Genomic DNA, 230,686 nt, shown 5'->3' with positions numbered 1-230,686 from the left:
CGGCGAACGACGCGCGGCGTCGGCTAGGCCGTTCGCCGAGAAGCTCGCGGTGCTCGACCGGCTGCGAGAGCGGGCCAAAGCGCTCAAGCGCTGCGCGGTGCCACGAAGCTCCGCGTAGCCCATGGCCGACCTGCATCCGAAAGCGGAGCTGCATCCGCGCCCGATCTTCGCCCGATCTTCTCGCTCAACGAGTCCAACGGGCAGGTGGAGGTATGGCCGGAGTAGGGCGCTGCGCGCGGCGATGGTCGGCGAAGCGCACGCCCCTCCCGCGCGGCATCCGGGGCCCGCGCCTAACGCGACACGACGCGCACCCCTACCTGCGCCCGCTTGCGGGTGAAGAACCCCGCGTGCCGCGACACGTCGCTCGCCCACGTCAGCGCCAGGTGCGGCGCCACGGGAATCACCCCCCACGCGCCCACGCCGCGCACCGGAACCACGAGCGGCCCCGTCGCCATGAGCGCCTCGACCTCCGTCCCCACCGACCCCTGCACCGTGAACGAACCGCGATCGCCAAAGAAGTACGCGTAGCGTGCGCTATGCGTCACCACCGGGTCGAGCCTCGCCAGCTGCATGGCGGTCGCCGAGTACGAGAGCATGGCGTTCCCGAGATACTTCTCGATACCCGCCGATCCGCCGCGCACGTCGTTGTCGTCATAGCGGCGCAGCGCACCGCGCGCGGTAAGTCCCCACCCGGCAGGGAGTGCAAGGTTGAGCTGCGCCGCCCCTCCCTGCCGCGGCACCATGACGTGCGTGTCGCTCGCCTCGCCCTCCACGCCAACGGTGACGCGGCGCCCAAGCGGGATGAACAGCTCGGCGGTGGCGCGCCGGTCCTCCCTTCCGAAGCGTTGCAGCTGCTCGGCGCCCACGCCAAGGCCGGCTCGGGTGCTCGCGCTGTAGCGGAGCGACGCCCCCTGGTCCTGCCACGCTGCGGCGCCATTGCTGAGCGCATCGCGACCGGCGCGCAGCTCGACGGTCATCACGTGGCGCCACGGGTCCTGCGCCGCCAGCGATTCGGCGGAGCACAGGAACAACGCGGCGAGGAGGAGTGTGCGAAGGGTGCGAGACATGGATGGGTGGGAGAGGGTCAGACGACGGCGGTCGTCGAGCGCGTCGAGTCTGGCGAGGCGGGAGCGAGGGTCACCGCGTTAGGCGGTGCGCCCCCCGCCGGTGGCTTGGCAAAGCCGCGGCGCTCCATGCGCCCCCAGTCGGTGCGCCCGCGCAGGAACTTCCACAGCCCGCGCAGGCGCCAGACCACGGTGAGCTGGCGATAGCCAAACGATTCGAGGATCAGGAACCAGACCAGGCGCACGCGATCGCTGAAGCGCGTGTAGCGCGGAAAGCTCCACTCCTCCAGCAGGAGCGAGTACATGGAGAGCACGGCGCCAATGCCGTACGCCATGAGGAAGAAGAGGATGGCAAACGACGCGTTGAGGAGCCCCGCGGCGACGCCGAGCACGAGCCCGATCCATCCCAGCAGCTCGACGACCGGGGCCAGGAGCTCGACGAAGACGAAATACGGATAGCACCACATCCCCACCACGCCGTACCGCGGGTTGAACAGCATGCGACGGTGGCGCCACAGCACGTCGGCGAGGCCGCGATGCCAGCGGTCGCGCTGCCGGCCAAGGACGCGCAGCGACTCCGGGCACTCGGTCCAGGCAACAGCGTCGGGGACAAAGAGGACGCGGTGCGAGCGCCGGCCCTCGTACGCCTGGCGGCGCAGCTTGAGGACGAGCTCCATGTCCTCACCCACGGTGTCGTGCGTATAGCCGCCAGCCGCAATCACGGCGTCACGGCGAAAGAGGCCGAAGGCGCCGGAGATGATCAGGTTCCCGCCCACGAGGTTCCACCCCAGCCGCCCGAACAGGAAGGCGCGGAAGTACTCCACCACCTGCACCCCCGCCACGAAGGTGCGCGGCGCGCGCGGGTCGGTGACCCGCCCGGTGGCGATGGTGGAACCGTTGGCGATGCGGATGGTCCCCCCCGCGGCCAGGATGTCGTGGTAGTTGAGGAAGGGGCGCGCCAGGCGCTGCAGCGCGTCGGCATCGACGATGGTGTCGGCGTCGATCACGCAGACCAGGTCGCCGGTGGCCAGGTTGAGCCCCACGTTGAGCGCATCGGCCTTCCCCCCGTTCACCTTGTCCACGACGAGCAGGTTGGGATGACTGCGCGAACGATAGAGCCCGCGCACGGGCTTGGTCTCGATGCGCTTCCAGACGATGCTGTGGATGGGGAGGAGCTCGAAGCGCTCCTTGAGCACCTCCAGTGTGCGATCGGGCGAGCCGTCGTTGATGACGACGAGTTCGAGGTTGGCGTAGTGCAGCGCGAGGAGCGCGGTCACGCTCTCGGCGATGGTCGCTTCCTCGTTGTAGGCCGGCGCCAGGATGCTGATGCTGGGCGTGACCGCGGACCCCATGATGCGCGCGCGCGACTCGCCGCGGATGCGCAGCACGTGCATCGCCAGTTCCCAGGTGGCACAGGTGACGAGGAGGACGTACGAGACGTTGATGGCGATGAAGTAGATGAGGATGGCGAAGTCGAGCGACGCCAGGACGCGCGCCACCACCGGCGCCATGGCGGCGGCGAAGCCGCCCAGGTGGCCCGCCAGGGCGAGCAGCGTGCGCATGAGCGCATCGGCCCATGTGTTCATACCGTCACCTGCAAGTAGACGGTCTCGGGGAGGTCGAGGACCTGGCGCGCCATGTCGGCGGCAAACGGATTCTCGGCGCCCAGCGCGCGCCGCAAGGTGAGCGTCCCCGCCCCACCCATGCGCCGCAGCGCGAGCGCGCTCTCCCGGCGCACCGGCCAGGCCGTATCGCCCAGCAGCTGCAACAGCGCCGAGCATGCCGTCCACGCCCCCAGCTCGCCTAACGCGCGGGCGGCGGCGGCGCGCACCGCCGGGGTGGAGTCGCCGAGCTGCTGCGTGAGCGCCTCGACGGCGCGTTCACCCCCCAGCACGCCGAGCACCGCGGCGGCGCGGGCGCGAATCTCGCCCTGCGAGTGCGACACCAGCGCGAGGGTAGGGTCGAGGAGTTCAGGCTGCCCCAGCCCGCGCGCCACCGAGAGCGCGTCGGCCAGCCCCGGGCGCTCGGGGTCGGCCAGAAAGCGGCGCAGCGCCGTGGCTGCGGGGCGCCCCAGCCGCAACAGCGAGTCCTGCACGGTGAAGCGGCACAGGCGCGCCGGGTCGGCCAGGCGCGAGACGAGTTCGTCGATGATGGCCTGGTCGTCGCGCCCCGCGGCCCAAACAAAGGCCTGCGCCCGCACCACCGCGCTGCGATCGCGCAGGAGCGGGTGCATGGCCGGGGCGTCGTGGTCGAGCGCGGTGAGGACGCGCGCCCCCGCCAGCCGGTTCCACCACCACGGCGACGCGCACATGGACACGGCGCGCTGCGTGACGCCGGTGCGGTGGCCTAACGAGGACAGGCGCTCGCGCCCGCTCCCGGTGAGCGCGCCGCCGAACTCGTGCACCAGCTCCTGCTGCACCGTCCACGGCAGGCGCTCGAAGGTCGCCACGCCGGCGTCGTCGATGGTGCCGGCGGCAATGGCGCGCGCCAGGACCTCACGCCCCGCGGTGCACAGGCGCTCGTGTCGCGCGCGGCGCCAGCGCGCGAGCGCGGCGCTGGTGGCCAGCGCCACGGCAAAGACGATGGTGAGCGTGAGCTCGAGGTACGCCAGGTAGTACGAGACCTGGTACAGGAGCGATTGCTTCATGCGCGCATCGCCCTCCGGATGCGCTCCGCGAGCACGGGGACGCTGAACGGCTTGGGGACGTAGTCGAAGGCGCCCAGCTCGAAGGCCTGCACCGTCTCGGCCTCGGTGGAGCGCGACGAGAGGACGATCACGCGCGTGTGTCGCAGGACATCCTGTTCCCCCAGCGAGCGCAGGAGGGCGAGCCCGTCGAGCTCGGGGAGGTTGACCTCCATGAGGATGAGGCGGGCGCGGATCTCCGGTGGCTCGCCTAACAAGGCGCTCGCCGCCTCCTGCCCGCTGCGCAGCCAGCGCACCTCGTACTGTCGGCTTTGCAGCGCGTGCACGAGGAGCGTGGCCACGGCGGCGTCGTCTTCCACGAGGAGGACGTCGATGCGCCCGGTGGCGCGCTCGTGCGGGTTGCTGGCGACGCCGAGTACCTCGGTGGAGGATGCGCCCCCACTGGAGAGGAGGGCGGCGTCGGCGGCGTCGTGCAGCGATCGCACGTCGCCGGCGTCGTCGGGGAAGGTGGCGATGCCGGCGCTGCAGGTGAAGGCCAGCGTTGCGCCTGACGGCGCGGGGAAGCGGCGGGCGCGCAGCGCCGCCATGATCTCCCGCACGCGCGTGGCGGCGTTGGCGGCGTTGGCGTCGAACAGCCCAATCACGTACTGGTTGGGCCCCCACTGCGACACCACGTCCTCGGCGCGGAACGACTGCTGCAGGAGCTGGCTCACGGCGAGCGACGCGGCATCCACCGCCGACTGCCCCAGGCGCTGCACCGCCTCGGCATAGCCATCGAGGCGCATGGTGATGAGCGTGACTTCGTGCCGGTGGCGGCGCGCGAGCTGCAGGAAGCGATCGAGGTCGCGCTCCGCCTTGCGGCGACCGGCGAGCCCGGTGACGGCGTTGACCTCGTGCGGGCGGCGCGCCTGGCGCGAGCGCCGCAGGCGGTTCTGCACGCGCGGGACCAGCTCGAGCGGCTGCACCGGTTTCCGCACCACGTCGTCGGTTCCCGCGAGATAGGCTTCGCGCACGAACGGCGCTTCGTCGGCGGTGGCGAGGAGGATGACCGGGAGTTCGCGCCAGCGCGGGTCGGCGCGCAGGGCGCGGCAGAGGTCGACCCCGTTCACCGCCGTCGTCACGGCCATCGTTGCCGCGGTGACGACGGCGTCGGGCTGCACCGACTCCAGCGTCTCCCAGAAGGCCATCGGGTCGCCCAGCGGGAGGACGCGCATCCCGCCCTGTTCGAGGATCAGCGTCGTCACCTGCAACGCGTAGGGGTCGCCGTCCACGAGGAGGATGGATGGTTGCCCCAGCTCGCGCGCGGCGATCGCGGTCGCCGCGCGCTCGAGGATCATCGCCGGCGGCTGCCCCGGGAGGAGCGGCCCCGAGGCGCCGGCGCGCGCAATGGCCAGGCGCATGGCCATCGTGTCGCGCGCGGTGACGACGAACGCCGGGACGGCGAGGCGCGTGCCTAACGAATCGAGGAGGGCGATGAGCGCGTCGGGCTCGTCGTCGTTCCCCTCGAGGATGATCGCCTCCGGCGCCTCCTCGGCGATGGCGTGCGCCCCATCGCCAAGCGCCCGCGCGGTGACCTCGAGCCCCATCGAGACCCCCTCGGCGACAAACTGATCGCAGCGCTCGGCGCTCCCGAGGAGGAGGATGCGCGCGGGGAGCGTGCCGTCAGCAGCAACGGCGAGCGTGGCACCGGGGCGCTCCAGCTCGCGGCGCAGGGCGAGCACCTGGTCCGCCAGGCGCATGGCCAGCGGGCGCGCCAGCGTGTGGCGCGACGAGAACGACTGCTCGAGGGCACGGGCCAGTCGCGAGCCACCGCGCATCCCGAAGCTCCCCACGGTTCCGGCCAGCGAGTGGGCCTCGGATTCGGCCAGCTCGCGCAGCTCCTCGTCCAGTTCACCGTCCATGAGCGCGAGGACGGCGCGCTCGAGGACCTCGACACGCCGCAGGTGTCGCTCACGCAGGCGGGCCCAGACCTGCGCGGCCTGCTCCCCGCGCACGGCGGTGAAGAGCGGGGTGGGGCCGATCACGCGCTTGCGTCCCCAGCGCGCGGCAGCGGGGCGCGGCGTGGTTGCACGAGTGAGCGACCGGCGTGCGTGAGCCCCCAACCCCCGGCGCGAGGGAGACCACTCGACAGCGCGAACGATCGTGTGCGGGTGTTCGTCCGACGCATCCTGCTCCAGGTCCACGGCTGCCCGGCCGGCGCGGGGTCGTCCTCCCCCCAAGCTGGCCGTGAGCGGCGGGCGAGGCGTCCCATTGCGGCGATTCCTGCCGCTACCGGGGCGAGTGCCCTCCAATCGTCTCAGCTACAAGGACTTAGGATGGGCGCGTGCGTCACGACGCCGCGTCGCACTCGGCAATTGTTGCCGTCCGTCGCGCGTCGTCTCGCTGGGGAGCGCTGTGGCGCGGAAGCGCCGGTTGTGTGATCCGACGCACAGCTCGGCCGCCGAGGCTCCATCGGGCCGAAAACGAATGTTCCGACATTCTGGCCGAATCGACGCGAGCGGCAGTCCCGGAATGACCGAACATCCGTCGTTGTGTCCGGACGCCGCCGAAGTGCGCTAAGTGCTTTGCGTAGAGGGATTTGTGGCACGGCACCTGCCTTGGTGTGTCGCCAGTCACGCAGCACCGGACGCAGCCCCCACTTTCCCGAGTAACCCCCGCCATGATCAACGCCGCCCGCCTTCGCCGCTTCGCCCCGATCGCGATCCTCCTCACCGTCACCTCGCTCGTCACCGCGTGCTCGACGGAGATGACAGGGCCGAGCGCCAAGAGCCGCTCCGGCTACATCACCACGTCGGCGAGCGTCGCGCCGGTGCGTTCTACTTCTGATACGGTGAGCACCGGGACGGCGGGCTCGGATTCGACGGACACCCCCCCCGTCCGCACGCCCGCGCCCTCCAGGCCTGGCAAGGGCAACAAGACGCTCTCGTCTGGCTACAACGTCCCGGCGTTGTGATGGTCCAAGGGTTTGGGCGCGGATGCGTGTGAAGGCACACGGCTAGCGCTCGGACTCGCGAGGCACGACACCGCACCCTGAACGAAGCGCCTTATCCCCCTTAGGCGCGAAGGAAGCCGCCGAGGACGGAGCAATCCGTCACCGGCGGCTTCTTGCGTCCGCGAGCGGCGCGGGCTCTTGCCCTGCGCGCGAATGCCCTGCAAGGTCGGGCATGATGCCCCTCGCAGAGTCCCCACCGGAGCACGCCTCGTGAACACGCGCCGCCAGTTCCTCATCCAGGCCCCGATCGGAATTCTTGGCGTCGCCGCCGCCTGTCGTGGCGAGGAGCAGGGGGAGACAGGTGGGAAAGGTGCAGCTGGCGGACCGCCACCGACTCCGGGAGCGCCAGTTGCCTTCGGGACGGCGCCGGTGGTGGGGCCCGAAGTCACGGCCATCACCTTCGCCGAGGCGGCCAAGCTGGCGCAGGTCACGCATCGGGAGGATGAGCGGGCGATGATGGCGGAGAGCTGGCGCCGCACGCTCGCGTCCACGATGGAGCGGCGCAGCGGGCCGCGAACGGTCGCGCTGCCGCCGGAGCTGTCACCGGCCAGTACGTGGCGGCCGGCGCAGGCGGTAGGCGTCACGCCGCCATCGCGCGCACGCTTCGTTCGCGCCGCGCTCGACGCCGGGGCCCTTCCCGCCACCGACGACGACATCGCGTTCGCCCCGCTCACCGCGCTCTCGCGCTGGATCGAGCGCCGGCAGCTCACGTCGTTGCGGCTGACGGAGATCTACCTGGCGCGCATCGCCCGGCACGACGCGCGGCTGCGCGCCGTCATCACGCTCACCGCCGATCGCGCGCGCGCGCAGGCCAGCGCCGCCGACGCGGAGATCGCGGCAGGACGCTTTCGCGGGGCGCTGCACGGGATCCCGTTCGGGGTCAAGGACCTCCTCGACACGGCGGGGATCGCGACGACCTACGGCGCCGAGCCGTTCCGCGACCGCGTCCCCACGCGCGACTCGGTGGTGGTGGCGCGATTGCAGCAGGCGGGGGCGGTGCTCATCGCCAAGCTCTCGCTCGGCGCGCTGGCACTCAACGACATCTGGTTCGGGGGACAGACGATGAATCCCTGGCTCCCCGAGGAAGGGGCGTCGGGGTCGAGCGCCGGTCCGGGAGCTGCAACCGCGGCGGGGCTCGTCGGCTTCTCGATCGGGAGCGAAACGGGGGGGAGCATCGTGAGCCCCAGCATGCGTTGCGGCGTGACCGGGCTGCGACCGACGTTTGGGCGCGTGCCGCGCACCGGCGCCATGACGCTGTGCTGGTCGCTGGATAAGCTGGGGCCCATGACGCGCGGCGTCGAGGATGCAATGCTCGTGTTGCGAGCCATCGGCGGCGCCGACGCGGGTGATGTGTCGAGCGTCGATGCCCCGCTCGACTACGACGCGTCGCGGCCGGTGAAGGGGCTCAAGGTGGGGATCTTCCCGGCGTGGATGCAGGAGGCGCCAGCGACGGCGGTCGACCGTGCGGCGGTGGAGTCGCTGCGGACGCTTGGACTCGTCCCCGTCGACCTGACATGGCCCGACATCCCGCACAACGCGCTGATGAACATCCTGTTCAGCGAAGGGGCCGCGGCCTTCGAGGAGCTCACGTTGTCGGGCAAGGACCGCACGCTCAGGTCGCAGGTCCCCGATGCGTGGCCCAACCTCTTCCGCATGGCGCGCTTCCTGTCGGCGGTCGACTTTGTCCAGGCCGACCGGTTGCGCCGGCGCTTCGCGCACGAGCTGGCGTCGATGTTCGCCGAGGTGGACCTCCTGCTCGTCCCCTCGCTGCGCGACGAGGCCCTCACGGTCACCAACTTCACGGGGCATCCATCGCTGACGCTGCGCACCGGCTTCGTGACTGTCTCCACCGCGCGCAGCGACTGGGCCCCCGACCCCCGCAACCCGCTCCCCACATTTAATCCCCCGCGCCGCGTCCCCCACGGCGTCACCCTCATTGGCCGTCTCTTTGACGAGGGCACGATCACGCGCGTCGGCATCGCCCTGGAGCGCGCCTCCAACGCCGCCTCCGCCCGCCCGGAAGGTTTCTAGGACGTCTCGTCTTCCCGTCTTCTCGTCTTCTCGTCTTCTATCCTGAGAGGGGTTCCCGATACCGCTCCCGCAGTATCCCCTGATGGTGCAGCTCGTGCCCGGCGATGAGATACGCGAGGGCAACGCCAGTGATGTGCCCGGTCCCCACGTTGAGGCGGAACTCGAACGTTTCGGCGGCGGCGCTGTCGAGCAGTGCCACGGTCGCGTTGCGCACGGCGCTGAACTCGCGCACCACGTCGGCGAGCGTACGGCGCTCGAACTGCGCAGCGGGGACCCAGGCGTTGTGGTCGAAGCCGGGAAGGAGCGTGGCATCGCCACGCAGCGCGCGCAGCAACCGATAGCTGAGCACGCGCTCGCAATCGCTCAAGTGCCCGATGGTCTCGCGCACGCTCCACTTGCCGGGGGCATAGCGCAGTGCCGCCTGTGCCTCGCCAAAGCCGGCGGCCAGTGCGCGCGTGACGTCGGCGTTGTCACGCAACATGGCGGCAAAGTCGGCGACGTCGGGGACGAGTGCGATCTCGGCGGACAGGATGGCGGCGTACTCACGGGCCAGCGGCCGGCGAAGGTGCGGCATGCTCCCTCCTCGTGTGGGTCCGTCGGTGATGTGCTACCTGTCGTTAGTCGTTGCGCGAGTGACCGCGCTAGCGCCCCCGCGTGCGCATCGCCGCGACGTACATCCGCGCGTAGACGTGTGCGGCGTGTGACCAGGAGTTGTCCTCGCGCATGCCGCGTTCGCGCAGCAGCGCCCATCCCTCACGATCGCGATACGCCTGCAGCGCGCGCCAGATGGCGCCGCCGAAGTGATACGCCTCAAACGGATGAAAGCGGAAGCCGTTGCCGTCGAGCCCCTCACGCACGGTGTCGTTGAGCCCGCCGGTGGCGCGCACGATCGGGACGCTCCCGTAGCGCAGCGCGATCATCTGCCCCAGGCCGCAGGGCTCGAAGCGCGACGGCATGAGGAACATGTCGCTCCCCGCATAGATGCGCTGCGCCATCGACGCATCGAAGGCGGTGCGTACGAAGATGCGATCCGGATGCTCGGCGGCATGGCGGCGGAAGACGCCTTCCAGATGCGGATGACCACTGCCGAGGAGGACGAGTTGCGCGTCGGTGTCGCGCAGGAGCCAGGGGAGGACCGTTTCGAGGAGATCGAACCCTTTCTGGTCGGCAAGGCGGGAGACGACGCCGAGGAGGGGGCGATGGCCTTCGACGGGGAGCTTGGCCTCGCGCTGGAGCGCGGCCTTGCACGTGGCCTTGCCGGCGGGGCTGTCGGCGCGGTATGGGGCGGCGAGGTTGGGGTCGGTGAACGGATCGAAGACCATCGTGTCGATCCCGTTGAGGATCCCCACCAGGCGATCGCGACGAGAGCGCAGGACGCCGTCGAGCCCCTCGCCATACTCCGGCGTCATGATCTCCTCGGCGTACGTGGGGCTCACCGTGCTGACGATGTCGCAGTGCACGATGCCGCGCGCCATGAAGTTGAAGGCGCCGTAGAAGCGCCCCCCTAACGCGTCCTCCAGCGATCCCCACTCGCCGAGCCCCGCCAGCCCCATCGTGGACGACGGGGCAAAGCCCTGGTAGGCGAGGTTGTGGATGGTGAAGACGGTGGCGATGTGGCCGAAGGTGTAGGCGAGTGTCGTCCGCAGGTAATTGGGGACGAGTGCGGCGTGCCAGTCGTGGCAGTGCACCACGTCGGGCTGCCATCCGTCCACTTCGCGCAGGTGCTGGAGGAGGTCGAGGACGCCGCGGGCAAACAGGAGAAAGCGACGATGGTCGTCGTTTTCACCATAGATCGCGCTGCGTTCGAAGGCGGCGGGGATGTCGAGGAGATAGGTGGGCGCGCTGCCGCCTTGCAATCGCCAGACGCGCTGCTCCTCGGCGCGCTCGCCGATGGGGAGGAACGAGGCGGCGATGGGGCCGTCCATGGCGACGCCCTTCTCGCGGAGCGCGCGGTAGCGCGGCATGGCCACGCGCACGTCGTGGCCGATGGCGCGCAGGGCGGCGGGGAGGGCGCCGGCGACATCGGCCAGTCCGCCGGTCTTGACCAAGGGGTCGACTTCCGCGGCGACAAAGAGGACATTCATGCACGTACGCTACGATGTGCCCGCCCGCGGTGCAAAGTTTCGCTGGCCCGCATGACCCTCACGTCGTCCCCGAACGCCTCGTATCCATGACTGCCCCGTATCGTCCTGGCTCCATCGGTCGCAACACGATGGCCTATGTCCTGGCCGGGGGGCGCGGGTCGCGCCTGTACGAACTGACCGACCGTCGCGCCAAGCCGGCGGTCTTCTTTGGCGGCAAGGCGCGCATCATTGACTTCGCGCTGTCCAACGCGCTCAACTCGGGGATCCGCCGCATCGGGGTGGCGACGCAGTACAAGGCGCACTCGCTCATCCGTCACCTGCAACGCGGCTGGAACTTCCTGCGTCCCGAGCGCAACGAATCGTTTGACATCCTCCCCGCGTCGCAACGCGTGAGCGAGACGGCCTGGTACGAGGGAACGGCCGATGCGGTCTACCAGAACACCGACATCATCGAGGCTTATCACCCGGAGTACATGGTGATCCTGGCCGGTGACCACATCTACAAGATGGACTACGAGCGCATGCTCCAGCAGCACGTCGATCAGGGGGCCGACGTGACGGTGGGGGTGCTCGAGGTGCCGCGCATGGAGGCGACGGGGTTCGGCGTGATGCATGTGGACGCCGAGGATCGCATCGTCCACTTCCTCGAGAAGCCGACGGATCCGCCGGGGATCCCCGGCAATCCGGAGATGGCGCTGGCCAGCATGGGGATCTACGTCTTCCGGACGACGTTCCTGTTCGACCTCCTGCGCCGCGACGCGGCCGACGCGACGTCGAGCCGCGACTTCGGGAAGGACATCATTCCGTACGTGGTGGAGCACGGGAAGGCGGTGGCGCACCGCTTCAGCACCTCGTGCGTGAAGTCGGACGCCGAGCACGACGCGTACTGGCGCGATGTGGGGACGATCGATGCGTACTGGGAGGCCAACATCGACCTCACGACGGTGGTCCCGAACCTCGACATCTTCGACGAGAAGTGGCCCATCTGGACGTACGCCGAGGTGACGCCGCCGGCCAAGTTCGTGCATAACGAGGAGGGGCGGCGCGGGCTGGCGGTGAACTCGCTCGTCTCGGGCGGGTGCATCATTTCCGGCGCCTCGCTGCACAAGACGCTCCTCTTTACCGGGGTCAAGGTGCACTCCTATGCGCAGCTCGACGGCGCGGTGGTGCAGCCCTACGTCGAGATCGGGCGCGGGGCGCGGCTACGCAACGTGGTGGTCGACCGTGGCGTGGTGATCCCGGCGGGGATGGTGGTGGGAGAGGACCCGCGCGAGGATGCGCGCCGCTTCCGTCGTAGCGAGCGCGGGACGGTGTTGATTACGCAGCCGATGGTGGACTCACTCAAATAGCTAGAAGACGAGAAGCCTGTCCCAGCGAAAGCTGGGAACGAGAAGCGTGTTCCAGCGAAGGCTGGGGACGAGGGGGGGCGGCGGTTCCTAGCGGGCGGGGATGGTGATGCGGAGGTTGGCTTCGTTCACGGGCGGGGTGCCGCCTAACGGGACGAAGCGCAGCACCACGCGGGCGGTGTCGAAGTAGGCGGCGCCGGTGATGTGCCGCGGGTACTTGGGGGCGCTGGCGAGGGCGACGACGGTGGCGGTCGCGGTGTCGAGGAAGGGGGGTGCGTTGCCGCCGGCGGACAGGCGATGCACGGTCACGCTGTAGAAGCCGTTGTCGTCGCCTTCGAGCCGCGGCGAGGTGCAGTTGCAGCTGTCGCCCGTTCGCACCAGCCCCTCGATGCTGTCGAGGGCGAGCCCCCTGGGGTCGGTGATGCGCCCGAAGACGTAGGCGCAGCCGATGGCATTGGGGTAGCGCGCCGTGGGGGCGCATTGCCCGGAGACCGACGAGGTGCCGTCGTTGCCGCAGGCCATCGCGAGGGCGCAGGCAGCGATGGTGGCCAGGGCGGTGGCGGCGGCGGGGGGCGGCGGGGGCGGCGGACGCAAGTCCCGGCACTGGCGGTTGCGCCTCACCCTCGCGACAGGAGCTGCACGAGCACGCCGTTTGTCCATCCGAAGCCGTCCTGCACCGCATACTCCCCGCCGCCAGCCACGCGTCCCGGGTGCTCGACGTCGTACTTCTCCAGGAAGTGACCGGTTTGGCGGTAGATGCTCGTGTTGGCGTCGATCCACCGGCGTGCGCCCTCGTGGGCCAGCTCGGTGAAGCCGTAGCGACGCAACCCCTCGACAACGATCCATTGCAGCGGCGCCCAACCGTTGGGAGCGTCCCACTGCTGGCCGGTGTTAGTCAGCGTCGTCACCCAGCCGCCGGGGCGCAGGAAGTCGGCACGGAGTCGATCGGCAACGCGTTGCGCCTGGCCGTCGGTCGCAACGCCGACAAAGAGCGGCCACGCCCCGGCGAGCGTGAGGATTCCCGTCGACTTTCCGGTGGCGTGGTGGACGTCGCAGAAGAAGCCGTGCGACTCGTCGAAGAAGAGGGAGCGCAGCAGCGCCCGGCGCTTGGCCGCGCGATCGCGAAAGCGCGTCGCCGCCGCGATGTCACCGCCCCGCTCGCGAATCCCGGCCAGCACCGTCTCGAGATGAAAGAGGATGCTGTTGAGGTCCACCGGGAGGAGCGACGTGGTGCGGATCGACGCGAAGGCGCGCGTCTCGTCGAACCAGCGCGAGCTGAAGTCCCACCCCGATTCGCACGCCGCCCTCAGGTCGCGGAACAGGTCACTCGCCTCGCGCGTGGTCTCTGCCGCCAGTTCGAGGTCTTCGGCGTAGCTCTCCTGGCGCGGTTCCGCGGCATCGTCCCAATAGCGATTGAGCACGACGTCGCCGAAGCGCACGACACGACGCGCGGACTGACCCGGTGCCAGCGACTCGCCGCCCGCCATCCAGAACGCATACTCGCGTTCGAGCTGCGCACCATACCGGTCGACAATCGCCGTGTCCCCAGTTGCCTGAGCCAGCAGCTCGACCATCAGCACGAAGAGTGGTGGCTGCGAGCGCGTGCCATAGTACGTGCGGGTACCGTTGGGAATGAAGCCGATGCGATCGACGAGCGATGCGAAGTTCGCCACCATCTCCCCCAGGATGTCGTGCCTCCCCGAGACGGCGAGGCCGAGCATCGTGAAGTAGCTGTCCCAGTAGTACAACTCGCGAAAGCGACCGCCGGGGACGACGTAGCGGTGGGGGAGCGGAATGAGCGACGCGAAGGGGATGTCCGGGTCGGCGGGACGCACGAGCTTGTCCCAGAGGCGGTCCACCTGCGCGCGCACGTCGTCGGCAGGTGCAAGACCGCTCGCCGCCGCGTCGGCCGCGGGGAGGTCGAAGTGCGCTTGCACGAAGGCGCCGAGGTCGAAGCCCGGGCGCTCACGCTCCGTGCGATACTGGCGCACGATGGCCTCGGGCATGCCGCGGGGAACGGCGTCGACGAAAGTCTTGGAGTCACGGTACAGGCGAGAGCGCTGAACCGCCTCGAACAGCTCGCCGTACAGCTCACGCGGCGACTGCATGGTGCTCATGCCGGCTGCGCGGCGGCGGATGCGTCGCTCGCGGCGCGTGCGGCGATCGCCGCCTGACGCCTGAGCTGGTACAACGCCAGCGTGAGGCAGATGATGGGCGCGAGCGAGAAGTAGAACGCCGTCGTGCCGCCGAAGTGCTGGAAGAGCTGCCCGGTGATGAGCGACCCCGTGGTTCCGCCCAGCGCCGAGAAGACGACGATGAGTCCAGCCATGGGCGCGTGCTGCCGGAGTGGGAGCGCGGTGAGGATGACCGAGTTTATGGCCGGATAGATGGGCGAGAGACAAAGCCCGATGAGCGGGAAGACAAAGGCGGCGAGCGGCGCACTTCCCCAGGTGGAGACTTCTGCCGTCCCCACGTTCCTCGTGAGCGGGAGCGCGACCAGGACAAGCACGGCGGCGATGACTAGGCTCGTGACGAGTACCGTGAACCAGTTGAAGCGTCGCAGCACGATGCCCGCCGTGAAGCGACCCAGCGCGGTGGAGGCGGCGAGGATGCTCGCCATCTGGATGCTGAGCGACGCCGAGAGGTGCAGGATGCGGCTATTGAACGTGGGGAGCCACGACATGATGCTCTGCTCGATCAGGACGTAGAGGAACGCACTGATGATGAAGACGAGCACCAGGGGGCGCGCGCAGAGGCGGATCATCTCCGCGAAGTCCTCCGCCAACGGTCGCGCCACGGCGGGGTGCACACTGCTCTCATCGAGGCGCGCCAGCGAGAGCAGGAGGAGGGCGGCGAAGGAGAGAGCGGCGAGCGCGTAGTACACGTTGAGCCACTGCGTCGACGAGGCCTCGGTGTCGGAGACAAACGCGCTGAAGATGAAGTACCCCGAGAGGATGCCGACCATGAAGAACGACTCGAGGAAGTTCATGAAGGAGGCGTGGTCCTCCTTGGTGCGAGTCACGAGTCCGAGCGTGGCGAAGACCGAGACCTTGGTGAGCGCGAAGCCGATGCCGGTGGCGGCAAAGAGCGCCTTGGTCATCCAGAACGCCGGGAGCTGCGGCATGAGCAGGCACGCCAGGGCGACCAACGCCAGGGCGATCTGCATGCTGCGCTTGTATCCGATGCGCGTGAGGAACGAAGCGACGAGGAATGACGTGATCGCGATCGGGAGGTCCTTGAACGCCTCGAGGACGCTGGCCTGTGCGGCCGAGACGCCGTAGCTGTTCTGTACTTGCAGGATCACGGTCCCGACGCTGTTGAGCAGGATCGCGAAGACGAAGTAGTTGATGAACAGCGAGATCTTGACGAGCCACTGGTTCATGCGAGGGCGTGGCGGGAGGTGAAGGGGCCCATCGTCAGAGAGTCTACACGGACTTCGCAATCGCCGACGCCGTCCTCAGCCCCACGGCCACGAACGTCAACGTCCCGTTGCAGCACGAGGCGCTCGGCTGCGTTGGCGCCCCGCCCACCCAGAGATTCTCATGGTCGTGCGCGCGCCCCCACCCGTCCACCACGCTCGTGGTCGGGTCGTTGCCGGCGCGGCACCCGCCGGTGGGGTGCTCCTGCCCGATGTCGTTGGCGTTGCTGGCGAGCGAGATCACCTCGCCCCCTCCTGCCTTGGCCATGCGACGGAACAAGTTGCGCAGCTCCTCTTCCTGCCACGGGCGCAGCGCCTCGCTCTCCGGCGCATCCTTGAAGGTCACGAGCGGCATGGGGTCGCCCCACCGGTTCTTGCGCGTGTCGTCGAGGACGAACTTGCTCTCCCGGTGGGGGAGAACGTCGTAATAGGCGCGCACGCGCGCCGTGGCGCCCTTTGCGCGCTGCTTCCAGTCGGCGAGGAGCGCGTCCCCTAACAACAGATTGCCTTTGTCGTCACGCAGGCGCGCCCCGCGCCCCACGCTCGACTCCCACAGGCGCAGGTCGTGCCGCAGGTACTTCCCGCCGGGATAGCTGGCGCGCTGGAACTGCTTGCTCACGAGCGAGTGCTGCGCGTTGAGCCCGGGATACAGCTCCAGCGGCAGCGAAATCTGCCCGCCGATGTTGCGGTGCCCGGCGAGGTACTTCCCTACCAACCCGCTGCGGTTGGCGAGGCCGTTGGGATGCGCGGCATCGCGCGAGAGGAGGAGCAAGTGCGGCGACCAGATGAAGCCGGCGGCGAGGACGAAGGTCTGCCCCTCGATCGTCACCTCCTCGCCACTGGCGTCGGTGCGGTTGCCGGTGGCGCGTACGATGCGCCCGGTCTTCGCGTCGGCGACCAGGCGCCGCACGAGCGTCCCGGTGACCAGCGTGACCCGCTTTGACTTCACCAGCGCATCCCACGTGAAGTCGGGGGAGTACTTTGCGCCTGACGGGCAGACGGGATAGCACGTGTCGCAGCGCTGGCACTGCGCGCGCCCCTGATACGGCACGGTGGCCTTGGCCGAGGGACAGCTCCAGCTGGCGATGCCGGCCTGGGTGGCCCACAGTTGCAGCTGCTGAAGGTTGTAGTTGACGGGAATGGGCGGCAGGGGATACGGCTTCCCGCGCGGATCCATCGCCGGCGGCCCCTGCTCGCCGGCGATGCCCATGCGCTCCTCGGCTTCCTGATAGAAGGGATCGAGGTCCTCGTACGTGTACGGCCAGTCGGTGCCGATCCCGTACAGCGAATTCGTGATGAAGTCCTCCGGCGAGTAGCGCGGCGTCACTCCGCCCCAGTGCATCGCCAAGCCGCCCACGTGCATGTTGGGGGAGAAGCCGTACGTCACGCCGAAGGCGTTCTGGTCCTCGAGGTGGTCGCGCGCCCACGGGTTCTCGCCATAGGCGAGGAATCGCTTGCGCGCCGCCGTGCGCTCGGCGAACGGGGTGCTCGCCGGTCCCGCCTCGATGACGACAATGGAGCGCGTGGTGTGCTCGGCGAGGTGGGCCGCCATGTTGGCGGCGGTTATCCCGCTCCCGATGATGACGATGTCGCCGCCGACGGTCGTCATGCGTCACCCCCGGCGAGCGGGAGCGGCTTGCGCTCCACGCCTTGCAACTGGCGGCAGGTGTCGCGGGCCACCTTGGCGCCGAGGGCGAGGTCCCAGGCGTCGGGGCTGTTGGTCCAGTGGGCGAGGAGGGCCAGGGCGACGTGCGGCGCGCCTAACGCGTCGGGGATCGCCGCGCTGCCAAACGGGGCGAGCGCCGCGGTGACGACGGCGCGACGCCCCTCGGCGTCGAGCTCGGCAAAGGGGCGCTGCCGCGAGCGCCGCGCGAGGAGATCGAGCCCCTCGAGCTGGGCGCGCCACCCGGGCGCCGGGTCCGGGGGGAGGTAGCGGATGTCGGCGTAGCCGTAGCCGTGCATCTCCTCGGCGACTGGCGCGTACTCGTCGACCCAGGCAACGAAGGCGTCGACGGCGCCCTTCTGCCGCGCGCTCCCCAACGAGGCGGGGAGGAGGACCTCGCCCAGGGCGTCGAGCGTGCGTCGGTCGAAGCCGGTGCCGCGCGCCCCGCCCGTGGCGGCCGGCGCTTCGCCCGTCCCCTTCGAGTCGGATGGCGTGCAGGCGACCACGCCGGCGGTGGACGCTGCAACGGTGGTGGCGGCGACGGTCCCTGCGACCTTGAGGAAGGCGCGGCGAGAGGGAACTTGCGGTGTCGGTTCGTCGGACACGAGGCGGGGCGAGTGCGAGATGGTTACGACTCGGGTAACGCTGCGGGACGGGCGACGTCGCGCGGAACATTGCGCACGGCGCGCTCGCCGTCGAGTGGTCGAATGCGCGCAGTGCGATAGCCGGCGCGTGGGGCCACTCGAAGCAAGGAATGCGGTGGCGGTGGGGAAGCGGATGGGGCCGAGACCGGCGCTTGCCCGCCGTGCGCCCCGCGAACATGCTTGCGCTACCGGTGCGCCGGTTCAGCCGATCGCCCTACACACGCCGTGATGCCGCCAGCGCCCGACACTCCCGAGTTCCGGACCGTCCTGTCGCGTGGGTTGCGCTCGAGAAGACGTACGTTTCGCTCGCTGCGCATCGGCGCTGGTGCATGCGCGTTGCTGCTGTCGTTCGCGTCGGATGGGCGCTCGCAGGCGGGCTCGCCGGTGCGCTCGCAGGAACTACCGCGGGCTTCGGTCGACACGCGGGGGCGTGCATCGGCGCCGTGGATGATCGCCCCCTTCACCAAGCCGGCCGACGTCAATCCGATTCTCTCACCGCGCGCCACGTCGCTCTTCCGCTCGCCGATGGGCGACACCGACGTGCGATGGGAGGAGTTCGCCACCTTCAACCCGGCGGCGGTGGTGCGCGACGGGAAGGTCTATCTCCTGTACCGCGCCGAAGACGCGACCGGTGCCTCGGTCATCGGTGGCCACACGTCGCGCCTGGGGTTGGCCGAGAGCAGCGATGGGCTGCACTTCACGCGTCGGCCGGCGCCGGTGCTCTATCCCGATCGCGATGCGCAACAGGGGAACGAGTGGCCGGGGGGTGTGGAGGACCCGCGGCTCGTCGAATCGGAGGACGGGCGCTACGTCCTGACGTACACGCAGTGGAACCGCGAGGTGCCGCGCCTGGCGGTGGCGACGTCGCGCGACCTGGTGCACTGGGAGAAGCATGGTCCCGCCTTTGCCGCTGCAGCTGGCGGGAAGTACCTGGCGACCGAGAGCAAGTCGGGGGCGATCCTCGCGCGCCTGGTGGGCGATCGCCTGGTCGCGGCCAAGGTCAACGGGAAGTACTGGATGTACTACAACGTCCCGCACGTGCTGATCGCGACCTCCGACGACCTGGTGCATTGGACGCCGCTGGAAGACGCCGACGGCAAGGCACTCCGCGTGTTGTCGCCGCGCGCGGGGTACTTCGATTCGTGGCTGGTGGAAGCGGGGCCGCCACCGCTCCTCACCGCGCGCGGGATCGTGATGCTCTACAACGCGGGGAACGACCAGCGCTTCGGCGACCCATCCATACCCTCGCGCACCTACACGGCCGGACAGGCGCTCTTCGACTCGGCCAATCCGCTCAAGCTCCTGGATCGCACGCCAACGCCCTTCCTGCGCCCCACCGAACCGTACGAGAAGACGGGTCAGTACGTCGAGGGGACGACCTTCGTCGAGGCGTTGATTCGCTTCAAGGGGCGATGGTTCCTCTACTACGGCACCGCCGACTCGCGCGTGGGCGTGGCGACGTCGTTGGCCCCGGTTCCGCGTTAGGCGTGCTGCGCCGGCCGCGGCGCTACCATGGCCGGAGGTCGCGCGCCATGGCCGTCGCCAGGAAGACGATGAGGATGATGGCGTACGTCTCCCACGCCGAGATGCGCGCCAGGCGCGGCGCCAGTCCCACGTCGATGGGGTCCCCGCGTTGCTGCTGCCGGCGCCAGCGGATGAGCGTCGTCATCACCCACAGCTCGACCGCCAGGATGACGGTGACGAGGACCAGCTTGGCAAGGAAGAACGGTTGGTGCAGGTAGTAACCCGTCCCCTTCTCGAAGCCGAAGAAAGCGCGGGCAAGGCCGGTGGGATACCACAGCAGCGCGGCGATGCCGTACCAGTTGTCGTGCGTGAAGACGCGACGAAGCGTCTCGCGGTCGTCGCCGCTGGTGAGTCGCTTGAGGGCGCGGCCGCGCACCCACACGCTCTCCATCCCGATGCCGAGCGCCAGCAGGTGCAACGCGGCAAGGAGCCAGCGGATGGTCATCGAGTGGCGAGGCGTCGGGAGGGAGGGGCACGCATGAGCCGCCGGCAGCGTATGCGACGGCTGGGGCGCCGTCAATCAGCGGGCGAGATGCACGGCATATATGATCGGACTGTTCAGTCCGGATGTGCGCGCGGAGGGCGCGTTCATATACAGGTGCGCCGCGCCGCACGACTTGCCCCACCGGGTACGTTCGATCATGCTTGGCAGTAGTACCCTTTGGAGCCCCACGCGATGGCCGCAACCGATGTCACCAATCCGCGATACTATCACAAGGTCGTGGATTGCCAGTGGGCCTGTCCGGCCCACACCAACGTCCCCGGTTATCTCCGGCTGATTGGCCAGGGCCGGTACGACGATTCCTATCTCCTCAACCGTGAGTCGAACGTCTTTCCCGGCATCCTCGGCCGGACCTGCGACCGCCCGTGCGAACCGGCATGCCGGCGCGGGCGCGTCGAGGAGAAGCCGGTCGCGATCTGCCGCCTGAAGCGCGTTGCCGCCGACCATCGCGGTGACATCCGCGACCGCCTTCCCAAGGCTCCGGCGCAGAAGAATGGCAAGCGCGTGGCGTGCATCGGCGCCGGCCCGTCGTCGCTCACGGTGGCCAACGACCTCCTGCCGCTCGGCTACGACGTCACAATCTACGAGCAGCACGCCCAGCCGGGCGGGTTGATGCGGATCAACATCCCGTCGTTCCGCCTGCCTAACAGCGTGCTGGACGAGGAGTGCGGCTACATCATCGACATGGGCGCCCACATGCGATACGGGACCAAGGTCTCGTCGCTCAAGGGGGTGCTCGATGAGGGGTACGATGCGGTCTTCATCGGGAGCGGGGCGCCGAAGGGGAAGGAGCTCGACATCCCCGGGCGCTGGGACGCGCCGGCGAACGTCCACATCGGGATCGAGTGGCTGGCCAACATCCACTTCCAGCACCTGACGAGCATTGGCAAGCGCGTGGTGATCATCGGCGTGGGGAACACGGCGATGGACTGCTGCCGCACGGCCAAGCGCGTGGGCGCGACGGACGTGAAGGTCGTCGCGCGCCGCGGGCGCAAGCACTTCAAGGCGTCGCCGTGGGAGCTGGAGGACGCCGAGGAAGAGCAGGTGCAGATCATCGAGAACCACGCCCCCAAGCGCTTCGTCATCGAGGATGGGAAACTGGTGGGGCTGGAGTTCGAGCAGCTGCAATGGACGGAGGACGCCAGCGGGAAGCAGGTGTCGGCGGTGACGGGGGCGACGATCATTCCCTGTGACGACGTGATTCTCGCCATCGGGCAGGACAACGCCTTCCCGTGGATCGAGCGTGACATCGGCGTGGAGTTCGATTCGCGCGGGATGCCCAAGGTGGACAAGACCACGCACCAGAGTACGCACCCGAAGGTCTTCTTTGGCGGCGATGCGGCGTGGGGGCCGGAGAACATCATCTGGGCCGTGGCGCACGGGCACCAGGCGGCCATCTCGATCGACCTGCAGTGCTTCGACAAGCCGGTGCGCGAGCGCCCGCCGGTGGGGATGACGCTGGTGAGCGCCAAGCTGGGCATGCACGCCTGGGCGTACGAGAACGAGTACGAGACGGCCAAGCGCCAGAAGATGCAGCACGAGGAGCTGACGCGGCGCTTCAGCGACATCGATGTGGAGGTCGAGCTGGGCTTCACCGCCGAACAGGCAGCCCGCGAGGTGCAACGCTGCCTCAACTGCGACGTGCAGACGTACTTCACGTCGTCGCTGTGCATCGAATGCGACGCCTGCGTCGACATCTGTCCCACCAACTGCCTGACGATCACTCCCAACGGCACCGACGAGGCAGAACTGCGCACGCGACTCTCGGCGCCGGCGCTCAACCTGGCGCAGGAGCTGTACGTGTCCGTCGCCCTCCCGCAGACCAAGCGCGTGATGGTGAAGGACGAGGATGTCTGCCTGCACTGCGGCCTCTGCGCCGAACGGTGCCCGACGGCCGCGTGGGACATGCGGACGTTCGACCTCAAGAACGCCTATGCCGGGCAGGTGGCCCGATGAGTGGAATCAACGACTTCGCCTTCAAGATGGGGACCGTCAACGGGACCGGGTCGGCCAGCGCCAACTCGCTCCTGATGCAGGCCATCTTCCGCATGGGAATCCCGGTCACGGGGAAGAACATCTTCCCGTCCAACATCCAGGGGCTCCCCACCTGGTACGAGATCCGGGTGAGCAAGGACGGTTACACCGCGCGCCCCTCGGACGTGGACCTCGTGGTCGCGCTCAACCAGTCGACGTACGCGCGCGACGTGAAGGCGGTGCGCGCCGGCGGCTACCTGCTCTACGACTCGTCGTGGCCAATGGACGCCGAGTTGCTGCGCGACGACATCACCGTCCTCGGCGTGCCGTTCGGGCGGATGTGCATCGAGACGTTCGAGAAGGACCGCGATCGCACGCTGCTGCGCAACATCGCGTATGCCGGCGCGCTGGCGGCCCTCCTCAACATCGACATGACGGTGGTGGAGGGGATGCTGAACGAGAAGTTCGGCAAGAAACAGCGCCTGCTCGACGCCAACCACACCGCCATCCGCCTGGGGTACGACTACGCCAAGGCGAATCTCCCGTGCCCGCTCCCGTTCCATCTCGAGAAGATGGACAAGACGAGCGACTCGATCCTGATGGATGGGAACACGGCCAGCGCGTTAGGCGCGGTGTTTGCCGGCGCGACGGTGGGGGCGTGGTATCCCATCACGCCGGCCACCGCGCTCATGGAGGCCTTCAAGTCGTTCTGCGAGAAGTACCGCGTGGACCCGGAGACGAAGCTGCATCGCTACGCCATCCTGCAGGCCGAGGACGAGCTGGCGGCGGCGGGGATCGTGATCGGCGCGGGGTGGGCCGGCGCGCGCTCGTTCACCAACACGTCGGGGCCCGGCATCTCGCTCATGCAGGAGTTCATCGGGCTGGCGTACTACACCGACATTCCCGCGGTCTTCTTCGACGTGCAGCGCTGCGGTCCCGCCACCGGGATGCCGACGCGCACGCAGCAGGCCGACCTCTTCTCGCTGGCGTACGCCTCGCACGGCGACACCAAGCACATCGTCATCTTCCCCGCCGACCCGCGCGAGTGCTTCGAGATGGCGGTACAGGCCTTCGACCTGGCCGAGCGTTTCCAGACGCCGGTCTTCGTGGCGTCGGATCTCGACATCGGGATGAACGACTGGATGGTGAAGCGCTTCGAGTGGGACGACAGCTATCGCCCCGACCGGGGGAAGGTGCTCGACGCCGAGGCGCTGCAGAAGATCGAGCGCTTCTCGCGCTACCTGGACGTGGACGGCGACGGGATTGCCGCGCGCACGCTGCCGGGAGTTGGAGGAAAGGGGGCGTACTTCGTGCGCGGCTCGGGGCACGACAAGCACGCGGCCTACACCGAGGATTCCGACGCCTACCTCGAGCTGGTCGACCGCCTCAAGCGGAAGATCGACGGGGCGGCGAACGCGGTGCCGGCGCCCGTGGTGACGCGTCACGCCGGGGCCGACATCGGGCTCATCACCATCGGGAGCTGCGACGCGGCGGTGCGCGAGGCAGCCGACATCCTCACCGCGCAGGGAACGCCGGTGAACGTGATGCGCATTCGCGGCTTCCCGTTCTCGGACGACGTGCGCGAATTCATCACGCAGCACGGTCGCGTCTTCGTCATCGAGCAGAATCGCGATGCGCAGTTGCGCGCGCTCCTCGCCATTGAACTTGGCTTTGCCCGCGACAGCATGCACTCGATCCTCGACTACGGCGGCATGCCGCTGACGCCCAAGGTCGTGGTGGATGCCGTCGCGTCCCACCTTGTCGGAGCCTCCGCATGACGTCCATTGCCAAGCCTCCCGTTCGGCACAAGAGTTCGCGCACCAACGGGCTCGGGCTCACCATCCGCGACTACGAAGGGGCGATGTCGACGCTGTGCGCCGGGTGCGGGCACGACTCGGTGACGGCGGCGCTCATCCAGGCCGCGTGGGAGATGGACCTCGAGCCGCATCGCGTGGGGAAGATGAGCGGGATTGGCTGCTCGTCCAAGACGACGGCGTACTTCATGAAGCAGTCGCACGGCTTCAACTCCGTGCACGGGCGCATGCCGTCGGTGACGAGCGGCGCCGCCGCGGCCAACCGGGCGCTGACCTACATCGGGATTTCTGGCGACGGCGACTCGCTGTCGATCGGGCTGGGGCAGCTGTCGCACGCCATTCGCCGCAACGTGAACATGCTGTACGTGCTGGAGAACAACGGCGTGTACGGCCTCACCAAGGGGCAGTTCTCGGCGTCGGCCGACATTGGCTCGCTGAGCAAGAAGGGGGAACCTAACGAGCAGTCGCCCATCGACCCCATCCTGCTCGCCCTCACCCTGGGCGCGACCTTCGCGGCGCGCTCGTTCTCGGGCGACAAGAAGCAGCTCGTCCCCATCCTCAAGGCGGCGATCGCCCACCACGGCTTTGCCATCGTCGACGTGATCTCGCCGTGCGTCTCGTTCAACGACCACGAGGGATCCACCAAGAGCTACGCACACACGCGCGACCAGTCGGTCGAGACGGTGATCGCCGACTACCTCCCCGGCGACTTCGTTCCGCTCACGCGCGAGATCACGGTCTCCGACACCGAGGAGGAGATCCGCGTGGTGCAGCTGCACGATGGGGGGAGCGTGCGGCTCCGCGCCACGGCCCCGGACTACGACCCGACCAATCGCGAGTCGGCGTACACCCACGTGCGCCAGTGCCAGCAGCGCGGCGAGATCGCCACCGGGCTCCTCTACGTCGACGAGGAGCAGGGGCGCGAGATGCACGACATGCTGCGCACCGTTCCCGAGCCGCTAATCGAGGTCCCGTACGAACAGCTATGCCCGGGAAGGGCGGCGCTCGATGCCCTGATGGAACGGTACCGTTAGGCACCGTTCGAGCCGTGGCCGGCCAGCAGCTCGGCGGCCACGGCACGCACATCCTCCACGCACGCCTCCAGGCGGTCGGCGTGCGTGCGGAAGCCGAGCACGCACACGCGGGCCAGGACGCGACCGTCGATCGTGCACCCGGTGATCATCACGCGCCCGCGCGCGGTCACGCGCTCCATGAGCGCCGTCGTGGCCGCGTTCTCGGCGTCGCGCGTGGGGAGCGCTGCGCCCTCGAGGTGGAAGGCAAAGGCCGAGAGCTGCGGCCACGCGTCCATCACAACACCGGGAATGCCGGCAATGGCGTCGGCGCCCCACAGGGCGAGGGCGCGCTTTTCCTCCAGCGCCGCGCGGTACGTGGCGGCACCGACGAGCTTGAGGGTGAGCCAGACGCGCAGCCCCGGGTAGCCGCGCGATAGCTCGGGGCCGTACTGCGCCGGATCGTAGAAGGCGAGCTGGTTCTCGGGGAGGTAGCCGGCCGAGGCGGAGTGCACCTGACGGAGCGCCTCGCCGTCGCGCACGAGGAGGGCGCCGGTGCCGTAGGGGAGGAAGAGCCCCTTGTGCGGATCGAGCGTGATGGAGTCGGCGCGCGGGAGGCCGCGCAACAGCGGCTGCAACGACGGTGCGAGGTGAAAGCAGGCGCCGTACGCCCCGTCGACATGATGCCACAGCCCTTCCCGCGCGGCGATGTCGGCAATGGTGTCGAGCGGATCCACGGCGCCGGTGTTCGTCGTCCCCGCCGAGGAGACGATCATGAAGGGACGAAGGCCGGCGCGCCGGTCGGCCGCGATCGCGTCAAGGAGCGCATCGGTGCGGAATCGCAGTTCGCCGTCCACCGGGAGGTGTCGCACGCGGTCGGGGAGGATTCCCGCCAGGCGCGCCGACTTGGCGACGCTGTGGTGCGATTGATCGGAGGTGTAGAGGACCCCGTCGCGCAGCGCTTCGCCCAGCAGGCGCTCGCGCGCGCAGAGGATCGCGTTGAACGTCGCCATCGATCCGCCCGGGGTGAACACGCCGGCGCTCGCTGCCGGATAGTGCATCGCGTCGCAGAGCCAGCGCAGGGCGTTGGCCTCGAGTTGTACCAGCCCGGGGGCCGCCAGCCACACGCCGGTATAGCGATTGACCGCACTGGCGATGTAGTCGGCCAGCGCCGCGGGATAGATCCCGCCGCCGGGGATATACGCGAGGTAGCCGGGCGAGATGGTGTTGAAAGTGCGCGGGACCAGCTCGTCGAAGATGAGGTCGAGGAGCGGGGTGAGTGCAGCTGGCGACTCGGGGACGGGCTCCTGCAACGCGCGGCAGAAGTCCTCTATCCCGGTGTAGTCACCGCGTGCCGGCGCCGACTCGATGGACTCGATGTGGCGCGCCGCGCGCTCGACGACTTCCCCGCCGAGCTGTCGCATGACGTGGGGCGGAAAGTCGAGCGCGACCGGTGGGACCGGGCAACGAGCGGCGGCGGGGCGGGAGGTGGTGGCGCCGGCGAGGGACGCGGAGGCGGGGCGCGGTGCGGAATCGGGTGCGAGTGCCATGCGGTGAAAGTTATGAGGCGCATTCCGATCCGCACCGGCCTCGTTCAGCTTCGCGTGGACTTCGCATACGCTGCGCGAAGAGCGCTGGCGCACCGGCGACCATTGCCGCGATGGCCGGTGCTACCGTATCCAGCGCAGCGATGCGTGCGCGAGGAGCCCTGGGCGGTCGCGGGGGTCGACGCGGATGCGATCGCCGCGCCTCGAGAAGCGATAGCTCGCACCCGACACCGGTCCGCGGACAGCGTGCGCTCCTTCGCCCACGAACTCGAAGACGATCGGCGTAGTGGCATCGGCGCGCGGCGCACCAGCGCTGGCGCGGGGAGCGGGAGGGGAGCCGGCGTTGGCGTTCGCGCTGACGTTCGCGTTGACGTTGACGTTGGCGGCAGCGCGCGCCGCCGCCCGGTTCCTGCCACAGCACATGGGCAATCTCCTTTTAGGGTGAGGTGCCCGCCCGGCCGGGACCGTCCCGTTCCGCGTCGGGCAGGGGATCTGGAAGCGTGTCGGCGTCGTGCATTGCGCGCCGTTCGGGGAACAGGCGCTCGACGAGGATGGCGCCGCCGGAGAGGGCGAGCCAGGCGACGCCGCGCGCCGCCCAGCTCGACCCTACCCAGTACGCCATGGGGAGGGCGACCCACATGGAGCTGCAATAGAAGCAGTCCATGAGATCGCCAAGGAAGCCGCTCCCCGCCGCCTGGCGGAGGCGGGCCACGAGGTTCCATGGCCCGTCCTCCGCCGTGATGAGGTGCGTCACCCGCCAGGTCGCCAGGATGCCGGCGAAGAGGAGGAGTGCGCTCATCGTGGAGCCTGGCGCTTCGTCGCATGCCGCCTCGCGCGGCGCGCATCGCGTGTCACAGCGACACCTGGAACGAGCGCTCGCTCAGGTTGCGATGGAAGAAGTTGGGATCGCAGCTCACGATCGTGCGCTTGTACGCCCGGAGCTCGAGCTGGTAGCAGCAGCTTTCGGGGAAGGCCGTGGCTGCCGCGATCGAGAGCCGGATTGCACCACCGGTCCATGTCGGCGCGGCCGCGTTCTGCGGGAAGGAGCGTGCGGCGACATAGTCCGGTCCCACCTGGGCGGCGGCGGGGACTGGGGGGGCGCCGCCCGGGAGCGGCGTCAGCGTCCCGCCTAACGCGATGAGGTCGCGCGCCAGGTTCTCGCCGTACGTGGCAATGAGCGAGTAGAACGCCAGGTGCCCCTGGGCGTCGTGGGCCACGAAGTCGACTTCCAGCACGTCACCGGCCGCCAGCCGCACATCGCCGCACGGGCCGATGGTGGTGTGGCCGCCCCCCGAGTGCACGATGCGCGCGTCGAGGATGTCGGTGTTGGGCTCGTTGGTGCAGTTGTGCGTTGTCCCGCTCCCGCAGGGGTTGTCCACGGGTCCTGGCGCGGGGAACGTCGACTGGTTGTCGGTGCGGATGGTGATGTGCGCCTCGGTGGCCGAGTCGCACACGTTGATCACGCGCCGGTTGGAGAGGACGCCGGCCGCCTCGTCGTAGCCAACGACACGCAGCGAATAGGTGCCATCGGAGAACGTTGGGGCGGTGAGCCACGGGACGATCAGGTCGATGTTGGTCCCCAGCCAGACCTTGGTAGCGCCCCAGTCGGCGGGGGTGTGCGTGGCCTCGTAGTGCTCCACCGTCTCGTAGACGTGGTGGCCGTCGATCGGGACCTGCGCACTGAAGCCGGCGTAGGTACTCGAGTTGGCGACGAAGTCCCAGTACTGGCGGGAGAAGGAGCCTAACGCCGGTGCCGGGACGAGGAGCCAGTTCACGCCATCCGTCGAGTACTCGATCTCGTAGTAGTCGACGTCGGTCAGGCATTGCGCGGTGCCGCGGATGTCGACTCGCTCGGCGAAGGGGGCGTCGCCCCGGTTGTCGACGAGGTTGGGATGCGCGTAGCCCACGGGTGTGAGCACGGCTCCCGGATTCCCCCCGATGTCGTCGAGGTCGACCGTGCACGCGTGGGAAATGGCGAGGCACTCGCCCTCGAGGCAGCCGTTGAGCGGGATGCAGCAGGCGTTGTCGCTGGCGGTGAGCGTCACGTCCGACACCTGGTCGATGTTCCAGCGGGCGTCGAACCATCCTTCGTTCACGATCACCTGTTCCACGCCGCCGCAGTTCTGCGTGGCCCGGAAGACGATGTCGGGCGTGCAGTCCCACCACGGCTGCCACGGGTGCCACGGCCACAGCCGCAACGCATCGAGGGCGGGGATGGCGGGGAGTTGCGTGACCAGGTGCGAGCGCAGCGAGTCGAGCGCGGTCGGGTCGAGCACGGCCGTGCGCGCGGTGCGCGCGGAGCGCGATGTGCGCAGGACGGGTGCGGCGGCGGCGTTCCCAAGCAATGGCTGGAAGACCGAGAGGTCGGGCGCCGGGTCGGGGAGCGGGATGCGTGGCAGGCGCGGTTCGCGCTGCAACGCGCCGACGATGAGGTCGGCGAGCTTGGGCTCCACGTACCAGCGGCGCAGGCGCCACCACCACCACGGCCACCAGCCGCAACACCAGCGGAAGGTGAGCGTGAAGGCGCCGTTGGCGTCCGTCGTGGCGCAACCCACCTGTTGCCGGCTCCACCACCACCACCACGCATCGACGTCGTAGGCGCAGACGACGGCGCCCGGGACCGGGCTTCCGTCGGCGCACAGGACGCGTCCGCGAATGGTGAAGGTGCGGCACCATCGCAGCCACCAGAACCAGTAGAACGGGGTGATGCGAATGGCGGGCAGCACGAGGTCGTCGCGGTCGCGGAAGCGACGTCGCGGGACGTCGATGCCGATGGTTTGCAGCCCCAGCAGCTCGTCGTCGCTTGCGTCTGGCGGGCCCACCACCACGCGCAACCCGCCCGGCGTGTTGTCCAGGTCGAACGCAGCCTGCGCCTGTCCCTTCTTGTCGAACGTGACGGCCTGCGCCGCCACCGGGCGATCACCGGACGCGAGCAGCACCTTCACCGGCTGCTTGGGGTCCAGTCCCTCGATGCCGGACGCGTCGAGGGGAATCGTCAGTCGTGCCATGTCGTCCTCCAGGTGAATGATCTCCGCGCGGAGTTCGAGCATGGGGCGCTGTCAATCGTTAGGAAACTGGGGCGACTACGAGTCCGCACCAGCCTCGAGCGCGCTACCCTAACGAGTTTGGTGCGGTGCGTCACGGTGGTGCGGCCGTGCTCGCCGCAATACGGCGAACACGGCCGACACGGCGCCGGCGACGCGTCGGCACCCGCCGCGACCGGGGGGGCTCGACAGCCGGTGTAGGTTGGGGCGATCGTCCCGTTGTCGCAGGTCGATCTTCCCCCCTCCCCCCCGCCCCCCGCCGCCCCCCGCCCCCGCCTCTCCCACCACCCCGCTTCCCGCGCATGCCTCGACTCACCGCCACCCGACTCCTCCCCCTAGCGCTCGTCCCGATGCTCGTGGCCGCCACGGCGCCACGCCTGGACGACCCGCCGCCGATTCGCGGCTTCAGCGCTGCATCGTCCCGGGTGCAACGCGAATGGGAGGCGAAGTATCGCGCCATACCCGACCCCAACCGGATGCGCGAGGCGATGCGCCGACTCTCGGCTCGCCCGCATCACCTGGGCTCGCCCTACGGCCGGGAGGTCGCCGAGTGGCTGCGCGCGCAGTTCGAGTCCTATGGATGGGAGGCCAAGCTCGAGCGCTTCGACGTCCTCTTCCCCACGCCAAAGGTCCGCATCCTCGAACTCGTGGCGCCCACCACGTTCAAGGCTAAACTCGAGGAACCGGTGCTCAAGGAAGATTCGTCCACGTCCCAGCGCGCCGAGCAGCTCCCGACCTACAACGCCTACTCCAGCGATGGCGACGTCACCGCCCCGCTCGTCTACGTGAACTACGGCGTGCCGGCCGACTATGAGGAGTTGGAGCGGCGCGGGATCTCGGTGAAGGGGGCGATCGTCATTGCGCGCTACGGCGGCTCGTGGCGCGGGATCAAGCCCAAGGTGGCGTACGAGCACGGTGCGGTGGGCGCGCTCATCTATTCCGATCCCAAGGACGACGGCTACGCGGAAGGGGAGACGTATCCCAACGGGCCGTTCCGCCCCAAAGACGGCGTGCAGCGCGGATCGGTGCTCGACATGCCGACCTATCCGGGCGACCCGCTGACCCCGGGGGTTGGCGCGACGGCCGACGCCAAGCGCCTGGACCGGGAGGACGCGATCACGATCATGAAGATCCCTGTCCTCCCGATCTCGTACGCCGACGCGCAACCGCTCCTTGCCGCGCTCACGGGCCCCGTGGCCCCACCGGCCTGGCGTGGCGGGCTCCCCCTCACCTATCGCCTGGGGCCCGGCGCGGCCAAGGTGCACCTCAAGCTGGAGTTCGACTGGAAGCTCACCCCGCTCTACAACGTGATTGCCACGCTGCGCGGCTCCGAGCTGCCTGACGAGTGGGTGATGCGCGGCAACCACCACGACGGCTGGGTGAACGGTGCCGAGGACCCGATTTCGGGGATGGTGGCCGAACTGGAGGAAGCGCGCGCGTTAGGCGAGCTGGTGAAGCAGGGATGGCGCCCGAAGCGCACGATCATCTATGCCGGCTGGGACGGCGAGGAGCCCTCGCTCCTGGGTTCCACGGAGTGGGTCGAGGAACACATGGCCGACATGCGCGCCAAGGGTGTCTTCTACCTCAACACCGATGGCAACGGGCGCGGCTTCTTTGGCGCGGCGGGGTCGCACGCGCTGGAGCGCTTCGTGACGGAGGTGGCGAGCGAGGTGATGGACCCCGAGGCCAACGTCTCGATCCTGCAACGCCTGCGCGCGGCGGAGATCCTGCAAGGCGACGCCGAGGCGCGCACGCGCCGCGACATCCGCCTCGAGGCGCTGGGTTCGGGCTCCGACTTCACCCCCTTCCTGCAGCACGCTGGCGTCCCCACGCTCAACATCGGCTTTGGCGGCGAGGATGGCGGCGGGATCTATCACTCGATCTACGACACCTTTGCCTGGTACACGCGCTTCAGCGACTCGTCGTTCGTGTACGGGCGCGCGCTGGCGCAGACGGCGGTGATGATGGTGATGCGCGTGGCCAATGCCGACGTGCTTCCGGCGGAGTTCGGCGGGCTCTCGGCCACGGCGTCGCGCTACCTGGGCGAGGTCACCTCGCTGCGCGAGCGGACGGCCAAGGAGATCGAGGAGTTGAACCGGCGCATCTCCGAAGGAACATACGCCGCGGTGAACGACCCGCGTCGCCCGTTGACGGCGCCCAAGGCGCAGGAGCTGGCGCCGCACCTCAACTTTGCCCCCATCCAGAACGCGGTCGATTCGCTCCAGCGCGCGGCCACACGCTACGAGAATGCGTATGGCAACGTGGTGAGCGGGGCCGCAACGCAGGCCGCGTTAGGCAAGGTGAATGCGCTCCTGCGCCAGAGCGACCAGGTGCTGCTCATTCCCGAGGGGTTGCCGCGCCGGCCGTGGTACCAGCACTCGCTCTACGCCCCGGGCTACTACACCGGCTATGGGGTGAAGACGCTCCCCGGCGTGCGGGAAGCGATCGAACAGAAGGAATGGGCACAGGCGCAGGAGCAGATTGCCAAGATCGCGACGGCGCTGCTGCGCGAAGGCGAGTTGGTGGCCAAGGCGGCCAAGCTGCTCGAGGATGCGGGGAGGCCAGTGCCCTGAGCGTGCGAGCTCCTCACGCGGACGGCGTGTTTCCTGCGCCGTCCGCTTCGGTGAAGAGGTTCTTCGACGTGGCCACCTGCTCGCGCAGGGGCAACAACTTGAACGACCTGAACAGCCCCTTGGGGCGATAGCCCTGGGCCCACGTTTCGCCGAGCGATCCATCACGACGCGACGCCATCACCAGGATGGCGTCGCTTTGCTTTCCGTCGCGCGTGGTGATGCGCGAATCGAGCGCCAGCGCGCAGGCGGTCGCTTCCCGCTCCTCCGTGCGCAGCGTCTTCAGGGCAATCTCCATCGGATCGCCGTTGCCCCTGATGCAAACGAAGAAATGCGCGCGCCCGGTCTCGGTCACGAGGAAGGGATTGAGCGGTGAGCCCACACTGGCCACCTGCGCCGCCCCCTGGTCGAGCGCGAAGGCGATGAGTTCCGCGAACGACATCGTGCCCTGGCCGGCGTTAGGCAGGTCGACGCGCGCCACGTGCCACTCGCTGGCGCTGGCCGGTGTGCTGTCCGGTGCGCTGTCCGGTGCGCTGGCCGAATCTCCGGCCGCGTTACCGAAGACCATCTCGTGCATGGCGCGATGCGTGAGCGCGGCGAACGTTGGCTCGGAGCCCAGGCGCACGAGCTCCTCGACCGAGGGCACCCCTTGCTGGCGACGGAAGGCCGCGGTGCGACGCTGGCAGCGGTTCTCGGAGGCCACGACATCGTCGAGCGTTGCCAGCGTCACCGTCGTCACCCCGTCATGCTCACGCAGGTACGCGCCGAGACGTTGGAGATGTGCGCGCAGGAGTGCGTCGAGCGGCGTGTCGTGCGGGATGTAGTCCAGGAGGAGGTGCGGCGGGGTATTCCAATGCTGCGGCGCGGTGCTGGTCCACACGAACGACCCGTCGCTCAACTCGGACACGAGATTCACCACGCGCGTCCACGCCGACGCGGTGCCGCCTTGCACCTGGAACAGGTCGATGCGATGCACGTGATTGTTGGAGACGAACCGGCGGGCGAAGGGGCCGCCCCCCGGCTCGGCGATCGCAGCGTCCTTGACGTTCTTGCGATCACCCAGCGCGGTGAAGCCAAGGGTGGCCAGCGACGCCGTCATGGCGTCATACCAGTCGAAGACCTCAACGTCGTAGGCGTGGCGATCGATGGGGGCGAGTGGATACGCGTCGACGAAGAGTCGGCGATACGAGGCCAGCACCGACTCGGCCGTCTTGCGCACCAGCGTGGCGCTGTAGTGCGGGGTCACGAGGTGTGGCTCGACGCGGGGAGCAGCGACGTGTCGTCACTGACGGCGTGCGGATGTGTGCGATCGGTCACGTATGGCTCGCTGGGCGCGGCGGGATAGGCATGGCTCGTCGTGCAATGACGCGCGGGCAGTGCGAGCTGCAACCGGCGCGCCGTGCCGCTAGGGGAGTTGCAGCCGATGCACCGCCCCGTGCCCGGGATACACGACGCTGGCACCAAGCGCCGAGAGCGTGCGCCAGCTTCGCAGTGTCGTCTCCGCCTCCTCGTCGGTGATGACCGTGGGATGGGTGAGGTCGCCCGTGAACGCCTCGCCCGAGTCGAGCAGGAGCGAGACGCTGTCGTCCGAATGGCCGGGCGTGTGGACGAACTGCCCGCACAGGCCACGCGTGGCGAGGAAAGCTCGGCTCTCCGCGATGGGGACGACGAGATTGTCGTCGAGGCGGATCTCCGTATAGTGGTCATCCGGCTTGGCATGCTGCCGCATGGCGGCAATGTGCGGCAGCTGCTCCGGGGTGACGACGAGGCGCATCCCGCGCGCCTTGAGGTCCTGCGCGGCGCCCGCGTGATCCAGGTGAAAGTGCGTGGCGAATCCGTGCGTGATCTCGCGCAGCGGAATGTCCTTGCGCTTCAGTTCGTGCTCCAGCGCGGCAAACCGCCCCATCCACCCTAGGTCGACGAGAAAGCGCGACCGCCCCGCGCTCAGCACCCAGAAGTTGGTGGCGCGATAACCCACGTTGACGATGGACAGCTCGGGGCGTGCAGCGTGCGGCATCGAGGGATGTGTGCGGCGTGCGGAACGGATTCGGCGCGCCTCCAAGCTGGTGGCTTGGCCTCGCATCGGGAATGGGGTGAGATGCTTGCGCCCCCTTCTCCTCGCGGGCGCGAGCGCGTCAATTCGTGCGCCATGACTCCTCCTCCCGCCGAGCATCCCGCGCGACGCTGGCCCGCGTCCTATACCGTTGTCCTCCTCTGCTTCGCCGCGGTCTTCATCTCCTACATCGATCGCACCAACATCTCGGTGGCTGCCATCGCGATGCAGGAGGAGTTTGCGTGGACCGAGACGACCAAGGGGCTCGTCCTCTCGTCGTTCTTTGTCGGCTACCTCCTGCTGCAGGTGGTGAGCGGTGGGCTCGCCAACAGGTACGGTGGCAAGCTCCTGCTCGGTGTGGCGGTGGTGTGGTGGTCGTTGTTCACGATGCTCACGCCCGCTGCCGCCACGTTGGGGCTGACGGCGTTGATCGGCGCACGCATCGCGTTAGGCCTTGGCGAGGCGGCGGTCTTTCCGGCGTGCATCAACATGGTGGGACGGTGGGTCCCCGCGTCGCAGCGCTCGCGCGCGGTGGCCCTCTTTACCAGCGGGCTCTCCATCGGGACCGTCTTCTCGCTTCCGGTCACGGGATGGTTGGTGCGCGAGTACGGGTGGCCCGTTCCCTTCTACGCTTTCGGACTCGTGGGCGTGGTGTGGGCCGTGGCCTGGTTCGCGTTGGTGGGGAGTGGACGTGGCGTCCCTGAGGATGCGGCCCCCGGCGCGCGCGCCATTCCGTGGGGGCGCATCCTGCGCACGCCGGCGGTGTGGGCCATCATCACCAACCACTTCGCCAACAACTGGACGCTGTACGTCCTGCTGGCGTGGCTCCCGTCGTACTTCAAGGCGACGTTCAACGTCTCGCTGGCGAGCGCCGGCGTGCTCTCGGCTGCACCGCCGCTGGCAACGTTCATCATGGCCAACCTGGCCGGGAACGCCGCCGACCGCCTGCTGCGCCGGGGGCGGAGCGCGACCTACGTGCGCAAGCTGATGCAGGCACTGGGGTTGTTCGGGACGGCGATCTTCCTCCTGCTCGTCCCGCTGGCGACGTCGCCCACGGTGGGGGTGATGCTGATGTGCGCCGCCACGGGGGCGTTGGGCTGCTGCCTGGCCGGCTTCGCGGTCAACGCCTTCGACATCGCACCGCGTTATGCAGACGTGATCTGGGGGATCAGCAACACCGCGGGGACCATTCCCGGCATCATTGGTGTTGCCGTCACGGGGTGGCTGGTGCAACGCACCGGAAGCTATGCGACGGCCTTCATGGTGACGGCGGCGATTGCGGCTGCCGGAGCACTGGTGTTCCTGGCGGTGGGCTCCGGCGAGCGGAAGATCGAGTAGTACCCCAGCGCTCGCGCGAGACTGCTAACGTGCGTCCTTCTCCCCCTCGGTGACGATGGCGAGCGCCCCGGCCAGCAGCGCGCGCATCACCGAGCCCTTGGCCTGCTGTGACACCGACGCCGCGATGGTGAGCCCGCGCGCCGGGAGGTAGAACGACGCGGTGTTCCAGAATCCCGAGTGTCCCCACCACACCTCGCCACCCAGCTCCTGGCGATAGATGCCGAGCGCATATGCGCGCGAACCGGTCGCACCCTCGGGCAGCGCGGACATGGTGGCAATGGTCGTTGGCCTGTCGTAGACGCCGCCCACGAAGAGCGCGCGGGTAAAGCGCGCCATATCGCTGGTGGTCGCGGCCAAGCCGCCGCCTCCATACAGGTCGAACGAGGGGTCAAAGCCGCGCGTGTCGGTGGTATCCATGTACTGGTGCGCAAGGTCGCGCGTTGCTGCTGGCCGGGGCTCCAGCGTCTCCAGCCATGTGTCACGCAACCCTAACCTGTCAAAGCGCAACAACGAACGGAACGACTCGGCGAGCCCCTTCCCCGTCAGCCGCTCGACGATCTCGCCCAGGAGGATGTAGCCGGTGTCGGTGTAGTGGTACACGCTCCCCGGCGGGCCGTAGGGCGCGCCCCACACCGCGGCCGAGTCCACCTGCTCGGCGCGCGTCCAGCGGTGCGTGGGGTTGCGGTAGATCGCCGCCATAAAGTTGGAGTCCATGGCGTAGTCGTAGATGCCTGCGCGGTGCTGCAGCAGGAGCCGGATCGTGATGCGATCCAGCGCGTAGCCGTCACGTGCAAGCGGGTCCAGGCTCGACGCGGGGAGGTGTTTCGCGACGGGATCGTCCAGCGAGAGCTTGCCCTGCTCCATGAGGCGCAGGATGGCAGCCGCGGTGTACGTCTTGGTGTTGCTCGCCATGCGCACCGGGTGGCGCGAGGTCATCGCCTCGCCGGTGGCGCGGTTGGCCACGCCCGATGCCCCGCTCCACTCGAGACAGAGCTTCGGGGCGAAGACGGTGAGTGCAATGGCCGGGATGTCGCTGGTGCCGCGCACGAGCGAGTCGGTAAGCGCCTGGAGACGCTGCTCGGTGCGGCGCGTGATGGCGGTGGCGCTGCAGGGGGCGCTCCCCTGCGACGTCACACCAGAGAGCGGGATGAGCAGGAGCGCCGTGGAGGCGAGGAGCGAGCGCATGGGTGCGGCGTGGGAGTTGGACATGGGTGGCTTGCCTAACGCTTGACGGCGGTGGAGTCGCCATTCATCCAGGCGCACAACGTGGCGCCGCATCGGCGGATGACGAGCGGCTTGCCCTCGAGCTCGCGGATCACGCTGCGCGTGATGAACGAGCTGTCCGATGATGGTTCGAGGGTGATGTCGTCGCCCTCGAAACGGGCGACCAATGTGTCGCCGCGCACACTGATGTGCATGAGCCCTGCCATGGTCATGTAGTCGCCAACCAGCGCCTGCCGCCTCTCGGGGGCAAGGCGAAACGACGCATGCGGGACCGGTCTCGGCGCGGGGAGCGCCGCGTACGGCGCCGTCGGTGCGCCGAGCAGGTACTTCACCACGTTCTGGAGCAACTGCACCTTGCCGTAGTCGATGTCGTTGAAGACCATCGCGATCCCGACCTTCTGCTGCGGGAGCATGGCGAACAGCGACCCCATGGAGACGACGCTCCCGCCCTTGAGCAGCAGGGGGACGCCGCCGGCGTCGTGCTCCTCCCAGGCCAGCGCGTAGGTGGTGGGGCCGCCCAGCTCCGACTCGGCCTTCTGCTGCGGGCGCGTCATCTCCGCGGTGGCGGTGGCGGAGAGGAGTTGCGTGCCGTCAGGTGCACGCCCTCCGTTGAGGATGGCGCGCAGGAACTTGCCGGCGTCGCGTGAGGTGGAGAGGATCATCCCCGAGCCGGTGTGCTCGCGTCCCAGCGCGGCAGGGCGGGGGAGCGGCTTGCCATCGACCGACTCACGGTACCCCTGCACCATTCCCCGCGCGGGCCCGACCCAGAAGCGCCCGGTGCTGTGCCGCATTCCGAGCGGTTGAAAGATGTGGCTCGCGATGTAGTCCTCGTACGATTCCCCCGAGGCTTCCTGCACCGCGAACGAGGCGAGCGAGAAGCCGCGGTTGGAGTACGTGTAGGAACTTCCCGGCGCAAAATCGAGCCGGCGCGTGAGGATGTCGTTGCGCACGTAGTTCTCGAGCGCGGTCGTGGTTGTGTCGACGTGTTCGAACGGGTCGCCCGCGAAGCCGGCGGGGATCCCGCTCACGTTGGTCAGGAGGTGCCGCAGCGTGATCTGACCAAAGCGCGGATCGACGGGCGTTGCAACTGGCGATGCCTTCCCCGCGGCAGGCGGCGCGCCGAGCATGGTGAGGGACCGCGCGATGCTGCTGTCGAGCGCCAGCTTTCCGGCATCCGTCAGTTGCATGACGGCGAATGCGGTGAAGGTCTTGCTCGTCGAACCGATCACGACCGGCGTCGTGTCGGTCATCGCGCGCTGCTGCTCGAGGTTGGCGAAGCCGTATCCCTTGCTGTGGATGATCGAGTCGCCGCGCACGATAGTGAGGGCGAATCCCGGCACCTTGCCGTCCCGCAAGGCGTCGGCGACCAGGGAGTCGATCGCGGCGATGGTAGGGGGCACGGGCTCGACCGGTGTGGACGGCGGGGGCGCCGCCTTGCTGCAGGCCAGCGCCAGGAGCAAGGGGGCGCCGGTGAGGCGGAATCGCGCGAAACCTGGCGACAGCGGCTTCCGGAAGCGGGGCATTGTGTGCGAGACTCGGCGTGGCGGGAAGCGAGCCGTGGGCAGGGAGAACTTCCGCCGCGGCGCCATTGTGGCAAGAGGGGTGAACGTCGACCATGCGAGGGATGTGGCGGGTATGATCATGACACCGCGCGCGCGCAGGAGCAGGCGGACCAATGCGGAGGCGAACAGACTCATGCACCTGACGACATCAGTGTGCCGGCGGGGGCGCAACCTGCGCGCGGCTTTCGTTGCGCTTTGCACCCTGATCGGCGGCGCCAGCGCGGTCGCGAATGCGCAGGACTCCACGCGCGCCGAGCCCAGGCTGTGCTGGCGAGGGCGCCCCATACCGACCTGCCGGACGTTCGTGCTGACGGAGATCGGCTACTACGCCGTCGCCGCCGTTACGCAGCGGCACTACGAGTACAGCTATCCCGATGGGAGTGGCGGCATGGTGACCTACGGTTACCACGACGACATGGCATCGCCTCAGCTCACCACCGAGTTGGGAATGATGCGAAACACGGGACCGCGCACCGCGCTGGGCGGAACGCTCCTCATCGGCTTTGGGACAGGCGGGGGCGACGTGGGGCTCAAGGGGCGGTATCGGCGATGGCTGTCGCCGTCGGGGATGGCGCTCGACGTGGGGGGCGGGGTCATCAGCGGCACGTTGCAAGGGCAGAGTGGCACTGTGCGCGGCCCCGGCCTCACAATGGATGTTGCGCTGAACGCCGCCGACTATGGCGCGCTGGTGGTGCGCACCGACATCCAGCGCGCGAGCGGCCAGTCGGCGCGCGCGCTGTACGGCGGTGTTCGCCTTGGGTCGCGGCCCGCGGCGGTGGGGAGCGCCGTTCTCGTGGCCGGCTTCTTCGCGCTGGTCGCGCTGTTCAGCCAGATGACCGACTATTGAGACAATGCGTCTCGCTCGTCTTATCCCTGCATCGTAGGCCGCCATGAGTGCAGCGTCTGCGTTTCTCGAGGCGCGCGACTTCCTCCTCGCGCATCGCACCGACTACGACACGGCGTACGCCGGCTTCCGGTGGCCGGCGCTGACCGCGTTCAACTGGGCGCTCGACTACTTCGACGTCATGGCGCGCGGCAACGCTCGCCCCGCGCTCTGGATCGTGGACGAGCAGGGGGATGAGGCGCGCCTGACCTTCGACGAGATGCGCCTGCGCTCCAACCGCGTCGCCAACTTCCTGCGCGCGCAGGGGGTGCGGCGCGGTGACCGCATCCTCATGATGCTGCCTAACGTCGTGCCGCTGTGGGAAATCACGCTGGCCGCCATGAAGCTGGGGGCGGTGCTCTCACCGGCGACCACGCTCCTCGCGCACGCCGACATCGAGGACCGCTTCGAGCGCGGCGGGGTGACGCACGTCATCACCGACGTTGCCGGCACGGCGAAGTTTGCCAACTCGCCGGGGCACTACACGCGCATCGTGGTGGGCGGCACCGTCTGGGAGTGGACCTCGTATGCCGACGCCGACTCGGCATCCGCCGAGTTCGTCCCCGATGGCGAGACGCTGGCCACCGATCCGCTCCTCCTCTACTTCACCTCGGGGACCACGGCCAAGCCCAAGATGGTGCTGCACACGCACCAGAGTTACCCGGTCGGGCACCTCTCCACGATGTACTGGCTCGGGGTGCGCGAAGGGGACATCCACTTCAACATCTCCAGCCCGGGCTGGGCCAAGCACGCCTGGTCGTGTGTGTTCGCGCCTTGGAACGCGGGGGCGACGGTCTTTCTCTACAACCAGGCGCGCTTCGACCCGATCAAGACGCTCGACGTCCTGGTGCGTTGTGGGGTGACCACGCTCTGTGCCCCGCCCACCGTCTGGCGCCTCCTCATCCTCGAGCCGCTCGCCAGCTACAAGGTGGCGCTGCGCGAGGTGATCAGCGCCGGCGAGCCGCTCAACCCCGAAGTGATCGAACAGGTGCGCTCCGCGTGGGGGCTCACCATCCGCGACGGTTACGGGCAGACGGAGACGACGTGCCAGGTGGGGAACTCGCCCGGGCAGGCGGTCAAGTTCGGCTCCATGGGGCGAGCGATGCCCGGCTACCGCATCGCCCTCGTCGACCACGACCAGCACATCGGCGACGACGGCGAGATCAGCATCGCGCTCCACCCCGCGCCGCTGGGGCTGATGGCCGGCTACCTCGACACGCCCGAGCGCACGGCACAGCTCCTTGGCGGAACGCACTACCCAACGTCCGATGTCGCGCACCGCGATGCCGATGGCTACTACTGGTACATCGGGCGCGACGACGACGTCTTCAAGAGTTCGGACTACCGCATCTCCCCCTTCGAGCTGGAGAGCGCGCTCATCGAGCACGAGGCGGTGGCGGAGGCGGCGGTGGTGCCGAGCCCCGATGCGATCCGACTCGCCGTCCCCAAGGCGTTCATTGCCCTCAAGCCGGGCTTTGCGCCTGGTGCGGTGATGGCGCAGGCGATCTTTTCCTTCCTGCACGAGCGCCTGGCCCCCTACGCGCGCGTGCGACGCATCGAGTTCGCCGAGCTTCCCAAGACCATCTCCGGCAAGATCCGTCGGGTGCAACTGCGAGCCGGCGAGATGGCGCGCGGCAACCCGACGTCCCCGCGCGAAGGCGAGTACTGGGATGGCCCGACCGCACGATGACCTCCACCTCGTGCGTGTGGCCGTTCACGTACTGTGTGGTCTTCATCGTGGCAGCGACGAGAGCGACTTGTCGCGCGCTGCCTTGAACTCGTTGCCGGGGCGCCATTCGGGGATGCGATCGGCCTGCGCGACGCGATAGCCGATGGTGAGATACAGTTGCAGGTCTTCGGCGCCACCCGTGAGGTCCCACCCCGCCTTGATCTCGTCCTGCGGGGCGTGGTAGTCGTTGTTGGTGTACTCGTCGCGCTTCATGCGCCCGTACTCGGGAGCCTTGCCGATGAAGTCCGTCCCTCCTTCGGCATAGAAGGCGGGCACGCCCTGCTTGGCGAAGTTGAAGTGGTCCGAGCGATAGTAGAACCCCTTCTCCGGTTCGGCGTCGGGCTTGAGGATGCGCCCATGCTCGGCGGCGGCTTCCCGTGCGTAGTCATCCAGCTCCGAGGCGCCGAGCCCGATCACGACCAGGTCCTTCGTGCGCCCCCACTGGTTGAGCCCGTCCATGTTGATGTCGGCAACCGTCTTGTTGAGCGGGTAGAGCGGCGTGACCGAGTAGTACTGCGCGCCGAGGAGCCCTTGCTCTTCTGCGGTGACCGCGAGGAAGACGATCGAGCGCCTGGGGGCGGTCGGCATCGCCTTGAACGCCTTGGCCATCGCGAGGAGCCCGGCCGTTCCGCTCGCGTTGTCGAGGGCGCCGTTGTAGATCGAGTCTCCCTTGACCGGCGTCCCCACGCCGAAGTGGTCCCAGTGCGCCGTGTAGATCACCACCTGGTCCTTGAGCGCGGGGTCGCTCCCTTCGAGCTTCGCGATCACGTTGCGCGAGTCCACGGTGCGCAGCGTGTTACTGAGGGAAACGCTGGCCGTGACGCCTAACGGGACCGGCTTGAACTCGCGCGTGGCCGCCTGGCGCTTGAGCGCCTCGAAGTCCTGCCCAGCGCTGGTGAACAGCGCCTTGGCCTGGTCGAGCGTGATCCACCCTTCGATCGTCGAGCGCGACATGTTCTTGTCGGGGGTGACGAGATCGAACTGCTCGGCCGTCTTTCCCTGTACCACGCTGAAGGGATAGCCCGCCGCCTCCGTCTCGTGCACGAGGAGGACGCCGGCCGCGTGGTGCTTCTGCCCCTGTTCGTACTTGTAGGTCCAGCGCCCGTAGTACGTCATGCGCGGGCCACCAAACTGCGCAGTGTCGGGGAGCGGCGGATCGTTGACGAGCATCACCAGCGTCTTGCCAGCGACGTCCATCCCCTTGTAGTCGTCCCAGTTGAACTCAGGGGCCTCGGTGCCGTAGCCCACGAAGACGAGTTCGGAGTTGGCGATCGACGCCGTCGGCGCCACGTGCTTGGTCCAGGCCACGTAGTCGTCGCGCCACTTGAGCGTGGTCTTGGCCGCGCCCTTGGAGAAGGTGAGTGTTGGCGCCCCTTGCACAGTGATCCCGACCAGCGGGACCTTCTGGATGTAGCTGCCGTCCGGGTTGCCGGGGAGGAGCCCCATCGCCTTGAACTGTCCTTCGAGGTAGGTGATGGTTTTGTCCTCGCCGGCGGTCCCGGGGCCGCGCCCCAGCAGCGAGTCGGCCGAGAGGACGCGGATGTGCGCCATCAGCGTGGCGGTGTCGATGGCGGCGAGTGCGGGGGCGGGGACGGCGAGCGGTGCGGTGCCGCCGGCGGTGCCCCCGGCTCCCGGCGCTTTGTCGTTAGGCGTGGAGCAGGCGGTGGCGGCGAGCGCCAGCGCGCAGAGGGCGGCGCGGAGGGCCGCGCAGGTGGCGCGCGATGCGGACGCCGCGCGGGGTGAGCGGCGGGGGGCGGGGCGGCCGGTCGCCGTGACGGGGAGGAGCGCGAGGGAGGTCATGGGGGAATGATGCATGCTGGATGCGGCGCGGTCACGGGCGGATTGGGCGGTGGTTCTCTGCGGCCTCATCCGGGAATTGGGGACGCCGCTCGGATCCCAAGGGAAAGGTGGGCGTCGTCGTGATACCGATACTCAGTGCGCCCACGGCGTGAAGCAATAGTACGCGGCAAAGTCGGCGTACACCGCATGCCACACCACCGAGTGCCGTCGCGGCTCCTCGACCGCCAGGTGCTTGAGCACGACCGGCTTCGCGTTGTCGACGACGAGTGGCGCCGGCACGCCACCAAAGTGCTGAAAGGCGTGTTCATGGCCCGCGAGCACCGCGGCGAGGCGCTCGTGCGCAAACGCCTCCGCGTAGCACCGGCGCGAGTAGCCGAGCGTGCACACGAACACGTGCGCGGTGCACGCGACGTCGGCGATCCACACGCGCACCTGCCCGACGTCGACCTGCGCCTGCTGCCCGGGCGGGGTCTCGAAGCGCACGGTCGCTTTCGCCACCCGCGCCGCCACGCGCAGCGGCCGCACGAAGCGGAGCACCTGCTGCGCCGAGCCGGGGTAGCCGAAGTGCGTCACCAGCTCGCGGAACAGCACCGCGCTGTTGAACGCCACCTCCGGCGCGCGCGCCGTGAGCCACGCCGCGTGTGGCGCGAGGATCGACGGTCGCGCGCGCGCGGCGCATACCGGCCCTTGTCCCGTCACGTCCGGATCGCCTTCGGATCCACGCCGAACTCCGCCGCGGGCTGCACCACCTTTTCGCGTTGCGCCAGCCGGCGCAGGACGTCCTCAACCACCGCTGGTTTCAACACGGGCCCCGCCTCCGCTGGGTCAGGCCCCGTCGATCCAACGCCGGCCGCTGCTCCTGCCAATCCCTCCGCCATACCGACCTCCACTGGTGGCGGTAGGGAGTTTCAAATGTCGGAAAGTAGGGAATTTGAGATGTCGGATGACAGCCGCCTCACCCAAGTGTGCAATTCCGGTCGCCCCTTCTCCGCAATCTAGAGTCGCCACTAACAGCCGACGCGCGCGCACGCAACTGATTCCGAACGTGTCCACTGCGCCGTCGCGCGTCGGCGGGTCGGCGTCACCCGTTTTTTCGGAGCGCCTCCGCCAACATGTGGTTGTCGAGTGTGAGAGCGGCCACGAGGCGTCTCAGCCGATTGTTCTTGCCTTCGAGCTGCCGGAGGCGGCGCATCTCGCTGGTGCCGAGATGCGCAAAGTTCTTTCTCCAGACATAGATCGTCGCTTCGCTCACCCCCAACTGGCGGCAGATGTCGACGACGGCGGTGCCACCTTCCGCCTGTCGCAGCACATAGGCGATCTGCTCTTCCCTAAAGCGGGACTCTTCATCGGTTGATGCTCCGGGTGTCGCCCCCGGCGCCAACCTACTCCACTTCTGAGCTGCCGTCGAGTTCGGGACCCACACCAAGGGCTCACGCATGCGCGCGCCTGAATTATAGACGCGCGCAAACTGAAGTCGTTCGGGTACTCTGATCTAACTTCCAGACAGGACTTAGAACTGACAGGTCAGTGCGGAAGACGAGATGCTCACGTTTAGACTCGCAGTCGAGGATCCGCCGGTGCTCGCCGTGACCGTAACGGACAGTGTAAAGGCGGACGACGATGCCAGCGTCACATCGGCGCTTGTGTACGGTAGGTTGACGCCGTTCTTCCTCCACTGATACGAGTACACGCCTGATCCACCGGAGGCTGAAACAGTCCACAGGCAAGGATTGTTTGATTTGACGGCTGACGGCCCCATGATCGATGCGCTCACGGGAGGGGGAGGGGGTGGGGGCGGCGGTGGGGGGGGATTTGCCGCGAGTACGTTCAGTGCACCCGTCATTTCGGCTCGCAGCTGGTGCATCGTGGTGATCACGCCCGCAGCGCCCCATGCTCCAGTCAAGAATCCGACGAGCGTAACGGATGTTGCGCCCGTCGGGGGCGAGAGGAAGACGGGACTACCACTGTCTCCGTCATTGGCCGGAAAGGTGACGTAGGTCTGCTTCCTGATGCTCCACACGGTGTCGGGATCGGGCCCGCTAGACCAGTTGGCCATTTGCACGGTGTATGCTTGGGTGGCGCTGCCGAAAACTAGGCCGCGAGACCATCCCGTTCTCGCCCCCACCTTATCCACTTCTACGCCGGGCATCGGATACTGCGGCAGCTCGGCAGTGACGTACAGCCTCCGGTTGCCTTGATCGATGCGCAACGATCCTACGAGCATGTTGTTGTTCGCAGGATCCGCGATGTCGATGGTTCGCGCGATGGTGCCGAGCGACGTGCCATTGACCGCTGTGACAAGCGGATCCCATGTCGCAAAGAGGGCGTCCGATTGGCGGCAGAGAACGGTGGTCGGTGGGTTGGGATTAGATGGCCAAGGTCCCTCCCAGGGGATCGGTCCCAGCGGTGGCTCCGGCGCGACCGGCACCGGCGTCGTGATCATGTTCTGGTACGCGGTCGGGTACTCGCATATCGCGCTGGTGAAGGGAGGGTCGACACTCTCGCGCCCAGCGAGGTCCGTTTCGACCTGCTGGATGTTGGGTTGCGCGAAGGCCGTGATGGTAGGTCCGATCCTGCCAGCCTCGTCGCTGCAGTGCGTCCCAGTCAAAAACCCAGGTACTCCGTTGTAGATGACGCCCAACCCCACCGTGCATTTCCCAAGGCTGGGTGCCTTTACGTATTTCGTCTTTATGAGTGAAATGAACATGCCGCCTTCGATGGGACGATTGCGCGAGGTCAATGAGTCGTTGGCTGCCATCGCGCTCGGGGTGCGCCGCGTTAACCGAGGTGGCTCAGATCTCAAATGAGTCGAAGACACCGCCGCGCGCGGCATCTGCGATGTAACTCGAATCGCCCCTGGCGCGATGATCTCCGCGTTGCCCGGACCCATGATTTGCGCCACCATCCCCGGGTTCGGCGTACCAACGAGCAGCTGGTTGCCCTGGACGTCCAGCATGATCACGTGGTTGGTGCGACTTGCACGCAAGCGGCTTGACAGGATGCGTCGCCAGCGCAGCAATTGCCGATAGCTATACGGCACAATCCGCGGCTCGATAGGGGCAGTGTTGGCACTGAGGCCGAGGCGATCACTCAGTCGCTGATTATGCGCTGACTGTCTCGCAGGTGTGAGCATCGCGAGCGACTGTCCAGAGTCAGTCATAGACACCAAGAGCACGCCGCGCGTGGCATCAAATGAGATGCCGGCGTATCCTGGGAAACGGCTGGCAATGCTTCGCGTCTCCGACTCTTCGGGATAGGCTGAAGAGTCGGCGTAGGCGGTGTCCGCTTGAACCGCCAGTGAAGGTGGCGGCAGGGGAGGCACGGGAGCAGCTGGGGGATCTTCGCGACAGGCCGCGACTATCAGGGCGCTGAGCACAAAAGTCACAATCGGGACCGTTCGCATACACACCACCTCCGCGACGAACAGAGAGCGGTTCAACCCGCCGTCAGGGGGACCGCCATTTCTGCGCCTCCCCGCGTCAGTGAACCAACCTGCCACGACCCCTGTCGCGGTAGTCGCTACATCGACACGAGATACCGGCACGCTGTTGCGCGCCGATGGCACGTGTTCCCCAACTCTTCGAAGTTGCCTACGGTACGGCGCGCTTTCCGAGCGCGAAGGTTCCCGCAATCACCACTTCTGGCGCAGTTGGGTCGAGCTGCGACGGAATGCACGAGCCGTCGCCACCTGGTACGTTAGGATTGCGGTAGCAGTAGCGCAGCGCTCGAAACGAGAAGCGTCCGGTGACCGTCGAATCGGTCACACCAGTGATCGTCAAGGCCCCGGTCGTCGAGGCGTAGGATTCGACGCCGTTGCGATGCGTGGAAAGCACCGCCTCAAGGCCGCTCCGCGTTTCGAATTCGCCGTCTTGCGGCGCATGAATCGGAAACTCGCCGATGGTGAGGCGGTCGGCGTCGTACCACGAAAAGAGCATCATGTTGCCCAGCGAAGCACCCTCGCCCATGGAATACATGATGAGGTAGTCCCCGCCCGAGGGAGAACCCGCCGATCCCATGTTGGTGTACGCGCCCGACCCTTCGAAGCGACGCAAATTCGTCGCGTTACCACCAACGGGGGTAATGCTGGCCCTCAGAAAGTGTGAGGGAGTCGGCGCCGGCGACGTCGCATGCTGGCAGCTCATGAGGCAACAACATAGCATCGTCGTACACCGCGCTCTGCGGTGGCTCATCATTTGAGGCAGAGTCGCAAGCAAACGCCGTTCACCCGCCTCGCAGGCCGAGATTTCCTCCGACAGCGAGCGCAACATTTGATTCGCCTACTGGGTATTGTGCGACAGAAGCATCGGAGGTGGAGTCCGGTCTGTCAAGATACTAAAAGCTCACAGATACGACGTTCAGGTCGCCACCGACGGCAAAGGAAATGGTGGAGCTCGCATCCACACGGATCGTCGCGGTCGAACTTTCCTGGGACGTCGGACGCGCGGTCCTGCAACGTGTTCACTGCGGGCCTCGCCTCGGAGTATGCTCGCGCGTTGTACTGGTGTTGTCGCTCTCCGACATCCATCACCATGCGCGGATTCGAACACCATTTGTTGAGCAGTGGACTGAGCTTGCCCCGAGGTGGTGGACGCGTAAGGAAGAGGGACTACGCGGCCGCCTGCACCTGCTCCTCGTACACGGCGGGGCTCACGTCGCCTAACGTCGAGTGCCGCCGCTTGCGATTGTACCACGTCTCGATGTACCGGAAGATCGCGCGCCGCGCGTCGGCCCGCGTTTGCCAGTCGCTGCGCTGGAGCACTTCGAACGCTAACGTGGCGAAGACACTCTCGGCCACCGCGTTGTCGTAACCATCGCCTTTCCCGCTCGTACTCGTCACCATCCCGTGCGCGGCCAACTCGGTACGATACGCCGCCGCGTACTGACGGCCGCGATCAGAATGAAAGATCAGGCCGGGCGCCGGCTGCCGCGCGTCGCGCGCCATGCGGAGGGCACTCACCACGAGCTCGACTTCCAGGGTGTCCCGCATCGCCCAGCCCACGCAGCGCCGCGAGGCGAGATCCAGCACCGTCGCCAGATACACGAAACCTTCCCGCGTCGGCAGGGAGGTGATGTCGCCGAGCCAGATGCGAGTGAGTGCCACCCCGTGCCGGTCGAACGGCCGCGCCACCAGATTCGGCGCAATCGGATGCGAATGCGGCGACTCGGTGGTCACCACGCGCCACCGTGTCCGCGGCCGCGCCACCAGCCCCTCGCGCCGCATCAGCCGCGCCACGCGCTTCGTGCTCGTCGCCAGGCCGCGCGGCTTTCCGATTCGATCCCATGTGCCACCTCCGCCCCGAAACTAGGGCGAATGGGGTCCACGAAACCGGGTCAAGTCCAAGCTGGCGGGCGCTGATGGACGAGGTGTTGATGGCGCACATCCGGATTGCCTTCGCGGAGAGCGGTGAGACCTACGGCGCCCCCCGGGTCCGGCAGGAGCTGCAGGACATTGGGCTGCCGACCAGCACCAAGCGGGTGGCCCGGCTGATGCGCGCGGACGGTTTGGTGGCACGACCGAAGAAGCGGGGACGCGTCGGCACGACGCACTCCAATCACGCCGAGCCGATCGCCCCGAACCTCCTGGCACGCGCGTTCGATGTGAACGGCGTGGCCGTGACTCGCGTCTGGGTCGGGGACATCACGTACATCCCGACGCATGAAGGGGCGTTGTACCTGGCGACCGTGCTGGATCTTGGCTCGCGGCGGTGCGTGGGCTGGGCGATGCGGGACACCATGGAAGTCGAGCTGGTGCTGAGCGCGCTGCGGATGGCGTGTGCCGCCCGCCATCCCGCGGTGGGGCTGCTCTTCCATTCGGATCGCGGCAGCCAGTACGCGTCGGGCGAGTACCGGGAGGAGCTGGCGAAGCACGGGATGATTGCCAGCATGAGCGGCAAGGGCGACTGGTACGACAACGCGGTCGCCGAGAGCTTCTTCGCCACCTTGGAGTTCGAGCTGCTGATGAAGCACGACTGGCATACGCGAGACGAGGCGCGTCGGGCCATCTTCCGTTACATCGAAACCTGGTACAACCGGAAGCGGCGCCATTCGTCGTTAGGTTACGTCAGTCCGGGCGTGTACGACGCGCAGTTGAAGGTGGCAGCGTAGTTCCTATCACTTACGCGTCCACTAAATCGGGGTAAGCTCAGTATGCTCCTTAATAGAAGAACTCATCTGCGGGCCGCCAGTAACCACGAATGCCATTACCATGCTACGAAACATTCGACCACAGTCAGATGATGAAGCGAGCCGTTTTAGTGAGGCTGAGTACGTGGCAGCCTTGTCATTCGTAACAGATGCGGAAACAGCGGCTCAACACGGTGCGGAATTGGCACAATCGGCACAAGGGGTGTGGCATGTATCGGAGGCTTTGCTAGATCTCTTGTCACTCGTGTCCGACGACTGCGCAATGCGCGTCGCGAGAATTTGGCGGCTCAGCGAGGAGGAAGCCGCCCAGCGCCGGAAAGCAATCGCGCGAAGTCTTGAGCAGAAGCGGGGGTAGCTGTAGGTCCACATATCACAGTTGGCCGCACTACTAATCGAAGCGAGTGCTTTCCGGACTAGCAAGATGCTCAATTCCAAACCGCGAAAAGCACAATGGTTCTTCTGTCCTGGTTCAGCGAGAATGTGACAGGTGGGGTGGGTGTTCAGTGTAGGACCGCGGGGTGACGGACGTCGGTGGGGACGGGGGGGGTGGCGCGTGCCGCCGGGCCGCACGGGCCGCTTCGAGCTTCTGATCGCGCGCGGCCCAGATGGCATCCGCGCGGCCCGCCAGCGCGTCGGCCGGCGTGATATACCCCAGCGCGCTGTGCAGGCGGTGGTGATTGTAGTGGTCCACGAAGCCGGCCACCAGTCGACGTGCCTCCTCGAGGGACGCCGGTGCCTGCGGCCGGATTGTCGTGGCCTTGAGCGTCTGGTGCCAGCGTTCGAGCTTCCCGTTGGACTGCGGATAGTAGGGCGACGTGCGGACATGCGTCATGCCCGCCAGCCGCATGAACTCCTTGAAGTCGCGCGCGAGGAACTGCGGGCCGTAGTCCGAGATGATCCGCGGGCGCGCATCGGGATACTGCTCGCGCGCCCGCTGCAGGATCGTCTCGACGTCGACCGTGGTCATGCGTTCGCGCAGCTCCCAATGGACGAGGAAGCGCGTGGCGCCGTCGAGGAGCGCGCACAGGTAGTAGAACGTCCCCGCAATATTGAGGTCGCTGAGGTCGCTGATGTCGATGTGCCAATGCTCGTGCGGCGCCGTCGGCTGCACGAAGCCCGTGCCCTTCTTCGACGGCGTCCGGTTCCACCGGTCGAGCACCTCGGCCGCCCGCAGCACGCGATACACCGTCGCGGGACTCACGGCGACGACGTTCGCGTCGAGCATCAGGGACGTCATGCGCCGATAGCCCTCCGGGGCATGCGTGTCGTGATACGCGAGGATCGCCTGCCGCTCCGCCGGCTGCAGCCAATGGTCGCGCGGCACGGGGCCGGCGGGCGTGTTGGTCTTCCCGTAGCGGGCGGTCCAGCGATAGTACTGCGTCGGAGCAAGGCCCAGGCGTGCCAGCACCCAGCGCACCGACTGCTCGGAACGCGCACTGAAGGCCGTCACGAAATCGACGACCGCATCGCGGAGATCGGGCGGGACCCATCGCGCGGTCAGGGCGCCCCAAGTTTTCTTTTCAGGGCGAGGTACTCCTCCGACACCTGGGCGATCAGCGCATCCTTCTTTGCGAGCTTGGCTTCGAGCGCGGCCACGCGTGCCCGTTCGGCCGCGCCGGCCTGCGATATGCCCCGCTGCGAGCGCCCATCCTGCAGCGCAGCGCTCAGGTGTTCGAAGGCCTGGCGCTGCCAGAGGTAGAAGAGCGTGGGCTGGATCGCGTACGCGTCACACAGGTCCGAGACGGGGACCTTGTCGACGAGATGCCGCCGCAGGATCGTGGCTTTCTCCTCGGGCGTGAACTGTCGCCGGGCCTTCGGCTTGCCGTTGCGTCGACTCATGGACTCCTCCGGGCTCACTGCATAGAGTGAGCGGCTGGGAGTCACATTTCAACTGAGGCAGGACACTTCTGGCCAGAGCTTGTACAACAACAAGCTCACCGCTCTGGGGTCGAGATGCGGAGATAGTGAGCCATCCCCAGTTTCGTGGACACCTCACGCACCCTAGGTTTGGACCTGACCAGGTTTGACGGACACCTCACTTGCCCCAGATTGCGGGCGGAGGTGGTTCATGACGCCACGAAGGAAGGAGTCGAACGCCCGGCGTGAGCGCCGCGCATTCCCCGGGAAGTTCAAACAGGAAGCGGTCCGGTTGATGCACGAGCGGCGGGCCAAGGGTGGGACGCTCACGCACGTGGCGCAGGGGTTGGACGTCCGCCCCGAACAGCTGCGGGAGTGGACCCGCGTGCCGGCGGCGCGGCCGAGTGGGCTCGCCGCGGCGGGTGTGGTCGAGACGCCCGAGCAGGAAGGCAGCGGCTGCGGCGCGAGAATGCGCGGCTCAAGACGGAGCGTGAGTTCGCAAACAAAGTCGCGGTGTACCTCGCGAGGGAGTCGCGGTGAAGTACGCCTGTATTGCGCGGCATCGGCACGAGCATCCGGTGCGACTCATGGGCGCTGTGCTTGAGGTGTCGCCGAGCGGCTTCTACAACTCGCGGAGGCGTGCACCTGAGGTGCGCGCGATCGCGGATGAGGTCCTCATGGCGCGCGTACGGATCATTCATCGCGCGAGTGGCGAGACGTACGGGGCCCCGCAGGTGCAGCGTGACCTGCGGGGCGACGGCATTCGGGTGGGCACGAAGCGCGTGGCGCGTCGCATGCGGCAGAGAGCCGCACTGTGAACGTTGCGTCTGGAAATCCGACGTGCGGTGTCTCAGTCACGCGGGTTCCGTCAACGGGAGACGACTGATGATGCGGTTCGTTGGGACGGCAGCGCTTGCGCTCACTGGATGGACTGTGATCTCGCAGAACGCCGCCGCGCAGACGCCCGAACCGATGCGGGTCCTGTTCGGAGTATCGTTAGGGGGGATGCGTACGAGTCACCCCGAAGGTGGTATTGCAGATCTCGGAGGCCTTCTTGGCGTTGAACGGACCTTCGCTGGACGGCATTCAGTCCGTGTGCTCGCGACGTTGGATCACGGCGTTTCTACAACGGACGATATCGCGCTTTGCCACCCGACTACGTCTGGTTGTCTTCCAGATGCGGTATTTCCCTCGTGGCTTTGGGGCGCGAGACTGGAAGGTGCAATGTCTGTGAGTGCTGCAGTTCCTGTTCGGTTGGTATTTGGAGCGGGCGTTTCTCTGGCGACGAAGCCCCAGGAGGCCGATCATTCCGCGGTGCCGCTCAAGTCGGTCTCACGTGCTTCCTGGCGAGGTGGCGTCGAAGTGCCCCTCGGTAGGTCGCGGTCCGCACCGGTGCTGCAAGTTGGGAGAACCGGTTTCGTGAACGCCCCCTATTCGCTTTCCGCAATCGATGCCGTAACGATCGTACTACGTCGATAGTGAGCTGAGAGGCTCCTGCCAGTCTCTCCGGTTGGATTTTGACCGTCCCGATTCACCGGCGATCGACCTCACGTCGCCGGCTTCACCACCAACACGTTGCACAACTCCGGCTGCGCCCCGAACGACAGGTCGTCGGTGTTGAGCAGCTGGCTCTCCTCCTCCAACGCCTGCAGCAAGGTCCGGCGCGGCACCTCGGTATTCGACGTCGTACGCCCATGCTTGCCTGGGAGCGTCGAGAGCAGCGTCTTGAGCTGCCGCCCCTTCCGCTTGCGGAACTTCTCCCACAACAGCTTCCTCGGCGTCGCGTTACGGCTCCCGTGATGCCCCACCTTGTACACGTCGACGTCGGCCAGGAGCTCGCGCACCCGCTCGGCGTCCGGCGCCTCCTGCAGGGCGTAGCTCCAGTTCTCCAACTGCGCGTCGCCGGGAAAGAGCAACTTCTTCCCGAAGACCTCGAACAGGAGGATGACGCTGGTGTTGTTCATCTGCTGGTCGAGTGATCGCACGATCTCGAGCAGTTGCTGCGCACGCATCCGCTCCAGCCGATCGCGGAACCAACGCCCTTCGATGGGCACCACCGGCGCATCGCCGCGCTTGCGCGCGCCGAGTCCTCCCGCGAGCGCGCCCCCTGCTACGCGTAGTTTGGATCCCGCAAGAAGCTGCCAGAACTCGTTCTCGTTTTCGCTCACCTGCTTGGTGATGCCGCTGGTTTGCGTGAGGTCGGGAGGGCCGAGGACGTGGACCTTCACGCCTGGCAGGAGCGCGTCGAGCCCCGACTTGACGCCATAGTGGAGGTAGCGCGCCGCGGCGCCCGACGCCTCACCCATGGCGATGAGGTTATCGATCGCCGAGCGGTTGGCGATGTTGTCCTGCCCAATGAACGACAGCTCCTTGCGGATGGCGGCGCTCATCCATGGCGGGTTCTTCGCGGCGAGCGCCGCCACCTGGCCGGCCACCTCGTGCATGGCGGCGAGCGAGGCGACGAAGCCCTTGCGCGACCGGTTGGACAGACGTGTGGCCTTGCGCGCGTCGGTGGCGGCGTCGGGGTCCTCGGTCCACGGCTGCAAGATCAGCTTAGGGCGCAGTGCCTTGATGATGCTCCCCGAGTCGCCGGTGCGCCCATCCGTGCCGAAGCCGCTGATATGGTCGGCGTGGCGGTGCGTGGCAACGACGGCGGTGAGCCGCCCCGTTTCGCCGCCGCACACGCGCTTGATGTCCTCGGCCACCATCGGCATGTACGCCGATGGCTTGAGCGCCTTGGTCGACTTGCTCGGCAGCTCCGTCGTCCCGAAGTCGATGAGGACATGACGGGCCATGCGCGCGGAGTAGATGAACGACAGCAGGAAGCAATCGCCGAACCCCACTTGATACGATCGGATCTGCACTTCTGTCGGTTGTCTCGTGGCCATGGCTACCACCCCTCCCGGAAGGCGCGGCGCACGCCGAGTGCGCGCGCGCGATGCAACGACGACAAGCGCTCGGCGCGCAGCCGGGCGCCGTCCTGCTCGGGCTGCAGGAGTCCCTCTTCCCACAGGTACTTGAGGCGCGCTTGCTGGCTGGAGCCGAAGACGTCGTTATGCACCCAGTACTTCACGTGGCCGTACTCGTCGAAGATGAGGACACCGCCGCCGTAGAGTGGCGTGAGGATCGCCTGGTCGTCATCGCCCGCGTCGCCGCCGACATTCGCCGACTCGTCAGGCGCCTCGTCGGAGTGCGGCGTGCGCCGCGCCGCGTCGGCTTCGCGCTTCTGCCGGCGTTCCTCATCAAGCTCCGCCAGTCGCCGCAGGTAGTCGGCCGGTGCCTTCACCCCAACGGCGGCGAGTTCGTCCGGTGTGAGGCGGGCCACCTGGTAGTAGGTGACGACCGTTTCGCGCACCACGAAGCCGTCGAACCCGATGCGCACCGACGGATTGACCGAGAGCACCTGCGTGTACGCGCCGTCGCGCAGCTCGAGGCGCTCGCGGTTGTCCCAGACAAAGCGGAAGACCTCGTCGGCGTCGCTCTTCATCGACTCGAAGCGCACGCGGTCGTAGCGGAGCCCGTTAGGCGGCGGGTTCCAGACTCCCGGCAGGTCCTTGCGGCGCGAGGCGGGGGCAAAGCCGAAGGCGGCGAAGTTGCGACGCATGTGCTCGCGGAGCTGGTAGCGCGAGTCATCCGGGCGCACCTCGAGGTCGGCGGTGAGCGCTGCGCTCAGTGCGTCGCCGAACGCCAGGTGCACCGGCGGCATGTAATCGAGGGCGCGAATCCACATCGTCACGAGCGCGTCGGCAATGTTGGCCCCCTCCTCGGCCACGCGATCAAGCGGGAATCGCTTGGCGGTGGGGGTGCCTGACGAGAGAATGCGGGCCGACCACGCATCGATGAAGCCGCGGATCACGGCAGCGACAAAGAGTTCACCGCGCCGGTGTGATTCGAGGAACTCGTACGAATCCTTGAGGGCGGGATCGGGGTCGATGGAGGCGCTGCGCCGCAAGGCGCTGCCGCGCAGCGAGGCGAGTTCGCTCCCCATCTGGTCGGCGAGGCCAAAGAGCGCACTCTCGCGCAGCGCCTCGGGGAGGACGTCCTTGCGCGCGATGAGCATGGCGTCCGCGCGGTCGCCGCCGCGCAACAGGTGCCTCACCACCTCGGGTTGCGAGAAGACCGAGAGGAGGGCGACGACATCGGCCAGCCCTTCGTGGAACGCCGCCTGGTCGGGGGTGGACGGGTCCATGAAGCGCGGGCGCAATGCGTCAATGAGCGCGTGCGTCGTTTCGTGGACGATGATGTCGTGCGAGAGGCAGGTGAAGACCGGGGCGCCGCTGACGCCCGCGAAGTATCCCAGGACGAGCCCTTCCTGTTCCGGCGTGTAGAACGCGTTGGCGTCGTACATCCCATGCGGCGCCACCTTGAGCTGGTGCGTGCGGAACGACCACCCGATGCGTCGCCCCAGCGCAAACTCGAAGCGCGCGAGCGTGCGCATGACGAGTGCGTAGCTGTTCTGCGCGTGAAAGCGGTAGTCGTCCACGATGGCCGGGTCGCCCTCGTGCCAGGCGCGCGGTTCGTCTTCGTAGCGCGCGGGGAGTTCGTGCAGGCCATTGAAGCGCCGGGCGGTGGCGTCGTAGTCCACCAGCTGCAACCGGTAGCCCATGGGGCCAGGGCGCAGCGCCTCGGCGGGGACGGCGATTCGTGCGGTGACGATCTTCCCCTTGTGGCGCACCGCGGGATCCTGCGCAATGACCGTCATGTAGCGCTGGGGCGGCAGCGGCTCCGCGCGCGTGCTGGCGTTGCTGCTGTCGGTGGCGGTGCGCGCGGCGGTGCGGGCGGCAGTGCGGCTGGCGGGGCGCGCGGTGGAGCGTTTGGAGGAACGTCGCGGCGGGCGGCGTGAGGGCATGGGCGTTCGCGGGAAGGGGCAGCAATCGGGTGCGCCTCCATATGGTGACCGGGCTCGACGCTCTGCAAGCTGGCTGATGCATTGTGCCCTTGGACGCCCTGCACATGCAACCTGGGTGGGTGCACGGCGCAAGGGCCCCGGGCGACGCCTCGTCGCCCGGGACCCCGCTCCACCCTGATGACGTGCCTCAGTTCCGTTCCGCCGAGACAATCCCCTGCAGGGGAGCGCCGCCGGCAGTGGCCTCGAGCACGGCGATGCTGCGCACGCTGCGGTTGGGGAGCGCGAGCGTGTTCACGTCCAGGACGACCGACTTGGTCCCGGCCGTGGTGAGGCGCACGCGCTGCGCGGCTGCGGTGACCTCGAGATACGGCGAACGCTTGAGGAAGTCGATGGCGGTGGCGTTCGGCGTCGTCGTCGCAAGGTCGGCGTTTGCTGCGGTGATGTAGACATCCACGCTCGCCGCAGTCGGCGCGACATTCAGGATGCGCACGAAGGCCTTGGTATCGGCCGGCGTGGCCGCGGTGTCGGCAAGGACAAGGAGCGAGTCGCCGGTGGGGCGCTTGGCAAGGATCGCGGAGTACGACGCACTGTTCACCAGCGACGCGGCGGTGGAGGCGATGTCGGTCGTGGCGCCGGCCAGCCGCGCGCTCAGCGTGCGCGCTCCCGCTTCCAGCACCACGCTGTTGGACCAGGCGGCGCCGTAGCTGCGACCACCGTCTTCGGTGGTGCCATCGGCGCGGAAGTCCACGGCCGCGCGTCCCTGTGACGCATGGAGGAAACGAATGCTGGCGACCGCGTCGGGAGCGTCGGAGTCGTCACAGGCGGCCGTGAGCGAGAGGAGCGCAATGGGGACGAGCAGTCGGGCGTGACGGCGGGCGTGAAGTCGGGTGCGACGACGGGTCGTATGAACGGCTCGCATGGCGTATGTCCTCGTGCTGAAGGGAAGCCCGGCGCCAACCATGGCGCGGCGTGGCGAGCGATAGGACGCGCCGTCCACCGACGTATAGCACTTCACCCCTTCCCCCTCTGGAAGGCGTGCAGGGGGTGCTAGCATCCCGGGTGTCAGGCGTCGTACAGGGGCCGGGGCGTGCGTTGCCACCGGGGACGGAAGCCCCTGTCGCGCCACGCGATACACCGCACACGAATGGGACCGGACGCCACCTGGGAAGCGATCTACGCCGAGCACCGGCTCGAACTCCTGCGCTACGTCCATCGCCTAACGCGTGATGTGCACCTGGCGGAGGACGTCGTGCAGGATGCCTTCCTGCGGCTGTGGCGCGAGACGCGCGCCGTGGACAACCCGCGCTCGTGGCTCTTCCGCGTCTGCACGAACCTCGTGCGCGACCAGTCGCGGCGCACCGCGATCCGCGAGCGCCACGCCGCGCACCCCGACGACGCCCAGGCCGAGTCGCCGGAAGAAGAGTTCGACCGCGCCGAGTCGGTGCGCGTGGTGCGCCTGGCGCTCGATAGGTTGATACCGCGCGACCGCGAGGCGTTGCTGCTGCGTGAGTCGGGCTTTCGCTACGCCGAGATTGCCGACGTGATCGACGTGCGCGTCGAGATCGTCCCCACGTTGATTGCCCGGGCGCTCAAGCGCTTCCACAAGGCCTACCTGCAGGAGACCACCGATGCCGCACCCTAGCGAGGCGTTGCTGATTGCCTTCGCCGACGAGACGCTCGACGCGGAGGGGCACCGCGAGACGGCCGCGCACATGGCAACGTGCGCCGTGTGCCGCCACGCGCTACGCGACCTGCGCGAGGCGATGGCGGCGCTCAAGGTGGAGGTGGCACTCGTCGACACGCGCGAACCCGACGCATGGCGAGCGGGCGGCCGGTGGCGCGAGTCCTCCATCGCGAGTGATGCCACGCGAGTGCGGCCGCTCGCGGGGAACGCGCGCACGAAGTTGAGCGATCGCGGCGCCGCGAGCCGCGGGTGGTGGGGGAGCGCGTCGGTCGCCATGCGCCGTGCGGCGGCCGTGCTCCTCGTTGTGGGCGGCGGGGCGGCGGCGATGACGGCTCCCCGCTGGCGTCACTTGCTGTCGCGCAACGACTCGGCGACACCGGTGACGGCGAGCGCGAGCACTGCAGCGATCGATGTCCCGGTAGCGCCGGCGCCGCTTTCCGCTCCCGCCGCCGCCGTCTCAGTTCTCCCGGTCGACGGCGAGGCGCTGGTCTCGCTCCTGGAGATGCCGGCGCCGGCTGCAACGGCCAACGAACCGTCTCAGTCGCCGGCGCGCATGGTGGTGCGGGTCAGCGACCGGCGCGACGTGCAGGTCACCGTCACGTCCACGCCGCGCGGTGCGGGGAGCGAGCGGGTTCCGCGCTTCCTCACGGGGGATGGCAAGCTCGAGGTCCAGCTCGCCGGCGCGGGTGCGGTAGTCGAGGTGGAGTTCCCGTCGACGCTGCGCAGCGCGCGCGTGACGCACGATGGGCGCACGGTGGTCTCCGTTCGTGGGACGACGGTCGTGCCCGGCGAGGCAGCGGCGGCCGGGATCCTCCTCACCCCGGGGCGGTAACGAGGGAGACACAGGCGGCGACGCGCCGGGTCTAACGCGAAGGGCCCTGACGCGCGCTGCAGTTCGCGCCTCGCGTGACGCGGGGCCGCCGCGAAATCCGCATCCTGAGACAATCCGTCACCGTGCGTACCGTGTCGTGCTGATGCTTTCCGCCGTCCTCGCCCTTACCGTCGCGACGCGCCTGACGAGCGCGATGCCGGAGGCGCGGGCGATGGAGCAGCAGGACACGCTCTCCCGCACGGTGGCGACGCGCGCGGTGGGCAGCGCTCGCGCGGCGGGGCGCGCTGAGGGGCGCGCGGAGGGGCGCGCCGTGGCACGCGCTGCAACTGCCCGCGACTCCGCTCGGACGCTGCTGGGTGAAGTGCGCGGGCGCGTGCTCGACGCCGGTGCCGACGTCCCGCTTGCCTCGGCGTTCGTCGTGCTCGAGGGGAACGGCACCGCGCGCATGGCCACCTCGGCGCTGGACGGCGGCTTCGTCTTTCCGGCGATGACCCCTGGGCACTACACGCTGCTCGTGACGCGTGCGGCGTATCGTCCCACGCGTCTCGGCCTCGTCGTCCCCGAGGGGTCGGCGCTTGTGCTCGACGTGCAGCTGACGAGGCTTCCCGTCTCGCTGTCGGCCATCGTCGTGCAGGCGTCGCGTGACGACGAGCCCGCGCTCGCCCCGGGGATCGAGGCGCTGAATGCGCGCTATGCCGACGGGGCATCGTCCAGCCGTGCGGCGACGCTCCTTGCCTCGCCGGGGGCGATGACGAGTGCGATCCTTGGTGTCGTGCCCGGGCGCGGTGCCGGCGACCCCGGGAGTGGGGGCGACGGGCGCACGCTGTTCATCTGGGGGGCGAAGGATGCGGGGGCGCGGGTCACGCTCGACGGGATCCCGCTGGGCGCGCCGTTGCACCTGGGGGGGCTCCTCCCCGTGGTGGACGAGGACGTGATGGCGCCGGCCCGCATGTGGTCGGGGGGAGCGCCGGCGCGCTACGATGGCGGCACCGACTACGTCCTCGACCTGCGTGCCCGGCCGGCGGCCACCGACTCGTTGCGCCTGTGGGCCACGATCGACGTGCTGTCCGAGCGCGCCGGCGGCGAGCTCCCGTTAGGCAGCCGCGGCTCGCTCATGGCCGGCGTGCGGCGCGTGAACGACGGGCGCGTGGCGCAGTGGGCCGGCGCCGACCCGGGCTATGCCTACGGCGATGGCTTCGTGCGCCTGCAGCTGCAACCCGCGGCGGGCGACGAACTCCGGGCCACCGCCCTCGTCACCGACGAGGCGCTCGACCTGCCGCGCGACCAGGGGATCGACAACGCCCGCTGGGGCAACCGCGCCGGCTCGCTGGCATGGGAACGCACCCGCGAGCGGCACGGGACGCTGCTGCGCGCCGGGCTCGCCGACGCCGTCATCGACCTTCCGCTCCTCACGCTGCGTGCGGGACACCTCCGCGCCGACTCGCGCCGCCTGGCCGTTCTGGCAGAGCATCGTTGGGGCACGACACGCGCCGTGACGGCAGTGGGGGTGGAAGGGGAACGCATGGACGTGCAGCGCACCGTTGCCGGCGACTCCACGGGCGCGCCTCTCACGAGTGCGGGGAGCGGCGATCCCTGTCCCATCGCGTCGGCGTGCGACCAGGTGCCGGTGATGGCGCGCGTGGCGGGAACGACGGGGGCGGTGTACGTCGACCACCGCCGCCTGCTCGCGCCCTGGTTGCAGCTGGGGGTGGGGGGGCGCGCGGTGATGGCGCCGAGCGCCTTCGACGCCGGGCGCGTCACGTTCCTCCCGCGCCTCGCGCTGGAGGCGACGCCGAGCGGGGGAAGTGCGCTGCGCCTGGGGGTGGGCGGCTATTCGCGCACCGCGACGCTCTTCGACGAGTCCGGCGGTGCCACCGTGCTCCCCTCCACCGGGCTGGCGGCCAGCGCGCCGGTGGGCGGCGGCGCGTGGCTTTCGCAGTCGACCGCGATGCAACTCGAAGTTGGGGCGTCGCAACGGTGGTCACATGCCGGCGTGTCAGCCGTCGCATACTGGCAGCGGCCGCAGCGCACCGGGGTGGGGCAGTCGGCACTGCGCCACCGTGGCATCGACCTCATGTGGCAGTACGCGCGCGGGGCGACGTCGCTCACGGCGTCGTACTCGCGCGTGGCGCGCGAGGTGCGCGCCTGGGACCGCGACTCGGCAGCCGAGGTGGTGTCGTCGCGCCTCGAGCAGGTGGCCTCGCTCGGCGCTGCTGCGCGCCTTTGGAGGTTGTACGGATCGCTTTCGGCGTCGTATGCGCGCGGCCTCTCGTTCGCCGCCGTCGTCCTGGAGAGCGCCAATCGCAGTGCGCCGGCGTCGACTTCCTCGGGAAACGTCGTGTCGGCCTCGGCGGAGTCGGCCCTCCCCCCGCAACGCTCGTTCCTGCGCGTGGACGCCACCATCTCCTCGCGCGTGTGCGTGGCCGGACCCTCGTGTCGCGTGGTGCTGGCCCCCTACGCGCGCGTCCTCAACGCCCTCGATCGGCGCGACGCGATCTTCTACTATCGCGAGTCGCCGTCGCGCGACCCGGGGCGGCTGGGGTGGCTCCCGGCGCTCCTCTCGGTGGGCGTGCGCGCCGACATGGGACGGTCGAGTCGCTGATGCGGGCGCCACACTAGCTGCGCACGCTTAGGGGATGACGACGATCTTCCGTTCGGCCGTCACCGGCGTCGAGTAGGAAGGATCGCTGTCCTTGATGCGGCGCCCTTGCGCCCGGATCACCCCGATGCCCGGCGTGGGGAAGACCGCGGTGACCTGATGTGCGAGGCGATCGGTCCAGAGCTGCGTGCAGATCTGCGCCCCCGAATGGCGATCATAGGCGACGACGAAGGCGGAATCGCCGCGCTGCGCGATCGTCCCGCCGTCTGACTGCCAGCATCCGTTCTCCCCGATCGTGTTGACGACGATCGACACCGACTCGCCAACGCGCACCGTGTCGCGCACCTCGATGACCTGTGCCGGGACGAGGATGCGGACCTCGGTCGCCGGGATGGGCGGCGTCCAGGTGACGTTACCCGATTGTGCGCGGGTGTTGAGAGTGGCGGGGAGGGCGGCCGTGGACTGCAACTGCAGCGCGCCAACCATGCGCTGCGAGTAGGCGACGCTGGATGTGATCGAGTCGCTGGTCCCGCACGCCGACAGGGCAAGGAGCGACGCCGCAACGAGCGCCGCGACACTATTGTGGGACTCGGCGCGGAGCCGTCCGATTCGCTGGGGGCGCGGCTTGGGACGGTGTGCGCGGCGAGAAGCGTCCGAGGGGCGAGGTGATGGCATGGGACAACTGGAGTGTCGGCGCCCGTGGCACGTACTCGGGGGCGGGCGCATTCATACGACGCAGGAGCGCGCGACGAGCTAGCAGGGACGCGCCGCACGGGAGGCCGCGACGAGCCGTGCGCGCGTCGCGGTCCGCCCGGCACAACTCAGCCGTCCGGTGCGATGCGCCGCTCCACCGCAGGGAGCAGGAGGCGAGGCTTTGCATCGCCCAGGCGCCCGGGGTGCGACCACAGATCGTCACGCGCGGCGTCGCGCGGCACCGAGCGCTCCCGCAGCGGTTGCAGCTGGCCGAGCCGGCGAGCCAGGGCGTAGTGCGGGTTCTCGCACAGCGCGCGCTCCAAGTGGCGCAGGCGCGCCTCGTGTGCGGCATCACGCGCGTTGGCGCCGTCGGCGCGCGCTTCTTCTGCCACGAGCAGCTCGTAGCCGGCTGCCGCCCCATCGTTCCACGCGCGGAGCGCGACATAAGCGGGCATTTCACCCCCCTCCCATGCGCCGCGCAGCGCTCGTGCCACGAAGGGCTCGCTGAGCTTCTCACCGCGAAGGTCGCTCACCTGTCCGGCGCGACCCAGGAACTGCAGCGTGGGAGTTGCCTTGAGGTGGCCGGTGCACGCCACCATGTCGCCCAGGCGATAGCGCCACAGCCCGCCGCCATTGCTCAGCACGACCTCGTACTCACCGCCGCGATTCAGCTCCTGCGCCAAGCGAACGTTCCCGTCGCGATCGAGAAACTCGAAGAAGTGCGAATTGAGCGCGAGCACATGGGTCATCCCATGGGGAACTGTCACCACGCCCTCGGTGGCGAGGAGCCCCTTTGGCTGCACCAACACGTGTGATGCATGCGCCGACACGTGGCGTGCAATGGAGCGCCACCCTGCTTCGGCGCCCTGCTCTCCCCAGCAACTGATCACCTGAAGCTGCGGCCACCACGACGGCCACGAGTCGCGTCCCAGGCGGCGCAGTTCATCGGCGCGGTGAGGGTCGGGAGATGTCGTCCAGCCAGCGCGTGCGCCGGGCGGGAGCGCGGCGATCCACGGACACGTGCCGCTCGCGATGGCATCCAGCAGTTCCTCCCACGCGTTGCTGGCCGCGTCCATCAGGATGTCGACAAACGACGGATGCCATGCCGAGATGAGCCGCAGCCCCCGCCGGCGGAGGAGCGCGAGCGCGGTCAGGCGCCAGAAGGCCTGCATGTCGCGTACGTGTCGCAGCGATGACGGTGCGGCCATCGCCTGCCGCACGAGCCATGCAGCGCCCGCGCCGAGGTAGTCGGCGTCGTCGGCGAATCCGATCGGGATGGCGGCGTGTGGCACGTCGCATTCGTCGGCGCCGGGTGGGACGCACTGCGCGGCGCCCCGCGCGGTGCGCGCTGCGTTGCTCTCCTCCGCAGCTTCCTCCACCAGCGGGGAGATGGACCAATAGGCGGGACCGCCGACCAGCGCCGGGCGCTGGCGCACGAGGTCGTGCATCCACGCGCCCACGGCGGCGCTGAAGCCTCGCTGCAACTCGGCGTTGAACGGAATGAGCTTTCGCGCGCCGGTGGAGCCGCTCGTCGGGGCCAGGTGCGTCACGCGCCCCGTGGCCAGGACGTCGCGCACCCCGGCACCAATGCGCGCGATGTGTGGGGCGAGGTCGTCGTAGGTGCACAGCTCCACGGCGCGCGCATACGTCCGCGGCGAGTCGATGCGCCCGAACTCGCGTGCCTGGCCAAACTCGCTGGAGGCATGCAGCTGCAACTGGCGAGCGAGCCAGCGCCACTGCGCGGCGCCCGGCTGGTCGAGCGCGCGCTCGAACGCACGCGCCGCCGGGCGCATCGATGCCAACCATAACGCATTGGCCACCGTGGCGCCGATGGTCACGGTGCCGCCGGCGGTACTTGTGTGAGTGCCAGCGGTGGTGCTTGCGCTGGTGCTTGCGCTGCTGATTCCAGCGAGGTTGACAGCGACGAGCGGCGCGCATCGCTGCGTACCATGCGCAATCCCGCAGCCGTAAGGTTCGCGTCGCTCAACTCGGTGAGACAGACGAGTTCATCGCCCGCCCTCCATCCCGGGTTGCGGGCCAGGAAGTAGCGCACGTGCGGATCGTCGGTGCGACCGTCGGGAATGTCGGCCAGCGCGCCACGCAGCCGCTGAGGATGCGCGAAGCGCACCACGCCGGCGCGCGCATCATACGACTCCCCGAATCGCGCGGTCGCCAGCGCATTCAGCGTCTCGCGCACTCCTGCCGGCGCCTCGGCGTCGTGGCGCGGCCAGAAGTCGCGCCAGAAAACAGGGAGAAAGCGATACGTACGAAAGCCCGACGAGAGCAGGAGCCAGTACCACCGCTCGCCCGGTTGCACCTGCTGCAGCGCCCGCACGAGGGCGATCCACCCGCGTGCCAGCACCGGCGATGTCCACGCCTCGGGAGCCACGATCGTATCGCCGGAGTACAGCACCTGTGCGCACGTTCCGTCGATCGTCGCGCTGTACAGCTGCAACGTCGTGAAACCCACGAGCCGGCCCTCGCGTCGGATGCGCAGCACCCAGTCCTTCTCCTCGAGGTCGCGCGCGAACTGCACGGGGGTCACGCCCTCGAAGTGGCGGTCGAGGAGCGCAAACAGCTCGTGCCGTTCACTGGCGCCCAGTGCGGAGCGGAGAACCGAATCGGCCACGTCGCCCGCCACCTGCAACGCAGGGATATCGGGGGTGAGGGAGAGCGTCACAGGAGCCCGACCTCCGGGCGTACCAGGCGTGAGTCCCACGCAGCGGCCGGCGACCGCCGCCCCAGCGCCACGTCGTACAGCGTGGTGTGATACTCGCGCGCACGCGTGAGCGCGCGCAGCACCGGGAGTTCGGGATCGCGTGCGTCGCGCGCGACGGTGAGCCAGGCGATCCCCCTGGCGCGCGCGCACGCCTGCAGCGCCGGCCAAAGCACGCGCCAATCGCCGGGTGCCGACACCGTGGCGCCGAGGAGCGCCCCCTGCGCCAGCACGCTCCCCGGCGGCGGGAGTGCGGGGCGCCGCGTGAGGCGACACCACAGGTTGACCGCGGGCCGCGCCAGCTGCAACGCAGCGGCGTAGCCGTCCACCACCACCTGCCGGAACGGACGCTGGTCCCATATCCCCCCTGCCGCCACGACGGCACCCCCACGCCGGACAATCACGAGATCGTCGCCGGTGAAGCCGTGTCGCGCCAGGCGCGCCAGCCGGTCATCGTCCCACTGCAGCGCGAGCTGCCTGTCGGGCGCGTGCCGGGCAAGGAAAGCCAAACCGTCGGCGACATCCGCGCGCCGGTCGGCGCCGCCAGCCGCAACGTGGTGTGGCGGGTGCGCCGAGCGCACCGGTGCCGCCATCGCGAACCCCGCGGCCGGCGCCAGCGGTGCTGCCGGCGCCACCAGCGCCACCGGCGCCACCGGCGCCACCAGCGTCACCAGCGATGCAATCGGCGCGTAGGCCGGCAAGCCGAGTCGCCCGCCGCGCTCCAGCACGGAGCGGGCGCGCACATTGTCGTTCGTGATGCTCGTGAAGCAGGCCTCCACCTCGCCCACCGACTCGGCGAGCGCGGCATAGCCGTCGCGCAGGAGTCGCACGCCGTTGGCCGTCCCGGGCGCGAGGCGCAGTTCCCCCAGGTACGCCACGCGCGCCGGGGCGCCGTTGCGAAAGAGCGGGTACACGCTGCATCGCCCCAATCCCACCAGGCGGCCGCCGTGACGCGCGACCACGGCGTGATCCTCGCCGCCGGCCAGCGCGTCGCCGGCGAAGTAGTCCGGCTCGCGAGTGAAGGCAACGCGCACCGCGCCGGGAATGACCGACGCGCGCAGGAGAGCGCGAATCGCCGCATCGTCGTCACGCACGACGGAGGTGACGACGGGGCGCACCGACGTGCCGTCGTCAGGCACGGGCGCGGTCAGTGCGCCGGCCGCAGCGCCCCCTGCCATGCCATGTCTCCCAGTGGGTAGTGGTCGCGCAGGCTCACGTCGGCGCGGTGCATCGCGTTGATCATGTAGAAGTTGCGCCACATGAAGCCGTTGCCGCGGTTCACGGGGTCCAGGCTCCGCCTGAGGATGCTGGGCCAGCCGTAGAACGTGCGCCGAGCCGCGAGGCACGAGCGCTGCAACTCGTCAGGCGACATGCCGCGCGGCGTGAAGGGGATGCGGTTGTAGCTGTAGCGATCGTCCATCCACCAGGCGTCGTAGAGGAGCCGCCCCTCGCGCGCCAGGCGCTGGTACAGCGGCGTTGCGGGGAACGGGGTGAGGTGGTTGAAGGCGGCGATGTAGAAGGCGTGCGACTGCGCGAACGAGACCGTGGGGGCAAAGCTCGCCGGCGTGTCGCCGTCGTAGCCGAAGATGAAGGTCCCGTACACGCGGATTCCGTGGCGCCGCAGGTTGCCTAACGCCTGCTCGAACCCTCCCTTGGCGGTGTTGAAGCGCTTGTTCATCGACTCGAGGTTGGCCGGGTCGAGGCTCTCGAAGCCGATGAGCACGCCCTGGCACCCGCTGCGCTTGAGGAGATCGAGGAACTCCTCGTCGTGCGCGGCGTTGATGCTGGCCTGGCTCACCCATCGGATGCCTAACGGGATGAGGGCGCGGAAGAACTCCTTGGCCTGCCGCAGGTTGGAGGTGATGTTGTCGTCGACGAAGAAGAAGAGCTTCTTCTCGTCCTTGAGCGCGCGCACCTCGGCGAGGATCTGGTCGATGGGGCGTCGCGTCTGCGAGGCCTCGAAGACCGTCTGTACCGCGCAGAACTCGCACGAGAAGTGACACCCCCGCCCCGCCTCGACCAGTCCGATGGGGAGGTAGCGCTTCCCGCGGAAGATCGAGCGATCCGGGCGCAGCCCCGCCAGCGACGACCGTCCCGCTGCGCGATAGAACTTTTGCAGCTGGCCGTGACGGGCATCGTCCACCACCATTGGCCACAACTGCTCGGCCTCTCCCACCACGACCGACTCGGCGTACGTTGCCACCTCGTCCGGGCAGAGCGAGGCGTGAAAGCCCCCCATTACCACCGGCACCTTGCGCTGGCGATACTCGCTGGCGATCTGGTACGCGCGCTTGGCCGTGTACGTCTCGACGCTGATCGCGACCAGGTCGGTGGGCTCGTCGAACGGGATGCGCTCCATGCGGTCGTCGTGGAAGCGCACCTCGACATCGCGCGGCGTGAGCCCGGCGAGCGTGGCCGCGGGGAGCGGTTCCATCTGCCAGGTGCGGATGTACTTCTGCCCCGGAATGCGCCCGACGCAGGGGTGCACGATGGTGAGGCGCATGGCCCGTGACGCGGTCACGACACCGCCTCCGGCTCGCGCGCCACCGACTCAGGGATAGGCGTTGTACCTGCCGGCGGCGGCATGCGCTGCGCGGAGGGCGCGCGCCCGATGATCCAGTCGCAGTTGTAGAAGCGCGACAGGTTGTTGGCGTAGAAGCGATACCCCAGGTTGGTCCCGATGCGCACCGGCCATGGCGCCGGCGAATGGCGCAGGCGTCGCCAGATGGAGCGATAGCTGTAGGCGTGCTTCCATGCCGCCTCGATCCCCAGCTGCAACTCCCGCACGCTCATGTGCCTGGGTTGGAACACGACGTGCTGCGCGTCGTACAGCTCCCAGTTCCTGGTGAGGATGCGCCCCTCCGCGTCCAGGCGCTTGTAGAGCGGCGTGTTGGGAAAGGGGGTCACGACGGCAAAGCGCGGGAGGTCGATCCGCGCCTCCACCGCGAACTCCGCCGTCTTGAGGAAGACGTCCGGCGTGTCGTCATCGAGGCCGAAGACAAAGCACCCTTGCAGCGCGATCCCGTGCGCGTGCAAGCGTTCCACCACGCGGGCGTACTGCTCGGGAGAGTTGAACCCCTTGCGGTTTCCCCTGAGGTTCGTCGTCGAGAGCGACTCGAGCCCCATGAGCAGTCCGGTGCACCCGCTCCGCTGCGCGAGGGCGAGCAGTTCATCGTCGTCCGCCAGCAGCACCGTCGACAACCCGTACCATTGCAGCCGCAACGGGATGAGCGCGGTGAACAGCTCCACGGCGTAGCGACGGTCGGCAATGATGTTGAGGTCGACGAAGATGAGCTTGCGCGCGCCGTGCTGCCGGATGTCGGCGACCACTTCGTGCACCGGCTTCTGGTACGGCTTGCGTCCCCACGCGGTGGGAACGACGCAGAACTCGCATGGGTGCACGCAGCCGCGCGTGGCCTCGAAGACATTGTTGGTGAGGAAGTGCGCGCTGGGGAGGAGCTCACGCCGGGGAAACGGTTGCCCGCCGATGTCGAGCCCCGGGCGCTGTACGTAGCGCGGCACCAGCGTGCCATCGCGCACGTCGCGCAGGAGTTGCGGCCAGCTCTCCTCCGCGTATCCGACGACGATTGCGTCGGCGTGCGGCTGCGCGTCGTCGGGGATCAGCGTGACATGCGGCCCGCCCAGCACCACGGTGATCCCGCGGGCGCGAAAACGATCGGCCAGTTCATACGCGCGCACCGCCGTCCCCGTGATGACGGTGATGCCGATCAGGTCGACGTCGAGGTCGAGCGGAACGTCGGTGATCCCCTCATCGAAGAGGACGATGCTGTGCGGCACGTCGCGCGGAACGAGCGCGGCGAGCGTGGTGAGCGTGAGCGGCTGGTAACGCAGCGACTTCTTCCAGATCCCGCCGCGATGCCGGTAGAGCGGCCCCTTGGGCGATATGAGCGCAATACGCAGCGGTCGCGCCGACGTGGCGCCGGCGCCGCGCGCGCCGCTGGAGCCGTTGGAACCGCTGGAACCGCTGGAGTCATGCCTCGCGTCAAGATCGTTCACGTCGACCTCGGCCTCAGGGAGAGAGGGGCGCCTTGGGCGATTCTACCACTTCGACGGATGACGGCAAGTCGACGCCGGGACCTGTGCGCACATGTCACGCGCCACCGCGCGGATGAATGCCGCGATCCGCGCGGCGCGTTCCCCTGTCGCCAGGAGGCGATGCGCCGCATCGTATCGCCATGGCATCTGCGCCAGTGAAGGTCCTCATCGTCACGGGGAGCTACCTGTCGGCGCGCGAAGGAAGCCTGCTTCGCGCGCTGTGGAAACAGGTGGTGCAGGCGCGCCACGCCCAGCACGCGTGGCTGGAAGCCAAGGTAAAGGCGACGGTCGCCGAGTCGGTGCTGCTCGGCCGGCTGCACGCGCGTCGGCATCGTCAGCGGTTGTCGCCGGAAATGCGCGCGCTGCTCGAAACGCGCGAGAACGTCGCCACCCCCGAGCTCACCGAAGTCGTGCTCGCCACGGCGCTCGCCCGCGAGGGAATCGACTTCGAGCTCCTCACCTTCGACGACCTGCTGCGCGGCACCGACAACAGCGACGCGAAGCTGCGCGCGTGCGACGTGGTCTTCGCATCGGCAACGTTCCTCCGCGACCTGAGCGAGCTGGAGCCCTTGCTGGTGCGCCTCAAGCGTCCCTGGAATCGTATCGTCGTGGGCGGCGCACTCGCCGGAACGCTGCACCTGCAATGGGACGGGTCGCCACTCATCGACATCCTCGCAGTGGGATACGGAGAGTCACTCGTTCCGGCCCTCGCCGAGTGGATTCGCTCCGGCTTTCGCACGTTGGTCCCGCCGGAGCGCGGGCGGCTCCAGGGCGCTGGCCCGACGCGGGTGCTGTTCAGCGGAGTGCCAGCCACGCTTTCCCTCGACGCACTCGACCGCCCCGACTGGGGGCTGGTCGCGCGACGCCGCGGAGAGCGCTATCGCATGATCCACTACGAGAGCGTGCGCGGCTGCCCGTATCGGTGTGCCTTCTGCAACTATCCGTACCTCTTCGACGACACGAAGTTCCGCACGCGCTCCGCCCGGCGCATGGCCGACGACTGGGAACATTACGCCACCACGCTGGGCGTGGAGTACATCACCTGCCTGGACTCGCTCTTCACCATGCCCACGCGCCGGCTGCTCGAGTTCTGCGACGAGCTCGTCAGGCGCAACATCGGCATCAAGTGGATCTGCTATGCCCGCGCCGATGACCTGCTGGACGCGGACGTCGTGCGCGCCATGCGTGCGGCGGGGTGCATCCAGGTGCAAATCGGGATCGAGTCGGGAGACCAGGGGCAGCTCGACCGCATGCAGAAGCGCACGACGGCGCGCGACAATGCACGCGCGCTGGCGACCTGCCGCGACGCGGGGCTCACGACCGTCATCTCACTCATCGTCGGCTTCCCGGGCGAGACGCGCGCGACGCTCGAGGCCACGCGCGACATGCTGGTCGCGTCATCCCCCGACTTCCACTTCCTGGCCACCTTCTCGACGCGCGTGGCGACGGTCCCCATCCTCGCTCCCGATCTCGCCGCGCGCCACGGGCTGGTGACGCACGCGAATCCACGAACTGTCTCGCCCTACTGGGCGCACACGACGATGTCCTGCAGCGAGGTGGGGCATCATGTGCGGTGGCTCGCGAACGAACTGGTCGAGCGGCGCGTATCGCTCGACGCCACGCTGTTCTACGAGGGGATCCTGCAATACCAGCCAGCCATTCGTGACGAGATGCTCGATTTCCAACGCGACGCGATGCGCGGCGCCCCGCTGGTCCGACGGGTGTTCGCGACGCTGCATCGCTGGATCGACCGGCAGCTGCGTGCCGATGTGGCGCGAACGTTAGGCACCCCGACGCACGGCGCCCCGACGCCAGGCGAGTTGCTGCCCGTCTCGCGGCGAGCGTTGGCGGCGCATCGCTCCACTCCGGCTCGCGCGACCACGTGAACGCCCGACAACACGCAGGCGCGCTCGACTTGCCCCTCGTGCCGCACGGCTGGTACTATGTCGCCCCGGTCGAGTCGATGCGGCGCCCCGTGGAGATCACGCTGGGGAATCGAGAGTACGTCGCCTTCGCGGTCGACCGTCAGTTGCACGTGCTGGACGGTCGCTGCGCGCACTTCGGGGCGCACCTGGCACGCGGCAACGTCGTGGGGCACTGCCTCGAGTGCCCGCTGCACGGCTGGCGCTTTCGCGGCGACGGTCGATGCGATGGCACGCCCTCGGGCGAAGTCCCGCCGGAAGCCGCGCGACTCGATGCCTATCCCGTCGCGGTTCTCGGCGGCCACCTCTTCTTCCACACCGATCCGGCGCACACGACACCGGCACCGTTCTTCGCGGACGCGTCGAGCGACGCCCTCATCTCGGCGCCGCCGTTCGCCTTCGATGTGGAGATGCCGTGGTGGATGGTGAGCACCAACGGGTTCGATGCCCAGCACTTCCTCACGGCGCACGACCGAAAGCTCGTAGGATCACCCGAAATCCTCAGGCGAGACGATCACTTCGAGGCACGCGCGTCGTTCGAGGTGGTGGGAACAGCGTGGCGCGATCGCGTGACGCACGTTCTGGCCGGGCCGCGCTCGGAGATGACGGTGCGAAATGCCGGCGCCGGCGCCCTGATTCTCGTCACGTCCCGCTTTGGGCGTACGACGACGTATGGCCTGGTGAGCATCCATCCTCGCTCCGCCACGCGGTCGCATGTGCGCACCATCGTCTGGATGCATCCGCGAACGGGACTGGCACGTGGCATCGATGCCATCGATGTCCGCGTGCGAGCGTCGTTCATTCGCGCCTTCATCGAACCCGACATCGTTGCGGGAGAAGGAATACAGTTCGACCCACGGCGCACCATTGGTGCCGACGCGCTGGTCTCGGAGTACCTGGCCTGGCTGGCGGCACGCGCGCGCCCGGCCGCAGAACCACGACCCACCGCGTCGTAGCGCGACGCGGGCCCGGCGGCCAAGTTGAAGGCTCCCCCTGCGCCCACCATCCGTGCGGAGTCGATCCATGAGCAGTCGCCGCTCATTTCTCAAGACGAGTGCCGTCATCGGCGGTGCGATGGCACTCGCCCCCGCGTCGTCCAGCGCCGCAGCCTCGCGCGCGTTCGAAGACAAACGACGCGATGTCGGGCGCGCCCCGGCCTCGCTCAACATGCTCATCCTCGGTGGCACCGGCTTCACCGGCCCCGAGCAGGTCGAGTATGCCATCGCCCGCGGGCACCGCGTCACGCTCTTCAACCGCAACAAGACGCGCCCCGGCATGTTCAAGGGAAAGGTGGCCGAGGAACTCATCGGCGACTTGAACAGCGACACCAGCGCGCTCAAGGGGAAACGGTTCGACGTGGTGATCGACAATCCCACGACCTTCCCCGCGTGGGTGCGCAACGCGGCGCAGTACCTCAAGGGAAACACGAAGCACTACATCTTCGTCTCGACCACCTCGGTCTATCGCGACCAGAGCCAGATCGGGATCGATGAAAGCTCGCCGACCACGCCGATGCCCGACGGCGTCGATCCGTATACGCTCGATCCGCAACACTCGTCCCGATATTACGGCGCGCTCAAGACACGCGCCGAGCAGGAGGTCGCCACGCACTACCCCGACATGCACACGGTCATTCGTCCGTGCCTCATCGTCGGGCCACTCGATCGCACCGACCGCTTCACCTACTGGCCGGCGCGCATCGACCAGGGCGGGGAAGTGCTCGCCCCCGACAAGCCGGACGATCCGTGCCAGTTCATCGACTCGCGCGACCTTGCCGAGTGGACGGTGCGTGTGGCCGAGGCGCGCACCTTCGGCACCTACAACGCCGTGGGGCCACAGCATCCCATGACGATTGCCGAGATGCTGTACGGCGTGAAGGCGGTGACGACGGCCGGGGCGCACTTCACCTGGGTCCCGTGGGAGTTCCTGCAGGCGCAAGGTGTTCGCCCGTGGCGGCACATGACGGTGTGGCAACCGCCATACGGCGCCACGGCTGGCTACCAACGTCGCAAGGCGGAGAAGGCCATCGCCGCCGGGCTCACCTTCCGGTCCATGGCGGTGACGGCGAAGGACACGCTCGACTGGCACAAGACGCGGCCGGCGGAGGAGCAGGCGCGCACGCTGCGCGGCGAGGTGAACGGACTCGACATGAAGCGCGAGGCGGAAGTGCTCGCGGCGTGGAAGGCGACCCAACCGAAATGATGCAGCGCGCACTTGCACTGGGCGGAATGATCGTCGCTGTGGCGCACGCGGCGGCGGCGCAACCGTCGCGCCCGTATGCCGATCGGGTCGAGATTCTCCGCACCACGCACGGCGTCCCGCACATTCGCGCCGAGGATTTTGGTGCGTTCGGCTACGCCATGGCGTGGGTGCAGCTCGAGGACTACGGCGATCGCGTGGCGCTGGGACTGGTGCGCGCACGCGGGCACCTGGGGCGTTACTACGGGCGCGACTCGCTCGAGCGCGACTTCGAGGCCCGCCTCGCGCACCAGCGCGCCGCGGAGACATTCCGGCAGTTGCAACAAGAGACGCGCGCCACCTACCACGGTTTTGCGGCCGGCGTGAACGACTACGTGCGGCAGCACCGCGGCGAGATGCCGATGTGGATGCCGACCGACTTCACCGGTGAGGACGTCGCCGCGCTCTGGATGGAGGAGGCCGTCCCCAACGCGGCGCAGTCCTTCGCCGATCGCGCGCGTGCTCGCCGCGAGCGCGCTCGACAGGATTCGCTGCAGCGGGAAGGCGAAGGGTCCAACGCCTGGGCCTTTGCCCCGTCGCGCACGAAGTCGGGGCGCACCATCCTGCTGCGCAATCCGCACCTGGAGTGGACCGCTGGCTACTACGAGGCGCAGGTCACGATTCCCGGCGTGATGGACTTCTACGGCGACTTCCGCATCGGGAATCCGTCGCTGCTCGTGGGCGGCTTCAATCGCGAGCTGGGATGGGCAACGACGAACAACAACACCGACAACGAGGCGCTCTACGCCCTGGATGTCGACACCACGCAGGTCGACCACTACCTGCTGGATGGCGAGAGCCGGCCGCTGCAGCGCGTGGACGTCGTCGCCGAGTTTCGCAACGGCGCCGGCCTCTCGAGCGAGGTGCGCACGATGTGGCGCACGCACGTGGGGCCGGTGGTGGAGCGGGCCAACGGCAAGGTGTACGTCGTGCGCTGGCCGTCGGAGGGAGAGTTCCGCAAGGGAGAGCAGTTCCTGCGCCTGATGCGCGCACGCACGCTCGACGAGTGGAAGGAGGCAATGCGCCTGCGCGCGCACACCACGTCGAACTTCACGTACGCCGATGCGCGCGGGAACATCTTCTACGTCTGGAACGCCACGGTGCCGGCGTTGCCGCATCCGTCGGGCGGTGACTCGATCGCCATCCCGGTGCGCACCTCGGTCGAGATGTGGCGCGACATGGTCCCCTTCGATTCGCTCCCGCAACTGCTTAACCCGCCCGGCGGCTACATCCAGCAATCGAACGACCCGTTCCACTACACCAACCTCAACGCCATCATCGATTCCACGCGCTGGCCGTCGAACTTCTCGCGCCCCGCGTTAGGCTTCCGCACGCAGCTTGCCCTTCGCCTGGTGACGGCGAAGCCGAAGATGACGCTGGACGATGTCGTGGCGCTCAAGCACTCGTATCGCATGCTGGTCGGTGAGCGTTTCACCGACGACCTGCTGGCCGCGGTGCGTGCGTCCAACCCCGCCCCCGACGTTGCCGATGCGGCAGCGATGCTGTCGCGGTGGGACCGTACCACCGCCCCGGCCTCGCGCGGCGGCGTCCTGTTCGAAGCCTGGTTCACCCGTCACCTGCAAGGGGGCGAGACAATGCGCGGGCTCCCCATGGCCGAACGCCAGCGGCGCACCTTCGCCACGCCGTGGACGTCGGCGCGCCCCAACGACACGCCGTCGGGACTCGCCGACCCGGCGCGCGCCGCCGCCGACTTCGCGTGGGCCGTGGGTGAAACGGTGCGCCGTTACGGTCGCGCCGACGTCGCCTGGGGCGATGTGCATCGCGTGCGCCGCGGAAACGTCGACGTTCCGGTCGGCGGCTGCACGGGAGCGTTGGGGTGCTTCCGCGTCCTGCAGTACAGCGATGCGCCCGACGGCAAGCGCATCGCGCGCGGCGGTGATGGCTGGGTCCTCGCCGTCGAGTTCACCCCCACCCCTCGCGCGGTGTCGGTGCTGGCCTACGGCGAAAGCTCGCGCCCCGAATCTCCCTTCTTTGCCGACCAGGCCGCGATGTTCGCCCGTGGCGAGATGAAGCCCGTCGCCTTCACCGCCGCCGACGTCGAACGCACCACCATCCGCCGCTACCGCCCGGGGCGTTAGGCGGCCCCGCACACCGCCCCAGCGTCTATCGCTGGTGCCTTCGCTCCTTCGCCGCTTCGCCTGAAACCGCTCTTCTCATCACGCGAAGCGGCGAGCTGCGACATCGCGCCTTTAGTGCTCCGTGTGCGGCGCGAACACCGAGCCGGCAATCCCCGTCAACTCCAGGTCCGGCGCCATCCACCCCCGCCGCGCCGGCAACGACTTGAGCAGCTCCACCGAGTACCAATCGCGAAAGAACGCCGAGCGACGCGCATAGGCCCGGTACATCTGCCGCACCGCCTCCAGTCGCGAGCACTCCGCCGGGAGCGTGGTCATCGACGCGGCAATCGCCCCCAGCCAGAGGCGCGTCAGCGTCTCGTGATAGCCGCTGCTGTCGGTGTTGTGCCCGCCCTGACTCGTGTTGTAGTGCCTGATGGCGTCCCGAAGCCGATTCAGCGCGCGCGGGATTGGCGTGGACCAGAGCACCGCGGCCGCCATTCCGACGTGCGCCCCATGCGTCCACCAGGCAATCGGGAAGCTCCCGTCGAAGAAGCACGCCAGAAAGGCGTCGAGCGACGCTTCATCGCCCAGCCACGACGGGAGCCACTCGTCAGGCACCGGCGCCGCGCGCAGCTCCTCGAGCAACCCCCACCCCGCCGGCCACTCCCCATAGCCGGCGTCGGCGTTGAGGTGCGCGCCCCCCTCCACCTCCACATAGCGGCTCCCCCACGCGGTTGCATACGACCGTGCAACCTCGGCAGCACAGTACGGATCATTGCTGCTGCCGACCACGATGGAAGGGAAGGGGAGGCGGATCATCGGCACGGGCGAGAAGCCGGTGGGCCCGGCGGGGTAGTTCGGTCCGTCGGGGTCGCTCGGCGCCACCAGCAACGCCCCTCGCACATTGAGGTGCCGCAGCGGCGACGCCGACACCGCCCAGTGCGCCACGAGCGGACACCCCGTGCTATGTGCCACGAGCACCACCGGCTGCCTAACGCCGATGATTGCCGCGTCCAGGCACGAGACCCAATCGGCGCGCTCGGGCAGCTCCCACTCCGACTGCACCACGCGCTGGATGGTCGCGTCGCGCGACTCCCACATGCTCTGCCAGTGCTCGGGCGACGAGTCGTAGAGGCCGGGGATCGTGAGGGCGGTGATGTCCATGGCGGGGGCTGGAACGAGTGGAGCGGAACGCGCCGTGCCTTGCCCTGGCGCAGCGGTGGGACTGCTCGAAGATACGAAGGGTGCGCCGGGGCCGTGCCGGGCGAGACGATGACGCGCGCATGGCGGCGGCGGACGCGGGCGTACAGCTTGAGGCGGTAGTGGGGCCGAGGGGTCGCGAGCGACCCCTGCATCGGCCACACCTCCGCACTGCATCCCCGTCGCTCCAACCTGGAATGTCGCAACCCGGTTCATCTCGTCGTGAGTTCCTGCGCAGCGTTGGCGTTACCTCGGCCGCGCTCATGGCGCCGATTCCGCTCGCCGAGGCGATGTCGCTTGAGGGACATGTGGCTCCTCGCGGCGTTCCGGCGCTCGGCGGATCGCACGACGGCGCGTCGCGCGGGCTCGCGCTCGCCCCCAACGACTTTCTCTTCGAGCCCGGACTCACCTACCTGCAGACCGGTTCCCTGGGCCCCACGCCGCGCCCGGTGATGGAGAAGGCGCTCGGCGCGTGGACTACCCTCGAGAGCAATCCGGCGGCGCAGGGCTACGGCCCGCTGGAACAGGCGCTGGATGACGTGCGCGCCAAGGCCGCCACCTTTCTCGGGTGCAAGACCGAGGAGATGATCCTCACCAACTGCACCACCGAAGGAATGAACTGGATCGCCCAGGGCTTGGGGCTCGCCCCGGGTGATCGCGTCCTCACTACCGACCAGGAGCATCCCGGCGGACGCGTGTGCTGGGACTATGCCGTTCGCAAGTTCGGCATCGGGCTCGACGTCGTCCCGATTGCACCCGGTGAGACTGACACGCAGGCGATCGTCCTTCGCTTCCTGCGCGCCATCACGCCGAATACCAAGGTCCTCTCCTTCTCGCACCTGCTCAGCTCCACCGGGCTACGGATGCCTGTCGCCGAACTATCGCAACTGGCGCGTGAACACGGGTGCCTGGCGGTGGTGGACGGGGCGCAGGCGGTCGGTGCCATTGCGGTCAACCTCAAGGCGCTCGGATGCCACGCGTACGCCACGAGCGGGCACAAGTGGCTGCTGGCGCCCAAGGGGACCGGGCTGCTCTACCTGAGCGAGGAGGTTGGCGCACGGATCGACCCGGTGGCGCTGCAGAGCGGGCGTGCGGGCTACTCGGCCTCGTCAGGCGTTTCGTCCATCCCGAGCGTGATCGGGCTGGGAGCGGCGATCGACTACCTCACCACCATCGGGATGGCGAAGGTCGAGGCGCACAACCTGGCACTGCGCGCACGGCTGCACGCCGCGCTTGGATCGCTGCCGCAGGTAACGATCGTGAGCGGCGGAGCGGGCCCCACCGCCTCGCCACTGTTGAGCTATCGTCTTCCCGATGCGGTGAAAGCCGGCGACCTGCACGCGCGGTTGCGGACAAAGCACCGCGTGGAAGTGAAGGTGGTGCCGGGCAACTGGTTCAACGGCCAGCGCATCTCGACACACCTGTTCAACACCGAGCAGGACGTCGACGCGCTCCTTCGCGCGCTGGCGGCGGAACTTCGTTAGGCGCTGGCGGGCTTGACGGCACGCCGTCGGGCTCTGTCGGCAGATGTGGAAAACTCGTCAGGCGGCGAGCGGCGAGGATTGGCGCGTCGGCCTAACGGTGGCCAAAGGGGCGAACCCTCGGTTTGGAGAGCCGGCCGAGTCTCGCGGCCGGCGTCATTCGTCCGTCGCCAAGTATTGATATAACAACACGTTGCGCCCCCGGTCGCAAACATGCGTACTCCCATGGAAAGGGCTGCGCTCGCCGCAGAAAAGAACCGTCCGCTCATGGAGGACATCCGCCTCCTGGGGCGCATCCTGGGCGACGTCATCCGCGAACAGGATGGAACGGAGGCGTACGAACTCGTCGAGCGCGTGCGCCAACTCTCCGTTGCCTATCGCCTCAAGAGCGATGCAGCGGCGGGCGCTTCGCTCGACTCGATTCTCCGCAACCTCACCAACGACGAGACCGTCAGCGTCATTCGCGCCTTCTCCTTCTTTTCGCACCTGGCCAACATCGCCGAAGACCGTCATTTCGTGCGCCGCCGGCTGCACCACGAGCGGCAGGGGGACGTGCAGGAAGGGTCGCTGGCGATGACATTCCGCCGACTGCGGGGGGCCGGCGTCGCGAATGACCGCGTGGCCCGAATGCTCCAGTCGGCCTGCATCTCGCCGGTGCTCACGGCGCATCCCACCGAGGTGCAACGGCAGAGCATCCTGGCAGCCGAGCGTACCATTGCCGAGCTGGTCGCGCAGCGCGAATCGCTCCTCACGGCTCGCGACCGCGCCGACAACGAGCTTCGGCTCAAGGGGTGCGTGACGCAGCTCTGGCAGACGCGCATCCTCCGGCTGACGCGCCTAACGGTTGCCGATGAGATCGAGAACGCGCTGCAGTACTACCACGCCACCTTCCTGCGCGAGGTTCCGCGGATGTACCGCGCGCTGGAGGAGCTGATGCCGGGAGAGGCGATCCCGACCTTCTTTCGCATGGGGAACTGGATTGGCGGCGACCGCGACGGCAATCCCTTCGTCACGTCCGAGACGCTGCAGCGCGCCTTCGAGCGCCAGGGTCAGACGGCCATTGGTTGGTACCTGGACGAGGTGCATGCGCTGGGCGCCGAGCTGTCGATGTCGACGCTCCTGACCGAGGTGACGCCTGCGCTGCAGGCGCTGGCCGACCGATCCGGCGACGCCAGCGCGCATCGTTCCGACGAGCCCTACCGTCGCGCCCTGATCGGGATGTATGCGCGCCTGGCCGCCACGCTCACCGCGCTCACCGGGGCGGTGGCGCTGCGACAGGCGGTCGCCGCCGCCGAGCCCTACGACAGCGCCGACCAGTTCCTCACCGACCTGCAGGCCATCGAGGCGTCGTTGCGCGCGCATCACGCCGATCCGGTCGTTCCATTGCGGCTGGCGCCGCTCGTCCGGGCGGTGCAGGTCTTCGGCTTCCACCTGGCGACGGTGGACCTGCGCCAGAGCTCGGACCGCCACGAGGCGACGCTGGCGGAGCTGCTGCGCGTGGCCGCGCTGCACGACGACTACGCCGCGTTAGGCGAGCCGGCGCGCCGCGCCCTGCTCATGCGCTGCCTCAACGACGCGCGCGGCCTCCGCGTGCGTGGCGCGCCCTACAGCGAGTCGACCGTCGGCGAGCTGGCGATCTTCGAGACCGCGATGGCGATGCGCGCGCGCTTCGGACGTGCGGCGCTGCGCCAGTACATTATCTCCCACACCGAGGACGTGAGCGACCTCCTCGAGGTCCTGCTCCTGTTCAAGGAGGCGGGGCTCCTGCACGGGACGCTCGGGGGCGGGGCGCGGACCGATGTCATCGTCGTCCCGCTCTTCGAGACCATCGGCGACCTGCAACGCTCGCCGGCCATCATGCGCGACTTCTACGAACTTCCCGGCATCGCGGCGATGATGCGCGCCTCGGGAAGCGAGCAGGAGGTCATGCTCGGCTACTCCGACAGCAACAAGGACGGCGGGACCTTCACCTCCAACTGGGAGCTGTACAAGGCCGAGACCGACCTCGCCGCGCTCTTTCGCGACGGTGAGGCAACACGCGGCATCACGCTACGCCTGTTCCATGGGCGTGGCGGGACCGTGGGGCGTGGCGGCGGCCCGAGCTACGAGGCCATCCTGGCGCAGCCACCAGGAACGGTGAACGGGCAGTTGCGGCTGACGGAGCAGGGGGAGATCATCGCCTCCAAGTACGCCAACCCGGACATCGGACGTCGCAACCTGGAAACGCTCGTCGCCGCCACGCTGGAGGCGACGCTGCTGCCGCCGGCGCGCGCCCTCCCGCGCAGCTTTCGCGACGCGGCCGAGCAGGTCAGCGCGGCGTCGTTTGCCGCGTATCGCGCGCTGGTGTACGAGACGCCCGGCTTTGCCGACTACTTCTTCAGCGCCACCCCCATTCGCGAGATCGCGGAACTCAACATCGGGTCGCGCCCGTCGTCGCGCAAAGCATCGCGCGCCATCGACGATCTGCGCGCCATTCCGTGGGTCTTCTCCTGGGGACAGTGCCGCGTCGCGCTCCCCGGATGGTGCGGCTTCGGTTCCGGCGTTGCCACCTTCCTCGATGCTGACCCCGCGCGGCGCGAGAAGCGCCTTGCCCTCCTGCGCCGCATGTACGCGCGGTGGCCCTTCTTCCGCACGCTCCTCTCCAACCTCGACATGGTCCTTGCCAAGACCGACCTGGGCATCGCCCGCCGCTACGTGGAGTTGGTGGAGGATCGCGCGCTCGGCGAGCGCATCTTCGCGCGCATCGAGGGCGAGTGGCGCCGCGCCGGCGAGATGCTCGCCCTCATTACCGGCGAGGCAACGCGCCTCGCCTCCAATCCCGCGCTCGCCCGCTCCATCGAGCATCGCTTCTCATACATCGATCCGCTCAACCACCTGCAGGTGGAGCTCATGCGCCGCTATCGCCTTGGCGAGTCGACAGGTGCAATTCTCCCCGACCGCGTGAAGCGCGGCATCCATCTCTCCATCAACGGCGTGGCGGCCGGGCTGCGCAACACCGGCTAGGCGAGGCGCTACCCCACGGCGCATGACCACCGCTGGTTTGGGGTCCACGCCGATCCCGCCGCCCACGCCGTAACGGAGTGAACCGCACGCGTGACGCGGTGTGGCGATCGTCACACGCGCGGGATGGGAAAGCTCTCATCCGCGCGACGGAGAGCGGTACGCGTTGCGTCCGCGACCGTCAGTGCGCCGCTCGATGGTGACGTGAACGGTGTTGCACACGTCATCTGGACGACTCATGCGATATACCAACGTCGACCGCACCATCACACTCGTCCACACGCCGGGAATGCACTGGATTCTCGGCGGGCTGTTCATCGCGGTTGGCATCGTCGCGATGGTGGCGTCGCTGGCCGTGTCGCCCGACGTGGGGGGGAGCGTGGCGATGGAGCGCCTGGGCGGGGCAACCGCGGGATTCGTGGCCCTGGTCGCCGGGACGTGGGTCTGCTGGCGATCCCCGCGCACGCAGGCGGTGCTTGACCAGGCCTCAGGGCTGTGGCGCATCGAGCGTTTGGGGATTGGCGTCCGCGAGACGATCGAGTTTCCGGTCGACGTGGTCGACGCCGTGGAACTCGACCATGCCAAGGACGATGAGGGGGGCGACATCTATCGTCCGGCGTTGCGCCTGCGCGATGGGCGCCTGGTGCTCCTGTCCCCGGTCTGGCTGCATCACGGGCCACAGCACGTGGCGCAGCAGTTGGCGCGGGCCATCGATCGCCCGCTGACGCGCCCCGCGCTTCCGCGTTAGGCGCGCGGCGGCCGGCGCGGGGAGCGCGACGTCCGAGACGGGCGCGTTGGGCGCGAGGGGCGCGAGGGGCGCGAGCTCTCCTCGAGTGTCCACGGAAGGGGGACCACGCGCGCCACGGGGCGCGGCGCGTCGGGCAGCGCCAGCGACGCCGCATCGCGATAGATGGTGAAGCAGGTCAGTCCCGACGTGATCGATGAGTGCCCCGACGGAAGGATGTGCGTCAGGGCGTGCTCCACCGCCAGGATGCGCGCGAAGCGCTTCTCCTCCCACAGGCGGATGATCCAGTCGAGCTGCTTCGACTCATACGGCGGGTCGCAGAAGGCGAGGTCGTAGCGCCCTTCCTCGAGCGCAAGCGTGAAGTGGATGGCATCGTGCTTGAAGGTGCGCGTGCGCCCCTTGAGCTTGAAGCGATTGACGTTGCTCTTGAGCGCCCACAGCGACGTGGGGCGCCACTCGACGAAGTCGCACGACGCGGCGCCGCGCGAAATGGCCTCGATGCCGAGCGCGCCGGTTCCGGCGTACAGGTCAAGGACGCGCGCCTCGGCAAGCTCCGGCTCCAGCAGATCAAGCAACGCCCCGCGCATGTGCTCGGCCGTTGGGCGCACGTGCCGATCGGCCGGCGAGGTGAGGTCGCGCCCTGCAAACTTGCCGCCGACGATTCTCATGGTGTACCCCCTAGCTGCGCCGTGCCGCCGTCGCGAGCTCCGCCGCGCTGGCAAGCGTGTCGACCTTCCAGCATCGCTCCATCACGCGACGCGACTGCGCCACCGGAATCACGCCCTCGGCGAGGGCGAGGAACTTGGCCTCGAGGTCGGCGTCGGACATGGGGCGCTCGACACTTCCCACCACGTGCTCGATGAACTGCTCGAGCGTGCGTCCGTCCCTGAGGGTGATGGTGGCCCGCACCTGCTCCTCCTTGATGGACGGATCGGCCGTCGCCGTCACCCGGTCGCGCAACGCGACGATGCGCGGGTCGCGTGCGTTCACGGTGCTGAAATCGTGGATCCCCGCCGAACCCTTCGCAATGGCCAGCGCCGCCGCGAAGTAGACGGAGAACTTGCTCTCCAGCCCTGTCTGCGGCGTCTTCTTCCCGGTGAGCTCGAGCACGAGCGGATGGACGCGCAGGTCGATGCGCTCCACCTGCTCCGGCGTGAGGCGGTGGGCGTTGCGCAGCTGGATGCAGGCGTCGATGGCCGGGTGAATGACGATACCACAGGCAAACGGCTTGTAGGTGTTGAGCAGCAGCTCGTAGCGGCTCCCCAGTTCCCCGGTGATCTCCCGATAGTCCTGCTTGGTGCTGGTGACGTTGGCCCATCCGCACTTCCCCTCGAGCCCCACCTCGGTGCTGGTGAAGCCCTTGGATGCGAGGAGCGCGGCGGTGAGCCCGTTCTGCGCGGCGCGTCCCGGATGGAACGGCTTGGTCATGGAGCCGAACATCTCGCGCAATCCCACCGGCTGCGTCGCCGCCAGCCCCAACGCCCATGTCATCTGTTGCTCGTTGAGGGCGAGCAGCTTGCCGCACGCCGCCGCCGCCCCGAAGACGCCGGCCGTCCCCGTGATGTGCCAGCCGCGATCGTAATGATCAGGATAGACCGCGTTGCCGATGCGGCACTCGACCTCGATACCTTGCACCATCGCATTCAGGAAGTCACGCCCCGAGACCGGGCGATACTCGGCAAGCGCCAGGAGGGCCGACAGCACGGGGCCGCCGGGGTGGATCACCGTCTTGAGGTGCGTGTCGTCGTAGTCATGCACGTGCGACGCGATCCCGTTGAGCAGCGCGGCGTGCAGCAGATCCACGCGCTCGCTTCGGCCGAGCAGGGAAGCCTGCGCCGCACCGAAAAAGGGCGAGAGCGCGGCGATGGCGGTATCGACCGTTTCGTGCCGCGACCCGCCAATCGCGCATCCGGTCCAGTTGAGCAGGGTGCGGCGCGCTTCCTGGCGCACCGCGTCGGGAAGCGTGTCGTACGAGGCGCCAACCACGTGGCGCGCCAGTGTGCGCGTGACGCCGTCGGCGCTCAACAGCGCGTGGACGCGCGCCACCGGCTCGGCGTGCGCGGCGCCGGCGGCCGCCCCGGTCGCGAGGCTCGCCGCCACCACCGAACCCAGGAACTCGCGTCGATCGAGCGATGACATGGCGGTCGGGTCAGGGAGCCTTGGCAGACAGCGCACTGATCGGCGTGAGGCGCAGCATGCGGAACTCCACGGGAGTGCCCTCCGACTGCACGGCGATCTGTCCCTGACGGGCGGTGGCGTTGGTGCCGTGGTTCACCAACGTCCCGTTGACCCAGACCTTCACCTCGCCGCCGAGTGCCTCGATGACCATGCGATTCCACTCGCCTAACGGCTTCTCGGCGCCGTCGGTGAGGTTCACGATGCGACGCCCCTTTCCCTCGGTGATTCCCCATTCGCTCCTGGGGCCGCGCCGCTTGACCATGTCGGGGACGGTGATGTCTTCCACGATGCACCAGAAGTCGCCGGCGTTCCCGCTCTCCATCTGCACCTCGACAGACTTGGGGAACATCCGGTACAGCGCGCGCGGCGTGGAGGCGTGGATGAGCACCCCCGCATTCCCCGGTTTGCCCGGGAAGCGGTACTCCACTTCCAGCCGATAGTCGCGATAGCTCGCATCGGTGATGAGGTGCCCCTGCGGCTCGCCTAACGTGGCCAGCATCCCGTGGCGAACGACGAACGGGTTGGGCGCCCTGGGGTTGCTGTCGAGCGCGGGGACGTCGACGTGCCAGCCGCCCAGGTCCTTGCCGTTGAAGATCGAGCGCGTCGTCCCCTGGGCACGCGCGGGCGACGCGATGGCGGCGCACGCCAGCACGGCGCTGGCCAGCACGCCGCCCGCGCGGACGGCGGCTTCGAGTCTGAGGCGGCGCATGGCCTACTGTCCGGGCTTGTAGGTCTTCTCGGTGTGTCCTTGCAGCTGCGACGGGTAGAAGTATACCGGGCGCAGGTTGCCGGCGGCATAGCGCTCCGCCTGGTCGTTGAAGTGCTTGTTCTTCGGGTTACCGTTCACGCCACCGGCGGTGATGGCGATGGCGCGCACGCTGTCGCCGAACTCCGCCGCGGCCACGAACGAGTTGCCATTGGTGCCGTACCACTTCTTTGTCCCCGGATAGGGGCGCGCACCGAACGAGGCGAGCGAGCCCCAGCGCGACGACGTGAACGGGACCGGGATGCTCGCCGCGCTGTCGGCAAACGGCTGCACGATGTCGCCAGTGCGACGCTGGAAGCGGTTGATGTCGCCCCATGCAGTCTTCCACGTCCCGAAGTCCGCGGTGAGCGAATCGACGGCGGCGCCGAGCCCGGCGAGCTTCTGCGCGCCGGTGAGCTTCCTCGCGATGTAGTCGTACACCGACATGTCCTCGCTCTCGGCGTCGGCGCGCGACATGCGCCACACTTCCTCGCCCCAGTACACGGCCAGCGAGGTCGGGACCGAGGTCGCACCCCAGCGATAGTCCCACGCGCGCAACTGCGCCATGGGCTCGGCGAGCTTCTGCTTGAGCGGCGAGCCCGCCGGCGCGGCGTCATACGCCCTCACCAGCCCGGGGATCAGGTCGGCGAAGGCCGGGAGGTACGAGTCGAAGGCGGCGTCGCGCAGCGTCTCGAGCGTGAAGTCCTTCTTGTCCTTGAGGACCATCACCGCGTGCACGCCGCGCGGATTCTCCGGGTAGGTCTCCATGTAGCGCGGGTAGTCCTTCTGCTTCGGGCTGTTGGGGCCCGCGGCGGAGAAGGGCCAGTTGTTCGTGTTCTGCACCCACCCGCTGGGCGGGTTGAAGACGTTCGGGCTCTCGTCGACGCTGTGCACCCCCTTCCACTCGGCGGCCGGGTTGCTGCCATCCACCGGCTTTTCCCAGTTGAGCCTGGGGTCGCGCTTCTGCACGTGGTTGGCGTGGAAGTAGGCGATGTTCCCGTCGGCGTCGGCAAAGAGCGTGTTGTTGGACGAGTTCGTGTGCAGGTCCATCACCTTCCTGAACTCGGCCAGGTTCTTCGTCTTGGTGCGCGCGTACGACTGCGTGAGCGCCGTGAGCGGCTCGTTCATCATGTTGAAGGCGATCCACTTCCCGTCCTTCTCGCGCACGATGGGGCCATGGTGCGTGCGGTAGACGGTGAAGTCCTTGGTGGCGGGGCCGGCCGCATCCTTGTAGGTGAGCGTGATCGTCGCCGTCGTCACGGGGCGCTGCTCGTTCCCGTACTCGTAGGTGATCGTGTCACCGTTCTTGAGGATTGTCTCCGCCCACTCGTCGGTGACGTCGGCGCCGCTGGAGGTGTGCATCCACCCCGCCTTCTCGTTGAAGCCCTGATAGATGAAGAACTGCCCCCAGGTGATGGCGCCGTAGGCGTTGAGCCCCTCATCACTCGTCATCTGCGCTTCCTCGCGGAAGAAGAACGAGGTGTGCGGGTTGATCCACAGCAGCGCCTTCTTCGAGGCACTGTTGGACGGGGCGATGGCGAAGCCGTTGGAGCCCGAAGGCTCGCGCTCGACGCGATCCTCGAGCGCCGCCAGCTGCATATCGTGCGCGGGGAGTGCGGCGCTCTTTCGCGTCGTATCGCCCTTGCCGTAGAACGCTTGCAGCTCCCGAAGCGAGATGTCCTCGATGTCGCCCCCAATGCTCCCTTCGCTGAACGAGAGCGCCATCCACGGTTCCCAGTGCGTAATGACGCGCGGCTTCACCTCGGGATGCTTCGCCAGGTAATAGTTGAGTCCATCGGCCCAGGCGTCCATCAGCGACTTGAGCCACGGCTCGGCGCGCGCGTACTGCGCCCTGAGCGTGTCGGCATCGATGAAGAGGCGCTGGCGCAGGTCGCGATACAGCGCCGTCTCGCCTTCTGCCTCGGCCAACCGGCCGAGCGAGACGAGATAGTTGGTCTCCACACGGTTGAAGTCGTCCTCGGCCTGGGCGTAGATGACGCCGAAGACCGCGTCGGCGTCCGACTTCCCCTTCACGTGGGGAATGCCCCAGTCGTCGCGCGTGATGGTGACTGCCTGGGCGTGTGCCTCCATGCGTGCCATGTCGGCGCCGGAGACGGAGGGCGACGAGCCGGAGTCGGAACCCCGGGAGCAGGCGAGCGCCGCCGCCGCGAGGATGAGGAGGTACTTCTTCATGAAAGGGCGGAGCGAGGAGGAAGGCAGCATGGGCCCGGCGCCCGCTGACGATGGACGTCCGGTCGAATGGTTGAATTACGCGTGGCGCCGGGCGATCGCTACCCCTTGGTCACCTTCGCCTCCGCGAGCTTCCGACGGAGCATCAGGAGGCGCACGTCGGGATCGACGACGACCTTCTCCGGCTCGAACGGCGAGCGCAGCGTCACCGACAGCGAGTCCCTGGCGCCAACGGTCACGCGGGTGATGGCCTGCTGGTAGCCGGGCGCCGGCGTCCCGGTGGTGTCGTTGGCATAGCGCTCGCCGCGCGTGACGGCGATGTCGATTGGCATGCGCGCGTTTCCCACGTTGCGAATGAGCGCCGTCGTCTCCCAGTCGCCGCCAGCTGCAGCGCGCCGTGTGGTCGCGCGCGGTACCTGGTACTCCAGCACCGACACGGTGTCGAACCACTGCCGCAGGAAGTCGTCGTACGCGGCGGTATCCGGGGTGTAGGCGCGCAGGTGCGCGGTCAGGTCCTGGAGTGCGGCGTGGTCCTCGCTGCCGCGGAACTTCGCGATGAACTCCTTCATGCCGCGTGTCGCGTTGTCGCGCCCCATGCGCTCGGCGAGCATCCAGAAGGTCCATCCCGCCTTCTCGTAGGTGACGACTCCGTCGCCGGCCTTGGAGCCATCGACGAGATAGAGTTTGCGCTCGGCGTCGGCGCGGCGCCCGTCTGCCCAGCGCGACTCCAGCCCCTTGCGCAGCTCCAGCCCGCCCCGGAACCCCTTCACCTGTTCGACGAGGAGCATCGTGGAGAAGTGCGACATTCCTTCGCTCAGCAGGTTGGCGCCGGGGCCGTAGCCCGGTTGCAGCATGTTGCCCCACCACTGGTGCGCGATCTCGTGCGCCGTCACCATGAACGCGGGGTTGGTGCGCGCGTCGTTCTTGGTGAGGAAACCAATTCCTTCGGAGAAGGTGATGTTGGTGGGAAAGCCCTGTGCGTAGCCGGCAAGGTTCGGGAACTCGGTGACCTTGAGGAGCTTCCACGGAAAGGTGCCGAACCACTCGCCGTACCAGCGCCGCGCGCTGTTCAGCGCCAGCATCATCTCGTCGATGTTGTACGGATGTTGGGCGTTGTAGTAGAGCGCCGTTCCTTCGCCGCGTCGTTCGAGCAGCGCGCCGGCCACGACGTTGAACGACATCACCGGCGTCTCGGTGATCCACGTCGCCGTGCGGCGCCCGTCGATCACGGTGCTGCTCACCAGCTCGCCGACACCGTTTGCCACCCAGCCCGCCGGGACGGTGATGCGCGTGCGCACGGTCATCGGCAACTGGCTGCCGAACAGCGAGCGCGTGGTCCCGACGTACCAGTCCTCAGGGTACTGCCGGGGTTCGAACGTGTTGTCCTCGTCGGTTCCCAGGTCGGGCACGTAGCCTAACATGGGAAACCAGCTGGGGCCGAATGCGGTCATGACCACGGCCGACGGGACGATGAACTCCGGCGCGCCGCCACTCCCCTTCGAAGGCGCCGATACATCACCGTTGTAGGAGAAGCCGATGCGCACCGAATCGTGCGGGGCGAGCGGCCGCGCGAGGCGAAAGACGTAGAGGCGCGTCGACGTATCTGGACGCACCGAGTCGCCATCGATGGTCCAGCGGGCATTCGTCCAGCGGCCCACGGTCATCGCGAGGCTTCGCAGCGTGGTGTCGCGATGATTCATCACGAGGTACGATCCCTTCACCCTGAACCGGCGCGCGGCGGGTTCGATCTCGATGTCGACGTCGGCCGCCTTGAGCCAGGGGAAATACGCCTCGCGCCAGGTGGCGAGGTTCTTCTTCCAGTAGTCCTTTCCCGCCTTCTCGGCGACGGCGCCGTCCGGGCCGAGTTGGACCGCGCGGAAGGTGAGCGCCGCCAGCAGCGCCGGCGCCACGAGCCACGGGGCCGCGCCACGCAGCGCACGCGCCAGCCCGCGCCAGGAGAAGACGCGCAACACTGCCAACGGATCGCGCGCGGTGCGCGGATACGTCGCCACCGCCAGGCGCCAGAACGCCACCGCGACCGACAGCCACAACAGGCGGTTGAGGACAATCGCCTGTCGGTCGAACTCCAGCGGGCCGATGTCGGTCCACTTGATCCCGCTCCACAGCGCCCAGTTGCTCAACCACGTGATGCGGTCGGTGAGGTCGGCCCATAGGGTGAGCCCCAGTGCGCCCAGCGCGAGGGCGTAGGTGGTATACCGGTTGCGCGTCACGCACCACACGGCAACGCAGAAGCAGCTGAAGGCCAGGAAGGTGGGGAGGAAGAGCAGCCCCCACAGGATGGCAAACGGCGTCAAGGAGAATGGGACGCGACCCTGCACGAGGATGAGCACCGCGGCCCCCATCATGGAGGCGACGGCCACCACGAGCCACACGATGCCTAACGCCAGGAGTTTGCCCAGGAGGAGCGCCCCGGTCCTGACCGGCAGGGTGTCCTGGATGGCGTTGAGGCGCGTGGCGCGCTCGCGCTCCATGCTCTCCACGCCGTAGAACACGAGGAGGAGCGAGACATACACCGCCATGAGCTGCGCCTGCGACGACGCGAGCTGCCCGGGGGTGAGGAGGAGCGGGGTGTCGAACGCGCCCAGGGCAACCGAGGCGCCGTTCACGATCGTGACGACGATGAGCGGGACAAAGAGGTAGAGCCCTGCCCGCGAGGCGAGTTCGCGCCCCTCGGCACGGGCACCGCCAAATGCGGTAGCCACCGCGCCTAACGGCTCCCGCACCATTTGCAGCGTCGAGAGCAGGCGCGTGCTCGCCGGCGGCGGCGCCGCCGGAGCGGCCGGCGCCGCCAGCGCTGCCTGTACCTGCTGCGCCGTGACGCGGTGCGAGGTGCGCGCCGTGGCGGTGAAGCGCCGGATGCCTGACCACGCTGCCACCACCGCGAGCCCCGACCAGAAGAGGCGATTGGCCACGATGAGCGTGTCCCACCCGACGGGCTGCGAGTTGTAGTATGTCGCCCCCCGGTCAACCTCGAGATACGTCTCGTTGAGCCAGCGCACCGCCGCCGGGTCGAGGAACATCAGCAGGCGATTGGTCGACTCGGGAAGCCAGGAGGGCGACCAGTTCCAGAGGAGGAACGCGCCGAGCATCAGCATTGCGATCGGAACCACGAAGACGAGGATCGCCCGGCGCGTCCCCGTTCCCACACCGAACGCAACGCCCGCCGCGAAGACAATGCTCGGCACCGCGATCACCAGCGCCGGCACCAGGTAGTTGGAGAGCGCGAACGGTCCCCGCGCCTCGATCATGTCGGCGTTGGGGACCAACGACAGGAAGACGACCAGGCATGCGATGTGGAGGACGAGAACGACCAGGAACGCCGCCGTCACGCCAGCAAACTTCCCCCACGCATACTCCACCGGACGCAGCGGCGTCGACATCAGCACCTCGAGCACCCGCGACTCGTCGTCGCGGATCACCGACAGGCCGGCCGCCGCCGACACGAAGAAGGTGTAGAACATGAAGACGAAGACGGCCATCACTTGCGTGATGGCGAACTGCGACGTGAGGAAGACGCGCTTCCCGCCCACCGACGCATCGCCAGAGCCGATGGCCACCCCCACCACCCCTTCGGAGAGCCCCCAGCTCAGGAGGAAGAGGAGGACGATCAACGTCCACACCATCGGGCGTCGCAGCGTGAGGTGAAACTCGTCACGCGCGACGATGAGCAGGCGGCTGGCACTCATGCCGCGCGCCCCGCGTCCGTGGCGCCGCCACGCATGAGGAGGAAGTACGCGTCCTCGAGCGTTCCCACCACCGGTTCGAACCCATCCGGGCACACCCCGCTCTCCTCGAAGATGCGCACGCGGTTGCGCCCCTCGACAAGCACCGCCTGCGTCACGCGGCGCGTGGCGCGCACTTGCTCCAGTTGCTCCGGTGACACGTCGCCCTCGAACACCTTCCCCGCCAGCTGCGCTCTCGCCTCGTGCGGCGAGGTGAGCGCCACCACCTGGCCGCCGCGGATGATGGCAAAACGGCGGCAGAGCACCGCGACATCCTCGACGATGTGCGTCGAGAGGAGCACGGTGCGATCCTGCGCCAGCTCGGCCAGCAACCGGTAGAAGCGCAGGCGCTCCTCGGGATCGAGCCCCGCCGTCGGTTCGTCCACGATGACCAACGTCGGATTGCCGGCAATGGCCTGGGCAATGCCGAGCCGCTGGCGCATGCCCCCCGAGTAGTCCTTCACCTTGCGCCTGGCGGCATGCGCGAGGTTCACGCGCTCCAGCAGCTCGCCCGCCAGCGCCGCCACGCCGCGAGCTCCGGTCACCCCCTTGAGCCGCAGCAGGTACTCGAGCATTCCCTGCCCGCTCAGGTGCGGAAAGAAGCCGAAGTCCTGCGGCAGGTACCCCAGCGAGGCACGCAGCGCGTCGGGGTTGGCGAGCGTGTCCATGCCGTCGAGCGAGACCGATCCCGACGTTGGCTCGAGGGCACCAGCCAGGATCCGCATGAACGTCGTCTTCCCCGCGCCGTTTGGGCCGAGGAGGCCGAACATCCCGCTCGGAATGTCGAGGGAGATACCCTGCAGGGCAGCGACCGGACCGGGATACACCTTCACGAGGTTGCGAACGGAGAGCATGTCGACGGAAGGAGATGCGGGGAGACAGGGAGCGGCGGGCGCCCCAAACTCTCGCGCGCGTGGTGCGGTGGCTAGGGTTGGAGCGGGCCGCCGCGCCAGGCTCCCCCCTCGCCAGTTGGTCCCACCGGTGCGAGCTTCGCGTCTCCTCCCTTCGGAGCCCGTCATGGCGCGTGACCTCACACGCAAGGAGTTTCTCTCGCTGTCGGCGCTCCTGGCCGGCGCCACCGCGCTTCCGCGCCGCGCGCTCGCCTGGCCCGCGCGCGCCACGCCGGCACGCGCCCCGCTGCAGGCACGGGGGAGCGGCGTGGAAGCCGATCGCATCGTCGTGAACGCGCGCGTCCTCACCAGCGACCCGTCGCAGCCACGCGCCGAGGCGTTCGCGGTGAAGGACGGGAAGTTCCTCGCCGTCGGGCGCAACGACGACATCCGCAACGTGGCCACCGCGCGCACGCAGGTGCTGGACGCGAAGGGGATGACGGTCACGCCCGGCTTCATCGACGCGCACTGCCACCCGGGCGGGGTCAACGAGCTGTTCGAGGTGAACGGCGACCTGCGCAGCATCGCCGCGCTCAAGGCGGCGCTGGCGGCCAAGGCGGCCCGGACGCCGGCCGGGCAGTGGGTCAACGCCTACATGTTCGACGACACCAAGCTGGAGGATGAGCGCCCGCTGCACCGGCGCGACCTCGACGAGGCGGTGCCCAACCACCCGGTGTCGGTGAACCATCGCGGCGGCCATACGAGCTGGTACAACAGCACCGCATTGCGGCTGGCGGGCATCACGCGCGACACGCCCGATCCGTCGCACGGCCGCTTCTTCCGCGACGCCAACGGCGAGCCGAACGGGCGCGTGGCAGAACTGGCGCGCGCCGTCTTCGACAGCGTCGGCACGCGCGAACGCTTCACGCCCGCGCAGCTGCGCGAGCGCGCCCGCCAGGGCATGCGCCACATGTCACGCCTCTTCGCCGCCGCCGGACTCACCTCCGTCCACCACCTCTGGGCCGACGGCGAGGACCTGCAGGCGTACGAGGACATCCGCGCCGACGGCGAGCTGCGACACCGCGCCTACCTCATGGTCTCGTCAGGCGAGCCGTATCGTCGCCTGCGCGATGCCCGCATACGCACCGGTTTCGGCGACGAATGGATTCGCATTGGCGGGGTCAAGTACGCCGCCGACGGCTCGGCGTCGGAACGCACCATGCGCATGAGCACCCCGTACGTCGGGACAAACGACCACGGCATCCTCACCATGACGCAGGCCGACATCCACGACGCCGTCGACGACGCACACACCAACGGCTGGCAGGTGGGGATCCACGCCAACGGCGATGTCACGATCGACATGGTCCTCACCGCCTACGAACGCGCGCTGGCGCGCTGGCCGCACCCCGACCGCCGTCACCGCATCGAGCACTGTTCGCTCGTGAACCCCGAGCTGCTGCGACGCATCAAGTCCACCGGGTCGATTCCCACCCCGTTCTGGACCTACATCTATTACCATGGCGAGAAGTGGGGCGCGTACGGCGACGAGAAGATGCGCTGGATGTTCGCCCACCGATCGTTCCTCGACATGGGGATCGTCGTCCCGGGGGCGTCGGACTACGGCCCTGGCCCCTTCGAGCCGCTGATGGCGCTGCAGAGCATGGTGACCCGTCGCGACTATCGCGCGCGTGAATGGGGGGCCAACCAGAAGGTCACCGTCGATGAGGCGCTGCGCATCGCGACGATCCATGGCGCGCACGCGTCGTACGAGGAGTCGACCAAGGGATCCATCACCGCCGGGAAGTGGGGCGACTTCGTGGTGCTGGAGAACGATCCGCACGACGTCGATCCCACCACCATCAAGGACATTCGCGTCGTGGAGACATCGGTCGCGGGGCGCGCGGTCCATGCGATCTCGAGCGGCTAGCGGCGCCTGGCTGCGACGTCTCGTCCCGCGCGCGACCATTCATGGGTGGGGCCTGTAGTGGATGGCCTGTAGTGCGCACTCCGTACACGCGGTTAGCATTCCCGGGCACGACTCACCGCCGTTGCTGCGCCCGATTCACCTTTGCACGCCTCATGTCATGACGCGCCTTCGCTTCCTCCTCGCCCTCGTTGCCTTCCTGTTCGCCGGTACCGTTCCCGACTCGATCGCGGCGCAGGCCAAGGCGATCGATGTTACCGGCAAGTGGTCGTTTGCCGTCACCACCGAGAACGGGACCGGCTACCCGACCGTGACGCTCAAGCAGGAGGGGGAGAAAGTCACCGGGACGTATGAGTCGCAGCGCCTGGGGTCGCGCGCCGTGGAAGGGACGGTGAAGGGCGACACCATCAAGTTCGCGATGAAGGGGGCCGATGGGATGCCCGACTTCGAGTTCAGCGGCGTCCTGGTCGACAAGGACAACATGAAGGGGACGCTCGAGATGGGCGGCATGGGGAGCGCCACCTTCACCGGCAAGCGCGCGCAGTAACGGTCGGCTGGCGCCCCCCTCCTCATGAGCGCACCGTCGACCTCCGCGGCTCGCGGAAAGGACGCCTTTGACCGTGGCATCGTCGAGGGGCCGCTGCTTCCCGCGGTTTGGCGCATCGCCTGGCCCACCATGCTGCAGAATGTCATTGGTGGGTTGCAGGGGGTCATCGACCACGCGCTCGTTGGGCACTTTGTCGGCTACGCCGGCAACGCCGCCATCGGCGTCTCGCTCCAGATCTACCTGGTGGTCATCGCCTTCATCTCGTCGCTCTTCATCGGGATGAGCGTGCTGGTGGCGCGCTTTGCCGGTGCGCGCGACGTGGAGCGCGTCAACCGCACGGTGCTGCAGGCGTTCCTGGTGGCGGTCGGGCTCTCGCTCGGCGTGCTGGCTCCCATCGGGTATTTCGCGGCGCCGCACCTCCTCTCGCTGGTGAACGCCGCCCCCAACGTGCGCGCCGAGGCGCTGCCGTTCCTGCGCATCATGTTCGTCTTTGGTGTGGGGATGCTCCTCTTCTACATGGTGGGCGGGGCGCTGCGCTCCGCGGGCGACGCCCGCACGCCGCTGCGGTTAGGCATCGCGCTCACCGCGCTCAACATCACGTTCAACGTCATCCTCATCCAGGGGCTCGGCCCCATTCCCGCTTTCGGGACCAAGGGCGCGGCGATGGGTACGGCGATTGCCACGGGGAGCATTGCCCTCTACTCGGCGTACAAGCTCTGGAGCGGGACGTGGGTGGTGCGCTTTCCGCGCGGCGAGGGGTTCCGGATCGAGTGGGACATCGTGCGCGCGCTGTTCCGCTTTGGCTTGCCCAGCGGCGTGCAGGGGGTGGCGATGAACGTGGGCGGCGTGATGCTCCTTGGCTTCATCGGATCGTTAGCCGTGAGCGGGCAGGCGCAGGCCGCGTACGCCGTGGCGTACACCGAGCTCTTCTCGTTCATCACGTGGACCGCCACCGGTCTCACGGGGGCGGTGGCGACCGTTGCGGGGCAGAGCCTCGGCTCCGGCGATGCGGATCGCGCCGAACGATCGGCCTTCGAGGCCGCGCGCATCGCCGCGGTGGGGGCGTCGCTCATCGGCCTCCTCTTCGTCCTCATCCCGCGACAGTTGCTCGGCATGTTCGGCATGAACGACCCGGAGGTCGTGGCGCTGGGAGTACAGTTGCTGCGCTACCTGAGCATCTCGGGCGTCTTCATCGCCGTGGCACTCACGTACACCGGCGGGTTGCAGGGGACGGGCGACACGCGTTCGCCGCTCTACATCTCCATCGTGTCGCAGATCCTGATCCCGCTGGGGATCTGTTGGGTGGTGCAGCGCGTCTCGACGCTCGACCCGTGGGACATCTGGCGCGCGATCCTGGCCGGCCACGTGACGCGTTGCGTGCTCTCGATCTGGCGCTTCCGCCAGGGGCGCTGGCGCAACATCACCGTCGACATCCGTCCGTCGCACGCCTGACGGGTCGGCAAATGCCCGAGGCCGCTTGCTGGCGGCTGGCGCGCCGTGCAGTGTCCCGCCATGCAAACACGCTTTGGGTTCACGCTGATGACCCTCGCCGAGTTCGAGGGCTGGATCGCGCGGCTGCAACTCGCGCGCACGGTGCTCACGCTGCAGCAGCACCATACGTGGTCGCCGAACTATCGGTCGTTCTCCGGGGGCAACCACTTCGAGCTGCAGCAGGGGATGAAGCACCATCACGTGGTGAACAATGGCTGGGGCGACATCGGGCAGCACTTCACCACCTTTCCCGATGGGATGGTGATGACGGGGCGATCGCTGGAGCAAACGCCGGCGTGCATCAAGGGGAACAACGCCAACGCCATCTGCGTGGAGCACCTGGGCAACTTCGACACCGGGCGTGACCGGATGTCGCCGGCGCATCGCGACACGATCATCCGGTTCAGCGCCGCGGTATGCAAGCGCTTCGCGATCCCCGTCAACGCCGATCGCGTGGTGTACCATCACTGGTTTCACCTGGACACCGGCGCACGCACCAACGGCGCGGGGAACACCAAGACGTGTCCGGGGACCGCCTTCTTTGGCGGCAACATGGTGGAGAACGCGCAGCGCTCGTTCTATCCGCTCGTGCGCAATGCCATGCCGGGGCGGGCTGCGCCACCGCAACCGCCGGCGGGGATGACGTATGGCAGCGTCAACTCGCCAACGCTCAACGTGCGTTCCGGTCCCGGCACCTCGTTCGACAAGGTGAACACGGTGCGGCTGGGGAGCGTGCTGCGCGTTTTCGAGTCGCGCGACGGGTGGGTGAAGATCTCGGCGGGGCGCGACGAGTGGGTATCGGAGCGCTTCGTCACGCCGGTGGTGCGGGCCACGGTTCGCAGCGACACGCTCAACGTGCGCAACGGTCCCGCGGCCACCTTCACCAAGCTCGCGTGGTTGAGCAAGGGGCAGGAGGTCTTCGTGCACGAGCGACAGGACGGGTGGTGCCGCATCGGCTCCGAGCAGCGGTGGGTCAAGGAGGAGTTCCTCACCCTGGCCTGACTCACGCCTGGACAGTTGCAGCCGCCGAGCCTAACGATCGAACCAGTAGGCGAGCTTGACGAGGAAGGTGTTGTCCGGGTGCAGGGCAAAGAGGTCGCGATAGTCGCGCCCCCACGACTGCCGTCGCCCCGTGTCCGAGTCGTCCTGGCGTCCCTGCGTCCAGACGAGGAAGAGCGTCGAGCCCGGGCGGTATTCCCACCGGATGACCGTGTTGGTGCGCAGCTGCGTGTAGCGGAACGACGACGTGGCGCCGGAGGGTGGGAGGTACGCGCGAAACCGATCGTCGTAGCTCTCGGCGCCGGGGGTGCCGCTCACCTCGCGCACGTTGTCATAGCTCCCCGACGAGGCGAACGGCTCGCCGTAGAACTCGAAGGTCAGGTTGGGCGTCGCGGTGTAGTTCACCCGGGTGCTCATCGAGACCGTGCGCTGGTCGAGGTGCGCAAAGGTGTAGTGCGTGCCCCCCTGCGTGTCGACGAAGTTCCCGTACCACTGCGTGTTGTCGTGCTGCTGCGAGTGATTGAGCTGCAGCCCGGCCTGCAGCCGCGTGGAGACACGCAGGTTGAGGTATGGCGAGAGCGACGTGCCGTACGACTTCCCTTCGTCGGTGAGACGCATGTTGACCCACAGCCCCCCCGACACGGTACGGCGGCTATCGGTATTGACGCCGCCCCACGGGTAGAAGCCGGCCGATTGGCGCAGGACCGGCCCTCCTCGGGTGCACCGGTCGCAATAGCTCGGCGTGAGCCCGGCGAAGGTGCCGCCCAGGTGCACGTCCCAGTTGTTGTTGAGCCCCATGTGCCCGTTCATGTTCACGGCGTTGTCCAGCCGCGTGCCCGACGTGTTCCACCGCTCCCAATGGTTGATGTTGAGCTGCGCCCAGCGATAGATGCCGCGTGCATTGCGGAAGGAGAGCGCGGCCCAGCTGCTCCAGTCGGTGATGTCGGCGCGGCGCAGGAAGCCAATGTCGTTCACCTCGAAGCCCGGCGACTGCCTGACGAGTGACGTCTCGAAGCGTGTGATCCCGCCGCCGTACTTCCCGAACTTGAGCTGCTCGGCGTGCCCGCCGAGCGAGGTGCGCGACGAGTCCACCGTGAGCTCGTCGCCCGGTTGCTGGTAGTAGTGCACGGGGCTGCGCTGCGTGCGCCACATCGCCTCGCGCGAACCGGCAACGCGCGAGGCGGTGACCTGCGCGTTGAACTCGTACTCGCCGTTGTGGAATCGGCTGCGGGCCGTCGCGCCACCCGCGTAGGCGCTGGCGTGCAGGAAGGGAGCGCTCCCGCCGTCGAGCGAACGATTCACCGCCGTGCCGATGAGCGAGACCCCGGCGTTCCCGCCGCGCAGGTCCTGCTGCGCGCGCAGCACGGCGTAGTTTGTGCGCGGCTCCACCACGCGCGCCTGCGCCCCACTCACCTGCTCGGTGACCGCCTCGAGCAGGCCAAAGGCGAGCCCGCCCCTGGTGCGCCCGGTAAGCTTGGCGGCGGCGGCGATCGGCGTCGACGTGGGCGTGCTCGCGTCGCCATAGGTGTCGCGCAGCACGGGCGAGCGGCCAATACGGCGCGAGTAGAAGAGCCCCTCGTTGGTGCTGCAGTCGACCACGATGTAGCAGTTGAGCTGGAACTGGTACAGCCCGGTCCCCTCGACAAAGAAGGGGCGGCGTTCGCTCTGGAAGACCTCGAAGGCCGAGAGGTTGAGGACCGCCGGGTCGGCCTCGACCTGGCCAAAGTCCGGGTTCACGGTGGCGTCGAGCGTGATGTTGGGGGTGATCCCGAACTTGAGGTCGCCCCCGATCTCGACGTCCTGTCCGCGCGCGTACGGGTCGTTAGGCTTCACGCGCTGGAGGTTCTTGGTCACGATGTATGGCGTGACTTCGAGGCGGCGGGCGCTGGTGATCCCGGCGAGCCCAGTCAGCCGCCCCAGCTGCGAGACGAGCCCGTTGCGCGTGGGGACGTACGCCGGCCACGCCACCCGCTCGCGATACCGCTCGATGTCGCGCCAGATGCCGAAGCCGAATGTGTGCTCGCTGGCCGGGGCGTAGCGCAGCTGTGAGAGCGGAATGCGATACTCGGCCGTCCATCCCAACGAGTCGATCGTCGTCGCTACGTCCCAGATCCCGTTCCACGAATCGTCTTCGTCGGTGTCGTTGCTCATCGCGAAGTCGCGCTTGACCCCGTCAGGGTTCACCGCCAGCTCGTAGCCCGTGCGCTTGTCGTCGTACGAGTCGATGAGGAGCTTGACCTGGTCCGACGGACCGCGCACGTCGCGCCGCGACAACGCGTGCATGATGCTGTCGGGGTGCGGATCGAACATGCGCACGAAGACGTAGAGATTCCGCGCATCGAAGGCGACCTGGAACTCCGTCCTGAAGCGGGCTTCGGCGTCGACCTTGGGTTCGAATTGCCGGAAGTCGGAGACGCGCGGCGCGGCGAGCCATACCGCGTCATCGCCCACGCCATCTATACGAAGCGGTTGCACGGTGCGCACCGCGATGGCCGATGAAACACTCGCGTCGCGCGCACTGCCGCGCCCCCTGGACGTGACCTCCGCGGGCGAAGCGTCGCGGATGGTTGGCGACTGCGCCAACGCGCCCGCCGCGACAGCGCCAAGCGCGGCGACGGCGCCAAGCGCGGCGACGGCAACGGCAGTAGAGAGAGACTTCATGGCGATTACTCCACGATCGGGCGACCGCGGTTGGACACACGAAGGCGCTGGTTGGTTGGACCTGCTTGCAGGGCCCGGTGCGCGACCCCATCCTCCTGCGCGCACCGGCTCGTCCCGCTGGGACGAGACGCCGCGCCCTCGCCCCTCGAGACGCGTTGCACCTGACGCCCCTACCACCGGTCCCATGTCGCTTCGCCACATCGCCGCCACAGCGGTCGTCCTCTTCGGTTGCGGCGCGCTTGCCATCTCCCCGCGACACGCTGCGGCGCAATCGCAGGAAACGACGCGCGCCTTCACGGGGGTGCGCCTGATCGATGGCACCGATCGCCCTCCCGTCCCGAATGCGACCATCGTCGTGAGAAACGGACGCATCATTGCCGCGGGGCCGGCGGCGCGCGTTGCGGTGCCGGCTGGCGCGCAGCGAATCGCGCTCGACGGCAAGGTCGTGATCCCGGGTTTGGTCAACGCGCACGGACACGTGAACGGCGCGCGCGACCTGGAGACGTATGCCGCCTACGGCGTCACGACCGTGTACTCGCTCGGTGGAGAGCCGGCCGATGTCTTTGCGGCGCGGCGCTCGCAGGACACACCGACGCTGGCGCGCTCCCGCGTCTACCTGGCGGGGCCGGTGATCACCGCCACGACGCCTGACGAGGCGCGCGCGCAGGTGGCGGCCGTCGCGGCGCAGCACGTGGACATCGCCAAGATCCGCGTCGACGACAACCTGGGGACGACGACGAAGATGCCGGCCGAGGTCGCGCGCGCCGTGATCGACGAGTCGCACAAGCACGAATTGCGCCTGGCGGCTCACCTCTTCTACCTCGGCGATGCCAAGGCGCTCCTCGCGGACGGCGCCGACCTCGTGGCCCACAGCATTCGCGACGCGGACGTGGACGCCGAGGTCATCGCCCAGCTCAAGCAGCGACAGGTGTGCGTGAGCCCGACCCTCATGCGCGAGGTGTCGACCTTTGTCTACGAGTCCACCCCCGACTTCTTCCGCGACTCGCTCTTCCTCACGCACGCCAACCGCGCGTGGATGGCCACGGTGCAGGAGCCGGCGCGGCAGGAGGCGATGCGCCGCAGCCCGGCGGCGCATCGCTACAAGGCGGCGCTCGCAGTCGCCAGCCGCAACCTGAAGACGCTGTCCGATGCAGGGGTGACCATCGCCATGGGAACCGACACCGGCCCGGTGGGGCGCTTCCAGGGCTACTTCGAGCTGATGGAGCTGGAACTCATGGCACAGGCGGGGCTGACTCCCCGGCAGGTGCTCACCGCCGCCACGCGCGACGCCGCGCGCTGCATGCAGCTCGATCGCGACCTGGGGACGCTCGAGGCGGGGAAGTGGGGCGACTTCATCGTCCTGGACGCCGACCCGATGGCCAACATCTCCAACGTGCGGCGCATCCACTCCGTGTGGATCGCCGGGAACAAGGTCGCGCGTTAGGCGCTCGCGCGTCTCGCCGTCATATCCAACGTCGCACCCGGCGGCAGTAGTCCAGGTATGGCTCGCCGAAGCGCTCGGCGAGGTGCCGCTCCTCACGCGGTATCACCAGCGCATTCATCACGAAGAGGATCACGGGGAGAAAGGCGAGCGGCCACGCCGAGTTCATGAGCGCGGACCCGCCCAGGTACAGAAGCGTCATCCCGACGTACATCGGGTTGCGCGTCAGTCGATACGGACCATCGGTCACGAGGGCGGATACGGGATGCCACGGAAGCGGGGAGGTGCCCGAGCGCCGCATGGCGCGGAGCGCGGGGATGCCGACCAGACCCAAGGCGACGAGGATCACACCGGCAACGAGTGACACCGCGCCCGGAAGAAACGGGAAGGGGCGCCACCGGTGGAGCACGTAGCCACCCAGTAGCGGGAGCGCGTAGAGAAGCGGTGGCGGGAAGGGGGGAACCGGGCCCCGTTCGGCGAAAGCGTCGGATGTCATCGGTGGCGCGCGGAACGTGGCGAGGGAAAGGGGTTGCGGCCGGCTGATGTGACCCGCGGGTCGGGTGTCGGGTGGCCGGGCGCAGGACGCGGGATTACGATGCAGCGCGCGACGCCGACCTGTCCACCCTTCGCGCTGCGCTCACTCCACCCCGCCCCATGCCTGTAGCGGCGAACGCCCTCGTGGCCCTGTTCGCGGTCGCCACCTTCCTGAACGCGGCGCTCCTGTTCGTGGTGGAGCCCATGTTCACCAAGCTCGTGCTCCCCTTGTTAGGCGGGACACCAGCGGTGTGGAACACCTGCCTCCTCTTCTTCCAGGCGGCGCTGCTGGTCGGCTACCTGTATACCTACCTCACCACGCGATGGCTCTCCGTGCCCCGGCAGGCGGTGCTGCACGTGGCACTGCTCGCGCTGGCGGCCAGCACCCTTCCCATAACGATTGGCGCGGTTCGCCCCCCCACGAGCGGGACGGGCGCCGCGATCTGGTGGCTCCTCTCACTCCTCGCCACCACGCTGGGTGCGCCATTCGTGCTGCTGGCGGCAGGGGCGCCGATGCTGCAACGATGGTTTGCCGGGACGCGGCATCGCCTGGCAGGGAACCCGTACTTCCTCTACGTGGCCAGCAACCTGGGGAGTTTTGCCGCACTCCTCGCCTATCCCACGCTCATCGAACCCTCGTTGCGGCTGGGGGAGCAGGGGGTGCAGTGGGCGTGGGGCTACGGCGTGCTGCTCGCCCTGCTGGCGACCGCGGGTATCGCGGCGTGGCGCGCCGGTGAGAGCTCGCGCTCGCCGGCGGATGCGCCCGCGAACGCGAATGAAAGCACGGATGCTCCATTGGGCAGCGAGACCGCCCCCACAGGCAGACTAGTCGCCACCCGCGTCCCCACCCTCGTCCCCACGCGCGCCTGGCGACTGCGCTGGGTCCTCCTCTCCTTCGCCCCGTCGTCGCTCCTCCTCGGCGTCACCACGTACCTCAGTACCGACATCGCCTCGGTCCCCTTCCTGTGGGTTGTCCCGCTGGCGCTGTACCTCCTCACCTTCGTCCTGGTCTTCGCCCGGCGCCCGCTCCTCAACCGGCGGCATGTCCTCTTCCTCCAGGTCTTCCTGGCCCTGGGGCTCATGCTCAGCATCGGCGCCAACCCGGCGTCGCATCTCGCGGCCGTCGCCACGTTGCACCTGGTGACGTTCTTCGTGATGGCGCTGGCCTGCCATCGCGAGCTGGCCGATGCCCGCCCGCGCGCGGAGTTCCTCACCGAGTACTACCTCTGGATCTCGCTCGGCGGACTGCTGGGCGGCGTCTTCAACGTCCTGCTCGCCCCCATCCTCTACGACAGCGTCATCGAGTATCCCTTTGCGATGATCGTGGCGCTGGCGCTGCGCCCCATGTGGAACACCGTGGGGTCGCCGCGGCGCGCGGCCATCTTCGATGTCGTCGGCCCGCTCCTCATCCTTGGTGTCGTCGTCCTTGGCTCTGATCTCCCCCTCCCCTCGGGGAAGTGGGGCGACTACACGCTCTATGCCTTCCTCGGCGCCACGGCGCTGGCAGCGGCAACGTTCTACAAGCGGCCGTTGCGCCTCGCCCTGGGCGCCGCCGCCCTCTACCTGGGCACCGACCTGGGACTCCGCGCCGAGAGCGATACCATCTACCAGGGGCGCTCCTTCTACGGTGTGTACAGGGTGCGTCAGTACTCGCAGTTCCTCGTCCTGCAGCATGGCACCACCACGCACGGCGGACAGGCGCGCCTCGCCAGCCGCAAGAAGGAGCCGCTCACCTACTACCACCGCGAAGGACCGTTGGGCGACATCTTCCGGCTGGCGACCGACAGCACGCGCGCGCGCGACGTGGCGCTGGTGGGGCTGGGAACCGGGACCACCGCCTGCTACGCGCGAGCCGGCGAGCGCTGGACCTACTACGAGATCGACCCGCTCGTCGTCTCGCTGGCAACCCATCCGCAGCTGTTCACCTACCTGCGCCTGTGCCAGCCCGATGTCCGCATCGTGCTCGGCGATGCGCGCCTCTCGCTGGCCGCCGCCCCCGACTCGTCGCTCGACCTCATCGTGCTCGACGCCTTCAGCTCGGACGCGATCCCCGTGCACCTGATGACGCGCGAGGCGCTGCAGCTCTACACCCGGAAGCTGCGACAGGGCGGCGTCGTCGCCTTTCACATCAGCAATCGGTACCTGGAGCTGGAGCCCGTCCTGGTGGAGTTGGCGCGCGACGCTCGCCTGGCCGGCGCCTCGGGCAACCGCGACGTGACCGAGAAGGAGAAGTCGCAGTTGATCTACGCCTCGCGCTGGGTGGCGATGGCGGCGAGCGCCCACACGCTGGCCCCCCTCGTGCGCGACGCGGGGTGGTCGGTCCTGGCCCCCTCTGCCAGCTCCCGCGTCTGGACCGACGACTACTCGGACGTCTGGCACGCCCTCAAGAAGTGACCCCGCTGCGTTCTTAGCGCTTCCCCAACCTGTGCGGATCGGGGAGGGGGGCACACCTGGTGTCTCCCCTCACAGGGAATGAGCGACCGGTAGCGCGGTCCATCGGGCGAATTGACGTGCAGCTGGTGCCCGGCGTCTGATCTGTGCTGGGGGAGGGGGGCGCGAGGGGACGGGATGGTAACCGTCATGTGGCGGCTGACCCCTCGCGGATCGTCCCTTGTTGCCGCAGTTTGTCCCCGCCTCGTTACCGGCTGCGGCATGCGTGCAGCCAACGCACCGATGGTCGCCGGCGCGCCGGTGCGCGGCGCCTGCCTGGAGCCGTCGCCCTTCCTGAGATGGTGAGTACCTCTTCCCGGAGGATGGATGTCGCGATTGATGCGTGCGGTCGTTCTTGCTGGCGGCATGTGCTTCGCCCAGTCGGTCTCCGCACAGGCGTCGATCCTTGCCCTCCGCGGGCTCGGGTTCAGCGGCGACTCCATCCGCCAGGTGCAATCCGGGCTGCAGATCGACCCGCCGGCCATCCTGTCGCTGCACGCGCTGTCGGTGGCGCGCGGCGCCCCGCGCTTCGTGCGCAACTCGTTCCTCGCGGTGGGCGCATCGGCCGCCGTGTCGCTCATCGACGAGCCGGTGATGCGCGAGATCGGGCGCTTTCGTTCCCCTGACGGCGCCACGCGCCGGGCGTCGGTGCTTTGCGCCTCGCTCGGCGGATTCGTCCCCCTCACCGTGGGAACGCTCCTGTGGGCCGGCGGCGCCGTGACCGGGCACGACGTGGTGGAGCACATCGGGATGGAATCGACGCAGGCGGTGATGCTGAGCGGTGCCCTCACCATCGGCATCAAGGGACTCGTGGGGCGCTCGCGCCCCAACGCCTCGCCCAACGATCCCGATCAGTACTACCCGGGGCGCGGCTTCTTCGACGCCCGCCGGTCGTCGTTCCCCTCGGGACACACGAGCGCCGCCTTCGCCCTGGCCACCGTGCTCTCGCGCGAGTTGTCTGGGCGCTATCCTTCGAAGAAGTGGCTCATCCGCACCACACTCTACGGCGCCGCGGGGACCGTGGGGCTGGCGCGCATGTACCAGAACGCCCATTGGCCCAGCGACGTGGTGACCGGCGCGGCACTCGGCACGTTGAGCGGGATGCAGGCGCTCTCCTGGCACGCTGGCGGTCGTTAGGCCTCACTCGAGCAGGACAGCGGTGCGCATGACGCGCGGAGGCAGGCAGGATGAACGGGACGCGCGTCGGTGCTGGCTCCAGGTGGCGGCTTTCATGAAACGCCGCGTGCTTCTCTCCCGCCTCGTCACCGCCGGACTTGTCGCCGGAGCCACCGCCGGTGCGCAGAATCCACCGCCCGACACCGGCGTTGCATCTGGCGCGCGCGTCGTGGCCGATTCGCTCGAAGCGTCGCGCGCGGCCGCCATTGGTGCGCCATCCGACACCCTCCCCCGGCGCCCCACCAACGTGCGCGGCAGCGCGCAGCGCGTCGACCTTGGCGTGCACGGCGTGTACGAGTACCGCCGGCCGGTGCGCCTGCGCATGCTGCGCGAGATCCCGCCCACGGTGGGGGGGACCTTCACGCTCGGCCTGCGCCCCTCCAACCTGGCCGAGTGGGGGGTGGTGGCGGTGAGCACCGCCGCGCTCTATGCCGCCGACGACTACCTGGTCGACAAGACGCGCATGGTGGCGCGGCACGTTGGCCTCCCGCCCAATCACCCCTCCATCAACGTGCGCTTTGCGGGGATGAAGCTCCCCATCCCCAGCACGCTCGGCTCCGCGCTGTACTTCCTGGGCGACGGCACCACCGACCTCCTCGTGGCCGGCGGTTTCCTCGTGCACGGGATGCGCAACGACGACCACCGCGCGCGCACCACCGCCAGCGAGATCACCTCGGGGCTGGTGTCGCTCGGCGTGTACACGCAGTTGCTCAAGCGCTCGTTTGGCCGGCAGACGCCCAACGAGGCCACGCAGCCGCGCGGGCGCTGGCGCCCCTTTCCCAGCCTGGGCGACTACAACGACAACGTCCCCGCCTACGACGCCATGCCTTCGGGGCACATGGCGGCCGCGATGTCGACCGTGGAGATCGTGGCCCTCAACTATCCGGAGAAGAAGTTCGTGCGCCCGTTAGGCTACTCGCTGATGACCGTGCTCGGCTTCGCGATGGTCAACAACGGGGTGCATTGGGCGAGCGACTACCCGCTGGCGCTCCTGATTGGCGGTGGCGTGGCGCGCGTCACCGTGGCGCGCGGGCGGGCGCAGCTGTCACCGGGGGGGAGCGCCTCGGAGCTCGCGCCGACCCCAACACGCGGAAAGCGGGGCTTCACCTGGTCGCCGCTGGTGACGCCGCGCGCGGTCGGGCTCTCGGTCGGGTTGCCGTACTAGCGGCTTCGGCGCGGCGTCACTCCTCCGCGCCGCTGGCTACCCCGCCACTCGCCCTCAGGGCGTGGCGCCTTGCGAGAACTCGCGGAGCTGCAACGAGATCGTCCCGAAGACGACGTGCGTCTCCATCCGCACCATCAGCCGCCGGTCGTCGTCGGTGAACCAGATCTCGGCGCGTCCGTTCTTCGAGAAGACCCCCTTGGACTTGATGATCGGCTTGATGACGATCGTCTGGAACGTCCCCGCCGGCACCGTGAGCGATTCCTTGCGCGCCGTGATGACGGTGACAGGGTTGCGGTCGGGGATGAAGTAGCGCGGGAAGTCGTACTGCTTTCCCACTTCCAACGGTTGGTTGCGCACGAAGAAGATGAACGCCCCCTCGTCGAGCGGGTTGGTCACCGTGGGGAACTCCCCCTTGCCCTGCTCGCGATAGACGCCGCGCTCGGGAAAGATGTCGTAGACCCTGGTGCGTTCGCGCTTCCCCTCGACCGTCGCCTGCCGATGCCGCAGCGAGTTGAACGTCTCGACGTCGATCCAGCTCTCCAGCACGTCGTGCACGCGATAGCCGGGAATGCCCCCGGTGATCTCCAGCTTCGTGTGCCACACCTTGCGCCCGCGAACGGTGTCGAGCCCCACCACTTCCATGCGCGCCGTCCCGACGTTGAACAGCCCGAACTTCACGTCGTAGACCATGCTCTCGCCGATCCCAAAGGCGAGCGCGCGCGCCACGCTCCCCGTCGCCGGCGGCTGCGCGGCAAGCGGTGCCTGCGCGGCCAGCGGCCCCTGCGACACGACGGCAACGCCTCCGGCCACGATCAGCGATCGCAGGCGGTGGCGCAGCAAGGATGTCGAAGGGGCGGACCGCATCATGGCTTCCTCAAGTTTCGGCGTCGCAATCTAAACCCTTACTCCGGGGGATAGACTGCGGTTCCCACGCGCGGACAGACACCGCACAGGCGCTCGCCACCGACGACCTCCCAGTGTGCGCCGGCTGGCTCGCACGGGGCGTGGCGCGCGAGCGGGGGCGGTCGGTATGTTCGCCATCGACCTCCCCGAAATCCTCACGCCTCGCCATGTCATCCGCGACCGAAGAACTGCTGGCCCTGCTCGACCTCGAACCGCTCGAGGTCAACATCTATCGCGGACGCAATCGCAACCTGGGGACGGGACGCGTCTTTGGCGGGCAGGTGTTTGCCCAGGCACTCGTCGCCGCGCGGCGCACCGTCGAGGGAGAGCGCGAGGCGCACTCGGTACACGGCTACTTCATCCTCCCCGGCGACCTGGCCGCGCCGATCGTCTACTTCGTCGACCGCCTGCGCGACGGCAACTCGTTCACCACGCGGCGCGTGACCGCCATCCAGCACGGGCAGGCGATCTTCAATCTCTCGGTCTCGTTCCATGTGGATGAACCGGGGATGGAACACCAGCAGCCGATGCCCGAAGTGGTAGCGCCCGACGAGTTGGCGCCGGAACTCTCGCTCATCCGCGAGATGGCGGACCGCATCCCGGAGTCGCTGCGCCCGGTGCTCACGCAGGACCGCCCGATCGACTTTCGCCCCGTGACCCCCAACGACCCGTTCGATGCCGAGGTGCGGCCGGCGTCGCGACAGGTCTGGTTCCGCGTGATTGGCAGGCTCCCCGACGACCAGATCATCCATCAGGCCGTCCTCGCCTATGCGTCGGACTACGGGCTTCTCCCCACGGCGCTCGGTCCGCACGGCGTCGCCTTCCGGTCGCGATCGTTGCAGATCGCCTCGCTGGATCATTCGGTGTGGATGCACCGCCCCTTCCGCACCGACGAGTGGATGCTGTATGTGATGGACTCGCCGGCTGCCGCGGGGGCGCGCGGCTTCGTGCGTGGCTCGATCTACACGCAAGGCGGAGTCCTCGTGGCGTCGGTCGCGCAGGAAGGGCTCATCCGCATTCGCGCCCCCAAGGGATAACGCGCCTCCCACCCGTACACGCACCGGTTCGCCATGTCATCGCCCCATTCGCGCTCGCACCCGATGGCCAACGTTGCACCTGGCGCCTCCGCGCGGCGATGCGCCGGCGCCGCACGCCACGCTGCGGCATTCCTTGCCTTGGCGTCGGCGCTCGCGCCGCTCCTGGCGCGACCGGCAACCGCGCAGTCGGCGTCCACGGCCAAGGGAGAAGCGACGCGTCCGTTCTGGCGTCCCGCACAACCGGCAGCCGCAAAGGGAAGCAACGGCTTCTCGGCCGAGCGCCTGGCGCGCATCGATCGCTTCCTGCAGTCGTTTGTCGACGAGCACAAGGTTGCGGGCGCGGTGGCGCTCGTGCTGCGCAACGGGCGCGTGGCGTACGAGAAGGCGGTGGGGTGGGGCGACATGGAGGCGGGGCGCCGCATGACCCCCGACGCGCTCTTCCGCATCGCCTCGCAGAGCAAGGCCATCACCAGCGTGGCGATCATGACCCTCGTCGAGGAAGGGAAGATTGCCCTCAGCGACCCGGTGTCGCGCTACCTCCCCGCCTACGCGCGCACCACGGTCGCCGTCAAGGTTGACACCGGCGTGGCAATTGTCCCCGCCAGGCGCGCCATCACCATCCGCGACCTCCTCACGCATACGGCCGGGATCTCCTACGGGACCGAGTCGCACGTGGCCAAACTGTACGAAGCGCGTGGCCTGGGCCCCGCCGCCGGCTTCGGCTGGTACACCGCCGACAAGGACGAGCCGGTCTGCGAGACGATGGAGCGCCTGGCGTCGCTCCCCTTCGTGGCCCAGCCGGGTGAGGCGTGGGTCTACGGCTACAACACCGACATCCTGGGGTGCGTGGTGGAGAAGGCGTCGGGGATGGCGCTCGACGCCTACATCGCCGACCGCATCACCGCCCCGTTAGGCATGACCGACACCTTCTTCTACGTCCCGGCGGCCAAGCGCAACCGCCTCACCGCGGTCTACGGCAGCGGCGGCGACGGGACCGTGGTGCGCGCCGCCGATGGCGCCCGCGGCCAGGGACACTACGTCGACGGACCGCGGCGCTCGTTTGCCGGTGGCGCTGGGCTCGTCTCCACCGCGCGCGACTACGCCCGCTTCCTGCAAATGCTCCTCAACGGCGGCGAACTGGACGGTGTACGCATCCTCGCCCCACGCACGGTCCAGCTCATGACGACGAATCTCGTTGGCACCCTGCATTCCTCCGCTGGACTCGGCTTCGGACTCGGCTTCGAGACGACCGATGCTTTCGGCGCGAATGGCCTCAGCGCACAGGGGACGTACGGCTGGGGCGGAGCCTACGGCTCGTCCTATCGCGTCGACCCCAAGGAGAAGCTGGTCGTCGTCTTCATGGTGCAGCAGATTCCCAACCGTACCGACATCCGGGATCGCTTCCCCACGCTGGTGTACCAGGCGCTGGTGGGGACCAGCCCGTAGTGCGCCCCGCGCCAACCAATGGAGACGGCCATGGCGACCAGTGAGGAGCACGCCATCGAACTCGGCGTCGTCCGCAAGCCGCGCGACGACGAGATCGACGTCTTTGGCCTCACGCACCCCGGCAAGGTGCGCCCGGAGAACCAGGATCACTTCCTGGTGGCCTCGCTGCACCGCCAGATGCGCGTGCACCTCACGTCGCTCCCCGAAACCAGCGGGACGACGCGCGAAACGGATCGCCTCGCCTTCCTGGCAATGGTTGCCGATGGCGTCGGTGGCGGAATGGCCGGCGAGGAAGCGTCGCGCTTCGCACTCGACGCCGTCTCGCGCTATGTGAGCGACAGTGCCCAGTGCTTCTACACCGCCGATGCCGGCGACGATGAGACCTTCCGCCGCACGCTGGAAGCGGCGGCGTTGCGCGTACACGAGGAGCTCAACGCACGCAGCGCTGCGCTTCCCGGGCGCAAGGGGATGGCGACGACGCTCACGCTCTATCTGGGCGTCTGGCCCCGAATCTACCTGCTGCAGGTGGGCGATTCGCGCTACTACTTCATGCGCGACGGCGTCCTCACGCAGGTCACGCGCGACCAGACCATCGCGCAGGAACTCATCGACATGGGCGTGCTGACCCGCACCGACCAGAAGATCGCACGCTTCTCCAACGTGCTGGCCAGCGCGATCGGTGGCGAGCAATCGACGCCGGTGGTGACCGGTGTACAGAACGAGTGGGGGATGGTGCACCTGCTGTGCAGCGACGGCCTCACCCGCCATGTGAGCGACGAGCGCATCCGCGATCGCCTCCTCGCCATGACCTCGGCGCGCGAGGCGTGCAACGCGCTGCTGCAGGACGCCCTCGATGGCGGCGGCCGCGACAACATCACGATCCTCGTCGGCCGAGCCATCCGCCGCACCACCCCCACCGCCACCCCATAGCACTCCCCCAACCTCCCGCCCCCCCCCGCCCCCCTCGTCTTCTCGTCTTCTCGTCTTCCCGTCTTCTCTCATGTCCCTCGGCGTGGCTTTCGTAGGCTCCGGCTTCATCACGCGCTTCCACATCCAAGGATGGCGCGGTGTGCGTGACGCCGATGTCCTCGGCGTGTGGAGCCCCAACCATCGCAGCGCCGCCAGCGCCGCGTCGCTGGCCCGTGAGCTCGACGTCGGCGCCGCCCGCCCCTACAAGAGCATTGCGGCCATGGTCGCCGACCCGGCCATCGACGCCATCTGGCTCTGCGGCCCCAACCACGCGCGCATCGAGAACGTCGAGGAAATCGTCGACGCCATCGCCCGCGGGAAAGGGACGCTCAAGGGGATTGCCTGCGAAAAACCGCTGGCGCGCAATGTGGCCGAGGCCAAGCGGGTGAAGGCGCTGGTCGAGTCGGTCGGGCTCATGCACGGCTATCTCGAGGACCAGATCTTCGCGCCGCACGTGTCGGCCGGGCATGCGCTGCTCTGGGCGCGCGGCGCCGCCACCACCGGGCGCCCCTACCTCGCGCGTGCCGCCGAAGAGCACAGCGGACCGCATACACCGTGGTTCTGGCAGGGGAAGCTGCAAGGGGGCGGGGTCCTCAACGACATGATGTGCCACTCGGCGCTCGTCGTGCGGCACCTCCTCACCAAGCCGGGCGAGTCGTACCGCACCGTGCAGCCGGTGCGCATCACCGCGCACATCGCCTCGCTCAAGTGGAGCCGCCCGCCGTACGCCAGGCACCTCAAGCAGACTTTCGGCAAGGCGGTCGACTATCGCAACACCCCGTCCGAGGACTTCGCCTCGATGACCATCGAGTTCGAGACCGCCGACGGGCATCGCGTGATTGGCGAGGCCAGCACGTCGTGGTCGTTCGTCGGCGCCGGATTGCGGCTGTCGGCCGAGCTGCTGGGCCCCGAGTACTCCATGAAGTGGTCGTCGCTCGACAGCGGGTTGCAGCTCTTCTTCTCGCGCCAGGTGACGGGAAAGGCGGGCGAGGACCTGGTGGAGAAGCAGAACGCCGAGCAGGGGGTCATGCCGGTGGTGCCGCAGGAGTACCACGCCTATGGCTACACCGACGAGAACCGCCACTTCGTGCGCGCCTTCCTGGGAAAGGAGAAGCCGCGCCTCACCTTCGACGACGGCATCGACGTGGTGCGCATCCTCATGGCGGCGTACCAGAGCGCGGAGATGGGGCGCACGCTCGCCTTCCCGCCGCGCGGCATCGACGCGTTTGTCCCCGCGGTGGCGCGCGGGGCGTGGAACCCGGCGGCGGAAGGGTAGGGGCGCACGGATGGATCGGCGCGACTTCCTCATCACCGCGGGTGCCGCGGGCGCGGCCGCGCTTGGCACCGGGGCCCTGCACCGTGGCGCTCGTGCGCGCGTTGCGCCTGTCGGCGCCGCGTCGCGCGCCGCCCGTCCGGTCCCCACACCGGCGCAGCTCGCCTGGCAGCGCGAGGAGCTCTCCCTCTTCACCCACTTCACGGTCAACACCTTCACCGACAAGGAGTGGGGCGACGGCACGGAATCGCCGTCGATCTTCAACCCGTCGCGCTTCGACGCGCGCGCCTGGACCCGCGTGGCGCGCGAGGCGGGCTTCGGGTCGCTGATCCTCACCGCCAAGCACCACGACGGCTTCTGCCTCTGGCCGTCCAGGCGCACCAACCACTCGGTTGCATCGTCGCCGTGGCGCGACGGGAAGGGCGATGTGGTGCGCGAGGTGGCCGACGCCTGCCGCGCCGATGGCCTCAAGCTCGGAGTCTATCTCTCGCCGTGGGACCGGCACGAGCCCAGCTACGGGAGCGGGGCGGGCTACATGGACTTCTACTGCGCACAGTTGGAGGAACTCCTCACGCAGTACGGGCCGGTGGCCGAAGTCTGGTTCGATGGCGCCAATGGCGAGGGACCCAACGGGAAGCGCCAGGCCTATGATTGGCCGCGCATTCACGCCCTGGTCCGCCGGCTGCAACCCGGCGCCGTCATGTTCTCCGATGCCGGCCCCGACGTGCGCTGGATCGGCAACGAGAAGGGGGTCGCCGGCGAGACGTGCTGGAGCACGATCGACCCGGCGAGCGTCCCCTATGCGGGCTACGATGCGCCGGGCGTCGGCGAGTTGCTGCAGCGCGGCGATCCCCATGGCAGCGTCTGGCGCCCCGGCGAGACCGACGTCTCCATTCGCCCCGGATGGTTCTGGCACCCCGCCGAGGACGACAAGGTTCGCTCCGCCGACAACCTGATGGAACTCTACTTCACGTCGGTGGGGCGCAACAGCAAGCTCCTGCTCAACCTTCCGCCCACGCGCGACGGGCTCTTGCACTCGGCGGATGCACGCGCGCTGGCCGCGTTTGGGGCGCGGCGGCGCGCCATGCTCTCGCGCGACCTCGCACGCGGCGGGCAGGTGCGCGCCGGGGGGCATGACGCCGGCGCCGTCGTGAGCGGCGATGGCGCACGCTGGTGGACCGCCCCCGACGGCGCGACCGAGGCGACGATCGAACTCGTCCTCCCTCGTCCCGTGAGATGCAACGTGTTGCGATTGCAGGAACCGATCGCCCTGGGGCAGGTGGTGGAACGCTGGTCGCTGTCGCTCCAGGAGGATGGCCGCTGGCGCGAGGCCGCGCGTGGCACCACCATCGGCTACACATGGTTAGCGCACCTCGAAACCGCGCGCGCCGATCGGTTCCGGCTCACGCTGGCGTCCACGCTGGGTCCGCTGCGGCTCTCGACCCTCGCCCTGCACCTGGACGCACCGTAGCTCGCGGTGCCGAGCCGGGCTCCAATGGCCGGGGCCGCCTAACGCCTCGCCAACCGGGCACGCCCATGCGGCCATGGGGTATGTCGAAGGGGAACCCCTCACCCATGGAGCCGTGTATGCGTCCCCGCCTCATCGCCCTTCGACTCGTCCTGGCCAGCACACCTATCGCCCTCAGCGGCTGCTTTCTCGCGGCCGCGGGGGCGGGCGCCGCCGGCGCCATCGCGTACACCAACCGCGGTGCCTCGTCCGAAGTTGGGGGGACCGTGGACCAGGTGTTCGATCGCGCGGTCACCTCGTTCGGCCAGAACGGCGTCGCCGAGACCGGGCGCAGCATCGAGGACAACGGCCGCAAGCGCCGCCTGCTGGGGAAGAAGGGCGAGCAGGATGTGACGGTCGAGCTCGAGCGCGACACAGAGGCCACGACGAAGGTCGAAGTCATCGCCAGGAAGAACGCCGTCGACTACGACAAGGAACTCGCCAAGACGATCCTGAACGGGATGCTGGCCAGGTAGCGATCGGCGGAGGGGCGCGACCCGTGCGCGCCGCAGTCGCGCGCGGCAGGTGCGCGCGGTAGGTGCGCGCGGTAGGTGCGCGCGGTAGGTGCGCGCCGCAGTCGCGCGCGGTAGTTGCGCGCCGGGTTTGACCGTGACCGTGGGGGAGCGATAACGTCTCGCGTGCGCTCGCACCGTCCCCCACGCATCCCCTCATGCCTCGAATCACCTCGCGCTCCCAATCGCCCTTTGCCCTGCGCGCGCTGATCGCGCCGCTCACGCTGGCCGCAGTCATGCCGTGTGCTCCTGCCGGCGTGGCACTCGCCCAGCGCCCAACGCTCTCCGCCAACACGCGCCAGTACGTCGCCGTCGACACGTCGCTCCTCGCCCTAACCAACGTGCGCGTGATCGATGGCACCGGTGCGCCGGCGCGCGACGCTCAGACGCTCGTCATCCGCGATGGGAAGATCGTCGCGCTCGGGGCCAGCGCCTCGACCCCCATCCCCAGCGGGGCGCTGGTGCGCGACATGACAGGGAAGTCGGTCATCCCGGGGCTGGTGATGGTGCACGAGCACCTGTTCTATCCCACCGGTCCCGGGGTGTACGGCAACGTGACCGAGTCGTTCTCGCGCCTCTACCTGGCGGGCGGCGTCACGTCGATGCGCACCGGCGGCAACATGAACGGCTACGGTGAGCTGAACATCGCGCGCGCCATCGCCCGCGGCGACAAGCCGGGGCCGTGGATCGACGCCACCGCGCCCTATCTGAATGGCGCCAATCCCTTTGGGCAGATGCGATCGCTCGAGACGCCCAACGAGGCACGCCGCTTCGTGAACTGGTGGGCCGACCAGGGGGCGACGTCGTTCAAGGCCTACATGCAGATTCGCCGCGACGTCCTGGGCGCCGCCATCGCCGAGGCGCACAAGCGCGGGATGAAGGTCACCGGGCACCTGTGCTCGGTCACCTACCGCGAGGCCGCGGCGTTAGGCATCGACGACCTCGAACACGGCTTCCTCGCCTCGACCGACTTCGTCGCCGACAAGAAGCCGGATGAGTGCCCGCGGCAGGGCGGGATCCCGTCGCTCATGGCGCTGGAGCCCACCTCGCCCGAGTTCACCGCGCTGGTGGCCGAGCTGGTGAAGCGGAAGGTGGCGATCACCTCGACGATGACCGTCTTCGAGACCTTCGCCCCCAACCGTCCCATGCCGCCGGGGATCGACGTCCTCACGCCGCAGCTGCGCGAGCAGTTCGAGCAGATGCAGGCCAACCTGGCCAAGGCCCCGCGCAGCATCTACGCCACTGCCCTCCCCAAGGGGATGGCGATGGAGGTCGCCTTCGCGCGCGCCGGCGGGCTGCTCGTCGTGGGCACGGACCCCACCGGTGGCGGTGGGGTGGTTGCCGGCTACTCCAACCAGCGTGCGCTCGAACTCCTGGTCGAGGCGGGCTTCTCACCGGTGGAGGCCATCAAGGTCGGGACGCTCAATGGCGCCACCTACCTTGGGCGTGCCGCACTCACCGGCTCCCTCACCGTCGGCAAGCAGGCCGATCTCGTCGTGATCAACGGCGACCCGTCGGCGCGCATCGGCGACGTGCGCAACGTCGAGTTGGTCTTCCGGCAGGGCGTGGGCTACGATCCGCAGAAACTCATTGCCTCGGTGAAGGGGAAGGTGGGGCTCTTCTGATGCCGCTTCCCTTTAGGCCAATCGACAGGTCAATCGCTCGCATGCGCATCTCCCGCCTCATCGCCATCGTCGCCGCGTCTGTCACGCTGTGCGCGCTTCACGCGCGCGCCGCCGCGGCGCAGCCCCGCACCCGCAATGTCGTCCTCATCGTCACCGACGGGCTGCGCTGGCAGGAAGTGTTCACCGGCGCCGAGCGTGCCCTCGTCAGCCGCAAGCCCGGTGGGGTGCGCGACACCACCGCCCTCCTCCGCGACTTCTGGCGCGACACGCCGGATGCGCGCCGCGAGGCGCTCCTCCCCTTCCTGTGGGGAACGGTCGCCAGGCAGGGCGTCATCTACGGCAATCGCACCAAGGGCGGCGACGCCCACATCACCAACACCATGAAGTTCTCGTACCCCGGCTACAACGAGATCTTCACCGGCGCCTTCGATCCGCGCATCGACTCCAACGACTATCCGCCCAACCCGAACGAGACGGTCTTCGAGTGGCTTGCCTCGCAACCATCACTCGCGGGGCGCGTCGCCGCCGTGGCCACGTGGGATGCCTTCCGGCGCATCCTCAATCGCGATCGCGCCCGCTTCCCCGTGCTCGACGGATGGGATGAACCCTTCGCCAGCGTCCGCACCCCGACGGCGCGGATGCAGTTCGTCGACGAGTGGTACCGCAGCTCCGTCCGCATGTGGGAGAACAACGCCTTCGATGCACCGATGCAGATGGCGGCCAGGGAACTCGTCGCCAGCCGCAAACCGCGCCTCCTCTTCGTTGGCTATGGCGAGACCGACGAATGGGCGCACTCGGGGATGTACGACCTCCTCCTCCGCTCCGCGCACCAGGTGGACGCCTTCATCGGCGAGCTGTGGAAGACGATGCAGGCCATGCCGCAGTACCGCGGCACCACGACCTTCATCATCACCACCGACCACGGGCGCGGGAGTGGCCCCGACGCGTGGCGCGACCACGGCCAGGACGTCGACGGGGCCGAGCACATCTGGATGGCGATCATCGGCCCCGACACGCCGGCGTTAGGCGAACGCACCGCCGGAACCCCAGTCACCCAGTCGCAGGTGGCCGCCACGGTCGCCGCACTACTCGGCCACGACTGGAACGCGCGGAACCCGAGGGCCGGCCAGCCCGTGCGCGAGGCCATCGTGCGGAAATAGCGCAGCGAGTGGCGCGGCCGGGTACACCCGGCGGACGGTGTCTGGTTATCGTCCATCGAGCGCGCATCGCGCCAGCTCCCTCCCGCCACTCGCCCGTGCCTCTCATCAATCCTCGCGTGCGGCGCGCCGCCTCGAAGCTGGCTGCCGCCGCCGTTATTGCCGCCCCCCTCGTCAGCGCCGGCTGCCTGGCCGGTCCCTCGACCGCGATAGGCGGCGGTCCCATCGGGAGAGCGCCGTCGCTGCGCGAGACCGAACTCCTCCCGGTCCCCGACTCCACCCGCGGCGTCGGCTTCATTCTGTTCTCCAATCGGCGCGACCTGGTGGAGGAGACTCGCGTCGAACTCAACGCCGCCGCGCGCGCCTACGATCGCCTCTTTGGCGAGCGCCCCGCCGAGGCGGTCGTTCGCCTGGAGAGCGACCAGCGCGCCGTCCAGGTCTCCGTGCGCGTGGGGGCGCGACAGCTCGCGCCATTCCCGGTCTCGCTGCGGCGCGACGACGGTGGACGCCCGCGAGTCCCCGAGGCCATGCACGTGGCATCGGCGGTGGTGCTGGCCACCGCGCGCGAGTGGATGGCAAGTCTGGTGCGCGACCTGGTCCCCACAGACAGCTCCACCCTCGGCTGGATGTCGCGCGAGTCGGTCCCGGCGTGGTTGCGCCTGGGGCTGCTGCAAGGGGTGGCCGAGTCGCCCGTGCACGAGCTATGGCTCACGCAGCTGGCGCTGCAGCGCGACTCGCTCCCGTCGGTTGCGGAGATGTGGAGCGCCGGCTCGTGCGACGCCGCATGCCTGGCGCCCTTCGTGCGCGATGGCGACGCCGGGGGACAGCCGCCGCTCGAAGCCTCGGCGCGACTGGGTGGGCGCCTCGGGCGTGGCAGGCTCCCGCCGCTGGAAGGACGCATGCGCTACGCGGCGGCGACGTACTCACTGCTCCAGTTCATTTCCAAGCGCGAGGGCCCGGACTTCATGAGGGACGTAGTGCGCACCGCGCTCACCGGCGGGAACGTGATTGGCGCGCTCGCCGCGGCGCGCTCCTTTACGGCTGATCCGTCGGACATCGATCGCCAGTGGCGTGTGTGGCTGGCGCCGTTTGCGTATCCTGATCGGCCGTAGGGGTGGTTGTTGTGGGGATGTAGGAAGTGAATATTGGCGCCATGCGACCCCGCATCCCAACACCAACAATCCGTCGCACCACCATTCGCCCCCTGGTCACAGCTCTCGCGATGATGGTGGCGGCCAATGGATGTGCGGCGCCCACGCCCCCCGCCCAGGGCACCGTCCGCCTGACGGTCACGCATCCAAATGCCGCCAAGGTCGGACAAGGGACAAACTTTACCGTGCGCGTCATCAACGCCGGCCAATCGGGACGCGTCCTGAACTACTCCGGATCGACCCCCGATACTCCCGATCTCGACGTCGTCATCACATCCAACAGCACGAATGCAGTCGTCTGGCACTCGCTCAAGTCGCCATCCGTCGTCCTCATCTCGCACGCGCGCACACTCGAGCCGGGCAATGATTGGGTGCTCGATGTGCGCTGGGACGGGCGCAACGACACTGGCGCGATAGTTCCCGCGGGCGTGTATCGGGTGACGGCCTCGCTTCGTGGAAGCGCTGCCACTAGCAGCGCGGAGAACGCGGATCCGCTGGAGGCCACGCCAACCGTGTTGACGGTCGCGCAGTAACAAAGCGGGCGGCGCATTCGCGCCGCCCGCTTTGTCTGCCATCCTCCGACCGCAGGTGGGACGTTACAACGACCACCCGCTGCGATACGTCGGCATGATCCACTCCGGCGGAATCCCCCCCGTCTTGAGCACGCCGGTCGCCGGGTCCAGCTCGATCGTCCGCCCCGAGCGCACCGCCAGGTTGCCTAACACGATCATCTCGGTCAGCGGCCCCGCATAACCCGCGAAGTTCGAACCCGGCTGCCCACCACCCCGGATCGCCGTGGTGAGCTCCTTGTAGACCCCTTCGGTGCGCGCGTACTTCTTGGCGGGCATCGCCTTCACCAGTGCTGCCTGCCTGGCCGGATCGCACAGCTCGGGGTTCTGCCCGTAGGTGCCCGCAATGAGCGTCCCCTTGTCGCCGATCCACAACTGCCCGCCGTCGGCATCGGGGACCCAGTCGCGCGCCATCCCCCATTCCTCGGGGCGCGGCGGATACAGGCTCCCGTCGCGCCAGGTGAGCGTGACGGCGGGACGTCCGTTGGCGGCCGGGAACTCGTACGTGATGCGCGACATCTTGGGAGCCGTCTCGGCAAAGAGCCCGGTCGACTCGGGAATCACGCGCGTCGGGTACTTGAGCCCCAGCACCCAGAACGAGGCGTCCATGATGTGGCACGCCATGTCCCCCATGGCCCCCGTCCCGAAGTCCCACCAGCCGCGCCAGTTGAAGTGCGCGTATCCCGGATGGAACGGACGCTCGGCGGCCGGGCCTAACCAGAGATCCCAGTCGAACGTTGGCGGGACGTAGTGCATCTCGGTGGGACGCGTGATGGCCTGTGGCCAGATGGGGCGATTGGTCCAGAACTCCACGCGCTGCACCGTCCCGATGAGCCCCGCCTCGACCATCTCGCGGATCTGGCGGATCCCCTCGCCGGCATGCCCCTGGTTCCCCATCTGCGTCGACTGCTTGGGCCGGCGCGCCGCCTCGTCCTTGAGGGCGCGCACTTCACCCACCGTGCGCGCCAGCGGCTTCTGGGTGTAGACATGCTTTCCCGCTTTGAGCGCCATCATCGTGGCCGGCGCGTGCGAGTGGTCGGGGGTCGACACCGCCGCCACGTCGAAGTTCGCCCCCTCCCTGGCAAACAGCTCGCGATAGTCCTTGAACAGCTTGGCCTGCGGGAAGGCGCGCGCGGCGCGCTCCAGGTTGCGGCTGTCGACATCGCAGAGCGCATACACGTTCTCGTGCGCGAACCCCTTCACGTCGTTGAACCCCATTCCGCCCACGCCTATGCACGCAACGTTGAGCGTATCGGACGGCGCGCGGTGTCCCTTGCCCAGCACGTGGCGCGGAAGGATGGTGAAGGCGGCAACGCTCGCCGCGGTCTGCTTGATGGAGTCGCGACGGGAGATGGAATCACTCATGAGAAGACGAGAAGACGAGAAGACGAGAAGACGAGAGGACGAGAAGCCTGACCTAGCGAAGGCTGGGGACGAGGGGTCGTGGCGGCGCTGTTATGCGGCCGCGCCCTGCGTACGCGGGCGGAACAGGAAGAGGAAGATCACGAACACCACGGCGGCGCCGAGGGAGGGGACGAGCCAGATCCCCGGCCAGTCGTGCACGACCTTGAGACAGTCGGTGGCGGTGTCCGCGCACGAGGGGTTGGGGGTCGAGTACTTCCCCACCACGGCGCCCGAGACAAACGCGCCAATGAAGTAGCCCACCCCGTTGGTGACGAAGTTGATGAAGCCCTGTGCCGCGGCGCGGATCTTTGGTCCTGCCTTCTCGTCGGTGTAGATCTGCCCGCTCACGAAGAAGAAGTCGTAACAGATGCCGTGCAGCAGGATCCCGGCGTAAATGAGCCACATCCCGCTCCCCGCGTCGCCATTGCTGAACGCCAGGTAGCGCAGCGCCCACGCCAGCATCCCGGTGAGCATGATGACCTTGATTCCCAGGCGCTTGAGCGCGAACGGGAGGAGGAGCATGAAGCCGATCTCCGACATCTGCCCGAAGGTCTGGATGAAGGCCGGCTCCGGCGCGCCGATCTCGTTGAGGAAGGGGTTGGCGAACGAGTAGTAGAACTGCAGCGGGATGCAGAGCAGGAACGAGCCTAACGTGAAGACCAGGAAGTCACGATCCTTGAGGAGCTGCAAGGCATCGAGCCCGAAGGCGTCGCGAATGCTGAACGGTGCCCCGGCCCCCTTGGGCGGCGTGTGCGGGAGCAGGAAGGCAAAGAGCCCCATCAACGCCGAGGCGCCGGCGGCCACGAGCATCGGCGTGGCGAGGGCGTCGGCCTTGAGCACCTTCCCGATCACGATTCCCGCCACGATCCAGCCGATGGTGCCCAGCACGCGGATCAGCGGGAAGTCGTTCGCCGGATCCTTTACGTGGTGGAACGAGATGGAGTTGGTGAGCGAGAGCGTGGGCATGTAGCACAGCGCGTAGGCGATCAGGAGCGGATAGAACGTCCCGAACGTCGTCTGCTTCGACACGAGGTACATCAGCGCCGCCCCCGCCAGATGCAAAATGGCCAGCAGCTTCTCCGAGGCGAAGAAGCGGTCGGCCACCATCCCGACAAAGAACGGGGAGACCAGCGCGGCGATCGCCGTGGCGCCGTACGCCAGGCCAATCTGCGCATCCTCGAAATGGAGTCCCTGCCCCAGGTAGGTCCCCATCGTGACAAACCAGCTCCCCCAGATGAAGTACTGGAGGAACATCATGAGCGAGAGGGAGAATCGCGTGGACATCCGGTGGGAGTGGTGAAGGATGAAGGGGAAGCGCCACAGCGCAGGTGCATCCATCGATCAGCGCGCGGTGGGAACGATTGCACCCGGGCGCGCGATACGCTCACGTCAGCGGACGAATGCGGATGTTGCGGAACTGCACGCGGTCGCCGTGGTCCTGCAGCCCGATGTGCCCCTTGCGCGACAGCCCGTACGACGGCCACTGCGCGAACTTGCTCCCGGCAACACGCCGCTTCCAGTCGTCGCTCCACATCTCGTAGGCGAAGAGCTGCTTCCCGTTGAGCCAGTGCTCCACGTGCGCCCCCCGGGCCACGATACGGACGGCGTTCCACTCGCCCGCCGGCTTGGCCGCGTCGGCCGGCGCCGGATACAATCCGTAGTTGGCCCCCGCCAGCGTCAACGGCGTCTTGTTGTCGGGATGGCGCACGTTGTCCAGCACCTGCATCTCGGTCGCGTTCTCGAAGATGCGCTCCGTCGACTCGGTGGCGCGGTAGAAGATCCCGCTGTTCCCCACGGAATCGACCTTCCACTCCAGCTCCAGCTCGAAGTCGGCGAACTGGCCGTCGGTGATGATGTCACCCCCCTGTCCCACACGCGTGATCGCCCCGCCCACCACCTGCCACCCGGCCGGCACCGACTTCTGTCGGTAGCCACGCCACCCCGCCATCGTCTTGCCGTCGAACAGCGATACCCACGCCCCCGCCTTCTCCTGCGCCTCCAGCGGCTGCGGCACGCTCATGACCACGGCTAGGGCCGCCAGCACGGCCACGGTGCAAAGACTCGAGGCGCCGACCCTACGGACGGCGCGAGGGGTACGAGAGAGATGCAGCATGTGAGCAACGTCGTGGTTGGGACGGGTTCGGGAGGCCAACGTAGGACGCCAGTCCCGAAAGGGGAAGGGCGCTTCCACGGCGCTGCCAGGGCGCGACACGCGCGCCCAAGTCTCGACGGCAGCCACCTTCCCGGTTTCCTTTCAACACGGCAAACCCGCTCGACCCGGATCGCACCGGGCCACCCGTTCGCACCCCCGCCATGCCCATCATTCGCCGCCACCGTCCCCGCGGCCTCCGAGCGGCCCTCGCGCTGCTCGCCCTCTCCGGCGCCGCCCTCGCCGGTCTCGCCGCGTGCGCCGTCAATCCCGCCACCGGGAAGCGCGAACTCTCGCTCGTCAGCGAGTCGCAGGAGATCCAGATGGGGCTCGACGGCGCCAAGGCCGCCGCGGCCCAGATGGGGATCTACCCCGACAGCAACGTGCAGCGCTACGTGAACTCGCTGGGACAACAGGTGGCGAAGAACGGCGAGCGCCCCGGCCTCCCCTGGTCGTTCACCGTGGTCGACGATCCCATCGTCAACGCCTTCGCCCTCCCCGGCGGACCGATCTTCGTCTCGCGCGGCATCCTCACCCACATGAACTCCGAGGCGCAGCTCGTCTCGGTCCTGGGGCACGAGGTGGGACACGTCACCGCCAAGCACTCGGTCTCCCAACTCTCCAAGCAACAACTCCTGGGCGGGCTCTTTACGGTAGGAATGATCGTGCGCCCAGAGCTGCAGCAGTTCAGCGGGATCGCCTCCCAGGGGCTCGGACTCCTCTCCCTCAAGTACGGGCGCGACGACGAGACGCAGGCCGACGGCCTGGGCTTTCGCTACATGACGCGACTCGGCTACGACCCGCACGAGATGGGAGAGATGTTCAAGACGCTCGAGCGCGTGAGCGGCGGCGGGAATCGCGGCACCCCGGAATGGCTCTCCACGCACCCCGACCCCGGCAACCGCGTGGCGCGCACCGCCGAACGCATCGCCGAGGCAGGCCCCACCGTTGCAGCCGCCAAGCGCATCGAGCGCAACGTCTTCCTGCGCACGCTCGACGGAATGGTCTTCGGCGACGATCCGCGACAGGGCTACTTCAACGCCGGCGCCTTCCTCCACCCCACGCTCAAGTTCCGCTTCACCCTCCCCAGCGGGTGGAAGGCGCAGAACACCGCATCGGCCGTGATCACCGCCAGCGCCCAGGGCGACGCGCAGATCGTCCTCGAGCTCTCGGAGAACGCCGCGCCGCAAACGCTCCTCTCCCAGTTCCTCGGCCAGCAGGGAGTGAAGGCGGGGGCAACGAGCACGAGCGCGATCAACGGACTCCCTGCGGCAGTGGGGCAGTTCAGCGGACAGACGGAAGACGGCACGGTGCTCGCCGGATACGTGGCCTTCATCCAGCTCGACGGAAACACCTATCGCTTCCTCGCCATCACGCCGCAGCAAACGTTCGGGACGTACGATGGGGCGTTCCGCGGAACGATCGGATCGTTCGCGCGCCTCACCGATCCCGCGGCGCTCGCTGCCAAGCCGATGCGCGTGCGCCTGGTCTCGCTCCCGCGCGCCATGACGCTGAACGACTTCAACACGCAGTATCCCTCGGCGGTCCCGGTGGCGACCATCGCGCTCATCAATGGCGTCGATGCAACGGCGTCCATTCCGTCGGGAACGCTGGTCAAGCGCGTGGTAGTGGAGTAGCGCGCCAACGCTACGTCACGACCCATGACGGAATCATCGCTACCGCACGCCGCGCCCTCCCCAGCGGCGGGGCAGCCTCATCGCGGCATCCAGACGGCCCAGCTCGGCCTCCTGGTCAACACCGTGCTGGCCCTCGTGAAGTTCGTCGCCGGGATCCTCGGAAACTCGTACGCCCTGGTGGCCGACGCGGTCGAGTCGACGTCCGACATCCTCTCGTCGGCCATTGTCTGGGGCGGGCTTCGCATCGCCTCGCGTGAGGCGGACGACGAGTTTCACTTCGGTTACGGAAAGGCGGAGTCGCTCGCCGCGGCCATCGTCGCCCTCCTCCTCCTCGCCGCCTCCATCGGGATCACGATCGAGGCCGTGCGCGAGATCCGGACACCGCACCATGCGCCGGCTCCGTTCACGCTCGTCGTCCTGATCGTCGTGGTTCTGGTCAAGGAGACGCTCTTTCGGCGCGTCTTCCAGGTGGGCAACGAGGAAGAGAGCACGGCGGTGAAGGCCGACGCATGGCATCACCGAAGCGACGCCATCACCTCAGTCGCCGCGTTCGTTGGAATCTCGATCGCCTTGTGGAAGGGAAAGGGGTGGGAGTCGGCCGATGACTGGGCCGCGCTCGTCGCCGCGATCGTCATCGCCATCAACGCCCTCATCCTCGTGCGCCCCGCCATCTTCGACCTCATGGACCGGGCCCCCAACCCCGAAGTGGTGGAGCGGGTGCGACTCGCCGCGCTCGGCGTCCCCGACGTACTTGCCGTGGAGAAGCTCAAGGTGCGGCGCGCCGGCACCGGACTGCACGTCGACCTCCACGTGCAGTCCGAGCCCACCCTCTCGCTGCACGATGCGCACATCGTGAGCGGCAAGGTGAAGAGCGCCATTCGTGGCGCCGTCCCCAAGGCGCAGGGGGTGCTGATCCACATGGAGCCGTACGAGGGAAAGCGCCGGAAACAATGAAGGGCGGCCCGCATGTGGCCGCCCTTTATCACGTTGAGACTTGCTGTCGACGCTACTTCTTCCCCAGCGGCCGGTCCACGCGCGTCTTGCTCCACAGCACCACCGCGGCGCATGAACTCTGGCCCGGTGCCTGGAACTGCGCCGGCACCGAGACGCCGTTGTACACCTCGATGGCCGCGATTTCGTTAGGCGGCAGGATGCGATCCACGTCGCCGGGGAAGACCGCCTCGAACGGCGCGCCGTCCACCCAGTACTTGACGCAGCTTCCCGTGACGGCGCGTGCGCTCTCCACGGTGTAGTCCATCCCGTTGCCGGAGGGTACCACACGCAGCCCCGGGATCGAGCGGAAGACATCGGTGAGCATGTTGGGGGCGCGCTTGAGGATCTCGTCGCCGTCCAGGAAGTAGCCACCCCCCACCTTCTTGCGCGTGGAGAAGCCGACCTTCTCGAGCCCCACCTCGCGATCGGCCTTCACGACGATGGTGTTCATCACCTGCGCGGCGCGCGTCATCTTCACCTCGAGACGCGTGGGGGCGCGCGTCGACAGGTCGACGGCGCGCTCCTCGGGGGCAAAGCCGATCTGTCGCACCACCACCGACTGCGTCCCCGACGGCAGGTTGGCAATGGAGAACTCACCGTTCTCCTTGGTGAGCGTTGCACCCGGCGTCCCGATCACGTCGACGCGCGCCCCGACCACCGCGGCGCCCGCGGCATTGGTGACGCGCCCGTTGAGGACGGCGTTCCCCGTGTGCAGGCGCGCCGCGGAGAAAGTCGGCCCGGTGGCCGCTTCCTTCTGTCGCTTGAGCGCCAATGAGTCGTTGGCGGCAACGACGGTGTTCGCGTTCCCGATGCGAAGGCCCTGCACCACCAGCGGCGTCCCCTCGGCCTTCACGCGTACCTCCGAGGTGGTGACCCCCTTGAGGATCGCCTGCAGTGTTCCCTCGAAGTTGGCCGGAAGCCCGCAGATGCGGAACACGCCGTCCGCACCGCTCAATGCCTCGCGCACGCGCGGAATCTTTCGCAGCCCGGCATTGAGCGACATCTCGAGCCACGCTACCGAGACGCGCGCCCCTTCCACCGGGTGATCGTCATCGGCGTCCAGCAGGCGGCCGATCACGGCCCCTGGCCCCAGGTTGCGCCTGGCGGCCGGGCACGACACCTCGACCAGCGTCTGCGACGACGGAATGGACAGCGTCATCATCTCCGCCGAGCCGTCCTTGAGCTCGAACGGCGCCGTGATCATGGCAATGCCCAGCGAGTCGAGCACGATGTGGTCGACCTTGAGGCGATGCGTGCCCGGCGGGATGCTGTCGATGCGGAAGACACCACGCTCCGTGGTGATGGCGAGGCGATCGGTCCCCTCGATGCTCACCGTGGCCGCCGAGAGCGGGACACCGTGCAGCGAGTCGAAAACGGTGCCGGTAATGGATGCGATGGCGATCTTCGGCGCCGGCGATGCCTCGACTTTGGGGGCGGCGGCGCTATCGCCCTTCTCGCCCCCCGCCTTGGGGGCGACGACCGGTGGCTTGGCGGGCGCCTTTCTTGGCGGCGTGCGCTGCTGTGCCCCAAGCGCTCCCGCGCCGAGCACGAGGACGGACGCCGCTACCAGCAGCGGCGCCATGCGACGAGGACCGAAACGATGGGTCGAGTGCAGCACTGACCGAGTCCTTGATGGAACGAACGGAGAGCGGCGCAACGGCCAGACCGCGCACCGCTGGGACGAGGGTGGAGGGGGCGCGGGGGCGGTGGGGCGAGCGCGACGGGAGACTTCGTGCAATGATCCCAAATGTCACGCGCGGCAGCCCCCGCGACAACCTTATCACTAAACGCTGAGACGACCGGTGTTCCAACGGAACGGCCCCCGTCCACGAATGGGCGGGGGCCGTCTGTACCGAGCGTGCGCCCGGGGTCAGCGCCCGTCGTCCTCCTCGAAGAACGACGAGACCACGCCCGAGCCGCTGGCGCGCTCGACGCGCAGCGTCTGCTTGAGCGTCTTCCCGTTCACGGTGATCGAGACCAGGTAGTCGCCCGGCTGGACGATGGGGGCCTGCGTGCGCGGGGCACCGGGGATGTTGAAGCCTCCGCCTCCCCCACCCCCACGAGGATTGAGGAGCTGGACGATCTGGAAGGCGACGTTGGGATCGGTGATTCCTGCGGCCGCGGCGGCGCCGGCCGCCGCACCGCGCCCTCCACCGCCTCCACCGCGCTGAGCGGCAGCCTGCTCACCCGGGCGCGCATTCCAGACCGTCGACTGCCCCATCCCGCCGCCCATGAACATCTGCGCCATCTGCTGCATGTCGCCCCCCTGCAGCATGCGGCGGAAGCGACCGAGCGCCACGGTGTCCATCCCCGCCTTCCCTAACGAGTCGAAGACGAAGTCGGCGCGGCGCGCGGTGAGGATCGAGTCGCGCTTGCCGGCCGGCGAGAGCGGCGGCGGCGCCGGCGCCTTGCCGCGATAGTCCCACGTGACCTTGTGCGTCCCCAGGGTCGAGGGGCCGTTGAGCGTGCGAATCGTGTCGCCCGTGACATCCTGGATCACGACGCGCACCTGCCCCTGTCCGCGGGTCGACAGGCGATACGAAATCTCGGCGCCGTACTGCGTGTTGGGCGTCTGGAAGAACTGGTGCCCCACCGATTGCCCTTCGAACGCCATCTCGCCGAACTGGAACGCCGTTCTGGGCTTGAAGAGATACGCCTCGGCGGCGACCACGTCCGGCTTGAGCTGCTGCAACGCGGCGATGTCGACGACGTAGACCGAGCGGCCGTGCGTTGCGGCGATGAGTTCCTTGTCGCGCGGGTGGATCTTGAGGTCGTTGACCGGGACGGTGGGGAGCCCCGACATGAAGCGTTGCCAGCTCTGCCCCTTGTTGAGCGAGACGAAGACGCCCACGTCGGTCCCGACGAAGAGGAGATCGGGGTTGGACGGATCCTGCTTGATGACGTGCACGAAGTCCGGGCCGCCGGTGGGGAGGTTGGCGGCGATGGACCTGAACGACTTGCCAAAGTCCGACGAGGCGTAGACGTACGGCGCAAAGTCGCCGACGCGATGGTTGTCGAACGTCACGAAGACCGACATGGAGTCGTGCGGCGACGGCTCGATCTCGCTCACGTATGCGTTAGGCGCGAGCCCCGGGAAGTTCTTCGAGAGCTCGTCCCACGTCCCGCCATCGTTCTTCGAGACCCATACACGCCCGTCGTCGGTGCCGGCAAAGAGGATTCCCGGGCGAATGGGCGACTCGGCCAGCGAGACGATCGTCCCGTACGTCTCGGCGCCGGTGGCGTCGGTCGTGATGCCGCCGGTTGTGCGCGTCGACACGCGCACCTTCATCGTGTCGGCGTAGGACAGGTCGGGGGAGATGGGGTACATCTCGTCGCCGCGCTTGGTGCTCTTGAGCACGCGGTTGGCGCCGAAGTAGAGCACCGACGGGTTGTGCGCGGAGATGATGTACGGCGTGTTCCAGTTCCAGCGCAGGTCGAAGGCGACCGAGTCGGTCTTCTGCTGCGCGCGGAAGGCGTCGATGCGCTTCTTCTGCTCCTTCGACATCGAGGCCGTGGTGTCGGGGCGCTCGGTGAGGATCGAGTCTTCCCACTGCTGGTAGCGCGGGCGCCAGTTGGGCTTCACCAGCGACACGCGCTCGCTCGTGGCGAAGTTGAAGCGCGAGATGTTCCCGCCCTGCGACTCGGCGTAGATGGTGTTGGGGTCGGTGGGGTCCTGCTGCGTGACAAAGCCGTCGCCCCCGGCAACGGTGGCCCACATGGCGTTGGTGATCCCGCCCTGCTTGCGGCGCGACGGGCCGCACCACGAGCCGTTGTCCTGCAGCCCCGTGCACACGCGATACGGCACCGACATGTCGAACGAGACGTTGTACGCCTGCGAGACGGGGAGCGTGCTGGGGACGTCGTAGCTCCCGCCCTGGTCGTAGGAGATGGCGATGCCGCCGTCGTTCCCCACCACCATGCGATCCGGATCGTTAGGGTCGATCCACATGGCGTGGTGGTCCACGTGCACGCCCACGGTGGCGTTCTTCGCCGTCTTGCCGCCGTCGTCCGAGACCTTCACCGGCGTCGACGACCAGTAGACGCGGTCGGGGTTCCGCGGGTGCACGCGCACCTGCGAGTAGTAGAAGGGGCGCACGTTCTCGTTGTTGGTGCGCTCCCACGTCACGCCGCCGTCTGCCGAGCGATAGAGCCCGCTCGGCTTCTCCTGCGGCTTTTTAGTCTTGTCCGGCTTGGCGTTCGGCGCGGTGTCGGCCTCCACCATCGTGTACATCACCCTGGGGTTGGACTGGGCGATGGCGATCGAGATGCGCCCCTTGAGCGTCTCGGGGAAGCCGCCCCCCTTCACCTCCGTCCACGTCTTCCCGGCGTCGGTCGACTTCCAGAGCGCCGACCCCGGGCCGCCCGACTTGAGGAAGTAGGGGCCGCGCACGCGCTCGTAGCTCGCCGCCCAGACAACGTCGGGGTTGGCCGGGTCGAGCTGCACATCGACCACACCCGCCTTCTCGGAGATGAACTTGACCAGCTCCCACGTGGTACCGCCGTCGATGGTCTTGTACAGCCCGCGTTCCTTGTTGGCGTTCCAGATGGCGCCTAACGCGGCAACGTAGACGATGTTGGGGTTGGTGGGGTGCACCACGATGCGCCCGATGGTCTGTGTCTTCTCCAGCCCCATCAGCTTCCAGGTGAGCCCGCCGTCGGTCGACTTGTAGATGCCGCCGCCCGGCGAGATCGAGTTGCGCGAGTTGGGCTCGCCCGACCCCGCCCACACCTGCATCGTGTCGCTAGGGGCAATGGCGAGCATCCCCATCGAGATCACGCGCTGGTTGTCGAAGACGGGGCGCCACGTGGTGCCGCTGTTGGTCGACTTCCAGATCCCCCCCGCCGCGGCGGCGACGAAGAGCGTCTTGGAGGGCGACGGAATCCCCGCGATGTCGGAAATGCGCCCCATCGTGTTGGCGGGGCCAATGAGGCGCCACCGGAACGCCGCGAGCGTGGTGGAATCCGCCTCGAACGGCGCCGAGCCCTGCGCCGGCAACGTGACGGGAAGGGCGGCCGCCGTCAGCCACGCGAGGGCCAAGCGGTTGAAACGCCGATGGACGAATGGGCGAGTCATGAAAGGGTCATGAAACGTTTAGGAATGCCGACGCACGATCACCACGCGCGCCGGTGCTGCTGAGGAACAACTCTACTCGAACGTGCACAAAGCAAAAGGTGTTGTACCGTTCGCCATGCGCGCATCGGTGGAACCATGACAAAACGCCCCGGCCATGCGGCCGGAGCGCTTGTCGTTGCGTGATTCCAGTTGTGCAGCGGCGACGGCAATCACCCCGTCAGGCGTTGCGGTCGATGCACCCCTTGAAGTCCGGGTTGTTCTGCTCGTCGACGGTCACGGGGAAGTTGACATCGCTCCCGTAGCTGCCGCCCTTGAAGAACTGCCCCGAGGGGAAGACGTTGGCCTGCGCGCGGCCGTACTGACGCACGAGGCGCCGCAGGTCACCCAGGCGTTGGCCGCGCCCAAAGGTCCAGAACGCCTTTTCCCGGAAGTACACGTCGATCGCGGCATTCCGGTCGGCGGGAGCGCCAAGTGCCGCCATCGCCGCCGGGGTGAACGTCCCGAGGTTGGGTGGCGCGGCCCGCAGCCCATTGAGGACCGTCATCATCCCCGTGTAGTTGTTGGCCTGCAACAGCGCTTCCGCCTCGTACAACCGCGCGTCGAGCCCCGACACGATCGGCGTCGACTCCGACCGGCCGAAGTTGAGGAGCGAGATGAAGCTGGTCGAGCCGTCGAACGCCTTCCCCGCCGGCGACGACGCCGAGGAGTTCCCCGTCACCTTCACCCGCGGATCGCCTGACGAGGCGAACGGAAGGGCGTTGGTGATGCGCCCGCCCACGTCGAACGAGTCGCCCACCACCCACCGTTTCTGGCTGGTGTTCAGGCTCCAGATCTGGTTGTCGCCCGAGGTGAGCGCGAACGTCGCCAGGTGCTGGAAGCTCGTGGGGACCGCACTCACGGTCGCCGCCACGTTGGTGAACTGTCCCAGGGCGAGCTGGATGCGCGCCTTGGTCACGGCCGCGGCGTTGCGAATCGCCGTCGATGTCGCGTCGGTCCCGCTGGCCAGCGTCACGGCGCTGTCGGCGTGTGCGAGCGCGAGCTGGAACACCGCCTGGTTGGTGAGCGGTGGACCATAGACCGGCGCGCCGGTGGAGGCATCGCCGAGCGGTGTGCCGTTGCAGAACGACTCGGCGAGCGTGACTTCGGCGATGGCCATGGACCAGTACATCTGCCCCTGGTACGCCGGCGTCCCGGGCACGAACGACTTGAGCACGCCCAGCGCCTCGCGCGCCGAGGTGCGCACGCGATAGATCTCGCGCATCATCCCCTGGACGTTGGCGTTGTTCTCCTGGATGATGCGCTGGTCCGTCTCGTTGCGCTGCAGGAAGGTATCGCCGGACTTCCACTCATCGGCCAGCAGCCCGCCGAGCATCCAGGCCCCCTCGCCTCCTGCCGTGATGTTGCGCAAGCGCGAGAGCGCGCCGATGCGCATGGCTTCGGCACCGGCGGCGGAGTTCACCGACGATGGGTTGATGACGTCCGGATCGGGAGCCGCGAGGAGGCGGTCCTGGAAGTTGCTGCAGCCGCCGATGATGGCGGCGGTGAGGATCATGACCCCGGCGGTCAGGATCCCACGATGACGCGAAATGATCGTTGTCATGGTGATGGTCTCGGCCGTTTGGGTTCAGTAACGCACGTTGACGCGCACGGTGAAGTAGCGCGGCGGGCCCGCGGTCAGCAGTGTCTGCTGGAGGTTGGCCTCGCCGTAGTTCTGTTCCGGGTCCACGCCGGTCCAGTCGGAGAAGATGGCAAGGTTGCGGACGGCGCCGACGATGCCGACGCTCTGCGATTTGAAGAGGCGGCGCGACCATTCGGGCGAGACGTTGTACGTGACGGACACCTCGCGAATGCGGGTGAACGACACCTCTTCCATGTAGCCGGCGGTGGTCTGTGGCGTCTTGAAGCGCTGGGCAATCGCGCGAGCCTGCTCGAACAGCGTGGCGTCGTGGCTCGACGTCGCCTTGCACGACAGCGACTGCTGGCAGAGGAACTGCTGCTCGGAGTTGAGCACCTTGTAGCCGCTCTTGTGGTCAATGAGCGACGAGATGCGGACGCGACGGTTGAACAGGTCGAGGCCGTTCACGAACGAGAGTTCGAGGCGCGGCTGCGAGTAGCCCTGGTACGTGATGGAGTCGGCGATGGTGACTTCGGCCGGGACGATGATCCCGTCCTTGTTGGCATCGTTGTACGAGAAGTTGCGCTGCCAGTAGCCGTTGAGCGGATAGCCCGGGCGCTGCTGCGTCGACGTGCCGATGATGGGCGGGATGGGCTTGCCCGCGGCGTCGGTGCCCAGCGTGAGCAACTCGTTGCTGTTGCGCGACGCGGAGATCGTCAGGTCCCAGGAGACAAGCCTGCGCGCCAGGAGCTGCGCGCTGAGGAGCGCCTCGTACCCCGAGTTGCGCACTTCACCCAGGTTGGCCAGCACCGTCGTGGCCGCCGATCCGGCGGACGGGGCGATGGTCTGGGCGATGAGCGCGTCGCTCGACGTCTTGTTGTAGTACGTGAGTTCGAGGTTGACCTTGTCGTTGAAGAAGCGCGAATCGGTCCCGAACTCGAGTTCCTGCGTGCGCTCGGGCTTGAGCTTGGTGTTGCCGAGCAGGCTGGAGCGGAGCCCGGCGACTTCGGAACCGGCGATGTTGGTCGTCGCGACCGCGAAGGTGCGCAATGCATCGTTGGGGCCCGGCTGCACGCCGGAGGCGCCGAACGCCGTGCGCAGGCGCAACGACGACAGCCACGACAGCTTGGGGAAGAAGCTCTCGTCGGAGACGACCCACGAGAGCGACCCCTTGGGGTAGTACACGCGTTGGAACTCCGTGCCGAACGCCGAGTTCTGGTCGGTGCGGACGGCGGCCGTGAGGAAGAGGCGGTCGTTGATGGACGCCTGCTCCTCGACGAAGAGCCCCAGCGTCTTCTGCAGCGTCGTACCCGACCCCACGGCGGGGATGGTCCCGGCCGACGGCGTCTCGGCGCCCGGCGGAAGGGTGGAGCCCTGCGCCGTGGCGGTCTTGAACGAGAAGTTCACGTACTGCACGCCGCCGGTCGTCTTGAAGTTGAGCCACGGCGCGAACTGCCAGGTGGCGGTCGACCCCAGGTTCACCGTGATGTTGCGGATGTCGGCGCGCACGTCGACGGCGCGCCCCAGGCGGTTGGTGCCGAAATCGGAGCACTCGCCAAAGCGGCACAGCTGGAAGTCGACGCGGTCGGAGAGGTCGAGCCCGATGTCGGCGCGGTTCTGCATCCACGAGAACGGACGCCAGTTGGCCGTGGCCGCGTTGATGGTGCGCTGCACTTCCTGCTGCGTGCTGTACTGGAAGATGTCGCCCGGGGTGAAGAGGTTCCATCCCTGCAGCGGTTGGCCTAACGAGCCGCGCGCCGTGTAGTTGGGGCCCGCGTTCTTGTAGCCGTAGCCCACCGTCCCGTTGTACCAGAACGAGTTGACGTTGTTGTCGACCTGCGGCAGCCGCTGGTTGAGCTTGATGAAGTTGGAGGTGACGCCGAGGTCGAGCTTGGGCGTGGGCGCGATGTTGAGGTTGGCGCGATACGACCCCTTGATCGCCACGTTGGGGCGGTTCATGTAGTCGTAGATGCGCACCTGCAGCGAGTCGAAGCGGCGGCGGTCGTAGTCGGGGATCCCCAGCGGCCCGGCCTCGCTCTCGTACTCACCGCTGACGAAGTAGCGCACGGCATCGGTGCCGCCCGACACCTGCGCGCCCCCCTGCCAGCGCCACCCATCCTTGATGGGAGAAAGGTCCTTGTCCTTGTAGAGGTTGAGGACCGCCGTGCTGTCCTCGACGCAGGTGCCGAGGGCGGTCTCGTACAGCCAGCAGCGGCGCGCCACCGTCGGCGTGGCCGGCGCATGCCCAAGGATGGCGTAGGTCGAGGGGTAGTCGTTCTTGTCCTGGATCACCCCCTGCTCGCCGTACACGTTCCACCGCGCGGCGCCGGCGCGCCCGCGCTTGGTGGTGATGACCACCACCCCGTTGGCGGCGTCGGTGCCGTACAGCGTTGCCGCTGACGGCCCCTTCACCACCTCGATGTTCTCGATCTCCTCGGGATTGATGTCGTTCACCCGGCTCGGCGCCGTCCCGCCCACGCCGATCCCGGTGCCGCCGGTGCTGGTCATGCGCACGCCGTCGATCACGTAGATCGGATCGTTCGAGAGCGAGAGCGACGACGTCCCGCGAATGCGGACGCGGCTTCCGCCAGCGGTCATGTTCGCGGGGAGGATCTGCACGCCGGCGGCCTTGGCCACCAGCAGGTCACCCATGTTCTTCACGCTCCCGCTCTCCACCGTCTTGGCGGCGTCGATCGTGGCCACCGAGTTCCCCAGCTCCACGCGGCGCTGCTCACCGGTGGCGGTGGTGACCACCGCTTGCAGCTGCACCACCGTGCGCACCATCGCGAAGTTGAGCGTGACCGCGGGGCCGCCAGCCGACACGGCCACCGCCTTCTTCTGCTCCGCGTAGCCCACCCGCAGGACGCGCACCTCGTAGCTCCCGGCCGGAAGTCCGCGCAACGTGTACGTCCCCTGCGCGTTGGTCACCGTGAAGACCGACGTCCCGACAACCACGACCCGGACGTCGGACAGCGGCTCTGACACATCCTCCGCCGTCACACGCCCGGTGATCTGGGGTTGTTGCGCCTGGACCGCGCGAGGGAGGGGTGTCGTGAACGCCAGGGCCGCGAGCACCGCGAGGGGGGAGGCGAGGGCACGAAGCCCGCGCCGAGGTTCGAACTGCACCTGATGCATGGGTTCCTCCAGCTGCTTCGGGGTTTACAGGGAGGGCGCCCGCGCCTGTGGCAGAGGCGGGCGCGATGAGACCACGCCACGAACGCGGGATCAGGCGTTCGCGGCGCGGGTGGCACGCTACCGCTTGGTGGCGAGGCGTCAAGATCCTGCAAACAGGATTCTGCGGGGTCACCCGATTGGTGGGGCCCGCCCTACCCAAACCGGCTGGGCGCCGGAGAGCATCGGCCGCGGTCCGACCACGCCAGTCTCAGGCTACGGCGTCACCCGGACTGCCTTGATCATCCCGTGCTGTGAGTGCAGGTGCTTGGAGAGCGGGTTGTACGACACGCAGAGCAGGGCGTAGTCGCCAGGGAGGAGATCGACCGTGACGTTCACCGAGCGCCCCCGCGCCAGGTTCGTCGTCCCCCCCACTCCCTCGAACGGCGGCGCCCCTGCCGGCTTCTCCGCCCACTTCACCGCATCGGCCAGCCCCTTTCCCTCGAGCAGGCGAACGATCCAGACCTGATGCTCGAACTGTCCGGTGTTATCCACCCGAATGGTGCGACGCCCGGCGCTGAGCGGCCCTTCGAGCGTGTAGTTCCACTCGAACATCTTGAGCCGAAGCTCGGCCGAAGGGAGCGTCGCCGAGCCGCTGGAGCCGGGGCGACGGGTCACCGACAGCTCCTTCACTTCGCTCAGGATGAGGGGCCCGCCGGGATTCGGGTTCACCGGGAGCTGGGCAATCACGTAGCGCCCGGGCTCGAGGACCATCGACACCGACGACACGCCCCCCGAAGGCGTCGATTCCGGCCCGCCCATGCGGTTGATCCATGGGACGTTCCAGTCGCCTCCCTTCAGGTACTCGGAGATCTGATCGAGGCGGTCGAGGCGGTCGACCTTGAGGATGCTGAAGTGCTGCTGCGCGCTGGAGCGATTGAACAGCCGCACGTTGACGAGCCCTGCATCCACCTGCTCGGCGGCCTCGAAGCCCTTGTCCTTCACCACGATGACCAACTCGGAGCCCTGGATCCCCCCCGCCCGCGCGCCGGCTGCGGGTCGTTGGACTCCCTGCGGCGGCGCGGAAGTCACTGGTGTCTGCGCGGCGAGCGCCCCCGCGAGGGAAAGTGTCGCGGCGAGCGCGTTTGCAACGGTGAGTGCATGCGCGCGTGCGAGCGCGAGCGAAGGTGAGCGCTTGGCGACTGGCGCGAACGGCAGGCGATACGGCATGAGCGTTCCTCCGGCCGGTGAAGGTCGCCTAAACTTTGGCATCCGGATCGCTGGCGCCAGTAAGGGATGCAGGGCCTATTGCGTGGGGAGAGACGCTGCCGGTGCGGCCAACTGCACGAAGGCCATCGGCAGACGTGCGCTCACGAGTTGCAGGCGTCGCTCTCCTATTGGCGCTGAGGATACCACCTGCAGGCTCGCGTCTCCCCCGACGGCAACGCGCCCGACGGTGCAGCTTCCCCTTAGGCCACGCCAGGTGAAGGTGACGGTCCCGCACGACGCGGTGCCGCGCGACGGAGCGCTCGCGATGACGCCTGATTGCCCGATCAGCATGGTCGGACCACCCGGATCCCACCACTGTACGTGGACTTGGTCGAAGCCGTAGGGCACCACGCGGGTCTCGCCCTTGCGCACGTCGAGCAGCAGCAAGCGACCGGCCTCTGGGCGCCGGGACCACGCGATGATTGAATACGCCTCGACGCACTGCGGTGCGCGCGTCTGCCCGGGGGCCGGCGCTGCGTTGCAGACACTCGACGGCGGCGTCCCGAAATAGCTGACCGCATAAAGCGTGTCGAGCTTGTCGCCGACCCGCACCGGCCACAGTGCAGCCTGTCCCAACGCCTCGACTACTCCGCCAGCAATGTCGAGCGCGATAATGGCGTCCGCGACCCCCGGGTATGTTGGCAGCTGGCGGAGGGCGTCACGGCGGGCCCGCGCTTCTCGAGCGATCCGCGCACCGGAGTCTGGCGCCAGGGGCGCGATGGGCGGGGGCGCCGGCGACTGACACCCGCCGGCCAGGCTTGCGATACTCACGCCAAGGACCACACTCACGAAGCGGAGGAGAAACCTCAGCCGCCAGCTGCACTGGGACATCATCCCTCTCAGGTGCTTGACTGCTCGTACTGCCCTCAGAAGAATGATTGGTCGCCGACGCGCCGGCGACCTTCGCTGTCCAGGAAGCGTCGGCGAGGTAGTATGGTGGCCTGTAGGGAGTATCAGTCGGCCGCTTCGTCTGGTAAGACCGCTTCTACCCCGCGCTCTCCCCCAACCGCCCCGCCAGTGACCCGAACGCCAACGCCCGCGCCCGCTCCGATGCCAGCCTTCGCGTAACCGCGATGGCGGGAAGGCCGGCGCGCTCGAGGTCGTCGGCGCACTCGGCCACGAGCCACGCCCCCGCGTAGGGATCGACGGCATCGAAGCGCCGGATGGCGCGGGCAAACTGGTCAAAGGCGGCACCGCTGTGACCCGCGCCGAGCGCCATCTGCAACGTCACCGCATCCACCAGCTCGCGCCCGGGAAACCACCAGTCGGGAGTGGCGCTGGCAATGAGTTCGTTGGCGCGCTCCCAGCGTGCGCGGGTGGTGGGGGCGTCGGGGCCACCATTGGTGAGCGCGGCGCCGGCCAGCGCGGTCAGCTCGATCCAGGTCACGTCGAGCGTGCGCGCCGAGCTGGCCGCCGCGTCGTAGAGGGTGTGCGCGCGCTCGCGATCGTCCTGTTCGCGGGCAATGTGCGCCGCGGCGAGCGTGGTGCGCACCTGTTCCGACGCGTCGCCTAACGCGGTGAAGATGCGCTCGGCGTCGCCCAGCCACTGGACGGCCTCGCCAAAGTTGCCCTGGCGCAACCGCAGCTCGCCCAGGGCGCGGGAGACGCCGGCGGCCAAGGGGGCAGCGTGCGCGCCGCGCGCGGCATCGAGCGCCTCGCCCAGCGATTCCTCGGCGTGGGGCAGGTGGCCGGCACGGAGGTACAGCTCGCCTAACGTCAACCGAGCCAGGGCGGTCACCGCGCGGTCGCCGGTCGCGGTCCCGTCGGCAATGGCCTCGCGTGCCGAGGCGAAGGCCTCGGCCGGGGCGTGGTCGTAGCGCCCCAGCGCCAGCAGGCGGTGCGCTTCGGCGCGCTGGGCGAGCGAGCCGCGGATCCCCGCGCTGTCGATCGCCTTGCGCGCCAGCGTGGCCGTCAGGTGCCAGTCGCAGACGCTGGCGGCGAGGCGCGCCGCCGCCAGCTGCACACCGGCGCGCGTGGTGGAGTCGGCGTCGGGCGACTCGAGGAGGAGGGTGCGCAGCGCCTCGATGGCGCGCAGCGGCGGCTTGCCGCGGTGCACGCGAATGCGCTCGCGCAGGCTGCGCGCCGCCACCGAGTCGTCGAGCCCCGGCTCGCCGCTCATCCACTCCAGCGCCAGGTCGCACCAGGTCTCGGCGGTGGCGTAACGCCCCGACTCGAACGCGGTGGTCGCCAGCCGCACACGCAGCTCGGCCAGGTTGCGCGCCGACGGGGCATGGCGCTGCGCCACCTGCAGCGCCGACAGCGCCGCGTCGTGGGCAAAGCCGCTCGCGGCGCGCTCGGCGGCGGCCAGGGCATAGCGATACGCCTCGGTGTCGAGCCCCGCCGCGTGATAGTGCGCGGCAATCGACTCCACGGCCGACGGCGTGCGCAGCTCCAGCAGCCGCGCCGCCACCTCGTGGATGCGCTGGCGCTTGCGCTCGGGGACGTCGCGGGTGATGGCCTCGGCCAGGAGCGTGTGCGTGAAGCGCCAGTGGGCGTCGCTGTTGGCGTCGGCCGTAGCGTCGCGCGCCACGACGCCGGCCCCCTCGGCCTCGTCGAGTGCCGCGGTGACCTGCTGCTCGGGAACGTTGGCCGTCGCCAGGAGCAACTCGAGGTCGAACGGTGCGCCGAGGACCGCCGCCGTGGTGAGGATCGCGCGCGCCGCGGGCGACAGGCGTTGCAGCCGTCGCTCCAGGATGAAGGCAATGGCCGGGGGAATCGCGCCGCCGGTGAGCGGGCGCCACTCCCAGCGCGTACCGCCGTACCAGATCCCCCCCGCCTCGGCAAAGGCGCGCAGCACCTGCACCACGCTCAGGGGAATCCCCTCCGTGTACTCATACAGGATGCGGGGGAACTCGTCGCCCGGGTCGGCGTCGCGGAAGACCACCTGCGTCCAGCGCCGCAGTTCCTCGGCACTAAACCGCCGCAGCGACATCTGGCTGGCGCGCGAGCGCTGCGTGAGGCGTCGCCGCCAGTCGGCGGCGCCGCGCGCCTCGTCGGGGCGCAGCGTGACGACGATGAAGAGGCGCTCCGTGTCGAGCGCCCCCAACAGCGCGTCCAGCACCCCCCAGCTCGCGTTGTCGGCCCACTGCATGTCCTCGAAGACGATCACCAGCAGGCGTTCGCGCGCCACGCGCCGCACCGCGCGCACCAGCTCCTCCTGCAGCAGCGAGGGGGTGAGCGCCCAGTCGTCGCCCTCGGGGGGCGGCGGGATGTCGGGGATGAGCTGCGGCAGCGCGCGCCATTCCTTGAGCGCCAGCATGCCTAACGCGTGCAACCGCCCGATGACGTCGGTCCACGGCGCGTACGGCGTCCCCTGGTCGCCGTCGAGGCACTGCGCCGTGATCATCGTCCCCGCGCGCAGCCGGATCTCGGGCTCCAGGTGCCTGACGAGTGCCGTCTTCCCGATCCCTTCCTCACCCACCAGCGAGACCAGGCGCGCATCGCCGCGGCTGGCCAGGTCGAGCTGGCTCACCAGCGACCGGATCTCGTCCTCGCGCGCGACAAACGCGTCGAAGTCGAGGCGCGCCCGCGCGGCGTGCGCATCGGCCTGGTCGGCCACCACCACGCGATCGCGCCCATCGCGCTTGGCGCGGTACAGCGCGCGGTCGGTGGCGGCCAGCAGCGACTCGATCGTCTCTCCATCCTGCGGCGTGGTGGCCACCGCCACCGAAACCGAGATCGCGATCTCCTCGTCCGACGCGTCGCGCCGCGCACAGCGCAGGCGGGCGCACGCCTCGCGCAGCCGCTCGGCAATCTCCAGCGCCAGCTCCGGCGGCGTGGCGGGGAGGAGGATCACGAACTCGTCGCTCCCTCGCCGCCCAATCAAGTCGCCCGAGCGCATCCCGCGCTGCAGCACCTTGGCCACGGCCCACAGCAGGTCGTCGCCTTGCAGCCGCCCGTACGTCGCATTGACGCGCGACAGGTGATCGATGTCGATGAGGAGGAGCGACGTCGTGTGCGCCTGCCCCGGGCGCGCGGCCAGGAGGCGCGTGGCGCGCTGCGTCCACGAGACGCGGTCGGGGACCGACGTGAGCGCATCGTCGAGGAGCGGCGGCTCGCGCGTCTCGGCTCGTGCAGGAAGAGCGGCCGCCGAGGTGACGCCGGGAATGGCGATTCCCTCGCGGACCACTTCGTCGAAGACCTTGAAGACGGCGGGATCGAACTGGCGCCCCACGTCGCGCCGCATGACCTCCAGCGCCTCGTGATGCGACAGCGGCGCCTTGAACGAGCGGCGCGAGACGAGGGCGTCGTAGACGTCGGCGACGGTGAAGATGCGCGCCGCGAGCGGGATCTCCTCGCCGGCCAGCCCGTGCGGGTAGCCGGAGCCGTCCCAGCACTCGTGGTGCGACTCGACGATGGGGCGCACTTCCCACGGGAAGTCGACGCCGCGCAGCATTGCCGCGCCGGCTGCAGGGTGTCGTTTGACCACGGCCCACTCTTCCGCGGTGAGGCGCCCCTGCTTGTTGAGGATCGACGGCGGGACCTCGAGCTTCCCGATGTCGTGCAGGTAGGCGCCCACGCGGTACCAGACGAGCGCATGCGACTCGACCCCCATGCGGCGGGCAATCTCGCACGTGACGTCGGCCACACGGTCGCAGTGCCCGGCGGTGGCGTGATCCTTCGACTCGATGCGCTGGGCCCAGCGGCGCACGACGTCGATGAAGCCCTCGTCCAGCCGGCGCAGGCGACGTGTGGCATCGCCATCGGCGCCGCGCACCCGCAACTGCGCCAGGGCGCGATAGGCGCGATTGAGCGCCGCCAGCGCGTCGACGTGCCGTTCGCTGCGCGCATGGAGGTCGGCGCGCTCGCGCGCGATCTCGGCCATCAGCAGCAGGTCGTCCAGCTCTTGCGCCTGGCGGTCGCCCTGTTCGAGCATGCGGTCGGCGCGCGCGTGGTCGCCGAGTTCTCGCGCCACCACGCCGGCGACGATCACGGCGCGCGCCGAGAGCTGCGGGTCATCGAGCCGCCGCGCGATCTCGAGGGCGCGATCGGCCGAGGCGGAGGCGCGCTCCACGTTGGCGCGGTCGAGCGCCATCTCGGCGCGCGCGATCTCGAGCAGCGCCAGTAGGTGGTCGTCGCGGCGCTGCGTGGCCGAGGCCGCGGCGTCGGCGAAGGCCTGTTCGGCGGCATTCCACCGCTTGGCGTCCGCGTACAGCGTGGCGAGACGGGCCGCGGTGAGCCCGGCCAGCGCCTCGTCGCCAGCGGTGCGGTATTCGCTGAGTGCCAGCTCGGCCAGCGAGATCGCCCCCGAAATGTCGCCGCGCAGGAGGGCGAGGTCGCCCAGGTGTGTAGCCGCCAGGGCCGCGAGCGCGGGGCGTCCGGCGAGGCGGGCGCGCTGGCGCGCATCGGTGAAGTCCTCACCGGCGGCGGCAATCATCCCCTCACGCCATCGGACGCGACCGCGCAGCTCCAGCGCCTCGGCGATGGCGACGTCCATCCCATGCTCCTGGGGGAGGGCGAGGACCGCCTCCACGCAATCGAGGGCGGCGCCGGCGTTGCGCGTGGCCATGTGCGTTCGCCCCACCCCCAGCAGGAGGCGGGCGATCGTCCACGCCGGGGTGCCGGCGGCGAGCGAGTGCAGCGCCCGCTCGTACAGGTCGCGCGCCACCTGGTCCTGCCCGCGCAGCTCCGCGAGGCGCCCCTGGTCGAGGAGCGCCTCGAGTTCGGGCGACGTGGGGAGGGGTGCGGACACGGGGGAGCGTTCGATGGGAGGCAACTATACGTAGACGAACCAGCGCTCGGTGCGTTGCGGGTGCGATTGAGCGGGAACATGTGCATTCGTGCGGTTGACAGCCGTTCCATTCGCCCCGATGCTATGCGGCGCTCCGAGCGGCCTGCCGGCGGTCGGGTTTCTCTCCTCTGGTTCCTTGCGCGCCGCCGACGTTCGGCGCACCACCCGCCGGTCATTCGCAGGATTTGCGGTATCGAACCGGACCACCAAGGTCCTGCCACGGCGCCGTCAGGTCTCACGCGCGGACGCAACTTCCCCCCCCACTCCTCTCCAGTGAGGTCGTGATGCACAAGAGTTGTCGAACGTTGGGTCGCTGGTACAGCGGCCTCGGGCTGGCGGTCGCGATGCTGATCGCGTCCGTTCCCGGGTCTGCGTGGGCACAGCAAGGGCAGGGGACCATTCGCGGCAAGGTGACGAACGCCGCGTCGGGTTCACCGCTCGGCAACGCCCAGGTCTTCGTGGCGAACACGCAGCTCGGGGCACTCACCAATGCCGACGGGACGTATTCCATCGCCGCGGTCCCCGCGGGGACGCAGGTGGTGCGCGTACGGTTGATTGGCTACCAGCCCACCGAGAAGTCGGTGTCGGTGAGCGCGGGCGGGTCGGTGACCGCCGACTTCGGCCTCACGCAGAGCGCCATCTCGCTCGACGAGGTCGTGGTGACGGGGACCGGCGGCTCGGCGCGCAAGCGCGAGGTGGGCAACTCCATCGGGTCGGTGAAGGTGTCGGAGATGCCCGAGGTGCCCAGCAACCTGTCGAACATGCTCGCCGGTCGCATGGCGGGGGTGAACGTCGGCGGCGCCACTGGGAACTCGGGAGCCGGCTCGGCGATCCGCCTGCGCGGGTCGACCTCGGTCGCGCTCACCAACCAGCCGCTGATCTTCATCGACGGGGTGCGTACGCGCTCGGATGAGTATCCGCGCAACGGCATCTTCACGGGGACGACGCAGCGCGGCGCCAACGCGTATGGCTCGCCGCTCAACGACATCAACCCCGACGACATCGAGCGCATCGAGGTGGTGAAGGGAGCGGCGGCGGCCACGCTCTACGGCACCGACGCGGCGGCGGGCGTGATCCAGATCTTCACCAAGCGTGGCGCGCAGGGCGCGGCCAAGTGGAACGTGCAGCTCAACTCGGGCTTCAGCACGCTGCAGAAGTTCGGCACCGACTCGGCGCCGCTCCTCTTCATGGATCCGTTCCTGCGTCACTCGTCAACCAACATGAAGGGGGTGAAGTCGGAGCGCTTCGGGCCGGAGAACTACGCCATGCGCTATGGCGCCTCGGCGCAGGTGTCGGGCGGGCAGGGGGAAAACCTCAAGTACCTCCTCTCGGCCAACGCCGACAACACCGACGGCGTGCTCCCCAACGACCGGGAGCGCAAGTACCAGATCCGCGCCAACCTCGACTTCGCCCCCATCAAGAACGTGGCGGTGAACTGGAGCAGCGCGTACACCAACTCGCTCGTCAACCAGACGCCCGCCGGCAACAACGCGCAGGGTGTCACGCTCAACGCGTTCCGTCGTGACCGCAACTACTTCGGCAACGCGAGCCCCGACACGATCGCCAGGGTCTTCCAGCAGCAACTGGACAGCTACATCGACCGTGCGATCCTCGGCACCACCGCGACGTGGACGCCAATTGCGCGCTTCTCGTCGCGCTTCACGCTCGGCTACGACCGCGCGGCGCTGGAGAACCGCAACGTGCGCCCGTTCGGCTTCCCGGCCGTCCCGTTAGGCGTGATCCAGAACCAGCGCTGGGCCAACAACACGCTGAGCATGGACTGGGTCAATAACTACGAGCTGAACATCGGCAACGACCTCAAGATCACGGCCTCGGGCGGGACGCAGTACGTGAACTCGCTGGTGGGTGACGTGGTGGCGTACTCGGAGAACTTCGCGACGCCGTCACCGCCCACGGTGGCGTCGGGCGGCATCAAGCTGGCTGACGAGAACCGCCAGCGTGTGGTGACCGGCGGCGCGTTCACGCAGGCGCTGGTCGGCTTCAAGGACCGGTACTTCGTGACGGTGGGCGGGCGCCTGGACGGCAACAGCGCCTTCGGCAAGGACTTCGGCTTCCAGTTCTACCCCAAGGTCTCGGGGTCGTGGGTCGTGTCGGACGAAGGTTTCTGGGATGAGAAGTTCGGCACGCTCAAGCTCCGCGCCGCCTACGGGCAGGCCGGGCGCGCGCCGGGCGCCTTTGCCGCGGTGCGCACCTACAACCAGGTGGGTTGGGGGACGGCGACCGCGGTGCGTCCCAGCAACCTGGGCAACGCAGAACTCGGCCCCGAGCGCACCACCGAGCTCGAACTCGGCTTCGACGAGAGCATCCTGCAGGGGCGCCTGGGCGTCGACTTCACGTACTTCAAGGCCACCACGACCGACGCGCTGTTCAGCGTGCGGTCCATCCCGACCAACGGCTTCCTCGCCAACACGCTGCGCAACGTTGGGGAGATGGAGAAGTCGGGGATCGAGATGGCCGTCACGGGGACGATCATCGAGCGTCCCAAGTTCGGCCTCACCGCCGGACTCAACGTAAGCACCAACAACTCCAAGGTCATCAGCCTTGGCGGTGCGCCGTCGTTCACGGTCGGCAACTATGGCTGGGTGGTGGAAGGGAAGGCGGCGCCGGTGCTGCGCGGCAAGATCATCCGCAACCCCGACGCCCGCGGCGTGGCCCCGGACACCTCCTCCAACTACGACTTCGGGCCGGCGCAACCGACGCGCATCATTGGCGGCAACTTCAACCTGCGCACCTGGCGCAACATCACCATCTCGGCGCGCGGCGAGTACCAGGCCGGCCACTACATCAACGAGGATGCGTCGTACCAGGCGCTGTCGCGTTCGGTGCTCTGGCCCACCTGCTTCGATGCCTACAAGAACATTGCGGGCGGCAAGCCGATCACGGTGCGCGAGACGCTCACCTGCATCCCGGCCAACGTCCGCCAGGACATGTTCATCTTCAAGGCCGACTTCTTCAAGGTGCGCGACATCACCGTCACCGTGCCGCTGGGCAAGCTGGTCCCCGGGACCGCGAGCAGCTCGCTCGTCTTCTCCGGCCAGAACATCTTCCGCAAGAACTACGGCATGCCGCTGTTTGACCCCGAGATGTCGGGGAACGACGGCTTCAACGCCACGGTGCGCTACATCTCGGAGCACATCCCGGCACCGGCCGTGTTCCTGACCTCCCTCCGCATGTCGTTCTAGGAGGAGACGCCAATGACACTCATGACGAATTCCTCGACCATCACTCGCGCTGCCGCCGTCGCCGCCCTGGCCGCGACGCTCTCCGGGTGCACGCTCGACGCGGTGAACCCCGGCCCCATCCAGGCCGACCAGCTCAACAACGTCGGTGCCCTCGCCTCGCTGGTGAACGGCGCGGGGCGCGACCTGGCCGAAGCGCTCAACTGGACGTCGTACACGGGGGGCGCCGTTGCCCGTGAGCTGCATCCCGCCGGCTCCACCGATTCGTTCGGGATCTCCGTCCGCGCACAGTCGGGCAACCTGGCCGACGACGACGGCGACACATGGTGGAACTACGCCCAGCGCTCGCGCTGGACGGCCGAAGACGCCGTGGCGCGCGCCAAGGCGGTGCTGGGCGCCGCTGCGGCAAACAATGCGCAGCATGCCCAGGCCCTGGTCTGGGCCGGGTATTCCAACCGCCACCTGGGGGAGAACTTCTGCGAGGCCGTGATCAACGGCGGCGCCCCCCAGAACTACACGGTCTACTTCGATCGCGCCGAGGCGGCCTTCACCGAGGCCATCACGGTGGCCACCGCGGCCGGCAACACCACGCTGGCGCAGGCGGCAACCGCGGGACGCGCGTCGGTGCGCCTGGACAAGGGGAACCTTGCCGGCGCCGCCACCGATGCCGCGGTCATCACCAACAACGCCTTCACCTACAAGATGCCGTACTACCAGACCGAACTGGATCAGTACAATCGCATCTACTGGGCGGGCGCCAACCAGCCCTATCGCGCGCACACCGTCTGGAACACCCCTAACGATGCCTATCGCAAGGCAACGCGTGATCCGCGCGTCCCGTTCGACTCGAGCCTCACCGTGCTCGTGGGCGACGCCGCGGTCGGCAACCTGGGGCGCGTGCGCTGGTACTTCCAGACCAAGTACCCCGATCGCGTGGCGGGCATCAACCTCTCGTCGGGTTGGGAAATGCGCCTCATCGAAGCCGAAGCCAAGCTCGTGGGCGGCGACTTCGCGGCGGCGATGACGATCATCAACGCGCGACGCCTGGCGCTCAACCTCGCGCCTCGAACGGCGGCCAACGCCACCGAGGCCTGGGCAGCGCTCAAGCGCGAGCGGGGGATCGAACTCTGGCTGGAAGGGCGCCGGCTGGGCGACCTGCGCCGCTGGGCCGCCCTGAATCGTCCGGGGGCGCTCGAACCGCTCGAGGAGCTCCCCGGGCGCAGCCTCTGCTTTGCCACACCGCTCTCCGAAAAGCAGACGAACCCGAACTACTGATATCACCAAGGCGCAGCCCACCGCGCCGCACACAGCAGTCAGCCCGTCGCATGCGGCGCCCTCCTCGCGGGGGCGCCGCTTTGCCGTTCGGGGAATGCCCGGGTCGCGCCCCCCCTTTTGCATGCACTCCCGGGCTCCAGCGCAGTGACCGGTCGGTCGAGACTTGGGAGAGCGAGCTTCGCCCGAAGGCGAACTCACGCTCGGCACCATGTGCCAACCCCTTCAGCCTCGTCGTCCGTTCCGCCACGTGCACAGCCAGACGATGTCCGTCACCACGTTGTGCGAGGAGTGAGCGTGCACCCGCTCCTTGCTCGCCAGCTTCATCGCGCCTTCGGGAGTGCGGAATCGCTCCCCCCTGCGATCGCCGACTTCGTGTCGGCGGTCGATGCCACGTATGCGCAGGGTGACGCCGATCGCGCCCAGCTTGAGCGTTCGCTGGAGCGCTCCACGCAAGAGCTGTCGGAGCGCCTGCGTCGCGCCGAGGCGAAGACTGCCTCCATGCTGCGCGCGCTCCCCCACTTTGTCCTCCACATCGGCTTCAACGACGAGGTGCTGGACGTCCGCACGCCGTGGCCCGAGGCACTGCGGTGTTCCATCCATGAAGCGGTCGGACGACGCGTGGCCGACGTCCTTGCGCCTGACGGAGCGCTCGGCGCGCAGATCGTCGCCGCAGTGCGCGAAGCGCGCGAGACGCGCGCGGGCCGCAAGGCGCGCATGGGCCCTGTCATGGAGTTCTCCAACGTCTGGGGCGACGGCCCGCCGCGAGAACTCGAGCTGCGCGTCATCCCCCTCGAGACCGGCGAGTTGCTGGCCATCGTGCGCGATGTGACCAAGCGCAAGGCAGCCGAACGCGCCTTGCAGGAGTCGCAGGAACGCTTCGAACTGGCCATCCTTGGCTCGGCCGACGGACTCTGGGATTGGACGCCGCGATCCGGACATGTCTTCATGTCGCCGCGTCTGTACGAGATTGTCGGCGCCACGGCCGAGACGCTCCTCGAGCGCATCGAGTCGCTCGATGCACTCGTGCACCCCGACGACCGCACGCAGGTCTGGAACGCCGTCAGTGCGCACCTCAAGGCGCGCCATCCGTTCCGCGAGACGTGTCGGGTGCGGCATGGCGATGGTACCTACCGCTGGGTGCAGCTGCACGGGCAGGCCACGTGGGAAGAGAACGGCAAGCCGGAGCGCATGGCCGGCTTCGTGCGCGACATCTCCGAACTCAAGACCAAGGAACTCGAGCTCGAGCGCGCGCGCGATGCCGCCGAAGCCGCGTCGCGCGCCAAGGACGAGTTCCTCGCCAACATGAGCCACGAGATTCGCACGCCGATGAACGCGATCCTCGGGCTCACGCAGCTCCTCCTCGAGGGAGACCTGCGCCCGCGCGAGCGCGGCTACGCGGGGAGCATGCTCGACGCCGGGCGATCGCTGGTCTCGCTCATCAACGACCTGCTCGACACCTCGCGCATCGAGAGCGGCGATCTTGCCCTGGAGCCGATGGAGTTCTGCCTCGCCACGACGGTGCGCGAGACCTGGCGACTGTTCGAGCCCAAGGCGAAGGCCAAGCTCCTGGCCAGTTCGCTCTCGATCGATGCCAACGTGCCGACGCGCGTGGTGGGCGATCCGGGGCGCGTGCGCCAGATCCTCATGAGCCTCCTGAGCAACGCGCTCAAGTTCACGCCGCAGGGGGCCGTCTCGCTGGAGGTCTCGCTCGGCGAGGGTGACTACCTCCGCTTTGCCGTCGAGGATACGGGGATCGGGATCCCCGAGGATCGCATGGTCGACATCCTCGACAAGTTCACGCAGGTGGACGGTGCCTCCACGCGCCGGCACGGCGGCACCGGGTTGGGATTGTCGATCAGCCGCCATCTGGCGCAGCTCATGAACGGGCGCATCGAGCTGGAGAGCAGGCTGGGCGAGGGGAGCCGCTTCACGCTGTGCATCCCGCTCCCCGCGGTGGCGTCGTCGTGCGTGCCCGAGGTGGTCCCTCCGGTGACGGAGCTGGACGGAGTGCGGGCGCTGGTGGTGAACGACGACCCCGACTCGGGGTTGCGGCTGTCGGAGGAGCTGCAACGCCTGCGGCTGGAGGTGGTCACGGTGGGGACGCCGGCCGAGGCGATCGGCATGCTCCGCGCCGAGGCGCGCGTGGGGCGACCGTTTGGCGTGTGCCTGGTGAACGATCGCACCAGCGACCTGCAGAGCGAGGCCATGGCGCGCGTCATCAAGCGCGACCCGCTGGTGGCCGAGACCGTGCTCGTGATCCTCGTGACGCTGGGCATGCCGGGCGACGCGCGCCGCCTGTTCGACGTGGGGTTCACGGCGTACCTGGCCCCGCCGCTGCACGCCAACGACATCCACGATGCCGTCTTCCACGCCTGGCGCGTCGAGCGCGACGCGCCGGAGCGCGCCCTGGTGACGCGCCATTCGCTGGCCGAGTACCGCCGCGCCATCGGCGCCGATGGGTGCGCGACGTGTGGCAACGATGCGCTGGCCGCGGCACCCGCCGTCGCGGAGAGCCGGCCGGCGACGCCCGCCTTCTCGCCCGGCGTGCACGAGGCGCCGCGCGCGGCGCACGACACGCCGCTGGTGCTCGTGGTCGACGACAACGAGATCAACCGTCACGTGGCGCGCGAGATGCTGCGGCGCATTGGCTGTCGCGTGATGCTGGCCGAAGGCGGGGCGGAGGGCGTGCAGCTGGCGAGCGAGCACCCGTTCGACCTCATCCTCATGGATGTGCAGATGCCGGTGATGGACGGCTTCGAGGCCGTGGCGCGCATTCGCCAGATGCAAACACCGCTCGGCCGGCACACCCCCATCGTGGCCGTCACCGCCAATGCCATGCGGGGCGACCGGCAGCGCTGCCTGGACGGCGGCATGGACGACTACCTCGCCAAGCCGGTGACGCGCACCGGGCTGTACGACATCGTGCAACGATGGGCGCCGCCGCACCTCGTGGCCCACCTCACGCCGGCCTCGAACCCCGTGGTCGCGGCTCCCCCCGCCGCGCCCGCCCCCCCCGCCGCCCCCGCAACGCTCGCCGCCCCAGCCGCGCCCACCGCCCCCAACGTCCTCGACGTGCGCCAGCTGCGCTCGATCGTGGGCGATGAACCGCGGCGCGTGGCCGACTTCCTGGCGATGTTCGTCTCGCTCACCACGCCGCTGGTCGATGCGTACGCCGACGCCGTTGCATCTGGCGACCCCGACCGGGTGCGGCGCCACGCACACAAGCTCAAGGGTTCGTGCGGGAGCGCGGGAGCCGTGGAGCTCTCGGCCATTGGTGCCCAGGCCGAGAAGTGGGCGCAGGCCGGCGACTGGTCGTCGCTGCAGGAGAGCGTCGCGTCGGTACGCCAGGCACTCGACCGCGTGCGGGCCGTGGCGATCGGGGCCGCATGAGCGCAGCCGGCATTCGCCCGTCCAGCCTCACACCGGCGCGCGAAGCGCCGCAAGTGGTGGTCATCGTCGACGACGATACCTTCGGCCTGGCGCTGATGCGCACCCTGGTGGAGGCGGTCGGGCCGGTCGAGGTGCAGACCTTCGACGACCCGTCGGCCGCGCTGGCATGGTGTCGCACCCACGACCTCGACGTCCTCATCACCGACTACGAAATGCCGGAGATGAACGGGCTGTCGCTGCTGCGCGCGCTGCGCGCGCATCCGCGCACGCGCGACGTCCCGATGATGATGATCACCGCGCTCGAAGATCGCGACATCCGCTACAAGGCGCTCGAGACCGGCGCCAACGACTACCTCACCAAGCCGCTCGACGCGCCGGAGGTCCGCGCCCGCGTGCGCAACATGCTGGCCGTGAGCGATGGCCAGCGCGCCCTGCAGCGCCGCTCGGATCACCTCGCGCGCGAGGTGCGCCTGGCAACGGCCTCCATCGTCGAGCGCGAGCGCGAGATCGTCCTGCGCCTGTCGCGTGCCGCCGAGTTCCGCGACGTCGAAACCGGGTCGCACATCATGCGCATCGCGCACTTCAGCGACCACATCGCGCGCGCGCTGGGGCACGGCGAAGGCGAGTGCGAGCAGATCTTCCTGGCCAGCCCCATGCACGACGTGGGGAAGATCGGCATCCCCGACAACATCCTCCTCAAGCCGGGACGCTTCAGCGGCGAGGAGTTCGCGATGATGCAGCAGCACACCGTCATTGGGCATCGCATCCTGTCCGGGTCGCAGTCGGAGCTGTTGCAGCTCGCGGCCGAGATCGCCCTGTCGCACCACGAACGCTACGACGGCGCCGGCTACCCGCACGGGCGCCAGGGCGACGACATCCCGCTGGCGGGACGCATCGTGGCGGTCGCCGACGTCTTCGACGCCCTCATGTCCAGCCGCCCGTACAAGCGCGCCTGGTCGCTGGACGAGGCGCTGTCGCTGATCCGCACGGGGCGCGAGAAGCAGTTCGATCCCGACTGCGTCGACGCCTTCATGCTCGCCCTCCCGCAGATCCTCGCCACGCGCGACCGCTTTGGCGAAGAGGCGCAGTCGGAAGCCGAGCGGAGCCCGCTGCGGGCCATGTCGACGCAAGTCGAGACGGCCAGCACGGTGAGCTGAGCTAAGCTGAGCTGAGCTGCGCTGAGCTGCGCTGAGCTGCGCTGAGCTGCGCTGCCGGCCGCGGCGCGCCCTGTGCCGGCTTGTGTCCGGTGCTTACGCTACGGCATGCGCATCGTCTCGCTCTGCCCGTCGCTCACGGAGCTGGTACACGACCTCGGCGCCGCCGACCAGGTGGTGGGGCGCACCAGGTTCTGCATCCACCCCGCGCCGTGGGTGGAGGGGATCGAGCGCGTGGGCGGGACGAAGAACCCCAACCTCGCGCGCATCATCGCGCTGGCCCCCGACCTCGTCCTCATGAACGAGGAGGAGAATCGCCGCGAGGACGCCCTGGCACTGCGCGCCGCCGGCCTCGCCGTGCACACGTCGATGCCGCGCACCGTGCGCGACGTGCCGCAGATGGTGCGGGACATTGCGGCTGCCATCGCGCGCGATGCGGACGGTGAGCGCATTGCCGCCGACATCGAACAGCGCGCGGCGCGCGTCGCATGCGCCGCCTCGGCGCGCGACCCGGTGTCACACGCCTGCTGCATCTGGCGCGAGCCGTGGATGACGGTGAACGACGACACCTTCATCAGCGCCATGCTCGAGCTGGGCGGCGCTCGCAACGTCTTTGGCGACCGGGGCGACCGCTATCCCGCGTTCTCGCTCGACGAGTTGCGGCTGGCGGCGCCCGACGTGGTCTTCCTCACCAGCGAGCCCTTTCCCTTCGGCGAGCGGCACGTGGCGGAGCTGGTGGCGGCGACCGGGTGGGCCCCCGCGCGCTTTGCCCTCGTGGACGGCGAGCTGCTCTCGTGGCACGGCTCGCGCACACCGGCCGGCATCGACTACGCCGAGGCGATCGTCGAGCGGGTGCGCGCCGCGCCTAACGACGCAGCAGGTAGCTGAGCTTGACGAAGAAGCCGTCGCGCACGCGTTCCAACTGGCGAAAGCGAAACGGGCGCGGCTCGGTGAGCGAGCTGCCGTAGCCGGCAAAGAAGACGGTCCCCGGGCTGGGGACGTACGACACCAGCCAGTCCATGCGGAAGTCGCGCGTGGTGGTCGCCACCGCGAGTTCGCTGGCGCCGTCGGTGGTGATGACGATGGGGCGATCGGTGGCCGGGTCGCGCAGCGCGTCGCGGCGCCTGGCGTCGTACTGCCCCACGAGGCGCAGGAAGAGCGCGCGCGTGAGCTGGTACTCGGCCTTGAGCCGCGGCACGTTGGCGCGCGAGAGGGTCGAGCCGTCGCGCCAGCGCGCGTAGTGCGAGTACAGGTACGATCCCGTCAGGCGCAACTGACCGGTGGGACGGAAGTCGGCTTCGGCGGTGAAGTCGGCGCGGCGCGCCGGTGCCGTCTCGAAGAAATCGACGTCCTTTCCCACGAAGGCGCTGAAGCGACCGGTCCACGACCGGAACTGCGGCGTGTTCACGCGGAAGAGCCCCACAAAGGTCGCCGTGACCGGGGAGGTCGCGAAGGCGAGCGTGTCGTAGTTCCCGCTCCCCGCGGCGCGCTCGCGCAGCGTGGCGTAGCTCGTGTAGTTCCGTTCGTCGAATCGCCACGTCTCGCGCACCGGGGTGATGCTCACCACCCACCCGCCGCGAATGTTCGTCACCGTCTCGAATTGCAGCTTCGTCTCCTGCACCGCCTTCCCGTCCCAGAAGCTGTCGTACAGCCAGAGGGCATCGAGCCCCTGCCGTACCAGGAAGCTCTCGACGAAGGAGCCGGGCCGGCCATACACCGAGAAGCGGTTGTAGAACGAGGCGCTCACGTAGTCGTTGCGGGGAACGTAGCCGTTCACCGCCTCGAAGTCCGGCGCGATGGCCGAGAAGGTGTAGCGCAGCCCGTAGCGCAGCCCGGTGCGGTTGATCCCCAGGTCCACGAGCGGCGCCGTCCGCGTGGCAACCGCGCCCCCCTCGCGCGTTGCGCTCCCTCCCACCGTGGCGTTGAACGAGTACGCCTTGCGGAAGACGACGCGCGTGTCGGCGAGCCCTACACGCGAAAAGCGGCTCCCCTCCGTGCGGTCGGAGAGCGAGAGCCCCATGGTGGAGGCGGTGAGGATGTCGCGCCGCACACGGAGCAGGTTGACCAGCGGGCGGTTGCTGCCGTCGATCGACTCCGACCTGGCGTCGAGCGCCCCCATCCAGGCCAGCGTCGTGCGTCCCACGCGCCCCGTGAGCTTGGCCGCGGCATCGGGCTGCACGATGCGCCGCGTGTACATCAGGTTGTTGGGGGCGTCGAAGTACTCGCTCCCGTCCAGAAAGAAGGGGCGACGCTCGGGGAAGAAGAGGGCAAAGCGCGTGTCACCCGGCACCTGCGCCGCGTCGGCCTCCACCTGTGAGAAGTCTGGGCGGATGGTGGCGTTGAGCGTGAAGTTGGGGGCCAGGCGCAGCCGCACGTTCCCGCCAAGGTTGGCCCGCGAACCATAGCGCCACGATGCGTCGCTTGCGCCTGACGGTTCCCCCGCCAGCGACTCGGTGAACTCGGGGTTCACCTCGGTCACCACCTCGCGCTCCAACCCGCGAATGCCGCGCAACGTCCCCGACTGCACCAGGAACGACGCCGCCCCGCGCCGCGTCGGCATCCACGTCTGCTGGTACCCCGTGTGCTGCACGTAGCGGATCACGTTGAGCGCCCACTGCTGCGCGTCGCTCCCCTGGAAGCGGATGCTCTTGAGCGGGATGCGCACCTCGATCTCGTACCCGTGCTCGATCAAGCGCCCCTTGCTCTCGAAGACGAAGTCCGGCGACAGGTCGATGTTGGCCGGCGGGTTGCCGCCAAAGGTCTGCCCCCGCGGCTGCGGCGGGTTGAACCCTTCGCTGCGCACGCCGTCGGCCTGCACGCCTAACGGGTTCACGCCGAAGATGAAGGCGCGCCGCCGGTCGTTGAACGGGTCGAGAACGAGCTGGATATAGTCGTCGCTGTCGATCTTGTCGCGCGCCGCCAGCGTCGCGTGCACCTGGTCGTGCGTCTCGAAGGCCCGCACCCCGAAGTACACGTCGCGGCTCGTGTACCAGATGTAGACCTCGGTGGAGTCGTCGGCCGGGAGGTTGTCGATCGGGAGATAGTTGGAGAAGCCGGTGAGGAGCGCCGCCTCCTTCCACGCCGCCTCGTCCAGTACGCCGTCAATCACCACCGGCGCGGCATCGAGCCGCGGAACGTCGGCCGTGGTCTCGCGATGCCGTGCGTGGTAACTCCGCTGTTGCGCCCCCGCCGCCCCCGCCGGCAGCGCCACGAGCACGACCGCCAGCTGCAGCGACAGCCGGAGCGCGTCCCTCATCCCTCTGTCTTCGACCAGTTGAAGAAGATCACCGAGATGCCGACGAAGGCGACCACCGCCCCCCCAATGCTCATCAGCGCCCCCGCGGCCTGGTGATCGTCGCGCGACGTGATCCCGGCCAACGGCGGAGCCAGCTCATACCACGCGTACATCGGCGTCTCGCTGTACGCCAGGAAGCCGGCCAGCCCGAACATGATGGGCGAGAACATCAACCCCCCAATCAAGTACAGCATCCGCACCGGCGGCGGGAACTTCTCGCGCACCGGGAGCGGGAGCACGATGGGCCACCAGAAGCAGAGACCGGTCGCCAGCCACGCCAAATCGATCGCCATCGAGCCGAGCTGCGACGGCATCAGCGCGTCGGCCACGAACGGAAGGTGCGTCGCCAGGACGGTCACGTTGAACAGGACGAGCGCGACAATGGGCGAGGTCACCTTCTCCACGAATGCATTCCCCGCGAGCGATCGCTGCGCCGCCGGCGACACGCCGCGCAGCAACAGCGGCGGCGACACCAGCCCGATGAGGAGGAACTGCAGCATGTGGGCGCTCGCCAGGTGCGACGCGCCTAACGGGCCAATGGGCCAGTCGAGCGCCAGCCACAGCAGGAGCACCCCAAGCAGGAAAAGCGGGTGCAGTGGCGCCACCGCCTCGCCCGCGCGCCGCGCCGCCCACCGGTTCCACGCGACTACCGACGCGACGAGGAGGACGATGAACCCCCACACGCCGACGTACGCCGTCCACTCCCACGTCCACGCCGTGGGCGTTGCCGAGCACCAGAACTGCATCGACGCCCCCCCCCCGCTACTGCCTGAGCGTCGATGCGGCCGCGGCGAGCATTCGCTCCACGTCCGCGTACGCGACCACGTTGGCCGCCACCACCACGTCCCCCGCCCGGCGGAATCGCAGACGCACCGAGACGGCGTCGCCAATGGCCGGACGCTGCTTGAAGTCGAACAGCATCACGTGCCGCTGTCCGGGGACGAACTGCAGCGTCTCGCCCGGGCGCACCACCACCTCGGGGACGCGCATCATGTGCCCCATCTTGCCGTGCTCACCCGCCATGGTCTCGTGCACCTCGGCGCGCGCCGCCGCATCGCTCACCACTTCGTACAGCGTGTCCTCGGCGGCGCCGTTGCGCAGCACTGCGTAAACCGCCCCCTCGGTCGTCGTTGCGGGCTGCGGCATCAGCGCCGCCGCCACGCGAATCGCCACCGCCGGCGCATCGGCCTCGGTCATCGGCTTGAGCTCGACGGCGCCGGGCCCCGAGGGCGCCTCGCCCGTGGGAAGCTCGCCGCGCGCCAGCTTGGGAAGGTCGTGCGCCCAATCCTCCTGACGGATACCGAACGGGTACTCCAACCGCGAGTAGCCGTCCAGCCCGAAGGCGACCACCTGCGCCGCGTGTCCCACGAGGTACTGCGCCTCGCCCGCCGTCGGCTTCTGCGACAGGTCGATGGGCGGCATGCGCATCGTGTAGAGGATGCGGTTCACCTCCTCCACCGATCCGCGCAATCCGATGAACGTCGAGTCGAAGTTCCCCAGCCACTCCTTGAGCCGCTCCGGCGTGTCCCGCTCCGGATCGGTAGTCACGAAGACGAAGCGAATCGCCTCGCGTGCCTCGAACGGGAGCTTCTTGAGCACCGCGGCCACGTTCGCCACGTGCAACGGGCACACGTCCGGGCAGTGCGTGTAGCCGAAGAAGAGGAGGGCCACCTTGCCGTGCGTGTCCTGCCGGAAGTTGAACGGCTTCCCGTTGAAGTCGGTCAGCGTGAAGTCCGGCTTCTCGCGCGGGGGCGACGTGATGACGCCGCGGAAGTCGCTGGCGCCCACCTCGGCGCCGCCGGCATTCTCACCAGAACCGCGCGGACTACACGCGGAAAGCACCAGCACGCCGCCGAGTGCGAGCCCGGCGAGCCATCGATGGGAAGGGAACATGGGGCAGCGCTAGAACTCGCGCTTCTTCATCTCCTTGAAGATCTTCTGCGCGTCGGAGTCGTCGCCCTGGTCGGGACGGCGCGTCGCCGCGAGCGTGGGGTCGGTGTAGGCGGAGCGCTTCTGGCTCACCTTGGCCGCCTTGGCGGCGTTCTTCTTCACCAACGCCTGCAACTGCTTGTCGTTCATCCCCGGCTCCTGATTGGTGTGGGGAAACGCGGTCCCCCGACTCGCCATGCGCGCCATGCGGCACCGACCGTCGCGGGGTCCCTAATCGTAAGCGTTTGGCGCCCCCCGGCGCGAGTCGCCCCTATCTTCCGGCCATGGCCAGCCATCCACACTTCACGGCCGGCGGCAAAGCGCCCACGCCAGACCACGGGGGCGAGTCGTCCGCGCTCCCCTTCGAGGTCCGTCACTCGCCCATCCAGGGCATGGGGGCCTTCGCCACGCGCTACATCCCCCCGGGGGTCCGCCTCATCGAGTACGCCGGCGAGCGCCTCACCCCCGCCCAAGCCGAGTCGCGCTACCCCGACGTGGCGGGGGAGCGGCACCACACCTTCCTCTTTGCCATCGACGACGACGTGGTGGTCGACGCCGCCGTGAACGGGAACGAGGCGCGCTGGATCAACCACTCCTGCGATCCCAACTGCGACGCCGTGATCGACGACGGGCGCATCTGGATCGAGACCATCCGCGACATCGTGACGGGGGAGGAGCTGGCGTACGACTACGCCTACATCCTCGAGGAGCGCCACACGAGCGCGGCCAAGAAGCGCTTTCCGTGTCATTGCGGGGCCGACAATTGCCGAGGGACGATCCTGGGGAAGAAGCGGTAGCCGGCTGCTGGGACCTGATGAGATTGAGAGTCACTTCCAGTCGATTGCGCTCATCCGTCGACTGCATGGGCATGCCGAGATGGCGAGGAGGCGCGCGCTGGATCCGAAGGCCGATGAAAACCGCGAGCGTCGATCTTGCCAACATCTTTCGACGAGATCGCAAGAGTGCCTCGCCGCTGATGCGTGGGATACGGTGCGACGAAGCTATTGCTGGGGCTGTGTAGGATTGCGCCCGATTGCCTGGCGAATGAAAGACAGTAACGTTTCCGTGTTCTGACTTCGAGTTTGGAGCGTGAGATGTTCACATTGACTCGCACTGCCATACTGTTGCCTCTCGCCATGTTGTGGGGGTGTGGGAGTGCAACCGACGACTGTGCTGGGACGGGCGTTGACGGCCTGAGGCTGAGCATTCGCGACGCCCGGACGAACGCCGACATCAACTCCCTCGCAACGGTCACGGTGGCGCAGCTCACCGCACCCTCGCGTTCGCGGACGGGGAAGCTCACCGATCCCCCACCTACCCCACTCGATCTCGCGGCAGACAGGCCTGGCCCGTATCAAGTGACCGTGACTGCTACAGGGTACACTACATGGAGCGAGCGTGTCGAGGTCGGGAGCACAGGGGGAACTTGTAGCCAGACCATCACTACCAACGTGACCGCACTCTTGCAGCCGAGCAGCTGATCCGGAGTGGTTCCGCAGGCCGCCGTGCTGAGGGCTCGGATACAGTCCACGCCTTGCCGGCGCGTGCGTCTCCCGCAGGGAGTGGTCCATCAGGTCCCGCTGTTGCAGATCGACGAAGCTGAACGGGACGGACAACTGGGACTCGACGCCGCGCATGGGGATTCCCCGATGGGAGAGGTGCGCCACGTTCGGCTTCGCTCGTCGCAGCTGCGAGTGCAGACGAATCACCCCTCTTGAGCACCCTGCGAGATGTCGTCTGACTAGTTGTCGCCGCCGCACCAGCACCGGCGCGTCAGCGAGCCCGCGGCAATCTGCCAGATGGCACCTGGCGTTCAGGGAACGCTGACCACCACCTTCCCCCGCGCCCTCCCCGTCTCCAGGTACGCCATCGCTGCGGGGAGTTGGTCGAACGTGTACGTCCGATCCACCACCGGCGTCACGCCCCCCGAGTCGACGAGCGCTTGCAGCGTGCGCAGGTCTGGCTCGTTGAACGAGGCGATGAAGAAACGCATGGGCTGGCGGCCGAACCATGAGCGGATCACAGTCGCCGCGGCGCGCGGCATGGGGTCGAGCCAGCGCCCCGATGGGCCGCCGATCATGACATAGGTCCCGGTCGGCGTCAGCACCTGGCGCAGCGCGCCCAACGGGTGGTTCCCCACCATGTCGATGATGGCGTCGTAGCGCTCGGGCTGCGTGGTGAAGTCTGCCTTGGTGTAGTCGATCACCCGGTCGGCGCCCAGCGACTGCACGAGCGCCACGTTGCGACCGCTGGACACCCCGGTGACGACTGCGCCTAACGACTTGGCGACCTGCACCGCGAACGTCCCCACGCCACCCGAAGCGCCGTTCACCAACACGCGCTGCCCGGCGCGCACCCGCCCCTGGTCGCGTACCCCCTGCAGCGCGGTGATCGCCGCCACGGGGATCGCCGCCGCCTGCTCCATGGTGATGCGCCTTGGCTTCTTCATCACGCGCGACTCGCGCGCCACGACAAACTCGGCGAAGGATCCGTTGCCGGCGCCAAACACCGTGTCGCCCGGCTGGACGCGCGTCACCGCACGCCCCACCGACTCCACCACCCCCGCAAAGTCGGTCCCGGCGACGATATCGGACGGGACGCGCCACCCCATCGACGGACGCGCGATCATCGGCGTCCCCCGCATGGTGTGCCAGTCGGCGGGGTTGAGCGAGACCGCGTGCACGCGCACCAGCACCTGCGAGTCGTTGGGCGCTGGCTTGGCGAGCGTCTCCAGCCGCAACACGCTGGGCGGGCCGTACTCGCAGTGCACATACGCCTGCATCGCGACCGCCGCTCGTGCGCCGCCGGGCTGCGGACAGTCGTTGCCCGATCTCACATACGACACCGCCCCCCACGCCACACCAACGACCAGCAGCAGCATGACAGTCTTGCCCACGAACCGGACCACCCTGCCCAACCGTCCCGGATTCCTCCCCATCGTGTACTCCGCTTGCGGGTGAAGCCGGCAACGACAGGCGTCGCCGGGTTCGTGGCCGTACGTGCGCGGCGCGGCGCGGATTCACGGCGCCGCGGAGCGCGAAAAAAGCGGGGCGACCCGTTCCACGGACCGCCCCGCCTTCATCAACCGCCCATCCAACCGTCGCTACCCCCCCAGCAGGACGTGAAAGACGTCGCCCCCGCCCAGCACCGGCTGCGCGCCGTGATCGCGCCCGATGCGCACCTCGGAGAGGTCGCGCACGATGCGCGTGGCCGCCGTCAGCTGCTCGGCGGGGAAGGTCGTCGCCACCCCCACCACGCGTGCCCCCGCGGCAATCCCCGCTGCGATCCCCGGCGGCGAGTCCTCGAAGACCACGCAGTCGGACGCTGCCACCCCCAGCGCGCGTGCCCCCGCGAGATAGCCGTCAGGTGCAGGCTTTCCGTTCGTGATGCGCTCGGCGGCGATGAGGACGCGCGGGATCGGGAGCCCGGCGGCCGTGAGTCGCGCGCGCGCCAATGCGTCCGAGCAGGATGTCACGATCGCCCAGGACAGCCCCGGCAGGTGCGTCAGGAGCGCGCTCGCCCCCGGCATCGCCACCACGCCATCCGTGTCGTTGCGCTCCACGTCGTCGATCCACGCCGTCTCGGCGGCAATGTCGAGGTGTGGGGCAATGTCGCGCAGCGTGTCGCTCGCTCGCCGGCCATGCGCAATCGGGACGATCGCGTCGCTGTCCATCCCGTGACGCGCCGCCCAGCGCCGCCAGGTGCGCTCGACCACCGCGTGCGAGTCGACGAGGACCCCGTCCATGTCGAAGAGGAAGCCTTGGCACTTGAGGAGCGACATGCGAAGCGTGAGGGAGAAGGGAAGGGGGCGGGAGCGTTACCCGCCAATCGGCGTCCCGCTGTCGCGAGCGTACCCTAACGATTGCAGCGTTGCACGGATCTCGTCCAGCGTGGCCGGGTCGTCGATCGTCGGCGGGACGGCATACGCGTCGCCGTCGGCAATCTTGCGCATCGTGCCGCGTAGCACCTTGCCCGAGCGCGTCTTGGGAAGGCGCGCCACCACCGCCACCTTCCTGAAGTTGGCCACCGGCCCCACCGCGCTGCGCACCCCCTGCACCAACTCGTCGCAGATGGCGTCGTGGCTGCGCGTGACCCCCGCCTTGAGCACCACGAGCCCCAGCGGGAGCTGCGTCTTGAGCGCGTCCTTCACGCCGAACACCGCGCACTCGGCCACGTCAGGGTGGGCGGCGAGCGCTTGCTCCATGCTCCCCGTGGAGAGGTTGTGGCCGGCGACGATGATCACGTCGTCGATGCGCCCCATGATGAACAGGTAGCCATCCTCGTCGATGTAGCCGCCGTCGCCGGTGAGATAACGCCCCGGAAACTTGTCCAGGTACGTGGCGCGATATCGCTCGTCGTCCCCCCACAGCGAGAGGAGCGTCCCCGGGGGGAGCGGGAGGCGGATGGTGACCGCGCCTTCCTTCTCCGCGGGGAGGACGTTCCCAGCCTCGTCGACCACCTCGACGACGTAGCCGGGCACCGGCTTGGTGGGCGACCCCGGCTTGACCGGGAGCTGCTCCACCCCCAAACAGTTCGCAGCCACCGGCCACCCCGTCTCCGTCTGCCACCAGTGGTCCACCACGGGGCGCCCCACCAGGGCGCGCGCCCAGTGGTAGGTGTCGGGGTCCAGGCGCTCTCCCGCCAGGAACAACGCCCGCATCGACGAGGTGTCGTAGCGCTTGTAGTGCTCCCCCAGCGGGTCTTCCTTCTTGATGGCACGAACGGCGGTGGGGGCGGTGAAGAGAACGCTCACCGCGTGCTCCTGGATCACGCGCCAGAACTCGCCCGCGTCGGGCGTCCCTACCGGCTTCCCCTCGTGGATGATCGTCGTGCACCCCAACAGGAGCGGGGCGTAGACGATGTACGAGTGTCCCACCACCCACCCCACGTCGCTCGCCGCCCAGAACACCTCCCCCGGGTCCATGTCGTACACGTGCTGCATTGACCAGAGCAGCGCCACCGCGTGCCCGCCGTTGTCGCGCACGATCCCCTTGGGCTTGCCGGTTGTTCCCGATGTGTAGAGGATGTAGAGCGGGTCGGTGGCCTGCACCGGCGTGCACCCGACTGGGCGCGCCTTCGCCATCAACACGTGCCAGTCGTGGTCGCGCCCGGGGAGGAGTTCGCATTCCCGCTGCGGGTGCTGCAGCGCTATCACGTGCGCCGGCTTGTGCGACGACAACTCGATCGCGCGATCGAGCAGCGACTTGTAGTCCACCACGCGGCTCACTTCCAGCCCGCACGAGGCGGAGACGATGACCGTAGGCGCGGCATCCTCGATACGCACCGCCAGCTCGTGCGAGGCAAAGCCGCCAAACACCACCGAGTGCACCGCGCCAATGCGCGCGCAGCCGTACATCGCAATCAAGGCCTCGGGCGTCATCGGCATGTAGATCACCACCCGGTCGCCCTTGGCAACGCCCAGCGAGGTCAGCACACCGGCAAAGCGGGCCACCTCGTCTTGCAGCTCACGGAAGGTGATCGTGCGCTTGACCCCCGTCACCGGCGAGTCGTAGATGACCGCCGCCTGCTCGCCGCGCCCGTTCTCCACGTGCCGGTCGATGGCGTTGTAGCACGTGTTGAGCATCCCGCCCGTGAACCACCGATAGAACGGCGCGCGCGTCGCGTCCAGCACCGTGGGCGGGGGCACGTCCCAGTGGATCTGCCGCGCCGCGTGCCCCCAGAACCATTCCGGGTCGCGCCTCGCATCCTCGTACATGCGCTCGTACGCGTCGCGCAGGCCTTCGTGCAGGGAGTTGCGCATCGGAGTGGGCGGTCAGGGCGAATGCTACGGCGTGCTCCACGATGCGCCGTGGTGCCGTGAGGCGCCAGCGGGAGAATCCCGGCGCCTAACGGCAGCCGCGCCCGGGTGCGGCGCCCGGTGCTCTGGCGGAGCGCTGGCGGCAGCGGCATTCTCTCCCGCGCCACCCATCCTCCAGTACCCCCGCCATGCGCCCAGTCGCTCCCGCCCCATTTGCCGCTTGTGCGGCCCTTCTTTTGTCGGCCTTCGCCTCGGCGCCCCCCTCGCCGCTCGCCGCCCAAGGGACCACGTACGACCTCGTCATCGCCGGCGGGCGCGTCGTCGACCCCGAGACCGGGCTCGATGCCACGCGCTGGGTCGGTGTGCGCGGGGCAACCATCGCCGCCATCTCCACCACGCCGTTGCGCGGCAAGGACACGCTCGATGCCAGGGGGCTCGTCGTCGCGCCGGGCTTCATCGACCTGCACGCGCACGGGCAGTACCTGGCCGCGGCACGCATGCAGGCCTTCGATGGCGTGACCACCGCGCTCGAACTCGAAGCGGGAACGCTCCCCGTGGCGCATGCCTACGAGCAGGTCGCCAAGGAGGGGCGCCCCATCAACTACGGCTTCTCGGCGTCGTGGCTCTTCGGGCGCATCGCCGAGAAGGAGCACGTGGAGCCCGACGGCGACATCTCGTTCTTCCAGAACGCGCAGCGCAAGAAGGGGTGGCAGTACACCATTGCCTCGCCCGAGGAAACGGCGCGCATCATGGCGCGTGTGGAGCAGGGGCTCAAGGAGGGGGCCATCGGGATTGGCGTGCTGGCCGGCTACGCCCCCGGCTACGGGCGCAAGGAGTACTTCGCGCTCGCGCAACTGGCCAGGAAGTACGACGTCCCCACCTTCACGCACATCCGCTACCTGAGCGTCATCGAGCCGCAGTCGTCGTTCGAGGCGTATGAGGAGCTGGTCTCGCTGGCGGCGAGCACCGGGGCGCACATGCACATCAGTCACCTCAACAGCACCAGCACGCGCGACATCCCGTTGGTAGCCGAGCTCATTCGCGGGGCGCAATCGCGCGGCGTGAAGGTGACCACCGAGGCCTATCCCTACGCCGCCGGCAGCACTGTTGTAGGTGCGGAGATCTTCCGCGGCAACTGGCGCGAGCGCATGGGCGGCGCCCGGGCGAGTGACATCGAGGTGAACGGCAAGCCGTACAACGATTCCACCTTGGCCGAGGTGCAGGAGAAGGCGCCGGGAACGTTCATCGTCGTCCACTTCATGCGTCCCGAGCAGAATCCGCAGGACCAGTCGTACCTCGACCAGGCCGTGCTCTTTCCCGGCGGCGCCATCGCGTCCGACGCCATGCCGTGGACCGTGCAGGGCAAGACCATCACCGACGATGTGTGGCCGCTCCCCAGCGAGGCCTTCGCGCACCCGCGCAGCGCCGGGACCTTCTCGCGCTTCCTGCGCGACTACGTGCGCGAGCGCAAGAAGGTCGAGCTGCGCGAGGGGCTCCGGCGCGTCTCGCTCACGCCCGCCAGGATCCTCGAGCAGAGCGTGCCGCAGATGAAGGCAAAGGGGCGCTTGCAGGTGGGGAAGGACGCCGACGTGGTGGTGTTCGATCTGGCCACCGTCAGCGACAAGGCGACGTACACCGCGCCCAACCAGCGTTCCGTGGGGATGCGGCACGTGGTGGTGAACGGCGTGCCGGTGATTCGAGCTGGTGAGCTGGTGCGGGGGGCGTTGCCGGGGAGGGCGATTCGGCGGGGGGTGGTGGGGCGGTAGGGTCTACGCTCCCATTCAACCGGTCTCTACGCTACCGTCCAGCCACTCCGGGGTAGGTATCGGGGCCCCGGTTTGGGTCAGGAGGGACTCCGCGGGACACGGGGCGTTGTCAACCCCCGTCGGCCGGTGCATCATGATGAGCGTCGTCCGGCAGTCGCAACTGCCGGCCTTTGACTGGTCTTGCACTCCACGGAGGTTGGGATGAGACGCTGGTTCGCGTTGCGCCTGGCGGTGTCCGCCGTTGCGCTGGTCACTCTCGCCGAGTCCGCGCAGGGGCAGGGACTGATGGACAAACTCAAGAAGGCCGCCAAGGGGAAGACGTACACCGTGCGCGGGCGGCTGCGGGTGCAGGATGGCCAGTGGCTCACCTGCTTCGAAGGGATCAAGACCGGCTACCTGGGCCCGGCCAACCTCTCCAGCCCCGCCATCTCCACCACCGACCCCACCAGCGGGCGCGTGTCGGTGCGCACCGCCGCCATTCCGACCATCATCATGACGCAGAGCGGCGTGGTCACCTCCAACGACTGCGATTCGCTCGCCGCGCAGCAACTGCTCCTCCCCCCCGCGCCGGAGGGGAAGAGCGCCGACACCGGGTACACCGACGACTATGGCTGCACGAAACGCGAGTGGACCAAGGACGAGGTCATCGCGCATCGTCGTGAGATCATGGATTGTCAGGCCGACTCCATCACCGAGCGCACCTTTCGGCGCAATGCCGCCAAGGGGTCGGGCGCTGCAGCTGCCGGTGGCGCCGGCGCCACCACCGACACCGCGGCCCTCGCGGCCAAGTTCAAGGCCATCCAGTCGCAGGCCGCCACGCCGCCAACTCCCGCCTCTGCGCGCAGCGCCGAGTCGCTCGCGGCCGATGGTGCCAAGACGTGCGGGCTCACGCCGGCCTTCATGCTCAAGCTGCGGTCGGAGGCCGTGGTCTTCGTGCGCTACGACGCGGCCAAGGGGGTGACCGTGTTGTCGGAGCTGTCGGGTGGCGAGCGACGCACCGTGCAGTTGGACGGCAACGCGTTCGCGCAGCGCATGACGTTCAACGCGCAGTCGATTGCGCAGGGTGGTGATGCGTGCGGGCGGGCGTTCTGGAATGCGGAGGCGTACAAGGCGGCGAGTGCGGCGATGAGTGGGGGGTAGGGGTGGCTCTTATGTGGTCATGACGGAATCACCGCCGAAGAGGGTAGAAGTCCTGGTCGTGCGACGCGCCACGCGTGCGTTGCACGACTTTCGCCTGCCGACGCCACTGAAGCGCCCGATAGATAGCCTCGAGGTGCTGCTCGTCGAGCGGCAGTCCGAGCGTTGATAGCGTAGCTCGAGGTGTCGGTCGTGCTACGTCTCGTACTCAACGCGCGCGACCGCATCAAGGAGTGGACGCGTTTGACCGGAGCCGTGGCGAGTGCGCTCACCGAAGTCGAGTGCCTGCGTACGCTCAATCGGTTGGCGCGCACGGGCGCACTCGAGACATCGGAGGTCGCGCCGAGACGTGAGGCCGTGTACCGGCTTCTGGAGGGGGTTGAGATCGTCGAACTCACGCGGTCCGTGCTGCGGCGGGCGTCGGAGGCCTTCGCCACACCCCTTGGAATGTTGGATGCGATTCACCTCTCGACAGCACTGCTCTGGCGAGATGCGCGCGACGCCGATCTCGTGATGGCGACGCATGACAAGGCGCTGGGGACGGCAGCGCGTTCGGTGGGGATGCGAGTGTTGGGGAGTTGAGGCGGATGGGGGGTGGGGTGGCGCGCGTTGGATTTTCGGTGTACTGTGGCGGCCGCGGCAATTTCGCGAATAGTTAGCGGATGACCGGAGCTGATCGCGGGCTCGACGCCTGGATCGCGGTCGTGCTACTCGACTGAGCCACCATGCGGCGCGTGACGCGCTCGCGGGACCGGAACGGGGAGGAGGGATGGTGGAGGGGATGCGACGAGAGCCGGACCATAGGGATTGGTGGGGGAAGGCGCAGCCGGAGGGTGCTGCGTCGCCAGCATTCCATCTGAAGGACTTCGACCCGCCCGGCGCTTCGGCCGTCGTGCGGGCGTTGGTGCGTTCCCGGCAGTCTGGTGCGGGGCGGGCGCGTCGCTGGCGATGTGGCCCCGGGGATGGGGCGAGCGCGATGCGTGGGCGGATAGGGGTGGCGGAGGTCATCGCGCTGATCCCGATGCCGCTTCGACCGTCGCGCCGACGGATGCGGGATCGTAGCTGCGGACCGTCGTCTCGCGTGCAGTGCCCCGCGAACGCCCTGAGGCCGATCGTCCGTGGACGTGGAGGCGCGTCGGTGCTGTCGCTGTCAGACCGTGGTTGTACGGTGGAATCCATGGGGAGACGCGCTCCCGCAACGAGTGACGGGAGAGTGATCGGCAAGGGCTCCCGCGAGGACCTTGCCGTAATCCGAGCTTGGGCTTCGTACACGGCCACTCTTTGCGATCGCCTTGGCCATGGCTGTAGCTCGGCAATACGGAGGTGAGATGAAGACTGGCGACAAACAAGCGCTGGAGTGGCTCCGGTGCGCCCTAGGTCTCGCAGGGTCGCAGGCGCCTTTTCCCTGGCAGATCGAGTTGCTTCGCCGATTTCGTGAAGGCGAAGCCGTATCGTCGCTCGATATCCCCACTGGTCTCGGAAAGACCGCGGTGATGGCCGTGTGGTTGGTCGCGCGAGCGCTCGGAGCGTCGCTGCCCAGACGACTCGTCTACGTCGTCGATCGTCGCGCCGTGGTTGATCAAGCGACTGCGGTCGCCGAGACACTGCGCGCGTGGGTGGCGAAAGAGCCAGAGGTCGCCGAGGCCCTCGGTCTCGACGATCGCGGACTGCCTATATCAACGCTGCGTGGCCAACATGTCGACAATCGCGCGTGGCTCGAGGACCCATCGTCGCCCGCCATCATCGTCGGCACCGTGGACATGGTAGGCTCGCGGCTCCTGTTCTCGGGCTATGTCTCCTCGAAGATGCGTCCCTACCATGCGGGACTTCTCGGCGCAGACGCGCTCGTCGTTCTCGACGAGGCTCACTTGGTGCCTGCTTTCGAGGATCTTCTCAGACAAGTTGAGCGTGGAGCAGACGCGTTCGGACCGCAGGACACTTCGCTACGTGCACTGGTTCCTCCCTTCCAGGTACTCTCGCTATCGGCGACGGGGCGCCAACTCGATGCAGCGACGCTGACGCTCTCCGGGGCCGATCGACTCCACCCGATCGTGGCGAAACGCCTCGCCGCGAAGAAGACGCTGCGCATTGTCGATCTGGCACCGGCGACGAAGACCAGTGCTGGAACGGACGAGGGTGTGAGTGCTGACGAGGCCGACGAGGCACCGTCGAGAGTCAAGGGTCCCACACTCGTCGAAGAACTCGCCAGACACGCATGGCAGCTGACGGAGCAAGGATCGGCAAGGGTCCGATGCCTCGTGTTCTGCGACAGTCGCAAGGACGCATTAGCGGTCGCTTCCGCGCTGCGAAAGCTCAAGGCGTCTACGGGCGCGCCGCCGCCGATTTTCGAGCTCTTCGTCGGCGCTCGTCGAGTGCTGGAGCGCACGATGGTGGCCAAGTGGCTCGTCGACCATGGCTTCGTGGAGCGGGAAGACGGCACTCGCGCCGAGCCGCAGGGTCCAACGTTCCTCGTTGCCACGAGCGCAGGTGAGGTAGGTGTGGACATGGACGCCGACCACATGGTCTGTGACCTCGTCGCCTGGGAGCGGATGATCCAGCGGCTCGGTCGCGTGAATCGGCGCGGTGATGGAGATGCGAAGGTTGTTGTCGTGGTTGACCGTGAGCCGGCGCCCTCAGACAGGATGACGACAGCCCTCAAGAAGAGCGAAGCATCCGACGCGGCGAAAGTGCGCGTCGATGAGCTGACCAAGGACCTGCATGCCCTGCAGGGCGCGAAGGCCTCTATCCCGAAAGGCCAGAAGGCATCCACCGACGCCAAAGCTACAGAAGAGAAGCGCAAGCAGGCTGTTAAGGAGTTGAAGCAGTCGATCTCGGTGTCTCAAAGAAGCATCACGGCGTTCAAAGACGCCGACGCGAAAGCGGTGGCCAGCCACAACGCGGAGGTCGCAAGGCACCGCGCCCTCCGAAAGCTGCTCGACACCGTGGCGGAGGGCGGCGGCTGCTTGAGCCCCGAAGCTCTCCTGAAGCTGCGTGACCGCCCAGATCTAACGGATGCTCTATCCGCCGCAAAGTCCGCCGAGCCGCTTCGGCCCGAGCTGACGCGCGCCCTGGTCGATGCATGGTCGATGACTTCGCTCGACGAGCACCCCGGAAGGCCCGACGTTGACCCGTGGCTGCGAGGCTTTCGCCCTAACGATCCGCCGCAGACGACTGTGGTCTGGCGACGCCATCTGCCCGTTCAAGCTGACGGCCCCCTCGACCCCAAGGCGGCGAAGCGCTTCTTCGACGCTGCACCTCCGCACACGAGCGAGCAACTCGAGGCCGATGCGTTCGTCGTGCGTGAATGGCTGTCGAAGCGCGCCGGTAAGCTCCTTGAAGCCAACGGACTGGCGACTGGTGAGCGAATTGCTGCTGTCGGACTTTCAACTCGTGGTGAGGTCAAACAGCGATGGACGCGCAAGGAACTCGATGAACTCAAGGCGCTCAAGAACGAAGCCGCCAAGCAGTTCGATGTATCTCTGACATCGTTGACGCTAGTGGTCGACGCGGAATTAGGTGGACTCACCCACGGTCTCCTGGATCTCGATAGCAACGCGATCGCAGCAGCCTCGGACGACTGTTCCTCAACCTGGCTCGCTCGCCCTGACGTCGCGGATGTGCCGGTGACGGGGTTTCGCATTCGTGAATTGGGCGCCAATGAAGAGGACGAGTCGGCGTGGCGCACGACGCCAGGAGCAGGATGGGTGCGCCGCTATGTGTTCGTTACGAAGATGGTGGACGGTGAGCCGTCTGCGGCTCTCGCGATCGATGGGTGGGCGGGCGATGCGGCAACGGAAGAAGAGCGTGCAGAAGCGAATCATCCGCAGAAGCTCGGCGAGCACCAAGCGCTCGCCGTAGAGTGCGCACGACAGATCGCGGCTCGACTGGGCATCGGGGCGGCGCGCACGTATGTGCTCGTGCTGTCCGCTCGTCTTCACGACGAAGGAAAACAGGCCGGCCGCTGGCAGCGCGCGTTCAAGGCCCCGATCGAAGGTCGCCCCTACGCAAAGACGAAAGGGCCGATCGACTTCCACCTCCTCGACGGCTATCGACACGAGCTTGGCTCGCTGCCCTGCGTTGAAGCCCATGGCGACTTCAAGGCGCTTGGCACAGACGACCAGGATTCCGTTCTACATCTCGTCGCGGCGCATCACGGTTTCGCCAGGCCAGTGATCGAGACCAGCGGCTGCGACGATGCGCCGCCGTCGATTGTCAGTGAGCGCGCGCGCGCGATCGCGCTTCGATCTGCAAGGCTCTCGAGACTGTGGGGGCCGTGGGGGCTCGCATGGTGGGAGGCGATTCTCCGCTCGGCAGACCAGACTGCGTCGCGCCGCAACCAGCAGGCCGCGATCGCGCAGAAGGAGCAGCCGTGATGACACATATGAGTGCATCCATCCTCGTCGATCTCAGGAACCCTGGCCAGGTGCTCGCCTGCATGGGCTTCCTCGAGGCGGCAGAGGTACTGCTCGGCGGCGTAGAGGCGCACTTCGACTGGAGCGACGCGCAAGCGACGTTCGTTCTTCGCGCTGACGGTGGCAAGAACCCGTTCGAGGTCGTCCTGGAGTTCTTGGCGAAGGCGAAGATCAGCGAATTGACACCCATTGGCTACGTTGAAGGCGGTGCAGCCGATGGTGACGACAACGGAGAGGAAGACGCCACGCCCATAGAACGTGAAGACGGTGGTGAGTTCGACGACGATTCTAGCGAGGTGCAGCGTCGCATCACGACGCCAGTATTTCCCGCGGGCGAAGGCGATCGAAACGCGCTTCCAGTCCAGCTCGCGGACGAAGGTCGTCGGTTAGTCGTAAGCCACTGGGCTGAGTCTCGAAAGAGTCCCTTCTCACCGTGGCTTTCGCGTGATGACTTCAAGCTCTATTCCGGAAACCGGTCGGCCTACCGCATCGCGACCCAGATGCTTCAGGGCGTGCGCGCGAAACCGAAGAAGCATCAATCGATCGGCGAGCTTAAGCACCGAGGCCTGGCTCAACTCTGGATGGAGCAACGCGAGGTCCTCCTGAGGGCGCCCTTCGACGTGGTAACACCGATGGGTGGCAGCTTCAACTTCGATCCGCGCGGTGCGTGGACGGCAATCGACGCGGGCTACTCACCGAACACGCAAAAGGACGCCATCGCCGCCTCGCCAGTGGTGGAGATCCTCGCGGCGATTGGCCTCGAGCACGCTCGGCCCGACGAATACGAGACTCGCAAGGTTCGCTACGCCGTCTGGGGGCATCCGTTGCCGCCGATGCTGGCGCGCGCTGCGCTCGCCGGTGCCGATCTGCCGCTGCCGATGCGTAGGTTCGCGTTTGATCTCGATCTGTCCGGCAAGAACAAGGTCACGACGTTCGCGCGAGAGGAGACTCGAGGATGACTCATTTCGTGGTCTTTACGATGAAGAAGAAGACAACATGACCGTCGTCACCAAGGTTAAGCGCGTCCACATCGAGTTCTCGCGTGTACAGACGTGGCTCTTCGCCGTGCCGCGCCTGCGGGCGATGGTTGGCGCAAACGCGCTGCTAGGAGAGACCCTGCGCATCGCGCTGCCGGGGTTGGCGCGAAAAGCTGGCTGCGGCTGGATGTTGGCTCCAAGCTCGGAGAGCTACCCTGCCGCCGACTCGAACGATCCGCTGAAGGATCACGACGATCCCGCCGCCGACGCGAAGGATGGCATTATCTCGCGCGATGGCGGACACTTCGAGGCCCACTTCGCAAGTGGCGCCGGGGCCTTCGCCGACGCGGTCGCGCGGCTCCTGCACTCCAAACTGCCGGGTCTGCGCTTTCGCATCTCCATCGACGGCACGCCGCGGACTAAGAGCCAAGTGCATCTCTCGACCGAGCTGCCGGTTCTCGCCCCCTGCGAGTGGACCGGACGCGGGCTCGCGTCGGCCATCGTCGAGCAAGGCGATGAGCGTCCCGCCGTCTCGCGCGACGTCGCCCAGCGCCACGACGCGGCTCGTCGCACCGAGGACAGCTCGGCGGTTGACGTCGCCAGCCTGCTGAGCGACACGACCAAGCTAAGAACGTTGAATCGACCGCAAGAGCTGAAGGAGCTCGTGGGCAACGGCTACCTAGCGCTAATCCACGCCGACGGCAACGGCGTCGGCAGTGGTCTTGGCAAAGACAAGCCGGACAGCGAGCGCGCTGCGTTCTTCCATCGCAATCGCGTGCTGCTCCGGCGTGCGCTGAGCAAGGCAATCGATGCGCACTGCCTCGACCAGACTAAGGCGCCGCTCATCCTGTTGATGCTCGGCGGCGACGACCTCTTGCTCGTGACGCGCGCAGAAACTGCGCTGCCGTTCGTCGTCACGCTCTGCGCGGAGCTGGAGTCGCTCCAGAAGGACAGCACCGGCTTCAAGCTGACCCTCGGCGTGGGCGTGGTCATCGCCAGGCACACCATCCCCATTCACCGACTGCACGAAGTCGCCGAGCAGCTTGCCGGATCCGCCAAGCGCCGCTTCCGTGGGTTCAAAGACGACGAGGTGAAGCAATCCGTCGTCGACTGGGCCGTCTACAGCACCGCGTGGGTCGACGAGCCCGCGGGGGTGCGTAGGCGAGACTGGCTGCGCGGCAGTGGTAACGAACTGCGCGTGCTCTCGCAGCGGCCGGTAAATGTGCTCGGAAAGGACGTCGACTCGTTGCAGGGCCTCATGGAGGGTGCTCAGCAGCTCGCCGGTGCACCGCGTTCGCAGCTCCGCTATTTGGTTGAGCAGCTCCCACGAGGTCGCGCACTCGCGGAGCTGGCGTTCGCCGAGCTTCCGAAAGACGCGAAGGGACCGCTCGCCAAGGCGGGCGTGAAGGAGGTGTGGCGACAGTCGTCGAACAACGGGCCGAGGATCACCCCGCTGCTCGACTTGGTCGAAGTCGCCGAGATGGTCCGCCTTGGTAGCAAGTCCCAAGGTACCGGAGCGGAACAGGAGGCCGCCCATGTTTGACAGGTGGGTTCGCCAGACGCTGACTGCCGAATTCCTCTCGGATGCGCACCTCGGCACGGGTTCGGGTGGCGGCGGCATAGATGCGCTCATCGCGCGTGATCGCTACGACCGGCCCGTCATCTGGGCCTCACACGTCGAAGGCGTGTTGCGCGACGCGGCGCGAAGGCTGCGTGGCGACGACGAGGCGGGAAAGTTCTTCGGTCGTGCCGGTGGCGACCAGCAGCGCGCCGTCTTTACCTCGCTCTATGCGAAAGACAACCCCGAGCGCCGCATCTGGCGGTCAACCGCGCGTGAGTCCTTCGAAAACCGCGCGCCGAAGGACGACACGCTGCGGGTCATCGAGTACGTGCCGAAGGGGACGAAGCTCGTTGGCGAGGTCGAGCTGCCCGCAAGCCAGCTCGACACGCTGAGGCGGCTCGTGCAGGAGGTCGACGCGCTCGGAGGGGGTCGCGCCACCGGCGCAGGGAGGGTAACGCTCTCGCTATCCGAGGTAGCCAATACATCGCGAACCACTGGCGCGTCTACGGGCCGCCTCGTGCTCCTTCTCAAGAACCGCGATCCGATCTGCATCACGGCGACGGCGACGCCAGACAACCTGATCCCGAGCCTCGCGTTTGTGCCCGGCCGCACACTGCTTGGCGCTCTGGCCGCGTGGCTAATTGGCGACGGTGACCGCGATACGGCCTCGCTTCTCACGTCGCGGCGCGTGTCGGTGAGCGACGCGCTACCTCTGCCGCACGAACCCTCGAATCTCAGAAGTGCGGAGGTTCTTCCGGCGCCGCTATCGCTACAGAGTGAGAAGCCGAAAGGTGCGGCAGCTGGTTTGCCCTGGTGGGCCCAACAGATATTACCGACCGGGCGACACGATGCATGGAACGTCCAGCAAAAACTGAAACGTCCAGAGGACGACCTTTTTGTCTACCGGGAGAGCACGAGTCCCGCATGGACGACCTTCCGACCGGCGCGCCGGGTGCGGCTGCGCAACGGAAGACCCGATCCCAAACAGGCCGACGCCTCGCTCTTCGCCATCGAACAGATCGTCGAGGAGACGCACTTTCTCGCCGAGCTTCAGGGCTCCGCTGATGACTTAAAGAAGCTCGCGGAGAGGCTCGGGCCCGTGCTCGGAGGGCAACGGTGGCTGCGCGTAGGACGTGCCGGAGCGCCCGTCGAGGTGGCAGGTATCGTGTGGGTTGGCGCTGCCGCCGCAACCACGACGGAGCCCACGATGCGCCTCACGCTCACGTCGGATCTGCTCGTGCGTGATGAATTCCTGCGCTGGCGTACGGCGCTCGACCAGGCCGCGCTGAAGGAGCTGCTGGGTGAAGATGTTCAGCTGGGGGAGTCGATGCAGGACAGTGTGATGGTCCACGGCTTCAACGGCACATCGCGCCTCTGGCGCATGCCCGCGGCCGCTGTTCGGCGTGGATCGGTCTATGAAGTATCCGGCACAGGCGTCGCGAAGCTCGCGGAGCGCGCTGCGAGGCACGAGTGGCTTGGCGAGCGCACGCACGAAGGCTTCGGATGCTTCCGCATCGATGCTGTGCTCCCGGGCGTGACTGGTGAGACCACTGCGAGCAGTGCTCCGACGCCGCACAATGACGCCCCGGAAGAGGCCATTGCCGCGAGGACGCAGGAGTGGTTCGGTTTGCATAAGGCGCTGGCGCGGCCCGGTGGCGGCATTGATCGCAAACCGAGCCTCTCGCAATGGCTCGACCTCGTCGGCGATCTCGAACGCGGCGATCCGAACGCGCTGTCCGGTCGCCTTAACCCGACCACGGCGGGTGGCAAGAGCTGGAAAGACTCCGATGCGAAGGCAATCCTCGGCAACCTCAACGACAAAGCGCTGTCGTCGAAAGAGCGTGCCCTTCACGCGCGCCTCTTCGTGCGCTGGCTGCGAGCCAGTTCGCGTCCGAAGTCCAAGGAGACACCATGACCACGAAGCTCACGCTCTTCACCGCCACCCTCGTGCAGGACTCGGCGCTCTCAGTCTCGGGTCTCGACCGCGAGACCAGCGCCGATCAGCCCTTCGCGCTCGTAGACGGCGTACCGACGCTTGTGGGTCGCGGCCTCAAAGGAGCTGCCGTCGCGATGGCCAAGCGTTTCTTCGAGCCGCTGCCGCGGGCGGTCTCCGACGACATCAAATATGGGGCGTTGCGCCGCTCCGCCTGGGAGTTCGCCGATGCTACCGCGACGGGCGTTCCGCGCATTCGGGCGGGTGTCGGCATTCGTCATCAGACTGGAGCACGCGCGACTGGTGTGCTCTACGACCGCGAGGTCATCCCCGCTGGTACGACGTGGCAACTCAGCTTCCGCGTCGACCGCTCGCATGCGCTCGACAACGCCGACTTCAACGAGGCCGAGGGCATCCTCGGCTACGTGCTCGCCGAGCACTGGTCCAAGGGGCGCTGCTGGCTCGGTGGCGGCGCCGCGCGCGGGCTCGGATGGTGCCATCTCGATGAGTTGAAGGCGTACCGACTCGATGACGCGGACTACGAGGCATGGGTGACGTCGGACCGCACGGCGCTTCCGAACGCGCTCGCGGACGTGCCCATCGTAGAGCCCACGAGAACCTGGTGTTTCCGTACGCTCGACGTGAACGTCTCGTTCGGTGAGTACAAGCCCGAGCCCAACGAAGCCGCGTGGGGACTCGACATGCTAGCCGTCGGCCCGCACGACTCCGAGCGCGCGGTGCAGCTGACGGGCGACGGCCTCTGGGCCAAGCCCGCGTGGGCGACGGACGCGGCCACACCCGACGCGTTGAGCACGGATCGCGCGCTGCTGATGGACGGAGATCGCCCGCTGCTCCCGGGTGCGAGCGTACGCGGACCGCTTCGGCACGCTTTCTCGCGGCTAGAGCGCGCGGCAGGGCGCGAGGTGAAGGACCCGCACCTCGTGCTGGGCGACGTCGGCGACAATGACCCGGCCGGGAAGTGCTTCGGCACGGTCAGGAAGAGCAGTCGCATCCTCATCCGCGACGCGCGCGCCGAAGGCGAGTGGGCGGCGGCCAAGCTGCACATGCACGCCGAGGACGAGTTCTCGGCGGGCTCCTACGGCAGCGCCAAGCGCGATGCCGTGCGTCTTCTCCGGGGCACGTTTCCGGTGCGCATCGTTGTCGAAGGCGCGACGGAAAAAGAGGTCGCGCCATTGATGCAACTCGTCGATCGTCAGGTCGCGCTCGGCACGCTCGGACATTTACTGGTCGGCGGTCACAAGACGCGCGGTGCAGGCGCGGGGCACTGGCAGGCGAGCCAGTGGGTTATCGATGACGTGGCGAGTGTGAGAACGGGGACGCCGCCGAAAGAGCCCATAGAACAGACAAGGGTCGGCGCAGGCTCGACGCACACCTTCATCGAGCGTCCCGCCGCCGCCGATGCATGGGTGCGCACCAGGACCGGCACGATCACCGAGCCGCTCACGCTCGGAGCCGCCGCGAAGCTCGCGAAGGCGGCGCTCGGCGCGAAACTCGTCGCGTGGTGGTGCGATCCGACCATCGATCTTAGAAAGGCCACGCCGCCGTCGACCTTCGGTCGCCAGTGGCCCGATGACGACGACACGCTCCAGGTCGACGAGATCGCGTTCTACGCCGAACGCGCAGTCTGGCGAGCCGTCCGCACCTCGAGCGGCGCGCGCTTAGTGCTCATCGAGGAACTTGACTCGGAGGCCGGCGACGCGAAGCAGATTCGCGTTGTCTACACGCCCGCGCGCCTACACGGTTTCCAGCGCTTCTCGGCAGCCAAGACTGAAGGTAGCGTGCTTCTGCGCGAGTGGCACAGCGGCGACGAGGTGCTCGGCTTCACCCTCACCCAGGAGCAGCGCTGATGCCCGGAAAACCCGAGAAGCAGCACCGCATCCGCGTCAAGACGCTCGACGGAAAGCCGCGCGACCAGAGCGCGATCAACAAGCTGAAGAGCAACCAGCTTGGAATGCCGCACCTCGACATCGTCGGCACCGCCGTCGCCACCGAGTTCATCATCTGCGCGTCGAAGGACACGCACATCGAGCTGGTCCGCGCCAAGCTCCAAGCTGTAGGGCTTGAAGCGATCGATAGCGGGGATACTGTCATCGCCGCAGCTGCGGCCCCCAAACCCGCCCAGCCGCAACCGCGACAAGGCGCGCTTCAGCAACCGCGAGGCGACTCATACCATCAAGGAGGGGGGCAGCGCGGCGGGGCACCGCACGGTCGACAAGCAGTCCCGGCGAACAACGCGCAGCCGCTCCCCGGCAAGCCCTACGGCTTCGTCTCGCTCCCTAAAGACCTGAAGACCTCCACCCCCATCTGGCACGACGGCACGAGCAGCAAGGAGCGTCTCTCAGGGGAACTCCGCTTCGAGTTCAAGACGCTCACGCCGCTCCTCGCCGGCTGGGAGCGCGGGCTCGTCGGCGAGAGCGAGAGCGACTGGCCGGTCCCGGCCAACCTCGAAGGCACACAACTCGCAAACAAGAAGTCGGTGCTCTGCCCGCTGCGCGCGCCGTGGGGGAAGCGGCCGGTCATCATCCCCGGCGATTCGCTGAAGGGATTGCTTCGCCATGAGCTGGGCGCGTTGCTCGGCGCACCGATGGAGCGCGTCGCCGAGCGCTCGTACTCTTACCGTCCGAACGCGCTCTTCCCGAATCAACCTAACCCCAAACTCATCGCGCGCATCGCTCGTGTGCCTAACAACGGAATCGAGATGAAGGCGCTCGACGACAAGACGAAAGTTCGCGTGCCGACGAAGCTCGAGCTGCTGCCGACGAACCTCCGATACGACAAGAGGCACGACCAAGGTGCGAACTACTACCGCTTCGATGACGGTCGCGGAGCAGCCTACCGTGGCGGTCAGGGCGCGGGCGTGAGACTCAATTCCAAGCGCAACCTGCACAGCGAGCTCACCGCCAATCCGGCCCTGCCGACTCACACGGCGACACTCTCACAAGAAGTGCAGGAGAGCTACCTCGCGACGGTTCGCCACCTCGTCGATGAAGCGACGGGACACTTCAGTGAGCGTCACCCTGACGCGAAGGAGTACGGAGCGAAAGCGACGGCGCGCATTCGCGACGCGGCAAGGTCTGTGGTCTTTCAACCCGGCGATTTCGTCTGGGTCGAGTGGGACACCGAAAATTGCTGCATCGTCTCGCTAGGCTGGCACTACTACTATCGCTGGGCATACACCGACTCGGTCCGCAAGACGCGTGGCCAAATCGAACGCTTCGGCCTCTTCCCGCTCGACGAGGAGCGAGAAAAGGATGGCAATGGAGCGCCGAAAGCGCTGTCGGCGGTGCGGCGGATCTTTGGGTACACCGGCGACAACGAAGGCAGCGCGGGCATCGGCGAGAACGATCACGCGCAGCTCATGGGCCGCATCTTCGTAAACGCGGGGCTCGAGGTCGTCGGCGACAATGACTCCGACGACGAACGCTTCCTGAAGCCGACCTTCCTCAAGGAGCTCGGCATGCCTCGTCCGAGCGCGGTCGAGCACTACCTCAAGCAGCCGCACCATCCGCACTCGCGACCATCGGACAAGGCTACGCTCGCGACGTACGGTGACGCCGCGGGCTACGACGCGCCCGGCGACCTGGCAGGCCGCAAGTTCTATCTCGACCGCAAGGACGCTTACGAAGGCGCGCCGTGGGTGGATGACTCCAACACGAACAAGCAAAACGACCGCAGCACGCTCGCACTCGAGGCGTCGAAACCTGGGCGCACGTTCCGATTCACAGTGCGCTTCCGTGATCTCGAGGCCGCCGAGCTGGCGGCGATTGCCGTCGCACTCTGCCCGGATCAGTTCAAGGCTGTGCTCGATGGCACGCACACCGAGGGCTATTGCTCAAAGCTCGGCTACGCGCGCCCGCTCGGCTGGGGTAGCGTACGGATTGAAGCCAAGCAGCTTCTGCTGCTCGATGAGGCTGGTGAGGTGCCGACGCTTCGCCCCAAAGGTGACCTCGCAGCGTGGGTCAAGAACAATCACCAGAAGTTATCGACCCAAGACCAGTGGGTCGCAATCCATCGCCGCAACCATCCTGAAGCGGCGGACTATCCCTGCAAAGACGGTGCAATCTACACGTTCCACACCTCGCTGCGTGCCGAGCACTCGCGCAACCGGCGCTACAAGAACGGCAGATCACCATGACGACGCTACTCGTGATGACGGCGGGTCAAACCGACGTACAGGTCGTGGTCAACGGCATCCGTCACGAACTTGAAGGGAAGGTGTGCGGCGATCTCCATGACGCGATCGCGCAGCGCACCTGGGGCATCGTCAAGGTTCCGACAGAGAAGGGGAATCGGATCGGCACACTTCCAGAAGGTGATCTGCTCCTCTGCACGCCGAAGCTCGATGCCGTGCTCGCCTTGTTCGGTGATGCACTACCTTCTGCAGCGCTCCTCTTCGAGACACGTCGAACGCTCAGGAGCGATCCGCGAGAGGCCGGCACCGTGCTCGAACGCCGGCTGCGCGAACGCCGCGTCTCCCGGATTCAACGTGTCGCGGTCCTCGAAGGTGACGAGCGGCTCGAGGATCGCTTGAATGCAATGGACAGCGTCGTCCGGCGGACCGTTGTCGAGCGGATCGCGGAAGCGATCGCTGCCGAGTTCGAGGCCGTGAAGCCGGAGCGAGTTGTCGTGGCGACTACTGGCGGGCTCGCAGCCGCAAACGCCGTGATCGAGGAGCTCGTGCGCCTGCATGCGGTGGGGAGCGCCTCGGTGCAAGTTCTTGAGGTTCCCGACGGCAAATTCGCTTCGCAGCACGATCAGGCGGTGCCCGAGACGTTCCACCCGGCCGCTGGCTACAGAGCACGCTGGCATGCTCTTTCACTCGTCGAGAAGGGCGACCTCCTCGGCGCGTGGGGCGCCGTCAGCCATCTCGAAGGCGCCCCTAGCCAGGAATGGACGCAGGTCATCAAATGGCTCGCGGACTTTGCCGCATCGCTGCCCCTGCCGCCGAATTGCAACCTCGCGGTGCTAAGCCATCCGCGCATGGCGGTTCGGGCCGCGCTGCGCGTCGAGTTGGCACTCCGCGCGGGAGACCTCCCAAGAGCCGTGCATGGAACCGTTGCGTTCTTTGAAGCCGCGCTGTGGGACAAGCTGCTCGAGCACTTCGAGCGCTCCGCCGACCCGCATAGGCGCCGCTACTTCAAGGTCAAGAACGGCAAAGCGCCACCGAGCGACGAGCTCCTCAGACAAGGTGGCCGCTCCGGCGATGACGATCGGAGCCGCCCATTCGAACTGAAAGACAAGGTCGACGGCGTCGATTGGTACTGGGTGCATGACGGGGACGGCGGTCCCGGTGCTCGCATCGCCAAGCACTTCCTCCAGAGCAACGTGTTGAAGCAGGTCGCTGACGCGCTCGGGGGCAACATCCGCGAGCTCCGCAACGACGTCGCGCACACCGACCCCACGCCCGAGCTCATGAACGAGGCGCGCACCCGCATGCAGGCCGCCAAGCTCTGGTCGAGCACCGACATGTTTCTGAGCCAGCCTCTCGTCCGGGACGTCCTGCAGGAGCTGGGCGAAGCGAATTCCGGGAGTCTGCTAGAGAACTTGCTCGCCGAGGTTCGCGGCCGGCTCCTCGCGCTCGCAGCGATACCGGAAGGTCACGAAGGATTGCGACCTTCCGATGAGCTGACTCGAACCCAGCAGGCCCGTAGTAGCAGAATCGCACCTTTCCTACATCAGGAGACCTAGCATGACATCGAAGCCCGGACAGGACACCACTCAATCGCCGAGCGCTGCCGAGTTCCTCGATTCGTGTCTGCAACCCGATGGTCCGGTCGCCCTCCATCTGCGACAGAAGCTCCTTCCCGTCGATTCGGATGAAAGCGGCCGCGGCGTCATCTTCCCTCCAACGTACGCCGACATCGGTTACAACATCGATACTCTCGCGGACGGCACGTGCGTCGCGACGATCGACACGGTCGGGTCCCAGGCAAATCGCTTGGAGCCCATCTTCAGGTCGACCGGCAGGGACGCAGAGGGTAATGAGCTGAACCCGCTCGCGAGGTTGGTGCCGCAGATCGAGATCATCTTGCACAGGGCGGACGGCAAGACGGGAAAGAAGAAGCAAGAGGGTGAAGATGGCCACGTCGAGAAGCGTTCGCTCCTCGACCTCGCACATCGCAGCGCGGATGCCGTCGTGCTCGCGAGCCGGACGCTCGCCCCTGAGATCGCCAAGGCCTTTGAGGCCCTACGCAACAACGGTAACGCCGCTCCACTCGCTGCAATCGCCCCGACCTCGCTTGTCTTCGGCGTGTGGGATTCACGCGGCGGCTCCGGTGAAAAGCGTCCTCGCTTGGTGCGCTCGATCATTCGCGCATGGGATGTCGAGATCCTGCACAGCGCCGCACAGTTCAACTCGGTGTGGAAGGCGCTGAGCGAGGAGCAGAAGAAGGAGCTCGACAAGGCCCCGAAGGGAAAGGGCGTCAAACTCTCAACTGTTGGATTCGCCGACGCTCCCGCTGTGTTTCGGCCAACGAAACTCGCTATCCCAAAGCTCCGCGACGACGCCCCCAATCCGGATGCGCGCGTGCTCGGTGGTGTGCTCGCCAAGGGAAGCATCGAGCGCGACGTCACGATTAACCTCGTGGCGCTTCGAGGCATTCGCGGCAAGGACGGCACCGAAACCACTGAGCTTCAGAGGTACCTGCTCGGGCTCTCGCTTCTGGCGGCCACTGCGGATCTCGAACTTTTCCTGCGCGAGGGATGCCTGCTTCGCTACGCCAACGACGATGCTTGGACGAAAGTCCCGCGCCGCGGCGAGCCCACCGCCGTGAGCCTCCCGAAGCATGACCAACTTGTTGCGTATGCGATTGACGCTGCGACGCCGTTCAAGGCGAAGTGGCCCAGCGGACTCATGAAGGATGACAAGCCCGACCTCGAGCACGAGTTCGATCTCAAAGAGGCGAAGAAGCTGCTCGTGAAGAAGGCCGACGAAGGTCCAGAGAGTGAGCAGCCCAAACAATGACCCGCTATCTGACCATCTACGTGCGCGCACACGAGGGACGCTATCACGGAGACGGTGCCGAGCTGCCGTCGCCTTTTCGCTTGTTCCAAGCACTCGTGGCGGGTGCTGGCATTAGTGGACCACTCGACCAACAGACCAAGGAAGCCCTTACTTGGCTTGAAGCACTCCCCGGTGCCCCGATCATCGCTTCGCCGCGCATGACGCGTGGCCAGGCGGTCACGATGTTCCTGCCGAACAACGACCTCGACAAGTTTGGCGGCGATGTTCGGAGCATCGCCAAGACACGCGGAGCCAAGAAGGTTTGGAGGCCACGCCACTTCGACGCAGCGATGCCCTGGATCTACGCGTGGCCTTTCGCGGAGGACGGGGCTTCTCAGGCGGACAAGATCTGCGCGCTCTCCGAGAAGCTCTACCAGCTCGGGCGAGGCGTTGATATGGCCTGGGCTTGGGGAGAGGTTCTCGAGGAAACGGTGCTGGATGCAAAGCTCGTCGAGTACAACGGCACTACTCGGAGACCGAGCGCGGGCAACGCCCTTCTGCTGGCATGCCCAGATAAGGGATCGTTCAAGAGCCTCGAACGTCGGTATCAGGCTCCGCGATTTCGTACCGAGAACGGCCACCGTGTCTTCGTCAAACCGCCGCAACCGAGCTATCGAAGGATCTCGTACGAGAGCCCTCCTGTTCGCCACGTCTTCGAGCTTCGCTCTTCAGCCGACACGGACCATCGTGTGGCGTGGCCCCTCGCAGGCGCATCGTCGCTCGTCGTAGCGGCGCGGGAAGCAGCTCGCGATCGCTTGAGCACCGCCATGCCCGATCGGATTCACGATGTGGACCGGTATCTCGTCGGTCGCAAGCCGGATGGTTCCAACGCAGCGCCTGCCAAGGACCGCGTGCGGATCGTCGCAATCCCATCCATCGGGATGCACTACGCAGACCGCGCGATCCGGCGCCTCCTTGTCGAAATCCCCGCGGCGTGCCCGCTTCGAAACGAGGATGTTCGCTGGGCGTTTTCGGGCGCAGAACTCTTCGATGCGGACACGGGTGAGGTGAAGGACGTCCTCCTGTCACCATCGGCCGAGGACGACATGCTGCGGCACTACGGCGTTGGCGCCGCGGCCCGAGTATTCAGATCTGTAACGCCAGTCGTACTCCCCGAGGAAGGCAGGCGCCGGCGCATCGAGCCAACGAGAAAGCTTGCGGAGGCCAAGTCCGGCCTCGAGCGCGTCGTGGAAGTCTCGGGAGCGAGAGCGACAGTAGTTCAAGCGCTCCGTCATGCGGGCGTGAGCACTCCAGCGGTGAGCATTCGCCTGCAGCGTGAGCCTTTCGACGGAGCCGGCGCACGCGTCGAGCCGTTCGCCGCGGGAACACGCTTCGACAAGGAGCGCCTCTGGCACGTCGAGGTTGCTTTCGGCGCACCGGTCGAGGGCCCGCTACTTATCGGTGATGGGCGCTTTCTCGGGCTTGGGCTCATGGCGCCCGCAAGGGATGTCGTTCCGGACACATATGTCTTCGCGATCACCGAGGGCCTCGCTGACCAGCCTCACCCGCTCGAACTTGCACGAGCGCTGCGCCGCGCGGTCATGGCGAGAGTGCAGGCAACACTCGGCAAACGCGAGCCGCTTGCACCCTTCTTCAGCGGTCACGCGGAGGACGGCGCTCCCATTAGTCGATCTCATTCTTCTCATCTCTCATTCGCCTTCGACCCAGAAGCGCGAACGTTGCTCGTCCTCGCACCGCACATCGTCGAGCGGCGCGTGCCCACGGCGCAGGAACTGGACCACCTTCGTGCCCTTGATGCCGCGCTTGTCGGGTTTCGCCAGCTGCGAGCGGGACGCGCCGGAGTCCTGGCGCTTTCTCCCGCGGACTTTGGAGAAGGCGATAGTTCGCTCCTAGGGCATTCGCGCGTGTGGAAAACCATCACACCATACGTCGTCACACGACATGCGAAGGAAGGCGCGGCGACGGAGATTCTCGCAGACAACGTCGTTGCGGAGTGCCGTCGCCTCGGTCTTCCCGAGCCCAAAGTGAAGTCGAGCAACGTTCGGGGCGCGCCCGGGATCGGGCTCACGGGGAATGTGGAACTGCGCTTCGAGCGGCGCGTTGCCGGGCCGCTCTCGCTCGGACGAACACGCCATCTCGGTGGAGGGCTGTTCCACGCCGTCGAGGAGACAGACCATCGGTGAGTTGGCTGTCCGTGATCAGTAGCATGTATTGCCGCTCGGCCCACAGTCGACCGAGAGGCCGAATGTCAGACCTCCGTGGCATGCTGAATCCCGTGTCGTGCTCAACACAACTCTTCGAGAGCCCGATTGTCGGAAACCGGACTAGCTGCCCCCACCCACCCCGACCTCGTCCCCGCCCGCATGGTGAACGAGTTCGTCTACTGCCCGCGCCTCTCCTTCCTGGAGTGGGTGCAGGGCGAGTGGGACGACAACCTCGACACCATCGAAGGACGCTGGGTGCATCGCCGAGTCGACAAGGAACCCGCGACTGATGTGCCGGCGCCGCCGGACGATGAAGCGTCGAGCGCGGACGGCGGTGACGCGGAGGCTCTTGCGCTCACGGCTCGGTCGGTGTTGCTCTCGTCAGACCGGCTCGGCGCCATCGCCCGCATCGATCTGCTCGAAGCCGAAGGTCGTGAGGCCACTCCGGTGGAGTACAAGCGGGGCGCGGTGCCCGACATACCGAATCGTGCCTGGGACCCAGAGCGGGTGCAATTGTGCCTGCAGGGGCTGATTCTCCGCGACAACGGCTATTCATGCGCTGCGGGTGTGTTGTACTTCGCCGAGTCGAAGACACGCGTCAAGGTTGCATTCGACGAGTCGCTGATCGAGATGACGCAGGACGCGGTGCAGGGGACGCGTGCGATGGCCGAGGGCGGGCGACTCCCGCCGCCACTCCGCGACAGCCCCAAGTGCGTACGATGCTCACTCAGCGGCATCTGCCTCCCCGATGAAACGCGTGCCTGGAGCGGCGAACCGCCCGATGAGGTGCGGCGCCTCGTCCCCGCGCGCCCCGATGCACTTCCGGTGTATGTGCAAGCACAGGGCGGGACGATCGGGAAGCGAGGCGACGCATTGCACGTGACGGTGCCCGACGAACCGCCGGTGTCGGTCCGATTGCTGGACGCCTCGGCGCTGTCGGTGTTCGGGAATGTGCAGCTGACGACGCAAGCCATGCGCGCCGTCTGCGACGAGGGGATCCCGGTGACCTTTCATTCGTCGACCGGTTGGTTGGTCGGCGTCCTCAACGGCGGACTGGGACACAAGAACGTCCTCCTTCGCGTACGCCAGCATGCGGTAGCGGGAGCGACAGAGGCGTCGCTCGAAATCGCGCGGCGCATGGCAGAGGGGAAGATCCTCAACCAGCGCACGTTGTTGCGCCGAAACCATGCGGCGCCCGATCGCCGATTGCTGGCGACCATGGCGATGCACGCCAGGCAGACGCGCGGAGCTCGTGCCGTCGATCAGCTCATGGGGATCGAGGGAATGGCGGCGCGACTCTATTTCAGTGCGCTCCCGCAACTGCTCAAGGGGGCGGGGGCGTGGGCGTCGCAGCGGTTCGCGGAAGGAGGTCGCAATCGGCGCCCTCCCAAGGACGAAGTGAACGCCGTCCTGTCGTTCGTCTACGCGCTGTTAGTGCGCGATTGCAACTTGGCGGCCGCCGTGGTCGGCTTCGACCCGTACGTCGGGTTCCTGCATGCGCCGCACTACGGTCGTCCCAGCCTGGCACTCGACCTGGCGGAGGAGTTCCGGCCATTGGTGGGCGACTCGGTGACGCTGAACGTGTTCAATCAGGGCGAAGTCGTGGAGAAGGACTTCGTGCGCCGAGCGCGCGGCGTCGCCTTGTCGCCGACCGGGCGTCGCGCGGTGATTTCCGCGTATGAGCGACGAATGAACCAGACCGTCACGCACCCGATGTTTGGCTATGTGGTGAGCTATCGCCGTGTCGTGGAGCTGCAGGCGCGACTGCTCCGCGCCGTCCTGATGGGAGAAGCCGAGCACTACCGCGCGTTCACGACGAGGTGATCGATGCGGCGCCGGTACCTGGTTGCCTATGACGTGAGCGATGCGCAGCGGCTGCGCCGGACGTATCGTGTGATGAACGGTTTCGGCGATCCGGTGCAGTACTCGCTCTTCGTATGCGATCTCTCGCCCGTCGAGCGGCAGATCATGCACGAGCGGCTAACGGCGGTGATCAATCTCAAGGACGATCGCGTTCTCATCGTGGACCTGGGTGCCGCCGACTCTCGGCTCGCGGCGTCGTTCGACGTGCTGGGCCGCCAACTGGCGATCGGCCGGGACTCGTATCAGGCGACGGTGATCTGAGTGTGCCTGTCGAGCGCGAGACCTGCGATGACCGCCAGCTCTGGCGCGAGCAGCGAGGTGGTGCGATGCGAGTGGACCCCGCTCGCGCGTCTCAAGTGGTTGATGCGTCGTGTCTTGCGAGCGCTGCCGTGTGGCGCGCGTCGTCGTGAGCTGGCGATGAGGGTACCCGCTCGCGAGATAGCCGCTAAGTTGTTGGATGCCCGCGCGTTTCGGCGGCGGGCCTTCCTCGCTCGTTAGAGCGGGGCTCCATTGAAGCCGCTCGGCCAACCGTTCACGATCATGTACGCCTTACGCCCTTCCTCGCTCGTTAGAGCGGGGCTCCATTGAAGCCAGGAGGCCGATCTGTGTACCCGTGTCGTGATCCATCAGCCTTCCTCGCTCGTTAGAGCGGGGCTCCATTGAAGCCACGTCGGCCGCCGCCGCCTCCGCCGCCGCCTGCATCCCTTCCTCGCTCGTTAGAGCGGGGCTCCATTGAAGCTACGTCCCCTCGGCGTCCACGAGCGCGTATCGCGCCTCCTTCCTCGCTCGTTAGAGCGGGGCTCCATTGAAGCCGGCAATCAGGACGTGACCCCCACCGGTCCCGGCGCGGGCCTTCCTCGCTCGTTAGAGCGGGGCTCCATTGAAGCGCCTAACGTGCGCTCGATATAATCGCGCGGAAGCCAGCCTTCCTCGCTCGTTAGAGCGGGGCTCCATTGAAGCTGATCGCCCCACGCCCCCGGCGCCCCGCCTTCCCCCCTTCCTCGCTCGTTAGAGCGGGGCTCCATTGAAGCTTGGGTACCTCCTCGGTTGTGGAGTCGCAGTTGTACCTTCCTCGCTCGTTAGAGCGGGGCTCCATTGAAGCCATGAACTCCGCCGGCCACGTGATGACGCCGTCGACCTTCCTCGCTCGTTAGAGCGGGGCTCCATTGAAGCGGCGCATCTTCAACCTCCCTTCCTCAGGTCCGCCCCCTTCCTCGCTCGTTAGAGCGGGGCTCCATTGAAGCGCGTGCGACATCATCCCTCCCAAGGCGCGATGGTGAGCCTTCCTCGCTCGTTAGAGCGGGGCTCCATTGAAGCTGGTGCGCCGTGATCGTGCGCATGGGCACGTCGAGTGCCTTCCTCGCTCGTTAGAGCGGGGCTCCATTGAAGCCCGCTGCCCTCGCCCACACCCCCGACGCGTCGTAGTCCTTCCTCGCTCGTTAGAGCGGGGCTCCATTGAAGCACGGCGAAGCGTCGCGTCTTCTCTCGCCTCAAGCTGCCTTCCTCGCTCGTTAGAGCGGGGCTCCATTGAAGCGGGTGTCATGTGAGGCGCTCCTCCCAGAGAGAGACATCCTTCCTCGCTCGTTAGAGCGGGGCTCCATTGAAGCTGTCGCATCCTCTCCTCCTCTCGTGTGCCAGCCGACCCTTCCTCGCTCGTTAGAGCGGGGCTCCATTGAAGCATCCTTGCCCGTGCGCGCCCAATAGGCGTTCACCTCGTCCTTCCTCGCTCGTTAGAGCGGGGCTCCATTGAAGCGTCGATATTCTCGCCCCGGAATAGGATCACCGAGCCCCTTCCTCGCTCGTTAGAGCGGGGCTCCATTGAAGCGCACGAGCGTACGAAGCGCTACAACGAGCTTATCAACCTTCCTCGCTCGTTAGAGCGGGGCTCCATTGAAGCGAGTTGCGGATACGACCCGTTCAGCGCATCGCCGTCCATCCTTCCTCGCTCGTTAGAGCGGGGCTCCATTGAAGCCGCATCACCTCTAGCGGGACACCGGCGCGCATCGCCCCCTTCCTCGCTCGTTAGAGCGGGGCTCCATTGAAGCCGGCACCTCGGCCCCGTAGACCTCACGACGAGTGAACCTTCCTCGCTCGTTAGAGCGGGGCTCCATTGAAGCTACGTGCCGCCAGACTGCGACGACGAGGAGATGGTGCCTTCCTCGCTCGTTAGAGCGGGGCTCCATTGAAGCTCTTGCAGATCCAGAGGAGTTCGCCGTTGGTGCCGTTGTCCTTCCTCGCTCGTTAGAGCGGGGCTCCATTGAAGCCGGAAGACAGGTCTGGCGCGGTCGCGGTCGTCCTCTGGCCCTTCCTCGCTCGTTAGAGCGGGGCTCCATTGAAGCACGGTATCGCGCAGGAAGCCCGTCTTGCGCACCACGTCCCTTCCTCGCTCGTTAGAGCGGGGCTCCATTGAAGCCGTCAGTCACGGGATGGTCTCCTGGGAGTGGGTGCGCTCCTTCCTCGCTCGTTAGAGCGGGGCTCCATTGAAGCTGCGACACGGCGTACAGCGTGATTGCGCACCGCCACCTTCCTCGCTCGTTAGAGCGGGGCTCCATTGAAGCTGCGCCCAGCCGATCGTCCACCTCCACCAGGTCACGCCCCTTCCTCGCTCGTTAGAGCGGGGCTCCATTGAAGCTGCGGTCACGGGTGCTGCCTCGAGCGCGCCTAACGTCCTTCCTCGCTCGTTAGAGCGGGGCTCCATTGAAGCTCCGCGTCGTCGATCGTCGGCAGCGCGAGAATGATCGGCCTTCCTCGCTCGTTAGAGCGGGGCTCCATTGAAGCGAGGCGTCACGGACGAGCGAGACGAGCGCGGTAATGCCTTCCTCGCTCGTTAGAGCGGGGCTCCATTGAAGCATAGAGGTTGTTCACTCCACTGCTCCGCCGCGAGCATCCCTTCCTCGCTCGTTAGAGCGGGGCTCCATTGAAGCCAGGTCGCTATTCGGGCGGTGACGTCGAATACCGACCTTCCTCGCTCGTTAGAGCGGGGCTCCATTGAAGCGGCGAGGCGCCTCCCGATGCCTAACGGGAGCGAGCCTTCCTCGCTCGTTAGAGCGGGGCTCCATTGAAGCTTTACGCGCGCGCACTATGGCGTCCCGATACAGCGTGCCTTCCTCGCTCGTTAGAGCGGGGCTCCATTGAAGCTGTCGGCAGAGGTAGAACGCCGACTCGGGGCGCCCGCTTCCTTCCTCGCTCGTTAGAGCGGGGCTCCATTGAAGCCCCATCCCCGCCCGGTTCGCCGAGAAGGCGTCAGGTGCCTTCCTCGCTCGTTAGAGCGGGGCTCCATTGAAGCCTGCTCAGCGGGCAGGCGGTCGCGCTCACATATTCGGCCTTCCTCGCTCGTTAGAGCGGGGCTCCATTGAAGCGGCGTCGTCATCGTCTCCTTCCTCCGCGCCCCAGTCGCCTTCCTCGCTCGTTAGAGCGGGGCTCCATTGAAGCATGCTAGTACTCTCCCCAGAGGGCTACCCCGTTGGCATCCTTCCTCGCTCGTTAGAGCGGGGCTCCATTGAAGCGGGGGAATGCGGTTCCGTGCGACGACGAACACGATTGCCTTCCTCGCTCGTTAGAGCGGGGCTCCATTGAAGCTACTACGACGGCACCAATTGGACGGAAGTCTCCCGGACCTTCCTCGCTCGTTAGAGCGGGGCTCCATTGAAGCCCGCGCGCGCCGGGGCCGTCGTCAAGGGGAGACGGCCCTTCCTCGCTCGTTAGAGCGGGGCTCCATTGAAGCATGAAACCGCGCATCTCGTTCTGTTGCGCGATGATCTCCTTCCTCGCTCGTTAGAGCGGGGCTCCATTGAAGCATAACATGCGTGGGGGCGTCGAAAAACGTGCGCCCCCTTCCTCGCTCGTTAGAGCGGGGCTCCATTGAAGCCAGCGCCTGTTGCATCATCGCCATTTGCGCGGCGTTGGCGCCTTCCTCGCTCGTTAGAGCGGGGCTCCATTGAAGCAACGCGACGCTTGCTCTCGTACTCCTTCATCTCCGCCCTTCCTCGCTCGTTAGAGCGGGGCTCCATTGAAGCCGGAATTGGCCACGGTCAAACAAAACCCCGCCAGCGACTTCCTTCCTCGCTCGTTAGAGCGGGGCTCCATTGAAGCGCGCGTGGGTACGCCAGCGTCAGCGGCGCCGATATCCCTTCCTCGCTCGTTAGAGCGGGGCTCCATTGTAGCGGCTGAATCTCGACCGAGCGTTTCACGTGCGGCAACCCCCTTCCTCGCTCGTTAGAGCGGGGCTCCATTGAAGCTCGATATAGCGACTGACTTTCGCGGGCTCGTCGTCAACCTTCCTCGCTCGTTAGAGCGGGGCTCCATTGAAGCTACAACCCCTACGAGGATACGAACCTGCGACTCGAACCTTCCTCGCTCGTTAGAGCGGGGCTCCATTGAAGCCATGGGGCCTCCTCCTCGATGGCGTAGCCGAGATACCTTCCTCGCTCGTTAGAGCGGGGCTCCATTGAAGCGCGATGATACGCCCCCCGATGTTCTTCGCGGCGTTCCTTCCTCGCTCGTTAGAGCGGGGCTCCATTGAAGCCAGCCCGCCTACACCGCGCTCGTCTTCGGCTACGCCAACCTTCCTCGCTCGTTAGAGCGGGGCTCCATTGAAGCCGTGGGTGCTGGTGGCGCCCGCGCTGCGTGCGCAGCCTTCCTCGCTCGTTAGAGCGGGGCTCCATTGAAGCGCGACGACGACGGGTGCGGCAGAGGGGCTGCGCGTCCCTTCCTCGCTCGTTAGAGCGGGGCTCCATTGAAGCCCGGCGCACCGTGAGCGTGCGCCCGAGCGCGGCGAGCCTTCCTCGCTCGTTAGAGCGGGGCTACATTGAAGCCTCGATACGCAGGCCGACGTCATCGCGTATCTCGACGCGACCTTCCTCGCTCGTTAGAGCGGGGCTCCATTGAAGCCGATCGTCGGGGCTCGGTGTTGGGTCGCCCGATGGGCCTTCCTCGCTCGTTAGAGCGGGGCTCCATTGAAGCTTGTGCGCCCGCACTGTGAGGACCGGGAAGAACGCCCCTTCCTCGCTCGTTAGAGCGGGGCTCCATTGAAGCCCCAACAGACACTCCTTCACACGCGCCTTGGCAACCTTCCTTCCTCGCTCGTTAGAGCGGGGCTCCATTGAAGCTCTGCAGTGGGGCAGGATCCAAGCGTCGAGTAGGGCCTTCCTCGCTCGTTAGAGCGGGGCTCCATTGAAGCGTAGCGGTCCTGATCGAAGGCGAGAATCTCCTGTCCTGCCTTCCTCGCTCGTTAGAGCGGGGCTCCATTGAAGCTCCAGGCACTGGATCAGCGCGTCCGGGAAGAACAGCGCCCCTTCCTCGCTCGTTAGAGCGGGGCTCCATTGAAGCTTGTTCACCTTCCGCACGATCCGCCCGTCGGCCTTCCTTCCTCGCTCGTTAGAGCGGGGCTCCCTTGAAGCCAGCCCATGCTGCAGAGCCCAGAGGCGCTGGAGACCCCTTCCTCGCTCGTTAGAGCGGGGCTCCATTGAAGCATCTAACTTTGCATCTCTACCACCGAAAGCTTCATAGCCTTCCTCGCTCGTTAGAGCGGGGCTCCATTAAGCATTCTCGCGGATTCGATGTTCCGCTTATCGTCGTACCTTCCTCGCTCGTTAGAGCGGGGCTCCATTGAAGCTGGCTCAACAAGAGCGGGATCAAGACGCTGTTGGACCTTCCTCGCTCGTTAGAGCGGGGCTCCATTGAAGCTTCTGCTGTCATACTTCCTCCTTTTCCAGCTTGATCCACCCTCCTCGCTCGTTAGAGCGGGGATCCATTGAAGCCCCCGGTGGGTTGGGGCGCGCATCCCGCCGCCGCACCTTCCTCGCTCGTTAGAGCGGGGCTCCATTGAAGCCAGCGCGACTGCACCCCATTCGGCGCCGAGCCGCGCCCGCCTTCCTCGCTCGTTAGAGCGGGGCTCCATTGAAGCCACGGGCGCGGCGTGCCCAACCTCATGGTGTTCGGCCTTCCTCGCTCGTTAGAGCGGGGCTCCATTGAAGCGCGCTCACGCCGCGAGTGGGCGTACGCGATCACGCGCCTTCCTCGCTCGTTAGAGCGGGGCTCCATTGAAGCCCGCACCGCCCCGCGTCGCCGAATCGGTAGAGGCGGTACCTTCCTCGCTCGTTAGAGCGGGGCTCCATTGAAGCCCGGACGCGTTTCGGTACGGGCTCGCGACGCGCTACCCTTCCTCGCTCGTTAGAGCGGGGCTCCATTGAAGCTTCTCGTCGGCACTGAGTGCCCGCCACGCAGAGGCTGCCTTCCTCGCTCGTTAGAGCGGGGCTCCATTGAAGCACCAGGTCTTCTCCTGCGTTGCGTTCGTCCTTCAGCCTTCCTCGCTCGTTAGAGCGGGGCTCCATTGAAGCCAACCCACTGCCGACCGTCGTAGCGTGCGACGACGCCCTTCCTCGCTCGTTAGAGCGGGGCTCCATTGAAGCGCGCTGACGTATCAGGGCGCGCACGCGGCGAACGCACACCTTCCTCGCTCGTTAGAGCGGGGCTCCATTGAAGCTAGCCGCCGCACCATCCATAGAGACGCGGCTCGTGGCTCCTTCCTCGCTCGTTAGAGCGGGGCTCCATTGAAGCTCGGCGCGCTTCTCCAGGAGCTTCACCGTGTCGCCTCCTTCCTCGCTCGTTAGAGCGGGGCTCCATTGAAGCGTGAGGGTCGCGGGGGTCCACCTCATGGCGTCCACCACTCCTTCCTCGCTCGTTAGAGCGGGGCTCCATTGAAGCACGACGTCAAGAACGGTGTCCACTCGGCGCCGCACCTCCTTCCTCGCTCGTTAGAGCGGGGCTCCATTGAAGCCTGCGCTGGCTGAGCGAGGGCGAGGCGCAGCTCCGTTCCTTCCTCGCTCGTTAGAGCGGGGCTCCATTGAAGCAACAAATGGGGCAATCGCTTGGACACGGCGGCCGTGCCTTCCTCGCTCGTTAGAGCGGGGCTCCATTGAAGCCGGAAGACGGAGACCGAAACCCGGAAAGTCGTCGAGGAACCTTCCTCGCTCGTTAGAGCGGGGCTCCATTGAAGCGGTGGCCCGTCATCGTCCGTCGTCCCGCGTCATCACGCCTGTGGGTTCTCTAAACTCTGTCGCACCTTTTCTCTAAAGTCTGTCGCATCCGCGGGTCGCTGACCCACGATGGCGTCGTGCCCGGCACCGGCCGGGCCCCCACCCGGGGAGGCGCCGAGGAGGATGCTCAGGATGCTCGACCGACATGCCGTCCAGGCGCTGCTCGCCAGCGGCGTCACACCGGGCGCCGTCGCCCGGCAGTTTCAGGTCTCGCGGCGGACCGTAGAGCGCATTGCCCAGGAGCCCGCCGTCACGGCGGCGGATGACGCCGCGGCGCGTGCCGCGCGGCGGCTCGGGCGGCCCCGCGTGGATGCGGCCCTCCGCACGACCGTGCGCGAGTGGCTCACCGCGGAGCCCGCGCTGCCGCCGGGCGAGATCTGGCGCCGCTTGCGGGAGGCCGGCACGCCGCTCGGTCTCTCAACGACCTACCGGGTGATTGCCGGGGCACGCACCGCGATCCCGGCCGAGGTGATGGTGCGCTTCGAGGGGGTCGCCGGCGAGGCAAGCGCCGTTTGACTTCGGCCAGGTCGATGTCCGCCTGACGAACGACGCGCGCCGGCGGATCCACTTCGCGGCGTATCGCCTGAAGTACTCGCGCTGGATCCACGTGGTCGTCGTCGCGACCGAGCGCGTGGAGCCGCTCGTGCGCAGCCTGCTCGCGAGCTTCGCCGCGAGCGGCGGCGTGCCGTTGCGCGTCGTCTTCGACAATCCGAAGACGGTCGTCCTCCGACGCGAGGGCGCGCGGATCGTCTGGAATCCCACGCTCGCCCAGGTCGTCCTCGACTACGGCTTCAGCATCGAGCGCTGCACGCCGCGCCGTCCCGAGCAGAAGGGCGCCGTGGAGAATCTGGTGGGCTTCGTGAAGCGGGCCTTCTTCCGCGCGCGCCGCTTCGTCGATCTGACCGACGATCTGCCGCAGCAGCTCACCGAGTGGCTGCGCGAGGTCAATGAGGTCCGCCCCTCGCGCGCGACCAAGGAACCGCCCGTGGTGCGGTGGCGCGTCGAGCAGGCGCGCTTGCAGCCGCTCGCCGTGGCACCGGCCGACTACGGCCTGCAGCTCCCGGTGACCGTCGGGCCGACGGCGATGGTGCACTACCAGGGCGTGCGGTATGCGATGCCGGCCGCGGCCTGCGGCCTCCCGGCGACGCTGCACCTCTATCCCGACCGCGTGAAGATCGTGACGGCGGGCGGCCGCCACGAGGCGCTGCATCCGCGCGTCCCGCTCGTCGGCACGGTGAGCTACCTGACGGGCCAGCGCGCGCAGCAGCTCGCCGCCGTGTACGGCGCGCGCAAGCGCTTGTACTTCATGCGTGAGCGCCTGCTCGAGTTGGGCCCCGTGGGCGAAGCGTACGTGACGGAGCTCGTGCATCAGCGCGCGCACACGTGGCAGGGCGACGTCGAGCGCCTCTTCAATGCGCTCGAGGGGCTCGGCGAGGCGACGTTCCGCGGCGTGCTGCAGCGGGCGTTGATGCAACGCCTCATTGGGGCGGAGTACGTGGAGCGGCTAGCCGAGACGGTCCGCGAGGGCCCGCCCAGTGCGGAGGTCCTGACCGCGTCCACGCCCGTGACGGAGGTGGCGTCATGACCGCGACGACGCGCCCACCGGCCCCGGTGAAGGATCTCGACGCCATGCTGCTCCGCTTGCACCTGCCGACCGTCCGGTGCCTGCATGGCGAGCTGGCCACGCGTGCCGAAGCGGAGGGGATGAGCTATCACGCCTTCCTCGAGACGCTGATCGCCGAGGAGATCGCGCATCGCGCCGAGACGCGCATCCGGCGCGCCGTGCGCGCGGCGCGTTTTCCCACGCTCCGCACCATCGACGACTTCAACTTCACCTTCCAGACGGCGCTCCGCCGCCAGATGCTCGGCAGCTACCTCGGCCCCGAGTTCGTCACCGAGGGCCGGCACGCCATCTTCAGTGGCCCGAGCGGCACCGGGAAGACGCACCTCGCCGTGGCCGTCGCCTATCGCGCGATCCAGCACGGGCACGACGCGCGCTTCGTGTCGGCCGATCTCCTCATCGGGGAGCTGTCGCACGCCGCCACGTTAGGCACCCTCGACGCCGCCGTCGCCCCGTATCTCCACCCGGCGGTCCTCGTGCTCGACGAGATCGGCTACCTCGCCCACGCCACCGACGCGGCCAACGTGCTCTATCGCGTGGTGAACGAGCGCTATCTGCGCGGCAAGCCCCTCCTCGTCACCACGAACAAGCCGCTGGCGGCGTGGGGCCAGGTGCTGCATGATGGCGACCTCGCGGAGGCGATCCTCGACCGCCTGCTGGAACGCGGGACGCACTTCGAGATGCGCGGACGGTCCTACCGCACCCGCCACCTCAAGGGCGAGGACAGTCCGCGGGCCGTGGTCACGTCCGACCCGGCCTAACCCCCGACCCCGGATGCGACAGAGTTTAGAGAAGAACTGCGACAGAATTCAGAGAACTCACAACTTTCACGGCTTCCGCTTCGAGAACAAGTCCACGGAGGTGTACCTGTCGCTACTGCTGTCGAAGCTCGGAGAGCAGAGCGGACCGTACCTGCCCGGCACGCTTGAGATCGCCCACCGGAACGCATTCCGCTCGACAGCGGGATGAACAAACCGCACTCCTCCCCGGAAATTCACGGGAGCAGTGCGGTCGCGGATTGGGCGGCGACGTCTTTCCGCCAGCGCTTACCGGCACCTCCCTCATCGGAGAGGTGCACGATGGGGGAGCCGCTAAGTGGCTCCCCCGCTTGCTTTTAGCACCTTTTCGCCGGACGGCGAAGCATCGCTCGCTGCATGATTTCTCGCTGGCTCATCGTAAGTCGTTGCGGGAATATAAGATACAAGTGTGCCTTCAGCAAGGTTCCCCGAGGGCTCTCTCCGAAGGACGAGCGTGGCGAAGCCAGGTGACAACTCGACCCAGTGCAGACGCGATGAATGTTCGGATTTCATTTGGTGCCTCCCAGAATGAGAGCTCGTGCAGGGTGGTGTGCCACGTCGGAGGAGTATCGGCCACAACAGGACGATTTGCGCACATGGTGGGTCATGCGAACGGCCTTCCGATTCCTCCGGCACGGCTGAGGTTGATCAGGAACTCGTGAAGCGCCGGGTTGAAGAGCTCTTGTTCGAGCTGCAGGTGGTAGTCCCCTTCTATTGATCCGACGCACACGCAACCCAGTGGGGTGCCACGCAGCCAGGGATGCACGAGCGGGTAAGCATACAGACTCGAGTGCTTCGCGAGCTCGTCGCCCTCGACGGAGAGCGCCAAGTAGGGTGAGGGTGGCGCATCGCCGTTGAGCTGCGGCTGACTTGGTGTCTTCGTGCTATCGTAGTGAATGATCTGGTTAGTCAGGTAGGCTACACCTGCGACGCCGAGTCCCACAGTGATCTTCGCCTTGTATCGTTTGTCAGCGTGATCAAAACTCGCCAGCACGGGCACGAGTGAGACCTCGGGGCGCAGCAGCTTTTCGTACTGCGCCTGGTACTCTTCGAGCGTGAGGAGCGGTTGGTCGGGGACAACGAGTGTAATCTCCGCGGACTCTTCGGCCCCCGGGCAGACGGTCGCGATTCGCGTCCGAATCGATACCTCGAAGGGACGCCACGCCGCGAGCAGCTGCGCCCGCACCGCCGCTTGCTTCTTTCCCTGGAGAAGCTTCAACCGGAGCTGCTCGATGCCTCGGTGTAGCGCGTCCCGGTGCGCCGGGTTGGAGGCCGTATCGTCGTTGGCTACCCTTCGCGGCGGGAGCTTCCACGCGACACCGTAAGCCGCCCCTTCCATGGGGCGTGGGACGGTGAGTCGCACTCGCTTCACCTCGGGCCACGTTTCGAGGGTGTGATCGGTCATCGCTTGGAGCTGCTTGACCTCTTCCAGCGCGCCTTTCGCCGTCTCGACGTAAGTGACGAGGCGTAGGTCGTTGAGCGTCGGTGCCACGTCGGGTGTGCAAACGTAGATCTCGAGGCGCTCGCACGGCACGCGCACGACATGAACGATCGCCTCCTCGTCATATGCAAGACTCGGTACGGCGAGCTCTCCGCCGTAACATCGGGCCTTCTCCTCGACCGTTGAGCAGTACGCGAAACGATTGAATTCTCGAATGGCGAAGCTCAGGCGATCTGTCGTGTTGTCGGCGACGACGCGGATCGAAGAGCGCGTACCGGGGCCCGGGTCCTGCGGGTTCTTCGGGTCGATCGATACGTGGAATCCGGCGGTAAGCGGTTGGGCCCGAATCTTCGTCGGAGGCCCCGCCTGATCCGTCTGAATGACGACGGGGATTTTCCTCACCCGCTTGCCGGCGGCGTCGGTTCTCCATCCTTGCGTGGAAATGTCCGAGTACCACTTGTCACCCCGTACATGCGCGTCCGCGTAGATGCGCTCCACGAGTCGGACGGCGCGTGCGGGAATCCCGACCCGCGGCGGAATGTAGAACCGCTTGATCTCGCCCGCTTGTACGCTAGCCGCCCGAATATAGACAGGCTGTATCGCGAGCCGGGCTTCGCCCGTCTCGGTCATCAATGCGTATCGGATGATGTTGAACGCCTTGTCGTCCTGAGTGAGACTTCCGGCACCCACGCAACAGAACCGGACGTCGGGGTTGCCGTACGTGGTCTTTTCCGCGTGGACCCACGAGACGTGCTGATGCCCGTGCAGGCAGACGAAGACGCCAGCTTCGGACAGCACGCGCTTCGCGGGGCCCGCACCCACCGGAAGGTGGAACGGTTTCACCTCGACATTCGTGTAGGGGCAAGGGAGCAGCGGGTAGTGCGAGACCAGGAAGCCGAGCAGGTCGTTGGGTAGCCGCGGGTTGTCGGACGGCATCGGCAAGTGTCCCGACGCGGCGAACTCCGGCGTGCGCGAGGCGGCGATATGTTGTAACTGTTCCGCGATAGCGTTGGGCGCGATCGTCGGGACTTCTGCCGCAAGCGCCCCGGCGAGGACCTGCTCCACCTCCTTCTTCGCCAGCGCAGGGAATGCCTCGCACAGCTCCGTGACCACGCGCCCGAGGTTGACCGGTACGCCCACGTGAGCGACCGTATCCGCCAGCAGGAAGGCGAGCCCGTCGTCATCGAACCAGACACTGCTGCAGTGTTCGTTGACTCTCGTGTAGCCACTCGTCACTGCCATGAACTCATCGCGACTTGCCGACGGTTTCGTACGTGCAGTCGCCCAGTTCACGTCGTGATTGCCGGGTATGACGACGACACGTTCCGGCGGTAGTTGCAGCTCCTTCCGCAACCGCTCCAGGAATCCTTGCACGATGACGGTATCGGTCCACCCGCTCTGATGCACCAAGTCACCTGATATCACCAGGGCGTTTGCCACCCGAGGGTCGGGTAGCCCCTCGGCTTCCTCGCGCTGCCGCTCGACGAACGTGAACAAAGCTCTCCGCGCGTCGACCGAGAATGCTGTGGGGTCGAGCCCGTCGACGTCCGCCCGCTGAATCGCTGCCCCAGTGTCCACCCCCGCGCGCAGGTGCAAGTCGGACATGTGCCAGATGGTACCGGTCTTCAGCGCCATTCCAGTTCCTCAACCGTTCAGTGTTGCTGGCCCTCACCGCGGTGTTCGTCGCTCGAAACGTCGCCCGAAGCAACCAACGACTTCACAACAACTCAGCGCTTCTTGCGCCTCGTGGAGCTTTGCTTCATCGAAGCGCGCTTGGCGGTTGCGCGTTTGGCGGGTGCGCGCTCTGCGCTCTTCCGCTTCTTCTTCGCGACCTTCCGTGCAGGGGCCGTCGCCTTCGGGCGAGTCACGACCCCACGTTTCGCCGCCATCGGTGCCGCTCTCTGAGCGACGGCGGCGACAAAGGCTCCCTCCGGCGCGAATGCCAGCACGCGGTGCGTATGGGCGGTCACCGACACGGTGCGATTGCCAGGCGTGTAGTCGACGGGTGCACCCAGGTCAGTCGTGTAAGTACCTGGTGGTAGCTGTTGCGTTTCGTTCGTGAGGCCGAACGGCGCGTCATCAAGAAACACCACGCGGGATTCTGGATACGTCACGCGAATCGACGCCATTCTATCCCCTCTCTAGAAGATCCGGTATCCCAGGCCGACACTCAGGCGGACCGCGTCGACGCGCGAGCGCAATGGCTCGCTTCCTCGCCTTCGTGCAGTTCGGCTGTGCGATGATTCTGCTCCGCCATTCATGAGATAGCTTCTAGGCAGGTTCCCCCAAACTACCTTCGCGCGCTATCAATTGAAGGACGGCACGATTGCGGCATTCGAGAGTGCGGGACGCCCCTCCCCCCTCCCCCCTATCTCCCCCACCGCTTCACCACCCGCGCCCGCCGTACCCCATCCAGCTTCGGAAACTCCCGCGCCAGATACGCCTCCCCCTCCTTCCCGATCTGGTCCTGCGACGGCCCCTGCCCGCGCGGCGCCCCCTCGCCGTAGCCGGCGTACAACGCGTCTACCACCTCCATCCCCCGTACCACCTGCCCTAACACGGCAAAGCCGAGCCGGTCCAGGCGCTGGTTGTCCTTGAGGTTGATGAAGAGCTGCGAGGTGCGCGTGTTGGGACCAGAGGTGGCAAACGACAGCGTGCCGCGCACGTTGCTGCGCCGTACGGAATCATCGGGGATGCGGCGCTCGCGCACGGCGGCGCTCACAGCGGGATCGGCGCTGATCCCGAACTGCACCACGAAGTTAGGGACCACGCGGAAGAAGCGCGCGCCATCCAGCACGCCGTACCGCACCAGCCCGTGAAGGCGATCGGCGCCCCGCGCGGCCCAGTCGCGGTGGACCATCAGGTCGAACTCCCCCTTCGTGGTCTCGAAGCGGACGACGAACGAATCGGGGGCCTGGGCGTCGAGCGCCTCCGGCGAGGCGCGCAACACGGACGGCGGCGCACGGTGACAGGCGGTCGCGGCTGCAACGAGCAGTGCGCAGGCGGCGACAAAGCGGGCGCTGACACGCGCAATGGAGGGCGCAATGGAGCGCGCAATAGAGCGCGCAATAGAACGCTCGGCGGAGAAGGCGATAGGACGCATGCCTGAAAACTAACGCCTCATCCGTCTACGCCTTCCCTCGGCGCATGGCCGCAATCGCCTCCTCGGTCGCCGGGCGCACACGCAGCACGCTCTCCTTCCGTATCTCGACGGTCCCCGGCTTGGCGCCGCGTGGCTTGCTCACGTGGCGCCCCTCGGTCATCGACACGGCGACAATCCCCCCGCCGCGCTGCTTGCTGTGATACGCGGCAATCCCCGCCGCGCACTCCAGCGCGGCGCGGTCCGGCTCGCGCCCCTCCTCCACACGCAGAATCACGTGCCCGCCCGGCATCCCGCGCACGTGGAACCACCGATCGCGCGCGCGCGCCAGCTTGATGCTCACGTAGTCGTTGGCGGCGTCGGTCTTTCCGGCATACACCTGCCACTCGCCGGGAAGCTCGTACTCGAGGATCCCCGCGGGCATGGGCGGGCGGGTCATCGCACGCCCCTCCTCACCGCCAGATGCAACGGCCAGCCGGCCGCCAGGAGCACGGCCCCCCACGCCAGCGCCTCACGTCCGGCGCCGACAAAGGCCCACAGCGAGAAGACGGTCGCCCCAACGGCCGCCAGGCGCAGCGACCACGCCGCCGGCATCTCGCCACGGCGCATGAAACGGACGGCCGCCAGCGAACAAAAGAGGTACAGCACCAGGCTCGTCGCCGTCGCCAGCAAGATGGCAAAGGCAAAGAGCGAGGCGATGGAACGCGAATAGTTGGCCACGACGAGCACCGACGTCAGGACGCTGCTGAGGACGAGCGAGCGCGTTGGCGCCCCGTGCGCATTCCTCACTCCGAACCACGATGGCAATCGCCCGCTCTCGGCCATGGCCGCCGGGAGCTCACCCGCCAGCAGGACCCACCCGTTGAGCGCCCCCCACGCACTCACGATGGCGCAGGCGGCGATGAAGGTGGCGCTCCCGGGCCCTAACGATCGGGAGAGGAAGAGGGCAAAGGGGGCCGAGGAGCGCGCCACTTCGCCGGCCGGGAGCATCAGCACCACCGCCGAACAGCAGATGACGGAGAGGAGCCCCGTGAGCCAGGCACCGAACATCGTGGCCCGCGGGATGGTGCGCGCGGGGTCGCGCACGCGATCGGCGGGAACAGCGGCCGACTCGATCCCCAGCATGGCGTACAGCGACAGCGTCGTTGCCGCCACGATCTGCGGCACGGTGATGGCGCTGGGATCGAACGGGGCGAGCGCGCTCCCCCCCTCGCGCGCCAGGCGCACCACCACCAGCGCCAGCACGGCGCCAAAGGGGAGGAGCTTGAGGACGGTGGTGACAAACTGCACGCCGCCGGCGGTCTTCACCCCGCGCAGGTTCACCCATGTCACCACCCACACCGCGGCAACGGTGACGGCCGGCGCGATGCCGGGCACTCGCTCCACGGCGGGGACCATCTGCGTGAGATAGGCCGTGGCGCCGGTGGCAATGGCGGCGTTGGCGACCCACACGGAGACCCAGTATCCCCATGCCCCAATGAAGGCGGGGACGTCGCCTAACGCGAGCCGCATGAAGCCGAACGCCCCGCCGGCCTCGGGAAAATACCGGCTGAGCTGCGCGAAGACCCACGCCAGGCAGAGCGCCCCGCCGAGCGTGACGAGCCACCCCACGACGCCACTCCAACCATAGGGAGCCAGCGTCGCCGGGAGGAGGAAGATCCCGGCGCCGATGACGTTGCCAACCACCAGCGCCGAAGCGATCCAGAAGCCGACGCGCGGCGGGGCGCTATCGGCTCTTCCTTGAACTGCTGGCGATGGGACCGCGTTAGGCGGCGACTCGGGTATGACGACGCTCACGCCTGGCGCCCGCCGACGTCGACGGCAACCGGTCGAAGGAAGGGGGAGCCGAGGAGATCGGTCGGGAGGTCGCGCATGGCGAGTGTGGGACGGGGAGGGCGCCCGTGGAGGAGCGCCAAGTCCCAAGCTACGGCTCGAACGTATCGCGGCAAGCCAGCGCTCGCACGGCGTACAGGAAGCGTCCGTAGCCAATCTCCGCGGCGTTCTTGGTCAGCTCGATGTTGACCCATGCCGCCACATCGGCGAACGGGCGTCCGGTCATGGGCCACCGCGTGCGCTCGGTTGCGGCGAGTGCGGCGTCGTCCAGCCCGGCCAGCGTGGCGCGCCACCGCGATTGCAGCTGGCCGACGCCCGCGCGCACGGCATCGGCGTCCCCCGGCCACGGGACCTGCTCGCGCGTCAGCGTCGCGGCGCCGAACGAGTGGTCGAACAGCATGGACCACCAGAAGAGGATGTGCCAGGTGGTCCAGGCAATGCTGGGCGGGCCCAGGTCGTAGCGCTCGTGCTCGGGCCAGTCGGCGAGCCAGCGCCCGTGGGCCGTGCGCTGCACGTGCAACCCCGCCTGCGCCGGCCGCCAGAGGCACTCCTCGGTCGTGAGCGACGCGAGGTGATAGTCCAGGAGGGCGGCGGCGATGTCGAACTGCGAGGCGAGCAGGTCGCGGATCGGTGGCGTCATGCGTGCACTCAGAACGGCCGGTAGATTCCCATGTACGTGGCCAAACCGCCGAATGCCGGCAGCCCGAGCATCAGCCAGCGCGCGAGGTAGGGGCGGCGATAGGGGAGAAACGGGGCGGCGGCGAAGAGGATCCAGATGGTGATCTTGACCGCCAGCCAGGCGGGGAAGCGCTCGCTGGGCATGAAGCCGAGCGCGGCCAGCAGCCCGGCACCGCCCAGCAGGATGAGGAACGCCCCCACCCCATGCATGATCGAGATGAGGCGGCGCGACTGGTTGTTGGCGCTGGTGCCGCCGTTCATCGCGTGCAGCGCCGTCCCCCCTAACGACGCAATGAGGAGGATGACGCCCACGACATGGATGACGGCGTAGTACTCTCTCGTGAACATGTGAGGGGTGGGTGCGGAGGTTCGGTGAGAGGGTGAGGGCGTGAGGTCGTGGGGGCGTAGAGGCAAACTTCAGCGCGCCGCCAGCGCCGCCAGGTGCGCGCCCAGCGCCTGGCGCACGCGCGCACGAGCAGCGTCGATGGCGCCCTGCGTCGCGCCATCGCTTCCGCCAACCGCGATGTCGGCCGTGGCGGCGAGGGCGCCGTCGTACCAGGCGCCCCACGTCTCCAGGATGTCGCGCTCCCGGGCCGCGTCGCCCCCGGCGGTGAGCGCCTGCAGCGACAGGGCGCGCTCTGCGGCAAGGCGAGCCAGCGCCGCGCGTTCCACCTCGGCCACGATGCCGCGCGCCGCTGCACCGTCCGCACCCGCCAGCAGCAGCCCGCTCACCAGGGCGCTCACCCCGACGTTGCGCAGTTCGTCTGCCGACACCATGTCGATGCGGTCGCCGTCGGTGTGGTAGAACTGGTCGGTGAAGTGCCAGAAGAGGAGCCCCGGCTTCCTTGCCCGGATGAAGGGGATGTGGTCGCTCCCCCCTTCGTACGGGTTCGTCTTCACCACCCAACCGTTGGTTGCCGCCATCTCCAGGCAGCGCCCCAGGACGAGGTCGTTGAAGTAGTGCGGCGTCATCTGCGCCTTGGTGAGCGCCGAGCCGCCCCACTCGGTGTGCTTGTCCTCGCCGCGCGTCCAGATCGCGCTGGGGTCGGGCATCTTCTCGATGAGGAAAGTGCCCCCCGTCTTCTTCGTGTCCTCGCCCACCATGTCGAGCGAGAGCCCCCACTTGATCCCCGCGGCGCGCGTGGTGTCCTGCGTGATGTAGCGCTCGGTGGAGCGGATCTCGAGCCCCCACAGGAAGGTGAGCGTGCGCGCGGGGTCGATGGCGCGCGCCTTCAGCAGCTCGGCGGCCACGCGCGCCATCTCCATCTGCGCACCCACGCCGGAGGCGTTGTCGTTGGCGCCAGGTTCCTGCACGTGCGCGCTGTAGACGAACCGCTCGTCGGGGCGCGTTCTCCCGCGCAACTCGGCCACCACCGTGCGCTCTGTCGCGTTAGGGGTCCAGGTGACCCGCGTGCGGACGCGCAGGCGCACGGGGCCGGCGGCGAGCGCGGCGCGCAGCTTCTCGCGCGCGTCGTACGAGAGCGCCATGGCCCAGGCGCGACGCGTGGTGTCGTAGGGGATGCCGCCGAATTGGATCGAGTGCGTGTTCTTCTGCGGCTGCGTGTAGGCAGGCATCGCGTAGCCCAGCACGCCAATGGCGCCGCGCTTGAGGACCGCTTCGCCAAAGAGGCGCCCCGCGCTGGCATCGGCGAGGACGATCTTCCCCGCGATGTGCGCGGAGTCGAGCGCCTGCGGGGTCCCGCGCCCCACGTCGACCAGCTCGGCGACGACGCCCGAATCCGGCGTGCTCCACGAGTTGGTGGCGAGCATGTTCCGGTTGGTCGACAGCCGCAACACCGGCTCGCGCTGGCCGGCAATCGTGACCGTAGCCGCCGTTGCTTCCCAGGCCGGCGTGGCCATCGGATAGCGCTCGACGCGGTAGGTGAGGCGCGAAGTGGGGGTCGCGCGGTCCTCGCGCACGTAGCCGGCGCGCTCGAGGCGCTGGGCGAGGTGATCGATCGAGGCCTCGAAGCCGCGGTTGCCGGGCCAGCGCGCGAACTGGTCAAGAAAGGCGACCGTCTCCTTGGCGCGCGCTCCCGAGTAGCGCGGCGCGACCTTGGCAAAGATCGACGCCGACGGTGAGGCAAGCGCGGGACCCTGCGCGGGGGCGCTGATGAGCGGTGCGAGGAGGAGCGGAAGGAGGCGAGCGCTGGCGGCGACGATTCTCGTTCGGAGCACGGGGACGGCGTTGAGGGGGAAGAAGGCTAGTGGTCATCTTACAGCGCTTTGACGGCGGCGGCGACAGGTGAGATGGCGTGTGGCGCAGGCGGCGTTGCTTGACGCTCCATCAGGGGGGCTCCAGCTTCGCACCGCGTGCGCCGCCCGCCTGGCCGAGAGTTTCAGCCGCAGTGCGCCGCCGTTCATCGCCGTTCATCGCCGTTCATCGCCGTTCGTCACCGTTCGCCGTCCCTCGTCTCCCACTCATGCATCCGTCCCGTCAGGCACGTCGCGCGTTCCATGCTATTCCTGTCCTTTCGATCGTTGCGTCTGCCGCGCTTGCCATCGGAAGCCTTGCACTCGCCGGGCGCCCGCTCGCGGCGCAGGCGCCGTCGGCCATCCCGACCCCCGCGTCGGTGCTGGGGTGGGAGCCGGGAACGGACCGCAAGCTCCCGACCTGGCAGCAGGTCACGACCTACTTCCGCGCCCTCGACAAGGCGAGCCCGCGCGTTTCGGTGCGCACGCTGGGGAAGACGGTGCAGGGGCGCGACTTCATCGTCGCCTTCATTTCCGATCCGGCAACGCTGGCCACCCTCCCGCGCTACCAGCAGATCCAGCGCAAGCTGATGGATCCGCGCCTGCGGCAGGCGGGCGAACTCCCGCGACTGCTCGACCAGGGGAAGAACGTCATCCTCATCACGTCGAGCATTCACTCGACCGAGGTCGGCGGCTTCCTCACGCCGTTTGTCCTCGCCGATCGCCTCGCGCGCGGCAACACCCCCGAGGTCCGCGAGATCCTGCAGAACACGATCATCATGCTCGTCCCGTCGCAGAACCCCGACGGCGTCGACATCGTGGGGAACTGGTATCGCTCCACGCTCGACACGCCGGCCGAGGGGATGCAGCCGCCGGAGCTGTACCACTATTACACCGGGCACGACAACAACCGCGACTGGTACGCCTTCACGCAGCCGGAGACGCGCTACACCGTCGACTCGCTCTACACGCCGTGGGATCCGCAGATCGTCAACGACGTGCACCAGCAGGGGGCCAACGCCGGGCGCATCTTCATCCCGCCGTACATGGATCCGCTCGAGCCCAACATCGACCCGATCCTCACCGGCGCCACCAACGCGCTCGGCATGTCGATGGCGTGGCGCATCATCCGCGAGGGGAAGACGGGGGTGGCCACCAACGCCTCGTACGACCAGTGGTCGCCGGCGCGGCAGTACTCGCTCAACCACCGCGGGGCGCGCATCCTCACCGAGACCGCGAGCGCGCGCCTGGCCTCGCCCGTCACGCTCCCCTTCAACACGTTAGGCACCGGGCGCGGCTACGACGCACGCGTGCAGAGCTGGAACTTCCCGGCGCTCTGGCGCGGGGGGACGTGGGGAATTGGCGACATCGTGGCGTACCAGTCGGCGGCGAGCTGGGCGCTCCTCTCGCAGGCGGCGCGCGACCGGCGCCAGTGGCTCGAGACCTACGTCGCGCTGGGTGACCGCGCGCTCGACCCGTCGTATCCCTGGGCGCTCGACGGCGACGTGCCGGCGGCGTTCATCATCCCCAAGAACCAGAAGGATCCGCAGGCGCTGCAGCGACTGGTGTGGACGCTGCAGCACGGACAAATCGAGATCCGCGAGACGACGGCGAGCGTTGCGGCTGGCGGCATGACGCACCCCGCGGGCTCGTACGTTGTGGTGGTGCGCCAGCCGTTCGGTTCCTACGCCAAGGCGCTCCTCGAGCCGCAGCAGTATCCCAACCTGCGCGAGTATCCCGGGGGGCCGCCCAAGCGCCCGTACGACGTCACGGCGCACACGCTGCCGCTCCTCTTTGGCGTCGACGTCCATCCGGTCAAGGGCGACGTGCCCGTCAGCAACAAGCTCGTTCCCCCGATGCCGGAGCCGAGCTTCACCGTGGCCGGGCTCTCCGGCAACGCCGCGCGCCGCATCGGCATCTACAAGAGTTATGCAGCGAGCATGGACGAGGGGTGGACGCGATGGATCTTCGACAGCCACAAGGTCCCGTTCACCTCGGTCCTCGACCGCGACCTGCGCGCCGGCAACCTCAACGCGCGCTTCGACGTCATCATCATCCCCGACCAGTCGCCGGGACAGATCACGCGCGGGCTGGGCAACGCCTTCCCCGATTCGCTGCGCGGCGGGGTGGGGGAGGCGGGGACGCAGGCGCTGGCGACCTTCGTCGAGAACGGCGGGACCGTGCTCGCCTTCAATGAAGCGAGCGACTTCGCCATCGACGCCTTCAAGCTTCCCGTGAAGAACGTCCTGGCTGGCGTGCGCAACACCGAGTTCTACGCGCCGGGGTCGCTCTTCAAGGTGACGCTCGACAAGTCGAACCCCATCGCCGCGCGCCACACCGCGTCGACGGCAGCCGTCTGGTTCGAGGACTCGCCGGCCTTCGAGATCACCGATGCGGCGCGGGCCAAGGCGGTGGCGACGTACGAGCCGAGCGGCTCGGCGCTGGCCTCGGGGTGGCTCCTGGGCGGGGAGCGGCTGCAGGGTAAGGCCGCCCTCGTCGAGGCGACGGTGGGGAAGGGGAAGGTCGTGCTCTACGGCTTCCGCCCGCAGTACCGCGGCCAGACGAACGCGACGCTTCCGCTGATCTGGGACGCAATCGGCCGGGGTCCGGCGCAGTGAGGTCGATTGGAGTCGATTGGGGTCAGGGTAGTCGATTGGGGTCAGAGTCAGCGAGAATTTGGTTCGCTGACTCTGACCCCAAAATGGGCGGATCTCTTCACCGACTCCGAGCCCCGTAACCCACACGCACTCGGCTACTTACCTGGGACGCGACCGGTCGAGTCCTCGAGCAGTCACGCGCGCTTTTGGTAACATTGCGTTCGATCCGCCCGTTGCTGCCGGTTGGGGTCAGAGTCACCGAGAATTTGGTTCGCTGACTCTGACCCCAATTCGCTCTGACCCCAATTCGCGACCCCAATTCACGCCCACTTCACCACCCTCCATGACCTCACGATTGGTTCGCCTCGCCGTCGCCGCCGCCGCCACCACCCTCCTCGTATCAGCGCCAACGCTCGCCCGCGCGCAGCAGGTGGGACACATCGGGAAGACGAAGTGGGACTCCACGGCCCGCGACCTCCTCAAGGAGCTGATCGAGATCAACACCACGGAAAGCTCCGGGAGCACGCTCAAGGCGGCGCAGGCAATGGCGGCGCGGCTCAAGGCCGCCGGATTTCCCGACTCCGACGTGGTCGTCATCAAGCAGACGGACCGCAAGGGGAACCTCGTCGCCCGCCTACACGGGAAAAACGTCACGCGCAAGCCGATCCTCCTCCTCTCGCACATCGACGTGGTCGAGGCGAAGCCGGAGGACTGGACGCTCCCGCCCTTCACCTTCGTGGAGAAGGACTCGACCTTCTTCGGGCGCGGCGTGGCCGATGACAAGGACGACTCGGCGATGCACCTGACGACGCTCATGCGCCTCAGGGCCGAAGGCTACGCCGGCAACCGCGACATCATCGTGGCGCTCACGACCGATGAGGAGGGGGGCGCCGACAACGGGGTCGACTACCTCCTCAAGAACCATCGCACCCTGATCGACGCCGAGTACGCGTTCAATGAAGGGGGCGGCGGGCGCATTCGCGATGGGAAGTACCTCTCGCACGACGTGCAGGCGAGCGAGAAGAAGTACGTCGACTTCACGCTGGAAACGACGAACCCCGGCGGCCACTCCTCGCGCCCGGTAAAGGACAACGCCATCACCGAGCTCGCCGCGGCGCTGGTGAAGATCGGCGCCTTCGACTTTCCCGTGAAGCTCAACGAGGTCACGCGCACCTACTTCGCCCGCTCGGCGGCGATCACGCCAGGTGCAATGGGCGAGGCGATGAAGCGCGTGGCGCAGGACCCGACCGATGTCAAGGCAGTCGCCACCCTCTCGGCCGATCCGGCCTACAACTCGCAGCTTCGCACGTCGTGCGTGGCGACGATGCTCACCGGCGGGCACGCCCCCAACGCGCTCCCGCAGCGCGCTCGCGCCAACGTCAACTGCCGCATCCTTCCAGATGCAACGACGGAGGAGGTGCAAGCGACGCTCGCCTCGGTCATCAACGATCCCAAGGTGAAGATCTGGACCGATCGCGCCGCGCGAAACTCGCCGCCCTCACCCCTCACCAAGGAGTTGATGGGAGAAGTGGAGCGCGTGACATCCGAGATGTGGCCGGGCGTCCCCGTGATCCCCACGATGAGCACCGGCGCCACGGACGGACTCTACACGCGGACTGCCGGCATCCCGACGTACGGCCTCACCGGTCTCTTCTACAACGACACCTTCGCCCACGGGATGAACGAGCGCACCCCGCAGAAGGGGTTCTTCGAGGGGATGGAGTTCACGTATCGCCTGGTGAAGCGGGTGACGTCCGTCTCGGCGGTGCAGTAGGGGCGGACAGGGGATGGGAGAACGTTCGCCCCAACGAACGCTTGGGGGAGACGGGAGTTCAAACGGCGCCTCGCGGCGCCGTTTGCGTTTGCTGACAGGCGATGCGGCTTGTCGAGTGCGATGTGAGGACAAATGGGTCCCAGCTTTCGCTGGGACGGTGGGAGCGGGCGCGACGGCTGCGCGCGCGCCCATCCCCCATCTCCCGCTCCTCGTCTCCCATCCCCCATCTCCATCCCCGATCCCCCCGATCTCCCGTCCAACCTTCTACCTCCTATCCCACACCCCAACCGGCTTCACACTCCTCTCGTACATCGCCGGCACGTACCAGTAGTTGTCGCCGTACGCCCGCGCCCTCGGCCAGATCTCATCCAGCGAGTTGGCGTCGTACAGCGTCCCCGCCTTCATCACATAGCGGATGTTGGCGGTATTCCGGATGTTCTCCAGCGGGTTGGCGTTGAGCACCATGAGGTCGGCAAGCTTGCCGACGGCAATCGAGCCGATGTCGTCGTCCATCCCCAGAAACCTGGCGCCGTGCAGCGACGCGATCTCCAGCGCCTGCATGTTGCCGTTGGCCTTGGCCGCCATCCAGGTGTCCCAGTGCGAGCCCAGCCCGGCCTGCTGGCCGTGCGAGCCCACGGCGGAGTATCCGCCAGCCGCAATCACATCGGCCACCTGCTGCGACACGATGTCCTTCGAGTAGTCGGTCTCGGGGCGCATGATGAAGCGGCGCGTGTGCGGGATGAGCTGCCGCCATGGGACCCACTTCCCCTGCTTGGCGTCGAGCCAGATCGGGCTCTCCTGCCACCAGTACTCCTCGTTCCACCCGCCGTAGCCGCTCACCAGCGGCGTGTGCGAGTAGAAATACTTCGCCTGCCCAAGGAACGTCGTGAAGTCGGCGTACAGCGGCGACTGCACCGTCAGGTGCTCACCACCATTGTGGCCGTCCATGATCATCCCCAGCCGGTGGTTGAGGTCATCGCTCCCCTCGGCCGTCACGCGCAACCCGAGCTGGCGCGCCGCGTCCACGGCCCACTGCCGCTGGTAGCGTTGCGGCTGCAGGTACTGCTTGAGGAGCACGGCCCCCCACGACATGCGGCGCTTGAGCTCCGACACCGCGATGTCGCGGCTGGTGATGTCGTTGGTGTGCGCGCCGTCGCCGTTGGTCAGCGCCTCGGACACGCTGAAGACGCGCGGCCCCACGGTCTCCCCCGCCTCGATCAGCTCCGCGGTGGGGAACGCCGCCACCGACGACGTCGACGGATCGCTCGTCGTCGTGACGCCATACGCGAGGTAGATCGCCGACTCGAAGTCCTGCCGGGGCATCATCCCCATGAACTCACGGTGATGATGCGCGTGCATGTCCACCCAACCGGGGATGATGGTCTGGCCCGAGGCGTTCACCACCTTCTCCACGCCGCTCGTGCTGCACGAACCAACACAGGAAATGCGCCCAGCCTTCACGACGATCGTCCCGCGCTCGATCACCCGGCGGTTGTCGAGCGTGACGATGCGCGCCCCGGTGAGCGCGATCGACCCCCTCGGGATCGCACGCGGCGCGGTGAGCGACACGGCCACGGTGTCGGCACGCCTGGCGCCGACATCGTACGAGAAGGCACGGTTGGCGCTCGCGTAGTCGACCACACCCGACGTGCGCCACGTGGGATACAGACCACCTTCCGTTGTCAGGGGTGTGGCGTTGAACGAGCCGCCCCCCTTGGCAATGAGCGGCGTCTCGCCGCCGACCCCGCCCGGCGGGAGCGGCGCGAGGTAGATGTTGGACCCCTGCGTGAAGGCGACCCACTTCCCGTCCGGCGACACCGCGGCGTCGTCGGAGTCCTTCACGTTGGCGTGCACCTTCCTGTCGCTCCCATCGAGTCGCACCGACACGACCTCGACACCCGTGACCGGGCGAACGGGATTCGGTTCGATCACCTTCGACGTCGCGTAGTACAGTCGGCTGTCGCTCCCAACCCTTGGCCGCATCTCGGCGCCCGAGAAAAAGCTCCCCGCCTCCAACTGCGCAATGTCGGTCTCCTCGCCGCCGCCGGCCGGCATGCGGAAGATCTCGAACCACCCTCCCCGTGACACGGTCGACTGCCTGGCCGAGGCGCCGCTCCCGCGCACGGCGACAATCTCGCGCCCGTCCGGGGTCCAGCTCGGGTTCATGTACTCCCCGACGTCACTCGTCAGGCGCTGAGGCGCCCCGCCCCCCGCGGCCACTCGCCACAGCGCCCCCCGGTTGGTGGCATCGACCGAGGCAAAGGCGATCGAGTGCCCATCGGGCGACCACGACGGCTGGAACTCGAACGGCTCGAACGAGTCGGGCGTGAGGCGGCGTGGTGTGCCGTTAGGCAGCGATTGCAGCCAGATGCGCCCCAGCGCCTGAAAGGCAAGCGTCCTCCCGTCGCTCGAGGTGGTGGCCCAGCGGATGAAGCGCACGTCGAACGGGGCATCGCTGATGCGGTTCTTCACCGACGGCGCCTCGGAAATGGTGCGCTGCACATGCGCGCTGAAGGGGATCGTCGCCACGACCCCCGTCGTCACGTCGACGCGACGGATCTTCCCTCCCTGGTGGATCACGATCGTCTTCCCGTCGCTGGCCCAGCGGTACATGGGGTACGAACCGTTGAGCGGGATGCTCTCCTCCGAGAGATCCATCTCCACCGGATCCATCAGCAGTCGCTCGCTCCCCAGCTTGAGGTCGCGAATCCAGAGCGCGCTGCGCGGCCCGAACTTCCGCCCTTTGTACTCGAGGACGCCGTTCGGCACCTTGCGCATGAAAGCGAGCCAGCGTCCGTCGGGGCTCGGCTCCGCGGCGTAGGCGCCGCCGCTGGTGGCGCGGTCCTGCTGCTGCGCCTCGCCGGCGGTGATCATGCGGACCGCACCCGTCCTGAGGTCGTAGCGATGCAGCTGCACCGCGCCCTTGAGAACGTCGTCCTGTCCCCAGAAGCCGGTGGGGCGCGAGGTGTAGACGTCGTAGTAGAGGTAGCGCCCGTCGGCGGAGATGGCCGTGCGATACGGCATCTTGCCGATCTCGCCTTTCACCAGCGTGACACCGGCGCCGCCGTCGCGATGGTACATGACTAACGACCGATTGATGAAGCCGGTCATCTTCACGACGATGATGTACTGGTTGTCGGCGGTCCACTGCGGGAACTCCATGCGCCCAGTCGGATCGAGCGCGACCGGGCGCGGGTTCTGCCCGTCCGCATCCATCACCCAGAGGTTGTACTGCCCCTTGCGATCGGAGATGAAGGCGATCGACTTCCCGTCGGGCGACAGGCGCGGATGGAAGTTCGACGCGATCCCGCTCGACTGCGTGAGCGACACGGCGGCACCGCCGGTGGCCGGTACACGATACACGTGGCTCAGCAGGTCGAAGACGACCCACGCGCCATCCGAGGAGATGTCGACCGAGGTCCACGTCCCTTCGCTGGTGGTGAAGTCGATCTCGCGCGTCCGGCCGCGCGGCTTGGTGATGTCCCACGCGGTGTCGGACGGCGCCTGCGCCGGAGCTTGCGCCGACACATGCGCCGCCGTGGTCATCGCCGGGGAAACAAGGGCACAGAGAAGGAGCGCCGAGCGAAGGGCGGAGGAGCGGAGAGCGGTTGGCATGTCGGGGAGTTGGGACAGGGGATGGGCTCGCCGAGTGTGCATGGTATTCTCCGCCTCACGGGGCCAGACGCAATCCCGTGCCGCCGAGCACGTCGCGACCGTCCCGCACACGGCGCGTCACGCGCGCTTTGACAGCGACTGGCACGCACCGTAACGTCGCATGAGGTGCGCTCGCGGCGCCGCGCGCGGCGAGGTGCACCGACAACGCCGGACAGCAGGCGCATCCAGGGCAGGAGGGCACGATGCGGCGCATCGTCGCGCGAGCACGCGAAGGGAAGTGGCTCGTCCTGTTCGCGACGGTGGCGGTCGCGGCGGCGTTCGTCCCGTACCCGGCCGGCACACTCGACGCGCGCAGCGCATGGAGCGCGCGCAGCGCATGGTTGGCGCGCCGCGCGCCGACTTCGGGTGCTCTCCGCCGCGACTCGCTCCCGACGCGCCTCTCCGACGCCGACTTCTGGTCGTTGGTGACGACCATGTCCGAGCCGGCCGGCTTCTTTCGTTCGGACAACCTCGTCTCCAATGAGGTCACCTTCCAGCACGTGATCCCCGAGCTGCAACGGAAAGTTGGCGCGGGGGGCGTGTACCTGGGCGTGGGTCCGGACCAGAACTTCACGTACATCACGGCGCTCGAGCCGCGCATCGCCTTCATCGTCGACATCCGGCGTGGCAACCTGTTGCAGCACCTCATGTACAAGGCGCTGATCGAGCTGTCGTCCGATCGCGCCGACTTCCTGTCGCTCCTCTTCTCGCGCCCGCGACCGCCAGGCGCAACGGCGGACGCCTCGGTGACGGCGCTCTTGGCCGCCTACGACTCCGTCGCGGCCGACTCGGCGCTCTTCCGGCACACGCTGGCGGCGGTGCAGCGCCGGCTCGTCGAGGAGCACCGCTTCACGTTGGAGCGGACCGACCCGCCGGGGATCGAGTACATCCTCCTCTCCTTCTTCGATGCGGGGCCCGCGCTCACGTACAGCTTCGGGCGCGGCGCGGGCGGATATGGCGGCTACGCGATGCGCGGCATGCCCACCTACGGCGAGTTGATGGTGCAGACCGACGCCGATGGCGTGGAGCGCGGCTACCTGGCGAGCGAGGCGAGCTTCCAGCGCCTCCGGCAGATGCAACTCGACAACCGTATCGTTCCGCTGGTGGGCGACTTTGGCGGCCCCAAGGCGCTGCGCGCGGTTGGGGCGTACCTGCGCGCGCGGGAGGCAACGGCCTCGATGCTCTACACGTCCAACGTGGAACAATACCTCTTTGGGAGCGACGACGCCTGGCGGCGCTACTACGACAACGTCGCCGCCATCCCCACGGACGAGCGCAGCACCTTCATCCGCGCCGTCTTCAACTACGGCAACCGGGACTTCGGCGTGCGGCGCGGGCCGCGGTCGGTCACGATGCTCTCCTCGGTGCGTGAACTCCTAGCGGGAGTGGGGGGTGGAGCGGTACAGTCGTACTGGGACGTGGTCCGCCTGTCACGTTCCCCGGTGGAGGCGGCCGTGCGTTGAGCGCGACGGCGCGCCGACCCTCCAGCACCGCGCGCCTTCGACTCGTTGCACGTGACGACCTCCGACTTCACGCAGATCCGGCGGCAGCTCGCCGACCGCTACGACCTGGAACGCGAGCTGGGGCGCGGGGGGATGGGGGCGGTCTTCCTGGCGCGCGACCGGACGCTCGACCGCCCGGTCGCCCTCAAGATCCTCCCCGAGGAGTTTGCCGCCGACCCGGCGCTGCGCGAACGCTTCCTGCGCGAGACGCGCATGACGGCGTCGTTCTCGCACCCCAACATCATCCCGGTGCACGCGGTGGAGGAGCGTCCCGGCGTGGTGGCGTACGCGATGGGATTCGTGGAGGGGGAGAGCCTCGCCCAGCGGGTGCAACGCGCCGGCCCGCTCACGGTGCGCGAACTGGTGCGCCTGCTGCAGGACGTGGGCTACGCGCTGGCCTACGCGCACGGGCGTGGCGTGGCGCACCGCGACATCAAGCCCGACAACATCATGATCGAGCGGGCGACGGGGCGCGCTCTCCTCATGGACTTCGGGATCGCCCGCGCGATCACGGAACCCATCGGCGGCGGCGGGCTCACGCGCGTGGGGGAGGTCGTCGGGACTCCGGAGTACATGAGCCCCGAGCAGGCGTCCGGCGACGTGGTCGACGGGCGCAGCGACCTGTACTCGTTAGGACTGGTGGCCTGGTTCGCGGCCATCGGGCGCCCGGCGGTCACGGGCGAGTCGGTGCAGAAGATCCTCGTCAAGCAGCTGACGGAGACGCCGCCGCCGGTGGAGGTTCTGCGCCCGGAACTCTCCGATCTCCTCTCCGCCGCGATCGATCGTTGCATCGCCAAGCAGCCGGAGGAACGTTACCAGTCCGCCGAGGCGCTGGTGGAGGCGGTCGACGCCTCGCAGCTGGCGGGACCCGACATCCCGCTCCCCATCCGCAGCTTCGTGGCGGAGTTGGAGACGTTGTCAACGGTGCTCTTCATCCTGGTGGCGGTGTCGTGGCTCGTGTCGCGCTCCATTGCCCGCATGGGTTCTTCGTTCGACGCCATCATCCCGGTCGTCATCCTGATGAGTGTCGGCCTCACGCGCTTCCTGCAGGTGCTCAGCGAGGCGCGCCACCTGGGCGAGACGGGGTTCTCGCGCGACGAGGTGTTTGCGGGGATGCAGGGCGTCTACGACGAACGGGAGAGCGTGCGTCAGGCGCGCCGCGCCGACCCCGCCACGCAGGTGCGTCGCCGGCGAACGGTCCGCATCGCGCTGGTGCAGCTCGCGGTGGCCCTCGCTCTCGCCACCACGCACATGTTCGTCCGCCGCGAAGTGACGCCGCGTCAGTATGTCATCCCCACCTGGTCCATCTTCCTGCTCTTCTCCGGGCTGGCCCTGATGGGTGTGAGCTTCGCGCTGTTAGGGCGTTCGCCATACCGGGCGTCGCCCCCCGAGCGGCTCTTCCGCCGCCTCTGGCTGGGAAAGCCCGGGCGGTTCTTCCTGTCGTGGGCCATGCGTGGTGCAGGGGAGGCGGGCGGGCGATCGCTCACGCCGCTGGGCCCCATGTCCCGCGTCACGGGCGCGTCGGCGGCACCGACAGCACGAAGTTTGTCATCGACGGTCGCGGCACCGCCAGCAGGCGACGGAACGTCGGCCAACGATGTGATCCCCGCGGCGCGCGCCGCCGGCCACCCGCGCGCCACGGGCTCGCTCGAACAGCTCGAGGCGCGCGTCAGCCGGCTCGAGGAGTGGCGTCGCCAGCAGCAACGCTGAGCGTCGTCAGGGCGCCTTGCGCCCCACCACCTGCACCACCGCCGCCACACCGGAGTGCATCGCTCCCTCGACGACCTCGCGCTCGACTTCCTGCGCGTGCTCGAACTGGAGCCCTTCCAGCTCGCGCATCAACCCGTCGCGCGTCATGAGCAGCTCGACCTGCCTGGGCCCGCCCGTGGTGTAGGCGAGCTGCGCTGGCGAGTACGCCTCCAGGAGAAACACGCCGCCAGGCGCAAGGGCGCGCACCGCCCTCCGGTGCACGTCGGCACGCAGCGCCGGCGGGAGGTGGGCAAAGATCGAGACGATCCCGCTCCACTTCCCCTCCCCCATGTCGAGATCAGCCAGGTCGCCCCGGACCCAGGTGATGTCGAGCCCGCGCTCGGCGGCGAGCGCCTTGCCGCGCGCAATGCCCACGGCGGACTGCTCCGCCGCCGTGACCGCGTGGCCCCGCGCCGCCAGCCACAACGCGTTGCGGCCGTACCCTTCCGCCAGGCAGAGCACCGGCCCTGGCGGAATGCGCCCCCCTTCCTGCGCCAGGAAGTCATTCGGCTCGAGGCCGTACGGGAGGTCGCCGGCAAAGCGCTCGTCCCAGTCGCTCGTCTTCATCTGCCTAACGCGCCGGTGACAGGAACGCCTGCACCTTCTCGGCCACCAGCTTTTCCAGCGACCCTCGCGATGTGCACTGCACCCACCCGCTGCGGCTTCCGGCCGGGTCGCGCCCGCTGGCGGCTATCGCCACCTGCAACTGCCTGGGTTCGCCCGCGGGCGGTTCGACCCACGCCGAGATGGCGAGCGTGACCTGGTAGAAGTTGGCGTTGTCGCCCGAGAAGCCGCGCCCGCAGTCGAGGTAGCGCGACAGGGGCACGTTGCCCAGCCGCTTGGAGATGTCGGCGTTGAGGTTGTTGAGCAGTCCCTTGCGCGGGTCGCGCGTCTCCACCGGGATCTTGAGTTCCTTGAAGACGCTCTCCAGCGCAATGAAGATCGAGTCGCGGTTGCCGTGGATGGGGAAGGGGAGCCCCAGCGTGTCGAGGAGGATTGCCCCCTCGATTCCCGGGAGGACGGCGCGCGCCTGTGGCGCCTGCGCGCGTCCGCCGGTGGAGAGCGCCGTCAGGAGCAACGCGGCAAGCGCGGCACCGGCAATGCGCCGCGCACGCGTGGTGATGTGACTCATCGTGAAGGGATCCTCCCTGTGGTGTACGGTGCTCCCGCCTTCTCCACCTCCCGCTCCAGCGCGGGAATGTCGCTCTCGACCAGTTGCTTGAGCCGGGCCAGTTCGGTGGCGAACAGCTCGCTGGCGATCCGCAATTGCTCCTGGTGTGTACCCGTCGGGCGCCCCAGCGTGCGCCCCTGTTCGCCGCTGATCCCGTTCACCCGCTCGGCGATCGACGCCGGCGTCGCCTCGCTGCGCGCCGCCACCGCCCGATCGCCCGACAGCTCGCGGACAATGAGCGTCAGGCGCCCCTGCAGCGCGCGCACCTGCTCGCCCAGTGCCTTGGGGGCCGCCGGCACCTGGTCGAGGGCACGACGGATCTGGTCGAGCTTCTGCCCCGTGGCCGTCGTGAGTTCGCCCGCGCCGGCCACCGAGCGCCGAAGCTCCTGCAACTTCCGCTGGAAGGCACCGCGCGCCGCGTGGTCGGCGAGCGTGACCGGTGCGCCCGGCTCCGTGACGACGTTGAACGAGACCGGACCGCCTAACGTCGTGGTCACGCCGCCCACGCGTTGTGACAGCGTCACCGAGTACCGGCCCGGCACCACATACGGCCCGGCGGGGCCGCTCTCGAACAGCTCCTCCAGCACATTGACCGGGCGCGGCAGCGTGTGCGACGGGAGCTGCAGGTTCCAGGCGACGCGCTGGAACCCCTTCGCCACCGGCCCTGTGACGACGCGGACCGGCGTGCCTGACGAGTCGCTGATGGTGAGGAGGATTGCCGGCGCCTCTTCCTCTGCCTCGGCACGGAACTGCTCGTGCGTGGGATAGGTGACCGCTTTCCCCGCCTTGTCTGCCGCCTTCTCCGCCTCGATGCGTTGTTCCTTGAGCGACTTGAGCCCGCTGGCGAGGTGGTAGGTGAACACGGCGCCGTACGGCGGGTTGTCGCCGCCGTAGAGCATCTCGCCCTGGAAGGCCTTCCCGCGCCCGCCATAGATCTGCGTGGGGACGTAGAGCAGCGCGTCCCTAACCGGGAAAAGCGTCGCCGTCGCCGCCAGTGTGGCCGGTGTCGTGGTGCGCAGCGCGGTGTAGTCGTCGAGGATATACACCCCGCGCCCGAACGTGGCGATCACCAGGTCGTGCTCGCGCTTCTGGATGGCGAAGTCGCGCACGGCGATGGTCGGGACGCCCGCCAGCTTGAACCAGTGCGCACCGCCGTCGCGCGTGGCGAAGGCACCGAACTCGGTCCCCACGAACAGGAGCGCCGGGTCGACGAAGTCCTCGGCGAAGGCGTGCGTCGAGCCGCGCGCCGGAAGGTCGCCAGCAATCGAACGCCAGGTGCGCCCGCCGTCGGTCGTCTTCACCACGTAGGGCGTGAAGTCGCCGTTCTGGTGATTGGTGAACGTGGCATACGCCGTGTTGGCGTCGAACTGCGACGCCTTGAGGCGCGAGACATAGGCGTTGCCTGGCACGCCTGGGAATGACTCGATCCTGCGCCAGTTGGCGCCGCCGTCCTCGCTCACCTGGATCAGGCCGTCGTCGGTCCCGATCCAGAGCATCCCCTCCTTCTTCGGCGACTCGGCAATGGCGCTGATGTTGGAGTAGAGCGCCGTCGAGGTGTTCTTGGCCACGGCGTCCGGCCCCCACACCTTCCCCATCACTGGCAGTTGGTTGCGTTGCACCTGGCGCGTGAGGTCGGGGGAGATGCGCGTCCAGTTGTCGCCGCGGTCGTCGGAGCGATAGACGAACTGCGCCGCCGTGTAGAGGCGCGTGTGCGAGAACGGGGAGATGATGATCGGTGTGTCCCAGTTCCAGCGCAGCGGGACGTCGCCCCTGGCTTCCTGTGGCTGGATCCCGACGCGCTCGTGCGTCCGCTTGTCGAAGCGCACCATCACCCCGTGTTGCAGCTCGGCATAGATGATGTTGGGGTCCTCGGGATCCACGCGCGACACGAAGCCGTCACCGCCCTGCGTGACAAACACGTCGGAGTTGAGGATCCCATGATCGCTCCTGGTGCGCGACGGCATGCCGAGCGAGTTGTTGTCCTGCAGCCCGCCATAGACGTTGTAGAACGGGAGCGCGTTGTCGACATCGACGTCGTAGTACTGCGCCAGCGGGAGGTTCTCGAAGAAGGTCCAGGTTGCCCCGCGGTCCCACGAGCGATACAGCCCGCCATCGTTGCCGACGAGGTAGTGATTGGGGTTGGCGGGATCGATCCAGATGATGTGGTTGTCGACGTGCATGCCGCGCGTCTCCAGCGGGCGCAGTGTACGCCCGCCGTCATCGCTCACCTGGAAGACCACATCGGGGATGTAGACGCGATCGAACTGCGCCGGGTCGGTGAAGATGTCGCCGTAATACATCGACCCCTGGTTGTAGTCCGACATCTTCTGCCAGGTGACGCCGTTGTCGCTGGAGCGGTAGATCCCGCCCTTGCGATTGGCGGCTTCGACGTTGGCATAGACCACGTCCGGGTTCTGTGGCGAGATGGCCAGCCCGATGCGCCCCAGTTCCTCGCTGGGGAGCCCGGTGTTGACCTTGCTCCATGTGGTGCCGCCGTCGGTGGAGCGATGAATCGCGCTCTCCGGGCCGCCGTCGATGAGGGTGAAGAAGTGGCGGCGCCGCTGGTACGCCGTGGCGATGACGACGTTGGGATTGCGCGGGTCGATCACGACGTCGCTCACGCCCGTGTGCTCGGAGATGGCGAGCACCTGCGCCCACGTCTTGCCACCGTCAGTCGTCTTGTAGAGGCCGCGGTCGCCACCGGCGCTCCACAGCGGCCCCTGCGCGGCCACGTAGACGACGTCGCTGTTCTTCGGGTCGACCACGATGCGCCCGACGTGCTCGGAGTTCCTGAGTCCCACGTTCTTCCAGGAGCGTCCGCCATCTTCGGACTTGTAGACCCCGTCGCCGTAGGCCACCGAACGCTGCGAGTTGCGCTCGCCGGTGCCGACCCAGACCACGTTGGGGTTCTTCGGGTCGAGCGTGATCCACCCGATCGAGTACGACCCTTCGCGATCAAAGACCGGTTGCCACGAGGCGCCGCCGCTCACGCTCTTCCATATCCCGCCGCTCGCCGTGCCCACATAGATGATGCCGGCGTTTCGCGGATGCACGGCGACCGTCATCACTCGCCCCGACGTCATCGCTGGCCCGATGGAGCGGGCGCGCAGCCCGCCAAAGGCCTCGCTCGTGAATGGTGACGCCGCTCGCGCGCTGTCGCCCTTGGTGCTGACGGCCGGGCGACTGGCCGCGCGACCGGCCGGGCGCTGCGCGTGAGCGGCCGTGCCTAACGTGAGGAGGGCGAGCGGGAGGAGGGACAAGCGCGAAAGTCGGGCAAGGGGACGCACGAAGGACTCCGGGGGGATGGCTGGACAGGCGGCGTGAATCGGGACTGGGCGGCGTGCGGACGCCGATCCGACATTCTGCGGAAGCGCTGCGCGCCCCGCCAGCGTACGATGCCCGACACCCGGCGTCTCGCGCCTGTCCACCCGGCTGTCCGTGCGTCGCTCGGTGTACCGCATGCCGGTGTCATTGGATAGGTTGCGATTCCAGACGCCCCCTCTCGATGGCCACTCCCAGGACCCCGTTCACTCCGTCGTCATCCGCGGGCGACACGCCGCCGGCGCGCCGCTTCGTGGCGCGCGTCCTGCGCCCGTTTCAGGAGTTCCTCCAGCTCGGATCGCTGGGGGGTATCCTCCTCCTCGTCACCACGGTGATCGCCCTCGCCTGGTCCAACAGCGCGTGGGGCGATGCCTACTTCCACCTGTGGGAGACGCCCATCTCGCTGGGCCCAGCCTCGGCGCCGCTGACAATGTCGCTCCACCACTGGATCAACGACGCCCTCATGGTCGTCTTCTTCCTGCTGGTAGGGCTCGAGATCAAGCGCGAGATGCTGGTTGGCGAACTCTCGTCGCCGAGGCAGGCGGCGCTTCCCATCGTTGCGGCGCTCGGCGGGATCGTCGTTCCCGCGCTCCTCTACGCGCTCGTCAATCGCGGCGGCCCGGGGAGCGCTGGATGGGGGATCCCGATGGCGACCGACATCGCCTTCGCGCTGGGCATCCTGGCGCTGCTCGGGTCGCGCGTGCCGCTCGGGCTCAAGGTCTTCCTTGCCGCGCTGGCCATCGTCGACGACCTCGCGGCGGTCCTCGTCATCGCCTTCTTCTACACGTCGCAGTTGTCGTGGATGGCACTTGGCGGTGCGGCGCTCTGCGTTGCGCTTCTCGTCGCCCTCAACATGCGACGCGTCACGGTGCTCACGCCGTACATCGTGGTTGGGCACGTGCTCTGGTACTGCGTCCTCCAGTCGGGGATCCACTCCACCATTGCCGGCGTCATACTCGCCCTCACCATACCCACCACCACCAAGCTCAACGCCGCCGATTTCACCGCGCGCGCGCGTGCCCTGCTGGATGAGTTCGAGCAGTCGGAGTCGGGGGATGGGCTCGTCCTCACCAGCAAGGGACAGCAGGAGGCGCTCGCTGGGCTCGACGTGGCGGTGAGCGCGGCCAACGCGCCGCTCCTCAAGCTGGAGCACCAACTCACCACGCTCGTCTCGTTCGGCATCATGCCGCTCTTTGCCCTCTCCAACGCCGGCGTGCGCCTGACAGGTGCCGCGCAGGCGATTGCCAGCCCGGTGGCGCTCGGAGTGACGCTGGGACTGGTGGTCGGCAAGATGCTGGGAATCACGCTGTTCAGCGTTGGTGCCGTACGCCTTGGCGTTGCCACGCTCCCCAGCGGCGTCACCTGGCGCCTGTTGCACGGGGCGGCGTGGCTGGGCGGGATCGGCTTCACGATGTCGCTCTTCATCGCCGGGCTGGCGTTCCGCGACGCGCAGCTCCTGGACTCGGCCAAGATCGCCGTCCTTGCCGCGTCGAGCGTCGCGGGGCTCATCGGCTACCTCATCCTGCGCAGCGCGACTCGACAAACCGTGCGATAGCCCGCGAGCTTTGGGGATGCACGGCATCCCGCTCCTGCGCGACCTCGTCATCCTGGTCGCGGTCGCCGTTCCCGTCGTCGTCCTCGCCTACCGGCTGCGCATCCCGAGCGTAGTCGGCTTTCTCGTGAGCGGGATCGCCATTGGCCCCACGGCGCTGGGCCTGGTGCGCGAGGTGGAGTCGGTGCAGGCGCTGGCCGAGATCGGCGTCGTCCTCCTCCTGTTCGCCGTGGGGCTCGAGCTGTCACTGTCGCGCATCGTGAAGATGGGGCGGCTCGTGCTGGTGGGCGGGACATTGCAGCTGATGGGGACGATGGCGGCCGTCCTCGCCATCGCCATCGCCATGGGCGGGGAGTGGCGCCTGGGGCTCCTGTTCGGCGCGCTGATCGCGTTGTCGTCGACGGCGATCATCCTCAAGGTCTACGCCGATCGCGGCGAGCTGGAGTCCCCTTTTGCGCGTGTCGTGGTGGCGATCCTCCTCTTCCAGGATCTCTGCGTCGTCCCACTGATGCTCTTCCTCCCGCTGCTGGGCGGCGAGGGGGCAGATGGCGTCACGATCGGCCGGGACGTCGGCGTCGCCATCGTCGTCACGGCGCTGCTGCTCGTCGTTGGGCGCTGGGTGGTGCCGCGCGCGCTGGCGCGCATTGCCGAGATGCGCAACCAGGAGATCTTCACGCTCGTGGTGGTGGCCATCGGGCTCGGCGCCGCCTTCGTCACCTCGTCGTTCGGGTTGTCGCTGGCACTGGGGGCGTTCCTGGCGGGGCTCATCATCGCCGAGTCGGAATACGGGCTGCAGGCGTTGAGCGACGTCCTTCCGTTCCGCGACACCTTCAGCGGGATCTTCTTCATCTCGGTGGGGATGCTCCTCGACGTGCGCTACGTGGCCTCGCACGCCGCGCTGGTGCTCGGCGTGGCGCTGGGCATCATCGTCCTCAAGACGGTGATCGCCTGGGGGGTCATCCGCTTCGTGCGCAGGTCGTCGCGGGTGGGATTGGTGGCGGGGATCGGGTTGGCGCAGGTGGGGGAGTTCTCGTTCATCCTCGCGTCGAGTGCCATGGCGTTAGGCATCCTGAGCGAACCGTCGTACCAGCTCTTCCTGGGGGCATCGGTCATCACCATGCTGGTAGCGCCGTTCGCCGTGTCGGCCGCGAGCGACATTGCCGACCGCGTCTTCTCGCTGCGCGCCATGCCGACCATGGAGTTCGCCACGCGCGAGGTCCGCGCCGCCGGCCCCATGACCGACCATGTGATCATCGTGGGCTATGGGTTGAACGGGCGCAACCTCGCCCGCGCCCTGCGCCGCGCCCGCATCCCGTACGTGATCCTCGACTCCAACGGGGCACTCGTCAGGCAGGCGCGCCTGGCGCGCGAGCCGATCTTCTTCGGCGACGGGACGCGCGTCGAGGTGCTCGAACGCGTGGGACTCCAGCGCGCGCGCGTCATCGTCTTCGCCATTGCGTCGGTGGCCGATGAGCGGCGCGGGGTCGTGGTGGCGCGCCACCACAATCCGGACATCCACATCGTGACGCGCACGCGGTCGGTGGCGGAGATCCCCGAGCTGCAGCGACTGGGGGCCAACGAGGTCGTCCCCGAGGAGTTCGAGACGTCGCTGGAGATCTTTGCGCGGGTGCTGCGCCGCTTTGGGGTCTCGCCCGCGCGCATTCGCGAGGTGGCCGAGGAGGCGCGGAAGCATCACTACGAGGCGCTGCGCGAGCGCGGGGCGCACATGGCGCCGGTGGACGAGATGCTGTCACGCGTGGGGGCGCGGCTCGGGCTCGAGGTCGTGGTGGCACGCCGCGGCGCGGAAGCGATCGGGCGCACCGCGCGCGACCTCCGGTTGCGCTCGCGCACCGGCGCCATTGCAGCCGCCGTGCTGCGGCACGGCGAGGGGGTCTTCCAGCCGACCGAGGACATCGTCTTCGAGGATGGCGACGAGGTGGTGCTCGTCGGCGACCCGCGCGCACTGGCCGAAGCGACGCCCATCTTTCGCACCACCGCCTGACGCGTGCGCCGTTAGCTTCCGCAACGATGACCGCGTCGTCAGTATCGCCCACCCGTTCCGCGCCCTCGCGCGCCGGCGTTCTCTCGCCGGGAATCCGCGCCATGGCCATTGGCGCGTGGTGGTTCGCCGTGATGGGGCTCCTCGTCAAGCTCGCGGGGCGGCGCCTGCCGTCGTCGCAGGTGGTCCTCGTGCGCGCCGCGCTCACCCTGGCCATGAGCTGGTGGGCCGTGCGGCAGGCGAACGTCCCCAGCATCTGGGGGCGGCAGCGCGGGCTCCTGCTGGCGCGCGGCGCGCTGGGGGCCATCGGCATCAACTGCTTCTACTGGTCGCTCGTCCATCTCCCGTTAGGCGAGGCGACGCTCATCCAGTACACCAACCCCATCTTCGCCACCATCCTTGCCGCCCTGTGGGTGGGGGAGCGCGTGCGTCCGGGCGAGGTGCTCTGCCTGGCCTTCGCGCTGGCGGGCGTCATCCTCATCACGCGCCCGGGGTGGATGTTCGGGAGCGCGGCGTCGACGTATGCCTCGCGCGATGTCGGCATTGCCCTGTTTGGCGCCGTCTGCTCCGGCGCGGCCTATGCCGCCGTGCGCAAGATGGGGAGCGGCGAGCATCCGTCGGTCGTCGTCTTCTACCTCCCGCTCGTCACCTTCCCCATCGCCATCCCGTTCGCCAGCTCCAACTGGCTGATGCCGACGACCGCGGAGTGGGCGATCCTGCTCGGCGTCGGCATCGCCACGCAACTGGCGCAGGTCTACATGACCAGGGGGCTGCAGGCGGAAACGGCGGTGCGGGCCACGACCACCGGTTACCTGCAGATCGTCTTCGCGGGGATGTGGGGAGTGCTCCTCCTGCACGAGCGCCCGTCGCTCTGGACGCTGGTGGGGGCGGCGGTGATCGTGGGGAGCGCGCTCTTCATGGCCTTCGGGAAGGCGCATGCGGATGTGGGGGATGAGTAACGTCGCGACCGCCTCACGGCACCACCGGCCCCCCCCACTCCCTCCCCAGCCGCGACATCATCCCCGCATACATCTCGATCGCGTTCCACAAGTTCTGCACGCGCAGGTTCTCGTTGGTGGCGTGCTGGTTGTTGTCGTAGTTGGCAATGGGGAGCGTCACGACCGGAACGCCCAGCACCAGCGTGAACAGGTAGCTCGGCCCCGACCCGCCAAGCGTGGGGACGAGGAGCGGCGCCTTGGGGGCGCCGTCGCTCACGGCACGCACCAGCGCCTGCGAGAACGGGTCGTCCATCGACGCGCGCTGCGCCGGATACCCCTTCTCCCATTGCAGCCGCACCAGGCGCGGATACTTGAGTCGATCGGCCACCGACGGCGTGTCGCTCACGATGTGCCACCCCTTGGTGCGCAGGTGCCGCTCCACCAGCTCGCGCACGCGCTCGGGCGTCTGGTTGGGGACCAGGCGGAAGTCGAACGACGCGAACGCCTCGGTGGAGATGGTATTCGACCCCAGCTCCTGCACCCCTCCCACGCGAATGCCGCGCAGGTTGAGCGCGGGGCGCATGATGCGCTCGGCCAACAGCGCGTTGCTCCCCTCGGTGCGGGCCAGACCTAACGAGCGCCGGAGCGTGGTGTCCACCAGCGGGAGCCCGGCAATCGCCTTGCGCTCGGCGGCGCTGAGCGGCCGCACGTCGCGGTAGAAGCCGGGAATGAGGATCTCGCCGTCGTCGCTGCGCATCGAGGCGACGAGGTGGGTGAGGAGCATGCCCGGGTTGGGCGCCCAGTTGCCATAGTGCCCGCTGTGCAACGGGCGCGTGGGGCCGTAGACGGTCATCTCCAGCCCGGTCACGCCGCGCAGCCCAAAGACGAGCTGCTGGTCGCCCCCCTGGTGCACGGGGCCGTCGCAGAAGAGCCAGGCGTCGCCCTTGAGCACCGACTTGTACGTCTCGAGGATCTGCTGCAGGTGCCCCGACCCGGCCTCCTCCTCTCCCTCGAAGAAGAACTTCAGGTTGAGCGAAGGGGCCGCCCCGCGCGCCTTGAGCGCGTCGAGTGCGGTGAGCATCGCGATGATCGACCCCTTGTCGTCGCTGGCCGAGCGGGCGTAGATGCGCGCCTCGCCATCGAGGCGCTGCCCATCGTTGGGGAAGGCGATCTCCTTCCCCCCTTGATAGAGCGCCTTGTCACGCAGGATCGGCGTGAATGGTGTCCCACCGGTCCACTGCTTCGGGTCGACCGGCTGCCCGTCGTAGTGGGCGTAGAGCACCACGGTGCGCGTGGCGCCGGGAACGGTAAGCTCGCCAAGGACCGCGGGAGGGCCGCCCGGCACTTCGAGAAGTCGCGCCGTCGCGCCGCGCTTGCGCAGCATCTCCATGAGGAGCGCCGCGTTGCGCCGGATGTTGACCGAGTCGCTGGCAACGTTAGGCAGCGAGAGGAGCCCGGCAAACTCGCGCAGGATCCCCGCCTCGTTGGCTTCGCGGTAGCTGCGCGCGGCGTCGCGCGCGGCGCGCCCGGACAGCTCCTGCGCGGCAAGGGGGCGAAAGGCGATTGCGGGGGACAGGGCCGCAAGCGCCGCAGCTGCAACAACCTCGCGACGCGGGCAGGCGCGACGGACGAGAGACAACGCCGACATGATGACGCATTCCAATGAAAAGGCCGCCCGAAGCTGTCCGGACGGCCATCGCAATGGAAGGGGCGCGACAATCAGGTGGTCTGTGCGTCCTGCGGCACCAGGAGGTCATGGGGGAGCGCACGATCGAGGCGCACTCCCATCACGCTCGAGCGCAGGTCGCGCCAGTACGGCGACTCGAATCGCACGATCTGCCCCGGCGATTCCCACTCGCCACCGTCCCAGTGCAGCGAGACGAAGACGTCCTGCCCGACGCAGGCGTCGAGCGCAGAGGGAACTTCCATGAGCAGCCCGTGGTCGCTGACGTTGATCGTCTCCGACTTGGTGCTGATGAAGTGATGGTCCGCGTCCACATCCTTGAGGCGCACTTCGATGTGGCGCTCGATGCGAGCGAGGAACGGGCGGGTGGGGGTCAGGCTAGGCACGCGAGTCTCCTGGGTACACTGCCATCCAGGAGTATCGGCCGCTTTGCCAATCGCTGAACGTCGGGGCGCCCAAACCGGATGGGCCCGGGCGCCCCACGCGACGCCCCGCGCCCGCACGAGACCCGCTACGATGCGCGGCGGATCTCCATCGAACCGTTCCCGGTGCTCATGCGCAACCGGCGCCCGCCGTTGCCGATAGTCCCGCGCAGGCGTGACGGGGAGAGCTTCCCACGGATGGTGATGGGGAAGTCGGTCGTGATGCGCCCGTTGCCGCTGTTCGCTTCGACATCCGCCGAGAAGTCGGACGGGACGACCACCTCGACGCGCCCGTTGCCCGACGAGAACTCCATGTCGTCGCTCCCCGCGAGCTTGTCCATGCGCACGCGGATGTCGCCATTGCCGGACGACGCGTTCACCGGGCCGTTGACGGTGCCGATGGTGATGTCGCCGTTGCCCGATCGTGCCTGCACCGGACCGGTCGTGTTGTCGACGGAGACCTCGCCGTTGCCTGACGAGGCATCGACGCGACCGCTCACGCCGGAGATGCGCAGCTTCCCGTTCCCGCTGGCGATGCGCGCCTCGGCCACGTTGGCGACCAGCAAGATGTCGCCGTTGCCGCTGGCGGTGTTCAGGCGCACGCCGCGCGGGACCTTCACCGTGATCGCCAGATGCAACGAGCGGCGCCCCCAGTTCCAGCGCCCGGAGTGGCGATCGAGCCCGTCGGCGTCGCAATCGTCGTCGTCGGCGTAGACCGCACAGATGGTGACGCCATCGCCGTCCTTGCGCACGATGAAGCCGATCTCCTCCAGGCGCCCGCGGCGCTCATCCTTCTCGGCGCGGAACTCGACCGTGCTCCCCGTCCCCTCGGAGATCGTGATGTCGCCCTGGCGCGCGAAGATGCGAACATCGCCGCCACTCCCCACGCGCTCGCTGATGGAGAAGACACGGTCCTTCACCCCTTGCACCTGCTGGGCGGAGACGAGCGCCGGGGCGGCCGTGAGCATGGTGGCGCCGACGGCGGCGGCCACGAGCGTGTGGGGAACGGAGAGGCGCATGGGACGCATGGGAGTGTCGGGAAGAGGATTCCTCCTTCAGACAACGCCAGCCGGGCGAGGGGTTTGTACCGCCGGCCCCGCACGCGCCGCAAGTGCCGCCTACAGGAGGATCACCCCGCTCCGCGCCCCGATGGCGACCGCTTCGGCCCGGGTATCGGCGCCGAGCTTCTGGAAGATCGACGCGACGTGCGTCTTGACCGTGTGCTCGGAGATCCCCAGCCGGGCGGCGACGATCTTGTTCCCCATCCCCTCGGCAACGAGCGCGAGGATTTCCCGCTCACGCGGCGAGAGGGGGGGAGGAGCCGCCGCCGGCACATCGTTCCTGCGCCGCGGCGTGGAGCGCGGTGAGGCAGTAGAGGCCAGCGCCTGGGCGTCCGCCGCCGGAACCACGGCGAGCCCCGCATGCACCGCCTCGAGCGCGGCGAGAATCTCCTGGCCGTCGGCGTCGCGCGGGAGAACAGCGCGTGCCCCGCGGCTTATCCACCCCGCCACCTCTCCCGGGTCGGCATCGACCAGGAGAAGACAGCGGTACGTCGCGCCACTGCTCTCGGTGTCGCCCTCTCCCTCGCCAAAGGACGGGAGCGAGAAGCGGGAGGGGTCGTCCACTACGACGACCACGACGTCCACATCGGCCCCTTCGAGCGTCTCGCCAATGTCGTCCAGGCACGCGATGCGCTCGACCACGGTGAAGGCGCCGTCGCGCAGCACCAGGGTCTCGAGCTCGGAGAGCAGCATCGCCGACGGGGCGGCGAGGGCGAGTCGGATCACTCGTCCATGAGCGGTGAGATGGTCGTGCGCGGAGTGGTCATGTCGGGCGCGTTCATCCATCACTCCCGCGCGCTGCGGCGCTCACCCACGGTGACGGCGATGTCGTGCGGCGCGCCGCCGCGCAGGAGGCGAATGGTGACCGGGGTGTCGATGCGGTCGCCCGTGAGCGTTGCGAGGAGGTCGCCGGGGTCGGCCACCGGCCTTCCGTCAGCCGCAACCAGGACATCGCCGAGGAAGATTCCGGCGGCGTGGGCGGGTCCTCCCTCCTCGATCGAGATTACCATCAGGGCGACGTCGCGTGAGAGCGACTGCGCGCGCACCACCCCGGCCGGGAGTCGCACCGGCTGCACGCCCAGCCCGATGTAGCCGCGGCGCACGCGCCCGTTGGCGACGAGCTGTTCGACCACGCGCTCGATGGTGGCGAGGGGGATTGTCATCGCCGAAGCGCGTGCGAGCCCCGACGAGTTGATGCCGAGCATCCGTCCCGAGACATCGATCGCCGCGCCGCCCGAGAAGCCGTCGTGGATGGCGACGTCGAGGTGGATGAACTGGTCGATGCGCCCGCCGTGCCAGGTGCGCCATTCACCTCCCACGGAGGAGACGATGCCCAGGGCGGCGGTGGCCGCAGCCCCCGGCATGCCTAACGCGAGCACGAGCTGGCCCACGCGCGCGCTCGCCAGCGGGGCACGGGTGATGGGGACCCCCACCTCGCTGGCGAGGCGAAGGACGGCGAGGTCGGTGGACGGGTCGCGCCCGGCGAGCGTTGCTCCAACGGTGGTGCCGTCGGCGAGGGTGACCGTGATGCCCTCGTCGCGCTGGATGGTGTGGTGCGCCGTGACGACCACCCCCGGGCGCCAGACAACGCCGCTCGACGGGATGCGCCGGCGGGCGTGAATGGCGACGAGCGAGCGCGACGCCGTGGCGGCGGCGGTGGCCAGTTCATCGGAAAGCGACTGGAGCGTGGTGGTGCTGGATGGTAAGGAAGCGGAATCGGCGGGCATGGCGAAGACCTCGGGGAGGCGACGGCGAGATGTCGGCAAGACGACGGCAAGACGACGGCGAGATGTCGGCAAGACGACGGCGAGATTGGTGCGCGTGGTGACTGGTCCGAATGTGCGGGGCGTCGTCCGGGCGGCCCATCGGCCGTTTGATGGGGGTGGGGGCGTGGGGGGCCCCCCCCGAGAACCACGCTACCACCCCCCATCCCCATCTACCTCACCATTTCATCTCGCCTCGTACCATTCCCTTGCACCCTACGGGAAAACGAAAGCCGGCTCCCCGCGGAGCCGGCTTCCTCTCCAGTCTCACGACCGGGCGCTAACCGGTCCGTACGGAGGCCTTCACCCCTGTACCTGACCCGCCTCAGTGGCGCTGATCTGGATCTTCCGCGGCTTGGCCGCCTCGCTCTTCGGGATGCGCACCGTCAGCACTCCGGCCTCGAACGACGCCGTGATGTTCTCGCCGGCCACATGCTGCGGGAAGCGCAGCGAGCGCGTGAAGCTCCCCCAGTCCCGCTCGGCAAAGAAGACGCGCAGCTCCCCCTTCTCGGGCGCGCTGATTCCGCGCTCGCGTTCACCGCGAATGGTCAGCGTGTTCTTCTCGAAGGCGATGTCGACCGCCTCGGTCTTCACGCCGGGAAGGTCGAGCCGGACGAGATACTCGTGCTCCGTCTCCCAGGCATCGAGTTCCGGGACAAAGGCGGGCTGCGCCGCCGGCTTGAGCGTTTCGGTAGATCCGTTGACGAATGCCTGGTCCATGGCCCGGCTCAGGGTGACCATGCGATCGAGCATCGTGTTGAGCGGCGTGATGGTAACCATGTGGATTCCTCAGGTAGGCTGATAAGGGGTCCGATCGCGATGCGCGAGGGCCTCGCACGCCCCGCGAAGGAGGCACCCCACATGCCCGAAGATTTGAGCCAAAGTGAAAGAACCGAGCGCATCGCCCCCGCAAAACGACAGCCCACCCGTCACCCTGACAGATAGGCCCCCCTCTCGTCTTCTCGTCCACAGCCTTCGCTGGGGCAGGCTTCTCGTCTTCTAGAACGTCAGCTCCTGCAGACCCGCGTCCCCCGGCACGAAGTACATCGAGTGCCGCTTCTCGCCCGGCATCTTGAGCAACGTCAACACGTTACGCTGATCGGTGAAATGCTCGAACATGAGCCCCACCCGCGTCCCGAACGACGTCACCGGGGCCGCGGCGGGGAGTTCGAGCAGGTACCACCACATCTCCTGATCGGTGACGTCCGGGTCGCGGCCGGACTGGAGGACCTTCCCGGTAACGCGCTTCCCGTTGGCGGTAACCGGGACCTGGGCGTTGAAGTAGGAGGCGAAGACGGAGTCGGCCCCGGGGGACGCCGCTTTGAAGGCGGGGTTCTTCGACCACGCGGCGAGCGTCTTCTCCAGGTCGTCCCGGAAGAGGCGCACCCGCCAGAGGATGCTCGCTCCGTCCACCACCACGCGTGAGTAGGTGAGGTGGACGTCGTGCATCGTGTCGCGACGCGGAGGCGGGACGCTGCGTGAAGTCGAGCGGCCGACGGAGGCGCGCGGGGGTGTTGCGCCCGCCACCCTCGGCGTGCTTGCGACGCAGGTCAGCGCGACGAGCGCGGCGCACGTAAGGGCGGTGCCGCGCACTCGCCGAGCCGAGTCGCACGCCCCTCGTCGGCGCGAAGTCATCGTGATTGCCGCGCCTGCGCGCGCACGGCTAGGATTGGCGGCGAACGGCACGTTGGTCGTGATGATGATCGTGAAGATGCTCGTGCTGCTGCTCGTGCTGCTGCTCGTGCTGCTGCTCGTGCTGCGGCGTCACGTCGCGTCGAATCTCGACCACGACGGCGCCGGCCGGTGACATTCGGATGAGGAAATACCCCGTGGCGAGAAATATGTCTGTAGGTGCTGGCCCCCGGCGCGAAGCCGTTGACCGTCGCGACCACCGCACGCGCGCCCTCGCGTTCGCGGCGATGCTCGGAGCGTCGATCCCCGTCGTGATGGCGCCGAGCGCGACGAGTGCACAGGACTCCACCGCCACGCGCACCACGCGTCGCTTGCAACCCGTGAACGTGACGGTCTCGCGCGAAGGGGCGCGGTCGGTGCTCGACCTCCCGTTTGGCGTCTCGCGACTGCAGGCCGATTCGTCGCGCACCGGCATTCGCCGAGCCTCGCTCACGGAGCTCCTGCTCAACGTCCCGGGGCTCGCCGTCTCCAACCGCTTCAATCCCACACAGGACCCGCGCCTCGCCATCCGCGGCTTTGGAGCGCGATCGGCCTTTGGCATTCGCGGCGTGCGCGTCATGCGCGACGGTGTACCGCTCACCCTCGCCGACGGGCAGACGGCGGTCGACTTTGTGGATCTGGAAGGAGTGGGGAGCGCCGAGGTGATGCGCGGCGCCGCCGGCGCACTGTATGGCAACGCGTCGGGCGGGGTGCTGGAACTCAAGAGTGATCCGTTTCCGAAGCAGAAGCTCGATGGGACGCTGCGCTACGTGATGAATGCCGACGCGACACGTTCCACAGGCACCACCGCCGGTTCGGCGCGCGACGGCGCGTTAGGCTGGCGCGTCACGGGGACGCTGAATCGCGCCGATGGCCCGCGCGACTACGCGGACTTCCGCTCCTCGGCGACCAACGCTGATCTCGCCTGGCGCAAGGAGAACTCGGCGCTGCGCGCCCAGTTCACCTGGTACGACTCTCCAACGGCGCAGAACCCCGGAGCCGTGACTGCGGCGGAACTGCGCGATACCCCGACTGTCGCCGATTCGCTGAACATCCTGCGCCAGGCCAGCAAGAAGGTCGGCCAGAAGCTCCTCTCCGTCACCGGCGAACGCTCGTGGGATGCTGGCTCCGCCACGGCGAGCGTCTTTTCCGGGTGGCGCGACCTGTACAATCCGCAAGCGTTCGCCATCGTCGGCTTCGACCGCCGCACGTTAGGCGCTACCGCGCGCGTCGAGCAGCGCGGCTTTGCGCGCAACCACCTCTGGCGCGTCACCGTCGGCGCCGACGTGCAGTCGCAGCGCGACGACCGGCGCAACTGGAACAACTGCGCGGGGCGCGTGGGCGCCGGGCGCCCTGTTGCCATTTGCCCAACCTTCGACAACCAGGGGACAGAGACCATCCATCAACTGGAGAAGGTGGGGAGCGCCGGCTTCTTCGCGCGCGGCGAGGTGAACCGCGCCTGGCTCACCGTGACCGGGACGCTGCGCCGCGACCAGAGCGCCTTCAGCGTGCGCGACTATCGCGCGACGTACGCCGTGGGCGGGCGCGTGGAGTCGCGCACCATGTCGGCCTTCACGCCGATGCTCGGCCTGTCGTTCCGCGTGCGCCCGACGCTCTCGCTCTACACCAACCTTGCCTCGTCGTTCGAGACGCCCACCACGACCGAACTTGCCAACCGTCCCGACGGTTCGGCAGGGCTCAACCGCGAGCTGCAACCGCAGCGCGGCGCGACACTCGAGGCCGGGCTCAAGGGAATCGTCGGGCGCCACTTCTTCGTCGACCTCGCGCTCTTCAACATCCGCACGCGCGACGAACTGATCCCGTACGACATTCCCAACAGCGGCGGGCGCCGCTATTTCCGCAACGCCGGCGAGACGCTGCGCCGCGGCGCCGAACTGGGCGTCACCGGATCGTTTGGCATGGTCGACATCGGTGGGGCGCTCACGCGCATCGCCTACACGTACGAAGACTACGTCGTCGGCGCCACGCGCCTCGACGGCAGGGACGTCCCCGGTGTTGCACCTGTCACCTCGTCGCTGTACGTCACCGCGCGCCGGCGCTTCGGCTTCGCCACGCTCGAGATGCAACAGGCCCAGCGCACCGCGGCCGACGACACCAACAACAACTTCGCCCCCGGCTGGGTCCTCTGGAACGCCCGCATCGGGCTCCCGACATCGAATCGTTGGAGATTCACCCCGGTCATCGGCATCGACAACATCTTCGACCGCCACTACGCAGCGAACATCGTCACCAACGCGACGCGTTCGCGGTTCTATGAGCCGGGGGCGGGGCGGCGTGTGTATGTGTCGGTGCGGGTTGGGGCTTAGGAGCCTGCCCCAGCGAAGGCTGGGGACCAGAGGGCGAGGTGGGGACACGACAGAAGCGATACACGGAGGTTCACGGAGGCAACACGGAGGTTCACGGAGGTGATCCGCGAAACGGCGCAGTCCTCCGTGCGCCTCCGTGAACCCTCCGCGTACCTCCGTGTCGAGCTTTGGCGGTTGCGGCCACTGGCGCCCGAAGCAGTCGGTCGCGGGCGAAGCGAG

Annotated in this window: 161 protein-coding genes and 1 CRISPR repeat array; of the genes, 77 read left to right on the top strand and 84 right to left on the bottom strand. The window is 68.1% G+C overall.

Annotated elements, in window-relative coordinates:
- Nucleotides 1-290 precede the first annotated feature (290 nt).
- The 4 genes from IT359_16060 to IT359_16045 are packed head-to-tail and all read right to left on the bottom strand — an operon-like array spanning nucleotide 291 to nucleotide 5,732.
- Nucleotides 291-1,067 carry a YaiO family outer membrane beta-barrel protein gene (locus IT359_16060; GenBank protein MCC6930502.1) on the bottom strand — a complete coding sequence of 259 codons (777 nt, stop codon included), beginning with the start codon at nucleotides 1,065-1,067 and terminating at the stop codon, nucleotides 291-293.
- Between the two features lie 17 nt (nucleotides 1,068-1,084).
- The gene (locus IT359_16055; GenBank protein MCC6930501.1) at nucleotides 1,085-2,650 is read right to left on the bottom strand and encodes a glycosyltransferase family 2 protein; all 1,566 of its coding nucleotides are present in this window, start codon (nucleotides 2,648-2,650) and stop codon (nucleotides 1,085-1,087) included.
- Nucleotides 2,647-3,711 (bottom strand): HEAT repeat domain-containing protein, encoded by a 1,065-nt coding sequence (locus tag IT359_16050; GenBank protein ID MCC6930500.1) that lies wholly within the window; start codon nucleotides 3,709-3,711, stop codon nucleotides 2,647-2,649. Before IT359_16050 ends, IT359_16055 begins: the two co-directional genes overlap by 4 nt.
- On the bottom strand, nucleotides 3,708-5,732 hold the full coding sequence (locus tag IT359_16045; protein MCC6930499.1) for a response regulator: 2,025 nt from the start codon (nucleotides 5,730-5,732) through the stop codon (nucleotides 3,708-3,710). Before IT359_16045 ends, IT359_16050 begins: the two co-directional genes overlap by 4 nt.
- Nucleotides 5,733-6,367: 635 nt before the next feature.
- Here IT359_16045 and IT359_16040 point away from each other — a divergent pair.
- The gene (locus IT359_16040; GenBank protein ID MCC6930498.1) at nucleotides 6,368-6,661 is read left to right on the top strand and encodes a hypothetical protein; all 294 of its coding nucleotides are present in this window, start codon (nucleotides 6,368-6,370) and stop codon (nucleotides 6,659-6,661) included.
- A gap of 249 nt (nucleotides 6,662-6,910) precedes the next feature.
- The gene (locus tag IT359_16035; GenBank protein ID MCC6930497.1) at nucleotides 6,911-8,731 is read left to right on the top strand and encodes an amidase; all 1,821 of its coding nucleotides are present in this window, start codon (nucleotides 6,911-6,913) and stop codon (nucleotides 8,729-8,731) included.
- Between the two features lie 37 nt (nucleotides 8,732-8,768).
- Here the strand turns inward: IT359_16035 and IT359_16030 are convergent, their stop codons facing one another.
- On the bottom strand, nucleotides 8,769-9,305 hold the full coding sequence (locus tag IT359_16030) for a DinB family protein (GenBank protein ID MCC6930496.1): 537 nt from the start codon (nucleotides 9,303-9,305) through the stop codon (nucleotides 8,769-8,771).
- A gap of 67 nt (nucleotides 9,306-9,372) precedes the next feature.
- Nucleotides 9,373-10,815 (bottom strand): glycogen synthase, encoded by a 1,443-nt coding sequence (locus IT359_16025; protein ID MCC6930495.1) that lies wholly within the window; start codon nucleotides 10,813-10,815, stop codon nucleotides 9,373-9,375.
- Between the two features lie 86 nt (nucleotides 10,816-10,901).
- On the opposite strand from IT359_16025, the gene glgC reads away from it, so the two are divergent.
- Nucleotides 10,902-12,164 carry a glucose-1-phosphate adenylyltransferase gene (glgC, locus tag IT359_16020; GenBank protein MCC6930494.1) on the top strand — a complete coding sequence of 421 codons (1,263 nt, stop codon included), beginning with the start codon at nucleotides 10,902-10,904 and terminating at the stop codon, nucleotides 12,162-12,164.
- Nucleotides 12,165-12,251: 87 nt separating this feature from the next.
- On the opposite strand, the gene IT359_16015 is transcribed toward glgC, so the two are convergent.
- From IT359_16015 to IT359_15995, 5 genes are read right to left on the bottom strand one after another with little or no spacing between them, the layout of a single operon-like run.
- Nucleotides 12,252-12,755, bottom strand: a complete 504-nt coding sequence (locus IT359_16015; GenBank protein MCC6930493.1) for a hypothetical protein — start codon at nucleotides 12,753-12,755, stop codon at nucleotides 12,252-12,254.
- A 23-nt stretch (nucleotides 12,756-12,778) separates the two neighbouring features.
- On the bottom strand, nucleotides 12,779-14,278 hold the full coding sequence (gene treF, locus IT359_16010; protein ID MCC6930492.1) for an alpha,alpha-trehalase TreF: 1,500 nt from the start codon (nucleotides 14,276-14,278) through the stop codon (nucleotides 12,779-12,781).
- Nucleotides 14,275-15,543 (bottom strand): MFS transporter, encoded by a 1,269-nt coding sequence (locus tag IT359_16005; GenBank protein ID MCC6930491.1) that lies wholly within the window; start codon nucleotides 15,541-15,543, stop codon nucleotides 14,275-14,277. The genes treF and IT359_16005 overlap by 4 nt, the downstream gene beginning before the upstream one ends.
- Nucleotides 15,544-15,586: 43 nt before the next feature.
- Entirely contained in the window at nucleotides 15,587-17,188 is a 1,602-nt protein-coding gene (locus IT359_16000; GenBank protein MCC6930490.1) for a GMC family oxidoreductase, read from the bottom strand.
- Nucleotides 17,185-17,847, bottom strand: a complete 663-nt coding sequence (locus IT359_15995; protein MCC6930489.1) for a hypothetical protein — start codon at nucleotides 17,845-17,847, stop codon at nucleotides 17,185-17,187. Before IT359_15995 ends, IT359_16000 begins: the two co-directional genes overlap by 4 nt.
- Before the next feature lie 264 nt (nucleotides 17,848-18,111).
- On the opposite strand from IT359_15995, the gene IT359_15990 reads away from it, so the two are divergent.
- Nucleotides 18,112-19,371 (top strand): hypothetical protein, encoded by a 1,260-nt coding sequence (locus tag IT359_15990; protein MCC6930488.1) that lies wholly within the window; start codon nucleotides 18,112-18,114, stop codon nucleotides 19,369-19,371.
- Between the two features lie 22 nt (nucleotides 19,372-19,393).
- Here IT359_15990 and IT359_15985 read toward each other — a convergent pair whose 3' ends face one another.
- Nucleotides 19,394-19,855 (bottom strand): DUF2214 family protein, encoded by a 462-nt coding sequence (locus IT359_15985; protein ID MCC6930487.1) that lies wholly within the window; start codon nucleotides 19,853-19,855, stop codon nucleotides 19,394-19,396.
- Nucleotides 19,856-20,086: 231 nt separating this feature from the next.
- On the opposite strand from IT359_15985, the gene IT359_15980 reads away from it, so the two are divergent.
- The 3 genes from IT359_15980 to IT359_15970 are packed head-to-tail and all read left to right on the top strand — an operon-like array spanning nucleotide 20,087 to nucleotide 24,734.
- Nucleotides 20,087-21,868 carry an FAD-dependent oxidoreductase gene (locus IT359_15980; GenBank protein ID MCC6930486.1) on the top strand — a complete coding sequence of 594 codons (1,782 nt, stop codon included), beginning with the start codon at nucleotides 20,087-20,089 and terminating at the stop codon, nucleotides 21,866-21,868.
- Nucleotides 21,865-23,664: a 2-oxoacid:acceptor oxidoreductase subunit alpha gene (locus IT359_15975; GenBank protein MCC6930485.1), complete on the top strand. Its 1,800-nt coding sequence runs from the start codon at nucleotides 21,865-21,867 to the stop codon at nucleotides 23,662-23,664. The genes IT359_15980 and IT359_15975 overlap by 4 nt, the downstream gene beginning before the upstream one ends.
- A complete protein-coding gene (locus IT359_15970) occupies nucleotides 23,661-24,734 on the top strand; it encodes a 2-oxoacid:ferredoxin oxidoreductase subunit beta (protein MCC6930484.1) in 1,074 nt (357 codons plus the stop codon). The genes IT359_15975 and IT359_15970 overlap by 4 nt, the downstream gene beginning before the upstream one ends.
- Here the strand turns inward: IT359_15970 and IT359_15965 are convergent.
- The 4 genes from IT359_15965 to IT359_15950 all read right to left on the bottom strand — a co-directional run bounded on the left by IT359_15965 (nucleotide 24,731) and on the right by IT359_15950 (nucleotide 29,307).
- Nucleotides 24,731-26,260, bottom strand: coding sequence for an aminotransferase class V-fold PLP-dependent enzyme (locus tag IT359_15965; protein ID MCC6930483.1), 1,530 nt, complete (start codon nucleotides 26,258-26,260; stop codon nucleotides 24,731-24,733). The two genes, IT359_15970 and IT359_15965, sit on opposite strands and share 4 nt — an antisense overlap.
- Before the next feature lie 120 nt (nucleotides 26,261-26,380).
- Nucleotides 26,381-26,680 carry a hypothetical protein gene (locus IT359_15960; protein ID MCC6930482.1) on the bottom strand — a complete coding sequence of 100 codons (300 nt, stop codon included), beginning with the start codon at nucleotides 26,678-26,680 and terminating at the stop codon, nucleotides 26,381-26,383.
- Between the two features lie 13 nt (nucleotides 26,681-26,693).
- Entirely contained in the window at nucleotides 26,694-27,056 is a 363-nt protein-coding gene (locus IT359_15955; protein ID MCC6930481.1) for a hypothetical protein, read from the bottom strand.
- 52 nt (nucleotides 27,057-27,108) lie between these two features.
- Nucleotides 27,109-29,307 carry a carboxypeptidase regulatory-like domain-containing protein gene (locus IT359_15950; GenBank protein MCC6930480.1) on the bottom strand — a complete coding sequence of 733 codons (2,199 nt, stop codon included), beginning with the start codon at nucleotides 29,305-29,307 and terminating at the stop codon, nucleotides 27,109-27,111.
- Between the two features lie 296 nt (nucleotides 29,308-29,603).
- Between IT359_15950 and IT359_15945 the strand changes: the two genes are divergently transcribed.
- Nucleotides 29,604-31,874 (top strand): M28 family peptidase, encoded by a 2,271-nt coding sequence (locus IT359_15945; protein ID MCC6930479.1) that lies wholly within the window; start codon nucleotides 29,604-29,606, stop codon nucleotides 31,872-31,874.
- A 13-nt stretch (nucleotides 31,875-31,887) separates the two neighbouring features.
- Here the strand turns inward: IT359_15945 and IT359_15940 are convergent, their stop codons facing one another.
- Nucleotides 31,888-33,117 (bottom strand): hypothetical protein, encoded by a 1,230-nt coding sequence (locus tag IT359_15940; protein ID MCC6930478.1) that lies wholly within the window; start codon nucleotides 33,115-33,117, stop codon nucleotides 31,888-31,890.
- A 159-nt stretch (nucleotides 33,118-33,276) separates the two neighbouring features.
- Nucleotides 33,277-33,888 carry an MBL fold metallo-hydrolase gene (locus IT359_15935; protein MCC6930477.1) on the bottom strand — a complete coding sequence of 204 codons (612 nt, stop codon included), beginning with the start codon at nucleotides 33,886-33,888 and terminating at the stop codon, nucleotides 33,277-33,279.
- Between the two features lie 132 nt (nucleotides 33,889-34,020).
- Here IT359_15935 and IT359_15930 point away from each other — a divergent pair, with 132 nt between their 5' ends.
- Nucleotides 34,021-35,262 carry an ACS family MFS transporter gene (locus tag IT359_15930; GenBank protein MCC6930476.1) on the top strand — a complete coding sequence of 414 codons (1,242 nt, stop codon included), beginning with the start codon at nucleotides 34,021-34,023 and terminating at the stop codon, nucleotides 35,260-35,262.
- Between the two features lie 24 nt (nucleotides 35,263-35,286).
- On the opposite strand, the gene IT359_15925 is transcribed toward IT359_15930, so the two are convergent.
- On the bottom strand, nucleotides 35,287-36,471 hold the full coding sequence (locus IT359_15925; protein MCC6930475.1) for a beta-lactamase family protein: 1,185 nt from the start codon (nucleotides 36,469-36,471) through the stop codon (nucleotides 35,287-35,289).
- A gap of 11 nt (nucleotides 36,472-36,482) precedes the next feature.
- Nucleotides 36,483-38,009, bottom strand: a complete 1,527-nt coding sequence (locus IT359_15920; GenBank protein ID MCC6930474.1) for a beta-lactamase family protein — start codon at nucleotides 38,007-38,009, stop codon at nucleotides 36,483-36,485.
- Between the two features lie 172 nt (nucleotides 38,010-38,181).
- On the opposite strand from IT359_15920, the gene IT359_15915 reads away from it, so the two are divergent.
- A complete protein-coding gene (locus IT359_15915; protein MCC6930473.1) occupies nucleotides 38,182-38,895 on the top strand; it encodes a hypothetical protein in 714 nt (237 codons plus the stop codon).
- 43 nt (nucleotides 38,896-38,938) lie between these two features.
- On the top strand, nucleotides 38,939-40,621 hold the full coding sequence (locus tag IT359_15910) for an AMP-binding protein (GenBank protein ID MCC6930472.1): 1,683 nt from the start codon (nucleotides 38,939-38,941) through the stop codon (nucleotides 40,619-40,621).
- A 42-nt stretch (nucleotides 40,622-40,663) separates the two neighbouring features.
- Here the strand turns inward: IT359_15910 and IT359_15905 are convergent, their stop codons facing one another.
- From IT359_15905 to IT359_15880, 6 genes are all read right to left on the bottom strand, one after another.
- Nucleotides 40,664-42,460: a M28 family peptidase gene (locus IT359_15905; protein ID MCC6930471.1), complete on the bottom strand. Its 1,797-nt coding sequence runs from the start codon at nucleotides 42,458-42,460 to the stop codon at nucleotides 40,664-40,666.
- 132 nt (nucleotides 42,461-42,592) lie between these two features.
- Complete coding sequence (locus IT359_15900; protein MCC6930470.1) at nucleotides 42,593-43,159, bottom strand: transposase; 567 nt, start codon at nucleotides 43,157-43,159, stop codon at nucleotides 42,593-42,595.
- 382 nt (nucleotides 43,160-43,541) lie between these two features.
- The gene (locus tag IT359_15895; protein ID MCC6930469.1) at nucleotides 43,542-43,898 is read right to left on the bottom strand and encodes a transposase; all 357 of its coding nucleotides are present in this window, start codon (nucleotides 43,896-43,898) and stop codon (nucleotides 43,542-43,544) included.
- A gap of 72 nt (nucleotides 43,899-43,970) precedes the next feature.
- Nucleotides 43,971-45,782, bottom strand: coding sequence for a hypothetical protein (locus IT359_15890; GenBank protein ID MCC6930468.1), 1,812 nt, complete (start codon nucleotides 45,780-45,782; stop codon nucleotides 43,971-43,973).
- Nucleotides 45,783-46,050: 268 nt separating this feature from the next.
- On the bottom strand, nucleotides 46,051-46,512 hold the full coding sequence (locus IT359_15885; protein MCC6930467.1) for a hypothetical protein: 462 nt from the start codon (nucleotides 46,510-46,512) through the stop codon (nucleotides 46,051-46,053).
- A gap of 554 nt (nucleotides 46,513-47,066) precedes the next feature.
- Nucleotides 47,067-47,693: an IS3 family transposase gene (locus IT359_15880; protein MCC6930466.1), complete on the bottom strand. Its 627-nt coding sequence runs from the start codon at nucleotides 47,691-47,693 to the stop codon at nucleotides 47,067-47,069.
- 47 nt (nucleotides 47,694-47,740) lie between these two features.
- Here IT359_15880 and IT359_15875 point away from each other — a divergent pair, with 47 nt between their 5' ends.
- The gene (locus tag IT359_15875; GenBank protein ID MCC6930465.1) at nucleotides 47,741-48,565 is read left to right on the top strand and encodes an IS3 family transposase; all 825 of its coding nucleotides are present in this window, start codon (nucleotides 47,741-47,743) and stop codon (nucleotides 48,563-48,565) included.
- A gap of 508 nt (nucleotides 48,566-49,073) precedes the next feature.
- Here IT359_15875 and IT359_15870 read toward each other — a convergent pair.
- Both IT359_15870 and IT359_15865 read right to left on the bottom strand, forming a co-directional pair.
- Complete coding sequence (locus IT359_15870; GenBank protein MCC6930464.1) at nucleotides 49,074-50,054, bottom strand: IS3 family transposase; 981 nt, start codon at nucleotides 50,052-50,054, stop codon at nucleotides 49,074-49,076.
- 47 nt (nucleotides 50,055-50,101) lie between these two features.
- Entirely contained in the window at nucleotides 50,102-50,443 is a 342-nt protein-coding gene (locus IT359_15865; protein MCC6930463.1) for a transposase, read from the bottom strand.
- Between the two features lie 229 nt (nucleotides 50,444-50,672).
- Here IT359_15865 and IT359_15860 point away from each other — a divergent pair, with 229 nt between their 5' ends.
- Both IT359_15860 and IT359_15855 read left to right on the top strand, forming a co-directional pair.
- Nucleotides 50,673-51,065: a transposase gene (locus IT359_15860; protein ID MCC6930462.1), complete on the top strand. Its 393-nt coding sequence runs from the start codon at nucleotides 50,673-50,675 to the stop codon at nucleotides 51,063-51,065.
- Nucleotides 51,049-51,279: an IS3 family transposase gene (locus tag IT359_15855; GenBank protein ID MCC6930461.1), complete on the top strand. Its 231-nt coding sequence runs from the start codon at nucleotides 51,049-51,051 to the stop codon at nucleotides 51,277-51,279. Before IT359_15860 ends, IT359_15855 begins: the two co-directional genes overlap by 17 nt.
- A 729-nt stretch (nucleotides 51,280-52,008) precedes the next feature.
- Here IT359_15855 and IT359_15850 read toward each other — a convergent pair.
- The 3 genes from IT359_15850 to IT359_15840 all read right to left on the bottom strand — a co-directional run bounded on the left by IT359_15850 (nucleotide 52,009) and on the right by IT359_15840 (nucleotide 56,229).
- Entirely contained in the window at nucleotides 52,009-53,349 is a 1,341-nt protein-coding gene (locus tag IT359_15850; protein ID MCC6930460.1) for a hypothetical protein, read from the bottom strand.
- Between the two features lie 2 nt (nucleotides 53,350-53,351).
- Nucleotides 53,352-55,310 (bottom strand): hypothetical protein, encoded by a 1,959-nt coding sequence (locus tag IT359_15845; GenBank protein MCC6930459.1) that lies wholly within the window; start codon nucleotides 55,308-55,310, stop codon nucleotides 53,352-53,354.
- 187 nt (nucleotides 55,311-55,497) lie between these two features.
- The gene (locus IT359_15840) at nucleotides 55,498-56,229 is read right to left on the bottom strand and encodes a DUF4397 domain-containing protein (GenBank protein ID MCC6930458.1); all 732 of its coding nucleotides are present in this window, start codon (nucleotides 56,227-56,229) and stop codon (nucleotides 55,498-55,500) included.
- A gap of 225 nt (nucleotides 56,230-56,454) precedes the next feature.
- On the opposite strand from IT359_15840, the gene IT359_15835 reads away from it, so the two are divergent.
- The 3 genes from IT359_15835 (at nucleotide 56,455) to IT359_15825 (ending at nucleotide 60,428) form a co-directional block, all read left to right on the top strand.
- Entirely contained in the window at nucleotides 56,455-56,952 is a 498-nt protein-coding gene (locus IT359_15835; GenBank protein MCC6930457.1) for a sigma-70 family RNA polymerase sigma factor, read from the top strand.
- Complete coding sequence (locus IT359_15830) at nucleotides 56,939-57,826, top strand: hypothetical protein (GenBank protein ID MCC6930456.1); 888 nt, start codon at nucleotides 56,939-56,941, stop codon at nucleotides 57,824-57,826. Before IT359_15835 ends, IT359_15830 begins: the two co-directional genes overlap by 14 nt.
- A 142-nt stretch (nucleotides 57,827-57,968) precedes the next feature.
- Entirely contained in the window at nucleotides 57,969-60,428 is a 2,460-nt protein-coding gene (locus IT359_15825; GenBank protein MCC6930455.1) for a TonB-dependent receptor, read from the top strand.
- 27 nt (nucleotides 60,429-60,455) lie between these two features.
- Here IT359_15825 and IT359_15820 read toward each other — a convergent pair whose 3' ends face one another.
- The 6 genes from IT359_15820 to IT359_15795 form a co-directional block, all read right to left on the bottom strand.
- Nucleotides 60,456-61,100, bottom strand: a complete 645-nt coding sequence (locus IT359_15820; protein ID MCC6930454.1) for a hypothetical protein — start codon at nucleotides 61,098-61,100, stop codon at nucleotides 60,456-60,458.
- Nucleotides 61,101-61,246: 146 nt separating this feature from the next.
- Nucleotides 61,247-62,956 carry a GH3 auxin-responsive promoter family protein gene (locus IT359_15815; GenBank protein MCC6930453.1) on the bottom strand — a complete coding sequence of 570 codons (1,710 nt, stop codon included), beginning with the start codon at nucleotides 62,954-62,956 and terminating at the stop codon, nucleotides 61,247-61,249.
- Nucleotides 62,953-63,798 carry a hypothetical protein gene (locus IT359_15810; protein MCC6930452.1) on the bottom strand — a complete coding sequence of 282 codons (846 nt, stop codon included), beginning with the start codon at nucleotides 63,796-63,798 and terminating at the stop codon, nucleotides 62,953-62,955. The genes IT359_15815 and IT359_15810 overlap by 4 nt, the downstream gene beginning before the upstream one ends.
- A complete protein-coding gene (locus IT359_15805) occupies nucleotides 63,795-65,012 on the bottom strand; it encodes a hypothetical protein (protein MCC6930451.1) in 1,218 nt (405 codons plus the stop codon). The genes IT359_15810 and IT359_15805 overlap by 4 nt, the downstream gene beginning before the upstream one ends.
- The gene (locus IT359_15800; protein ID MCC6930450.1) at nucleotides 64,982-66,355 is read right to left on the bottom strand and encodes a B12-binding domain-containing radical SAM protein; all 1,374 of its coding nucleotides are present in this window, start codon (nucleotides 66,353-66,355) and stop codon (nucleotides 64,982-64,984) included. Before IT359_15800 ends, IT359_15805 begins: the two co-directional genes overlap by 31 nt.
- Entirely contained in the window at nucleotides 66,352-67,851 is a 1,500-nt protein-coding gene (locus IT359_15795) for a B12-binding domain-containing radical SAM protein (protein MCC6930449.1), read from the bottom strand. Before IT359_15795 ends, IT359_15800 begins: the two co-directional genes overlap by 4 nt.
- A gap of 179 nt (nucleotides 67,852-68,030) precedes the next feature.
- Between IT359_15795 and IT359_15790 the strand changes: the two genes are divergently transcribed.
- From IT359_15790 to IT359_15775, 4 genes are all read left to right on the top strand, one after another.
- The gene (locus IT359_15790; GenBank protein ID MCC6930448.1) at nucleotides 68,031-69,776 is read left to right on the top strand and encodes a radical SAM protein; all 1,746 of its coding nucleotides are present in this window, start codon (nucleotides 68,031-68,033) and stop codon (nucleotides 69,774-69,776) included.
- A gap of 38 nt (nucleotides 69,777-69,814) precedes the next feature.
- On the top strand, nucleotides 69,815-70,768 hold the full coding sequence (locus IT359_15785; protein MCC6930447.1) for a Rieske 2Fe-2S domain-containing protein: 954 nt from the start codon (nucleotides 69,815-69,817) through the stop codon (nucleotides 70,766-70,768).
- A gap of 67 nt (nucleotides 70,769-70,835) precedes the next feature.
- The gene (locus IT359_15780) at nucleotides 70,836-72,014 is read left to right on the top strand and encodes an NAD-dependent epimerase/dehydratase family protein (protein ID MCC6930446.1); all 1,179 of its coding nucleotides are present in this window, start codon (nucleotides 70,836-70,838) and stop codon (nucleotides 72,012-72,014) included.
- Nucleotides 72,011-74,149: a penicillin acylase family protein gene (locus IT359_15775; protein ID MCC6930445.1), complete on the top strand. Its 2,139-nt coding sequence runs from the start codon at nucleotides 72,011-72,013 to the stop codon at nucleotides 74,147-74,149. Before IT359_15780 ends, IT359_15775 begins: the two co-directional genes overlap by 4 nt.
- A 111-nt stretch (nucleotides 74,150-74,260) precedes the next feature.
- Here IT359_15775 and IT359_15770 read toward each other — a convergent pair whose 3' ends face one another.
- The gene (locus IT359_15770; GenBank protein MCC6930444.1) at nucleotides 74,261-75,292 is read right to left on the bottom strand and encodes an alpha/beta hydrolase; all 1,032 of its coding nucleotides are present in this window, start codon (nucleotides 75,290-75,292) and stop codon (nucleotides 74,261-74,263) included.
- A gap of 233 nt (nucleotides 75,293-75,525) precedes the next feature.
- Between IT359_15770 and IT359_15765 the strand changes: the two genes are divergently transcribed.
- The 3 genes from IT359_15765 (at nucleotide 75,526) to IT359_15755 (ending at nucleotide 80,557) form a co-directional block, all read left to right on the top strand.
- Nucleotides 75,526-76,812 carry an aminotransferase class V-fold PLP-dependent enzyme gene (locus tag IT359_15765; protein ID MCC6930443.1) on the top strand — a complete coding sequence of 429 codons (1,287 nt, stop codon included), beginning with the start codon at nucleotides 75,526-75,528 and terminating at the stop codon, nucleotides 76,810-76,812.
- A 210-nt stretch (nucleotides 76,813-77,022) separates the two neighbouring features.
- Entirely contained in the window at nucleotides 77,023-79,812 is a 2,790-nt protein-coding gene (gene ppc / locus IT359_15760) for a phosphoenolpyruvate carboxylase (GenBank protein ID MCC6930442.1), read from the top strand.
- 235 nt (nucleotides 79,813-80,047) lie between these two features.
- The gene (locus IT359_15755; protein ID MCC6930441.1) at nucleotides 80,048-80,557 is read left to right on the top strand and encodes a hypothetical protein; all 510 of its coding nucleotides are present in this window, start codon (nucleotides 80,048-80,050) and stop codon (nucleotides 80,555-80,557) included.
- Here the strand turns inward: IT359_15755 and IT359_15750 are convergent.
- The 6 genes from IT359_15750 to IT359_15725 all read right to left on the bottom strand — a co-directional run bounded on the left by IT359_15750 (nucleotide 80,554) and on the right by IT359_15725 (nucleotide 90,264).
- Nucleotides 80,554-81,222, bottom strand: a complete 669-nt coding sequence (locus tag IT359_15750; GenBank protein MCC6930440.1) for an RsmD family RNA methyltransferase — start codon at nucleotides 81,220-81,222, stop codon at nucleotides 80,554-80,556. The two genes, IT359_15755 and IT359_15750, sit on opposite strands and share 4 nt — an antisense overlap.
- 10 nt (nucleotides 81,223-81,232) lie before the next feature.
- Nucleotides 81,233-82,693 (bottom strand): MmgE/PrpD family protein, encoded by a 1,461-nt coding sequence (locus IT359_15745; protein ID MCC6930439.1) that lies wholly within the window; start codon nucleotides 82,691-82,693, stop codon nucleotides 81,233-81,235.
- Between the two features lie 10 nt (nucleotides 82,694-82,703).
- Nucleotides 82,704-83,441 (bottom strand): DUF1080 domain-containing protein, encoded by a 738-nt coding sequence (locus tag IT359_15740; GenBank protein MCC6930438.1) that lies wholly within the window; start codon nucleotides 83,439-83,441, stop codon nucleotides 82,704-82,706.
- Between the two features lie 3 nt (nucleotides 83,442-83,444).
- Nucleotides 83,445-85,670, bottom strand: coding sequence for a penicillin acylase family protein (locus tag IT359_15735; GenBank protein MCC6930437.1), 2,226 nt, complete (start codon nucleotides 85,668-85,670; stop codon nucleotides 83,445-83,447).
- Between the two features lie 98 nt (nucleotides 85,671-85,768).
- Nucleotides 85,769-89,374 (bottom strand): ABC transporter permease, encoded by a 3,606-nt coding sequence (locus tag IT359_15730; GenBank protein ID MCC6930436.1) that lies wholly within the window; start codon nucleotides 89,372-89,374, stop codon nucleotides 85,769-85,771.
- Nucleotides 89,371-90,264, bottom strand: a complete 894-nt coding sequence (locus tag IT359_15725; protein ID MCC6930435.1) for an ATP-binding cassette domain-containing protein — start codon at nucleotides 90,262-90,264, stop codon at nucleotides 89,371-89,373. The genes IT359_15730 and IT359_15725 overlap by 4 nt, the downstream gene beginning before the upstream one ends.
- Before the next feature lie 163 nt (nucleotides 90,265-90,427).
- On the opposite strand from IT359_15725, the gene IT359_15720 reads away from it, so the two are divergent.
- The 4 genes from IT359_15720 to IT359_15705 all read left to right on the top strand — a co-directional run bounded on the left by IT359_15720 (nucleotide 90,428) and on the right by IT359_15705 (nucleotide 95,207).
- Entirely contained in the window at nucleotides 90,428-92,170 is a 1,743-nt protein-coding gene (locus tag IT359_15720) for an amidohydrolase (protein MCC6930434.1), read from the top strand.
- Nucleotides 92,171-92,327: 157 nt separating this feature from the next.
- A complete protein-coding gene (locus IT359_15715) occupies nucleotides 92,328-92,714 on the top strand; it encodes a hypothetical protein (GenBank protein MCC6930433.1) in 387 nt (128 codons plus the stop codon).
- A 24-nt stretch (nucleotides 92,715-92,738) separates the two neighbouring features.
- A complete protein-coding gene (locus IT359_15710; GenBank protein MCC6930432.1) occupies nucleotides 92,739-94,166 on the top strand; it encodes an MATE family efflux transporter in 1,428 nt (475 codons plus the stop codon).
- 60 nt (nucleotides 94,167-94,226) lie between these two features.
- Nucleotides 94,227-95,207, top strand: a complete 981-nt coding sequence (locus IT359_15705; GenBank protein MCC6930431.1) for an SH3 domain-containing protein — start codon at nucleotides 94,227-94,229, stop codon at nucleotides 95,205-95,207.
- Nucleotides 95,208-95,237: 30 nt separating this feature from the next.
- Here the strand turns inward: IT359_15705 and IT359_15700 are convergent, their stop codons facing one another.
- Nucleotides 95,238-97,865: a carbohydrate binding family 9 domain-containing protein gene (locus IT359_15700; GenBank protein ID MCC6930430.1), complete on the bottom strand. Its 2,628-nt coding sequence runs from the start codon at nucleotides 97,863-97,865 to the stop codon at nucleotides 95,238-95,240.
- 184 nt (nucleotides 97,866-98,049) lie between these two features.
- Here IT359_15700 and IT359_15695 point away from each other — a divergent pair, with 184 nt between their 5' ends.
- Complete coding sequence (locus tag IT359_15695) at nucleotides 98,050-99,309, top strand: amidohydrolase family protein (GenBank protein ID MCC6930429.1); 1,260 nt, start codon at nucleotides 98,050-98,052, stop codon at nucleotides 99,307-99,309.
- 19 nt (nucleotides 99,310-99,328) lie between these two features.
- Here the strand turns inward: IT359_15695 and IT359_15690 are convergent, their stop codons facing one another.
- A complete protein-coding gene (locus IT359_15690; protein ID MCC6930428.1) occupies nucleotides 99,329-99,802 on the bottom strand; it encodes an isoprenylcysteine carboxylmethyltransferase family protein in 474 nt (157 codons plus the stop codon).
- Nucleotides 99,803-99,960: 158 nt separating this feature from the next.
- Between IT359_15690 and IT359_15685 the strand changes: the two genes are divergently transcribed.
- From IT359_15685 to IT359_15675, 3 genes are all read left to right on the top strand, one after another.
- Nucleotides 99,961-102,234 (top strand): fused MFS/spermidine synthase, encoded by a 2,274-nt coding sequence (locus IT359_15685; protein MCC6930427.1) that lies wholly within the window; start codon nucleotides 99,961-99,963, stop codon nucleotides 102,232-102,234.
- A gap of 363 nt (nucleotides 102,235-102,597) precedes the next feature.
- A complete protein-coding gene (locus tag IT359_15680) occupies nucleotides 102,598-103,407 on the top strand; it encodes a phosphatase PAP2 family protein (GenBank protein ID MCC6930426.1) in 810 nt (269 codons plus the stop codon).
- Nucleotides 103,408-103,501: 94 nt separating this feature from the next.
- Entirely contained in the window at nucleotides 103,502-104,611 is a 1,110-nt protein-coding gene (locus tag IT359_15675) for a phosphatase PAP2 family protein (GenBank protein ID MCC6930425.1), read from the top strand.
- Nucleotides 104,612-104,665: 54 nt separating this feature from the next.
- Here the strand turns inward: IT359_15675 and IT359_15670 are convergent, their stop codons facing one another.
- Entirely contained in the window at nucleotides 104,666-105,451 is a 786-nt protein-coding gene (locus tag IT359_15670; protein MCC6930424.1) for a DUF3108 domain-containing protein, read from the bottom strand.
- 230 nt (nucleotides 105,452-105,681) lie between these two features.
- Here IT359_15670 and tesB point away from each other — a divergent pair, with 230 nt between their 5' ends.
- From tesB to IT359_15620, 10 genes are all read left to right on the top strand, one after another.
- The gene (gene tesB, locus IT359_15665; GenBank protein ID MCC6930423.1) at nucleotides 105,682-106,551 is read left to right on the top strand and encodes an acyl-CoA thioesterase II; all 870 of its coding nucleotides are present in this window, start codon (nucleotides 105,682-105,684) and stop codon (nucleotides 106,549-106,551) included.
- 33 nt (nucleotides 106,552-106,584) lie between these two features.
- Nucleotides 106,585-107,997 (top strand): beta-lactamase family protein, encoded by a 1,413-nt coding sequence (locus IT359_15660; GenBank protein MCC6930422.1) that lies wholly within the window; start codon nucleotides 106,585-106,587, stop codon nucleotides 107,995-107,997.
- Nucleotides 107,998-108,027: 30 nt separating this feature from the next.
- A complete protein-coding gene (locus IT359_15655; GenBank protein ID MCC6930421.1) occupies nucleotides 108,028-108,927 on the top strand; it encodes a serine/threonine-protein phosphatase in 900 nt (299 codons plus the stop codon).
- Between the two features lie 70 nt (nucleotides 108,928-108,997).
- Nucleotides 108,998-110,242 (top strand): Gfo/Idh/MocA family oxidoreductase, encoded by a 1,245-nt coding sequence (locus tag IT359_15650; protein MCC6930420.1) that lies wholly within the window; start codon nucleotides 108,998-109,000, stop codon nucleotides 110,240-110,242.
- A 10-nt stretch (nucleotides 110,243-110,252) separates the two neighbouring features.
- Nucleotides 110,253-111,710: an alpha-L-fucosidase gene (locus tag IT359_15645; protein MCC6930419.1), complete on the top strand. Its 1,458-nt coding sequence runs from the start codon at nucleotides 110,253-110,255 to the stop codon at nucleotides 111,708-111,710.
- 116 nt (nucleotides 111,711-111,826) lie between these two features.
- Entirely contained in the window at nucleotides 111,827-112,222 is a 396-nt protein-coding gene (locus IT359_15640; GenBank protein ID MCC6930418.1) for a DUF3568 family protein, read from the top strand.
- A gap of 194 nt (nucleotides 112,223-112,416) precedes the next feature.
- On the top strand, nucleotides 112,417-113,883 hold the full coding sequence (locus tag IT359_15635) for an amidohydrolase family protein (protein MCC6930417.1): 1,467 nt from the start codon (nucleotides 112,417-112,419) through the stop codon (nucleotides 113,881-113,883).
- A 41-nt stretch (nucleotides 113,884-113,924) separates the two neighbouring features.
- Nucleotides 113,925-115,043 (top strand): alkaline phosphatase family protein, encoded by a 1,119-nt coding sequence (locus IT359_15630; protein MCC6930416.1) that lies wholly within the window; start codon nucleotides 113,925-113,927, stop codon nucleotides 115,041-115,043.
- A gap of 95 nt (nucleotides 115,044-115,138) precedes the next feature.
- The gene (locus IT359_15625; GenBank protein ID MCC6930415.1) at nucleotides 115,139-116,152 is read left to right on the top strand and encodes a hypothetical protein; all 1,014 of its coding nucleotides are present in this window, start codon (nucleotides 115,139-115,141) and stop codon (nucleotides 116,150-116,152) included.
- Between the two features lie 41 nt (nucleotides 116,153-116,193).
- Complete coding sequence (locus IT359_15620) at nucleotides 116,194-116,724, top strand: hypothetical protein (protein ID MCC6930414.1); 531 nt, start codon at nucleotides 116,194-116,196, stop codon at nucleotides 116,722-116,724.
- Between the two features lie 63 nt (nucleotides 116,725-116,787).
- On the opposite strand, the gene IT359_15615 is transcribed toward IT359_15620, so the two are convergent.
- From IT359_15615 to IT359_15605, 3 genes are all read right to left on the bottom strand, one after another.
- The gene (locus tag IT359_15615) at nucleotides 116,788-118,125 is read right to left on the bottom strand and encodes a Gfo/Idh/MocA family oxidoreductase (protein MCC6930413.1); all 1,338 of its coding nucleotides are present in this window, start codon (nucleotides 118,123-118,125) and stop codon (nucleotides 116,788-116,790) included.
- 90 nt (nucleotides 118,126-118,215) lie between these two features.
- A complete protein-coding gene (locus IT359_15610) occupies nucleotides 118,216-119,448 on the bottom strand; it encodes a nucleoside permease (GenBank protein MCC6930412.1) in 1,233 nt (410 codons plus the stop codon).
- Between the two features lie 100 nt (nucleotides 119,449-119,548).
- Nucleotides 119,549-120,184, bottom strand: a complete 636-nt coding sequence (locus tag IT359_15605) for a DUF1080 domain-containing protein (GenBank protein ID MCC6930411.1) — start codon at nucleotides 120,182-120,184, stop codon at nucleotides 119,549-119,551.
- 293 nt (nucleotides 120,185-120,477) lie between these two features.
- Here IT359_15605 and IT359_15600 point away from each other — a divergent pair, with 293 nt between their 5' ends.
- Complete coding sequence (locus tag IT359_15600) at nucleotides 120,478-121,950, top strand: M48 family metalloprotease (protein MCC6930410.1); 1,473 nt, start codon at nucleotides 120,478-120,480, stop codon at nucleotides 121,948-121,950.
- A gap of 24 nt (nucleotides 121,951-121,974) precedes the next feature.
- Nucleotides 121,975-122,904, top strand: a complete 930-nt coding sequence (locus tag IT359_15595; GenBank protein MCC6930409.1) for a cation transporter — start codon at nucleotides 121,975-121,977, stop codon at nucleotides 122,902-122,904.
- 52 nt (nucleotides 122,905-122,956) lie between these two features.
- Here the strand turns inward: IT359_15595 and IT359_15590 are convergent, their stop codons facing one another.
- The 8 genes from IT359_15590 to IT359_15555 form a co-directional block, all read right to left on the bottom strand.
- Complete coding sequence (locus IT359_15590) at nucleotides 122,957-124,525, bottom strand: carboxypeptidase regulatory-like domain-containing protein (GenBank protein MCC6930408.1); 1,569 nt, start codon at nucleotides 124,523-124,525, stop codon at nucleotides 122,957-122,959.
- 288 nt (nucleotides 124,526-124,813) lie between these two features.
- Nucleotides 124,814-128,017: a hypothetical protein gene (locus tag IT359_15585; GenBank protein MCC6930407.1), complete on the bottom strand. Its 3,204-nt coding sequence runs from the start codon at nucleotides 128,015-128,017 to the stop codon at nucleotides 124,814-124,816.
- A 72-nt stretch (nucleotides 128,018-128,089) separates the two neighbouring features.
- Entirely contained in the window at nucleotides 128,090-128,230 is a 141-nt protein-coding gene (locus IT359_15580; protein ID MCC6930406.1) for a hypothetical protein, read from the bottom strand.
- A gap of 4 nt (nucleotides 128,231-128,234) precedes the next feature.
- The gene (locus IT359_15575; GenBank protein ID MCC6930405.1) at nucleotides 128,235-129,617 is read right to left on the bottom strand and encodes a hypothetical protein; all 1,383 of its coding nucleotides are present in this window, start codon (nucleotides 129,615-129,617) and stop codon (nucleotides 128,235-128,237) included.
- Nucleotides 129,618-129,641: 24 nt separating this feature from the next.
- Nucleotides 129,642-132,767 (bottom strand): SusC/RagA family TonB-linked outer membrane protein, encoded by a 3,126-nt coding sequence (locus IT359_15570; protein ID MCC6930404.1) that lies wholly within the window; start codon nucleotides 132,765-132,767, stop codon nucleotides 129,642-129,644.
- 252 nt (nucleotides 132,768-133,019) lie between these two features.
- Nucleotides 133,020-133,973: a hypothetical protein gene (locus tag IT359_15565; protein ID MCC6930403.1), complete on the bottom strand. Its 954-nt coding sequence runs from the start codon at nucleotides 133,971-133,973 to the stop codon at nucleotides 133,020-133,022.
- Nucleotides 133,974-134,048: 75 nt separating this feature from the next.
- Nucleotides 134,049-134,588, bottom strand: coding sequence for a hypothetical protein (locus IT359_15560; protein ID MCC6930402.1), 540 nt, complete (start codon nucleotides 134,586-134,588; stop codon nucleotides 134,049-134,051).
- Nucleotides 134,589-134,997: 409 nt separating this feature from the next.
- Nucleotides 134,998-139,704: a diguanylate cyclase gene (locus tag IT359_15555; GenBank protein MCC6930401.1), complete on the bottom strand. Its 4,707-nt coding sequence runs from the start codon at nucleotides 139,702-139,704 to the stop codon at nucleotides 134,998-135,000.
- Nucleotides 139,705-140,024: 320 nt separating this feature from the next.
- Between IT359_15555 and IT359_15550 the strand changes: the two genes are divergently transcribed.
- The 5 genes from IT359_15550 to IT359_15530 all read left to right on the top strand — a co-directional run bounded on the left by IT359_15550 (nucleotide 140,025) and on the right by IT359_15530 (nucleotide 149,650).
- Entirely contained in the window at nucleotides 140,025-142,946 is a 2,922-nt protein-coding gene (locus IT359_15550; protein ID MCC6930400.1) for a TonB-dependent receptor, read from the top strand.
- Nucleotides 142,947-142,958: 12 nt separating this feature from the next.
- Nucleotides 142,959-144,218, top strand: a complete 1,260-nt coding sequence (locus tag IT359_15545) for a RagB/SusD family nutrient uptake outer membrane protein (protein ID MCC6930399.1) — start codon at nucleotides 142,959-142,961, stop codon at nucleotides 144,216-144,218.
- Between the two features lie 294 nt (nucleotides 144,219-144,512).
- Complete coding sequence (locus IT359_15540) at nucleotides 144,513-147,608, top strand: response regulator (GenBank protein MCC6930398.1); 3,096 nt, start codon at nucleotides 144,513-144,515, stop codon at nucleotides 147,606-147,608.
- Nucleotides 147,605-148,765 carry a response regulator gene (locus IT359_15535; protein ID MCC6930397.1) on the top strand — a complete coding sequence of 387 codons (1,161 nt, stop codon included), beginning with the start codon at nucleotides 147,605-147,607 and terminating at the stop codon, nucleotides 148,763-148,765. The genes IT359_15540 and IT359_15535 overlap by 4 nt, the downstream gene beginning before the upstream one ends.
- A gap of 105 nt (nucleotides 148,766-148,870) precedes the next feature.
- Nucleotides 148,871-149,650 carry an ABC transporter substrate-binding protein gene (locus tag IT359_15530; GenBank protein MCC6930396.1) on the top strand — a complete coding sequence of 260 codons (780 nt, stop codon included), beginning with the start codon at nucleotides 148,871-148,873 and terminating at the stop codon, nucleotides 149,648-149,650.
- Here IT359_15530 and IT359_15525 read toward each other — a convergent pair.
- From IT359_15525 to IT359_15510, 4 genes are read right to left on the bottom strand one after another with little or no spacing between them, the layout of a single operon-like run.
- Entirely contained in the window at nucleotides 149,628-152,018 is a 2,391-nt protein-coding gene (locus IT359_15525; protein ID MCC6930395.1) for a carbohydrate binding family 9 domain-containing protein, read from the bottom strand. The two genes, IT359_15530 and IT359_15525, sit on opposite strands and share 23 nt — an antisense overlap.
- Entirely contained in the window at nucleotides 152,015-152,803 is a 789-nt protein-coding gene (locus IT359_15520; protein ID MCC6930394.1) for a cytochrome c oxidase assembly protein, read from the bottom strand. Before IT359_15520 ends, IT359_15525 begins: the two co-directional genes overlap by 4 nt.
- A gap of 16 nt (nucleotides 152,804-152,819) precedes the next feature.
- Nucleotides 152,820-153,950, bottom strand: a complete 1,131-nt coding sequence (locus IT359_15515) for an SCO family protein (GenBank protein MCC6930393.1) — start codon at nucleotides 153,948-153,950, stop codon at nucleotides 152,820-152,822.
- A gap of 9 nt (nucleotides 153,951-153,959) precedes the next feature.
- Complete coding sequence (locus IT359_15510) at nucleotides 153,960-154,136, bottom strand: hypothetical protein (protein ID MCC6930392.1); 177 nt, start codon at nucleotides 154,134-154,136, stop codon at nucleotides 153,960-153,962.
- Between the two features lie 134 nt (nucleotides 154,137-154,270).
- Here IT359_15510 and IT359_15505 point away from each other — a divergent pair, with 134 nt between their 5' ends.
- Complete coding sequence (locus tag IT359_15505) at nucleotides 154,271-154,783, top strand: SET domain-containing protein-lysine N-methyltransferase (protein ID MCC6930391.1); 513 nt, start codon at nucleotides 154,271-154,273, stop codon at nucleotides 154,781-154,783.
- A gap of 297 nt (nucleotides 154,784-155,080) precedes the next feature.
- The gene (locus tag IT359_15500; GenBank protein ID MCC6930390.1) at nucleotides 155,081-155,467 is read left to right on the top strand and encodes a PEGA domain-containing protein; all 387 of its coding nucleotides are present in this window, start codon (nucleotides 155,081-155,083) and stop codon (nucleotides 155,465-155,467) included.
- A gap of 332 nt (nucleotides 155,468-155,799) precedes the next feature.
- On the opposite strand, the gene IT359_15495 is transcribed toward IT359_15500, so the two are convergent.
- The 3 genes from IT359_15495 to IT359_15485 all read right to left on the bottom strand — a co-directional run bounded on the left by IT359_15495 (nucleotide 155,800) and on the right by IT359_15485 (nucleotide 159,747).
- Nucleotides 155,800-156,882, bottom strand: a complete 1,083-nt coding sequence (locus IT359_15495) for an NAD(P)-dependent alcohol dehydrogenase (GenBank protein ID MCC6930389.1) — start codon at nucleotides 156,880-156,882, stop codon at nucleotides 155,800-155,802.
- A 207-nt stretch (nucleotides 156,883-157,089) separates the two neighbouring features.
- Nucleotides 157,090-157,767 carry an HAD-IA family hydrolase gene (locus IT359_15490; protein MCC6930388.1) on the bottom strand — a complete coding sequence of 226 codons (678 nt, stop codon included), beginning with the start codon at nucleotides 157,765-157,767 and terminating at the stop codon, nucleotides 157,090-157,092.
- A gap of 36 nt (nucleotides 157,768-157,803) precedes the next feature.
- The gene (locus tag IT359_15485) at nucleotides 157,804-159,747 is read right to left on the bottom strand and encodes a propionyl-CoA synthetase (protein ID MCC6930387.1); all 1,944 of its coding nucleotides are present in this window, start codon (nucleotides 159,745-159,747) and stop codon (nucleotides 157,804-157,806) included.
- A gap of 233 nt (nucleotides 159,748-159,980) precedes the next feature.
- Here IT359_15485 and IT359_15480 point away from each other — a divergent pair, with 233 nt between their 5' ends.
- The 17 genes from IT359_15480 (at nucleotide 159,981) to istB (ending at nucleotide 192,001) form a co-directional block, all read left to right on the top strand.
- Nucleotides 159,981-161,510, top strand: coding sequence for an amidohydrolase family protein (locus tag IT359_15480; GenBank protein MCC6930386.1), 1,530 nt, complete (start codon nucleotides 159,981-159,983; stop codon nucleotides 161,508-161,510).
- Nucleotides 161,511-161,711: 201 nt separating this feature from the next.
- Nucleotides 161,712-162,650 carry a hypothetical protein gene (locus IT359_15475; GenBank protein MCC6930385.1) on the top strand — a complete coding sequence of 313 codons (939 nt, stop codon included), beginning with the start codon at nucleotides 161,712-161,714 and terminating at the stop codon, nucleotides 162,648-162,650.
- A 189-nt stretch (nucleotides 162,651-162,839) separates the two neighbouring features.
- Nucleotides 162,840-163,229, top strand: a complete 390-nt coding sequence (locus IT359_15470) for a type II toxin-antitoxin system VapC family toxin (GenBank protein ID MCC6930384.1) — start codon at nucleotides 162,840-162,842, stop codon at nucleotides 163,227-163,229.
- 746 nt (nucleotides 163,230-163,975) lie between these two features.
- Nucleotides 163,976-167,020 carry a type I-U CRISPR-associated helicase/endonuclease Cas3 gene (gene cas3u / locus IT359_15465; protein MCC6930383.1) on the top strand — a complete coding sequence of 1,015 codons (3,045 nt, stop codon included), beginning with the start codon at nucleotides 163,976-163,978 and terminating at the stop codon, nucleotides 167,018-167,020.
- Between the two features lie 8 nt (nucleotides 167,021-167,028).
- Entirely contained in the window at nucleotides 167,029-168,018 is a 990-nt protein-coding gene (locus IT359_15460; GenBank protein MCC6930382.1) for a hypothetical protein, read from the top strand.
- Nucleotides 168,019-168,055: 37 nt separating this feature from the next.
- Complete coding sequence (locus tag IT359_15455; GenBank protein ID MCC6930381.1) at nucleotides 168,056-169,579, top strand: hypothetical protein; 1,524 nt, start codon at nucleotides 168,056-168,058, stop codon at nucleotides 169,577-169,579.
- On the top strand, nucleotides 169,572-171,512 hold the full coding sequence (locus IT359_15450; GenBank protein MCC6930380.1) for a hypothetical protein: 1,941 nt from the start codon (nucleotides 169,572-169,574) through the stop codon (nucleotides 171,510-171,512). The genes IT359_15455 and IT359_15450 overlap by 8 nt, the downstream gene beginning before the upstream one ends.
- The gene (locus IT359_15445; protein ID MCC6930379.1) at nucleotides 171,509-173,398 is read left to right on the top strand and encodes a hypothetical protein; all 1,890 of its coding nucleotides are present in this window, start codon (nucleotides 171,509-171,511) and stop codon (nucleotides 173,396-173,398) included. The genes IT359_15450 and IT359_15445 overlap by 4 nt, the downstream gene beginning before the upstream one ends.
- Complete coding sequence (locus IT359_15440) at nucleotides 173,398-175,686, top strand: hypothetical protein (GenBank protein MCC6930378.1); 2,289 nt, start codon at nucleotides 173,398-173,400, stop codon at nucleotides 175,684-175,686. The genes IT359_15445 and IT359_15440 overlap by 1 nt, the downstream gene beginning before the upstream one ends.
- Nucleotides 175,683-177,239 carry a hypothetical protein gene (locus IT359_15435; GenBank protein MCC6930377.1) on the top strand — a complete coding sequence of 519 codons (1,557 nt, stop codon included), beginning with the start codon at nucleotides 175,683-175,685 and terminating at the stop codon, nucleotides 177,237-177,239. Before IT359_15440 ends, IT359_15435 begins: the two co-directional genes overlap by 4 nt.
- Before the next feature lies 1 nt (nucleotide 177,240).
- Nucleotides 177,241-178,515, top strand: coding sequence for a type I-U CRISPR-associated protein Cas7 (gene cas7u / locus IT359_15430; protein ID MCC6930376.1), 1,275 nt, complete (start codon nucleotides 177,241-177,243; stop codon nucleotides 178,513-178,515).
- A complete protein-coding gene (gene cas5u6u, locus IT359_15425; GenBank protein ID MCC6930375.1) occupies nucleotides 178,512-180,698 on the top strand; it encodes a type I-U CRISPR-associated protein Cas5/Cas6 in 2,187 nt (728 codons plus the stop codon). The genes cas7u and cas5u6u overlap by 4 nt, the downstream gene beginning before the upstream one ends.
- 180 nt (nucleotides 180,699-180,878) lie before the next feature.
- Nucleotides 180,879-182,543 carry a CRISPR-associated endonuclease Cas1 gene (gene cas1 / locus IT359_15420; GenBank protein MCC6930374.1) on the top strand — a complete coding sequence of 555 codons (1,665 nt, stop codon included), beginning with the start codon at nucleotides 180,879-180,881 and terminating at the stop codon, nucleotides 182,541-182,543.
- 3 nt (nucleotides 182,544-182,546) lie between these two features.
- Nucleotides 182,547-182,843 (top strand): CRISPR-associated endonuclease Cas2, encoded by a 297-nt coding sequence (cas2, locus tag IT359_15415; GenBank protein MCC6930373.1) that lies wholly within the window; start codon nucleotides 182,547-182,549, stop codon nucleotides 182,841-182,843.
- A gap of 220 nt (nucleotides 182,844-183,063) precedes the next feature.
- A CRISPR array of direct repeats spans nucleotides 183,064-189,580; the repeat unit is 36 nt; unit sequence CCTTCCTCGCTCGTTAGAGCGGGGCTCCATTGAAGC.
- Nucleotides 189,581-189,751: 171 nt separating this feature from the next.
- Nucleotides 189,752-190,135 carry a hypothetical protein gene (locus tag IT359_15410; protein ID MCC6930372.1) on the top strand — a complete coding sequence of 128 codons (384 nt, stop codon included), beginning with the start codon at nucleotides 189,752-189,754 and terminating at the stop codon, nucleotides 190,133-190,135.
- Nucleotides 190,136-190,157: 22 nt separating this feature from the next.
- A complete protein-coding gene (locus IT359_15405) occupies nucleotides 190,158-191,204 on the top strand; it encodes a transposase (protein ID MCC6930371.1) in 1,047 nt (348 codons plus the stop codon).
- Entirely contained in the window at nucleotides 191,201-192,001 is an 801-nt protein-coding gene (gene istB / locus IT359_15400; GenBank protein MCC6930370.1) for an IS21-like element helper ATPase IstB, read from the top strand. The genes IT359_15405 and istB overlap by 4 nt, the downstream gene beginning before the upstream one ends.
- A gap of 640 nt (nucleotides 192,002-192,641) precedes the next feature.
- Here istB and IT359_15395 read toward each other — a convergent pair.
- From IT359_15395 to IT359_15360, 8 genes are all read right to left on the bottom strand, one after another.
- Nucleotides 192,642-195,113 (bottom strand): metallophosphoesterase, encoded by a 2,472-nt coding sequence (locus tag IT359_15395; GenBank protein ID MCC6930369.1) that lies wholly within the window; start codon nucleotides 195,111-195,113, stop codon nucleotides 192,642-192,644.
- 92 nt (nucleotides 195,114-195,205) lie between these two features.
- Complete coding sequence (locus tag IT359_15390; GenBank protein MCC6930368.1) at nucleotides 195,206-195,607, bottom strand: hypothetical protein; 402 nt, start codon at nucleotides 195,605-195,607, stop codon at nucleotides 195,206-195,208.
- Between the two features lie 239 nt (nucleotides 195,608-195,846).
- Entirely contained in the window at nucleotides 195,847-196,581 is a 735-nt protein-coding gene (locus IT359_15385; protein ID MCC6930367.1) for a peptidylprolyl isomerase, read from the bottom strand.
- A 25-nt stretch (nucleotides 196,582-196,606) separates the two neighbouring features.
- Nucleotides 196,607-197,017 carry a DUF814 domain-containing protein gene (locus IT359_15380; GenBank protein MCC6930366.1) on the bottom strand — a complete coding sequence of 137 codons (411 nt, stop codon included), beginning with the start codon at nucleotides 197,015-197,017 and terminating at the stop codon, nucleotides 196,607-196,609.
- Nucleotides 197,014-198,375, bottom strand: a complete 1,362-nt coding sequence (locus IT359_15375) for an amino acid permease (GenBank protein MCC6930365.1) — start codon at nucleotides 198,373-198,375, stop codon at nucleotides 197,014-197,016. The genes IT359_15380 and IT359_15375 overlap by 4 nt, the downstream gene beginning before the upstream one ends.
- Before the next feature lie 127 nt (nucleotides 198,376-198,502).
- Nucleotides 198,503-199,051, bottom strand: a complete 549-nt coding sequence (locus tag IT359_15370) for a DinB family protein (GenBank protein MCC6930364.1) — start codon at nucleotides 199,049-199,051, stop codon at nucleotides 198,503-198,505.
- Between the two features lie 8 nt (nucleotides 199,052-199,059).
- On the bottom strand, nucleotides 199,060-199,437 hold the full coding sequence (locus IT359_15365; GenBank protein MCC6930363.1) for a hypothetical protein: 378 nt from the start codon (nucleotides 199,435-199,437) through the stop codon (nucleotides 199,060-199,062).
- A 69-nt stretch (nucleotides 199,438-199,506) separates the two neighbouring features.
- A complete protein-coding gene (locus IT359_15360; protein MCC6930362.1) occupies nucleotides 199,507-201,267 on the bottom strand; it encodes a M28 family peptidase in 1,761 nt (586 codons plus the stop codon).
- Between the two features lie 245 nt (nucleotides 201,268-201,512).
- Here IT359_15360 and IT359_15355 point away from each other — a divergent pair, with 245 nt between their 5' ends.
- A complete protein-coding gene (locus IT359_15355; protein MCC6930361.1) occupies nucleotides 201,513-203,900 on the top strand; it encodes a hypothetical protein in 2,388 nt (795 codons plus the stop codon).
- Nucleotides 203,901-204,222: 322 nt separating this feature from the next.
- The gene (locus tag IT359_15350) at nucleotides 204,223-205,653 is read left to right on the top strand and encodes a M20/M25/M40 family metallo-hydrolase (GenBank protein MCC6930360.1); all 1,431 of its coding nucleotides are present in this window, start codon (nucleotides 204,223-204,225) and stop codon (nucleotides 205,651-205,653) included.
- 264 nt (nucleotides 205,654-205,917) lie between these two features.
- On the opposite strand, the gene IT359_15345 is transcribed toward IT359_15350, so the two are convergent.
- The gene (locus IT359_15345) at nucleotides 205,918-209,268 is read right to left on the bottom strand and encodes a PD40 domain-containing protein (protein ID MCC6930359.1); all 3,351 of its coding nucleotides are present in this window, start codon (nucleotides 209,266-209,268) and stop codon (nucleotides 205,918-205,920) included.
- Nucleotides 209,269-209,510: 242 nt separating this feature from the next.
- Here IT359_15345 and IT359_15340 point away from each other — a divergent pair, with 242 nt between their 5' ends.
- Together IT359_15340 and IT359_15335 are read left to right on the top strand one after the other, a co-directional pair.
- Entirely contained in the window at nucleotides 209,511-210,770 is a 1,260-nt protein-coding gene (locus IT359_15340) for a hypothetical protein (GenBank protein ID MCC6930358.1), read from the top strand.
- Between the two features lie 51 nt (nucleotides 210,771-210,821).
- On the top strand, nucleotides 210,822-212,519 hold the full coding sequence (locus tag IT359_15335; protein MCC6930357.1) for a serine/threonine protein kinase: 1,698 nt from the start codon (nucleotides 210,822-210,824) through the stop codon (nucleotides 212,517-212,519).
- Between the two features lie 6 nt (nucleotides 212,520-212,525).
- On the opposite strand, the gene IT359_15330 is transcribed toward IT359_15335, so the two are convergent.
- The 3 genes from IT359_15330 to IT359_15320 are packed head-to-tail and all read right to left on the bottom strand — an operon-like array spanning nucleotide 212,526 to nucleotide 216,989.
- Nucleotides 212,526-213,125, bottom strand: coding sequence for a class I SAM-dependent methyltransferase (locus IT359_15330; GenBank protein ID MCC6930356.1), 600 nt, complete (start codon nucleotides 213,123-213,125; stop codon nucleotides 212,526-212,528).
- Nucleotides 213,126-213,129: 4 nt separating this feature from the next.
- On the bottom strand, nucleotides 213,130-213,690 hold the full coding sequence (locus IT359_15325) for a hypothetical protein (protein ID MCC6930355.1): 561 nt from the start codon (nucleotides 213,688-213,690) through the stop codon (nucleotides 213,130-213,132).
- Nucleotides 213,687-216,989 (bottom strand): hypothetical protein, encoded by a 3,303-nt coding sequence (locus IT359_15320; GenBank protein MCC6930354.1) that lies wholly within the window; start codon nucleotides 216,987-216,989, stop codon nucleotides 213,687-213,689. Before IT359_15320 ends, IT359_15325 begins: the two co-directional genes overlap by 4 nt.
- Nucleotides 216,990-217,234: 245 nt before the next feature.
- On the opposite strand from IT359_15320, the gene nhaA reads away from it, so the two are divergent.
- From nhaA to IT359_15305, 3 genes are read left to right on the top strand one after another with little or no spacing between them, the layout of a single operon-like run.
- A complete protein-coding gene (gene nhaA / locus IT359_15315) occupies nucleotides 217,235-218,605 on the top strand; it encodes a Na+/H+ antiporter NhaA (protein ID MCC6930353.1) in 1,371 nt (456 codons plus the stop codon).
- 16 nt (nucleotides 218,606-218,621) lie between these two features.
- Nucleotides 218,622-220,604, top strand: a complete 1,983-nt coding sequence (locus IT359_15310; protein ID MCC6930352.1) for a cation:proton antiporter — start codon at nucleotides 218,622-218,624, stop codon at nucleotides 220,602-220,604.
- 26 nt (nucleotides 220,605-220,630) lie between these two features.
- Nucleotides 220,631-221,560 (top strand): DMT family transporter, encoded by a 930-nt coding sequence (locus IT359_15305; GenBank protein ID MCC6930351.1) that lies wholly within the window; start codon nucleotides 220,631-220,633, stop codon nucleotides 221,558-221,560.
- 13 nt (nucleotides 221,561-221,573) lie between these two features.
- Here IT359_15305 and IT359_15300 read toward each other — a convergent pair whose 3' ends face one another.
- From IT359_15300 to IT359_15270, 7 genes are all read right to left on the bottom strand, one after another.
- Complete coding sequence (locus IT359_15300; protein ID MCC6930350.1) at nucleotides 221,574-223,187, bottom strand: M20/M25/M40 family metallo-hydrolase; 1,614 nt, start codon at nucleotides 223,185-223,187, stop codon at nucleotides 221,574-221,576.
- 71 nt (nucleotides 223,188-223,258) lie between these two features.
- Nucleotides 223,259-223,609, bottom strand: coding sequence for a hypothetical protein (locus tag IT359_15295; protein MCC6930349.1), 351 nt, complete (start codon nucleotides 223,607-223,609; stop codon nucleotides 223,259-223,261).
- Nucleotides 223,610-223,734: 125 nt separating this feature from the next.
- Entirely contained in the window at nucleotides 223,735-224,673 is a 939-nt protein-coding gene (locus tag IT359_15290; GenBank protein ID MCC6930348.1) for a DUF4097 family beta strand repeat protein, read from the bottom strand.
- Nucleotides 224,674-224,763: 90 nt separating this feature from the next.
- Nucleotides 224,764-225,432, bottom strand: coding sequence for a response regulator transcription factor (locus tag IT359_15285; GenBank protein MCC6930347.1), 669 nt, complete (start codon nucleotides 225,430-225,432; stop codon nucleotides 224,764-224,766).
- Between the two features lie 59 nt (nucleotides 225,433-225,491).
- Nucleotides 225,492-226,433, bottom strand: a complete 942-nt coding sequence (locus tag IT359_15280) for a trypsin-like peptidase domain-containing protein (GenBank protein MCC6930346.1) — start codon at nucleotides 226,431-226,433, stop codon at nucleotides 225,492-225,494.
- A 339-nt stretch (nucleotides 226,434-226,772) separates the two neighbouring features.
- Nucleotides 226,773-227,249 (bottom strand): Hsp20/alpha crystallin family protein, encoded by a 477-nt coding sequence (locus IT359_15275; protein MCC6930345.1) that lies wholly within the window; start codon nucleotides 227,247-227,249, stop codon nucleotides 226,773-226,775.
- A 219-nt stretch (nucleotides 227,250-227,468) separates the two neighbouring features.
- Nucleotides 227,469-227,918: a hypothetical protein gene (locus IT359_15270; GenBank protein MCC6930344.1), complete on the bottom strand. Its 450-nt coding sequence runs from the start codon at nucleotides 227,916-227,918 to the stop codon at nucleotides 227,469-227,471.
- A gap of 187 nt (nucleotides 227,919-228,105) precedes the next feature.
- Here IT359_15270 and IT359_15265 point away from each other — a divergent pair, with 187 nt between their 5' ends.
- A complete protein-coding gene (locus IT359_15265; protein ID MCC6930343.1) occupies nucleotides 228,106-228,276 on the top strand; it encodes a hypothetical protein in 171 nt (56 codons plus the stop codon).
- A gap of 112 nt (nucleotides 228,277-228,388) precedes the next feature.
- Nucleotides 228,389-230,467 carry a TonB-dependent receptor gene (locus IT359_15260; protein MCC6930342.1) on the top strand — a complete coding sequence of 693 codons (2,079 nt, stop codon included), beginning with the start codon at nucleotides 228,389-228,391 and terminating at the stop codon, nucleotides 230,465-230,467.
- The last annotated feature ends 219 nt before the right edge of the window (nucleotides 230,468-230,686 follow it).

Source organism: Gemmatimonadaceae bacterium (genome assembly GCA_020852815.1).
Lineage (GTDB): Bacteria > Gemmatimonadota > Gemmatimonadetes > Gemmatimonadales > Gemmatimonadaceae > SCN-70-22.
Note: the sequence above shows the minus strand (reverse complement) of the source record. Positions and strands in the feature narration are given on the sequence as shown.

Bases quoted from the DNA above. Each gene is read 5' to 3' on its own strand.
- IT359_16060 (MCC6930502.1), bottom strand. From the start codon at position 1,067: ATGTCTCGCACCCTTCGCACACTCCTCCTCGCCGCGTTGTTCCTGTGC.
- IT359_16055 (MCC6930501.1), bottom strand. From the start codon at position 2,650: ATGAACACATGGGCCGATGCGCTCATGCGCACGCTGCTCGCCCTGGCG.
- IT359_16050 (MCC6930500.1), bottom strand. From the start codon at position 3,711: ATGAAGCAATCGCTCCTGTACCAGGTCTCGTACTACCTGGCGTACCTC.
- IT359_16040 (MCC6930498.1), top strand. From the start codon at position 6,368: ATGATCAACGCCGCCCGCCTTCGCCGCTTCGCCCCGATCGCGATCCTC.
- IT359_16030 (MCC6930496.1), bottom strand. From the start codon at position 9,305: ATGCCGCACCTTCGCCGGCCGCTGGCCCGTGAGTACGCCGCCATCCTG.
- IT359_16025 (MCC6930495.1), bottom strand. From the start codon at position 10,815: ATGAATGTCCTCTTTGTCGCCGCGGAAGTCGACCCCTTGGTCAAGACC.
- glgC (MCC6930494.1), top strand. From the start codon at position 10,902: ATGACTGCCCCGTATCGTCCTGGCTCCATCGGTCGCAACACGATGGCC.
- treF (MCC6930492.1), bottom strand. From the start codon at position 14,278: ATGAGCACCATGCAGTCGCCGCGTGAGCTGTACGGCGAGCTGTTCGAG.
- IT359_16005 (MCC6930491.1), bottom strand. From the start codon at position 15,543: ATGAACCAGTGGCTCGTCAAGATCTCGCTGTTCATCAACTACTTCGTC.
- IT359_16000 (MCC6930490.1), bottom strand. From the start codon at position 17,188: ATGACGACCGTCGGCGGCGACATCGTCATCATCGGGAGCGGGATAACC.
- IT359_15985 (MCC6930487.1), bottom strand. From the start codon at position 19,855: ATGACCATCCGCTGGCTCCTTGCCGCGTTGCACCTGCTGGCGCTCGGC.
- IT359_15980 (MCC6930486.1), top strand. From the start codon at position 20,087: ATGGCCGCAACCGATGTCACCAATCCGCGATACTATCACAAGGTCGTG.
- IT359_15975 (MCC6930485.1), top strand. From the start codon at position 21,865: ATGAGTGGAATCAACGACTTCGCCTTCAAGATGGGGACCGTCAACGGG.
- IT359_15970 (MCC6930484.1), top strand. From the start codon at position 23,661: ATGACGTCCATTGCCAAGCCTCCCGTTCGGCACAAGAGTTCGCGCACC.
- IT359_15965 (MCC6930483.1), bottom strand. From the start codon at position 26,260: ATGGCACTCGCACCCGATTCCGCACCGCGCCCCGCCTCCGCGTCCCTC.
- IT359_15960 (MCC6930482.1), bottom strand. From the start codon at position 26,680: ATGTGCTGTGGCAGGAACCGGGCGGCGGCGCGCGCTGCCGCCAACGTC.
- IT359_15955 (MCC6930481.1), bottom strand. From the start codon at position 27,056: ATGAGCGCACTCCTCCTCTTCGCCGGCATCCTGGCGACCTGGCGGGTG.
- IT359_15950 (MCC6930480.1), bottom strand. From the start codon at position 29,307: ATGCTCGAACTCCGCGCGGAGATCATTCACCTGGAGGACGACATGGCA.
- IT359_15945 (MCC6930479.1), top strand. From the start codon at position 29,604: ATGCCTCGACTCACCGCCACCCGACTCCTCCCCCTAGCGCTCGTCCCG.
- IT359_15935 (MCC6930477.1), bottom strand. From the start codon at position 33,888: ATGCCGCACGCTGCACGCCCCGAGCTGTCCATCGTCAACGTGGGTTAT.
- IT359_15930 (MCC6930476.1), top strand. From the start codon at position 34,021: ATGACTCCTCCTCCCGCCGAGCATCCCGCGCGACGCTGGCCCGCGTCC.
- IT359_15925 (MCC6930475.1), bottom strand. From the start codon at position 36,471: ATGTCCAACTCCCACGCCGCACCCATGCGCTCGCTCCTCGCCTCCACG.
- IT359_15920 (MCC6930474.1), bottom strand. From the start codon at position 38,009: ATGCCCCGCTTCCGGAAGCCGCTGTCGCCAGGTTTCGCGCGATTCCGC.
- IT359_15915 (MCC6930473.1), top strand. From the start codon at position 38,182: ATGCACCTGACGACATCAGTGTGCCGGCGGGGGCGCAACCTGCGCGCG.
- IT359_15910 (MCC6930472.1), top strand. From the start codon at position 38,939: ATGAGTGCAGCGTCTGCGTTTCTCGAGGCGCGCGACTTCCTCCTCGCG.
- IT359_15905 (MCC6930471.1), bottom strand. From the start codon at position 42,460: ATGACCTCCCTCGCGCTCCTCCCCGTCACGGCGACCGGCCGCCCCGCC.
- IT359_15895 (MCC6930469.1), bottom strand. From the start codon at position 43,898: ATGCGTGAGCCCTTGGTGTGGGTCCCGAACTCGACGGCAGCTCAGAAG.
- IT359_15875 (MCC6930465.1), top strand. From the start codon at position 47,741: ATGTGCCACCTCCGCCCCGAAACTAGGGCGAATGGGGTCCACGAAACC.
- IT359_15865 (MCC6930463.1), bottom strand. From the start codon at position 50,443: ATGAGTCGACGCAACGGCAAGCCGAAGGCCCGGCGACAGTTCACGCCC.
- IT359_15860 (MCC6930462.1), top strand. From the start codon at position 50,673: ATGACGCCACGAAGGAAGGAGTCGAACGCCCGGCGTGAGCGCCGCGCA.
- IT359_15855 (MCC6930461.1), top strand. From the start codon at position 51,049: ATGGGCGCTGTGCTTGAGGTGTCGCCGAGCGGCTTCTACAACTCGCGG.
- IT359_15850 (MCC6930460.1), bottom strand. From the start codon at position 53,349: ATGGCCACGAGACAACCGACAGAAGTGCAGATCCGATCGTATCAAGTG.
- IT359_15845 (MCC6930459.1), bottom strand. From the start codon at position 55,310: ATGCCCTCACGCCGCCCGCCGCGACGTTCCTCCAAACGCTCCACCGCG.
- IT359_15840 (MCC6930458.1), bottom strand. From the start codon at position 56,229: ATGCGAGCCGTTCATACGACCCGTCGTCGCACCCGACTTCACGCCCGC.
- IT359_15835 (MCC6930457.1), top strand. From the start codon at position 56,455: ATGGGACCGGACGCCACCTGGGAAGCGATCTACGCCGAGCACCGGCTC.
- IT359_15830 (MCC6930456.1), top strand. From the start codon at position 56,939: ATGCCGCACCCTAGCGAGGCGTTGCTGATTGCCTTCGCCGACGAGACG.
- IT359_15825 (MCC6930455.1), top strand. From the start codon at position 57,969: ATGCTTTCCGCCGTCCTCGCCCTTACCGTCGCGACGCGCCTGACGAGC.
- IT359_15820 (MCC6930454.1), bottom strand. From the start codon at position 61,100: ATGCCATCACCTCGCCCCTCGGACGCTTCTCGCCGCGCACACCGTCCC.
- IT359_15805 (MCC6930451.1), bottom strand. From the start codon at position 65,012: ATGGCAGGGGGCGCTGCGGCCGGCGCACTGACCGCGCCCGTGCCTGAC.
- IT359_15790 (MCC6930448.1), top strand. From the start codon at position 68,031: ATGGCATCTGCGCCAGTGAAGGTCCTCATCGTCACGGGGAGCTACCTG.
- IT359_15780 (MCC6930446.1), top strand. From the start codon at position 70,836: ATGAGCAGTCGCCGCTCATTTCTCAAGACGAGTGCCGTCATCGGCGGT.
- IT359_15775 (MCC6930445.1), top strand. From the start codon at position 72,011: ATGATGCAGCGCGCACTTGCACTGGGCGGAATGATCGTCGCTGTGGCG.
- IT359_15770 (MCC6930444.1), bottom strand. From the start codon at position 75,292: ATGGACATCACCGCCCTCACGATCCCCGGCCTCTACGACTCGTCGCCC.
- IT359_15765 (MCC6930443.1), top strand. From the start codon at position 75,526: ATGTCGCAACCCGGTTCATCTCGTCGTGAGTTCCTGCGCAGCGTTGGC.
- ppc (MCC6930442.1), top strand. From the start codon at position 77,023: ATGCGTACTCCCATGGAAAGGGCTGCGCTCGCCGCAGAAAAGAACCGT.
- IT359_15755 (MCC6930441.1), top strand. From the start codon at position 80,048: ATGCGATATACCAACGTCGACCGCACCATCACACTCGTCCACACGCCG.
- IT359_15750 (MCC6930440.1), bottom strand. From the start codon at position 81,222: ATGAGAATCGTCGGCGGCAAGTTTGCAGGGCGCGACCTCACCTCGCCG.
- IT359_15745 (MCC6930439.1), bottom strand. From the start codon at position 82,693: ATGTCATCGCTCGATCGACGCGAGTTCCTGGGTTCGGTGGTGGCGGCG.
- IT359_15740 (MCC6930438.1), bottom strand. From the start codon at position 83,441: ATGCGCCGCCTCAGACTCGAAGCCGCCGTCCGCGCGGGCGGCGTGCTG.
- IT359_15735 (MCC6930437.1), bottom strand. From the start codon at position 85,670: ATGAAGAAGTACCTCCTCATCCTCGCGGCGGCGGCGCTCGCCTGCTCC.
- IT359_15730 (MCC6930436.1), bottom strand. From the start codon at position 89,374: ATGAGTGCCAGCCGCCTGCTCATCGTCGCGCGTGACGAGTTTCACCTC.
- IT359_15725 (MCC6930435.1), bottom strand. From the start codon at position 90,264: ATGCTCTCCGTTCGCAACCTCGTGAAGGTGTATCCCGGTCCGGTCGCT.
- IT359_15720 (MCC6930434.1), top strand. From the start codon at position 90,428: ATGGCGCGTGACCTCACACGCAAGGAGTTTCTCTCGCTGTCGGCGCTC.
- IT359_15715 (MCC6930433.1), top strand. From the start codon at position 92,328: ATGACGCGCCTTCGCTTCCTCCTCGCCCTCGTTGCCTTCCTGTTCGCC.
- IT359_15710 (MCC6930432.1), top strand. From the start codon at position 92,739: ATGAGCGCACCGTCGACCTCCGCGGCTCGCGGAAAGGACGCCTTTGAC.
- IT359_15705 (MCC6930431.1), top strand. From the start codon at position 94,227: ATGCAAACACGCTTTGGGTTCACGCTGATGACCCTCGCCGAGTTCGAG.
- IT359_15700 (MCC6930430.1), bottom strand. From the start codon at position 97,865: ATGAAGTCTCTCTCTACTGCCGTTGCCGTCGCCGCGCTTGGCGCCGTC.
- IT359_15695 (MCC6930429.1), top strand. From the start codon at position 98,050: ATGTCGCTTCGCCACATCGCCGCCACAGCGGTCGTCCTCTTCGGTTGC.
- IT359_15690 (MCC6930428.1), bottom strand. From the start codon at position 99,802: ATGACATCCGACGCTTTCGCCGAACGGGGCCCGGTTCCCCCCTTCCCG.
- IT359_15685 (MCC6930427.1), top strand. From the start codon at position 99,961: ATGCCTGTAGCGGCGAACGCCCTCGTGGCCCTGTTCGCGGTCGCCACC.
- IT359_15680 (MCC6930426.1), top strand. From the start codon at position 102,598: ATGTCGCGATTGATGCGTGCGGTCGTTCTTGCTGGCGGCATGTGCTTC.
- IT359_15675 (MCC6930425.1), top strand. From the start codon at position 103,502: ATGAAACGCCGCGTGCTTCTCTCCCGCCTCGTCACCGCCGGACTTGTC.
- tesB (MCC6930423.1), top strand. From the start codon at position 105,682: ATGTCATCCGCGACCGAAGAACTGCTGGCCCTGCTCGACCTCGAACCG.
- IT359_15660 (MCC6930422.1), top strand. From the start codon at position 106,585: ATGTCATCGCCCCATTCGCGCTCGCACCCGATGGCCAACGTTGCACCT.
- IT359_15655 (MCC6930421.1), top strand. From the start codon at position 108,028: ATGGCGACCAGTGAGGAGCACGCCATCGAACTCGGCGTCGTCCGCAAG.
- IT359_15650 (MCC6930420.1), top strand. From the start codon at position 108,998: ATGTCCCTCGGCGTGGCTTTCGTAGGCTCCGGCTTCATCACGCGCTTC.
- IT359_15645 (MCC6930419.1), top strand. From the start codon at position 110,253: ATGGATCGGCGCGACTTCCTCATCACCGCGGGTGCCGCGGGCGCGGCC.
- IT359_15640 (MCC6930418.1), top strand. From the start codon at position 111,827: ATGCGTCCCCGCCTCATCGCCCTTCGACTCGTCCTGGCCAGCACACCT.
- IT359_15635 (MCC6930417.1), top strand. From the start codon at position 112,417: ATGCCTCGAATCACCTCGCGCTCCCAATCGCCCTTTGCCCTGCGCGCG.
- IT359_15630 (MCC6930416.1), top strand. From the start codon at position 113,925: ATGCGCATCTCCCGCCTCATCGCCATCGTCGCCGCGTCTGTCACGCTG.
- IT359_15620 (MCC6930414.1), top strand. From the start codon at position 116,194: ATGCGACCCCGCATCCCAACACCAACAATCCGTCGCACCACCATTCGC.
- IT359_15615 (MCC6930413.1), bottom strand. From the start codon at position 118,125: ATGAGTGATTCCATCTCCCGTCGCGACTCCATCAAGCAGACCGCGGCG.
- IT359_15610 (MCC6930412.1), bottom strand. From the start codon at position 119,448: ATGTCCACGCGATTCTCCCTCTCGCTCATGATGTTCCTCCAGTACTTC.
- IT359_15605 (MCC6930411.1), bottom strand. From the start codon at position 120,184: ATGAGCGTGCCGCAGCCGCTGGAGGCGCAGGAGAAGGCGGGGGCGTGG.
- IT359_15600 (MCC6930410.1), top strand. From the start codon at position 120,478: ATGCCCATCATTCGCCGCCACCGTCCCCGCGGCCTCCGAGCGGCCCTC.
- IT359_15595 (MCC6930409.1), top strand. From the start codon at position 121,975: ATGACGGAATCATCGCTACCGCACGCCGCGCCCTCCCCAGCGGCGGGG.
- IT359_15590 (MCC6930408.1), bottom strand. From the start codon at position 124,525: ATGGCGCCGCTGCTGGTAGCGGCGTCCGTCCTCGTGCTCGGCGCGGGA.
- IT359_15585 (MCC6930407.1), bottom strand. From the start codon at position 128,017: ATGACTCGCCCATTCGTCCATCGGCGTTTCAACCGCTTGGCCCTCGCG.
- IT359_15575 (MCC6930405.1), bottom strand. From the start codon at position 129,617: ATGACAACGATCATTTCGCGTCATCGTGGGATCCTGACCGCCGGGGTC.
- IT359_15570 (MCC6930404.1), bottom strand. From the start codon at position 132,767: ATGCATCAGGTGCAGTTCGAACCTCGGCGCGGGCTTCGTGCCCTCGCC.
- IT359_15565 (MCC6930403.1), bottom strand. From the start codon at position 133,973: ATGCCGTATCGCCTGCCGTTCGCGCCAGTCGCCAAGCGCTCACCTTCG.
- IT359_15545 (MCC6930399.1), top strand. From the start codon at position 142,959: ATGACACTCATGACGAATTCCTCGACCATCACTCGCGCTGCCGCCGTC.
- IT359_15535 (MCC6930397.1), top strand. From the start codon at position 147,605: ATGAGCGCAGCCGGCATTCGCCCGTCCAGCCTCACACCGGCGCGCGAA.
- IT359_15530 (MCC6930396.1), top strand. From the start codon at position 148,871: ATGCGCATCGTCTCGCTCTGCCCGTCGCTCACGGAGCTGGTACACGAC.
- IT359_15525 (MCC6930395.1), bottom strand. From the start codon at position 152,018: ATGAGGGACGCGCTCCGGCTGTCGCTGCAGCTGGCGGTCGTGCTCGTG.
- IT359_15520 (MCC6930394.1), bottom strand. From the start codon at position 152,803: ATGCAGTTCTGGTGCTCGGCAACGCCCACGGCGTGGACGTGGGAGTGG.
- IT359_15515 (MCC6930393.1), bottom strand. From the start codon at position 153,950: ATGTTCCCTTCCCATCGATGGCTCGCCGGGCTCGCACTCGGCGGCGTG.
- IT359_15510 (MCC6930392.1), bottom strand. From the start codon at position 154,136: ATGAACGACAAGCAGTTGCAGGCGTTGGTGAAGAAGAACGCCGCCAAG.
- IT359_15505 (MCC6930391.1), top strand. From the start codon at position 154,271: ATGGCCAGCCATCCACACTTCACGGCCGGCGGCAAAGCGCCCACGCCA.
- IT359_15500 (MCC6930390.1), top strand. From the start codon at position 155,081: ATGTTCACATTGACTCGCACTGCCATACTGTTGCCTCTCGCCATGTTG.
- IT359_15490 (MCC6930388.1), bottom strand. From the start codon at position 157,767: ATGTCGCTCCTCAAGTGCCAAGGCTTCCTCTTCGACATGGACGGGGTC.
- IT359_15485 (MCC6930387.1), bottom strand. From the start codon at position 159,747: ATGCGCAACTCCCTGCACGAAGGCCTGCGCGACGCGTACGAGCGCATG.
- IT359_15475 (MCC6930385.1), top strand. From the start codon at position 161,712: ATGAGACGCTGGTTCGCGTTGCGCCTGGCGGTGTCCGCCGTTGCGCTG.
- cas3u (MCC6930383.1), top strand. From the start codon at position 163,976: ATGAAGACTGGCGACAAACAAGCGCTGGAGTGGCTCCGGTGCGCCCTA.
- IT359_15460 (MCC6930382.1), top strand. From the start codon at position 167,029: ATGAGTGCATCCATCCTCGTCGATCTCAGGAACCCTGGCCAGGTGCTC.
- IT359_15455 (MCC6930381.1), top strand. From the start codon at position 168,056: ATGACCGTCGTCACCAAGGTTAAGCGCGTCCACATCGAGTTCTCGCGT.
- IT359_15450 (MCC6930380.1), top strand. From the start codon at position 169,572: ATGTTTGACAGGTGGGTTCGCCAGACGCTGACTGCCGAATTCCTCTCG.
- IT359_15445 (MCC6930379.1), top strand. From the start codon at position 171,509: ATGACCACGAAGCTCACGCTCTTCACCGCCACCCTCGTGCAGGACTCG.
- IT359_15440 (MCC6930378.1), top strand. From the start codon at position 173,398: ATGCCCGGAAAACCCGAGAAGCAGCACCGCATCCGCGTCAAGACGCTC.
- IT359_15435 (MCC6930377.1), top strand. From the start codon at position 175,683: ATGACGACGCTACTCGTGATGACGGCGGGTCAAACCGACGTACAGGTC.
- cas7u (MCC6930376.1), top strand. From the start codon at position 177,241: ATGACATCGAAGCCCGGACAGGACACCACTCAATCGCCGAGCGCTGCC.
- cas5u6u (MCC6930375.1), top strand. From the start codon at position 178,512: ATGACCCGCTATCTGACCATCTACGTGCGCGCACACGAGGGACGCTAT.
- cas1 (MCC6930374.1), top strand. From the start codon at position 180,879: ATGGTGAACGAGTTCGTCTACTGCCCGCGCCTCTCCTTCCTGGAGTGG.
- cas2 (MCC6930373.1), top strand. From the start codon at position 182,547: ATGCGGCGCCGGTACCTGGTTGCCTATGACGTGAGCGATGCGCAGCGG.
- IT359_15410 (MCC6930372.1), top strand. From the start codon at position 189,752: ATGCTCGACCGACATGCCGTCCAGGCGCTGCTCGCCAGCGGCGTCACA.
- istB (MCC6930370.1), top strand. From the start codon at position 191,201: ATGACCGCGACGACGCGCCCACCGGCCCCGGTGAAGGATCTCGACGCC.
- IT359_15395 (MCC6930369.1), bottom strand. From the start codon at position 195,113: ATGGCGCTGAAGACCGGTACCATCTGGCACATGTCCGACTTGCACCTG.
- IT359_15390 (MCC6930368.1), bottom strand. From the start codon at position 195,607: ATGGCGTCGATTCGCGTGACGTATCCAGAATCCCGCGTGGTGTTTCTT.
- IT359_15385 (MCC6930367.1), bottom strand. From the start codon at position 196,581: ATGCGTCCTATCGCCTTCTCCGCCGAGCGTTCTATTGCGCGCTCTATT.
- IT359_15380 (MCC6930366.1), bottom strand. From the start codon at position 197,017: ATGACCCGCCCGCCCATGCCCGCGGGGATCCTCGAGTACGAGCTTCCC.
- IT359_15370 (MCC6930364.1), bottom strand. From the start codon at position 199,051: ATGACGCCACCGATCCGCGACCTGCTCGCCTCGCAGTTCGACATCGCC.
- IT359_15365 (MCC6930363.1), bottom strand. From the start codon at position 199,437: ATGTTCACGAGAGAGTACTACGCCGTCATCCATGTCGTGGGCGTCATC.
- IT359_15355 (MCC6930361.1), top strand. From the start codon at position 201,513: ATGCATCCGTCCCGTCAGGCACGTCGCGCGTTCCATGCTATTCCTGTC.
- IT359_15350 (MCC6930360.1), top strand. From the start codon at position 204,223: ATGACCTCACGATTGGTTCGCCTCGCCGTCGCCGCCGCCGCCACCACC.
- IT359_15345 (MCC6930359.1), bottom strand. From the start codon at position 209,268: ATGCCAACCGCTCTCCGCTCCTCCGCCCTTCGCTCGGCGCTCCTTCTC.
- IT359_15340 (MCC6930358.1), top strand. From the start codon at position 209,511: ATGCGGCGCATCGTCGCGCGAGCACGCGAAGGGAAGTGGCTCGTCCTG.
- IT359_15330 (MCC6930356.1), bottom strand. From the start codon at position 213,125: ATGAAGACGAGCGACTGGGACGAGCGCTTTGCCGGCGACCTCCCGTAC.
- IT359_15325 (MCC6930355.1), bottom strand. From the start codon at position 213,690: ATGAGTCACATCACCACGCGTGCGCGGCGCATTGCCGGTGCCGCGCTT.
- nhaA (MCC6930353.1), top strand. From the start codon at position 217,235: ATGGCCACTCCCAGGACCCCGTTCACTCCGTCGTCATCCGCGGGCGAC.
- IT359_15310 (MCC6930352.1), top strand. From the start codon at position 218,622: ATGCACGGCATCCCGCTCCTGCGCGACCTCGTCATCCTGGTCGCGGTC.
- IT359_15305 (MCC6930351.1), top strand. From the start codon at position 220,631: ATGACCGCGTCGTCAGTATCGCCCACCCGTTCCGCGCCCTCGCGCGCC.
- IT359_15300 (MCC6930350.1), bottom strand. From the start codon at position 223,187: ATGTCGGCGTTGTCTCTCGTCCGTCGCGCCTGCCCGCGTCGCGAGGTT.
- IT359_15290 (MCC6930348.1), bottom strand. From the start codon at position 224,673: ATGCGTCCCATGCGCCTCTCCGTTCCCCACACGCTCGTGGCCGCCGCC.
- IT359_15280 (MCC6930346.1), bottom strand. From the start codon at position 226,433: ATGCCCGCCGATTCCGCTTCCTTACCATCCAGCACCACCACGCTCCAG.
- IT359_15275 (MCC6930345.1), bottom strand. From the start codon at position 227,249: ATGGTTACCATCACGCCGCTCAACACGATGCTCGATCGCATGGTCACC.
- IT359_15270 (MCC6930344.1), bottom strand. From the start codon at position 227,918: ATGCACGACGTCCACCTCACCTACTCACGCGTGGTGGTGGACGGAGCG.
- IT359_15260 (MCC6930342.1), top strand. From the start codon at position 228,389: ATGCTCGGAGCGTCGATCCCCGTCGTGATGGCGCCGAGCGCGACGAGT.